Source organism: Sphingobium sp. CR2-8, from assembly GCF_035818615.1.
Lineage (GTDB): Bacteria > Pseudomonadota > Alphaproteobacteria > Sphingomonadales > Sphingomonadaceae > Sphingobium.
Genome location: NZ_JAYKZY010000002.1, coordinates 2,447,093 through 2,676,321, shown reverse-complemented (window position 1 = coordinate 2,676,321; position 229,229 = coordinate 2,447,093). Strand labels below are relative to the sequence as shown.

Annotated in this window: 207 protein-coding genes, 1 other RNA gene and 10 pseudogenes (1 of these 218 cut by a window edge); 110 read left to right on the top strand and 108 right to left on the bottom strand. The window is 63.8% G+C overall.

Features of this window, described 5'->3' with window-relative positions:
* Positions 1-253: 253 nt before the first annotated feature.
* The 3 genes from U5A82_RS16915 to U5A82_RS16905 all read right to left on the bottom strand — a co-directional run bounded on the left by U5A82_RS16915 (position 254) and on the right by U5A82_RS16905 (position 4,113).
* Positions 254-1,027, bottom strand: a complete 774-nt coding sequence (locus U5A82_RS16915; RefSeq protein WP_326292005.1) for a methyltransferase domain-containing protein — start codon at positions 1,025-1,027, stop codon at positions 254-256.
* 318 nt (positions 1,028-1,345) lie between these two features.
* Positions 1,346-2,716, bottom strand: coding sequence for a class II 3-deoxy-7-phosphoheptulonate synthase (locus tag U5A82_RS16910; protein ID WP_326292004.1), 1,371 nt, complete (start codon positions 2,714-2,716; stop codon positions 1,346-1,348).
* Between the two features lie 158 nt (positions 2,717-2,874).
* Positions 2,875-4,113 carry a YceI family protein gene (locus tag U5A82_RS16905; protein WP_326292003.1) on the bottom strand — a complete coding sequence of 413 codons (1,239 nt, stop codon included), beginning with the start codon at positions 4,111-4,113 and terminating at the stop codon, positions 2,875-2,877.
* A 202-nt stretch (positions 4,114-4,315) separates the two neighbouring features.
* Here U5A82_RS16905 and U5A82_RS16900 point away from each other — a divergent pair, with 202 nt between their 5' ends.
* Entirely contained in the window at positions 4,316-4,753 is a 438-nt protein-coding gene (locus U5A82_RS16900; protein WP_326292001.1) for an acyl-CoA thioesterase, read from the top strand.
* 23 nt (positions 4,754-4,776) lie between these two features.
* Here U5A82_RS16900 and U5A82_RS16895 read toward each other — a convergent pair whose 3' ends face one another.
* The gene (locus U5A82_RS16895; protein ID WP_326292000.1) at positions 4,777-5,154 is read right to left on the bottom strand and encodes a DUF983 domain-containing protein; all 378 of its coding nucleotides are present in this window, start codon (positions 5,152-5,154) and stop codon (positions 4,777-4,779) included.
* A 92-nt stretch (positions 5,155-5,246) separates the two neighbouring features.
* Between U5A82_RS16895 and pabB the strand changes: the two genes are divergently transcribed.
* The 6 genes from pabB (at position 5,247) to U5A82_RS16865 (ending at position 10,908) form a co-directional block, all read left to right on the top strand.
* On the top strand, positions 5,247-6,413 hold the full coding sequence (pabB, locus tag U5A82_RS16890) for an aminodeoxychorismate synthase component I (RefSeq protein WP_326291998.1): 1,167 nt from the start codon (positions 5,247-5,249) through the stop codon (positions 6,411-6,413).
* 72 nt (positions 6,414-6,485) lie between these two features.
* Positions 6,486-7,109: an aminotransferase class IV gene (locus U5A82_RS16885; RefSeq protein ID WP_326291996.1), complete on the top strand. Its 624-nt coding sequence runs from the start codon at positions 6,486-6,488 to the stop codon at positions 7,107-7,109.
* 247 nt (positions 7,110-7,356) lie between these two features.
* On the top strand, positions 7,357-8,559 hold the full coding sequence (locus U5A82_RS16880; protein ID WP_326291994.1) for a pyridoxal phosphate-dependent aminotransferase: 1,203 nt from the start codon (positions 7,357-7,359) through the stop codon (positions 8,557-8,559).
* Between the two features lie 345 nt (positions 8,560-8,904).
* Positions 8,905-9,057, top strand: a complete 153-nt coding sequence (locus tag U5A82_RS16875; RefSeq protein WP_326291993.1) for a hypothetical protein — start codon at positions 8,905-8,907, stop codon at positions 9,055-9,057.
* On the top strand, positions 9,044-9,715 hold the full coding sequence (gene msrA, locus U5A82_RS16870) for a peptide-methionine (S)-S-oxide reductase MsrA (RefSeq protein WP_326291990.1): 672 nt from the start codon (positions 9,044-9,046) through the stop codon (positions 9,713-9,715). The genes U5A82_RS16875 and msrA overlap by 14 nt, the downstream gene beginning before the upstream one ends.
* 77 nt (positions 9,716-9,792) lie before the next feature.
* Positions 9,793-10,908 carry a zinc-binding dehydrogenase gene (locus tag U5A82_RS16865; RefSeq protein WP_326291988.1) on the top strand — a complete coding sequence of 372 codons (1,116 nt, stop codon included), beginning with the start codon at positions 9,793-9,795 and terminating at the stop codon, positions 10,906-10,908.
* Positions 10,909-11,147: 239 nt separating this feature from the next.
* Here U5A82_RS16865 and infC read toward each other — a convergent pair whose 3' ends face one another.
* From infC to U5A82_RS16825, 8 genes and pseudogenes are all read right to left on the bottom strand, one after another.
* Complete coding sequence (infC, locus tag U5A82_RS16860; protein WP_066600201.1) at positions 11,148-11,681, bottom strand: translation initiation factor IF-3; 534 nt, start codon at positions 11,679-11,681, stop codon at positions 11,148-11,150.
* Positions 11,682-11,811: 130 nt separating this feature from the next.
* Positions 11,812-13,791, bottom strand: coding sequence for a threonine--tRNA ligase (gene thrS / locus U5A82_RS16855; RefSeq protein WP_326292974.1), 1,980 nt, complete (start codon positions 13,789-13,791; stop codon positions 11,812-11,814).
* Between the two features lie 186 nt (positions 13,792-13,977).
* A complete protein-coding gene (locus tag U5A82_RS16850) occupies positions 13,978-14,343 on the bottom strand; it encodes a DsrE family protein (RefSeq protein WP_326291987.1) in 366 nt (121 codons plus the stop codon).
* Positions 14,331-15,098, bottom strand: coding sequence for a HesA/MoeB/ThiF family protein (locus U5A82_RS16845; RefSeq protein ID WP_326291986.1), 768 nt, complete (start codon positions 15,096-15,098; stop codon positions 14,331-14,333). The genes U5A82_RS16850 and U5A82_RS16845 overlap by 13 nt, the downstream gene beginning before the upstream one ends.
* A complete protein-coding gene (gene dut / locus U5A82_RS16840) occupies positions 15,095-15,556 on the bottom strand; it encodes a dUTP diphosphatase (RefSeq protein WP_326291985.1) in 462 nt (153 codons plus the stop codon). The genes U5A82_RS16845 and dut overlap by 4 nt, the downstream gene beginning before the upstream one ends.
* Positions 15,531-16,817 (bottom strand): bifunctional phosphopantothenoylcysteine decarboxylase/phosphopantothenate synthase, encoded by a 1,287-nt coding sequence (locus U5A82_RS16835; protein ID WP_326291982.1) that lies wholly within the window; start codon positions 16,815-16,817, stop codon positions 15,531-15,533. Before U5A82_RS16835 ends, dut begins: the two co-directional genes overlap by 26 nt.
* Positions 16,814-18,354, bottom strand: a pseudogene (gene ubiB / locus U5A82_RS16830) (2-polyprenylphenol 6-hydroxylase). The gene U5A82_RS16835 and the pseudogene ubiB overlap by 4 nt, the downstream one beginning before the upstream one ends.
* A 7-nt stretch (positions 18,355-18,361) precedes the next feature.
* Positions 18,362-19,092, bottom strand: a pseudogene (locus tag U5A82_RS16825) (class I SAM-dependent methyltransferase).
* A 198-nt stretch (positions 19,093-19,290) separates the two neighbouring features.
* Between U5A82_RS16825 and mutM the strand changes: the two are divergent.
* The 4 genes from mutM to U5A82_RS16805 all read left to right on the top strand — a co-directional run bounded on the left by mutM (position 19,291) and on the right by U5A82_RS16805 (position 22,969).
* Complete coding sequence (gene mutM, locus U5A82_RS16820) at positions 19,291-20,103, top strand: bifunctional DNA-formamidopyrimidine glycosylase/DNA-(apurinic or apyrimidinic site) lyase (RefSeq protein WP_326291981.1); 813 nt, start codon at positions 19,291-19,293, stop codon at positions 20,101-20,103.
* Positions 20,104-20,221: 118 nt separating this feature from the next.
* Entirely contained in the window at positions 20,222-20,485 is a 264-nt protein-coding gene (gene rpsT / locus U5A82_RS16815) for a 30S ribosomal protein S20 (protein ID WP_261936288.1), read from the top strand.
* Between the two features lie 423 nt (positions 20,486-20,908).
* On the top strand, positions 20,909-22,321 hold the full coding sequence (gene dnaA / locus U5A82_RS16810) for a chromosomal replication initiator protein DnaA (RefSeq protein ID WP_326291978.1): 1,413 nt from the start codon (positions 20,909-20,911) through the stop codon (positions 22,319-22,321).
* A gap of 45 nt (positions 22,322-22,366) precedes the next feature.
* Positions 22,367-22,969 (top strand): peptidylprolyl isomerase, encoded by a 603-nt coding sequence (locus U5A82_RS16805; protein WP_326291977.1) that lies wholly within the window; start codon positions 22,367-22,369, stop codon positions 22,967-22,969.
* A 26-nt stretch (positions 22,970-22,995) separates the two neighbouring features.
* Here U5A82_RS16805 and U5A82_RS16800 read toward each other — a convergent pair whose 3' ends face one another.
* The 5 genes from U5A82_RS16800 to secB form a co-directional block, all read right to left on the bottom strand.
* Positions 22,996-24,228 carry a dicarboxylate/amino acid:cation symporter gene (locus U5A82_RS16800; protein ID WP_326291976.1) on the bottom strand — a complete coding sequence of 411 codons (1,233 nt, stop codon included), beginning with the start codon at positions 24,226-24,228 and terminating at the stop codon, positions 22,996-22,998.
* Between the two features lie 270 nt (positions 24,229-24,498).
* On the bottom strand, positions 24,499-25,170 hold the full coding sequence (locus U5A82_RS16795; protein WP_326291975.1) for a DUF4136 domain-containing protein: 672 nt from the start codon (positions 25,168-25,170) through the stop codon (positions 24,499-24,501).
* A 220-nt stretch (positions 25,171-25,390) separates the two neighbouring features.
* Positions 25,391-26,395 carry a tryptophan--tRNA ligase gene (trpS, locus tag U5A82_RS16790; protein WP_326291974.1) on the bottom strand — a complete coding sequence of 335 codons (1,005 nt, stop codon included), beginning with the start codon at positions 26,393-26,395 and terminating at the stop codon, positions 25,391-25,393.
* Between the two features lie 15 nt (positions 26,396-26,410).
* The gene (gene murJ / locus U5A82_RS16785; RefSeq protein ID WP_326291972.1) at positions 26,411-27,988 is read right to left on the bottom strand and encodes a murein biosynthesis integral membrane protein MurJ; all 1,578 of its coding nucleotides are present in this window, start codon (positions 27,986-27,988) and stop codon (positions 26,411-26,413) included.
* A gap of 118 nt (positions 27,989-28,106) precedes the next feature.
* On the bottom strand, positions 28,107-28,607 hold the full coding sequence (gene secB, locus U5A82_RS16780; protein ID WP_326291971.1) for a protein-export chaperone SecB: 501 nt from the start codon (positions 28,605-28,607) through the stop codon (positions 28,107-28,109).
* A 184-nt stretch (positions 28,608-28,791) separates the two neighbouring features.
* Between secB and U5A82_RS16775 the strand changes: the two genes are divergently transcribed.
* The 5 genes and pseudogenes from U5A82_RS16775 to U5A82_RS16755 all read left to right on the top strand — a co-directional run bounded on the left by U5A82_RS16775 (position 28,792) and on the right by U5A82_RS16755 (position 33,445).
* Complete coding sequence (locus U5A82_RS16775; protein WP_326291970.1) at positions 28,792-29,448, top strand: Tim44/TimA family putative adaptor protein; 657 nt, start codon at positions 28,792-28,794, stop codon at positions 29,446-29,448.
* A complete protein-coding gene (mltA, locus tag U5A82_RS16770; RefSeq protein WP_326291969.1) occupies positions 29,445-30,704 on the top strand; it encodes a murein transglycosylase A in 1,260 nt (419 codons plus the stop codon). The genes U5A82_RS16775 and mltA overlap by 4 nt, the downstream gene beginning before the upstream one ends.
* Before the next feature lie 8 nt (positions 30,705-30,712).
* Positions 30,713-31,246 carry a Smr/MutS family protein gene (locus tag U5A82_RS16765; RefSeq protein WP_326291968.1) on the top strand — a complete coding sequence of 178 codons (534 nt, stop codon included), beginning with the start codon at positions 30,713-30,715 and terminating at the stop codon, positions 31,244-31,246.
* A gap of 100 nt (positions 31,247-31,346) precedes the next feature.
* Positions 31,347-33,031: pseudogene (locus tag U5A82_RS16760) on the top strand (putative bifunctional diguanylate cyclase/phosphodiesterase).
* 60 nt (positions 33,032-33,091) lie between these two features.
* Positions 33,092-33,445 (top strand): GIY-YIG nuclease family protein, encoded by a 354-nt coding sequence (locus tag U5A82_RS16755; protein WP_326291967.1) that lies wholly within the window; start codon positions 33,092-33,094, stop codon positions 33,443-33,445.
* A gap of 405 nt (positions 33,446-33,850) precedes the next feature.
* On the opposite strand, the gene dapE is transcribed toward U5A82_RS16755, so the two are convergent.
* Complete coding sequence (dapE, locus tag U5A82_RS16750; protein WP_326291966.1) at positions 33,851-34,987, bottom strand: succinyl-diaminopimelate desuccinylase; 1,137 nt, start codon at positions 34,985-34,987, stop codon at positions 33,851-33,853.
* Between the two features lie 55 nt (positions 34,988-35,042).
* On the opposite strand from dapE, the gene U5A82_RS16745 reads away from it, so the two are divergent.
* On the top strand, positions 35,043-35,486 hold the full coding sequence (locus U5A82_RS16745; RefSeq protein ID WP_326291965.1) for a cupin domain-containing protein: 444 nt from the start codon (positions 35,043-35,045) through the stop codon (positions 35,484-35,486).
* A gap of 2 nt (positions 35,487-35,488) precedes the next feature.
* Complete coding sequence (locus U5A82_RS16740; RefSeq protein WP_326292973.1) at positions 35,489-36,538, top strand: S66 peptidase family protein; 1,050 nt, start codon at positions 35,489-35,491, stop codon at positions 36,536-36,538.
* Positions 36,539-36,664: 126 nt separating this feature from the next.
* Here the strand turns inward: U5A82_RS16740 and U5A82_RS16735 are convergent, their stop codons facing one another.
* Entirely contained in the window at positions 36,665-37,933 is a 1,269-nt protein-coding gene (locus U5A82_RS16735) for a dipeptidase (protein WP_326291963.1), read from the bottom strand.
* 102 nt (positions 37,934-38,035) lie between these two features.
* Here U5A82_RS16735 and aat point away from each other — a divergent pair, with 102 nt between their 5' ends.
* Positions 38,036-38,788 carry a leucyl/phenylalanyl-tRNA--protein transferase gene (aat, locus tag U5A82_RS16730; RefSeq protein WP_326291962.1) on the top strand — a complete coding sequence of 251 codons (753 nt, stop codon included), beginning with the start codon at positions 38,036-38,038 and terminating at the stop codon, positions 38,786-38,788.
* A 35-nt stretch (positions 38,789-38,823) separates the two neighbouring features.
* Here aat and U5A82_RS16725 read toward each other — a convergent pair.
* From U5A82_RS16725 to U5A82_RS16710, 4 genes and pseudogenes are all read right to left on the bottom strand, one after another.
* Positions 38,824-38,994 (bottom strand): annotated as a pseudogene (locus U5A82_RS16725) (DUF2155 domain-containing protein); the annotation flags it as partial.
* Positions 38,995-39,239: 245 nt separating this feature from the next.
* Entirely contained in the window at positions 39,240-39,638 is a 399-nt protein-coding gene (locus U5A82_RS16720) for an NADH:ubiquinone oxidoreductase subunit NDUFA12 (protein WP_326291961.1), read from the bottom strand.
* A 50-nt stretch (positions 39,639-39,688) separates the two neighbouring features.
* Positions 39,689-40,216, bottom strand: a complete 528-nt coding sequence (locus U5A82_RS16715) for a DUF192 domain-containing protein (RefSeq protein WP_326291960.1) — start codon at positions 40,214-40,216, stop codon at positions 39,689-39,691.
* 186 nt (positions 40,217-40,402) lie between these two features.
* A complete protein-coding gene (locus tag U5A82_RS16710; protein WP_326291959.1) occupies positions 40,403-40,693 on the bottom strand; it encodes a GIY-YIG nuclease family protein in 291 nt (96 codons plus the stop codon).
* 159 nt (positions 40,694-40,852) lie between these two features.
* Here U5A82_RS16710 and U5A82_RS16705 point away from each other — a divergent pair, with 159 nt between their 5' ends.
* Positions 40,853-41,155, top strand: coding sequence for a terminase small subunit (locus U5A82_RS16705; protein WP_326291958.1), 303 nt, complete (start codon positions 40,853-40,855; stop codon positions 41,153-41,155).
* A 171-nt stretch (positions 41,156-41,326) separates the two neighbouring features.
* Here the strand turns inward: U5A82_RS16705 and U5A82_RS16700 are convergent, their stop codons facing one another.
* Positions 41,327-41,851, bottom strand: coding sequence for a regulatory protein RecX (locus U5A82_RS16700; protein WP_326291956.1), 525 nt, complete (start codon positions 41,849-41,851; stop codon positions 41,327-41,329).
* A 199-nt stretch (positions 41,852-42,050) separates the two neighbouring features.
* Between U5A82_RS16700 and U5A82_RS16695 the strand changes: the two genes are divergently transcribed.
* A complete protein-coding gene (locus U5A82_RS16695) occupies positions 42,051-43,772 on the top strand; it encodes a fatty acyl-AMP ligase (protein ID WP_326292972.1) in 1,722 nt (573 codons plus the stop codon).
* 7 nt (positions 43,773-43,779) lie between these two features.
* Here U5A82_RS16695 and U5A82_RS16690 read toward each other — a convergent pair whose 3' ends face one another.
* From U5A82_RS16690 to aroQ, 5 genes and pseudogenes are all read right to left on the bottom strand, one after another.
* Positions 43,780-44,529 carry a ParA family protein gene (locus U5A82_RS16690; protein ID WP_326291954.1) on the bottom strand — a complete coding sequence of 250 codons (750 nt, stop codon included), beginning with the start codon at positions 44,527-44,529 and terminating at the stop codon, positions 43,780-43,782.
* A 161-nt stretch (positions 44,530-44,690) separates the two neighbouring features.
* On the bottom strand, positions 44,691-45,035 hold the full coding sequence (locus tag U5A82_RS16685) for an arsenate reductase family protein (protein WP_326291953.1): 345 nt from the start codon (positions 45,033-45,035) through the stop codon (positions 44,691-44,693).
* Positions 45,032-46,383, bottom strand: a pseudogene (accC, locus tag U5A82_RS16680) (acetyl-CoA carboxylase biotin carboxylase subunit). The gene U5A82_RS16685 and the pseudogene accC overlap by 4 nt, the downstream one beginning before the upstream one ends.
* A 14-nt stretch (positions 46,384-46,397) precedes the next feature.
* The gene (accB, locus tag U5A82_RS16675) at positions 46,398-46,883 is read right to left on the bottom strand and encodes an acetyl-CoA carboxylase biotin carboxyl carrier protein (RefSeq protein ID WP_326291952.1); all 486 of its coding nucleotides are present in this window, start codon (positions 46,881-46,883) and stop codon (positions 46,398-46,400) included.
* Between the two features lie 93 nt (positions 46,884-46,976).
* On the bottom strand, positions 46,977-47,417 hold the full coding sequence (aroQ, locus tag U5A82_RS16670; protein ID WP_326291951.1) for a type II 3-dehydroquinate dehydratase: 441 nt from the start codon (positions 47,415-47,417) through the stop codon (positions 46,977-46,979).
* A gap of 115 nt (positions 47,418-47,532) precedes the next feature.
* On the opposite strand from aroQ, the gene thiS reads away from it, so the two are divergent.
* The 8 genes and pseudogenes from thiS to U5A82_RS16630 all read left to right on the top strand — a co-directional run bounded on the left by thiS (position 47,533) and on the right by U5A82_RS16630 (position 55,663).
* The gene (gene thiS, locus U5A82_RS16665) at positions 47,533-48,534 is read left to right on the top strand and encodes a sulfur carrier protein ThiS (protein ID WP_326291950.1); all 1,002 of its coding nucleotides are present in this window, start codon (positions 47,533-47,535) and stop codon (positions 48,532-48,534) included.
* A gap of 87 nt (positions 48,535-48,621) precedes the next feature.
* Positions 48,622-49,331: pseudogene (locus U5A82_RS16660) on the top strand (CoA transferase subunit A).
* Between the two features lie 38 nt (positions 49,332-49,369).
* Complete coding sequence (locus U5A82_RS16655; RefSeq protein ID WP_326291949.1) at positions 49,370-50,203, top strand: HAD family acid phosphatase; 834 nt, start codon at positions 49,370-49,372, stop codon at positions 50,201-50,203.
* Between the two features lie 2 nt (positions 50,204-50,205).
* Positions 50,206-50,841 carry a CoA transferase subunit B gene (locus tag U5A82_RS16650; protein WP_326291948.1) on the top strand — a complete coding sequence of 212 codons (636 nt, stop codon included), beginning with the start codon at positions 50,206-50,208 and terminating at the stop codon, positions 50,839-50,841.
* Positions 50,842-50,852: 11 nt separating this feature from the next.
* Positions 50,853-51,293, top strand: a complete 441-nt coding sequence (locus U5A82_RS16645; protein WP_326291947.1) for an HIT family protein — start codon at positions 50,853-50,855, stop codon at positions 51,291-51,293.
* Between the two features lie 49 nt (positions 51,294-51,342).
* Positions 51,343-52,638: a glycosyltransferase family 4 protein gene (locus U5A82_RS16640; protein WP_326291946.1), complete on the top strand. Its 1,296-nt coding sequence runs from the start codon at positions 51,343-51,345 to the stop codon at positions 52,636-52,638.
* A gap of 129 nt (positions 52,639-52,767) precedes the next feature.
* Complete coding sequence (locus tag U5A82_RS16635; protein WP_326291945.1) at positions 52,768-54,408, top strand: capsular polysaccharide export protein, LipB/KpsS family; 1,641 nt, start codon at positions 52,768-52,770, stop codon at positions 54,406-54,408.
* The gene (locus tag U5A82_RS16630) at positions 54,401-55,663 is read left to right on the top strand and encodes a capsule biosynthesis protein (RefSeq protein WP_326291943.1); all 1,263 of its coding nucleotides are present in this window, start codon (positions 54,401-54,403) and stop codon (positions 55,661-55,663) included. Before U5A82_RS16635 ends, U5A82_RS16630 begins: the two co-directional genes overlap by 8 nt.
* A gap of 9 nt (positions 55,664-55,672) precedes the next feature.
* Here U5A82_RS16630 and U5A82_RS16625 read toward each other — a convergent pair whose 3' ends face one another.
* The 3 genes from U5A82_RS16625 to modA form a co-directional block, all read right to left on the bottom strand.
* Positions 55,673-56,302, bottom strand: coding sequence for an ATP-binding cassette domain-containing protein (locus tag U5A82_RS16625; RefSeq protein ID WP_326291942.1), 630 nt, complete (start codon positions 56,300-56,302; stop codon positions 55,673-55,675).
* Positions 56,292-56,999 carry a molybdate ABC transporter permease subunit gene (gene modB, locus U5A82_RS16620; RefSeq protein WP_442802183.1) on the bottom strand — a complete coding sequence of 236 codons (708 nt, stop codon included), beginning with the start codon at positions 56,997-56,999 and terminating at the stop codon, positions 56,292-56,294. Before modB ends, U5A82_RS16625 begins: the two co-directional genes overlap by 11 nt.
* 81 nt (positions 57,000-57,080) lie before the next feature.
* Positions 57,081-57,848, bottom strand: coding sequence for a molybdate ABC transporter substrate-binding protein (gene modA / locus U5A82_RS16615; protein WP_442802218.1), 768 nt, complete (start codon positions 57,846-57,848; stop codon positions 57,081-57,083).
* 117 nt (positions 57,849-57,965) lie between these two features.
* Here modA and U5A82_RS16610 point away from each other — a divergent pair, with 117 nt between their 5' ends.
* A complete protein-coding gene (locus tag U5A82_RS16610; RefSeq protein ID WP_326291940.1) occupies positions 57,966-59,618 on the top strand; it encodes a molybdopterin oxidoreductase family protein in 1,653 nt (550 codons plus the stop codon).
* On the opposite strand, the gene U5A82_RS16605 is transcribed toward U5A82_RS16610, so the two are convergent.
* Positions 59,594-60,766: a glycosyltransferase gene (locus U5A82_RS16605; protein WP_326291939.1), complete on the bottom strand. Its 1,173-nt coding sequence runs from the start codon at positions 60,764-60,766 to the stop codon at positions 59,594-59,596. The two genes, U5A82_RS16610 and U5A82_RS16605, sit on opposite strands and share 25 nt — an antisense overlap.
* Positions 60,767-60,825: 59 nt before the next feature.
* Positions 60,826-61,389 (bottom strand): helix-turn-helix domain-containing protein, encoded by a 564-nt coding sequence (locus U5A82_RS16600; RefSeq protein WP_326291938.1) that lies wholly within the window; start codon positions 61,387-61,389, stop codon positions 60,826-60,828.
* Positions 61,390-61,485: 96 nt separating this feature from the next.
* On the opposite strand from U5A82_RS16600, the gene U5A82_RS16595 reads away from it, so the two are divergent.
* Entirely contained in the window at positions 61,486-61,938 is a 453-nt protein-coding gene (locus U5A82_RS16595; protein WP_326291937.1) for a DUF6456 domain-containing protein, read from the top strand.
* On the opposite strand, the gene U5A82_RS16590 is transcribed toward U5A82_RS16595, so the two are convergent.
* From U5A82_RS16590 to U5A82_RS16575, 4 genes are read right to left on the bottom strand one after another with little or no spacing between them, the layout of a single operon-like run.
* On the bottom strand, positions 61,939-62,481 hold the full coding sequence (locus U5A82_RS16590; RefSeq protein ID WP_326291936.1) for an NUDIX hydrolase: 543 nt from the start codon (positions 62,479-62,481) through the stop codon (positions 61,939-61,941). It abuts the gene before it with no gap.
* Positions 62,478-63,155 carry a TPM domain-containing protein gene (locus U5A82_RS16585; protein ID WP_326291935.1) on the bottom strand — a complete coding sequence of 226 codons (678 nt, stop codon included), beginning with the start codon at positions 63,153-63,155 and terminating at the stop codon, positions 62,478-62,480. The genes U5A82_RS16590 and U5A82_RS16585 overlap by 4 nt, the downstream gene beginning before the upstream one ends.
* Positions 63,155-63,958, bottom strand: a complete 804-nt coding sequence (locus U5A82_RS16580) for a TPM domain-containing protein (protein ID WP_326291934.1) — start codon at positions 63,956-63,958, stop codon at positions 63,155-63,157. The genes U5A82_RS16585 and U5A82_RS16580 overlap by 1 nt, the downstream gene beginning before the upstream one ends.
* 4 nt (positions 63,959-63,962) lie before the next feature.
* Complete coding sequence (locus U5A82_RS16575) at positions 63,963-64,565, bottom strand: LemA family protein (protein ID WP_326291933.1); 603 nt, start codon at positions 64,563-64,565, stop codon at positions 63,963-63,965.
* A 102-nt stretch (positions 64,566-64,667) separates the two neighbouring features.
* Here U5A82_RS16575 and mscL point away from each other — a divergent pair, with 102 nt between their 5' ends.
* The 13 genes and pseudogenes from mscL to U5A82_RS16510 all read left to right on the top strand — a co-directional run bounded on the left by mscL (position 64,668) and on the right by U5A82_RS16510 (position 75,050).
* A complete protein-coding gene (mscL, locus tag U5A82_RS16570; RefSeq protein WP_326291932.1) occupies positions 64,668-65,105 on the top strand; it encodes a large conductance mechanosensitive channel protein MscL in 438 nt (145 codons plus the stop codon).
* Between the two features lie 146 nt (positions 65,106-65,251).
* A complete protein-coding gene (locus tag U5A82_RS16565) occupies positions 65,252-65,527 on the top strand; it encodes a hypothetical protein (RefSeq protein WP_326291931.1) in 276 nt (91 codons plus the stop codon).
* A gap of 157 nt (positions 65,528-65,684) precedes the next feature.
* Positions 65,685-68,050 (top strand): annotated as a pseudogene (locus U5A82_RS16560) (chemotaxis protein CheA).
* A gap of 9 nt (positions 68,051-68,059) precedes the next feature.
* The gene (locus tag U5A82_RS16555; protein ID WP_326291930.1) at positions 68,060-68,497 is read left to right on the top strand and encodes a chemotaxis protein CheW; all 438 of its coding nucleotides are present in this window, start codon (positions 68,060-68,062) and stop codon (positions 68,495-68,497) included.
* 82 nt (positions 68,498-68,579) lie between these two features.
* A complete protein-coding gene (locus U5A82_RS16550) occupies positions 68,580-68,945 on the top strand; it encodes a response regulator (protein ID WP_326291929.1) in 366 nt (121 codons plus the stop codon).
* Positions 68,946-69,015: 70 nt separating this feature from the next.
* Positions 69,016-70,098, top strand: a complete 1,083-nt coding sequence (locus U5A82_RS16545) for a chemotaxis protein CheB (RefSeq protein ID WP_326291928.1) — start codon at positions 69,016-69,018, stop codon at positions 70,096-70,098.
* A complete protein-coding gene (locus U5A82_RS16540; protein ID WP_326292970.1) occupies positions 70,098-70,976 on the top strand; it encodes a CheR family methyltransferase in 879 nt (292 codons plus the stop codon). The genes U5A82_RS16545 and U5A82_RS16540 overlap by 1 nt, the downstream gene beginning before the upstream one ends.
* 129 nt (positions 70,977-71,105) lie before the next feature.
* Positions 71,106-71,804, top strand: coding sequence for an N-acetylmuramoyl-L-alanine amidase (locus U5A82_RS16535; RefSeq protein WP_326291927.1), 699 nt, complete (start codon positions 71,106-71,108; stop codon positions 71,802-71,804).
* 41 nt (positions 71,805-71,845) lie between these two features.
* Positions 71,846-72,252: RNase P RNA component class A (gene rnpB / locus U5A82_RS16530), an RNA gene on the top strand.
* A gap of 60 nt (positions 72,253-72,312) precedes the next feature.
* Entirely contained in the window at positions 72,313-72,861 is a 549-nt protein-coding gene (locus tag U5A82_RS16525) for a J domain-containing protein (RefSeq protein WP_326291926.1), read from the top strand.
* The gene (locus U5A82_RS16520) at positions 72,858-73,172 is read left to right on the top strand and encodes a (2Fe-2S) ferredoxin domain-containing protein (RefSeq protein WP_442802182.1); all 315 of its coding nucleotides are present in this window, start codon (positions 72,858-72,860) and stop codon (positions 73,170-73,172) included. Before U5A82_RS16525 ends, U5A82_RS16520 begins: the two co-directional genes overlap by 4 nt.
* An 88-nt stretch (positions 73,173-73,260) precedes the next feature.
* The gene (locus U5A82_RS16515; protein ID WP_326292969.1) at positions 73,261-73,518 is read left to right on the top strand and encodes a hypothetical protein; all 258 of its coding nucleotides are present in this window, start codon (positions 73,261-73,263) and stop codon (positions 73,516-73,518) included.
* Positions 73,518-75,050 carry a methyl-accepting chemotaxis protein gene (locus U5A82_RS16510; RefSeq protein WP_326291924.1) on the top strand — a complete coding sequence of 511 codons (1,533 nt, stop codon included), beginning with the start codon at positions 73,518-73,520 and terminating at the stop codon, positions 75,048-75,050. The genes U5A82_RS16515 and U5A82_RS16510 overlap by 1 nt, the downstream gene beginning before the upstream one ends.
* A 71-nt stretch (positions 75,051-75,121) precedes the next feature.
* On the opposite strand, the gene U5A82_RS16505 is transcribed toward U5A82_RS16510, so the two are convergent.
* The 7 genes from U5A82_RS16505 to U5A82_RS16475 all read right to left on the bottom strand — a co-directional run bounded on the left by U5A82_RS16505 (position 75,122) and on the right by U5A82_RS16475 (position 81,643).
* Positions 75,122-75,736 (bottom strand): superoxide dismutase, encoded by a 615-nt coding sequence (locus U5A82_RS16505; protein WP_326291923.1) that lies wholly within the window; start codon positions 75,734-75,736, stop codon positions 75,122-75,124.
* 205 nt (positions 75,737-75,941) lie between these two features.
* Complete coding sequence (gene ispZ, locus U5A82_RS16500) at positions 75,942-76,592, bottom strand: septation protein IspZ (protein ID WP_326291922.1); 651 nt, start codon at positions 76,590-76,592, stop codon at positions 75,942-75,944.
* Positions 76,582-77,520 carry a signal recognition particle-docking protein FtsY gene (gene ftsY / locus U5A82_RS16495; RefSeq protein ID WP_326291921.1) on the bottom strand — a complete coding sequence of 313 codons (939 nt, stop codon included), beginning with the start codon at positions 77,518-77,520 and terminating at the stop codon, positions 76,582-76,584. Before ftsY ends, ispZ begins: the two co-directional genes overlap by 11 nt.
* Entirely contained in the window at positions 77,520-78,761 is a 1,242-nt protein-coding gene (mtaB, locus tag U5A82_RS16490; protein ID WP_326291920.1) for a tRNA (N(6)-L-threonylcarbamoyladenosine(37)-C(2))-methylthiotransferase MtaB, read from the bottom strand. Before mtaB ends, ftsY begins: the two co-directional genes overlap by 1 nt.
* Positions 78,761-79,561 (bottom strand): diaminopimelate epimerase, encoded by an 801-nt coding sequence (gene dapF / locus U5A82_RS16485; RefSeq protein WP_326291919.1) that lies wholly within the window; start codon positions 79,559-79,561, stop codon positions 78,761-78,763. Before dapF ends, mtaB begins: the two co-directional genes overlap by 1 nt.
* Positions 79,562-79,634: 73 nt before the next feature.
* The gene (locus U5A82_RS16480; protein WP_326291918.1) at positions 79,635-80,075 is read right to left on the bottom strand and encodes a hypothetical protein; all 441 of its coding nucleotides are present in this window, start codon (positions 80,073-80,075) and stop codon (positions 79,635-79,637) included.
* A gap of 173 nt (positions 80,076-80,248) precedes the next feature.
* Complete coding sequence (locus U5A82_RS16475; protein ID WP_326291917.1) at positions 80,249-81,643, bottom strand: amino acid permease; 1,395 nt, start codon at positions 81,641-81,643, stop codon at positions 80,249-80,251.
* Between the two features lie 522 nt (positions 81,644-82,165).
* Between U5A82_RS16475 and ffh the strand changes: the two genes are divergently transcribed.
* The 7 genes from ffh to rplS all read left to right on the top strand — a co-directional run bounded on the left by ffh (position 82,166) and on the right by rplS (position 87,631).
* Entirely contained in the window at positions 82,166-83,620 is a 1,455-nt protein-coding gene (gene ffh / locus U5A82_RS16470; protein ID WP_326291916.1) for a signal recognition particle protein, read from the top strand.
* A gap of 42 nt (positions 83,621-83,662) precedes the next feature.
* On the top strand, positions 83,663-84,127 hold the full coding sequence (gene rpsP, locus U5A82_RS16465; RefSeq protein WP_326291915.1) for a 30S ribosomal protein S16: 465 nt from the start codon (positions 83,663-83,665) through the stop codon (positions 84,125-84,127).
* Positions 84,128-84,132: 5 nt separating this feature from the next.
* A complete protein-coding gene (rimM, locus tag U5A82_RS16460; RefSeq protein WP_326291914.1) occupies positions 84,133-84,627 on the top strand; it encodes a ribosome maturation factor RimM in 495 nt (164 codons plus the stop codon).
* A gap of 67 nt (positions 84,628-84,694) precedes the next feature.
* Positions 84,695-86,191: a serine hydrolase domain-containing protein gene (locus tag U5A82_RS16455; RefSeq protein WP_326291913.1), complete on the top strand. Its 1,497-nt coding sequence runs from the start codon at positions 84,695-84,697 to the stop codon at positions 86,189-86,191.
* A gap of 61 nt (positions 86,192-86,252) precedes the next feature.
* A complete protein-coding gene (locus U5A82_RS16450) occupies positions 86,253-86,525 on the top strand; it encodes a hypothetical protein (protein ID WP_326291912.1) in 273 nt (90 codons plus the stop codon).
* A complete protein-coding gene (gene trmD, locus U5A82_RS16445; RefSeq protein WP_326291911.1) occupies positions 86,522-87,259 on the top strand; it encodes a tRNA (guanosine(37)-N1)-methyltransferase TrmD in 738 nt (245 codons plus the stop codon). Before U5A82_RS16450 ends, trmD begins: the two co-directional genes overlap by 4 nt.
* 6 nt (positions 87,260-87,265) lie before the next feature.
* Entirely contained in the window at positions 87,266-87,631 is a 366-nt protein-coding gene (gene rplS, locus U5A82_RS16440; protein WP_326291910.1) for a 50S ribosomal protein L19, read from the top strand.
* Positions 87,632-87,723: 92 nt separating this feature from the next.
* On the opposite strand, the gene U5A82_RS16435 is transcribed toward rplS, so the two are convergent.
* Entirely contained in the window at positions 87,724-87,864 is a 141-nt protein-coding gene (locus U5A82_RS16435) for a hypothetical protein (protein ID WP_326291909.1), read from the bottom strand.
* A gap of 123 nt (positions 87,865-87,987) precedes the next feature.
* Between U5A82_RS16435 and U5A82_RS16430 the strand changes: the two genes are divergently transcribed.
* Both U5A82_RS16430 and U5A82_RS16425 read left to right on the top strand, forming a co-directional pair.
* On the top strand, positions 87,988-90,687 hold the full coding sequence (locus tag U5A82_RS16430; RefSeq protein ID WP_326291908.1) for a TonB-dependent receptor plug domain-containing protein: 2,700 nt from the start codon (positions 87,988-87,990) through the stop codon (positions 90,685-90,687).
* 72 nt (positions 90,688-90,759) lie between these two features.
* A complete protein-coding gene (locus tag U5A82_RS16425; RefSeq protein ID WP_326291906.1) occupies positions 90,760-91,275 on the top strand; it encodes a GNAT family N-acetyltransferase in 516 nt (171 codons plus the stop codon).
* Here the strand turns inward: U5A82_RS16425 and U5A82_RS16420 are convergent.
* Together U5A82_RS16420 and U5A82_RS16415 are read right to left on the bottom strand one after the other, a co-directional pair.
* Positions 91,268-92,551, bottom strand: a complete 1,284-nt coding sequence (locus tag U5A82_RS16420; protein WP_326291905.1) for an MFS transporter — start codon at positions 92,549-92,551, stop codon at positions 91,268-91,270. The two genes, U5A82_RS16425 and U5A82_RS16420, sit on opposite strands and share 8 nt — an antisense overlap.
* Positions 92,552-92,665: 114 nt before the next feature.
* Complete coding sequence (locus U5A82_RS16415; RefSeq protein WP_326291904.1) at positions 92,666-93,463, bottom strand: TrmH family RNA methyltransferase; 798 nt, start codon at positions 93,461-93,463, stop codon at positions 92,666-92,668.
* 167 nt (positions 93,464-93,630) lie between these two features.
* On the opposite strand from U5A82_RS16415, the gene U5A82_RS16410 reads away from it, so the two are divergent.
* Positions 93,631-94,710, top strand: a complete 1,080-nt coding sequence (locus tag U5A82_RS16410; RefSeq protein WP_326291903.1) for an AI-2E family transporter — start codon at positions 93,631-93,633, stop codon at positions 94,708-94,710.
* A gap of 198 nt (positions 94,711-94,908) precedes the next feature.
* Here the strand turns inward: U5A82_RS16410 and U5A82_RS16405 are convergent, their stop codons facing one another.
* From U5A82_RS16405 to U5A82_RS16380, 6 genes are all read right to left on the bottom strand, one after another.
* On the bottom strand, positions 94,909-95,181 hold the full coding sequence (locus U5A82_RS16405; RefSeq protein WP_326291901.1) for an HPr family phosphocarrier protein: 273 nt from the start codon (positions 95,179-95,181) through the stop codon (positions 94,909-94,911).
* The gene (locus U5A82_RS16400) at positions 95,178-95,582 is read right to left on the bottom strand and encodes a PTS sugar transporter subunit IIA (RefSeq protein ID WP_037477253.1); all 405 of its coding nucleotides are present in this window, start codon (positions 95,580-95,582) and stop codon (positions 95,178-95,180) included. The genes U5A82_RS16405 and U5A82_RS16400 overlap by 4 nt, the downstream gene beginning before the upstream one ends.
* A 22-nt stretch (positions 95,583-95,604) precedes the next feature.
* A complete protein-coding gene (gene rapZ, locus U5A82_RS16395; RefSeq protein WP_326291900.1) occupies positions 95,605-96,540 on the bottom strand; it encodes an RNase adapter RapZ in 936 nt (311 codons plus the stop codon).
* Positions 96,537-96,986: an HPr kinase/phosphorylase gene (locus U5A82_RS16390; protein ID WP_326291899.1), complete on the bottom strand. Its 450-nt coding sequence runs from the start codon at positions 96,984-96,986 to the stop codon at positions 96,537-96,539. Before U5A82_RS16390 ends, rapZ begins: the two co-directional genes overlap by 4 nt.
* Positions 96,987-97,050: 64 nt before the next feature.
* Entirely contained in the window at positions 97,051-98,649 is a 1,599-nt protein-coding gene (locus U5A82_RS16385) for a sensor histidine kinase (protein WP_326291898.1), read from the bottom strand.
* A complete protein-coding gene (locus U5A82_RS16380) occupies positions 98,618-99,322 on the bottom strand; it encodes a response regulator transcription factor (RefSeq protein ID WP_326291897.1) in 705 nt (234 codons plus the stop codon). Before U5A82_RS16380 ends, U5A82_RS16385 begins: the two co-directional genes overlap by 32 nt.
* Positions 99,323-99,609: 287 nt before the next feature.
* Between U5A82_RS16380 and U5A82_RS16375 the strand changes: the two genes are divergently transcribed.
* The 3 genes from U5A82_RS16375 to U5A82_RS16365 all read left to right on the top strand — a co-directional run bounded on the left by U5A82_RS16375 (position 99,610) and on the right by U5A82_RS16365 (position 102,623).
* Complete coding sequence (locus U5A82_RS16375; protein WP_326291896.1) at positions 99,610-101,211, top strand: phosphoenolpyruvate carboxykinase; 1,602 nt, start codon at positions 99,610-99,612, stop codon at positions 101,209-101,211.
* Between the two features lie 108 nt (positions 101,212-101,319).
* A complete protein-coding gene (locus tag U5A82_RS16370; protein WP_326291895.1) occupies positions 101,320-101,637 on the top strand; it encodes a hypothetical protein in 318 nt (105 codons plus the stop codon).
* Positions 101,638-101,804: 167 nt separating this feature from the next.
* A complete protein-coding gene (locus U5A82_RS16365) occupies positions 101,805-102,623 on the top strand; it encodes a ferredoxin--NADP reductase (RefSeq protein ID WP_326291894.1) in 819 nt (272 codons plus the stop codon).
* Between the two features lie 320 nt (positions 102,624-102,943).
* Here U5A82_RS16365 and U5A82_RS16360 read toward each other — a convergent pair whose 3' ends face one another.
* Entirely contained in the window at positions 102,944-104,770 is a 1,827-nt protein-coding gene (locus U5A82_RS16360) for a DUF885 domain-containing protein (protein WP_326291893.1), read from the bottom strand.
* 84 nt (positions 104,771-104,854) lie between these two features.
* Complete coding sequence (locus U5A82_RS16355; protein WP_326291892.1) at positions 104,855-105,403, bottom strand: hypothetical protein; 549 nt, start codon at positions 105,401-105,403, stop codon at positions 104,855-104,857.
* A gap of 327 nt (positions 105,404-105,730) precedes the next feature.
* Between U5A82_RS16355 and U5A82_RS16350 the strand changes: the two genes are divergently transcribed.
* Positions 105,731-107,797 (top strand): TonB-dependent receptor domain-containing protein, encoded by a 2,067-nt coding sequence (locus U5A82_RS16350; RefSeq protein WP_442802217.1) that lies wholly within the window; start codon positions 105,731-105,733, stop codon positions 107,795-107,797.
* A gap of 44 nt (positions 107,798-107,841) precedes the next feature.
* Here U5A82_RS16350 and U5A82_RS16345 read toward each other — a convergent pair whose 3' ends face one another.
* The 3 genes from U5A82_RS16345 to U5A82_RS16335 all read right to left on the bottom strand — a co-directional run bounded on the left by U5A82_RS16345 (position 107,842) and on the right by U5A82_RS16335 (position 110,762).
* On the bottom strand, positions 107,842-108,930 hold the full coding sequence (locus tag U5A82_RS16345) for a hypothetical protein (protein WP_326291891.1): 1,089 nt from the start codon (positions 108,928-108,930) through the stop codon (positions 107,842-107,844).
* A gap of 196 nt (positions 108,931-109,126) precedes the next feature.
* On the bottom strand, positions 109,127-109,573 hold the full coding sequence (locus U5A82_RS16340) for an NfeD family protein (RefSeq protein WP_326291890.1): 447 nt from the start codon (positions 109,571-109,573) through the stop codon (positions 109,127-109,129).
* Positions 109,574-109,781: 208 nt separating this feature from the next.
* Complete coding sequence (locus U5A82_RS16335) at positions 109,782-110,762, bottom strand: SPFH domain-containing protein (protein ID WP_326291889.1); 981 nt, start codon at positions 110,760-110,762, stop codon at positions 109,782-109,784.
* Positions 110,763-110,859: 97 nt separating this feature from the next.
* Between U5A82_RS16335 and U5A82_RS16330 the strand changes: the two genes are divergently transcribed.
* The gene (locus U5A82_RS16330) at positions 110,860-111,675 is read left to right on the top strand and encodes an HpcH/HpaI aldolase/citrate lyase family protein (protein ID WP_326291888.1); all 816 of its coding nucleotides are present in this window, start codon (positions 110,860-110,862) and stop codon (positions 111,673-111,675) included.
* Between the two features lie 210 nt (positions 111,676-111,885).
* A complete protein-coding gene (locus U5A82_RS16325; RefSeq protein WP_326291887.1) occupies positions 111,886-114,816 on the top strand; it encodes a TonB-dependent receptor domain-containing protein in 2,931 nt (976 codons plus the stop codon).
* A 78-nt stretch (positions 114,817-114,894) separates the two neighbouring features.
* On the opposite strand, the gene ubiG is transcribed toward U5A82_RS16325, so the two are convergent.
* Positions 114,895-115,626 carry a bifunctional 2-polyprenyl-6-hydroxyphenol methylase/3-demethylubiquinol 3-O-methyltransferase UbiG gene (gene ubiG, locus U5A82_RS16320; RefSeq protein WP_326291886.1) on the bottom strand — a complete coding sequence of 244 codons (732 nt, stop codon included), beginning with the start codon at positions 115,624-115,626 and terminating at the stop codon, positions 114,895-114,897.
* A 324-nt stretch (positions 115,627-115,950) separates the two neighbouring features.
* On the opposite strand from ubiG, the gene U5A82_RS16315 reads away from it, so the two are divergent.
* The 3 genes from U5A82_RS16315 (at position 115,951) to U5A82_RS16305 (ending at position 119,395) form a co-directional block, all read left to right on the top strand.
* The gene (locus tag U5A82_RS16315; RefSeq protein WP_326291885.1) at positions 115,951-117,216 is read left to right on the top strand and encodes an aspartate kinase; all 1,266 of its coding nucleotides are present in this window, start codon (positions 115,951-115,953) and stop codon (positions 117,214-117,216) included.
* A 158-nt stretch (positions 117,217-117,374) separates the two neighbouring features.
* Complete coding sequence (locus U5A82_RS16310; RefSeq protein WP_326291884.1) at positions 117,375-118,388, top strand: NAD(P)H-dependent flavin oxidoreductase; 1,014 nt, start codon at positions 117,375-117,377, stop codon at positions 118,386-118,388.
* Between the two features lie 86 nt (positions 118,389-118,474).
* Complete coding sequence (locus tag U5A82_RS16305; protein WP_326291883.1) at positions 118,475-119,395, top strand: hypothetical protein; 921 nt, start codon at positions 118,475-118,477, stop codon at positions 119,393-119,395.
* Positions 119,396-119,512: 117 nt separating this feature from the next.
* On the opposite strand, the gene U5A82_RS16300 is transcribed toward U5A82_RS16305, so the two are convergent.
* Positions 119,513-119,947 (bottom strand): winged helix-turn-helix transcriptional regulator, encoded by a 435-nt coding sequence (locus U5A82_RS16300; protein WP_326291882.1) that lies wholly within the window; start codon positions 119,945-119,947, stop codon positions 119,513-119,515.
* Between the two features lie 99 nt (positions 119,948-120,046).
* Between U5A82_RS16300 and U5A82_RS16295 the strand changes: the two genes are divergently transcribed.
* On the top strand, positions 120,047-120,787 hold the full coding sequence (locus tag U5A82_RS16295) for an SDR family oxidoreductase (protein WP_326291881.1): 741 nt from the start codon (positions 120,047-120,049) through the stop codon (positions 120,785-120,787).
* Between the two features lie 188 nt (positions 120,788-120,975).
* Entirely contained in the window at positions 120,976-121,296 is a 321-nt protein-coding gene (gene sugE, locus U5A82_RS16290) for a quaternary ammonium compound efflux SMR transporter SugE (protein ID WP_326292967.1), read from the top strand.
* Here sugE and U5A82_RS16285 read toward each other — a convergent pair.
* Complete coding sequence (locus U5A82_RS16285) at positions 121,271-121,678, bottom strand: SCP2 sterol-binding domain-containing protein (protein WP_326291880.1); 408 nt, start codon at positions 121,676-121,678, stop codon at positions 121,271-121,273. The two genes, sugE and U5A82_RS16285, sit on opposite strands and share 26 nt — an antisense overlap.
* Before the next feature lie 26 nt (positions 121,679-121,704).
* Complete coding sequence (locus tag U5A82_RS16280; protein ID WP_326291879.1) at positions 121,705-121,953, bottom strand: winged helix-turn-helix transcriptional regulator; 249 nt, start codon at positions 121,951-121,953, stop codon at positions 121,705-121,707.
* Between the two features lie 130 nt (positions 121,954-122,083).
* Between U5A82_RS16280 and U5A82_RS16275 the strand changes: the two genes are divergently transcribed.
* Genes U5A82_RS16275 through U5A82_RS16260 form a run of 4 tightly spaced genes read left to right on the top strand, consistent with a single transcriptional unit; the run spans position 122,084 to position 124,239 of the window.
* Complete coding sequence (locus U5A82_RS16275) at positions 122,084-122,446, top strand: DUF1428 domain-containing protein (RefSeq protein ID WP_326291878.1); 363 nt, start codon at positions 122,084-122,086, stop codon at positions 122,444-122,446.
* A gap of 25 nt (positions 122,447-122,471) precedes the next feature.
* Positions 122,472-123,272: a VOC family protein gene (locus U5A82_RS16270; protein ID WP_326291877.1), complete on the top strand. Its 801-nt coding sequence runs from the start codon at positions 122,472-122,474 to the stop codon at positions 123,270-123,272.
* Complete coding sequence (locus U5A82_RS16265; protein WP_326291876.1) at positions 123,272-123,763, top strand: VOC family protein; 492 nt, start codon at positions 123,272-123,274, stop codon at positions 123,761-123,763. Before U5A82_RS16270 ends, U5A82_RS16265 begins: the two co-directional genes overlap by 1 nt.
* Positions 123,760-124,239: an SRPBCC domain-containing protein gene (locus U5A82_RS16260; protein WP_326291874.1), complete on the top strand. Its 480-nt coding sequence runs from the start codon at positions 123,760-123,762 to the stop codon at positions 124,237-124,239. The genes U5A82_RS16265 and U5A82_RS16260 overlap by 4 nt, the downstream gene beginning before the upstream one ends.
* 213 nt (positions 124,240-124,452) lie before the next feature.
* Here the strand turns inward: U5A82_RS16260 and U5A82_RS16255 are convergent, their stop codons facing one another.
* From U5A82_RS16255 to U5A82_RS16245, 3 genes are all read right to left on the bottom strand, one after another.
* Positions 124,453-125,901 (bottom strand): amidohydrolase family protein, encoded by a 1,449-nt coding sequence (locus U5A82_RS16255; RefSeq protein WP_326291873.1) that lies wholly within the window; start codon positions 125,899-125,901, stop codon positions 124,453-124,455.
* A 136-nt stretch (positions 125,902-126,037) separates the two neighbouring features.
* Positions 126,038-127,204 (bottom strand): pyridoxal phosphate-dependent aminotransferase, encoded by a 1,167-nt coding sequence (locus U5A82_RS16250; RefSeq protein WP_326291872.1) that lies wholly within the window; start codon positions 127,202-127,204, stop codon positions 126,038-126,040.
* A 209-nt stretch (positions 127,205-127,413) separates the two neighbouring features.
* A complete protein-coding gene (locus tag U5A82_RS16245; RefSeq protein ID WP_326291871.1) occupies positions 127,414-128,574 on the bottom strand; it encodes a pyridoxal phosphate-dependent aminotransferase in 1,161 nt (386 codons plus the stop codon).
* A 161-nt stretch (positions 128,575-128,735) separates the two neighbouring features.
* Between U5A82_RS16245 and ptsP the strand changes: the two genes are divergently transcribed.
* From ptsP to U5A82_RS16190, 11 genes and pseudogenes are all read left to right on the top strand, one after another.
* Positions 128,736-131,009, top strand: coding sequence for a phosphoenolpyruvate--protein phosphotransferase (ptsP, locus tag U5A82_RS16240; RefSeq protein WP_326291870.1), 2,274 nt, complete (start codon positions 128,736-128,738; stop codon positions 131,007-131,009).
* 74 nt (positions 131,010-131,083) lie between these two features.
* Positions 131,084-132,028 (top strand): helix-turn-helix domain-containing protein, encoded by a 945-nt coding sequence (locus U5A82_RS16235; RefSeq protein ID WP_326291869.1) that lies wholly within the window; start codon positions 131,084-131,086, stop codon positions 132,026-132,028.
* 90 nt (positions 132,029-132,118) lie between these two features.
* Positions 132,119-133,093 carry a hypothetical protein gene (locus tag U5A82_RS16230; RefSeq protein ID WP_326291868.1) on the top strand — a complete coding sequence of 325 codons (975 nt, stop codon included), beginning with the start codon at positions 132,119-132,121 and terminating at the stop codon, positions 133,091-133,093.
* Positions 133,084-134,038 (top strand): annotated as a pseudogene (tilS, locus tag U5A82_RS16225) (tRNA lysidine(34) synthetase TilS). The gene U5A82_RS16230 and the pseudogene tilS overlap by 10 nt, the downstream one beginning before the upstream one ends.
* A gap of 134 nt (positions 134,039-134,172) precedes the next feature.
* Positions 134,173-134,364, top strand: a complete 192-nt coding sequence (locus tag U5A82_RS16220) for a hypothetical protein (RefSeq protein ID WP_326291867.1) — start codon at positions 134,173-134,175, stop codon at positions 134,362-134,364.
* Between the two features lie 99 nt (positions 134,365-134,463).
* A complete protein-coding gene (gene ftsH, locus U5A82_RS16215) occupies positions 134,464-136,413 on the top strand; it encodes an ATP-dependent zinc metalloprotease FtsH (protein WP_326291866.1) in 1,950 nt (649 codons plus the stop codon).
* A gap of 286 nt (positions 136,414-136,699) precedes the next feature.
* Entirely contained in the window at positions 136,700-137,587 is an 888-nt protein-coding gene (locus U5A82_RS16210) for an FkbM family methyltransferase (RefSeq protein WP_326291865.1), read from the top strand.
* Between the two features lie 296 nt (positions 137,588-137,883).
* A complete protein-coding gene (gene guaB, locus U5A82_RS16205; protein ID WP_326291864.1) occupies positions 137,884-139,341 on the top strand; it encodes an IMP dehydrogenase in 1,458 nt (485 codons plus the stop codon).
* 153 nt (positions 139,342-139,494) lie between these two features.
* Positions 139,495-140,670 carry an RsmB/NOP family class I SAM-dependent RNA methyltransferase gene (locus U5A82_RS16200; protein ID WP_326291863.1) on the top strand — a complete coding sequence of 392 codons (1,176 nt, stop codon included), beginning with the start codon at positions 139,495-139,497 and terminating at the stop codon, positions 140,668-140,670.
* Positions 140,671-140,747: 77 nt separating this feature from the next.
* The gene (locus U5A82_RS16195) at positions 140,748-141,266 is read left to right on the top strand and encodes a tetratricopeptide repeat protein (RefSeq protein WP_326291862.1); all 519 of its coding nucleotides are present in this window, start codon (positions 140,748-140,750) and stop codon (positions 141,264-141,266) included.
* An 88-nt stretch (positions 141,267-141,354) separates the two neighbouring features.
* A complete protein-coding gene (locus U5A82_RS16190) occupies positions 141,355-142,506 on the top strand; it encodes a ribosomal protein uL16 3-hydroxylase (RefSeq protein ID WP_326291861.1) in 1,152 nt (383 codons plus the stop codon).
* Between the two features lie 213 nt (positions 142,507-142,719).
* Here the strand turns inward: U5A82_RS16190 and U5A82_RS16185 are convergent, their stop codons facing one another.
* From U5A82_RS16185 to U5A82_RS16165, 5 genes are all read right to left on the bottom strand, one after another.
* A complete protein-coding gene (locus tag U5A82_RS16185) occupies positions 142,720-143,271 on the bottom strand; it encodes a pseudouridine synthase (RefSeq protein ID WP_326291860.1) in 552 nt (183 codons plus the stop codon).
* A 47-nt stretch (positions 143,272-143,318) separates the two neighbouring features.
* A complete protein-coding gene (gene rsmA, locus U5A82_RS16180) occupies positions 143,319-144,155 on the bottom strand; it encodes a 16S rRNA (adenine(1518)-N(6)/adenine(1519)-N(6))-dimethyltransferase RsmA (protein ID WP_326291859.1) in 837 nt (278 codons plus the stop codon).
* On the bottom strand, positions 144,148-145,170 hold the full coding sequence (gene pdxA, locus U5A82_RS16175; protein ID WP_326292966.1) for a 4-hydroxythreonine-4-phosphate dehydrogenase PdxA: 1,023 nt from the start codon (positions 145,168-145,170) through the stop codon (positions 144,148-144,150). Before pdxA ends, rsmA begins: the two co-directional genes overlap by 8 nt.
* Positions 145,148-146,533 carry a peptidylprolyl isomerase gene (locus U5A82_RS16170; protein WP_326291858.1) on the bottom strand — a complete coding sequence of 462 codons (1,386 nt, stop codon included), beginning with the start codon at positions 146,531-146,533 and terminating at the stop codon, positions 145,148-145,150. The genes pdxA and U5A82_RS16170 overlap by 23 nt, the downstream gene beginning before the upstream one ends.
* 86 nt (positions 146,534-146,619) lie before the next feature.
* Positions 146,620-148,905, bottom strand: coding sequence for an LPS-assembly protein LptD (locus U5A82_RS16165; protein ID WP_442802181.1), 2,286 nt, complete (start codon positions 148,903-148,905; stop codon positions 146,620-146,622).
* A gap of 176 nt (positions 148,906-149,081) precedes the next feature.
* Here U5A82_RS16165 and U5A82_RS16160 point away from each other — a divergent pair, with 176 nt between their 5' ends.
* The 3 genes from U5A82_RS16160 (at position 149,082) to ndk (ending at position 151,512) form a co-directional block, all read left to right on the top strand.
* Complete coding sequence (locus tag U5A82_RS16160; protein ID WP_326291856.1) at positions 149,082-150,527, top strand: leucyl aminopeptidase; 1,446 nt, start codon at positions 149,082-149,084, stop codon at positions 150,525-150,527.
* Between the two features lie 41 nt (positions 150,528-150,568).
* Positions 150,569-151,006, top strand: coding sequence for a DNA polymerase III subunit chi (locus tag U5A82_RS16155; RefSeq protein WP_326291855.1), 438 nt, complete (start codon positions 150,569-150,571; stop codon positions 151,004-151,006).
* An 83-nt stretch (positions 151,007-151,089) separates the two neighbouring features.
* On the top strand, positions 151,090-151,512 hold the full coding sequence (gene ndk / locus U5A82_RS16150; RefSeq protein WP_326291854.1) for a nucleoside-diphosphate kinase: 423 nt from the start codon (positions 151,090-151,092) through the stop codon (positions 151,510-151,512).
* A 155-nt stretch (positions 151,513-151,667) separates the two neighbouring features.
* Here ndk and U5A82_RS16145 read toward each other — a convergent pair whose 3' ends face one another.
* From U5A82_RS16145 to U5A82_RS16135, 3 genes and pseudogenes are all read right to left on the bottom strand, one after another.
* Positions 151,668-152,534, bottom strand: a complete 867-nt coding sequence (locus U5A82_RS16145) for a sulfite exporter TauE/SafE family protein (RefSeq protein WP_326291853.1) — start codon at positions 152,532-152,534, stop codon at positions 151,668-151,670.
* Positions 152,535-152,625: 91 nt separating this feature from the next.
* Positions 152,626-153,278: pseudogene (locus U5A82_RS16140) on the bottom strand (hypothetical protein).
* A 4-nt stretch (positions 153,279-153,282) separates the two neighbouring features.
* The gene (locus U5A82_RS16135; RefSeq protein WP_326291852.1) at positions 153,283-153,972 is read right to left on the bottom strand and encodes a glutathione S-transferase family protein; all 690 of its coding nucleotides are present in this window, start codon (positions 153,970-153,972) and stop codon (positions 153,283-153,285) included.
* 610 nt (positions 153,973-154,582) lie between these two features.
* On the opposite strand from U5A82_RS16135, the gene U5A82_RS16130 reads away from it, so the two are divergent.
* Positions 154,583-155,842, top strand: coding sequence for a GGDEF domain-containing protein (locus U5A82_RS16130; protein ID WP_326291851.1), 1,260 nt, complete (start codon positions 154,583-154,585; stop codon positions 155,840-155,842).
* Positions 155,843-156,238: 396 nt separating this feature from the next.
* On the opposite strand, the gene U5A82_RS16125 is transcribed toward U5A82_RS16130, so the two are convergent.
* Positions 156,239-157,156 carry an MBL fold metallo-hydrolase gene (locus tag U5A82_RS16125; protein ID WP_326291850.1) on the bottom strand — a complete coding sequence of 306 codons (918 nt, stop codon included), beginning with the start codon at positions 157,154-157,156 and terminating at the stop codon, positions 156,239-156,241.
* 406 nt (positions 157,157-157,562) lie between these two features.
* Here U5A82_RS16125 and U5A82_RS16120 point away from each other — a divergent pair, with 406 nt between their 5' ends.
* Positions 157,563-160,475, top strand: coding sequence for a TonB-dependent receptor domain-containing protein (locus U5A82_RS16120; RefSeq protein WP_326291849.1), 2,913 nt, complete (start codon positions 157,563-157,565; stop codon positions 160,473-160,475).
* 155 nt (positions 160,476-160,630) lie between these two features.
* Here U5A82_RS16120 and U5A82_RS16115 read toward each other — a convergent pair whose 3' ends face one another.
* From U5A82_RS16115 to U5A82_RS16100, 4 genes are read right to left on the bottom strand one after another with little or no spacing between them, the layout of a single operon-like run.
* Complete coding sequence (locus U5A82_RS16115; protein ID WP_326291848.1) at positions 160,631-163,741, bottom strand: glycoside hydrolase family 2 TIM barrel-domain containing protein; 3,111 nt, start codon at positions 163,739-163,741, stop codon at positions 160,631-160,633.
* A 19-nt stretch (positions 163,742-163,760) separates the two neighbouring features.
* A complete protein-coding gene (locus tag U5A82_RS16110) occupies positions 163,761-165,269 on the bottom strand; it encodes a glycoside hydrolase family 27 protein (RefSeq protein ID WP_326291847.1) in 1,509 nt (502 codons plus the stop codon).
* A gap of 51 nt (positions 165,270-165,320) precedes the next feature.
* The gene (locus U5A82_RS16105; RefSeq protein WP_326291846.1) at positions 165,321-166,736 is read right to left on the bottom strand and encodes an amino acid permease; all 1,416 of its coding nucleotides are present in this window, start codon (positions 166,734-166,736) and stop codon (positions 165,321-165,323) included.
* A gap of 19 nt (positions 166,737-166,755) precedes the next feature.
* Complete coding sequence (locus U5A82_RS16100) at positions 166,756-167,412, bottom strand: GntR family transcriptional regulator (RefSeq protein ID WP_326291845.1); 657 nt, start codon at positions 167,410-167,412, stop codon at positions 166,756-166,758.
* A gap of 267 nt (positions 167,413-167,679) precedes the next feature.
* On the opposite strand from U5A82_RS16100, the gene U5A82_RS16095 reads away from it, so the two are divergent.
* Together U5A82_RS16095 and U5A82_RS16090 are read left to right on the top strand one after the other, a co-directional pair.
* On the top strand, positions 167,680-168,900 hold the full coding sequence (locus tag U5A82_RS16095; protein WP_326291844.1) for an NAD(P)/FAD-dependent oxidoreductase: 1,221 nt from the start codon (positions 167,680-167,682) through the stop codon (positions 168,898-168,900).
* A gap of 9 nt (positions 168,901-168,909) precedes the next feature.
* Complete coding sequence (locus U5A82_RS16090; protein WP_326291843.1) at positions 168,910-170,100, top strand: Xaa-Pro peptidase family protein; 1,191 nt, start codon at positions 168,910-168,912, stop codon at positions 170,098-170,100.
* Here U5A82_RS16090 and U5A82_RS16085 read toward each other — a convergent pair whose 3' ends face one another.
* The 4 genes from U5A82_RS16085 to U5A82_RS16070 form a co-directional block, all read right to left on the bottom strand.
* Entirely contained in the window at positions 170,101-171,600 is a 1,500-nt protein-coding gene (locus U5A82_RS16085) for a peptide MFS transporter (RefSeq protein ID WP_326291841.1), read from the bottom strand.
* The gene (locus U5A82_RS16080) at positions 171,600-173,414 is read right to left on the bottom strand and encodes an Svx/AvrXca family virulence/avirulence protein (protein WP_326291840.1); all 1,815 of its coding nucleotides are present in this window, start codon (positions 173,412-173,414) and stop codon (positions 171,600-171,602) included. The genes U5A82_RS16085 and U5A82_RS16080 overlap by 1 nt, the downstream gene beginning before the upstream one ends.
* A 137-nt stretch (positions 173,415-173,551) precedes the next feature.
* Positions 173,552-176,293, bottom strand: a complete 2,742-nt coding sequence (locus tag U5A82_RS16075) for a DUF5695 domain-containing protein (RefSeq protein WP_326291839.1) — start codon at positions 176,291-176,293, stop codon at positions 173,552-173,554.
* 11 nt (positions 176,294-176,304) lie between these two features.
* Positions 176,305-178,668 (bottom strand): S9 family peptidase, encoded by a 2,364-nt coding sequence (locus U5A82_RS16070; RefSeq protein ID WP_326291838.1) that lies wholly within the window; start codon positions 178,666-178,668, stop codon positions 176,305-176,307.
* 158 nt (positions 178,669-178,826) lie between these two features.
* Here U5A82_RS16070 and U5A82_RS16065 point away from each other — a divergent pair, with 158 nt between their 5' ends.
* The 9 genes from U5A82_RS16065 to U5A82_RS16025 all read left to right on the top strand — a co-directional run bounded on the left by U5A82_RS16065 (position 178,827) and on the right by U5A82_RS16025 (position 191,837).
* On the top strand, positions 178,827-179,567 hold the full coding sequence (locus U5A82_RS16065; protein ID WP_326291837.1) for a FadR/GntR family transcriptional regulator: 741 nt from the start codon (positions 178,827-178,829) through the stop codon (positions 179,565-179,567).
* A gap of 99 nt (positions 179,568-179,666) precedes the next feature.
* Positions 179,667-182,036, top strand: coding sequence for a glycoside hydrolase family 127 protein (locus tag U5A82_RS16060; protein ID WP_326291836.1), 2,370 nt, complete (start codon positions 179,667-179,669; stop codon positions 182,034-182,036).
* The gene (locus tag U5A82_RS16055; RefSeq protein ID WP_326291835.1) at positions 182,033-183,058 is read left to right on the top strand and encodes an Ldh family oxidoreductase; all 1,026 of its coding nucleotides are present in this window, start codon (positions 182,033-182,035) and stop codon (positions 183,056-183,058) included. The genes U5A82_RS16060 and U5A82_RS16055 overlap by 4 nt, the downstream gene beginning before the upstream one ends.
* Positions 183,055-184,827: a DUF885 domain-containing protein gene (locus U5A82_RS16050; protein ID WP_326291834.1), complete on the top strand. Its 1,773-nt coding sequence runs from the start codon at positions 183,055-183,057 to the stop codon at positions 184,825-184,827. The genes U5A82_RS16055 and U5A82_RS16050 overlap by 4 nt, the downstream gene beginning before the upstream one ends.
* Positions 184,817-186,373 (top strand): family 43 glycosylhydrolase, encoded by a 1,557-nt coding sequence (locus U5A82_RS16045; protein ID WP_326291833.1) that lies wholly within the window; start codon positions 184,817-184,819, stop codon positions 186,371-186,373. Before U5A82_RS16050 ends, U5A82_RS16045 begins: the two co-directional genes overlap by 11 nt.
* Before the next feature lie 206 nt (positions 186,374-186,579).
* The gene (locus tag U5A82_RS16040; RefSeq protein WP_326291831.1) at positions 186,580-189,309 is read left to right on the top strand and encodes a TonB-dependent receptor; all 2,730 of its coding nucleotides are present in this window, start codon (positions 186,580-186,582) and stop codon (positions 189,307-189,309) included.
* A gap of 129 nt (positions 189,310-189,438) precedes the next feature.
* Positions 189,439-189,825, top strand: coding sequence for a hypothetical protein (locus U5A82_RS16035; RefSeq protein ID WP_326291830.1), 387 nt, complete (start codon positions 189,439-189,441; stop codon positions 189,823-189,825).
* Positions 189,826-189,911: 86 nt separating this feature from the next.
* Positions 189,912-190,826 (top strand): dihydrodipicolinate synthase family protein, encoded by a 915-nt coding sequence (locus tag U5A82_RS16030; RefSeq protein ID WP_326291829.1) that lies wholly within the window; start codon positions 189,912-189,914, stop codon positions 190,824-190,826.
* Between the two features lie 12 nt (positions 190,827-190,838).
* Positions 190,839-191,837, top strand: coding sequence for a 4-hydroxyproline epimerase (locus U5A82_RS16025; protein WP_326291828.1), 999 nt, complete (start codon positions 190,839-190,841; stop codon positions 191,835-191,837).
* A 295-nt stretch (positions 191,838-192,132) separates the two neighbouring features.
* Here the strand turns inward: U5A82_RS16025 and U5A82_RS16020 are convergent, their stop codons facing one another.
* The 19 genes from U5A82_RS16020 to istA form a co-directional block, all read right to left on the bottom strand.
* Positions 192,133-192,516, bottom strand: a complete 384-nt coding sequence (locus U5A82_RS16020; protein ID WP_326291826.1) for a tyrosine-type recombinase/integrase — start codon at positions 192,514-192,516, stop codon at positions 192,133-192,135.
* Positions 192,517-193,426: 910 nt separating this feature from the next.
* Positions 193,427-195,253, bottom strand: coding sequence for a putative bifunctional diguanylate cyclase/phosphodiesterase (locus U5A82_RS16015; RefSeq protein WP_326291825.1), 1,827 nt, complete (start codon positions 195,251-195,253; stop codon positions 193,427-193,429).
* An 18-nt stretch (positions 195,254-195,271) separates the two neighbouring features.
* Positions 195,272-196,270 (bottom strand): GlxA family transcriptional regulator, encoded by a 999-nt coding sequence (locus tag U5A82_RS16010; protein WP_326291824.1) that lies wholly within the window; start codon positions 196,268-196,270, stop codon positions 195,272-195,274.
* A 36-nt stretch (positions 196,271-196,306) separates the two neighbouring features.
* Complete coding sequence (locus U5A82_RS16005) at positions 196,307-196,867, bottom strand: DsbA family protein (RefSeq protein ID WP_326291823.1); 561 nt, start codon at positions 196,865-196,867, stop codon at positions 196,307-196,309.
* Positions 196,860-197,345 (bottom strand): redoxin domain-containing protein, encoded by a 486-nt coding sequence (locus U5A82_RS16000; RefSeq protein ID WP_326291822.1) that lies wholly within the window; start codon positions 197,343-197,345, stop codon positions 196,860-196,862. Before U5A82_RS16000 ends, U5A82_RS16005 begins: the two co-directional genes overlap by 8 nt.
* Before the next feature lie 56 nt (positions 197,346-197,401).
* The gene (locus U5A82_RS15995; RefSeq protein WP_326291821.1) at positions 197,402-198,043 is read right to left on the bottom strand and encodes a YfdX family protein; all 642 of its coding nucleotides are present in this window, start codon (positions 198,041-198,043) and stop codon (positions 197,402-197,404) included.
* Positions 198,044-198,695: 652 nt separating this feature from the next.
* On the bottom strand, positions 198,696-199,451 hold the full coding sequence (locus U5A82_RS15990) for an alpha/beta hydrolase family protein (RefSeq protein WP_326291820.1): 756 nt from the start codon (positions 199,449-199,451) through the stop codon (positions 198,696-198,698).
* A complete protein-coding gene (locus U5A82_RS15985) occupies positions 199,448-200,605 on the bottom strand; it encodes a DUF3182 family protein (protein WP_326291819.1) in 1,158 nt (385 codons plus the stop codon). The genes U5A82_RS15990 and U5A82_RS15985 overlap by 4 nt, the downstream gene beginning before the upstream one ends.
* Before the next feature lie 190 nt (positions 200,606-200,795).
* Positions 200,796-201,407 carry a UPF0149 family protein gene (locus tag U5A82_RS15980; protein WP_326291818.1) on the bottom strand — a complete coding sequence of 204 codons (612 nt, stop codon included), beginning with the start codon at positions 201,405-201,407 and terminating at the stop codon, positions 200,796-200,798.
* Positions 201,404-202,912: an IS66 family transposase gene (gene tnpC, locus U5A82_RS15975; RefSeq protein ID WP_326291817.1), complete on the bottom strand. Its 1,509-nt coding sequence runs from the start codon at positions 202,910-202,912 to the stop codon at positions 201,404-201,406. The genes U5A82_RS15980 and tnpC (U5A82_RS15975) overlap by 4 nt, the downstream gene beginning before the upstream one ends.
* Before the next feature lie 92 nt (positions 202,913-203,004).
* On the bottom strand, positions 203,005-203,358 hold the full coding sequence (gene tnpB / locus U5A82_RS15970; protein ID WP_150443153.1) for an IS66 family insertion sequence element accessory protein TnpB: 354 nt from the start codon (positions 203,356-203,358) through the stop codon (positions 203,005-203,007).
* A complete protein-coding gene (locus U5A82_RS15965) occupies positions 203,355-203,666 on the bottom strand; it encodes a transposase (protein WP_326292965.1) in 312 nt (103 codons plus the stop codon). Before U5A82_RS15965 ends, tnpB (U5A82_RS15970) begins: the two co-directional genes overlap by 4 nt.
* Positions 203,663-204,067, bottom strand: coding sequence for a tyrosine-type recombinase/integrase (locus tag U5A82_RS15960; RefSeq protein ID WP_326291816.1), 405 nt, complete (start codon positions 204,065-204,067; stop codon positions 203,663-203,665). Before U5A82_RS15960 ends, U5A82_RS15965 begins: the two co-directional genes overlap by 4 nt.
* A 96-nt stretch (positions 204,068-204,163) precedes the next feature.
* Positions 204,164-204,409: a hypothetical protein gene (locus tag U5A82_RS15955; protein WP_326291815.1), complete on the bottom strand. Its 246-nt coding sequence runs from the start codon at positions 204,407-204,409 to the stop codon at positions 204,164-204,166.
* Between the two features lie 17 nt (positions 204,410-204,426).
* Positions 204,427-206,091: an IS66 family transposase gene (tnpC, locus tag U5A82_RS15950; protein ID WP_093020948.1), complete on the bottom strand. Its 1,665-nt coding sequence runs from the start codon at positions 206,089-206,091 to the stop codon at positions 204,427-204,429.
* 71 nt (positions 206,092-206,162) lie between these two features.
* Positions 206,163-206,504, bottom strand: coding sequence for an IS66 family insertion sequence element accessory protein TnpB (gene tnpB / locus U5A82_RS15945; RefSeq protein WP_019052498.1), 342 nt, complete (start codon positions 206,502-206,504; stop codon positions 206,163-206,165).
* The gene (tnpA, locus tag U5A82_RS15940; protein WP_062788688.1) at positions 206,501-206,848 is read right to left on the bottom strand and encodes an IS66-like element accessory protein TnpA; all 348 of its coding nucleotides are present in this window, start codon (positions 206,846-206,848) and stop codon (positions 206,501-206,503) included. The genes tnpB (U5A82_RS15945) and tnpA overlap by 4 nt, the downstream gene beginning before the upstream one ends.
* Before the next feature lie 394 nt (positions 206,849-207,242).
* Complete coding sequence (gene istB, locus U5A82_RS15935; RefSeq protein ID WP_442802142.1) at positions 207,243-207,992, bottom strand: IS21-like element helper ATPase IstB; 750 nt, start codon at positions 207,990-207,992, stop codon at positions 207,243-207,245.
* A 42-nt stretch (positions 207,993-208,034) separates the two neighbouring features.
* Positions 208,035-209,588: an IS21 family transposase gene (gene istA, locus U5A82_RS15930; RefSeq protein ID WP_326287824.1), complete on the bottom strand. Its 1,554-nt coding sequence runs from the start codon at positions 209,586-209,588 to the stop codon at positions 208,035-208,037.
* Between the two features lie 405 nt (positions 209,589-209,993).
* On the opposite strand from istA, the pseudogene U5A82_RS15925 reads away from it, so the two are divergent.
* A pseudogene (locus U5A82_RS15925) lies at positions 209,994-210,641 on the top strand (integrase core domain-containing protein); the annotation flags it as partial.
* Between the two features lie 61 nt (positions 210,642-210,702).
* On the opposite strand, the gene U5A82_RS15920 reads toward U5A82_RS15925, so the two are convergent.
* From U5A82_RS15920 to U5A82_RS15905, 4 genes are all read right to left on the bottom strand, one after another.
* Positions 210,703-211,464 carry an SDR family NAD(P)-dependent oxidoreductase gene (locus U5A82_RS15920; RefSeq protein ID WP_326291814.1) on the bottom strand — a complete coding sequence of 254 codons (762 nt, stop codon included), beginning with the start codon at positions 211,462-211,464 and terminating at the stop codon, positions 210,703-210,705.
* A gap of 775 nt (positions 211,465-212,239) precedes the next feature.
* Positions 212,240-213,088: a helix-turn-helix transcriptional regulator gene (locus U5A82_RS15915; protein WP_326291813.1), complete on the bottom strand. Its 849-nt coding sequence runs from the start codon at positions 213,086-213,088 to the stop codon at positions 212,240-212,242.
* 124 nt (positions 213,089-213,212) lie between these two features.
* Positions 213,213-213,602, bottom strand: coding sequence for an acyl-CoA thioesterase domain-containing protein (locus U5A82_RS15910; RefSeq protein ID WP_326291811.1), 390 nt, complete (start codon positions 213,600-213,602; stop codon positions 213,213-213,215).
* The gene (locus tag U5A82_RS15905) at positions 213,599-214,066 is read right to left on the bottom strand and encodes a PaaI family thioesterase (RefSeq protein WP_326291810.1); all 468 of its coding nucleotides are present in this window, start codon (positions 214,064-214,066) and stop codon (positions 213,599-213,601) included. Before U5A82_RS15905 ends, U5A82_RS15910 begins: the two co-directional genes overlap by 4 nt.
* Before the next feature lie 176 nt (positions 214,067-214,242).
* Here U5A82_RS15905 and U5A82_RS15900 point away from each other — a divergent pair, with 176 nt between their 5' ends.
* The 10 genes from U5A82_RS15900 to U5A82_RS15855 all read left to right on the top strand — a co-directional run bounded on the left by U5A82_RS15900 (position 214,243) and on the right by U5A82_RS15855 (position 224,239).
* On the top strand, positions 214,243-215,469 hold the full coding sequence (locus U5A82_RS15900; RefSeq protein WP_326291809.1) for a CaiB/BaiF CoA transferase family protein: 1,227 nt from the start codon (positions 214,243-214,245) through the stop codon (positions 215,467-215,469).
* Positions 215,466-216,386: a hydroxymethylglutaryl-CoA lyase gene (locus U5A82_RS15895; protein WP_326291808.1), complete on the top strand. Its 921-nt coding sequence runs from the start codon at positions 215,466-215,468 to the stop codon at positions 216,384-216,386. The genes U5A82_RS15900 and U5A82_RS15895 overlap by 4 nt, the downstream gene beginning before the upstream one ends.
* A 1-nt stretch (position 216,387) precedes the next feature.
* Positions 216,388-217,800, top strand: a complete 1,413-nt coding sequence (leuC, locus tag U5A82_RS15890) for a 3-isopropylmalate dehydratase large subunit (RefSeq protein WP_326291806.1) — start codon at positions 216,388-216,390, stop codon at positions 217,798-217,800.
* Positions 217,793-218,422, top strand: a complete 630-nt coding sequence (leuD, locus tag U5A82_RS15885; protein WP_326291805.1) for a 3-isopropylmalate dehydratase small subunit — start codon at positions 217,793-217,795, stop codon at positions 218,420-218,422. Before leuC ends, leuD begins: the two co-directional genes overlap by 8 nt.
* Before the next feature lie 579 nt (positions 218,423-219,001).
* A complete protein-coding gene (locus U5A82_RS15880) occupies positions 219,002-220,606 on the top strand; it encodes a TonB-dependent receptor (RefSeq protein WP_326291803.1) in 1,605 nt (534 codons plus the stop codon).
* A complete protein-coding gene (locus U5A82_RS15875) occupies positions 220,558-221,472 on the top strand; it encodes a TonB-dependent receptor domain-containing protein (protein ID WP_326291802.1) in 915 nt (304 codons plus the stop codon). The genes U5A82_RS15880 and U5A82_RS15875 overlap by 49 nt, the downstream gene beginning before the upstream one ends.
* Positions 221,473-221,509: 37 nt before the next feature.
* Positions 221,510-221,893, top strand: a complete 384-nt coding sequence (locus U5A82_RS15870) for a nuclear transport factor 2 family protein (RefSeq protein ID WP_326291801.1) — start codon at positions 221,510-221,512, stop codon at positions 221,891-221,893.
* Positions 221,890-223,146 (top strand): aromatic ring-hydroxylating oxygenase subunit alpha, encoded by a 1,257-nt coding sequence (locus tag U5A82_RS15865; RefSeq protein WP_326291800.1) that lies wholly within the window; start codon positions 221,890-221,892, stop codon positions 223,144-223,146. Before U5A82_RS15870 ends, U5A82_RS15865 begins: the two co-directional genes overlap by 4 nt.
* The gene (locus tag U5A82_RS15860) at positions 223,143-223,481 is read left to right on the top strand and encodes a hypothetical protein (RefSeq protein ID WP_326291798.1); all 339 of its coding nucleotides are present in this window, start codon (positions 223,143-223,145) and stop codon (positions 223,479-223,481) included. Before U5A82_RS15865 ends, U5A82_RS15860 begins: the two co-directional genes overlap by 4 nt.
* Positions 223,478-224,239, top strand: a complete 762-nt coding sequence (locus U5A82_RS15855) for an SDR family NAD(P)-dependent oxidoreductase (RefSeq protein WP_326291797.1) — start codon at positions 223,478-223,480, stop codon at positions 224,237-224,239. The genes U5A82_RS15860 and U5A82_RS15855 overlap by 4 nt, the downstream gene beginning before the upstream one ends.
* 186 nt (positions 224,240-224,425) lie before the next feature.
* On the opposite strand, the gene U5A82_RS15850 is transcribed toward U5A82_RS15855, so the two are convergent.
* Complete coding sequence (locus tag U5A82_RS15850) at positions 224,426-226,105, bottom strand: FAD-dependent oxidoreductase (protein WP_326291795.1); 1,680 nt, start codon at positions 226,103-226,105, stop codon at positions 224,426-224,428.
* 171 nt (positions 226,106-226,276) lie between these two features.
* Between U5A82_RS15850 and U5A82_RS15845 the strand changes: the two genes are divergently transcribed.
* The 3 genes from U5A82_RS15845 to U5A82_RS21745 are packed head-to-tail and all read left to right on the top strand — an operon-like array spanning position 226,277 to position 228,893.
* A complete protein-coding gene (locus U5A82_RS15845) occupies positions 226,277-227,107 on the top strand; it encodes an SDR family NAD(P)-dependent oxidoreductase (protein ID WP_326291794.1) in 831 nt (276 codons plus the stop codon).
* A 53-nt stretch (positions 227,108-227,160) separates the two neighbouring features.
* Positions 227,161-228,474: an MFS transporter gene (locus U5A82_RS15840; RefSeq protein ID WP_326291793.1), complete on the top strand. Its 1,314-nt coding sequence runs from the start codon at positions 227,161-227,163 to the stop codon at positions 228,472-228,474.
* Positions 228,475-228,509: 35 nt separating this feature from the next.
* A complete protein-coding gene (locus U5A82_RS21745; protein WP_442802180.1) occupies positions 228,510-228,893 on the top strand; it encodes an EthD domain-containing protein in 384 nt (127 codons plus the stop codon).
* Positions 228,894-228,984: 91 nt separating this feature from the next.
* On the opposite strand, the gene U5A82_RS15830 is transcribed toward U5A82_RS21745, so the two are convergent.
* Positions 228,985-229,229, bottom strand: partial view of an enoyl-CoA hydratase-related protein gene (locus tag U5A82_RS15830; RefSeq protein WP_326291791.1) — the 3' end only. 490 nt of this gene lie beyond the right edge of the window; 245 of the gene's 735 nt are visible here — the last part of the coding sequence; its start codon lies off the right edge, out of view — the gene reads right to left on this strand; its stop codon occupies positions 228,985-228,987.

Genomic DNA, 229,229 nt, shown 5'->3' with positions numbered 1-229,229 from the left:
TTCGCGCGGCAGATAAGGGCAGGCATGGTGATCCATCGATCAGGATAGATCAGATAAAATCCTACATTGGAAGGCTGTTGGATAAGCTTGCGGAACGGGGCGCCCAAGGCAGCGGCTGGGTTGGAGGCCGTTCAGCTAATCCGGCGGCTGTCGACTACATCCAGCCGATCCAAGCGGGCCGATGGACGTCCATTGCTGAGCGAAAAGGCCAATCCTGTATCGAAGGCGTAGGTCGGTTCCCACTATCACGCCATCAGGCGCTGCCCGCGACGAAGACGGCAAGGTCCCAGACGATCAAACCTCCGGCGGCTCGCTGCTCATCCTCAATCCGCTGAGGCAGGGTGGCCATATCGACCTGTTCGGCTGTCGCGACGCCGCGCTCCACCATCCGGGGGAGCATCGCCTGCGTCAGAGTGGGCAGGAACGACGGCTGTTCCGGGTCCAGCAGGATCGCCTCGGCTCGGGTCTCCTTCACCGAGAGGCCGACCCGCCGCATCATGTCGGCAAGGCCCAGTGCCAAAGCAACGTCGCCACCCTCCGCCGCGACCGTGCTCCAGTTCCAATCATAGAGTTGGCGGTGAAGCACGAGATCGCCATTCCCCGCCGGAAGGCCAGCGCGTCCATGTTCTTGAAAGGCGACGATCGCACCCGGCTTGGCCAGCCTTACCAACCGCGCAAGGGTCTTTGCGGCATCAGGAAGATACATCAGCACCCGCCGACCGACGATCGCATCGAACAAGCCCAGTTCGGGTAGGTCGCCCGAGAGGTCGACCGCATGATAGTGGATGGGGGCGGCGCCCGGTAACGCTTCCATTGCTCGCGCCGCCGCCAACGCCTGTTCGCTGCGGTCAATCGCGACCACTTCGCCGCCAGCCCCGGCGATGCCCGCCATGAGGCGACTGAGGTCGCCATTGCCGCAACCAACATCGAGTATGTGGGCGCCGGGAGCGATGCCAATGCCGCCGAAAAACCGAGTGCTAGGAGCATTGGCCGGATTGAGTGGGGGAGCCGAAGGTGAATGAGACATTGTCACATGATACAGATGGCCAGGCGAATGCCAAGCAGTTCAGGGCAATAAAATCCCGTGCTTAAAACCGAAAGGAGGATCGTTGACGAAACCAGCATGGAGGTATGACCCAACTGGATAATGCCATGCCTCGCTTGGCGCGTCACCGCCCGAGACCTCAGCCTTCGCTGGGGTGACGGCGAATTTCATGTCTTCTCTACGGTGCTTGCACCCGTAAACCCGCTACCCACCCCAATCCGTCATCGACGTATTGGCTGGTCCGATAAAGAAACGGGGCCGGATCTTACGATCCGGCCCCGACCTGTTTTCCTTAGAACATCACGCCGCGGCGCGGCGTTCCTTCAGTTCTTCGTTGAGCATTTCGGCCAGCAGGAAGGCCAGCTCCAGGCTCTGCGCCGCATTGAGGCGCGGGTCGCAATGGGTGTGGTAGCGGTCAGCGAGGCCTTCGTCGGTGATGGCGATGGCGCCGCCGGTGCATTCCGTCACATTCTGGCCGGTCATTTCGGCATGGATGCCGCCGCCGAAGCTGCCCTCGGCGCGGTGGACGGCGAAGAAGCCGCGCACTTCGGCGAGGATACGCTCGAACGGGCGCGTCTTGTAGCCGTTCGCCGCCTTGATGACGTTGCCGTGCATCGGGTCGCAGGACCAGATGACCGGATGGCCTTCACGCAACACCGCGCGCACCAGCTTGGGCAGGCCCGCCTCGATCTTGTCATGGCCATAGCGGGTGATGAGCGTGATGCGCCCGGCTTCGCGCGCGGGGTTGAGCGTGTCGAGCAGGCGCAGCAGCGCGTCCGGCTCCAGCGACGGGCCGCATTTGAGGCCGATCGGGTTGCCGATGCCGCGCAGATATTCGACATGGGACGACCCTTCGAAGCGGGTGCGGTCGCCGATCCACAGCATGTGTGCGGACGTGTCGTACCAGTCGCCGGTCAGGCTGTCCTGCCGCGTCAGCGCCTGTTCGAATGGCAGCAGCAGCGCTTCATGGCTGGTGTAGAAGCTGGTTCCGCCCAGTTGCGGCACGGTTTCCGCCGACAGGCCGCAGGCGCGCATGAAGTCGAGCGCCTGGCCGATCTGGTCGGCCATCTGTTCGAACTTCGCCGCCCACGGACTGCGCCCCATGAAATCGAGCATCCAGCCGTGGACGCGATCCAGGCTGGCATAGCCGCCGGTCGAGAAGGCGCGCAGCAGGTTGAGCGTCGCGGCCGACTGATTATAGGCCTGCACCATGCGCTGCGGGTCCGGCTCGCGCCCTTGTGCGGTGAAGGCGATGTCGTTGACATTGTCTCCGCGATAGCTGGGCAGCTCGACGCCATCGATGACTTCGGTATCGGCCGAACGCGGCTTGGCGAACTGGCCCGCCATGCGGCCGACCTTCACCACCGGCAGCTTCGACGCGAAGGTCAGCACGACCGCCATCTGGAGCAGCACGCGGAAGGTGTCGCGGATGTTGTTCGGATGGAACTCCGCGAAACTTTCGGCGCAATCGCCGCCCTGCAACAGGAAGGCGTCGCCGGTCACGACCTTGGCCAGGTCGGCCTTCAGATTGCGTGCCTCGCCCGCGAAGACGAGGGGCGGAAACTGGCCAAGCTGGGCCTCTACCGACGCCAAGGCGCCCGCATCCCGATAAAAGGGCATCTGAATGCCCTTTTGGCTCCGCCAGCTTTCCGGCGTCCACTTCGCCGCCACGTCGAGTCTCCTTCGCATCTGATAAAATAGGGGGCGCACCTACGCTTGTCCGGGCGTCAAGGCAAGATTCTATTAGTCGGGCCATGAACGCGCGCAATGATTTGTCCGATCACACTGATCGGAGACGCGGTTTCAGCCCAGTGGTGGCGCGGCGTGCCTTATGGTTTCCGCTTTGCCGTGAAGTCGAACGTCAGCGCGACCTGCGGACCCAGGCCGCCGCTGCTGTCGCCATTGCCCACGCCGAAGGGCGCACGGGCGATGGTGGCGCTGCCGCTGACCTTTCTGACGGCGTCCTTGCCCGACAGGGTGAAGCGGATCGTCTGCGGCTTCGATACGCCTTTCAGCGTCAGCGTGCCGCTGGCGCGGTAGCGGCCGGGGCCGGTTGATTCCGCCCCTTTCGCGACGAAGGTCGCGGTCGGATGCGCCGCCACGCCGAAAAACTCTTCGCCCGGCAGCATGCCGTCCTTATAGGCGTCCCCCACGCTGGCCGAGGCCATGTCGATCGTCACGTTGATATCGGCGCTGTCGGGATGGTCGGGGTCCATCACGATCCGCGCGGTCCATTTGGCGAAGCGGCCGCTGATCGTCTCGCCATCATTGCCGACCGAAAAGCCGATACGGCCACCCGGTTGCACGGTCCAGGCGGGCGGCGGGCCGACGGGTTCCTCGACGGCCGACTGCGCGGCATTGGCGGCGGCGTTGTCGGCGGGAAGGCTGGCGTTGGCCGCTTCGGCGATGGTGGCGGGTTGCGCGTCCTCCTCTGGTTGTTGGGCAACCGGTTGAGCGGCGGCGGGCGCAGCCTGTGGCGCGGGCAGGATCGCGCGGCCGACGCCGAAGCCGACCAGGATCAGCGCGGGCAGGGCGATCAGCAGCGCGGTCGAGCGCCCCGGCACCATGCGCCAGATGAGGCCATCGCGCATCAGCAGATGGTGGCGTAGCGCGCCCGCGACATGGAGGGCGACCAGCGCGATGCCGATCCAGGCGAGCAGGCCATGGCCATTTTCCGCGATGCCATGCGCGCTGGCGGGCAGCGGCAAGTGGGGCAGGGGCAGGACGCCGAAGATCAAGGTGGGCACCTTGACCTTCGCGGTCGATACCAGCGCCCAGCCGGTGAGCGGCGCGCCCAACATGAAGGCGTAGAGGCCGACATGCACGGCCGACGCGAGTGCGCCCTGCCATCCGCCCTCCAGCTTTGCCGGGCGCGGTTTCCAATAGCGTATGGCGATCCGCGCCAGCGTCAGCGCCAGCACGGTGATGCCCACCGACTTGTGCAGCTGATACAGCGCAAAGCCGCGTGCGCCCAGCCCCTCGAGCGCCCAGCCGACGCTGATCTGGAAGGCGAGCAGGGCGGCGATCGCCCAGTGCAGGAAGATGGCGGCCCGGCTATAGCGTTGCATGATGAGTCCTGTCGGTCGTGGCGGAAGCGAAACTATGTCGCCAGCCGCGCCAAGTCCACCGCTTCGCGCGAAACGCTTCGTTGCTGCTTGCTACGCTCTGTGTCCAAAAGGCCGCAGTTGCGTCATATTTGCGGCAGTGATTGCATCACCCGCCATCCGGGTTAAGAGGTCAGGACGTTCATAATCAGGGAAATAGCAGGACATGGCCAAACCCGAATCCTGGCGTCTGAACGCAGAGGCCTATCGCTTCGTGACCAGCATCGACACGCGGTTCCAGGATCTCGACACCATGGGCCACATCAACAATGTGGCGATTTCCGGCATATTCGAAACGGCGCGCATCCGGTTTCACCACCATATGGGCCGCCATCCGCAGGAACAGGGCGTGCGCTGGCTGGTCGCCAACGTGAACCTGAACTTCGTGGAGGAATCGCATTTCCCCTATCCGTTCGAGGTGCATTGCGCGATCGGCCATATCGGCCGCACCAGTTGGACGATCAGTTCGGCGGGATTCCAGAAGGGCGTGTGTGTCGCGACCTGCGACACCACCGTCGTCACCCATGGCGCCGAGGGACGCCGCGCGATCGACGAGACGCTGCGTGAGGCGATGGAACTGAACTTCCTGCGCCAGCCCGACTGAACTGCAACCCGACTGAAAGACGATCAGGTGAAGCCGGCCATGCGTCGGCTCCATTGCACGGCGATCACGGCGCCCTTGACCGGCTGGATCATCGCCACCGCCAGCGCGATCGCCAGGCCGGGCCAGATCAGCGCCTGCCAGCCCAGCGGGATGGCCAAGGCGCTGTTCACTTCGATCATAAGCGGCACCAGGATATGGCCCAGGAGCAGTATGACGATATAGGCGGGAAAGTCGTCCGCCTGATGCACGTCGAGCGACAAGCCGCAATGCGGGCAGGTCGGCGCGGGTTTCAGGAAGCGGGCGAACATCCGCCCTTCGCCGCAGGCCGGGCATCGACCGCGCAGCCCATGGGCGATGGCGGCGCCGACCGGACGGTCGGATGGGGGCGCGGGATCGGTCATGCTCTGGGCGCTAGGGACTTTGATGCCTTCGCGCAACATGAGCGGCGATTCTTACCGCCTTTCCCCCATCGTAAAGCCTGTTAAGAAGCGCCATGCGTCTGCCCGGTCCCGATGAAGCCTTTTGCCTGTTCGACGATGCGCGCGCCCGCGCCGCGCCTGCGCGGCTCTACCGCGATCCGGTCGATTTCATCGTCGCCCATGATATGGCCGATGTGCAGCCTGCGCTCGATCGCCTGGCCGAGGCGCAGGACAGGGGCCTGCATGCCGCAGGCTATATGGCCTATGCCGCTGGCCTGGCGCTGGAGGATCGGCTGGCCCCCGTCGCCCGGGCGCAGGAGAGCGGCGGCGCGCCGCTGCTGTGGTTCGGCCTGTTCGAAGGGGTGCGGCTGATCCCGTCCGACAGCCTGCCTGCGCTGCTGCCCGATCCGGCGGATGCCACCGTCGGCCCGCTGCGCCCCTTGATCGACGAAACCGCCTATGCCGCGGCCTTCACCCGCGTACAGGACTATATCCGGGCGGGCGACATCTATCAGGTCAACCTGACCTTTCCCTGCGACGTCGCCTTGTCGGGCGATCCCCTCGCGCTCTATGCCGCGATCCGGCCGCGCGCGGCGGCGGGCTATGGTGGGGTGATCCGCACCGGCGACCGGTCCATCCTGTCTTTTTCGCCCGAACTGTTCTTCACCCAGGTGCGCGGGCAGCTGACCGCCCGGCCGATGAAGGGCACCGCGACCCGCGCCGCCGACCCGGCCGAAGATGCTGAACAGGCCCGTTGGCTGGAAAGCGACGCCAAGCAGCGCGCCGAAAATCTGATGATCGTCGACCTGTTGCGCAACGACCTGTCGCGCGTGTCGCGCGCGGGCAGCGTGACGGTGCCCGACCTGTTCAAGGTCGAAAGCTTTCCGACCGTGCATCAGCTGGTATCGACCGTGCGCGCGCGCGTTCTGCCCGGCCTGTCGCCCGTCGACGTGCTGCGCGTGCTGTTCCCCTGCGGCTCCATCACCGGCGCGCCCAAGGTGCGGGCGATGGAGATCATCGACATGGTCGAACCCCATGCGCGGGGCGTCTATACCGGCACGATGGGCTGGATCGATCCGGAAGGGGACGCCGCCTTCAATGTTGCCATCCGCACCATTTGCGTCGAAGAAGGCAGAGGGATCGGTCGGCTGGGTCTGGGGTCGGGCATCGTCGCGGATTCGGATTGCGCGTCCGAATGGGCGGAATGTCTGGCGAAGGGGCGCTTCCTTTCGACCCGATGACGTGAGCGGTGAATTTGGGGCATGACTTTGGGGGCGCTGGATTTTCGGCGCTTAGGGACTTGAAGAGTTTCAATGGCATTGGCTGACGGACGGTTCGACCTCATCGAAACCATGGCTTTCGACCCGCTCGAAGGCATCAGGTTGCTGGACCTGCATCTGGAACGGATCAAGGCGAGCGCCATCGCGCTGGGATTTCAGTTCGATCGCCATGAGGTGCGCAACGAATTGCAGGCCGCGACCTTCCGCCTGCGCCAGCGCAGTCGTGTGCGGCTGATGGTGTCGCGGCGCGGATCGATGGCGATCGAGGTGCGCGATCATCGCAGCTGGCCCGACCCGATCATGAAGGTCGCCGCCGTGCCACGCCATGCACCCGCCGACGACCAGCGGCTGCTGCACAAGACCAGCGACCGCAGCCTGTATCGCGACGCGCTCAAACGCGGGGGCACCTATGAAGTGCTGCTGATCGATGCGCAGGGCTATCTGACCGAAGGCTGTTTTTCCTCCCTGTTCGTGGAGCGCGGCGACAAGCTGGTGACGCCGCCTTTGTCGCGCGGCATACTGCCCGGTATCTTGCGCCGGAGCCTGATCGACATGGGCGAAGCGGTGGAAGGCGACCTGCGCCCCTATGATCTGGAGGGCGGCTTCTTCATCGGCAACGCGTCGCGCGGCATGGTCGCTGCGACATGGGCGCGCTGAACGGGGGCACGCTGAACGGTGGCACGCTGAACCGGCCGTGCTGATCTGGGCGCGATAGCCAGTCTATCCTACCGTAAAGCCATTAAGCGCCATCTGGCCGGTTGCCCCTGCGTCCGTTGCGCACTAAGGGACGCCGCGTCCGCTTTTGTTGCGGGCCTTGGGGATTCTATATTTTTTTGGTGCGCGATTGCCGAGCCAGCGGGCGATGCCGACCGCTTCGAAATCGCTCTGGAGAGAGTTTATTACCATGAGCCAGACTTCCGCCGCCTTGGGTCGCATCCAGCCGTCCGCCACGCTCGCCATGAGCGCGCGCGTGAATGCGCTCAAGGCCGAAGGCGTGGACGTGATTGGTCTGTCGGCCGGGGAGCCGGACTTCGACACGCCCGATTTCGTCAAGGAAGCCGGCATCGCCGCGATCCGCAACAACCAGACCCGCTACACCGACGTGGACGGCACGGCGGAGGTCAAGGATGCAGTCGCCTTCAAGTTCAAGCGCGACAATGGCCTGACCTACAAGCGCAGCCAGATCAGCGTCAATTCGGGCGGCAAGCACACGCTTTTCAACGCGCTGATCGCGACGGTCGACGTGGGTGACGAAGTCATCATCCCGGCACCTTACTGGGTCAGCTATCCCGACATCGTGAACTTTGCGGGCGGCACCCCCGTCTTCGTCGAAGGGCCTGCAAGCCAGGGTTACAAGATCACCGCCGCCCAGCTGGACGCCGCGATCACGCCGCGCACCAAATGGGTGATGCTCAACTCGCCGTCCAACCCCAGCGGCGCGGCCTATTCCGCCGATGAGCTGAAGGCGCTGGCCGAGGTGCTGCTGCGCCATCCCCATGTGCTGGTGATGACCGACGATATGTATGAGCATGTCTGGTACGCATCGACCCCTTTCGCCACCATCGCGCAGGTGTGTCCGGACCTCTATGAGCGGACTTTGACGGTCAACGGCTGTTCCAAGGCCTTCTCTATGACCGGCTGGCGCATCGGTTTCGCCGGTGGTCCCGAATGGATCATCAAGGCGATGGGCAAGCTGCAATCGCAGTCGACCAGCAATCCGTCCTCGATCAGCCAGGCCGCCGCCGTCGCGGCGCTGACCGGGCCGCAGGATTTCCTGGAAGAACGTAACGGCGTGTTCCGCAAGCGTCGCGACATGGTCGTCGCCATGCTGAACGATGCGCCGGGCCTGGATTGCCCGACGCCCGAAGGTGCTTTCTACGTCTATCCTGATGCGAGCGGCGTGATCGGCAAGACCACACCCAAGGGCAAGCGGATCGACAGCGACGAAGCGCTGATCGGCTATTTCCTCGACGAAGCGAAGGTCGCCGCCGTGCATGGCGCTGCCTTCGGTCTCTCGCCGGCCTTCCGCATCAGCTATGCGACGTCGGACGAGGTGTTGAAGAAGGCCTGCACGCGGATTCAGGAAGCCTGTGCGGCGCTAAAATAAACGCTGGTCGCGGACGAAGGCGGGTCCGCGCGCGGGTAACTTGCCTCGTCATCGCTGGAGTGGTCGGAGGGTGGCTGAACGCCAGCCGCCTCTGGCGCTTGCATCGGCATGTCACAAAATGGAAACGGTCCTTTTCATGTCGCGCCGTCTTGCGATTGGCGCGGCATGGCTTATATGCCCGTTGCATAGAGAAACTGATTTAACGGCTTGAGCCATTCGTCGTTCTCACCCTGGCATTGGTCGAAACCCGCTCCGGCGCGGCCGACCGTTCAGACAGGGGCAAGGCGCGCGGTGATAGTCGACAGGTCAAGACGGCCTGAAAGACAATATAGAAAGGCTTTGGCCATGGTTACGTTTCTGAAGTCCGACCTGTTCCTGCGCTTTTTGGGCGGTTTCGCCGTTGGCGTTGTGGGTATGGTCATGCTCCAGCCCAAGGACGCGCCCGTCCTGTCTTCGCCCGCGATCGCGGCGACGTCTACCAGCAGTGCGACGCTCTGACCGCCTCGTCCTGATCTGTCTGGCGGCGCTTGCCGTCGCCACCCCCGTGCGCGCCGAGCGCACCGTCCAGGCCCCCGTTCCGACCATCGACGCCGCGCCCACGCGCAAGCTGGAAACCGCCGTCTTTGCCGGCGGCTGCTATTGGGGTGTCGACGGCGTCTTCTCGCACGTCAAAGGTGTCCATCTTGTTGTCTCGGGCTTTGCCGGAGGGCCGCGCGACCGACGCGTCGATTATGCGGCGGTCAGTGGCGGCGACACCGGCTATGCCGAGGCGGTGCGTGTCACCTACGACCCGGCGCAGGTTAGTTATGGCACGTTGCTGCGCATCTTCTTCTCCGTGATCACTGATCCTACCACGCTGAATGCGCAGGGGCCGGACCAAGGCACGCAATATCGCAGTGCACTGTTTCCGCTGAATCCGGAGCAGGCGAAGGCGGCCAGCGCCTATCTGGCGCAGATCGGCAAGGCGGGCCTGTGGCGCGACCCGATCGTGACCCGGGTGGAGCGCTTTACCGGCTTTCAGGACGCCGACAGCGATCATCAGGATTTCATGCGGAAATATCCAACTCATCCCTATATCCGCCGCTGGGACGCGCCGAAGCTGGCCGCGTTCAAGGCGATGTTCCCCACGCTCTATCGTCAGACGCCGTCAGCCTGAAGCATCGGCCCGGGGCGACGGCTTGTCATCGCGTCGCCGTGTCCTACCTGTGAAGCCATCATTGCAGGAGCATCAGCATGGGCGATATTCACGGCCTCAAGATCCTTTCCACCCTGAGCGAGGACGGTCGCCTGACCGTCGAACTGGCCGACGAATCGCTCCCGCCGCCGCAGGGGCATGACATCATCGTCCAGGTGGAGGCGGCGCCGATCAATCCGTCGGACCTGGGCCTGCTGTTCGGTCCGGCCGATGTCGAACAGGCCGAATATGGCGACGGGCGCATCGTCGCGCAGATGCCCGAGGCCGCTGTTCGCGCGAGGGCGGCGCGGCTGGGGCAGGCCATGCCGGTCGGCAACGAAGGGGCAGGGACCGTCGTCGCGGCGGGTGAGGCTGCCGAGGCGCAGGCCCTGCTGGGCAAGCGCGTCGCGGGCGTGCCCGGTGGCATGTTCGCCCAATATCGCACGATCGACGCCCGGTCCGTCATTGCCCTGCCGGAGGGCGCGACCGCGGAACAGGGCGCGTCCGCCTTCGTCAATCCGCTGACCGCGCTGGGCTTTGTCGAAACGATGCGGCGTGACGGGCACAAGGCGATCGTCCACACCGCCGCCGCCTCCAATCTGGGGCAGATGCTGGTGCGCATCACGCAGGCGGATGGCATCCCCCTCGTCAACATCGTGCGCAGCCCCGCGCAGGTCGCGGTCCTCAAGGAGATCGGGGCCGAGCATGTGGTGGACAGCAGCAGCCCGGCTTTCGCCGACGATCTGCACGCCGCGTTGCAGGCGACGGGGGCGACGCTGGCCTTCGACGCGATCGGCGGCGGCACGCTTGTGGGGCAGATATTGAGCGCGATGGAGCAGGTCGCGTCGCAGGGGCAGGAATATAGCCGCTATGGCTCCAACAGCGCCAAGGGTGCCTATATCTACGGCGCGCTCGACACCGGGCCGACGATCCTCAATCGCAATTTCGGGTTCAGTTGGCAGGTCGGCGGCTGGCTGCTCTTTCCGTTCCTGCAAAGCGCGGGCGCGGAGACGGTGGACCGGATGCGCCAGCGGGTGCGCGACAACCTCACCACCACCTTCGCGAGCAGCTACAAGGCGCGCATATCGCTGAAGGACGCGCTGACGCGCGACGCCGTGCTGACCTATAATGCGCGGCGCACGGGCGAGAAATATCTGCTGGTGCCCAATGGGTAGGAGCTGACAGAAAAGCCCCTCCCTTCCAAGGGAGGGGTTGGGGTGGGTAGCGAGCGCAGCGAGCCCTTCGCTATCGATAGACGGCGCAGCGCCGCTATCGCGGCGCACCCACCCCCGGCCCCTCCCTTTGAAGGGAGGGGGAAGGTTAGGAACAGCCGACTTCCGATGTCGGCCAAACCAAAAGGGGCGGGGTCTGCATCCAGACCCCGCCCCTTTGCGGTTCGTAAACGGCGTGTCGCTTATTTCGGCGACAGCACCATCAGCATCTGGCGGCCTTCCATGCGCGGATAGGCTTCGACCTTCGCCACTTCCTGCACATTTTCCGCCACGCGCTGCAACAGCGCCATGCCGAGCTGCTGGTGGCTGAGTTCGCGGCCGCGGAAGCGCAGGGTGATCTTCACCTTGTCGCCGTCGCCGATGAAATCATGGACCTTCTTCATCTTCGTATCATAGTCATGATCGTCGATGTTCGGACGCATCTTGATCTCTTTGAGTTCCTGCGTCTTCTGGGTCTTGCGGGCGATATTCGCCTTTTTCTGGGCTTCGTACTTGAACTTGCCGATGTCCAGAAACTTGCAGACCGGCGGGTCGGCATTCGGGGACACTTCGACCAGGTCCAGGCCCACATCGGCGGCCTGTTCGATCGCTTCCTGCGTAAACATCACGCCCAGATTTTCGCCTTCGTCGTCGATCACGCGCACCTTGGGTACGGTAATGAACTCGTTATACCGGGGGCCGGACTTCGGCGGCGGCGCCAGCGGGCGGCGCATCATTGGGGGACGTATAGCAGTATCTCCTATGGTCGTTTCAAAAACGAATGGCTCTTAGCGGCTTTTGGACAAAGCCGAAAGGGGTCCGTGGTTTCGCCTGGACGAAATCACGGACCCTTGTGGCATTGCTGCCTCACCGCATATCGGGTGCGCGGCTCTCATTTGCAAGACGCGAAATGACATCGTCAAGCGACAGCAGGCTTTGCCCCTCCTTGCCCAGTTCGCGCAGCGCCACGGTGCCTTCCTCCGCCTCGCGGCGGCCGACGACCAGCAGATTGGGGACTTTGGCCAGGCTATGCTCGCGCACCTTATAATTGATCTTCTCGTTGCGCACGTCGAGTTCGGCGCGGATTCCCGCCGCCCGCAGCTTCTCCACCGTCGCCCTGGCATAGTCGTCCGCGTCGGACACGATGGTCGCGACGACCGCCTGCACCGGGGCGAGCCAGAGCGGGAATCGGCCGGCATAATGTTCGATCAATATGCCGATGAAGCGTTCGTAGCTGCCGAAGATCGCGCGATGGAGCATCACCGGGCGATGCCGTTCGCCATCTTCGGCCACGTACGACGCGTCGAGTCGTTCGGGTAGAACGCGGTCTGACTGGATCGTTCCGACCTGCCAGGTGCGGCCGATCGCATCGGTCAGATGCCATTCCAGCTTGGGCGCGTAGAAGGCGCCTTCGCCCGGCAGTTCTTCCCAGCCATATTCGGGCGTGTTGAGACCTGCGGCCGCCACGGCGTTGCGCAGTTCCTCCTCCGCCTTGTCCCACATCTCTTCGCTGCCGAACCGCTTTTCGGGGCGCAGCGCCAGCTTGATCGAGTAGGTGAAGCCGAAATCCTTGTAGATGCGGTCGGCCAGCGCACAGAAGGCGCGGACTTCCTCCACGATCTGGTCTTCGCGGCAGAAGATATGCGCGTCGTCCTGCGTGAACTGGCGCACGCGCATCAGGCCATGCAGCGCGCCATGCGGCTCGTTGCGGTGGCAGCAGCCATTTTCGTAAAAACGCAGGGGCAGGTCGCGATAGCTTTTGATGCCCTGGCGAAAGACCATGACATGCGCCGGGCAGTTCATGGGCTTGAGCGCCATCCACTCGGCTTCGTCCGACACCAGCGGGCCTTCGTCCGCGACGTTGGGCACTTCGTCGGGAATGACGAACATATTTTCGCGATATTTGCCCCAATGGCCCGACTGCTCCCATTGGCGCGCATCCATCACCTGCGGGGTCTTGATCTCCCGATAGCCCGTTTCGTCGATGGCGCGACGCATATAGGCTTCCAGCTGACGCCAGATCAGATAGCCCTTGGGATGCCAGAAGACGCTGCCATGGGCTTCCTGTTGCAGATGGAACAGGTCCATCTCCGCGCCCAGCTTGCGGTGGTCGCGCTTGTTGGCTTCCTCCAGCCGCGTCAGATGCTCGGCGAGTTGCTTCTTGTTGAGCCAGCCGGTGCCGTAGATGCGGGAGAGCATCGCGTTCTTCTGGTCGCCGCGCCAATAAGCGCCCGACACCCGCGTCAGTTTGAACGCGGCGGGGTCGACCTTGCCCGTCGATGCCAGATGCGGGCCACGGCACATGTCGTACCAGTCGCCCGAGCGATAGACGGTCAGTTCCTCGCCCTCGGGCAGTTCGGCGGCCCACTCAGCCTTGAAGCTTTCGCCCGCCGCGCGCCAGGCGGCGATCAGCGCGTCGCGGTCCATCACTTCGCGCACCAGCGGCTTGTTGGCGGCGATGATCTTGCGCATTTCCGCCTCGATCGCGGGCAGGTCTTCCTCGGTGAAAGGACGATCCTTGGGCGCGAAGTCATAATAGAAGCCATCGTCGGTCGACGGGCCGAAGGTGATCTGCGTGCCCGGAAACAGCGCCTGCACCGCTTCGGCCAGGATATGGGCGAAGTCGTGACGCGCCAGTTCCAGCGCGTCCGCCTCATCCTTCGCCGTCACCAGCGCCAGTTGCGAATCCTGCTCCAGCGGGCGGCCGATGTCGCGCAGTTCACCATCGACGCGCGCGGCGATCGCCGCCTTGGCCAGGCCCGGCCCGATCGCCGCTGCAATATCCGCCGGGGTAGTGCCGGGCGCGACGTCACGCACGGAACCATCGGGCAGCGTAATCTTGAGCATGGCGGACACGGGGCACGTCTTTCTGAAAGGAAGGGTATATGGGCGGCGTCGAAATACCGCGCCTTCCCCTTAAATAGGCGGTCCGGCCTGTCAATAGAAGTCGGCGGGCAGGCAGGGCGCATGGAACGCGGCAATGGGTGGCTTTTGGTAAAGGCCGTGGCGCGGTCCGGCAGCCTTGCCTGCGTGTCAGGCGAAGAGCAGGCGGTCTGCATCCGTCAGCGACGTGAGCAGGCCAATGGGTCCGTCCGCCACGATGCCCTTTGGCAGCATGTCCAAGGTCAGGTCCCATAGCGCAAGGCCGCTCTGACATGCGACGAGCGTGACGCCCAGCGCCTGCGCCTCTGCCAGCAAGGCGGCCAGATCGGGCAGGCCCGCGTCCTGATGCGCGGCGTCGCGCGGCGCGGCGATCGGCGGGCGCAGCAGCGCCACCGCGTCGAGTTGCAGGAAGAGGGTGGCTGTTCCCCCCAATGCCGCCTGCGCCGCCGCCAGCATCAATGCGGCGCGCAACCGCTCCGCATCCGCCGTCGCGACGATGATGGTCAGGGCGCGCATGTTTCCACCGCGCAACCCGGGCAGGCGGGATCCTTGGGCACGTCCAATGTGCGAAAGCGCATGGACAGCAGGTCGGCGATCAGCAGCCGTCCGGCCATGTCGCTGCCGAAGGGGACCAGAGCGCGGATCACCTCCAGCGCAGCCAGGCTGCCCATCGCACCGGTCAGCGCACCGATCACGCCGGTTTCCGCGCAATTGCGTTCCGGCGCATCCAGCGGCGCGCCCACCAGGCAGCGATAGCAGGGCTTGTCCGCTTCCCAGCCGCGATAGGTGGCGATCTGCCCCTCGAACGGCCCGACCGCCGCCGACACCAGCGGAATGCGCAGGCGCTGCGCCGTGTCCGCCCCCGCGAGGCGGGTGTCGAAATTGTCGCACCCGTCCAGGATCACATCGGCGTCGCGCAGCATGATCGCGGCATTGTCCGCATCGATCCGCGCGTTGATCGGGATCAGCTTCACGTCGGGATTGATCCGCGCAACCGCCGCCATCGCCGCTTCCGCCTTGGGCGCGCCGACATCCGCCGTGCCGAACAGGATCTGCCGCTGGAGATTGGACAGCGCCACCGCGTCATCGTCGATCACGCGGATAGTGCCGACCCCGGCGGCCGCCAGATAGAGGATCGCCGGACTGCCGATGCCGCCCGCGCCGATCACCGCCACGTCCGCCGACAGCAGCCGGGCCTGTCCCGCGCCGCCCAGTTCCTTCAGGACGATATGCCGGGCGTAGCGCTCCAGTTGATCGTCGGTGAGCGTCATGAGGCGATGCCGGTCGATCCGAATCCGCCTTCGCCCCGGACCGTTGCGTCCAGGTCCGCCACTTCGGTGAAGCGGGCTATCTGCACCGGCGCGGCCACCATCTGCGCGATGCGGTCGCCCCGTGCGATCGGGAAGGGGGCGTCGCCCAGGTTGATGAGGATGATCTTCAATTCGCCGCGATAGTCCGCGTCGATCGTGCCGGGCGTGTTGGGCAGGCTGATACCATGTTTCAGCGCCAGGCCGGACCGGGGCCGCACCTGCACCTCATAGCCTTCGGGTATCGCCATCGCGAAACCTGTCGCCACGGCATGGCGACCACCCGGTTGCAGCACCAGTTCTTCCGCCGATACGACATCCATGCCCGCCGCATGGGCGGTGGCATAGGCGGGAACGGGCAGGCCCGCGCCATGGGGCAGGCGCTTGAGCTTTATGTCAATCGGGGACAGCGGAGAGGGCATGGGCAACCTTTGCGATGAGTTTGTCGGCGACGTCGCCCTTGGGCATGACGGGCCAGGATTCGATGCCGGCGGCGGTCACGATCTGGACGGCGTTGGCGTCGCCGCCCATGACGCTATGTCCGGGTGGGCCCGAGACGTCATTGGCGACGATCCAGTCCGCGCCCTTCTTCGCCAGCTTGGCCTGGGCATGGTCCGCGATCTTCTGCGTCTCGGCGGCAAAGCCGATCAGCAGCCTGGGGCGGCGGGGGTGGCGGCCAAGGGTTGCGAGAATGTCGGGATTTTCGACCAGGGTGAGCGGGGCGGGCTGGCCCGATCCATCCTTTTTGATCTTCTGGTCGGCAGCGTCCGCCGTGCGCCAGTCGGCGACGGCGGCCACCATGATCGCCACGTCGGCGGGCAGGGCGGATTCGACCGCGGCCAGCATCTGCCGCGCTGTCTCGACATCGATCCGCTCGACGCCTGTTGGCGTCGGCAGATGCACCGGGCCTGCCACCAGCGTCACGCGCGCACCCACTTTGGCGGCGGCGGCGGCGATGGCGAAGCCCTGCTTGCCCGACGACCGGTTGGCGATGTAGCGCACGGGATCGATCGGCTCATGCGTCGGCCCTGCGGTGATGAGGATGTGGCGGCCTTTAAGGGCGCCGTTCGGTTCGAGCCTGTCGGGGACCGGACTTGCATCATGCGCGAAATCGGGCTGGTCGGCCAGAGGATCGGCGCGCGGGGGCAGCGCGATAAGCCGCGCGATCTCCGCAGCGATGTGCTCCGGTTCCGGCAGGCGTCCCCTGCCATATTCGCCGCAGGCCATTTCGCCTGCTTCAGGTTCCATGATGTGGATGCCGTCGGCGCGCAGTTGCCGCAGGTTCCGCTGCGTCGCCTTGTGATGCCACATGCGCACGTTCATCGCGGGGACCGCCAGCACCGGCTTGTCGGTGGCGAGCAGCAGCGTGGTGGCCAGGTCGTCGGCGATGCCGTTCGCCATCTTGGCTAATATGTTGGCGGTCGCGGGCGCGACCACCACCAGATCGGCCTGGCGCGACAGCTGGATATGGCCGATTTCCTGCTCGTCCTTCAGGTCGAACAGGTCGGTGAAGACATGGTCCTCGGTCAGCACCCCCAGCGACAGCGGCGTGACGAACTGCTGCGCCGCCTGCGTCAACACCGCCCGCACCGCGATCCCCCGCTTGCGCAAGGCGCGGACCAGTCCCAGCGCCTTATAGGCCGCGATGCCGCCGGAGACGATGAGGAGGACGCGTTGGGTCATAGATTTAGATGTAAGAGCGCCGAACCGACTATGCCAGCCGCCGCTGCGACCACCGCCACCAGGGCATAGCGCCATCCGCCGCCCACGCGGATCAGCTTGACCTCGCTCAACGGCGGCGGGGGCGGTGCGCCGCCCTTTTCGGGGAAGGCGTCCTCGATCCGCCGGACCAGGCCGGGCAGCCGCTGGAGCGTGCGCCAGTTTTCGATCAGCGTGTCGGCGGCCTTCGCCTCCGGTCCCAGTTCGTCGCGCAGCCAGGACTTCACATAGGGGCCGCTGGTTTCCCACATGTTGATGTCGGGGTCGAGGCTGTGAGCCACGCCTTCCACCATCACCATCGTCTTTTGCAGCAGCAGCAGGTGCGGCTGGGTCTGCATGTCGAAATCGCGGGTGATGGCGAACAGGCCGTCCAGCATGCCGCCCACCGACAACTGGCTGGCGGGCTTGCCGCGCATGGGTTCGCCCACGGCGCGCAGCGCGGTCGCGAATTCGGCGACATTGTGATGGCCCGGCACATATTGCGCCTCGAAATGGATTTCGGCGACGCGTTTGTAATTGCCGGTGATCAGGCCGTAGAGAATTTCCGCCAGCCACATGCGCGCGCGCCGGTCGATCCGGCCCATGATGCCGAAATCGATCGCCACGATATCGCCGTCCGGCCGCACGAACAAATTGCCCTGATGCATGTCAGCGTGGAAAAAGCCTTCCGCGATGGCCTGCCGCAGGAAGGTGTTGACCAGGCGGGCGGCCAGATCCTTCACATCATGACCCGCCGCGATCAGCGCGGCGCGGTCGGAAATCTTGATCCCGTCGATCCACTCCATCGTCATGACCTTGCCGGTCGTGCGATCCCAGTCGATGTCCGGGATGCTGTATCCCGGCATCGCCTCCATCGCCTCGGCCAGTTCGGACGCGGACGCCGCTTCGCGCCGCAGGTCCAGTTCGCGCGCGGTCCAGCGCTTCAGGTTGGCGATGACCAGGCGCGGGCGCAGCCGGGCGATCTCGCCACCCAGCTGCTCGACATGGGCGGCGGCCCATTCATAGGTCTGGATGTCGCGGTTGAACTGGTCGATCACGCCCGGCCGGATCACCTTGACCGCGACATCGCGCCCGTCGCTGGTCAGCGCCCGGTGCACCTGCGCGATCGAGGCTGCGCCGACCGGCACTTCATCGAACCGCGCATAGACCTGTTCCAGTGGACGGCCGAAACTTTGTTCGATCTGCGCGCGGATCGTGTCGAACGGGACGGGGGCAGGGCGTCCTGCAAGCGCAGCAGGTCGTTGGCGGCATGATCGCCGACCAGGTCGGGCCGGGTCGCGAGCGTCTGGCCCAGCTTGATCGCGGCCGGGCCGATCGCCTGGAACGCATCGGCATAGCGCGGCTGTTTGGGCACGCGCGCGCCCAGCCGCGCGATGCGGACCAGCCGTCGAACAGGCGCGGGTGTCAGCGGGTCGCGCTCGATCCCGGTCAGCGCGCCGTGCCGCGCCAGCGTGCGGCCCCATTTTACGAGGCGCCACAGATGCGTGATGTGGGATGTCATAGGGGCGTCAAATCTTCCAGCCCGAATGAATAGCGACCAGCCCGCCCAATATCGGTTCGACCTTCGTGTTCGCAAAGCCTGCCTCGCGGATCATGCTTTCGAATTTGGGCATGGGCGGGAAGCGGCGGATCGATTCGATCAGGTAGCGATAGCTGTCGGCATCATTGGCGAACAGCTTGCCCAGATGCGGCACCAGCTTGTGCGAATAGACGTCATAGACGTCCGAAAAGCCCGGCCAGGTGGTGGTCGAAAATTCCAGGCAGAAGAAGCGCCCGCCATATTTCAGCACACGGTTCGCTTCACGCAGCGCCTTGTCGATATGGGTGACGTTGCGGATGCCGAAGGCGATCGTATAGGCGTCGAACGCCCGGTCGCCGAAGGTCAGCTCTTCGGCATTCTGTTCCGACCAGATGAGGCCTTCATACCCTTTTTCTGCGCCCGCTCGACACCGACGGCCAGCATTTCGGGGTTGATGTCGGACACTGTGACCTGCGCGCCATGTTTGTGCATGCGGAACGCGATGTCGCCGGTGCCGCCCGCCATGTCGAGTATCTTTTCGCCTGGCCGGGGCTTTACCCGGCGCACGAACTGATCCTTCCACAGGCGATGCGCGCCACCGGACATGGCGTCGTTCATCAGATCATATTTGGCCGCCACGTTGGAGAAGACGTCGCGGACCATGCCCTGCTTGTCGGCGGCATCGACGTCGCGATAGCCGAAGGATGCTGTGTCGTTCATGGGCTTCGCTCTAGAGCATCGCGCGCAAAAGTGGGAACCGGTTTTGCGCAAAAGCGGTGCGAAAAGGAAAAAATCGGCGCTAGAGGCGATGCTGCGAGCCGCATGGCAGGGGCATAGGCTGTTCCGGCGCCTTGCAGAAGCGAAGGTTGGGCGCTTATCCCCTGTTGTCGCAGCATCCCAGCGCCTACATGGGTGGCCATGCCTGAACTTCCCGAAGTCGAAACCACCGTCGCGGGCCTGCGCGCCGTCCTGCAGGACAGCGTGCTGACCCGTGTCGAACCGCGTCGCGCGGACCTGCGCTTTCCCATTCCGGTCGACCTGCGCCAGCGTTTGACGGGCGCCACCGTCACTGGCCTGTCGCGCCGCGCCAAATATGGCCTCATCGAAACCGATCGCGGCGACATGATGATATTCCACCTCGGCATGTCGGGCCGCTGGCGAATCGATCCGACGGAGATCGGCACGCACGATCATCTGTTGTTGGAAACAGGTGGAGGCCATGTGCTGGCGCTCAACGATCCGCGCCGCTTCGGGTCGCTCGACCTCGTCCGGTCGGACGCCTGGGCGACCTATGCGCCCTTTACCCGCATGGGGCCGGAACCGCTGGGGCCGGATTTCGACGCTGCCCGCCTGGCCGCCGTGCTCAAGGGGAAAGCCACGTCGATCAAGGCGGCGCTGCTGGACCAGCGCGTCGTGGCGGGCCTGGGCAATATCTATGTGTGCGAAGCGCTCAACATGGCGGGCATCGACCCGACTCGGGCGGCGGGCAAGATCAGCCGACCGCGACTCGGGCTGCTGGTGGAGGCGATTCGCGACGTGCTGTCCGCCGCCATCGTGGCGGGCGGATCGACCCTGCGCGACTATGCCCGGCCCGATGGCGAGCTGGGCTATTTTTCCAAACAATGGCGCGTCTATGGGCGAGAGGGGCAGGCTTGCCTGTGCGGCGGCACGGTACAACGCCGAGTCGACGGTGGTCGATCGACCTTCTTTTGCCCGAAATGCCAGAAATAGCGCGGGTTCGACCGGTTGACGCATGCCGCTATCCCCTGTAAGGGGCGCTCCTTCACGAGGTGGGTCGGACCGTTCCGGCAGGCCTCTTCCCGAGATTGACGAGAACTGAGGACTGTAAATGGCCAATACGCCGCAAGCCAAGAAGCGCATCCGCCGCAACGAACGTCGCGCCGCCATCAATGGCGCCCGCATCAGCCGGATTCGTACCCTGGTGAAGAAGGTGGAAGCCGCTCTCGCCGCTGGTGACAAGGACGTCGCTGCGACGGCGCTTCAGGCCGTTCAGCCCGAACTGGCCCGTGGCGTCGCCCGTGGCGTGCTGCACAAGAACACCGCCGCGCGCAAGTTCGGCCGCCTGACCAAGGCTGTCAGCGCGCTCGCCTAAAACCCTTTCGGGTTTCGACAGATCACAAGGCCCGCCCCAGCGATGGGGCGGGCCTTTCGTCGTGTCTTCTCCAATCCGTCATATTTCATGATCGACCGATTTCCCGCGATTCGACGCACTGCGGCATAAAATGCAGATAATAAATCATTGAAATCACGCAATAAATTGATTGTCGGCCGTTTTCCGCGGCTTTGCTGAGTCAACGGCTTTATTTCACTTTTTTGAACCAAGCTGCCCTTGATCCGGCGCTCCCCCACCGTCTAGTTTTGAAATCCGGCCGCCGTCGAATCACCTTTCAGGCGGCCGTCATGTGAGATTGATTGTCGTGAAGGAACCGGAAGCGGGGGCGTTTCCGGACGAAGACCTTTGCGTCGTATTCCTGCCCGATCACGGGGGGCACAGTTGGTAGGATCGTCTAAGTCTATGAAGGATGTTGTGCGCGTGGTTGGCTGGCAGGACGGAGATGTGGGTCAGGCGGACGCCGGCCTGGAATCCGCCTGGACCGGCATTCGCGCCGGCCTGCGCCGCGATGTCGGCGCACGGATGTTCGACCAGTGGCTCAAGCCCGTGCGCCTGGGCGACTATTGCCCCGATTCGCAGACGCTCGACCTGCTGGTCTCTAGCGATTTCAGCGCGAACTTCGTGTCCGGCCAGTTCGGCGACCGCCTGCGCATGGCGTGGCGCAGCGCCGGGGTCGGCGTGCGTGAGGTGCGTCTGCGCCGCGCCCCCGACGCGACCGGGCCGCGCCTGCTGGAAGTCACGCCGGTCGAAACGCCGGTTGCGCCTGCGAACGACGCGCCGACCGTCGCCATCGCCTCCAATTTCCTGCCGCGCCATGGCTTTGCCGATTTCATCATCGGCGAAACCAACCGGCTGGCCTGTTCCGCCGCGCAGGCAATGGCAGGCGAAGCCACGCCACGTTTCAGCCCGCTCTTCATTCATGGCGGCACCGGGCAGGGCAAGACGCACCTGCTCCATGCCATCGCGCGCGCCTTTTCGGCCCATTCGCCTTCGCACGCGGTCCTCTACATGTCGGCCGAACGCTTCATGATGGAATTTGTGAATGCGATGCGGGCCAATGAAACGATGGCGTTCAAGGGGCGCCTGCGCGCCGCCCGCCTGCTGCTGATCGACGATATCCAGTTCATCGCGGGCAAGGGATCGACGCAGGAGGAGTTCCTCCACACGATCAACGACCTGATCGACAGCGGTGCGCGCATCGTCGTGACCGCCGATCGCGCGCCCCAGATGCTCGAATCGATCGATCCGCGCATCCTCTCGCGCCTGGCCGGTGGTCTGGTCGCCGACATCCAGCCCGCAGGGCTCGACCTGCGCCTCGCCATCCTCGAATCGAAGCGGGCGGTGGCGGGTGATCCGCCGGTGCCCGACGCCGTCATCGACTTCCTCGCCCGATCGATCCGATCCAATGTGCGCGAACTGGAAGGGGCGTTCAACAAGCTGGTCGCCTATGGGCAGCTGACCGGCCGCTCGATCGACCTCGATTTCGCGCAGAGCATGCTGGCCGACGCGGTGCGCGCCAATGCCCGCCGCATTACGGTCGATGAAATCCAGAAGGCCTGCGCCGCCCATTTCAAGATCGATCCGTCCGAAATGCGCTCCAAGCGCCGCGCCCGCGCGGTCGCCCGCCCGCGTCAGGTGGCGATGTATCTGGCCAAGAAGATGACGCCGCGCTCGCTGCCGGAGATCGGTCGCATCTTCGGCGGTCGCGATCACAGCACGGTGATCCACGCCGTCCGCACGATCGAACAGTTGCGCGAAAGCAATCCCGACATGGATGCCGACGTCCGCGCGCTCCAGCGCCTGCTGGAGGGGTAAAGGCGCCCTCTGGCGTCTGGCGCTGGAGCGGTTAGGCTGGGGCGCATGATTCGCGCCCTTGCCCTGCTGTTCGCCGCTCTCGTCGGCCTGTCCCCCGTGGCGGCCCAGACGCCGCTCCCGTCCACCGATGTGCGCGTTGCGTTGGACACCGACGCCGGCCGGATCGTCGTGGCGGTCCATCCTGACAAGGCGCCGGTCACTGCCGCCAATTTCCTGAAATATGTCGACCAGAAACGGTTTGACGGCACGGCCTTCTATCGCGGGGTCGGCGCACCCGACTATGGCTTCGTTCAGGGCGGCGCGCAAAATGATCCCAAGCGCATCCTGCCGCCGATCAAACATGAACCCACGACCCAGACGGGTCTCACCCATGATGACGGCGCGCTGTCGATGGCGCGCTATGCGCCGGGCAGCGCGACCGGTGACTTCTTCATCGTGCTGGGCAAAATGCCGGGCATGGACGCCCAGCCCCAGCAGACGAGCGGCGACAATCAGGGCTTCGCCGTCTTCGCCCATGTGGTGGAGGGGATGGACGTGGTGAAAGCCATACTGATCGCGCCCAAATCGCCGACGGCGGGGGAGGGCGTGATGAAGGGGCAGATGCTCGCCGCGCCGGTGAAGATCCTGACCGCGCGGCGGGTGCCCTAAGACTACCTCCAACCTGTTTGCGGTATTTAATCCTTGCCTGATTCTCGCTGATCCACGATTCGCGCTGCCGCCATGTCCGCGGTGACGTTGCCCACGGTGCGGAAGATGTCGGGCACCGTCTCCACTGCCAGGAGCAGCGGCAAGGCTTCCACCGGCACGCCCATCGCCAGGCATATGGGACCGGTGGTGGTGAAGAAGGTGATCTGGCTGGGCAGGCCCACCGCCGCCAGGCTGACGATCGCGGCCACCAGCACCCCCATGACAAGCTGCCCCGGCCCCAACGCCACGCCGTTCATCGCCGCCACATAGAGGGCGACGCCCAGATTGGCGGGCGGGCTTGTGACGCGAAACAGCGATATGGCGAGCGGCAGCACGATGCTGCGTGTCGTTTCGCGCACCGCCAGCGGCCCGTCGCTCGCCTGGATCATCGCGGGCAGCGATGCGATCGAACTTTGCGTGGAAAAGGCGATGGCCTGGGCAGGGACGGCCGCGCGCACGAAGCGACCCAGCCCGATCCGCCCGGCGATCACCGCCAGCGGATAGACCAGCAGCGTCACCGCCACGCAGATCAGCACGATGAAGCCGATATAGTGGAGCAGTGCCCCCGCCGTCGCCAGGCCCGATCGCGCGCCTGCGACCAGCGCCAGCGCGAACACGCCGATCGGGGCCAGCCACAAGACCCAGCCGACCACGACCAACAGCGCGTCGGCCAGCGCCTGGAAGAAACCGGTCAGCAGGGCGCGCCGCTCCGCCGCGATGCGCGTAACCGCAAAGCCGAACACCAGTGCGAACAGCACCACCGCGACGACCTGCCCCTCACTCGCCGCCTTGAGCGGATTGACCGGGATGAAGCCCAGCAGCCACTCTGCCGAGGGACGCACATCGGGGACGTCCGCCACGGCCTCCGCCCCCGCCAGCGCGCCGACCGCGCCGGGCGGGACCGGCCACAGATGCAGCATCAGCGGCCCGATCAGCGCGGCGACGGCGGCGGATGCGACCAGCATCACCGCGAACAGGGCGATGGCGCGTCCGGCCATGCCATCGGTCCGCGCGCTGGTCGCGGCCTGAGTGATGCCCGTCACCAGCAGCGCGAAGATGAGCGGGATCAACGGCATCTGCAATCCGCCCAGCCACGCCTTGCCGATCGGCTGCGCCACCGCGACGATCTCCGCGTCCCATCCGCCGCCCCATTCGGCCAGCGCGATGCCGCTCGCCAGCCCCAGGACGAGCGCGATCAGGATACGGACGGTCAAGGACATGGACGCTCTTCCCCGGGTCAGGCTGCCTTGGTGGCAACGGGCCGGGGCACGCTATCCGCTATTGTAGGGCAGGGAACAGTGGAAAATCGCATCGTGCGAGAAGGGGGGCGGGCGGTTCCAGCACAAGGCCCGATCCCTTCGCTTTGAGGGGATATGCAAAGCTGTTCCCCGACCTTCGTCGGGGAATAATGGATCGACGCAGAAACGAATCAAAAAAGGCCCGGCGTCTCGTGCGAAACGCCGGGCCTTTCAAATCTCGCTAGGCTGATCCTAGCCCTTTTTCTCGGGCGGCAGGGTGACCTTCACGCTTTCCCCATTCTGGCCAGGGAAGTTGGTGAACATCACGTCGATCAGGTTCGGCACCAGATAGGTCAGCTTGTTCGACAGCGACTGGGCGCTCGCCTTCCCTTCGAACAGGCGGCGATTGTCGGCTGCCCGGTCAATCTTCATGCTGAGGTCGCTGGTATAGACGGTATAGCTGCTCACATCGTTGAAGCCGCCACCGCCGAACAGCCAGGGATCATAGAAGCCGTAGCCCCATGGACGACCCCAGCGACCGCCGAAGCCGCCGCCCCAGGGACCGCCCCAACCGCCACCCCAGCCGCCGCCATAGGGGCCGCCGAAGCCGGTCGAGCGAACCTTTTCGCGGCCATTGTCGACATCATAGGCGACGCGCACGATCAGGTCGGCGCGCGCCGGGTCGCTGGCCGCGACATAGCCGGTCTGGGCCAGGCGCTGCCCAACCAGATCGGCATAATGGGAAAACTCCAGTCCACCGGCGAGCCGTGGATCGTCGGCGACGACATAATAGCTCTGCCCGGCGGGCGCGGGCAGCTGCTGGAAACGGGCGACATCGGCCTTGAAGCCGGTGGTGCAGCCCGACAGCGCCACCAGCGCCAAAGCGGGTGCCGCGATCATCCCGAACTTGTTGAAATAAGCCATGTTCTTACGTCCTAAACCAGGCGAAGCCGCCTGCGACCATCTTAGCGCCCTGCCTTAGCAAAACGCAACTGAACATCGTTTGAACGCACGAACCCGTCGAACGGACGCAAAACCATGTTCCAATTCTATGACGATGCGGACATGGTGATGCCGTCCCCCAAAGAAAAGGGGCTGCCCTTTCGGACAGCCCCCGTAACCGTAAAGCGACCAGGCCCAGCGCTCAGCGCATCAACCCCATCGCGTCATAGGCCGCGCGTAGCGTGGGTTCGGCCGCCGCCGCCGCCTTGGCCGCGCCCTTGTTCAGGATCGCGTCGAGCGCCGCGTCGTCGGTACGCAACGCCAGGAAGCGCTCGCGGATCGGGCGCAACGTCTCGACCAGCACCTCGCCCAGTGCGGGCTTGAACGCGCCGAACCCCTTGCCCGCGAAATCTGCACACACCGCATCGGGTGTCCGGCCGGTCAGCGTCGCGAAGATGCCGACCAGATTGCCGGCTTCGGGACGGCCCGCCAGCCCTCCCGCCGACTCCGGCAGCGGCTCCGGATCGGTCTTGGCCTTGCGTATCTTCGCCATGATCGCGTCGTCATCGTCGGTCAGGTTGATGCGGCTCATGTCCGACGGGTCGGACTTGGACATTTTCGCCGTGCCGTCGCGCAGGGACATGATCCGCGCCAATTCCTTGGGAATGATCGGATCGGGCAGGGTGAACAGGTCGACGCCGAAATCGCTGTTGAACTTGGCGGCGATGTCGCGGCAGAGTTCCAGATGCTGTTTCTGGTCTTCGCCCACCGGCACATGGGTGGCGTTATAGGCCAGGATGTCGGCCGCTTGCAGCACCGGATAGACGAACAGGCCCACCGATGCGCCTTCGCGATCCTTGCCCGCCTTGTCCTTGAACTGGGTCATGCGGTTGAGCCAGCCGATCCGCGCGGTGCCGTTCAGCAACCAGGCGAGCTCCGCATGGGCGGGCACGCGCGCCTGGTTGAACAGGACGCTGCGGTCCGGATCGATCCCGGCGGCGACCAGCGCGGCGGCCATGTCGCGCACGTTGCGGATGCGCTGTTCGCGCGCCTCATGCACGGTGATCGAATGCATGTCCGCCAGGAAGAAGAAGCACTGCGACGTTGCGTCCATCTCGTCCTGCATCCGCACCCAGTTGCGGATCGCGCCGAGGTAGTTGCCCAGGTGCAGATTGCCGGTCGGCTGGATGCCGGAAAGGACGCGCATGTGACTGATCCGTTCTTATGAAGTTGCACTTTTGCGGCGCATCAGCGCCTTGATGTCGGAGAGCCGATAGGCGCCCGTGACGAAGGAGGCCAGCCCGTACAGCGCCACGCCCGCGCCGACAAGCACGGCCAGCGCGACATAGCGCTGCACCATCGCGCCGATCAGCCAGGGGTCGAGCCAATCCTCGCCCGCCCACAGCGCGACGCCCATGATAAGTGCGGCGAGCGCGAGGCGAGGCAGGCGGCGGCGCAACCCCGCGTCGGCGGCGAAATGCCCGCGCTTCACCAGCGTCCTGTAGAGCATCGCGACATTGACGGTGGAGGACAGCGCGGTGGCGAGCGGCGGGCCGATATGGCCCAGCGTCGGGATCATCGCCAGATTGCCGACGATGTTGATGACGATCGACAGCATGGCGTAGCGCACCGGCGTCTTCGTATCACCGCGCGCATAATAGCCGGGCGTCAAAACCTTCACCAGCACATAGCTGGGCAGGCCGATCGAGAAAGCCGACAGCGCCCAGCCGCACCGCATCGCGTCGTCAGGCGTGAAGCGGCCATATTGGAACAGCCCGCGCACGATCGGTTCGGCGACCACCAGGAAGGCGACCGTCGCGGGCAGGGTCAGGAAGAGCGCCAGTTCGATGCCCCTGTTCTGCGTCTCCATCGCCTCGGCCTCCTGCCCCTTGGACAGCATGCGCGAAATGGTGGGGAGGAGGATGGTGCCAAGGCCGATGCCGATCAGGCCCAGCGGCAACTGGTTCAGCCGGTCGGCATAATAGATATAGGTGATCGAGCCGGACGCCAGCAGCCAGCCGGACAGGGCGGTCGAAATCAGCAGGTTGATCTGCGACGCGCCGGCTCCTGCGGCCGCCGGAACGATCAGCCGCAGCAGTTCGCGCACGTCCTTGTCCAGGCGCGGCCGCTTGATTTTCATCGACACGCCCGCGCGCTTGCAGGCCAGGATCAGCCAGAGCAGTTGCAGCGCGCCGCCGATCGTCACCGACATCGCCTGCACCCGCGCGGTTTCATATTCGTCCGCGCCATGGAAGAACCACAGGCCCGCGATCATCGCGAGGTTCAGCAATATGGGCGCGGCGGCATTGACCCAGAATTTGTCGAGCGAATTGAGGATGCCACCCAGCAAGGAGGCGAGGCTGATCAGCGCCAGATAGGGAAGGGTGATGCGCGACAGGGTGACGGCGAAGGCAAACTGCTCCGGCGTCGGATTCTGCCGTGCAAAGCCGCCCGACAGCGCCCAGGTGATCGGCCAGGCGGCCGCGATCAGGATGGCGGTGAAGAGGATCAGGACCGGCAGAAGCACCGCCAGCGCGCGCTCGGCGAAATCATAACCGGCCGGTAATCCGCCCTCGCCCGCCGCTTTCTTATTGAACAGCGGGATGAAGGCCGCGGAAAAGGCCCCCTCGGCAAAGAGCGCGCGGAACATGTTGGGCAGGCGGAAGGCGACGCCATTGAACGCGTCCGAAGCAAACCCGGCCCCAACATAGCGCGCCGCCAGCGAATCGCGCACCAGCGCCAGCACCCGGCTGGCAAGCGTCAGCCCGCCGACCGAACCAAGGGCGCGCACCAGTTTCATGCGCCTGACCCCTGATCCGTTCGCCCTGAGCTTGTCGAAGGGCTTCCTTTTCTTTCGAACAGCAGGAAGAGGCTTCGACAGGCTCAGCCCGAACGGCGTTGGGGGTCATGGCAAGTTATCAGGCGTGACCGGCCGGTTCGCCCGACGTCACTTCCATCTGCTGCGCCTGCTGCAAATACAGCGCGCCGAAATCGATCGGGTCGAGCAGCAGCGGCGGAAAACCGCCGTCGCGGATCGCGTCGGCCAGCACGCGACGGGCGAAGGGGAAGATCAGGCGCGGCGCTTCGGCCAGCATGAAGGGCTGTATCTGGTCTTCGGGCACGTTGCGCATGCCGAAAATCGCGGCGTAGAGCAGTTCGACGGCAAAGGCGGTGCCCTGCGGCGCGACGGCCTTCACTTCGATCTTCAGCGCGATTTCCAGAACGTCGTCCGCGACGCGCTCGGCGCCGATGTTGAACTGCACGTCGATCTGCGGCTGGTCCTGCCACTGATAGACCGCCGGTGCGTTCGGGTTTTCAAACGAGAGATCCTTCACATACTGGCTGATGAGTGCGATCTGCGGCGCGGTGTCGGCGCCGTTGCCGATATTGGTGGTGATGTGATCGGTTTCGTCGGCCATGCTCTGTTCCTGGACTTTCCCTATTGGCGGCGGCCCCAGGCCCCCGGATATTGATGACCCGCGCGCTTAGCAGGGGCGTGGGGGCAGGGCAATGCCACGGCCGAACAAGCGCGTATTTGAAGTTGGATGCAAACATGCCTATGTTGGTTGGAACATTGTCCCGCGTAAAAGGGTATAGCCTTCCGTGTATGTGATCGTCATCCTCGCCATGATCGCCGGTTTTCTGGCGCTGCGGCTCTATTCCGTGCTCGGCAAGCGTACGGGCCATGAGCAGGAGCCTGCGCTGCGTCCGACCGACGAACGCGCCAAGGTGACGGTGCTGCAACCCGGCCCCGTCGCGCATAATGGCGGCGACAGCGTTCGTCTCGCCGAAGGGCTGATCAGCCCCGGCGCGGAAAATGGCGTTCGGGCGCTGATCGCGACCGACCGGAATTTCGACGTCCCGCAATTCGTGGATGGCGCCAAGAGTGCTTACAAGATGGTGCTGGAAGCCTTCTGGCGGGGCGACCGCGACCAACTGGCGTGGTTGTGCGACGACGATGTCCGCGCCTCGTTCGAGGAAGCGATCGCCGCGCGCGAGGCGGAAGGGCAAGTGCTCGACAACCGTCTGGTCCGTATCGAAAAGGCGCAGATCGTCGAAGCATCGGTCAACGGCCGCGTCGCCGAGGTGGCGTTGCAGTTCGAAGCTGACATCGCCGCCATTACCCGTGACAGGGACGGCAACGTCGTCGCCGGATCGATGACCGACGCGGTCGGCACGAAGGATATCTGGACCTTCACCCGCGACATCCGCAGCGCGGACCCCAACTGGAAGCTTAGCGAAACCGACGAAGTCGCATGATCGCGCGCCAGTCGGGGGCGGCGCTGCTTGCAGCGCTGATGCTGTCTGCCTGCGCGGGCGGGATGATCCCGCCTTCGGCCGGTGGTCCCGCGCCCACTGCGAGCAATCCTCGCCCGTCCGGTGACAGTGCGACCCGTCCCGTTCCCGCCACGCCGCGCCCGACGCTGCCCGTGGAAATGCCGCTTGATCCGGCGTTGGACAAAAGCAATGCCGCTGCCCTGGGCGTCGCGCGTGGACCCGACATCGCCAGCCTGATCCCCTCGGGCGAACGCTCCCGCCTGGCGCTGCAGGCGTTCCGCATCTCCTGCCCGACGCTGATGCGCCGCACCGACAGCAGCGGCCTGACACGCGGGTCCGACTGGAACAACGCCTGCGCTGCGGCGTCCAGCTGGCCCGAGGCATCAGCGAGCGAATTTTTTTCGCGCTATTTCGAAGCGGTGCAGGTGGGGGACGGCAGCGCCTTCGTCACCGGCTATTATGAACCGGAAATCGCGGGATCGCGTACCCGGCAGCCGGGGTATGACGTACCGATCTACCGCCGCCCGACTGACCTGATCGACGTCGATCTCGGCCAGTTCAGCGACAGCCTGAAAGGCCGCACGATCCGGGGGAAGGTGCAGGGCACGAAATTCATTCCCTTCGACGACCGCAGCCAGATCATATCAGGGTCGCTCGCCGGGCGTGGTCTGGAACTGGCCTATGCCGCCGACCCGGTCGAGTTCTTCTTCCTTCAGGTGCAGGGCAGCGGGCGGCTGAACCTGCCGGACGGCGGTGTCATGCGCATCGGCTATGATGGGCAGAATGGGCGCGACTATACTGGCATCGGCAAGCTGATGAAGGATCGCGGCCTGATCCAGGCCGGGTCGATGCAGGACATCATGCAATATCTGCGCGCCCATCCCGTCGAAGGCGCGGCCATCATGAACGAGAATAAGAGCTTCGTCTTCTTCCGCGAACTGACCGGGGCCGGACCGCTTGGTGCGCTGGGCGTGCCGGTGACGCCCGAAGCGACCGTTGCCGCCGACCCGAAATTCATCCCTCTGGGCGCGCCGGTGCTGCTCTCGCTCGACCGCGCCGAACCCGCCGGTGTGTGGATCGCGCAGGATACTGGCGGCGCGATCAAGGGCGCCAATCGCTTCGACAGTTTCTGGGGCGCGGGCGCGCGGGCGCGGGGCATTGCCGGTGGCATGTCCGCGCGGGGCAGCGCGCTGGTGCTGCTGCCGATCGGTTCGGCGGCGCGCCTCGCCCGACCCTGATCCGCGCCATGGTCCGGCGTCGGCTGACCCAGGATGAAGAGGCGCTCTGGTTGGCGCTTGCCCGCACGGTGCGCCCGATCCGGCCCGGCGTCCGGCGTGTCGCGCCCGAGCCAGCCGCCGTCCCGCTACCGCCGCAAAAAGGGTTAACGCCCGCGCCTGCGCCACCCGTTGCTGCGCCCCCGCCGCGCAAGCCCACCGCCATGCTCGACACCGGATGGGAAAAGCGGATTCGCGGGGGCACCATCATGCCCGATATGAGCATCGATCTGCACGGCCACAGCCTGGCCGCGGCGCATGGTCAGCTCAACCAGGCGATCGCCGCCGCCCTGGCGCGCGACGTGCGCGTCATGCTGGTCGTGACCGGAAAACCCCCGAAAACGAAGGATGTGACGGATGCATCGCGACGGGGCGCGATTCGGGGCGAGATCGGCCATTGGCTCGAAACCAGCCCCTATGCCGATCGCATCGCCAGCGTCCGCATCGCCCATCCGCGCCATGGCGGCGATGGCGCGCTGTATCTGATATTGCGGCGCAAAAAATGAGGGCGTTTTCGCAAGCCCCGCTGATATTTTCTTAACCACTGTCCTTCATATCCGACGGTTTGAAGGTTCCGACATGGAATCATGGTCGGCTGGGAGGCACATGCAGGGCGTGACGTTGAAAAGCCGCGCCGCTGCCTTTGCCTGTGCCGCAGGGGCGCTGGTGTTCATCCTGTCGCTCGTCCTGGGCTATATGCCGGTCCAGGAAGACGAACTGGTGCAGATTGGCCGATCGCTCATCATCGCCATCTTGTGCGGCACGATGAGCTGGGCGTCGGCCCGCGGAGCATAGCCACCACCGCCATAGCGATCGATGCCGCCACGGAGCGCCTGCTGTCCGCCGCGCATGGCGACCTGCAATCGCGCGTGCCCGCCAATATCGGCCAGGAACTGCCCGACCTGGGCGTCGCGATGGAAAGCCTGTTCAGCCAGGTGCGCACCAACCTGGACCATGTCCAGACGCTCGCCCTGTTCGACCAGATCACCGGCCTTGCCAACCGCACCAGCTTCTGCCGTCAGGTCGAACGGCTGCTGGCCGATCGGGATGATGACGGCATCGCGACGCTATTCTTCATCGATCTCGACGGGTTCAAGGCGGTCAACGACACGCTGGGCCATGCGGCGGGCGACCAGTTGCTGGCGCGGGTCGCGGGGCGCCTGCGCGAAGTGGTGATGGCGCAGGTCAGCGCGGGCGGTGGCGACGCCGTCATCGGGCGCTTGGCCGGGGACGAATTTACGATGTTCTTCCCCCGTCTGGCCGGTACGGCGGCAGCGCAGCGGATCGCCCGCGCCATCCAGTTCGCGCTGGGCGAACGGTTCGACCTCGGGAGTCAGCATGTCGATCTGGGCGCGTCGATCGGCATCGCCTGCTATCCCGATCATGGTGCGACCCTGGCCGACCTTCTGCGCGCCGCCGACATCGCCATGTATCATGCCAAGCATCAGGGGCGCGGCCGCGCAGAAATCTACACCGCGACGCTGGCGCTGGAGGCGGAGGACCGCGCCGAACTGGAGCGCGACCTGCTGCGCGGGCTGGAGCGGGAGGAGTTTCTGCTCGAATTTCAGCCGCAGATCGACGTCGCCAGCGGCCGCGCCATCACGGCCGAAGCCCTGGTGCGCTGGGCGCATCCGGAGCGCGCGCTGATCCTGCCGGGCGCCTTCGTGCCAGTGGCGGAGGAAAGCGGGGCGATCGTCGCGCTGGGCGACTGGGTGATGAGCCGAGTGTGCCAGACCGCCGCACGCTGGGCGCAGGCGGGCGTGGAACAGCGTATCGCCGTCAACATCTCCACCCGCGAACTGGCGCAGGCCGACTTCTTCCTGCGCCTGCGGCACGCCATGTCGGTGCATGCGACGCCGCCGTCCATGCTGGAACTGGAAATCACCGAATTGCTCGCGATGGACATCGACCCGCGCGTGCTGGAACAATTGCGCGCCTTACGCCGCGACGGCGTATGCATCGCCATCGACGATTTCGGCACCGGCTATTCCAATCTGTCGCGGCTGAAGGAACTGCCCGTCGACCGGGTCAAGATCGACCGCAGCCTGGTACGCGACATCGCCACCTCCGCCGAAGCCCGCACCATCTGCTCCGCCGTGGTCGGCCTGATCCAGGGGCTGGGCATGGAAGTGGTGGTGGAAGGCGTCGAAAGCGAAGCGCAGATGGACGTGTTGCGCATCATCGGCTGCCGCCTGTTCCAGGGCTATCACCTCGCCCGCCCGACGGGCGAGCAGGCCTATCTCGAACGGTTCGCCACACAGATGGAAGAACAGGCCCGCGACGCGGGGTAGGTCGGGTTTGGGTGGCTAGTGGCTGGGCGGGTTTACGGGTGCAATTCCCGCATAGCTGACATGAAATTCACCGTCACCCCAGCGAAGGCTGGGGTCTCAGGCGGCGGTGCGATACGGTGGGATATGACGCGAGGCGGCTACACCTACATCATGACCAACAGGCCGAGGGGCACGCTTTATATCGGCGTCACCACTAATATCGTTGCGCGCGCCGAACAACATCGAAACGGCACTGGCTCCGGCTTTTGCAAGAAGTACGGGCTAACTCGCCTTGTCCTGGTCGAGCCACATGATGACATCAGGCTCGCCATCGCCCGCGAGAAGGCACTCAAAGCCTGGAAACGCGAATGGAAAATCCGGCTGGTGGAAGAAGGCAATCCAGATTGGCGCGATATGTCAGATGTTATCTTCTGACGCCTGAGACCCCAGCCTTCGCTGGGGTGACGATAAGAGGGAACAGCCGCTTCCAAGTCATGGCACAGCATATTCTAAAGGCCACTTCTGGTCGATTTTGCTCAGTCCGCCTTTGGCGAAAGCCTCATCACCAGCACGTCGCCCGGCAAGGGTGGTTTGCGAAAGGCCTGCTTTCAACGCTCGACTAACATCGGCGTTAATATGTCCGTCATGCCAGCGAAGGCTGGCATCTTAGGCGGAGGCACGCAATGCTTGGTCGCGGCGCTTGTTCAAGTCGATACCACCATCGCCTGAGACCCCAGCCTACGCTGGGGTGACGTAGTAAATTTGCCTGCTCTAAGCAATGCTGCGCCACGACCGACCGATGAAAAATGGCCGGTAACTGACCCTTACCCGCTCGCTACTTCACACCAGCGCCCGCTCCACCACCAACGCGTAGATCTTCGTCAAATCCCGCAAATCTGCGACCGCCACCGCCTCGTCGAGCTTGTGCATCGTCGCGTTGTTCAGGCCGAACTCCACCACCGGGCATAGGCGCGACAGGAACCGCGCGTCGGACGTGCCGCCGGTGGTCGAGAGCTCCGTCTCCACGCCGGTCACGTCGCGGATCGCGCCGCTCACCAGGTCGCTGAACGCGCCCGGCTGGGTCAGGAAGGATTCGCCACTGATCTTGGCGTCCACCGTGCCGCCTTCGGTTGCCGCTATCGCTTTGATCCGCTCGATCAGAGACGCGCCTGAATGCTGGTCGTTGAAACGGATCGATATCCGCGCGGTCGCAGCGCCAGGGATGACGTTATGCGCGACATTGCCGACTTCCAGATCGGTAATCTCGATATTGCTGGGCTGGAACCAGTCGGTCCCTTCGTCCAGCACGTCCGCCTCGATCAGCGTCAGGATGCGAACCAGCTTCGGGATCGGATTGTCGGCCAGATGGGGGTAGGCGACATGGCCCTGCGATCCGGCCACGCGAATCCACATATTCACCGATCCGCGCCGACCGATCTTCACCACGTCGCCCAGCCGCGCCGACGATGTCGGTTCCCCCACCAGGCACAGGTCCGGGCGCAGGTCGCGCGCCTTCATCCGGTCCATCAGCGCCAGCGTGCCGTAAACCGCCGGACCTTCCTCATCGCCCGTGATGATCAGGCTGATCGTGCCGGATATATCATCGGGCAGCGCGTCCAGCGCCGCGACGAAGGCGGCGATCGAACCCTTCATATCCACCGCGCCCCGCCCATAAAGCAGGTCGCCGCGAATCTCCGGCACGAAAGGATCGCTGGTCCAGCCCGCGCCCGGCGGCACGACGTCCAGATGCCCGGCAAAGGCGAAATGCGGTCCAGCCCCGGTGGTGCGCCAGGCGAGCAGATTTTCCACCGGCCCGTCGGGCGCTTCGCCCACCACGAACCGGTCGACGGTAAAACCGCGCGGGACCAGCATCTCTTCCAGAACGGCGAACACCTCGCCGGTCGCGGGGGTTACGGACGGGCAGGCCAGCAGGCGCTGGGCCAGGGCCACGACATCATTGGTGCTGGTCATGCTCATGCCATCGCGTTAGCGAAAGCCATGTCTGTTGACCAGTGACAGGAGGAGGACGACCATGCCCCGGATCGACCTGAAAACCATCGCGCAGAGTAACAGCACCGGCTATCCCGGTGACCATGCGGCCATCGTCGCAGGACGTTGGGTGCGCCGACTCGGTCTCGTTCATGGCCTCAGCGATTTCGGCGTCAGCCATGTCGTGCTGAAACCCGGCGCGGCGTCCTCCCACCGCCACTGGCATGAGGATGAGGACGAATTTCTGGTCATGCTGGCGGGGCAGGCGGTCCTGGTCGAGGAAGGCGCTCGTACGCCGATGGGGCCGGGCGACATGGCGGCTTTTCCGAAAGGGGAGCCGAACGGCCATCATCTGGTCAATGACGGTACGGACGATTGCGTCTTCGTCGCCTTCGGACGGCCGCCGACCGGGGATTGCCATTATGCCGATATCAACCTTCTCTGGTCGGGCGGCGCATATCGCCACAAGGATGGGAGCAGCTATTGACGATGCGGATGGATCGGCGCGGCATGATGACCGGCGCGATGCTCGGCATGGGGGCGGGGATGGGCGGATGGCTGACGACGACGCCTGCCGCCGCCGCTGCGCCGCTGGTCAAGCCGCCCCGGTTGCGCGCGGGTGATACGGTCGGGCTGATCGAACCGGCGGGTTTCACCGACGATGCGTTCGACCTGGACCTGGTCAAGGACACGATCGTCGCCATGGGATTGAAGCCCAAGGCCGCGCCGCATCTGGCCGGGCGCTATGGCTATCTGGCCGGGACCGACGCGGACCGGGCGGCCGACGTCAACGCCATGTTCGCCGACCCGGATGTCCGCGCGGTCTTCGCGGTGCGCGGCGGCTGGGGCTGCGCGCGCATCCTGCCCCGGCTGGACTTCGCCGCCATCCGCCGCAATCCCAAGCTGCTGGTCGGCTTTTCGGACATCACCGCGCTGCACCTGGCCTTTGCGGCGAAGGCGGGCTTCACCACCATCCATGGCCCCAATGCGGCGAGCAGCTGGGGCGCCTATAGCTGGGACGCCTTCCGCGCTGTCGCCTTCGACGCGGCCACGCCGACCTTTTCCAATCCGCAAGGGCATGAGGATCGCCTGGCGCAACGGGCCGGGCGCATCCGCACCTTCCGCCCCGGCGTAGCGCGGGGCAGGCTGCTCGGCGGCAACCTCACCGTGCTGGCGGCGCTGATGGGCACGGCCTATCTGCCCGACTTCACCGGCGCGATTCTCTTTATCGAGGATATCAGCGAAGCGCCCTACCGGATCGACCGCATGCTCACGCAGCTGACCCTGGGCGGGGTGCTGGGCAAGCTGGCGGGGGTCGTCTTCGGCCAATGCACCGACTGCGGTCCCGGCGGCCCGAGCTATGGCGGCTTCACCCTGTCGGAAGTGCTGCAACAGCATCTCGAACCGCTCGGCATCCCCGCCTTCCAGGGCGGCCAGTTCGGCCATGTCGCCAACCAATATAGCCTGCCGCTGGGCGTGCAGGCGGAAATGGACGCAAGCGCCGGGACGATTCGATTGCTGGAGGCGGCGGTGGCGTAGGACTGAGGCGCAGGATATCGGACTCCGTCAGCTAGGGCTCGACCCGGGATCTCGCTTTCTCTCAAACACGAAAAAGAAGCATCCCCCAGATCGGGCCCGGGGTGACGATCTTTACGCTATCCTCGCCTATCTTTTCCCATCCAGCCCAACCACGGTCCCGCTCCCGGCTGGCTCGCCTGCCATCCCCGCCGCCACCTTCTCCGCCGTCGCCATCACCCGCAGCACATTCTCGCCGACCAGCTTCGCGATATCCTTGTCGCTCCAGCCCCGCCGCATCAGTTCGCTCAGCAGCGCCGGGTATGTCTGCACGCCGCCCAGCCCCTGTGGCAGCGACCCGACGCCATCGAAATCGCTGCCGATCCCGACATGATCGACCCCAGCGACTTTGGCGATATGGTCGATATGGTCCGCCACCTGGGCCAGCGTGACCACCGGTTCGGGATTGGCCTTTTCCCAATCCGCCAGCGCCTTCTTCGCACCTTCCGGATCGCCGATATAGAGGCCACCGAAGGGCGGCGCATTATAGCGCGCGATTTCGCCGCTGCGGGCCGCACCCCAGATGCGGCGCGCCTCCGACACATATTGCGGGGCATAGTTCACCATCACCACGCCGCCATTGGCCGCCACCTGTTTCAGCACCGCGTCCGACACGTTGCGCGGCGTGTTGCAGATCGCCCGCGCGTTGGAGTGGGAAAAAATCCCCGGCGCCTTGGTCACGCGCAGCGCGTCCAGCATCGTCGCCTCGCTCACATGGCTCAGGTCCACCAGCATCCCCAGCCGGTTCAGCTCGTGCACCACCGCCTCGCCGAACGGGGTCAGCCCGTCATGCTGCGGATTGTCGGTCGCGCTGTCCGCCCAGGCGGTGGTGCGGGCGTGAGTCAGTGTCAGATAGGATGCGCCCAAGGCGCGAAAGCTGCGCAGCACGGCCAGGCTGCCGTCGATCTGGCCGCCCCCTTCGACGCCCAGCAAGGACGCGACCCGTCCGCTCTTGTGCGCGGCGCGCAGCTGCGCTGCCGTCGTCACGAAGGCGAAATCCTTGGGGTAGCGCCGCGCGAAACTATGGGCCAGGTCGATCTGGTCCAGCGTGTCCTTCGCCTGCTGCAATTCGGGCAGGTCCGCCGACACCCAGACCGACCAGAATTGCCCGCCCACGCCCCCGGCGCGCAGCCGTTCGATGTCGGTATGGAAGGTCGCCGGGTCCAGCCGTTCCAGCGGCATCGTCCAGCGCGCATCCTTCGCCTTCTCTGCGAGTGCCTCGGGCCAGTCGTTATGCCCGTCGATCAACGGCGTCGCCTTGAGTATCCTAGCGACCCGTGCGGCATAGGGATCGGTGGCGGCCTGGGCGGTGGCCACAGACAGGATCAACGGCAGCAAGGCCAAGGACAGGCGTTTCATCGGGCCGCAGGCTAAGGCCGCACCGATCCAAGTCAATCGCACGCCCACAAGAAGAGGGCAGGATAGGGCTTCCCCCCTGCGCCCGGCCTGCCTATCCTGCCCGTGATGATTGATCCGCTCGTCCTGCTACAGGCCTATTCCATCGGCGTTTTCCCCATGGCCGACGATCGCGACGCGCAGGATGTCTATTGGGTGGAGCCGAAACGCCGCGCGATCCTGCCGCTCGAGGGCTTCCACCTGTCGCATTCGCTGTCCAGGACGATCCGCCGCGACCGGTTCCGCGTCACCGCCAACCGCGCCTTCCCGCAGATATTGGCGCTCTGCGCGCAGGCCGCGCCGGATCGCCCGTCGACCTGGATCAACCACCAGATCGAAGCTGCCTATCGCCACCTGCACGAAGCCGGTTTCGCCCATTCGATCGAGGTATGGGCGGGGGAGGAACTGGTCGGCGGCCTCTATGGCGTGGCGATCGGCCGCGCCTTCTTCGGCAAATCGATGGTATCGCGCCGCACCGACGCGTCGAAGGTCGCGCTCGCCTGGCTGGTGGCGCGGCTGCGGTTCGGCGGCTTCACCCTGCTCGACTGCCAGTTCATGACCGACCATCTGCGCATGATGGGCGCAGTCGAAATCAGCCAGCGCGACTATCTTCAGTTGCTGGGCGCGGCGACCGGGGGCGTGGCGCTGGGGGCAGGGGCGGGCGCGCTGGCCGCCGGGTCTGGCGCGGCCGCCGCGCTGGCGTTCGCGCCGCTGGCGGGCGCGGACGCCGCGATCGGCTCGCCCTTGCCGCCCAGCTTGACCGTGTCCGGACCTGCCTGCGGCCATTCCATCGTACAGCTTCTGACCCACACGTCGTAGACCGGGTGCTGTACGACATTGCGGTCGGGCCGTTCGCGGAACAGCCAGCCGGAAAAATTGCGCCGCCACTTCCCGTCCGCGCTGCTGCGCACGTCCAGTTGCACGAACGCCCCGGTTTCCTGCACATTTTCCCATGGCGCACTGGTTTCGCACGCCTGCAACCGCACGATCGCATCGCCCACGCGCAGCGCTTCGCCCGGCTTCATCGTTAAGTCGCGGGTCAGCCCGTTGCGCTTGTTGAGCAGGCCGATGACGGCGGTGCGTTCCGCCATGGGGGTGCCGGGCAGCACGTCGCCGCCGCCTGCGCGGATCGGCGATCCCTCGACCTTGACCGGGCCGCTCTGGTTCGCCGTCGGCACGTCGTTCTTGCCGCACGCGGACAGCGCCAGCGCACAGGATAGAAGGGGAAGGCCGTGCAGGATCGGCGGGACGATTCCCGCCGGACGCCGGGTCATGCCGCGTCGGGGCTCCACGCCTCGTAATCGCCGGTCGCCTTCTGGCGCTGGCCGCCCTTTTCGAGCGCGCCGGACGGGCGATAGGCCTGGGTGGTGCCGGTGGCGTTGGGGGTCGATTCCTTTTCCCAGATGCGCGGCGGCGGCAGGAAGCTTTCGGGCGCACCTTCGATCGAATGGTGCAGCCAGCCATGCCATTCGGCGGGCACGCGGCTGGCGTCGTTCACGCCATTATAGATCACCCAGCGGCGCGTCAGGCCATTGGGGTCGACGCCGCCCTGATAATAGATATTGCCCTGATGGTCCTCGCCGACCTTGCTGCCCTTGCGGGAGGTGAAGAGCGAAGTGCCGATGGTCGCACCATCCCACCAGGTGAAGATCTTGCCGAGGATACCCATGGGTCCAGCGCTTAGCGGCTGCGGGCGGGCTGGGCAAGGAGGATGTGGCGCTATCGGGGTGCAGCCGGACAGAAATTCAGATCGGTCGTGATCCTTTCCTTCGGCACGGCGCAACCGCCCCATCCGACCCGGTCCCCCTCCGCTATCCCCAGTTCCGCCGCCCGTCCGCCACGCAGTTCCAGCACCGCCGCTACCGGCACCCCCGCCGATATCGGCACGCGCGAATAGGGCTGCGCCTGCGCCTGCAGGAAAGCGATCGTGCCGTCGGTATGGATGAAGACCATGTCGAGCGGGATCAGCGTATCCTTCATCCAGAAACTCGCCGTGCGCGGTGGGTCCATCGGAAACAACATGCCCCCATCCGCGCTCAGGGTCTTGCGGAACATCAACCCCTTTTCCTGTTCCTGCGGCGTGGCGGCAACCTCGACATCGAAACGATGCGCAGCTTTGGCGGTGCGGATGACGACCGGCAGCGTGGTGGCGACCGCCTGCGGCTGCGCGCTGTTGTCGGACGTTGGCTGCGGGTCGGAGCAGGCGGTCAGCAGGCCGAGGGCGACTAGGGCGGAGAGGCGGATCATGCACCCTGCCTAATGCGATTCGCTGGGCAAGGGGAGGGCGTTAACCTTATCGTGGTGGAGAATGGGATGGCTGCAAGCATGGATTTCAGGTTGCGAGCATTTCTGGTCTCCACAATAGCGGGTAGCATTACTTGGAAGTGGCTTTTCCCTTTATCGTCACCCCAGCGAAGGCTGGGATCTCAGGCGTCAGAAGATAACGTCTAACATATCGCGCCAATTTGGATTGCCTTCTTCCACAAGCCGGCTTTTCCATTCGCGTTTCCAGGCTTTGAGCGCTTTCTCGCGGTCGATGGCGAGCCTGATGTCATCATGTAGCTCGACCAGAACAAGGCGGGTTAGCCCGTATTTCTTGCAAAAGGCGGAGTCGGCGCCGTTTCGATGGTGTTCGGCGCGCGCAGCGATGTCGGCTGTGACACCGATATAGAGGACGCCTCTTGGCTTGTTGGTCATGATGTAGGTGTAGCCGCCTCGCGTCATATCTCACCGTAGCGCACTGCCGCCTGCGACCCCAGCCTTCGCTGGGGTGACGGTGAATTTATGTCAGCTATGCGGGAATTGCACCCGCAAACCCGCCTACCCACTAGCCACCCAAAATCCCCCTTCCAAAATAGGATTTCATCTGTTCTATCCTTGTCGATGGAACCGCACCCGCACCCCAATCCGTCCGCGCCCGGCGCGAACCTCGCCATGGACCGCGCTCGCTGGACGCCGGACAAGCAGCGCCTCTTCCTCGCCAGCCTGCTTTCGACCGGCAACGTCACACAGGCGGCGCGCATCGTCAGCATGTCGCCCGCCAGCGCGCATCGGCTGCGCCGTCGCCTTGCGGGCACGCCGTTCGACCGCAGTTGGGCCAATGCGCTGGCGCTTCATGCGCAAAGCCTGGCCGATCCCTTCGCCGGCCATCCCGCCCGACCCGTGACCCGGCAGGCGCGTGGCTGATGCGTGGGCGGCGCGTGACGGTGACCCAGATGGCGCGTCATCCTGACGCAAGCGACGCGTGGCTGTCGCTTCGCGAGTGCGTTCCGGGCGCATTGCCTTGTTATTCGCGCGTACGATCCCATCAACGACGGTGTGAACTTCGCCGTCATGACCCGGTCGTGACCCTGGCTGTCACTCTTCCTCGGTCATCGCCTCACCCGGCGGCGCATCCACCCAGCGCCGGGCGACCGCATAATCATGGCCCGCGCGCAGGAAGGCGGCGATCGCCTTCTCCCGCTGCTTGGGGTCGAGCGGCGCGGTGGCATAGGGGCCGACCCTCTTGCGCCGGGCGAAGCGGTCCGCCGCGCTCCATGCGTCCTTGCGCGTCTGCGCGTCGGCCTGGCCCCGGTCTTCCTCCGCAATGCCCGCCGCGCGCAAAGCCTCGTCCACCCGCCGCGCGCCATAGCCGCGCCGGGCCAGCGCGCCGCTCTTCATCACGGCAAAGCCCGCATCGTCGACATAGCCCAATGCGACGAAGCGATCCGCCAGCGCATCGGGATCGGCAGGCTGTTCACCGCCCCAGCCGCGCTCCTTAATCTTGCGTTTCAGATAGGCGAGCAGCTTGCCCCGGCTGGTCGCGAAGCGCGCGACGTGCCGCAGCGCCATGTCGCGCAGCGCGCTGTCGTCCAGCGGTGGGGGGAGGCGTTTGCCGGTCATGCCGTACCTCCATGATACAGTTTGAGTGGGGAACGCCATCTTTATGCCACAGTCGGGCCGGAATTTCACCGTGCCTTGTGGGCTATGAGTGCAGGCTGGAATGGAATAGGCGGTGCATGTAGCGGCCAAAGCTGCTAGCGGCCCCGCTTTCACACCTTTTAAGACATTGGGTGAAACCAATATGACGGGTTCGCAAGAGATGATGGCACCGACGCCGACCACTGATGATCTGCCGCGCCGCTTCTCGGATTTCGAGACGCTGGGCGAGGCGCTGGACTATGCGGCGCAGGGTAAGCGCGGCCTCAATTTCCATGATCCCCGTGGCAATCTGGCGCGGCCCTATCCGTTCAGCGAACTGCGCGACGACGCCGTCGCCTGCGCCCACCGCCTGATCGCCCATGGCGTGAAGCCTGCCGATCGCGTCGCTCTGGTCGCTGAAACCGGCGCGGATTTCGCCATGCTCTTCTTCGGCATCGTCTATGCCGGTGCCTGGCCGGTGCCGCTGCCGCTGCCGACCAGCTTCGGCGGCAAGGAAAGCTATATCGACCAGCTGAACGTCCAGCTCTCCAGCTGTGACCCGATGCTCTTCCTTTTCCCCAAGGAACTGGAAGAGATGGCGGGCGAATCCGGTCGGCAGAAGGCTGTCGAAAGCATCGCGTTCGAAGATTTCATCGCCCGCGAAGCGCCCGCCGTCGCGCTGCCGCAGGCCAAGGGCGAAGAAATCGCCTATCTGCAATATAGCAGCGGCTCGACCCGCTTTCCCCATGGCGTCGCCGTCACCCACCATGCGCTGCTCAGCAACCTGTCGGCGCACAGCCACGGCATGCAGGTGCAGGACAGCGATCGCTGCATCAGCTGGCTGCCCTGGTATCACGACATGGGTCTGGTCGGCTGCTTCCTGTCGGTCGTCGCCAACCAGGTGTCGACCGACTATATGAAGACGGAGGATTTCGCCCGCCGTCCGCTGGCCTGGCTCGACCTCATCAGCCGCAATGAAGGCACCTCGATCAGCTATTCGCCGACCTTCGGCTACGATATCTGCGCGCGCCGCATGTCCAGCCAGACCAAGGCGCAGGACCGTTTCGACCTGTCGCGTTGGCGGCTGGCGGGCAATGGCGCGGACATGATCCGCCCCGACGTGATGCAGAGCTTCGTGGACGCCTTTGCCGACGCGGGTTTCAGCCCCAAGGCGTTCCTGCCCAGCTATGGTCTGGCCGAAGCGACGCTGGCCGTCACCATCATGCCGCCGGGCGAAGGGATCATCGTCGAACTGGTCGAGGAAACCGACCTGTCGGGCGGCGATGCGATGGAGGGCCGACCGCAGCGCTTCCGATCGATCGTCAATTGCGGCAAGCCCGCCAAGGACATGGTCGTGGAAATCCGCGACGAGGATGGCGGCCTGATGAACGAGCGTCAGATCGGCAAGGTGTGGACCACCGGGCCTTCACTGATGGTCGGCTATTTCCGTGACGAAGCCGCGACGAAGGCCTGTATGGCGGATGGTTGGCTGGATACCGGCGACATGGGCTATCTGTCCGATGGCTATCTCTACATCGTGGGCCGCGCCAAGGACATGATCATCATCAACGGCAAGAATCACTGGCCGCAGGATATCGAATGGGCGGTGGAGCAGCTCCCCGGCTTCAAGCAGGGCGACATCGCCGCCTTCGCCATCACCACGCCGGGTGGCGAGGAAGCGCCTGCCGTGCTCGTCCATTGCCGCACGTCCGACAATGAGGAGCGTTCGCGCCTGCGCGACCAGATCCGTGAGCGGGTCCGCGCCATCACCGGCATGAACTGCGTCGTGGAACTGGTGCCGCCGCGCACCCTGCCGCGCACCTCTTCGGGCAAGTTGAGCCGGTCGAAGGCGCGCAACCTTTATCTGACCGGCGAAATCCGCCCCTACGACATCGCCGCCTGACGCCCGTTTATTGCGCCTGAAGCTGCCGCTCGACCTGGGTCCACAGCGCGGCAAAGGCCTGGGCCGACGGAGAGGCGGGGGCGAAGGCGCCCAGCGGCTTGCGGCGCACGGTCATCTGCTCGATCGTGCTGGCCATCGGGATGGCGTTCCAGTCCGGCTGGCTGTCCAGCGCCGCCCGGTGCAGGCTGCGGCGGCGGTCGACCATCGAATAGACCGGCAGGATCGGCGCATGATTGCCGCCCCGCTGGACCAGATAGCGGGCCACTTCCCCCATGGCGCGTTGCGACAGGGGGGACGGGATGACCGGAATGACGATCAGGTCCGCGGCGCGCAGCACCTGCTCGCTGGTTTCCGTGAGGCCCGGTGGGCAGTCGAGGATGATGCGGTCATAGTCGCGCCCCAGGCTCTCGATCAGCTTGGCCAGCCGCTTCTTCTTGTCCATCTCACGGAACAGATGGTCCAGGCTGCGCAGCGACGTATCGGCCGCGATCAGGTCCAGGCCCGGCACGGTCGACGGCTGGATCAGCTTGCGGACGTCGACATCCTTGCTGAAGATCGCCTGCGCCGCATCGCGACTTTCGGTGTCGGTGGACAGCAACCAGCTCGACGCCGCCTGCGGGTCCAGATCCCACAGCAGCGTCCGCCGCTTGGAGATGCAGGCCGACGCCCAGGCCAGGTTGATCGCGAAAGTGGTCTTACCCACGCCGCCCTTGAGACTATAGACGGCGATGGTCGCCAATGTCGGTTCCTTTGCCATGGAACGAGAAGCTACGGCTTCCCGCCATCAAAGCAAGCGCTCAGATCATGGCTTTGTTACGCAGGTGTGACGGACGGCACATGCGACAGCGAAATGGACAGTTGTGACGCTTTTTCCGGCAGAATATCATTTCGTATGTGAAATGATATTCTGCCGGATTTCTATAGTATTTCCAAGACCTTGTCCTGCGGGCGGCAGAAGCGGACGCCCTTATCCGTTTCCACGAACGGACGGTTCACATAGGCAGGGTTAGCGGCCATTTCGTCCAGGATCGCGTCGGCATCCATGTCCGGCAAGCCGCGCTCTTCTGCATCGGTGCCCATCTTGCGGATCGCCTCGGCCGGGGTCAGTCCGGCGTCAGCGATCAACTGCGCAATCTTGGCCCGCGTGTAGGGTGTCTTCAGATAGTCGATCACCTCGACCTCGACACCGGGCGTGTCTTCCAGGATCGCCAGCGTCTTGCGCGACGTGCCGCATTTGGTGTTGTGCCAGATGGTCGCCTTCACGCGTCACCCTCGCGAGCTAGCCATTCTTCGAGCCACTTGATCGTGTAGTTGCCGTCGAGGAAATCGGGATCACGCAGCAGCGCCTGATGCAGCGGGATAGTGGTCTTCATCCCCTCGATCACATATTCCTCCAGCGCGCGCTTCAAGCGCATGATAGCGCCTTCGCGGGTGCGGCCATAGACGATCAGCTTGCCGATCATGGAATCATAATAAGGCGGCACCTTATAGCCCTGATACAGGCCGCTATCGACGCGGACGTGCATGCCGCCCGGCACATGATAGCTGGTGACGGTGCCCGGCGACGGCGCGAAGGTCTTGGGATCTTCGGCGTTGATGCGGCATTCGATCGCATGGCCGGTGAAGCGCAGCTCGTCCTGCGTCACCGAGAGCGGCTTGCCTTCGGCGATACGGATCTGTTCGCGCACCAGATCGACGCCGGTGATCATCTCCGTCACCGGATGTTCCACCTGAAGCCGGGTGTTCATCTCGATGAAGTAGAATTCGCCGTCTTCCCACAGAAATTCGATCGTTCCCGCACCGCGATAGCCCATGTCGGCCATCGCTTTGGCGCACACGCCGCCGATACGCTCACGGTCGGCCTGGCTGAGGATCGGGAGGGGGCTTCTTCCAGCACCTTCTGGTGACGCCGCTGGAGCGAACAGTCGCGCTCGCCCAGATGGATGGCGTTGCCATTGCCGTCACCGAACACCTGGATTTCGATATGGCGCGGGTTGCCGAGATATTTTTCGAGATAGACGGTCGCGTCGCCGAACGCGGCCTTTGCTTCCGACCCGGCCTGCTGCATCAGCGTTTCCAGATCGTCGGGCGAGGTGCAGACCTTCATGCCGCGACCGCCGCCGCCCGACGCCGCCTTGATGATGACCGGATAACCGGCCTTCTCCGCGATCGCCTTGGCCTCTTCCAGGTCGCTGATCGCGCCGTCGGAGCCGGGGACGAGCGGCAGGCCGAGCGCGCCAGCGGTGCGCTTGGCCTCGATCTTGTCGCCCATCGTGCGGATATGTTCGGGCTTTGGCCCCACGAACGCGATGCCATGGGCTTCGACGATTTCGGCGAACTTGGCGTTTTCCGACAGGAAGCCATAGCCCGGATGGATCGCGTCTGCGCCCGAGATTTCGGCGGCGGAGATGATTGCCGCGACGTTGAGATAGCTGTCCTTCGCCGCAGGCGGCCCGATGCAGATCGCCTCGTCCGCCAGCCGCACATGCATGGCGTCGGCGTCGGCGGTCGAATGGACCGCCACGGTCTTGATGCCCATTTCGTGGCAAGCGCGGTGGATGCGAAGCGCGATCTCGCCGCGATTGGCGATCAGCAGTTTCTCGATGGCCATAAGCGTCGCGGGCCTTATTCGATGACGATCAGCGGCTGGTCATATTCGACCGGCTGGCCATTATCGACCAGCACCGCCTTGACCGTGCCGGAGGTTGGGGCGGCGATGGCGTTCATCACCTTCATGGCCTCCACGATCAGGATGGTTTCGCCAGCGGCGATTTGCGCGCCCACGCGGGCGAATGGCGCAGACCCCGGTTCGGCCGACAGATAGGCGGTGCCCACGATCGGCGATTTCACCACGGTGCCGGCCGGCAGAACCGTGTCGGGCGCAGCGGTGGCGGCGGCCGGTGCCGACGGCGCGGCGGCAACCGGTGCGGCGGCAGGCGCCGGAGCATAGACGGGTGCTGCGCTGGCGGCAGCCTTGCGCGCGACGCGGATCTTGCGGTCGCCATCCTCGACTTCGATTTCAGTCAGGTTGGTGTCGTCCAGCAGCGCTGCGAGATCGCGCACCAGTTGCACGTCGACTTGCATTGCGCCCTTTTCTTGTTTGTCGGTCATGTGAAGTCCCTGGCCGGTGAATATCGTTTCTGGTGCCCGCGCCTATGCGCATTTACGGCAAAGCGCAACTTTCGTGCGCCCAAATGCAAAGCGCTACAGTTCCAGTGCGGCTTCCAGCGCCAGCATGTAGGACATGGGGCCAAAGCCCGCGATCGTCCCCTTCGCCGCCATGCCGACATAGCTTTTATGGCGGAAAGCTTCGCGCGCATGCGGGTTGGACAGATGGATTTCGATCACCGGCACGGTCACGGACTTGATGGCGTCGTGCAGCGCGATCGATGTGTGGGTATAGGCGCCGGGGTTGATGATGATCGCGTGCGCCCCCTCCGCATGGGCCTCCTGAATCCAGTCGACCAGATAGCCTTCATGGTTGGATTGCCGAAAGACGATGTCCACATGGGCCCGGCCCGCGACATCCTCCATCCGCTCGGCAATGTCGTCCAGCGTGTCATAGCCGTAGATTTCCGGCTCGCGCGTGCCCAGCATGTTGAGGTTGGGACCATTGAGGACATAGATTTTGCGCGTATCGGCCAAGGCGATCCCCTTCTACTGTTGCGACCGGGGCGGGGCCGCCCCTATATGCGCCACGATCCTTAGCCCTTCCCGTCTCGCCTAGTCGAGACATCTTCTTCTTGTTTGGGACAGCGCAGTGAGCACAGACGGCACCATCTCCATCCACATCAATGGCGAGCATCGCCGCATCCGCGACGGGCTGACCCTGGCGGACCTGGCGAGCGAACTGGGCTTCGTGCCCGAAAAAGTGGCGGTGGAGCGGAATCTGGCGGTCGTGCCCCGATCCACTTTGGCGCAGGTGAAAGTCGAGGATGGCGACGAACTGGAGATCGTCCATTTTGTCGGCGGTGGCGACGTGTCGGCTGTGAATGACGACAGCTGGACCGTGGCGGGCAAGACGTTCCGGTCGCGCCTGATCGTAGGGACGGGCAAATATAAGAGTTTCGAGCAGAATGCGGCGGCGGTGGCCGCGTCTGGCGCGGAGATCGTCACGGTGGCGGTGCGTCGCGTCAATGTGAGCGATCCAAAAGCGCCGATGCTGACAGACTATATCGACCCGAAGGTCATCACTTATCTACCCAACACGGCGGGCTGCTTCACCGGCGAGGACGCGATCCGTACGTTGCGTCTGGCGCGCGAGGCGGGCGGTTGGGACCTGGTGAAGCTGGAAGTGCTGGGTGAGGCGCGCACCCTCTATCCCGACATGGTCGAGACTCTTCGCGCCACGGAAGTCCTCGCCAAGGAAGGCTTCAAGCCGATGGTCTATTGCGTCGACGATCCGATCGCCGCCAAGCGGCTGGAGGATGCAGGCGCGGTGGCGATCATGCCGCTGGGCGCGCCGATCGGGTCGGGCCTTGGCATCCAGAACCGGGTGACGATCCGCCTGATCGTGGAAGGGACGACGCTGCCCGTTCTGGTCGATGCGGGGGTCGGCACCGCGTCGGAAGCGACGGTGGCGATGGAACTGGGCTGCACCGGCGTGTTGATGAACACCGCGATCGCCGAAGCGAAAGACCCGGTGCTGATGGCCGCCGCGATGAAGGCGGGCGTGGAAGCGGGGCGCATGGCCTATCGTGCCGGACGCATGGGCAAGCGCCTCTATGCCGACCCGTCCAGCCCGTTGGCCGGATTGATCTGACAATCCTGCCTTTTCGCCGCCGCAGCAAATTGACCGGCCTCTTTCCTGTGCCTATGGCGGGACCAAAGTCGGAAGAGGAGACAGGCGATGGTGAACAAGCTCTACCCGGATGCTGCGAGCGCGCTCGACGGCCTTCTCTTCGACGGTATGCATCTCTGCGCGGGCGGTTTTGGCCTGTGCGGCATCCCGGAACGGTTGATCGACGCGATCCGCGATTCGGGGGTCAAGGATCTGACCATCGCTTCCAACAATGCCGGTATCGACGGCGAGGGACTGGGGAAGTTGCTGCGCACGCGGCAGGTCAAGAAGATGATCTCTTCCTATGTCGGCGAGAATAAGGAGTTCGAGCGGCAATATCTGGCCGGCGAACTGGAGGTGGAATTCTGCCCCAGGGAACGCTGGCCGAGCGTTGCCGCGCGGGCGGCGCGGGCATCCCCGGCTTCTACACCAAGACCGGCGTCGGCACGCAGGTGGCCGAGGGCAAGGAAGTGAAGAATTTCGACGGGCAGGATTATATCCTGGAGCGCGGCATCTTCGCCGACGTCGCCATCATCAAGGGCTGGAAGGCCGACGAAAGCGGCAATTTGATCTTCCGCAAGACCGCGCGCAACTTCAACGCACCCATGGCGACCGCCGCGAAGATATGCATCGCGGAGGTCGAGGAAGTCGTGCCAACCGGCAGCCTGGACCCTGATGCGATTCACCTGCCCGGCATTTATGTGAAGCGGATGATCGTGGGTGCGCCCTATGACAAGAAGATCGAGTTTCGGACGGTAAGGCAGCGAGAAGCGGCGTGACCTCGCTCATGCCGCGCTTGGGGTCGGCGCTTGTTTTCATGCCACTCGCTGCCTGTGCGACCTTGCCGCCTGCGACCGTTTCCGCGCCTTCCGCCGACCCGCCTGCCGGGATGCAATATCTCTACGGGTCGGGCGAGGCGGCGGCTTTGTCGGTCCAGGCATGGCATGCGCTGGTCGACCATGTATCGGCCAGGGTGAAGGCGCGCCCGGCCGATAGCGTGGTGCTGGCGGAAGGCACGAGCCTGACCGCACCGAGGTTCCTGCCTTGTGGCGACAAGCCGTTGGCGGCCGTGTTCGATGTCGACGAGACGGTGATGCTCAACACCGGCTATGAATATCATGGCGCGAAGATCGGTAAGGGGTTCGACGCGGCAAGCTGGGACGCGTGGGAAAAGACGGGCGAGGACGCGGTCGGCCCGGTGCCCGGCGCGGACGTGGCGCTACGCGATCTGCGTGCGCTGGGCGTGACGGTGATTTTCAACACCAACCGGTCGGCCGCCAATGCCGATGCGACCGCGCGCGCCATCAAGGCGGCGGGCTTGGGCGAGGCGGTGCATGGGCAGACGCTATATCTGAGCGGCGACGACGCGATGGGATCGCGCAAGGATGGCCGCCGCTGGACGATCTCGGCCAAATATTGCGTTATCGCGCTGGGCGGCGATCAGCTTGGTGACTTTTCCGACCTGTTCAATGCAGGCCAGTCCGTGCCCGCGCGCCGCGCCGCGACCCTGCAACCGTCGATCGCGGCGCTGTGGGGCAATGGCTGGTTCGTGATGCCCAACCCTGTCTATGGCAGCGGCCTCAAGGGCGGATATGACGATGTGTTTCCGATGGACAAGAGGTGGGCGCCGCCCATCCAAGGGGAGAAATAACAATGCCCTGGACTCGTGACGAGATGGCCGCGCGGGCGGCGAAGGAATTGCAGGACGGCTTCTACGTCAATCTGGGCATCGGCATCCCGACGCTGGTGGCGAACCATATTCCCGCTGGCGTCGAAGTGACGCTCCAGTCGGAAAACGGGATGCTGGGCATCGGCCCGTTCCCTTTGGAAGGTGAGGAAGACGCCGACCTGATCAACGCAGGCAAGCAGACCATCAGCGAGCTGCCGCAGACCGCCTATTTCTCAAGCGCCGACAGCTTCGCCATGATCCGCGGCGGGCATATCGACCTTACCGTGCTGGGCGCGATGGAGGTGGCGGAAAATGGCGACATCGCCAACTGGATGATCCCGGGCAAGATGATCAAGGGCATGGGCGGCGCGATGGATCTGGTCGCGGGCGTCAAGAAGATCATTGTGGTGATGGAGCATACGTCCAAGAATGGCGATCCCAAGTTCATTCCGGCCTGCACCTTGCCGCTGACCGGCAAGGATGTGGTCGACATGATCGTCACCGACCTGTGCGTGTTCCAGCGGCCCGACCATGACAGCCCGTTCAAGCTGGTGGAACTGGCGCCGGGCGTGACGGCGGACGAGATCGCGGCTAAGACCACCGCGCATTATGTGAGCTGAGGACGGCCAGGATGAGCCTTGACGGCGTCTATGACGACAACAATCCCTTTGCCCTGATCCTTCAGGGCAAGATACCGTCGACCAAGCTGTATGAAGATGCGCATACGCTGGCCTTCCTCGACATCCAGCCGCAGGCGAAGGGGCACAGCCTGGTCATTTCCAAATGGTCCAAGGCGCGCAACATCCTGGAGATCGAGGATGAGGCGCTGGCGCAGGTGATGGCGACGGTGAAGAAGGTCGCGAACGCAACGCGCAAGGCGCTCGCGCCCGATGGCATCCATGTCGCCCAGTTCAACGGTGCACCTGCGGGGCAGACGGTGTTTCACCTGCATGTCCATGTCGTGCCGCGCTGGGATGGCGGGCCACAGGGCTTTGCCGCTCACGCACAGGGGTCATTCGCCGATGCGGACGCACTGGCCGCGCTAGCCGACGATATTCGCGCGCAATTCTGATGATGTTTGTCTTTAATGGTCTGCCGGTGCCTGCACGGGAGGCGCGCTGATGGGCCTGCGCCCCTTCAACGCGCCGGGTGCGCGCCTGGCCTTGCGGTCGAAGCGCGCCAGCACCCTGCTGTCGGGAACGGGCGGCGACAGCGAGGTGATACTCGATATTTCGCGGCTGCTGTCCCGGTCCTTCCACCCCGCGCCCACGGGTATCGACCGGGTCGAATATGTCTATGCCCGCGAATTGCTGGCGCGGATGCCCGAACGCCTCGTCTTTTCCGCCGTGCATCCCGCGGGCGGCTATTATGGGCGGCTGGACAATTCCGCGGTGCGCCAGTTTCTGGCCTTCACCGCCGCCAAGTGGCGCAATGCGCGATCGGCGGACACCAAGGAGAGCAGGGCGGCGGTCGTCCGCCACCTGTTCGCCACGCGGCCCAGGCCCGTACCGCGCGCCACAGCGCCCCGCGTCTATCTGCAAGTGTCACCCCATCATCTGGACGACCATGAGAAGGTCCGTGCGATCCTGCGGGCCGAAGGCGCGAAGTTCATCACCCTGGTGCATGACGTCATCCCGCTCAGCCACCCGGAATATGCCCGCCCGCAGGGTGCGGACGAACATCGCCGTCGCGTGCGGACGATCGACAGTTTCGCGGCGGGCATCATCGGCAACAGCCAGGCGACCATCGACGCGCTGGAGCCGCATATGGCCCATGGCCTGGATGGACGCGCCGTCCGCGTCGCGCATTTCGGCGCGGATGCGCCTGACATTTTTGGCAGCACGCCGCAGCCAGTGCCGGACCGGCCCTATTTCGTCTATATTTCCACCATAGAGCCGCGGAAAAACCATCTTCTGTTGCTCAATATCTGGCGTCGCCTGGTCGAACGCTGGGGTGAAGCGGCCCCGATACTGGTGTTGATCGGCAAGCGGGGATGGGAAAATGAAAATGTCATCGACATATTGGAACGTGGGGAAACGCTGCGCGATCATGTGATCGAAGCGGGTGAGGTGTCGGACAATCGGATGCATGCGTTAGTGGCGGGGGCGCGCGCCATGTTGATGCCGTCCTTTGCCGAGGGGTTCGGCATGCCGGTGGTGGAAGCGCTGGCCGCCGGCGTCCCGGTCATTTGCAGCGACATCGTCGCGCATCGCGAAGTGGGCGGGGAAGCGCCGGACTATCTCGATCCGCTCGATGGCCTGGGGTGGATGCAGGCGATAGAGGCATATAGCCAGCCCGATGCACCGGCGCGTGCGGCGCAGATCGCCCGCCTGTCGACCTGGCGCGCGCCGACCTGGAGCGACTATTTTGATATCGTGACAGATATCATCGAAGAGGTGACAGTTTCTGTTTCTTGACCTTCCGGCCTGGCCGTCACATGGTCGGCCACGGAACAGGGGCTTGGCCCATATGAGGGCGGCATTGGGCATCATCATATTGGCACGTCTTTGCGCGGGATATGCCGTGCAGGCATCGAACCACCGCTCATGACAGCCATGCCCTTCCTGCGATCGCCGCCATTCCCCGGCATTGCGGCTGCGACGGCCGCCGTCAGCATCAGCCAGAGCAATGACGCACGGCATGAGTCGGTATCCGACGCCGTGCTCGACATGATCGCCCAGGCGCGGATTGGCGGCGATTTCTGGGGAGAGCGGCCGGAGGGCCTCCAGGTCCTTGTGCAGGATGCTATCGGCGCGGTCGACCTGACGTCAGGCGACGTGATGCCGGAGCAGATCGGCATTTTGCGCGCGACCGATGGTGGAGGCAGGTCGAACATGATCGGGCGTCGTCTCCCGACATGCTGCGACCCCTGGGCGCTGGTCGAACAGGTGCGCGCCGTGTACGCCGCGCCGGACGATGACATTGCGTTGGTCGCAGGATTATCGAACGTGCCCGTATTCGATCGCGACGGCCGCCCGATCGCCCCGGCCACACTCCGTGTCGCGGCAAAATCGCGCATCGCCCAAGCGTCCTATCGCGACTGCTTCACCGGCGAACCGACAGACGTCGCGCAGGCGATCGGGCAACTGGCCGATTGGCGGCGTCATATCGATGGCAATCGCGGCATCGCGGCGGCCAGCGGCATGGCGTTCTGGAAGCAAGACGTCATGCGCCATTTCCTTTGGGACGGGCTGGGTACGCCGCCTTTCCTGTCCGCCAAGCGCGGTTTGCACAGGGCGCAGCAGACAGGCGGCGCACTGGCCATATGGCCTTCGCGCGTTCCGCCCTCCACATCGCAGGAGGCAGACTCTCAGGGCGTCGCCGTCGCGCGGGTGGAGGACGGGTTTCTTCGGTCGCGAGGATTGGGGGCGGCCCTGCATCCGCCCGGGTCGGTGGTTGTGGACCGGACCGGCATCTATTATGATGCCCGCCAGGCCAATGATCTGGAAAATCTGCTGGCGACGCATGATTTTTCGGCGACGCTCGTTGAACGCGCGCGCCTGCTGCGCCTGAGCATCTGCGGATCGGGCGTCACCAAATATGGGCCGGGGGCGGGGCGCATGATCGGCCTGCCGGAGGGGCGTCGCACGGTTCTGGCGGTCGGCCAGGTCGAAGACGATCTGTCGGTGCAACTGGGCGGGGCCGGGGTCGACGGGAATCTCGATTTTCTGGCGCGGGTGCGGTCAGCCGAGCCGGACGCCTGGATCGTGTATCGCCCGCATCCCGACGTGCAGGCCGGACACCGGAAGGGACATCTGGCCGACGCGACGGTGCTGGCGCATGCCGATATGATCGACACCGGCGCTCCGCTTATGGAATTGGTGCAGGCGGTGGACGAAGTGCATGTTCTGTCGTCACTCACCGGCTTCGAAGCGTTGATGCGTGATCGGCCCGTCACGGTCCATGGCATGCCCTTCTATGCCGGATGGGGATTGACGCGGGATCTGGCTCAGGCGACCGGTCGACGGGGGCGCAGGCTCGACGTGGATCAACTTGTCGCGGCGACACTCATTCTCTATCCCCGATATATTGACCCGGTCACACAATTACCTTGTGGTCCGGAAGTCATGGTGGATCGTTTAGCGAACGGATTGACGCCGCCGGTGACGTCGCTCATTCGACTGCGGATGCTACAAGGGAAGTTGCGCCGATTTATGACTGTGTCTGCCGAGTTCTTCCGTGGTTGAGGGCGCCGCGAAGACATTTCTGTTCCTGCAAGGACCACATGGCCCCTATTTCGCCATGCTTGCAGACGCGCTGCGCGACCGGGGCCATCGGGCGCTGCGGATCAACATCAATGGCGGCGACAAGGTCGACTGGCCGGGTGATGCGACGGACTATCGCGGCACCTTCCGCAACTGGCCGCTCTTCTTCGATGATTTCATCGTGGACCATGGTGTCACCGACCTAATTCTTTACGGCGATTGCCGCCCCTATCATGCGTCCGCCCATGGCATGGCCCGGCTGCGCAACTTGCGCGTTCATGTGGTGGAAGAAGGCTATATCCGGCCCGATTTCCTGACCTTTCAGGATGATGGGGTGAACGGCAATTCCACCCTGCCGCTGGACCCGCAATGGTATCTGGACCAGGCGCAGAACCTGCCGCCCACGCCCGAGGACTTGCCACAGGTTCCGTCGAAGTTTCGCACCCGCGCGCGCAACACCATGCGCAACGGGTTGTCCGCCGCGATCATGCGGCCCTATTTTCCATTCTACCGGACGCACAGGCCACACAGCTTCCTGATCGAATCCCTGTCCTGGTGCCGCAAGCTCATCATGCGGCGGAAGGACGCCCGCGCCTCTGCGGATGAATGGTCACATGTCCAGGGCAAGCGGTACTTCACCCTCCCGCTGCAACTCAATTCCGACTATCAAATCCGCATTCATTCGCCGTTCGGCAATATGCGGGCGGCGCTTCGCTTCGTGATCAAGAGCTTTGCCCGCCATGCGCCGCAGGACGTTCTGCTGGTCGTTAAACGGCATCCGCTGGATTCCGGGCTGGTCGGATGGGACAAGCTGACGCGACGTCTGGCCAGGCAATATGGCGTGTCAGAGAGGGTCGTCTATCTCGCCGACTGGGATATCGACCAGGTCGTGCAGCGCAGCATCGGGGTGGTTACCGTCAACAGCACGGTGGGAACATTGGCGCTGAACGCCGGAAAACCGGTGCTGGTTCTGGGGCATGCCGTGTATAAGGTTCCTGGCGTGGTCTATAGTGCCGGGCTGGACCATTTCTGGTCTGACCCGCAGAAGCCCGACATGGCGCTATATTCGGCATTCCGCCGCGTCTTGATCGATCGCTGCCTGATCCGGGGCGGGCTTCTCAGCGACACCGGCCTCGATATGCTGGTACGTCATGCCGTCGAGAGGCTGGAACGGCACAAGGGTGCAGCGCCATCTCCCGCGTCGCTGGGCGATCATATCCACTATGCGGTGCATTGACGGCGATCGTCATGCTGACAGGCCGTCCGGGGGCAGGGATATGATCGTGTCGGCCAACTGGGCGATGTCGGCCTGATCGTGGCTGACCAATAGGATTGGAATCCGCAATTCCTGCTTGATGCGGTCGATGATGGCCCTGATCTGTACCCGTCGCGGCTCGTCCAGCGACGCCAGCGGTTCATCCAGCAACAGGAAGCGCGGCCCGGATAACAGGGCGCGGCCGATCGCGACGCGCTGCGCCTCGCCACCGGACAGGGTCGAGGGCCAACGATCGAGCAGGGCGGCAATGCCGAGCGCCTCCACGATCCAGTCGAAATCGAGGGGCTGCGGCGTTCTTCTGGCATAGCGTAGATTGCCCAGCACGCGCATGTGAGGGAATAGCCGCCGGTCCTGGAAGACATAGCCCGCTTGTCGTGCGGCAACAGGCAGGGCAATGCCCGACCGGCTGTCGAACAGGGTTTCGCCGCCGATGACGACATGGCCTTTGTCCGGTTTGACGATGCCCGCGACCATGTTGAGCACCGTGCTCTTGCCGATACCCGATGGCCCCACCACAGCGACGAGGCCGTCGCTGGTGCGGCATTGGAAGCGGATGTCGGTTTCGCCGACTTTGCGCGCAAGATCGATGTCAAAGGACATGTGTATTCCGCGACTTGCCGGCGCGCCGGACGAGAAGGCCGGAGATCAGGAGCGCCGCCATGGACAGCAAGATAGACACCACTGCGAAGCCGGCGGCGATCGTCTCTCCGCCCGGCACCTGGAGTGCGGAGTAGATGGCGATCGGCAGCGTGCGGGTTTCGCCCGGTATATCGGATACGAAGGTGATGGTCGCCCCGAACTCCCCCAGCGATCGCGCAAAACCGAGCACGATCGCCACCAGCACGCCGGGTGCAGTCAGCGGCAGAGAGATGGTCAGGAAAATCCGGATGCGCGTCGCACCCAGCGTTTCGGCGGCCTCTTCCAGCTTGCGATCCACCGCTTCGATCGAAAGCCGGATGGCGCGCACCATCAAGGGCAACGCCATGATCGCCGCGGCAAGCGCGGCGCCTGTCCAGCGGAACAAGAGTGTGATCCCGAACTGGTCCTGGAGCCAATGTCCTATGGGCCCGTTGGCGCCGAACAAGATGAGCAGCAGCCACCCGGTGACCACGGGCGGAACGACCAGCGGAAGATGGATCAGGGCGTCGAGCAACAGCTTGAACGGGACGTTCCACCGTTCCAGCATCCATGCCAGAAAAAATGCCAATGGCAGCATGGACGCCACGGCGACGATGCTGACCTTCAGGGAAAGCGCGATGACGACCCAGCTTTCGTCCGGGAAGGTGAACATCGTCATGTCACGATATCGCCAGAAACAGGGAAGCCATGGGAGGCATCGTCATTCGACTATCGCCGGAACAATTTGCATGGCCGCCGATCATGAGGCAGGCGTGAAGCCGTAGCGCGCCAGGATCGCCTTGCCCGAGGCTGATAGCAGGAACCGGCGAAAGGGTTCCGCGTCGGGATGGCGGCTGGTGCGCAGTCTCGCCAGTGGATAGCGGATCGGCGTATGGCTGTTCGACGGAAATGTACCGACCACCGCTACGCCGCGTGTTGCACGGGCGTCCGTCGCATAGACGATGCCGAGCGGCGCTTCGCCACGCTGGACGAGGGCCAGCGCGGCGCGGACATTATCGGCCCGGGCGACGCGGTTGGCGACCTGGGGCCAGACGCCCAGCGCGGTGAGCGCCGCCTTGCCATATTTTCCCGCTGGCACGGCGTCGGGATTGGCCATGGCGAGGCGTCCCCCGCCTAACGCCCGCGCGATCGGCATGCCGCGCGCGATACGTAGCCGGACCGGCTTGGCCGCTGGGCTGACCAGCACCAGGCTGTTGCCCGCCAGATCGACACGGGTGCCCCGTGCAAGGAATCCGCCATGTTCGACGTCGGTCATCCATTCCTCGTCGGCGGACAGGAAAAGATCGGCGGGTGCCCCGGCCCTGATCTGCCGCGCCAGGGCGGAGGAGCCGGCAAAGGAAATGATCGGGCGTGGATGGCCCTTGGCCGCCCATGAATCGGCGGCCGCGCTCATGGCTTCCTGCATGCTGGCTGCGGCCAGGAGGATGGGGCCTTTGTCATTGGGGGCCGCCTGAGCCGCCGCGCAGAAGAGCAGCGGCAGCAGGGTGAGGAAACGCAACAGGATCATCATGGCTTTTGTGTGCCGGGCCTGACGGCATCGCGCAAGGCCATGACGCTTTTGCCGCGCGCGGCGATAGGATAGGGACCAGCGCCATGACCGATCGGAATCAAATCCCGCGCTGATATGGCTATCGTGCGAAGCCAGTGCGGCCAATGCGGCGTGGGGTGTGGGGTGCGCGCCTTTGTGGAGTCGGACCGTCGGCTCCAGATCGAGGGCGACCGGCTGCATCCTGCCAATGGCGGGCGGCTATGTTCGAGGGCCGATGCGCTAAAGTCTATGGCGTCGATCGATCGGCGATTGCTGCAACCCTGGGTCGATGGGCGGCAGCAAGGCTGGGACAAGGCCATTGGTCAGATTGCCAAGCGGCTCTCGACTTTGATAGCGCGCCACGGTCCGGGCAGCGTTGCGATGCATGTCGGCGGCGGTTTGCTGACCGAGGATTATTATGTCGCCAACAAGCTGATGAAGGGTTTTTTCGGCTCCGCGCATATCCATGCGCCCTGGCGGGGCGCGACCGATGCGATGCAAAAGGCGGCGTTCGGTCAAGACGTCATGCCGGGCACCTTTGAGGATATCGATCATGCCGATCTGATCCTCATCGCAGGCGCCGATATCGCCCAGGCGCATCCGGTGCTGCTGGAGAGAATAGAGGCGGCGCGGGAAGAGCATGGCGCGACGCTCGTTCGAATCGCCGATATCGGCACGTTGGACGATGTCGAGGTTGATATGCGGCTGGACGTCATGCCGGGCAGCACGGCGCAATTGCTCGCCGGGCTTTTGCTTCATGCCCATGATAGCGGCGCGCTCGATCCGGACGATCTGGCAAGACGCGTGACCGCACCGGCGGACTTTTGGGACAGGCTGCGGTCCGGCCGGGATATATGGTCGCTCGCGAAGCTTTGCCGCCTTGCGCCTGCGCAGATACGGGCCTTCTACGAACTGGTGTCGGCGCATGACAGGGTTGTCACGCTGATCGACGCCGATGCCGACCTGTTGGCGGCTGCGCACAATTATCATCTGGCGACCGGCAGGATCGGGCGTTTGGGCGCGACGCCCTTTGCATTGACGGCGCAATCCAACGGCATGGGCGCGCGCGAGGTTGGCTGTATGCCAAGCGCTTTGGCCGCCCATCGCGATTTCACGCCGGACGCGCTGGCGCAAGTCGGCCGCTTCTGGGGCGCGCGTCATCTGGCGCAGGCGCCCGGCCTGGAGGACGACGCGCTGCTGGAAGCCATATATGATGGGCGGGTCAAAGCGCTGTGGAGTATCGGCGCGGATGAAGCGGCTGCGCCGTGGCTGGATAGGGCGCGAAAGGCGGTCCCGTTGTCGATCCGATCGACGGACGCTGCTTCAGAGACACAGGAAGGCTGGACCATCGTCCTGCCGTCACCCGCCTGGATTGAGAAGGACGGCACATTGACGGGCATGGATCGCCTGATCAGTCGCCAGCGGCGTCTTTTCGATCTGCCCGGTGACGTCAAGCCGGACTGGTGGGCGCTGACGAAGGTTGCCCAGGCGATGGGTTGGGGGGACGCCTTCCACTATGAACGCTCTGCCGACATCTATCGCGAGCATGTGCGTCTGACGGCTTATGGCAATGACGGCTCCCGCCTGCTGAACCTCAAGCGCCATGCGCCCATATCCAACCCGGCCTATGACGAACTTACGCCGTGGCGCTGGGGTGAGGTGCCGTTCGACGAAGGGCGCTTCCCGACGCCGGACGGGAAGCCGCGATTGTTACCCATCGGGCGTCAACCCGACGCGGCGACATCGTGAAGATGGGTGAGCAACGTGTCGCCATTGGCCGTCCAGGTGAACCGTAAAGCTGCCGCGCGGACATCCGATTTGGCGGGCGGCGCGTCCAACAGGGCGCTGACGGCCTGTGCGATGGCTTCGGGATCGCGCGCGACGATCCGGCCCGCGCCGGGCTGATCGAGAAGTTCGCGCGCGCCACCGACATCGGTGATGACGATGGGCGTGCCGCAGGCCAGCGATTCGACCCAGGCATTGGCCAGTCCTTCCGATTCGGACGGCAGCGCCATGACGTCGGCGGCGGTATAAATTCGTGGTAGTTTATGATGGGGCACGGAGCCGAGGAAACCCACGCGCCGTTCCACGCCCAATTCCTGCGCCAGATTTTCCAGCGTCCGCCGGAAAGCGCCCTGGCCCGCCAGCAGCAGTGTGACGTCGGGCAGCAGGGGCAGCGCGCGGACCAGCAGATCCTGGCCCTTGCGCGGGATGAGTGCGCCTACGCACAGGAGAACGGGACCACTGAAATCCAGCGCCGCCTTGGCCGCATCGCGATCGCCTGTCTCGAACGTGTCGAGATCCACGCCGGTATAATGGACCCGGATCTTGTCGGCATCGATTCCCATCCGGGCCATCGACCGCCGCATGGCTTCCGACACGGCAAGGAGGCCGCCCGCGCCATGCGCCGCGTTCAGCACCATCTTGCGGGTGCTGCGTTGCGTACCCCAATAGTGGATGTCGGCGCCGCGCGCCTTGACCGAATAGGGAATGCCGAGCGCCTTCGACAGCCGTTGCGCGACCGGGCCATCGGGAAAAAAGAAACTGGCGTCGATGACGTCGAACGGCTTTTCTGCATGGAGTCTTCGGACCAGCGGCAGGATCGCGCGGGTCATCGCGCCGACATTGGTCCGGCCACCGAATTTGGGGATGATCCGGAAGGTGGGGCGATAGACGGTCAGTTCGCGCCATCGTTCCTTGCGCGGCAAGGCACGCAACGGCGCGTAACGCGCTGCCAGCGACAAAGGCCATGGCGGAAGGCCGACCGGCGCGACGACGGTGACGTCGGCTTCGGGGCGGCTCGCCAGTTCGCGCGCTTGCCGTTCCACGAACACGCCGAAATTGGGTCGGCTGATGTCGGGAAAGAGGGTCGATAGCGTGAGGACGTTGAGCGCCATGGCCTCTCTTTCGCAGAATAATGTTTAGCGGACGGTTAAGCAGTCCCGTGCCGCCTTGGCTAGAGCCGTCGGACGAGTTGCACCGCCACAGCGGCCCATGGCGGATCGGTCAGCACCAATTGCCGCCCGCCCGATCCCAAAGGCAGCAGTTGCAAGCGGTCGCCTTCACGGCCGATCAGCCGGCCGAACAGAAAACGGCCGGCCGGGCGGGGGCATAGTATGTCGCGGTTGAGCGCGGCGGAAAATTCGTCCGGCGCGATTCGCCGACACCAGATGGCGTCGCCGCTGCGATAGTCGCCGATACTGGCGTTGACATGCACGCCGACCATGCCGTCCGATGCGACCGGGGGAGGGAAGGATAGTGGTCGGGTGGGCGCCCGCGCACCATCCGGACCCAGCAGGGCCGCCACCGGTACGGCCGCCTGTCCCGGCAGCGCGACCAGTTCGGACGTGGTGACGTCCAGCGCCATCGCGATGCGATTAAGCCATTTGACCGACACGGTACGCGTGCCGGTTTCCAATCGCCCGATCGTCTGGGCCGTGGTGGGCGGATCGCATAGCGTCCCGACCTGTTCCAGCGTCAGCCCCTTCGCCTTGCGAACTTCCCGAATGCGCGTGATCATTATGTGTTCCGAATTAGAACCTATTTGGTTTTCTCTTTCCTACAAATTATCCCGCATGGCAAGGCCCTGCGCATATTCGTTAGCGAGGAGATGCCCATGGCTGCCACCCATGTCGAACAATGGATCGAAGATCCGGACGGCATTGCGCAATCCATACTGGTGAATATCGGCGAATCGCCCATTGCCTGGTTGCACGCGCGGGGGCACCTGAGTGAGCGGCACTATCGGGCTGGAGACTTACTGCGACAGGATTGGGAGAAGGCCGGCCTCGGTGCGCGCGTCACCATGCGGTGGGATGCAGCCCCGCGCAGCGGCGGCATGCCGGGGCAGCCGGGTGATCCGACGCTGGCGCAATTGTCGGCGCGGGATCGTTTCGACGGAGCGATTCGCGCAGCCGGGCCGGGGCTGGCGGACATATTGTGGCGGGTAGCCTGCGCCGGGGAAGGGCTTGTCGCGGCGGAGAAAGCGTTGGGCTGGCCCAGCCGGGCTGGCAAGCTGGTGCTGACCCTGGCGCTGGAACGGGTGGCCGCCTGGTATCGGGTGGCGTGATTACACCACCATGGCGGCGCCCAGCAACAGGAGCAGCTTGACGTCCATCGCATAGCCCTGCGCGCGCCAGGCGGCGATCTGATCGCCGAGCGTGGCGAGCGGTACGCGGTGGACGTGAATATCCTCATCCTCCACGCCGCCGCCATGGCCGGTCTGCATCAGTCCATGGGCGCGAAACAGAGTGAAGCTTTCCGACACCATGCCCGGCGAACTGTAGAATTCACCGAGATTTTCCAGCCGGTCGGGCCGGAAGCCGGTTTCCTCTTCCAATTCGCGCGCGGCGGCGAGGCTGGGGTCTTCCCCTTCTTCCTGATCGCCGACCAGACCGGCAGGCAATTCGATGCATCGGCGGCCCAGCGGCACGCGATATTGATCGACCAGCAGGATGTGGCGGCCATCCGGCGCGTCGTCGATCGCAAGGATGACGGCAGCATGGATGCCCCGCGCACGACCGACATATTCCCATTTGCCCCGTTTCTTGGCCGTGATGAAGCGGCCCGCCCACATCACCTCTTCGGGGGCAGTGCGGTCCGGGTCGGTCATAATTCGATCAGCCTGTCGGGGAGTTCGTTGATGTCGTCGTCGGCGCGCGGAAAATGCGCGGCCAGCACTGCGCCCACCTGCCGCACGGCGGCAGCCAGCCCTTCGCCCGCCCGACCGGCGCGGATGGCGTCGATCAGGGTCGCCATCGCCTCGCCCCAGGCTTCGGGTGCGACTTTGTCGTTGATCGCGCGGTCGGCCACGATTTCGGCGCGATGCTCGTCGAGCGAGAGATAGAGGAGGACACCGGTACGCCCACGCGTGCGCGCTTCGGCGGCCGTGCGAAACAGCAGGATCGCGCGCCTGCGCACCCGCCGCGCCTTGGTCGCGCGGGGGGTCATCAGCATGCGCAGCGGCATGATCGCCAGCAGATAGCGCACAAGCAGAAATTTGAGGATGAGCAGGCCGAGCAAGCCCATCAACAATTTCCAGTCCGCCAGTTCATGCTCCCAATCGAGCAGGAACATGGACAGGAACGCGCGCAGATGCGCTGGGAAGGCCGCCATCAAGGCCAAAGCTATGAACACCGCGGCGGCGGCCCAGCTTAAGCCCACGTCATGATAGCTGTCGGATCGCCGACTGACGATGGTGACGATCTCGCCCGACGTATGCGCTTCGGCCTCCGCCACGGCGGCCGATACGAGGTCATGGTCGGCCTGCGACAGATGAAGCTGCATCACCAATCTCCCGAGGCGCCGCCGCCGCCGAAGCTGCCGCCACCCGAAAAGCCACCACCGCTGTCGCCGCCGCCCCAGCCTGAACCGCCCCAACTGGACCCGCCCGATCCCCAGCCAGAACCGCCGGTTCCCGGCCCCCACAGTATGATCGGCGCGCTGCCGCCGCCCCGCCCATAGCGCTTGCCCCCGCGCGCGCGCGATAGCAGCGGCAGGGCGACGAAGAAGACGATGAACAGGATGAGCCAGAAACCGATCATCGCGCCGCCGCCGTCATTCTGCTTGCGCTGCGCCGCCTCCGCCGCTGCGGCGCGTGCCTTGGCCTGATCGGGTGGGAGGGCGAGCAAACCGGTGATCTGGTCGACCCCGGCGTCTATCCCGCCTGCGATGTCGCCCGCCTTGAAGCGCGGGGCGATGCTGTTGCGGATGATCTGTGCGGACAGGGCGTCGGTCAACACGCCCTCCAGCCCATAGCCGACCTCGATCCGGATCTTGCGTTCCGCAGGCGCGACGATCAGCACCGCGCCGTTGCTGTCCTTGTCGCCAATGCCCCAGGCTCTGCCGAGCCGGTAGCCGAAGTCGGAGATGTCATAGCCCTGAAGATCGGGGATGGTCGCCACCACCACGGAGCGCCCGCTCGCCTTTTTCTGCGCGATCAGTTTCTGGCTGAGCGCCTGTTCCTGCGCGGGGTCGAGCAGGTTCGCCGCATCGACCACACCCTTGTCATCGAACTTGGGAAAGTTTTGCGCCCACGCTGACGGTGTCCAGACCAGCAGCGCGATAATCAGAAACAGGCGGGCAAGCACCGGATCAGTTGCCGAAGTCGACCTTCGGCGCCTCCTCCGCGCCCGGCGTGGTCGCCTGGAACGGGGTCATGGGCTTGGCGCCATGGATGATCTTTGCGCCGATCGCGTCGGGGAAGGTGCGGATGCGCGTGTTATACGCCTGGACCGCGCCATTATAGTCGCGAATGGCGACGGCGATGCGGTTTTCCGTGCCTTCCAGCTGCGATTGCAAGTTCAGATAGTTCTGGTTGGTCTTGAGATCAGGATAGGCCTCCACCGACGCGAGCAGACGACCAAGGCCCTGGCTCAATTGCGCCTGCGCCGCCTGGAACTGGGCAACCTTGGCAGGGTCGGAGAGATCCTCCGCATTCACCTGCACCGATGTCGCCTTCGCACGGGCTTCGGTCACGCCGACCAGCGTAGCCTGCTCCTGCTTGCCCGCTGCCTTGACGGTGGCGACGAGATTGCCCACCAGATTGGAGCGGCGCTGATATTGCGCCTGGACATCCGCCCATTTGGCCTTCGCCTCTTCCTCCGCAGCGGGCACGCTGTTGATGCCGCAAGCGGAGAGGGCAAGCGCGCCGAAGACCGGCAGCAGGAGAGTGGATAGGCGGCGCAGGCGCGTCATGGAACATCCTCGGCTTTTGTTTCGCCTGTGGAAATAGGGCGTTGTCCTGGGCGGCGCAACGGGCCATCCTGATATTATCGCAGACAGGCAGGGAGTTCCCCGATGGGACTGATTTCCGAATTCAAGACATTCATCAACCGCGGCAATGTGATGGACCTGGCCGTCGGCGTTATCATCGGCGGCGCTTTTGCGACCATTACCAAATCGCTGACCGACGATCTGATCATGCCCGTCGTAGGCTTCCTCTTCGGTGGTGCGGATTTTTCGGGCTATTTCCTGCGGCTGGGCGAACTGCCCGCCGGGTTCAAGGGCAATCCGGAAAGCTATGCCGATCTGAAGGCGGCGGGGGTCGCCATGTTCGGCTGGGGCCAGTTCCTGACCGTGCTGGTCAATTTCATCATCCTGGCCTTCATCATTTTCCTTCTGGTCAAGGTCATGAACAAATTGACCGTCAAGCCCGAACCTGCCCCTGCTTCTCCAGCGCCCACACCCGAGGACATCATGCTGCTGCGCGAAATTCGCGATTCGCTCAAAAAATAATCGTTTTTGCGACGAAACGAGTGTGCGACGGGAACCATCATGGGCGCGACCGGTTGATCGGCGTCAGGGTTCCAGATGGCAGATCGCCACGAGGAACCCTCGCCGTATGACGTCAGCCCCCGAGGGCCCAAACAGGAGAAAACGCCGTGAAAACTTTCGTCACAGTCCTTGGTCTTGCCAGCCTTGTCGCGCTCGCCGCCTGCGATTCCGCCAAGGAAAACAAGGTCGAGAACGCATACGAGAACCAGGCGGACGCCCTCGACAACCAGGCCGACAATATGGAAGCCATGGCTGATAATCTGAGTGGCAATGCTGAAAACGCGGCTGAAAATGCTGCCGACGTTCTGGAAAACAAGGCCGCCGCCACGCGCGAAGCAGGCGAAAAGGCTGCCGACGCCGTCGAGAAGACCGAAAAGAAGTAATAGAGCCTAGCTCTGCCGCTTCAGGCCTTAAGGGGCGTCGCGTTTGTTCGCGGCGCCCTTTTTCACGTTTCGTGCCGTCCTTTATTTTTGCCTTTAACGCCCCTTTAACCACGCCCCATCATGGTGCCGTGGCGCGCAGCGTTGGGGCCTTGAGGCGATGGACGAACTATTACAGGAATTCATATCCGAGACCCAGGAGACGCTGGAGGCTCTGGCCGGCGAAGTCGTCGCCTGGGAAGCCGACCCGTCGGATAGCCATCGGCTGGACGCCATATTCCGTTTCTTCCACACGGTGAAGGGCAGCTGCGGTTTCCTGAACCTGCCGCGGTTCGAGCGGTTGAGCCATGCGGCGGAGGATGTGCTGTCCGAAATTCGTGCGGGCAACCGCAGCGCCGACCCGGCGACGGTTAGTGCGGTGCTGGGCATCATGGACCGTATCGGGGAACTGACCGAAGCCGTCGCGATCGGCGCTGCGCTGCCCAACGAGAATGACGATTTCCTGATCGCCGCGCTGAGCGCTGCTCCGCCTGGGACGGAACAGGTCGTGGTCGACGCCGGATCGGTGGCGGTCGCTCGCCCCAGCGGCGCGCAATCCGGTCCGCGAACTATCCGTTTGCCGCTCAGCCTGATCGACCAGTTGATGAACGGCGTGTCGGACATGGTTCTGGCGCGCAACGAATTGTCCCGCAAGCTGCGCGAGCGATCCGCCGACCCCGAGCTGGACAATGTCTTCGAACGGTTGTCGACCTGCGTCGCCGACATGCGCGACGTGATATCCAAGACACGGATGCAGCGAGTGGATCGACTGTTTGCCGCTATCCCGCGCATGGTGCGTGACCTGGGGCGGGAACTGGGCAAGCGTATCGACTTGACGCTGGAGGGCGGCGATGTCGAAATGGACCGCGAAATGGTGGAGATGGTCGTCGATCCGCTCACCCATATCGTCCGTAACAGCATCGACCATGGCATAGAGACGCCCGAAATCCGGCGTGCGGCCGGTAAGCCGGAGGCAGGCAAGCTCCGTCTGGAGGCGCGCCAGTCAGGTAACCAGATCGTCATCGCGATATCGGACGACGGGGCGGGCATCGATACGGCCCGGTTGGTGGACAAGGCGATCGCGAACGGGCGATTGACCGCTCATGCGGCTGCGCGGATGTCCGAAGCGGAGAAGCTGGACCTTATTTTCCAGGCGGGCCTGACGACGGCGAACCGGGTGACCGCCATCTCCGGCCGGGGCGTGGGCATGGACGTGGTGCGCGCCAATGTGGAGCGGATCGGTGGCGTCATCGCGCTCGAAAATCAGCTGGGCCAAGGCCTTTGTATCACGCTGCGCGTCCCGCTCACCCTCACCATCATTCCGGGCCTTATCGTGCGCGCAGGGGGCAGCATTTCGCCATTCCGCGCGCGGCAGTGGTCGAAATCCTGCACGACACCAACGATACCTTGCAGATCAGCGAAGTCGGCGGGGCCAAGATCGCGACGATTCGGACGATCCGTCATTCCATGGTCGATCTGGAAGATGTCCTTGGCATGGTCAAACCGGCGCAATCGGGGCCGCGTGCCATCATGGTGGTGCGATCGGCGACGGGGGTGCCGTTCGCCATGGGTGTTTCGGCGGTCGACAATCATGAGGAGCTGGTCATTCGTCCCGCTTCGCCGCTGGTGATGGCGACCGGTGTCTATGCCGGCATGACTCTGCCGGACAATGGCAAGCCCATGCTGTTGCTGGATGCCGCAGGCCTGGCGAATGCCGCGCGCCTGCCTAATATCATCGACGATCGGGCGGCGCAGCAACAGGAAGATCAGAGTAATGCGCAGGCGGGCGTGGAGATGGTCGCGGCGCTGCGTTTCGAAGAATTGACCGGCGAACGCCGCCTGCTGAAACTGTCCCTGATCGAACGGGTGGAGGATATCGACACAGGTTTGTTCGGCCGGTCCGGCGGCAGGGCGTTCGTGCGGCTTGACGATCGGCTGGTGCCCGTCGCCAATGGCCTGTCCCAATTTGATCGGGACAAGGTGTCGGCGCTCCGTCTGCGCGACGATCGGCGGGAGGCCTGCTATCCGGTCGCGGCGGTGCTGGATATCGTCCAGATGCCCGCCGTTCCCGACATGGTGGCCATGCATGGCATGTTGAGCGGTGTTGCGGTGGTCGATGGCGAACATCTGGAGGTGATCAATCCCTTCGCGCTCTTTGCGGCTTTGCCCGAAGATGGGGTGGTCGAGAGGGTGCGGGGCCGTTGCCTGCTGGCCGACAGCGGCGACGGTTGGACGCGCGAAATATTGGCGCCGCTCCTGCGGCAAGCGGGACATGACGTGCTGCTGGGGTTGCCCGACGATTGCACGGTCGACCCCGAAGACGTGGTCCTGTGCACGGAGGCGGATGCGGCGCAGGCGGCGGAGATCATGGGGTGCCGGGTGGTCCATCTGCGCGCGTCGCCGCGCCCGACGGGACCGCAGGATGGCAGCATCTATCGCTACGATCAGGATGCGTTGATGGCTGCGATCGCCGGTCGGCAGGCATAGGAAGAAGTCATGGATAAGCTCTATCTTCTCGCGACCCTGGCGGACTCGCGCATCGCGGTGGAAACCGAAGAGGTCGAAGCGGTGGTGCGTCTGGCCGACATATCGCCGGTGCCCGGCATGGGCGCGCATATCGCCGGTCTGTCCGCACTGCGCAGCCGTGTGCTCACGATCATCGACGTCGCCGCTCTGATTTGCGGTCACGCGACCCCGGTGGAGCGGCGCAAGCTGGCCATTATCGCGAACATCAGCGGCCATAGCTATGGCCTGATGGTGGACAGCGTGTCGGACATATGCCGCGTACCGGAAGGCGAACTGCCATTGCGAGGCCAGTTGGAAGCCGCCTGGGCGCCCTATGCCCGCGCGTTGGTGGAGCATGAGGGGCAACCCTGGCTTCTGGTATCGCTCGCAGCCTTTATTGAGGGCGGGGCGCTCGCCCAGGCTGCTTAAAGAACAGCGCGTCGTTTACCAAATCCTCGGGTTTTCCGATTAAGTCCGCTTCAACAAAACGCAAAAAACCAAGGGACGCTTCATGAAAAACTGTCTGGTCGTTGACGATTCAAAGGTGATCCGCAAGGTAGCCCGCCATATATTGGAATCGCTGGACCTGACGGTCAGCGAGGCGGTCGATGGGCAGGACGCGCTGACCCAGTGCGAAGCGTTTCCGCCGGACGTCGTTCTGCTCGACTGGAACATGCCGGTCATGAGCGGGATGGAGTTTCTTCAGGCACTGCCCAGCGCGAAGATCGGCGCGCGGCCCAAGATCATTTTCTGCACCACCGAAAATGGCATCAGTCACATCAAGGCCGCAGTCGAAGCGGGCGCCGACGAATATGTCATGAAGCCCTTCGATCGCGAGACGCTGGAGAGCAAATTGGCGATCGTCGGGGTGATCTAGCAGTCAGCCTGTCCGCCAAGCGGGAGAAGCCTTGATTTTCGTTTGATCCTTACGCGCAGAAAGCCCCGTGATGACCGCGATTGTGCCGATGATGACCAACCACAGCGACGGAGGGCGAGTCATTCGTACGCTGGTCGTCGATGATTCGGTGGTCGTGCGGACGGTGATCGAACGCATCCTTAATGCCGATCCCGCCTATAATGTCATCCATAAGACCAGCAGCGCGGAACATGCGCTAAGCTATCTGGCCGACAATGTGGTGGATCTGATCCTGCTCGATATCGAACTGCCGGGACAGAGCGGTTTGGCGGCTCTACCGCAAATCCTGCGCGCCAATCCCGCCGTCAAGGTCGCTATCCTGTCCGGCAAGTGCGAGGAAGGCAGCTCGGCGGCGGTGGAAGCGCTGGCCCTGGGCGCCAGCGATATCGTGTCCAAGCCGGGCAGCGGGAGCTTCGGCGAACAATTTCCGCAGGCTTTGATCGATCGACTGAACCGGCTGTTCTTCGATCAGCCTTCGGCGTCACCTCCGTCGCACCTGGCGTCTGCGGCAACGCCCCATTTGGCGGACTCTCCCCTTGCCTGCATCGGCATCGGTGCGTCGACCGGCGGCATCCACGCACTGGGCCAGTTGTTCGAGGGCCTGGCCGCGCCTTTGGGCGTGCCGGTGCTGCTGACCCAGCATCTACCCGCGAGCTTCACCGTCTATTTCGCGCAGCAATTGTCGCGCATGACCAGTTTGCGCGTGAAGGTTGCGGAGACCGGTGACACGCTCGTCGCAGACACCGTCTATGTCGCGCCCGGCGACGCCAATATCCAATTGCGTCGCGGCTTGCACGGCCGGGTCATGATCCTGCTCAATCCCGAACGCACGCCTGCCGGCAACCTGCCGGGGGTCGATCCTATGTTCGCCAGCATGGCGGATGTGTACGGCCCTGGCGCTGCGGGCATCGTCCTGACCGGCATGGGGCGCGACGGCACGATCGGCGCGCGTGACATCGTGGCGGCGGGCGGATGGGTGGTCGCGCAGGATGAAGCAAGCAGCGTCGTTTGGGGGATGCCGGGATCGGTGGTCGGGGCTGGACTGACCTGCGCCGTCATGGAACCGCTCGCGATCATGAATTTCGTTGCGCGCCGTGGCAAGGTCGCCGCTTGATGTCGCTTCACGCCGCCGGAACGAACAATTTCGAAGGGGCTGCTCGCGTTCTGGCAGGGCTTTTGGAAGCACGGACGGGGCAGGTTCTGTCGGAAGCGCGCGCCTGGCGGATGGAAACCGCGCTGCGCCCTATTCTTCGCGCGCATGGCCTGCGAGACATGGATGAACTGGCCGCCCGTCTGCTGCGCAAGCGCGACCCGCGACTGGATGAGGAGGTCGTCAACGCGCTGCTCAACAATGAAAGCAGTTTTTTCCGCGATCTTCAGATTTTCGACCTGATCCATCGCCAGATATTGCCGCGGATCCAGGAAGATCGGCAGGATCGCATACTGCGCATATGGAGTGCGGGCTGTTCGACGGGGCAGGAAGCCTATTCGATCGCCATCCGCCTGCGGAACGACGCGGCCCGGTGGCAGGGCTGGCGCATCGAAATAGTGGCCACGGACATTTCTACATCGGCGATCGAGCAGGCGCGCGCCGGCATCTTTTCCCAGATGGACGTGCAGCGCGGTTTGCCGGTGGGCGATCTCATCAAATGGTTCGAACCCCATGGCGAGGATTGGCGCGCCAGCCCCGACCTGCGCCGGATGATCGATTTTCGTCGCGACAACCTGTTCGAGTCACGCGCGCCGTCGGGCGCCTATGATCTGCTGCTGTGCCGCAACGTCCTGCTCTATTTCACGCCCGAACGACGCAAGGATGTGCTTGGCCTGTTGGCCCGCCATAGTCATGCGAACTCGGTCCTTCTATTGGGTGCAGGGGAAACGGTGATCGGGCAGGGCGACGCCTTCGTCCCGCATGCCGATTTTCGCGGCGGCTATGCGCCCAAGGCTGTCTTGCCCGATCGCGCGGGGCAGCCGATGCGTCGCGCGGGGTGAAGCGGCTTCATGCGCATTAACCCTGCTTGATTGCTGCGCCCGTCTCGGCCATTGTCATCTCCAGGTCGCCAGAGGGGCGATCCGGAAGGGTGCGATGATCGAGCCGCTGCAAGTGACTGGCCTTTCCCGATGACAGACATGCCGATGATCGACACGCCGTCGCCCAATTTCGACGACCGCAGCCTGCCCATCACGATGCTGGTGCTGCATTATACCGGCATGCCCGACGCGGCGAGCGCCATCAACTGGCTCGCCAATCCGGAATCGAAAGTGTCCGCCCATTATGTCGTCACGGAAGACGGGCAGGTCATCCGCATGGTCGATGAAGCCAATCGCGCCTGGCATGCCGGGCGATCGCACTGGCGCGGCGTCGATGACATCAATTCCGCCAGCATCGGCATAGAGATCGTCAACCCCGGCCATGAATGGGGTTATCGGCCTTTCCCCGAAACGCAGATGGGATCGCTGATCCCACTCGTCCATGCCATCGTCCAGCGGCACAGGATCACGCGCGGCAACATCGTCGGCCACAGCGACATCGCGCCTGCGCGCAAGCAGGATCCGGGCGAGCTTTTCCCCTGGGGCCAGTTGGCGCGCCTGCGCCTGGCGCTGCCACGGCCGACGAAGAATCTGATGGACCCGCATTGGACGGACAGCGGTTTCATGCTGGCGTTGGAACGGTTCGGCTACGACATCGCCGAACCGCAACCTGCGGTGGTTGCGTTCCAGCGCCGCTTTCGGCCGGAGCGGATCGATGGCGTGATCGATGGCGAATGTCGCGCCATCCTGCTCGCTCTGCTGCTGCCCAAGCCCAGGGGCGATGAATAAGCGGGATGACGGGGCGGCAAAACCCGTCTAAGGCCGCCATGCCAGAGGGCCGGGCGGCCGCGGCGTGGCGGGTAACTTCCACGGCGAGGAAAGTCCGGGCTCCACGAAATGACGGTGCCGGTTAACGACCGGCTGGAGTGATCCAAGGGACAGTGCAACAGAAAGCAGGTCGCGAAGGTTTCGACCCCGCGAAATTGAAAGGGTGCGGTAAGAGCGCACCGCGTCTGCGGCAACGCAAGGCGGCACGGTAAACCCCACCGGGAGCAAGACCGAATAGGGGCGGCGCGCAGGCGGTTCGAAAGAATTGGGCTGCTAGGTCTGTTTCGACCGAGATCGCCCGGGTTGGTTGCTTGAGGAACGGAGCAATCCGTTCCCTAGAGGAATGGTCGCCTATCCCCCGGCGCAGGCCGGAGGTGGACAGAACCCGGCTTACAGGCCCTCTGGCATTTTCCTTCTAAAATCGGGGGCTGGGGTGGCTTTCCGCCCGCACCTTCCCTAATTCGGGGGAATGGCACGCAACAGCCGATCCAATGACTGGGGTTTTCCCCGATGGCGCGCCTATGGCGCGGCGCGGGAGGCGCAGCGCGTGCGTATGTGCGACCGTTTCGGCTGCGACCAGCCCGGGGATTGCCCGGCGCCGAAATCGCCCAACAGCCCCGAGCGCTGGTATTTCTGCCCCGAGCATGCCGGTGAATATAACCGAAACTGGGACTATTTTCAGGGTCTGGACGATGAAGAGCGCGCGGCGCGGGAAAAAGCGGAACGCCGCGACGCAGGCGGCTATCAGTCCAGCGCCTATCATGGATGGGGCGGGCCGGGCGACGGCAGCCGATCGCGTGACGAATTGCATGCATTAAAGGCGCTGGAACTGGAAGACGATGCCGGGTTCGACGCGGTCAAGAAAAGCTGGCGTCGGCTCGCCAAGGAATATCATCCCGATGTCAAACCCGGCGACAGTGAGGCCGCCGTCCGCTTCCAGGCGATTCAGGCCGCTTATGAAGTGTTGCGCGCGGCGGAAGAGCGGCGGACGTGGAAACCGCGGGGAGCGACGGATTGAAAGATCATGTCCGATCCAACTGGGCCAATGTGGTGCTGGTGTGCCGCAAATGCTCCAAGAAACTGGATGGCGGTTTCGGTCCGGACGGCGGCGACCGTCTTGCCAAGGCGTTGCGAAAGCATCTGTCGTTGAAAAAAGGGCGCAAAGGCGCGGCGGGCATCATGGAAGTGAGCTGTCTGGGCATCTGTCCCAAGGGCGCGGTGACGGTGGTCGATGGCGCTGCCAGTCGTGATTGGCTGCTCGTCCGGCCGGGCGCGGACCTGGACGAACTGACCCAGGCGTTGGGCCTGAACGCTTCTCCGCATCCTTAACATTATACTTACCAATCCATCCTAATCGGATGGGATGAAATGTATCGCGTCCTTTCGGCAGGGCTTGTCCCTCGCTCTCCAATGCGTCGTGGTCTTGGGTGGCCTGACTGGCCTCTATGCCTTTCCGCCAGCGCAGGGGCGGATGCTGTTGATTCCGTTGACACATGACGCGAAGCGCGTGCTGGCGCCGGTCGCCATCTCGCATGGCGCGCGTCTCGTCGCACAGGGGCCATGGTCAGGCTCTCTTCTTGTCGAAGGACGACGGAGCCAGTTGGCATCTGCTCTGCTCCGCCAGGGCGTAATCACCCTATCGGCGCAAATCGGCGGTTGCGGGGAGGTCGCCTGATGAGCGCGATGACGAGCCTGGATCGCTTGCGGTTGCAGGGACTGCGGATCTTGCTGTTCGCCAATTGGCTGTGGACGATAGCGATCGGCTTGTTCGGCCTGTTGCTGGGCATAGAGCATAGCGGCCGGGCGCTTATATTCTCCGCACTGTGCAACGCGCTGCCCACGATACGGATCATGCGCCAGCGCGAGGATATCGAGGCGCGCATGGCCATGGGCATCCTGGCCGCCGTGCAGCCGGCCGTCGGCCTTTATCTGTTGTCCGGTCATGGCTGGCAAATGGACGGCCATATGTTCTTCTTCGTGGCGCTGGCGGGTCTGACGCTGCTCTATGACTGGCGGCCGATCGTGCTGGCGGCCACGCTCACCGCCGCCCATCATCTGATCCTCAGCTTCGTCCTGCCGACCTGGGTTTTTCCGGATCAGGCTAATATTGGGCGCGTGGCGATTCACGGCATCGCGGTCCTGCTTCAGGCAGCGGTCCTGTGCTATCTGACGGTTCGGCTGCGCGTGATGTTGCAGGCGCTCGATGTCCACGTACGGCAATCCGGCGATCTGGCGCATCAGGCAGAACAAGGACGCGACGCGGCGGAAGCCGCGATGCGGGCCAGCCGCGACATGGACGAGCGCGCGGCGCAGTTGCGCGCGCAGCAGGAGGTCGAAAAGGCGCGCATGGCGGCGGACCGCCGTGCAAGCACATTGGCGCTGGTACGGGATTTTCGTCATTCGGTTTCGGAAATCGTCGGCGCGGTGGGCGCGGCGGCGCAGGAACTGGATGATTCCGCGCGGCAACTCAATCAGCTGGCGCAGCGCGCGAGCGCAGGGACGGGCGAAACCGTCGCGATCGCGGAGCAATCCTCCGCCAATGCCGCCATGCTGGCCCGGCGTATCGATCGTCTGTTGGAATCCATCGCGGCGATCGCATCGGCTTCGCACCAGCAAGCCGTACTCGGCGGCGAAGCGCAGCGGGTATCGACGACGGGGCATCAAGCGGTCCATGATCTGGAAGGGCGTACCACCTCGATCACCAGCTTTGCCGACTCCATCACGGATATTGCCGCGAAGACCAATCTGCTGGCGCTCAATGCGACGATCGAGGCGGCGCGGGCCGGGGAAGTCGGCCGTGGCTTTGCGGTGGTGGCTGGGGAGGTCAAGCAGTTGGCGAGCCAGGCCGCCAACGCGACCGGTGAAATTCATGCGCTGGCCTGGTCTGCGCGTCAGGGCGCGGGCATCGCGCGGGAGGCCTTGTCGGAGGTGGCGGGTACGGTCGAGCAACTGGCCGCCGCAGCGGATGCGATCCAGCGCGCGGTTGCCGATCAGCGGGACGCGACCAGCGCGATCGGCGAATCGGCGCGCGACACCGCGCAGGACGCCGCCAGCATGACCCGACAGATGGAAGATGTGGCCGATGCCGCGCGCGATACCGAAAGCCTGTCGGGGCGGGTGTCCAGCGCTGCGTCCAGCCTGTCGCAGACGGCGCAGGCGTTGCAGCGGGCGGCCGATCAGTTCGTCACGCAACTGGAAGCGGCCTGATCGAAGATTTTGCCTGTCGCAGGACAGGAAGAAAAGGGGACCGGCCAATGCGGGCCGGTCCCCTTTTTGCATCAGGCCGGCTGGTCGGCGCGGCTGGCGCCTTCGCCGTCCAGGTTCAGGGCGGCGAAGTCCCAGTTGATCGCTTCCTTGAGGATGCGGTCGGCATAGCTGGGGCGTAGGTTGCGATAGTCGATATAATAGGCATGTTCCCACACATCGACGATCAGCAGCGGCGCATGGCCTTCATGCGCGACGGGGGTGTCGGCGTCATGATAGCTGGTCACTTCCAGCTTGCCGTCCTTCAGGACCAGCGCGGCCCAGCCACTGGCGAAGTGGCCGACGGCCTCCGCCTTGAGCTTTTCGATCAGCGCATCGACCGATCCAAAGGCTTCGGTGATCTTGGCGAGCAATTCGCCGGTCGGTTCGGTCTTTGTGGGCGACAGCGACTGCCAGTAGAATGTGTGGTTCCAGATCTGGCCGACCTGGTTGAACAGGCCGCCCTTGGCCGACTTGATCAGTTCGACCAGCGACTTGCCCTGGAGCGAGGCGTCGGCAGCGACCAGTTCATTGGCTTTGACGACATAGGCGTTGTGATGCTTGCCATGATGGAAGTCGAAGGTTTCGACCGACAGGATATCGCCGAAGGCGTCCTTGGCGTAGGGAAGATCGGGCAGAACAAAGGCCATGGCGGAACTCCTCGGGTTCGTTATGGGACGGCCGCACGAGAATGGGGTGAAGCCGGTTTATCATATGGTCCAGGCGGGGCGTGGACGCCTCCGCCGCTTCCCATATGCGCACCCAACGCCCAAGAAAACAGATATGTGCCTATTGCGAAACGATCGCACAAATCGGACGAAATCAGTATGATTTAAGCCGTCCGTTGCGAGGCGGTTACCCCTGCGGCGGGGTCGTTTCACCGACCTCTTCGCCGTCCAGTCCATCGTTCAGGTTCAACCCGTGGCGCATCAGCATCGGGATGTTGGCGGCGGCAAAAAGAACCGACACGATCGTCACGCCCCATACCTTGACCGCCAGCCAAGTGTCGAAGCTCATGGACCGGCGCATCGCTTCGTTGGCGACAGCCATGGCGACGAAGAACAACGCCCAGTTGCGTGACAGCTTGAGCCAGCCTTCATGCGTCAGGCCATCATAGGCGGCCTGCAACAGATATTTGAGCAGCGGCTTACCCCGCAGCAGCCCGGCAAACAGCATCAGCGCGAAAAAGGCGTAGATGATGGTCGGCTTGATCTGGATGAAGCTTTGATCGTGAAAATAGATGGTGAGGCCGCCGAAGAAGAGGATCAGCAGCGCCGATAGCCACAGCATCGGCGACACGCGACCCAGCTTCACCTTCGAGATGATGACGGCGATCACGATCGACACCATGAAGGCGGCCGTGCTGAACGTCATGGCGGTGATCGGATTGCCCGCGCCCCAGATCCAGCCCGCGCCCTTATAGGTCAGGAAGAAGACGAGGAGCGGTCCGAAATCCAGCGCGAGGCTGAGCGTGCCATTATGGGCGGGTTTGGCGTTAGCGGGCATAAGCCGTCCCGGCGATCGCACGCGCCATGTCGCCCGGATCGAACGGGCGCAGATCCTCGATCTTTTCGCCCACGCCGATGGCGTGGATGGGCAGGCGGTACTTTTCCGCTGCCGCGACCAGCACGCCGCCGCGCGCCGTGCCGTCCAGCTTGGTCATGACGAGACCTGTCACCTGCGCCGTTTCCTTGAAGACTTCGATCTGGTTCAACGCATTCTGTCCCGTGGTGGCATCCAGAACCAGCACAACGTCGTGCGGGGCGGCCGGGTTCAATCGGCCCAGCACGCGGCGCACCTTTGCCAGCTCGTCCATCAGTTCGGTCTTGTTCTGAAGACGCCCGGCGGTGTCCACGATCAGCACGTCGATGCCGGTCGCGGTCGCCTGCTTGACCGCGTCGAACACGATGCCCGCCGCATCGGCGCCTTCCTTGCCCGCGACGATCGGGATGCCCAGACGATCGGCCCAGACCCTGAGCTGGCCGATAGCGGCCGCACGGAACGTGTCGCCCGCCGCCAGCATCACGCCATAATCCTGCTCCAGGAAATTATGGGCGAGCTTGGCGATGGTGGTGGTCTTGCCCGATCCGTTGACGCCGATCACCAGGATCACCTGCGGGCGCGGGAAGGCTTCTATCTCCAGCGGGCGGGCAACCGGGGCGAGGCTCTTCTCGATCTCCTCCGCGATGATCTCGCGCAGATATTCCTCGGTCAGTTCCTTGTTGAAGCGCCCTTCGGCCAGCCGATCGCGCACCCGCGCGGCCATGGCCGGGCCAAGATCGGAGACGATCAGCGCCTCCTCGATCTCGTCCAACGTCTGGTCGTCTAGCGCGGCCTTGGAGAAAAGGCCGGTGAGATTGTCGCCGAGCTTGTCGGACGTGCGCTTCAGCCCGCCGAAAAGGCGGTCGCGCCAGCTGGTGCCGGTATCTGTCATTATTGCGCCTCTTGCGCGATCAGCGCGCCATTCTCAAGCGCGGTGATGATGGCGGGGACGATGGAGGAGGGGGCTTGCGCTTGTGCGAAGCGCACCGGCGCGAAATTTTCGGCATGGCCGCTCAACCCGCTGCGTTCGACCAGCACCGACTGGGTGGTGCCGATCAGGCTGCGCAGCCAGGCGTCGCGACGTGTGGCGCAGGCGTCGCGCAGGCGGGCGGCGCGGGCCTTGATCGTTGCGCGCTCGACCTGCGGCATGCGGGCGGCGGGGGTGCCGGTGCGGGGCGAGTAGGGGAAGATATGGCCGTGGACGATGTCGCAATCGTCTACCAACGCCAGACTGTTGGCGAACATGGCGTCATCCTCCGTCGGGAAACCGGCGATGATGTCCGCGCCGATGCTGATGCCGGGGCGGGCGGCCTTGAGGCGTTCCACGATGCGGACGGCGTCGGCCCGGCTGTGGCGGCGCTTCATCCGCTTGAGGATCATGTCGTCACCTACCTGGAGCGAGAGATGAAGGTGCGGCATCATGCGCGGTTCGTGGGCGACGAGATCGAACAGGCGGTCGTCTATTTCTACGCTGTCGATCGAGGAGAGGCGCAGGCGGGGTAAGTCGGGCACGCCTTTCAATATGCGTTCGATCAGCAGGCCGAGCGACGGATTGCCGGGGAGGTCGGGACCGTAGCTGGTGACGTCCACGCCGGTCAGCACGATTTCCCGATAGCCTGCATCGACCAGTTGCTTCGCCTTTTCCACCACTGCGCCAGCGGGGACCGAGCGGCTGTTGCCGCGGCCATAGGGGATGATGCAGAAGGTGCAGCGATGGTCGCAACCATTCTGCACCTCCAGGAAGGCGCGAGCGTGATCGGCGAAGGCGGATGCCATATGCGGCGCGGTGTCGCGCACGGCCATGATGTCGGAGACGCGGACTTTCTCTGCCACGGGCGCGAAGGAGGCCGCCTCCATCTTCTCCCGATTGCCGATCACGGCATCGACTTCGGCCATCTTCGCGAAGGTTTCAGGTTCGGTCTGCGCGGCGCAGCCGGTGACGAGGATGCGGGCGTCGGGGCGGTCGCGGCGCACGCGGCGGATGGCCTGGCGGGTCTGGCGGACGGCTTCGGCCGTCACCGCGCAGCTGTTGACGACGATCAGATCGTCCTGCCCCGCCGCCATGTCGCGAATCGCTTCGCTCTCCGCGATGTTGAGGCGGCAGCCCATGGTGATGATGTCGGGACCGCCCATCAGAAGCGCGACCAGTCAGCCTCGCCGTCGAAGACATGGGTGGCGGGGCCGGTCATGCGGATCGTGCCGCCCGGCGTCCAGTCGATCATGAGATCGCCGCCGGGCAGGCTGACCGTCACCGGCCCCACCATCAGCTTGCGGCGGATGGCGGCGACGGCGGTCGCGCAGGCGCCAGTGCCGCAGGCGCGGGTGAGGCCTGCGCCGCGTTCCCATACGACCAGGCGAATATGATGGTTGCCCACGACCTGCGCGAAATTGACGTTCACGCGGGCGGGGAAGAGCGGATCATGTTCGATCAGCGGGCCGAGGCGGTCGAAGTTCACACCGTCCAGATCGTCCACGAAGAAGATGACATGCGGGTTGCCGACATTGACGGCGGCGGGCGCGGGCAGGTCTTCCCAACTGGCACCCATGGTCAGCGTGTCCATGGGGTAGGCGAGCGGAATCGCGTCCCAGTCGAAGCGGGGCGCGCCCATGTCGACGCTGGCGCCGCCGTCCACACTCTTGGCGTCGAGCAGCCCCGCCTTGGTGCGGATCAGCACGTCGCGGCCGACGAACAGGGGGACGCAGCGGGTGGCGTTGCCGCAGGCTTCCACTTCGCTGCCGTCGGCGTTGAAGATCTGCATCGACACGTCGGCATCGGGGGCATTGCCGATCAGGATCAACTGGTCGCAGCCGATTCCGGCATGACGGTCGGCAATGGCGCGGGCGCGCGCTTGCGTCATGTCGATCGCTTGCGCGCGCGCGTCGATCACGACGAAGTCGTTGCCCAGCCCATGCATTTTGGAGAAGCGTCCCATGGGCGTGCATCTAGTGCGCACGCATGGGAAAAGCCAGTGGCTGACGAAGGCGACTTCGTCAGCCACGGCGACCTTATTTCAGCAGAACGTCCTGAAACAGCATGGACCCCATCACGACGCGATATTTGCCGCGATCGCCATTTTCCTGGTCCAGGGTCTGAAGCGATTTGGCTTGCCACTGCATATAGGCGGCGCGCTGTTGCAATGCCTCTTTTGCATTGGGGAAGTCGGCATAGGTGACCATCAGGTACAGGTCCGGCTCGCCAGCGCGCGGATACAGATTCGCCATGACCTTGTAGGACTTGATCCAGCCCTTCGATTTGGCGAATTCCTGCTGCTTCTTCCAGGAGGAAGCGAGAAACTGGGTATAGGCAAGGTCGCCGCCAGGTAGCACGTCGATCATGGAAATGTCGGTGAAGTCGCCCGGATCGGCAGGATAATCCTGCGCCGTTGCAGAGGTGGAAAAGGCCATGGCGGCAGCGATCAGGCCGCAGGATAGTGTCATCTTCATCATAGATCCCCTTTTTCCGCCGAGGCGGATACTCAAAGCCACATAGCCGCGATGCAGCTATGATCCTTCGATCGGCGACCCTTTGCTGCCGATGTTATCCCGGCAGTCGATGAAAGGACGCGGTACAGCTACGCCATTGCGGTCGAAAATATAGGATAATAGCGACAATTGCATGGTCATGCGGCGGTCGCGCGCTTCTGCCCGTAGAGGAAATAGACCAGCAACCCGATCGCGTTCCAGATCAGGCAGGCGAAGATCGTCTTCATCGGCAGGCTGACGAACAGATAGGCGCATCCGGCGATCGCGCCTGTCCCCACGAACCAGGCGGCAGGCGTGCGGAAGGGACGCCGGATGTCGGGCGCGCGCTTGCGCAGGACGAGGAGGCACAGGCCAACGGCGGTGAAGGCGATCAGCGTGCCGGCATTGGCGAGCGCGGCGATTTCATCGATCGGCAAGAGGCCCGCGATGATCGCGACCAACAGGGCCGTCACGATCGTGATGCGCGCCGGGGTGCCGCGTTTCGAAATCTTTGCCAGGCTCTGCGGCAGGAAGCCGTCGCGGGCCATCACCAGGAAGATGCGGCTCTGGCCGTAGAGGAAGCCGAGCAGCACGGTGGGCAGCGCGATGACGGCGGCGATGGCGACGATGCGGGCGATGCTGCCCTGGCCCATTTCGCGCAGGATCAGCGCCAGCGGCTCGGGACTGTCGGCGAAGCGGGTGAAGGGCAGCGCGCCGATCGCGGCGGCGGCGACGAGGACATAGATGATCGTGCAGGCGACAAGCGAGCCGACGATGCCGATGGCGAGGTCGCGATCGGGATTCTTGGCCTCTTCGGCCGCCGTCGAAATGGCGTCGAAGCCGTAGAAGGCAAAGAAGATGATGGCGGCGGCCGCCATGACGCCGCGCTCCACGCCATCCGGACCCATATGTTTGGCGAAGCCGAAGGGCATGAAGGGGTGCAGATTCTGCGCGTCGAAAGCGGGCAGGGCATAGGCGACGAACAGGCTGAGCGTCACGATCTTGATGAGGACGAGGATAGTGTTGAGGCGCGCGCTTTCCCGCGTGCCGAACATCAGCAGGCCCGCGACCACCGCGATGATGAAGATGGCGGGCAGGTTGATGAGGCCGCCCAGTTCCGGCCCCTTCGTCAGGGCGTCGGGGAAGCCCAATGGCGTCAGCAGCGGCCCGGCATAGCCCGACCAGCCGACCGCCACGGTCGACACGACGAGGCTATATTCCAGGATCAGGCTCCACCCCACGATCCAGGCGATGCCTTCGCCCAGCACCACATAGCTATAGCTGTAGGCGCTGCCCGCCGCGGGCATCATGGTCGACAGTTCGGCATAGGCGAGGGCCGCGCAGGCGCAGATTGCGCCCGCAATGGCGAAGGAGAGCAGGACGGCGGGACCGGCGCGATCCGCGCCGACGCCGATGAGGGTCAGGATGCCGGTGCCCACGATCGCACCAACGCCCAGCGCCAGCAGGTGGGGCCAGGACAGGGTGCGCGCCATCTGATGGCCTGCATCCCTGGGCGTCATCGCCTCCATCGGCTTGCGGCGTGTCCAGCTCATGTCTCTTTGGCTCCCCTTCATTATTCCCTTAACTTCGCACATTTCCCGCAGAAAGCGACATAAAGTTACACTGCGTTGATCCTATCGGAAAGTGTGGGGCGGCGTTCGGCGCCCGTCTCGTCGGAGTTTAGCAGAGAGGGGCGGTGTAGGAGAGGGGGCTGTTAACGGGCGACTACAGATATAGATCTAACGTCACCCCGGGCTTGACCCGGGGTCCAGCTTTCCCGTCGTTACCAAGGTTTCAGAAGGCAGCGGGACCCCGGCTCAAGGCCGGGGCGACGACTATCTGATATGACAGCCATCCACCCATTGTCGCCACCATTAGCCCCCGCTTGCACTTATTGCCGCTTTCGCCTAAAGGCCCCTCTGCAATCGGGCGGCTTGCCGTTCGATCCCTGACAAATCCAGGACGCCCAAGAGGGGCATCGGATGGACGCTGGTTGGCGAGGTTTCGCCCACCGGCGATTTTGTCGTTTGGCAGGGAAGCAGGATTTTCCGGGCCTTTGTGGCTCAAATGAGGTGATGATGTTCAATTCGCTAAGCGATCGTCTCGGTGGGGTATTCGACAAACTGCGTGGGCGCGGCGCGCTTACGGAGGACGATGTCCGCGCCGCGATGCGCGAGGTGCGAATCGCGCTGCTGGAAGCCGACGTCGCGCTGCCGGTCGTGCGCCAGTTCGTGGATCAGGCGACGGAACGGGCCGTGGGCAGCGATGTGCTGCGGTCGGTCACGCCCGGCCAGATGGTCGTCAAGATCGTTTCGGACACGCTGACCGAGACGCTGGGGTCCGACACCGCCGACCTGATGATCGACGTGTCGCCGCCCGCCGTCATCATGATGGTCGGTTTGCAGGGGTCGGGCAAGACGACCTCCACCGCCAAGATCGCCAAGCGCCTGAAGGAAAAAGAGCGCAAGAAGGTGCTGATGGCGTCGCTCGACGTCCAGCGCCCGGCCGCGCAGGAGCAGTTGGCGGTGCTGGGGACGCAGACCGATGTCGCGACCCTGCCGATCGTGCCGGGGCAGCAGCCGGTGGAGATCGCGCGGCGCGCTTTGCAGGCGGCGAAGCTCCAGGGCTTCGACGTGGTCATGCTCGACACGGCCGGTCGCCTGCACGTCGACCAGGCGCTGATGGACGAGATGAAGGCGGTGGCCGACGTCGCCAACCCCGCCGAAATCCTGCTGGTCGTCGATTCGCTGACCGGCCAGGACGCGGTCAATGTGGCGACCAACTTCTCCGCGCAGGTGCCGCTGACCGGCGTGGTGCTGACCCGCATGGACGGCGATGCGCGCGGTGGCGCGGCGCTGTCGATGCGCGCCGTCACCGGCCGTCCGATCAAGTTCGCGGGCACGGGCGAAAAGCTCGACGCGCTCGAACCCTTCCATCCGCAGCGTGTCGCGCAGCGCATCCTGGGCATGGGCGACGTCGTCAGCCTGGTCGAGCGCGCGGCCGAGACGATCGACGCGGACGAAGCCGACAAGCTTGCCAAGAAAATGGCGAAGGGTCAGTTCGACATGAACGACCTGCGCAGCCAGCTCAACCAGATGCGCCGCATGGGCGGGCTGGGCGCGCTGGCGGGCATGCTGCCGGGCCTGAAAAAGGCACAGGCGGCGATGGCGAACAGCGGCGCGAACGACAAGACGCTGATCCATCTGGACGCGATGATCGGCTCCATGACGCCCAAGGAGCGGGAGAAGCCCGCGCTGATCAACGCCAAGCGCAAGATTCGCATCGCCAAGGGCGCGGGGCGCACGGTGCAGGACGTCAATCGCCTCCTGAAAATGCATCAGGAGATGGAAGGCGCGATGAAGAAGATCCGCAAGATGGGCGGCCTGAAAGGGCTGGCCAAGATGTTCGGCTCCGGCGGCCTGGACGGCATGCTGGGCGGGGGCGGCGCGCCGCCGCAGGGCATGCCGGGGCTGGGAGGCAACATGCCCAACATGCCGCCCGGATTTCAGAATTTCCTGAAAAAGAAATAAGCAATTTCAACACATCTGGTTTGAGTAGAAAGGTCTAGTTCCATGGCAACCTCCATTCGTCTGTCGCGCGGCGGCTCCAAGAAGCGCCCCTATTATCGTATCGTCGTGGCCGACAGCCGCGCGCCGCGTGATGGCAAGTTCATCGAGCGTATCGGCAGCTACAACCCCGTCCTGCCCAAGGGCGACGAAAAGCGCGTCGTCCTGGACGTCGAGCGCGCGAAGCATTGGGTTGCCGCTGGCGCCCAGGCGACCGACCGCGTCGCCCGCTTCCTGGACGCCGCCGGCGTGAAGGAGCGCGTCGCGCGCAACAACCCGAACAAGGCGGAGCCGGGCCAGAAGGCCAAGGATCGCGCCGAAGACCGTGCCGCCAAGGCCGCCGAAGCGGCTGAAGCGGCCGAAGCCGCGAAGGCTGCCGCCGCCGAGGCCGCTGCTGCGCCTGCCGTCGAAGAGGCGCCTGCCGAAGAAGCACCGGCTGAAGAAGCCGCTGCCGAACAGGCCGAGGGCTGAGCCTCTTGACCGACAAGCCCGTCACCCTGGCCGCGATCATCGGTGCGCATGGCGTGACGGGCGATGTCCGTCTCAAGCTCTTTGGCGAAGGGGCCGAAAACCTCAAAAGCTACAAGAGCTTCGATGCGGCGGGGCGCACACTGACGTTGACGTCGGTGCGCCCCGGCCCCAATGGCGCGGTCGCGCGATTTGCCGAGATCGGCGATCGGGGTGCGGCCGAAGCCCTGCGCGGCACGGCCTTGACCGTGCCCCGTTCGTCCCTGCCGCCGCTGGCGGAGGGCGAATATTATCATGCCGACCTGATCGGCCTGACCTGCATTTCCACGAACGGCGAAGCGCTGGGCACGATCGTCGCGGTCGAGAATTTCGGCGCGGGCGACATTATCGAGGTCGAGCGGCCTGCCGAAGAGGGCAAGAAGCCCAAGCGCTTCATGGCGCCGATGCATGCCGTCACCGTGGGGGATGACAGCGCCGTGATCGAGGCGGCCTTTACCGAATAATCCCGCCGTCGCCCTTGCGGTGACGATGTAAGTGGGCATGGTGGCCCCTTCAATCGGGGGATCGTTCATGCGCCTTGCCGCCTGCCTGTTGCTGCTCATGATGGCCGTGCGTCCGGCACAGGCGGCCGACGCCGCCAGGATCGCGCAGGCGATCCCGGCGATCGACCGGCTGTTCGCGGATTTCCAGGTTGATAGCCATGCGCCGGGGCTGGTCTATGGCATCGTGGCGGACGGGCGGCTGGTCCATGTGAAGGGGCTGGGCGTGCAGGATCTGCTCCAGCAGCGGCCGGTGACGCCCGACAGCCTGTTCCGCATCGCGTCGATGACGAAGGCCTTTACCGCCCTGTCGATCCTGCGATTGCGGGACGAGGGCAAGCTGTCGCTGGACGATCTGGCGGAAACCCATGTGCCGGAGATGCGCGGCTGGACCTATCCGACGAAGGATAGCCCGCACATCCGTATCCGCGACCTTCTGACCCATAGTGCGGGCTTTGTGGACGATAATCCCTGGGGCGATCGACAGACGCCGCTGCCCGAGGCGGATTTCACCCGGATGCTGCAACAGGGCGTGCCGTTCAGCAGCGCGCCGGGCAGTCATTATGAATATAGCAATTTCGGCTTTGCGCTGCTGGGCCGGATCGTCGCCAATGTGTCCGGACAGCCCTATCGCCGCTTTGTCGAGCAGCGGCTGCTGACCCCGCTCGGCATGATGTCGAGCGGCTATGAGGTGAGTGAATGGCCCATCGAGCGCCGGGCGATCGGCTATCGCTGGGAAGAGGGGCGCTGGAAGGTCGAGCCGACGATGCGCGACGGCGCGTTCGGGGCGATGGGCGGATTGCAGACGAGCGCCAACGACTATGCGCGCTGGGTCGCCTTCCTGCTGTCCGCCTGGCCCGCGCGCGACGATCCCGATGGCGGTCCGGTATCGCGTGCGTCGGTGCGGATGCTGGCGCAGGGCAGCAATTTCGTCACCGTCGCGCAGCGCAATGGCGCGAGCAGTCCGTCCGCCTGTCGCCAGGCGGTCGCCTATGGCTTTGGCATGCGCGTGGCGCAGGATTGCGATCTGGGGCTGACGCTGGCCCATGGCGGCGGCTATCCCGGCTATGGCAGCCATGTGCTGCTGATGCCCGATCATGGTGTGGGCATCTTCGTCTTCACCAACCGGACCTATAATGGCGGGGCGGGGCCGGTCTGGGACGCGGCTATGGCATTGCAGAAGGTGGGCGCACTGATGGAACGGACACTGGCGGTGTCGCCGCTGCTGGCGGAGGGCTATGGCGCGGCGGGGCGCATCTATGCTGCGGGGGATGTCGGGGTGGCGCGGGATCGGCTGGCCATGAACATGCTGATGGACAACGACTTGGACAGTTGGCGGCGGAAACTGGCGGCGCTGAAAAGCGAAGTCGGGGCCTGCCGTACCGATGCGCCGATCAAGGCGAGCGGCGGCCTGTCCGGCAGTTTCACCTGGATTTGCGACAGGGGGCGGGTGGCCGGATCGATCCTGCTGGCGCCGACCCCCGACGCCCGGATTCAGGAACTCAAGCTGGCGGTCAAGACGCCATAAGGCGTCCTTCATCGCCGGCAGCCAACTGGACGAGGCGGCACGCTTGGCCTAAGCGCGGGCCATGGCGCAGATACTTACCGCTCTCTATCTTTTCGCGATGCTGGCTGCGGGCTGGCGGCTGTTTGCCGTCGATTGGACGCGCGGCATGAAGGCGGCGGCGGCGGTCGCGCTGGTCTGCCCGGTGCCGCTGCTGTTGCTGATGTCCGGGTTGCTTCATCCCGACCGCGCCCTTGCCGACCTGATGCGCGCCAGCGGGCTGGTGCTGCTGCTGTGTGGGACCCTCAGCATGGGTGGCGGCCTGTCGGCGGCCTGGTTGCGGGCGCGCCGGGCATGAGCTTTGCCGCGCAGATCTTGACGCTCTATCCGGAGATGTTTCCCGGGCCGTTGGGCGTGTCGCTGGCCGGACGGGCGCTCAGCGAGGGCAAATGGGCCTGCGACCCCATCCATATCCGCGATTTCGCGGCCGACCGGCATCGCACCGTGGACGACACGCCAGCGGGCGGTGGCGCGGGCATGGTGTTGCGCGCCGACATATTGGCCAAAGCGGTCGACCATGCGCTGGACAGGCGGCCCGACCTGCCGGTGCTGGCGATGACGCCCAGGGGGCAGCCGATCACGCAGGCGCGGATACGCAGCCTGGCCGACGGCCCCGGCGTGACGATCCTGTGCGGCCGATTCGAGGGGTTTGACGAGCGGATTTTCGATGCGCGCCCGATCGAGCAGGTCAGCATGGGCGACATCATATTGTCGGGCGGGGAAATGGCGGCTTTGCTGCTGCTCGATGCTTGTGTTCGGCTGCTTCCCGGTGTAATGGGCGCGGCTTCCAGCGGAGTCGAGGAGTCCTTCGAAACGGGGCTGCTCGAATATCCGCACTATACCCGCCCGGTGGAATGGGAGGGGCGCACGATCCCGCAAGTGTTGCGATCGGGGGATCATGCGAAGATCGCCGCCTGGCGGAAACACCAGGCGGAGACAGATACACGGCTAAGGCGGCCGGATCTTTGGGACCGTCACATCGACGGTCGGGTCCAGTCGCCCTCTGGTGCGCAGCAAAAGACCAAGGACTGACGTTACATGAACATCATCCAGCAGATCGAGGCGGAAAGCATTGCCGCTCTCGGCAAGGATATCCCCGAATTCCGCCCCGGCGACACCCTGCGCGTCGGCGTGAAGGTGATCGAAGGCGAACGCAGCCGCGTTCAGAACTATGAAGGCGTGTGCATCGCCCGGTCGAACAAGGGCATGGGTTCCAACTTCACCGTGCGCAAGATTTCGTTCGGCGAAGGCGTGGAGCGTGTGTTCCCGCTCTATTCGCCCAACCTCGATTCGATCACCGTCGTCCGTCGTGGCGTCGTGCGTCGCGCGAAGCTCTACTATCTGCGCGGCCGCACCGGCAAGCGCGCCCGTATTGCCGAGCGTCGCGATACCCGCGAAGGGTAATGGCTGTAGGGCTGAGCGTTTAAAAACGCTTCTTGACAGTGATATAAAAGAAACAGGCGGCGACCCGGGGGGCGTCGCCTGTTTCTTTATGTTCATTTGTATTTCAAAGGCTTGGCGATGTCGGACGATGGTCCGACTTTGGCGGTCGCAGATAATTTTGCAGCGCAGCACAGCGCCTCCATTTCGCTGTCCATGCAAATATGCAAGCCTCTTGTTTCCTGATGTTGCTGCATGAAATGATCCAAGACTTTACGGTTCTGGAAACGGAATCCCGTGCCTTCATGAAGCATGTCGGGACAAGAAAAGCGGAAGGATGATGGAAGGCCTGCTAAAAAATAGAAATTGGGGGCTTTCGGATGAAGTATCAGGGTTTGATTTCGCGTGGCGCGATTGCCGTAGCGTTATTCTATACATTGCCTGTTCTTGCGCAGGATGCGGCACCGCAAGTGGCTAGCGAAACGCCGGGCCAGACCATCATCGTCACCGGTACGCGCCGCACCGATCGCACGGTCGCGGAATCTCCCACGCCCATCGACGTCTATTCCGGCGAAGAACTGCAAAAGCAGGGCACGGCCGACATGAACCAGGTCATCCAGAATCTGGTCCCGTCCTTCTCGGTCGCGCGCTACGCCATCGGCGACGGTTCCTCCTTCGTGCGGCCGCCCAACCTGCGCGGCCTGGCGCCCGACCAGACGCTGGTGCTGGTGAACGGCAAGCGCATGCACCGTTCCGCGCTGGTGCAGATCGGCGCCAATGCGCAATCCGCCGGCGCCCATTCCGCCGACCTTGCCCAGATCCCCGCCATCGCCATCCGCAGCGTCGAAGTGCTGCGCGACGGGGCGTCCGCCCAATATGGGTCCGACGCGATCGCGGGCGTCATCAACATGGGTCTGCGCGAAGATACGGACGGCCTGTCCGGTTATGCGCGCTACGGCCAATATTATCGCGGCGACGGCGAGGATTATCAGGTCGCGCTGAATGGCGGCTTCAAGCTGGGCGACAGCGGCTTCATCAATATCAGCGGCGAATATGTGAATGCAGGCAAGACCAGCCGCGGGGTCACCCGACCCGGCGCGCTGGAATTGTCGCAGGAACAGCCCAATATCGGCGTGCCCGAACTGGCACAGCGTTACGGCAATCCCAAGATGGAATCCTACCGCTTCTTCGTGAATGGCGGATTCGATCTGGGCGACGATAGCAGCATCTATTTCTTCGGCAATTATGGCCACAGCTTCCAGGAGGAAAGCTTCAACTACCGCCAATCCGTCAATTCCGCCAATTTCGGCCGGAACGGCATCTTCAACGACTATTTCACCGATTTCGACAATACACGGCCGGGCATCCAGACCGGATCGGCGGGCGGGAACGTCTATGCCCCCAATGGCTACAACCCAGCGACGCGCAATTACACGCGGGTGGCGACCTGTTCGGACCCGTTGGTGCAGAATTGGAGCTGCGTCTATCCCGGCGGTTTCACGCCGATCTTCTTCGGCAAGATCGACGATATTTCGGGCACGGCCGGGTATAAGGGGACGCTGGGCTTTGGCCTGAACTACGATATTTCGGGCAGTTACGGGCAGTCGACGCTGAAATATACGATGAACGGCACGATGAACCCTTCGCTGGGCGTCACGTCGCCGACCGAATTCTACCTGGGCAAGCTGGAACAGCGCGAAACCCTGTTCAACGCCGACTTCAGCTATCCATGGGAGGTGGGGTTGGCCAGCCCGATCACGATCGCGTTCGGCGGGCAATATTTCCGCGAATCCTATGAACTGGGTCTGGGCGACGCGGCGTCCTATGCGATCGGGCCTTATACCGGCAATCTGGTCTTCCATCAGGATGGCACGCCGGTGCGCAACGCGGACGGTTCGCAACTGTCGGTCGCCCTGCCGGTCGGCGCGAACGGCTTCCCTGGCTATGGCCCCGCGATCGCGGGCGAAAGCGGCCGCAACAGCAAGGGCGTCTATATCGACATCGAAGGCGACATTACCGAGCAATTCTCGCTGGGCGTCGCGGGGCGCTACGAGCATCTGTCCGACTTCGGCAATTCGACCACCGGCAAGGTGTCGGCCCGCTATGCGATCGTGCCGGATATCTTTGCGGTGCGCGGCACCGTGGCGACGGGCTTCCGCGCGCCGACGCCCGGCCAGACCAACACCAGCAGCATCGCGACCACCTTCAACCCCGGCAATCCCAATGCGATCGAGTTCATGACGCTGCCGGTCGCCAGCCCGGTCGCGCGGTTCCTGGGCGCGGTTCCGCTGACGCCCGAGGAGTCGGTCAGCTTCTCTGTCGGCACGGTGTTCACCCCCGCGCCGGGCGCTTCGCTGACGATCGACTATTACAACATCAAGGTGAAGGACCGCATCGGCACCACGGGGTCGCGGGTGATCACCAACGCGCAGCGGCCGCAATTGCAGGCGCTGGGCCTGGCCAACTATGCCACCGTCAACGAAGTGCAGTTCCTGACCAACGCGTTCGATACCCGGACGCAGGGTATCGACGTCGTCGGCAGCTATCGCTTCTCAACGGACAGCATGGGTACGTTCAACACCACGCTGGCCTTCAACTATAACAAGACAAAGGTCATTCGTGTAGGTTTGGACCCGGCAACCAATCCGCCCAGTCCTATCATCAGCGATACGCGTATCCAGCAGTTGGAAGGCACGCTGCCCAAGACCCGCGTGATCTTGACCGAAAACTGGAACAGCGGGGCGTTTTCGTTGCTGGCGCGCATGAACTGGTATGGCAAATACACGGTCTATGACGACGGCGCGGGGCTGAATGGCGCCAGCTTCGTCCAGCAGAGCTTCGGCAGCGAATTCGTATTCGATTTCGAGGCCAGCTATCAGCTCAACGACAATTTCACGTTGAGCGCGGGCGTGCAGAATCTGTTCAGCAACTATCCCGACAAATATGACAATCGCGCAGGCGGCCTTGGTCCTGTCTATGCATCGACCGGTGGGCGCTTCACCGGCGACATTTATCCCGACGTGTCGCCCTTCGGCTTCAACGGAGGATTCTGGTACGGGAAGGTCGGATTCAAATTCTGATCGACCCTTGATGATGTCACGAAGGCGACCGGTCCCTTGCGGGATCGGTCGTTTTCGTTGCAGGACGATGGCATGACATTGACACACCGCCTGGCTGTAGCGGCCGACGAACCGGCGCTGTCCGCGTTGATGACGGAGGCGATCGAGCGGCTTCAGGCCGGGTTTATCGATCCGGCGCAGATCGCGGCCAGCCATGCTTTCATGGGCCTGGACAGACGGTTGATCGCCGATGGCACCTATTTCGTGATCGAGGACGCAGGCGCGATCGCGGGGTGCGGTGGGTGGAGCCGACGGGCGACCGCCTATGGCGGCGATCATAGCGCTGGGCGCGACGACCGGCTGCTCGATCCGGCCACGGAAGCGGCGAAGGTGCGGGCGATGTATACGCATCCCGACCATGTCCGCAAAGGCGTGGGGACGCTGATCCTGTCGCTCTGCCAAGCCGCCGCGAAGGTGGAGGGGTTCGGCGCGCTCGAACTGTCCGGCACCATGGCGGGGGTGCCGCTCTATCGCAGCTTCGGCTTCGAAGGCGTGCGCGCTTTCGAGGATAGCGGCGTGCCGATGCTGTTGATGCGCAAGCCTATCTGATGGCGGGTGTGCGGCTGGTGAACCAGAGGCCGACGAGGCTGATGAGCGCCGCCGCCGACATATAGAGGCCAACCAGGCCCACGCCCTGCGCGCCGATCAGCCAGGTCGCGACGATGGGCGCGAGTGCGCCGCCGACGATGCCGCCCAGATTGAAGGCGAAGGATGCGCCGGTGTAACGCAGCTGGATCGGGAAGAGGGCGGGGAGGTAAGCGCCCAGCGGGCCGTAGATGAAGCCCATGACGAATAGCGCGAGGCTGAGCGCGATGAAGATCGGGAGCAGCGCGCCGGTGCCGATCAGCGGGCCGAAGACGAGGCCCATCGCGACGGTGCCGACGCAGCCCCAAGCGAGAGCGGTGGTGGGGCTGGTGCGGTCCGACCACCAGCCGGCGAGGATGATGCTCACCGCCATGAACAGGATCGCGCCCAGCTGGATCGACAGGAAGCTGCTGCGGCCGATGCCGAGCGTGGTGGTGCCGTAGCCGAGCGCGAAGGCGGTGGCGATATAATAGACCGCGAAGCAGGCGGCGCAGGCGAAGGTGCCCGCGATCGCCGCGCCCAGATGGGAGGAGAGCAGGGTGGCGAGCGGCACGGCGGGCGGCGGCGTGTCCTTCTGCGCGGCGGCGAACTCGGGCGTTTCGGTGAGTTTCAGGCGAACCCAGAGTCCGAGGATCACCAGCACGGCGCTGCCCAAGAAGGGCAGGCGCCAGCCCCATGCGAAGAAGTCCGCGTCCGTCAGGAAGGCGCCCAGTATCAGGAACAGGCCGTTGGCGGCGATGAAGCCGACCGGCGCGCCCAGTTGCGGGAACATGCCGAAGCGGGCGCGCCAGCCGGGCGGAGCATTCTCCACCGCCAGCAAAGCCGCGCCGCCCCATTCGCCGCCGAGGCCAAAGCCCTGTCCGAAGCGCAGCAGACACAGGATCAGCGGCGCCCAATAGCCGATCATCTGATAGGTGGGCAGGAAGCCGATCAACAGCGTGCAGCCGCCCATCAGCATCAGCGAGGCGACCAGCGTCGCCTTGCGTCCGATGCGATCACCATAATGACCGAACACCGCCGCGCCCACCGGTCGGGCGAAGAAGGCGAGGGCGAGGCTGCCATAGGAGGCCATCAGCTGCGCGGTGGGCGAGGAGGAGGGGAAGAACAGCGAGGGGAAGATCAGGCTGGCGGCGGTGGCGTAGATGTAGAAGTCGTAAAATTCGACCGCCGTGCCGATCAGGCTGGCGGATAGCACGCGCTTGTGCCGCCACATTTCGCCGATGCCGTTCGTTTGCGTCATGTCTTTTCGCCCCGTTCCCACCTTAACCGTTTTGCCCGACGCGTTCCCCGGCGAAGGCCGGGGTCCAGTTCCGACGGCAGGACTGGACCCCGGCCTTCGCCGGGGAACAGGCTATTATCCTCGTCGCTTCTGGTTGAGCAATTCATAGGCCATGACCGCCGTCGCCACTGCGGCGTTCAGGCTGTCGGCCTTGCCCAGCATCGGCATTTTCACCAGTTGGTCGCATTCGGCTTCGTAGCTTTCCGGCAGGCCCTGCGCTTCGTTGCCGACCAGCAGGAAGCTGGGGCTGGCATAGCGGGGTTCCTGATAATCCTGCGTGGCTTTGAGGCTGGTGCCGATCAGTTCGCCCGGTCCCTGGCGCAGCCAGTGCATGAACTCGCCCCAGCGTGCCTGGGTGATCGACTGGGTGAAGAGTGCGCCCATGGAGGCGCGGACCGATTCGACCGAGAAGGGATCGACGCAATCGTCGATGAGGATGAGACCGCCCGCCCCGACCGCGTCGCCGGTGCGCAATATGGTGCCGAGGTTGCCCGGATCGCGCAGCGATTGCGCGACGATCCAGATGTCCGCTTTGGTGCGGTCGAGTTTGTCGAGCGGGGTCAGCCGGTCGCGATAGACGCCGACCACCGCCTGCGCGTTATCCTTGCCGCTGATCTTGGACAGGATGTCGGGCGTGGTTTCGATGACGTCGCCATCGACCGCCTCCATCGCCGCGATCAGGTCCAGCGCCAGTGGGTGTGTCGATCCGGCGTGGAACAGCAATTCGGGCAGAACGCCCTCCTCGCGCGCTTCGGTGAGGATGCGCAGCCCTTCGGCCAGAAACAGTCCTTCGGCCTTGCGATGCTTCTTTTCGCGCAGGGATCGGACGCGCTTCACCAGCGGGTTGGAAAATCCGGTGATCTCGCGTGCCACGGTCGTTGCTGGTCCCTTGCTGATGTCGACGCTGCTCTAGCGGCGGGTGGCGGAAAAAGACAGCGGGCTTTGTGCGGCCAGTCCGCCATGGCCGTTATTGCCGTGTCCATAATGGAACCGCAACGATCGCCATGGATTTCGCTCCCGTTATTGCATAGGGGGGAATCATGACCATAGCACCGTCCCGTAGTTACAAGTTGGAGGACGGTTTCTTCCTCAGCCTCGTCATCCTGGTGTCCATCGCCTTTGCCGCGGTGCTGGAGCCGTTTTTCGCGGCGGTGTTGTGGGGCATTATCGTCGCCGTGCTGTTTTGGCCGATCCAGCAGCGCATTGCCGCCCGGATGCCGGGACGGCGCAACAGCGCGGCGCTCATCACGCTGCTGCTGATCATCGCCATCGTCATCATTCCCGCGATCCTGCTGTCCTTCGCGTTAATTCAGGAAGCCGCGCATATCTACGCGCAGATCCAGTCGGGCCAGATCGATTTCGCGCGCATGTTCGCGCAGATGCAGGCGGCGTTGCCCGACTGGGCGCATGGCCTGCTGCGCCGGTTCGGCCTCAATAATTTCGATGCGGCGCGCATCACCGTGACGCGGGGGCTGACCAGCAGTTTCCGCACCTGGGCGGGGCAGGCGCTGCTGATCGGCCAGAGCGCCTTCAGCTTCGTCATCGCGCTGGGCGTGATGCTGTATCTGTCCTTCTTCCTGCTGCGCGACGGCGAGAAACTGTCGCAGCGTTTCGCCGAAGCCGCGCCCTTGCGGCCGCATCAGCGCGAGGCTTTGCTGACCCGCTTCGTCGTGGTCATCCGCGCGACGGTGAAGGGCAGCCTGGTCGTCGCCATCGTACAGGGCGTGCTGGGCGGCATCATCTTCTGGGCCGTGGGCATTCAGGGCGCGCTGCTGTGGGGCGTACTGATGGGTGCTTTCTCACTGTTGCCCGCGATCGGCGCGGCGATCGTGTGGGGGCCGGTGGCGCTCTATCTGTTCGCGACCGGCGAGATCTGGCAGGCGATCGTCGTCGTGGCGAGCGGGGCGCTGATCATCGGGTCGGTCGACAATGTGCTACGCCCGATATTGGTGGGGCGCGACACGCGCATCCCCGATTATGTCGTGCTGATTTCGACGCTGGGCGGGATCGAGCTGTTCGGCTTCAACGGGATCGTCATCGGGCCGGTCATCGCCGCGCTGTTCATCGCGACCTGGAACATCTTTACCAAGATGCGGCGCGAGGGCGAGATCGTGGAGTGAGGGCGTGGTTAGCCGGGACCAGACCTCTTAAGTTCGAAACATGATGTTCCCCGGCGTAGGCCGGGGTCCAGAAGGAGCGGGCGTTGCGTCCAGGAGCCCTGGGCCCCGGCCTTCAGCCGAAGTTTATCCTGAGCGCCTGCCTTCGCAGGCAGTCGAAGGGCAGGGGAACTGTCCAGGCAGTGCCGATACTATCTTTCGTTATTCCTCGCCGAACTTGTCTTCGACCAGGCCGACCAGCTGGCCCAGGGATTCGGCGGCTTCCGGGCCGGTCGCCTTGATGGTGATGCTGTCGCCCATCGCCGCGCCCAGCATCATCAGGCCCATGATCGACGTGCCGGTGACATGGTTGCCGTCCTTGCTGACCAGGATATCGGCGGGCAGGCCGCTCGCCAGTGTCACGAATTTGGCGCTGGCGCGGGCGTGGAGGCCGCGCTTGTTGCTGATACGGACTTCCCGGCTGATTTCGTTCATGTGGTGCTGCCCAACAGTTCCGACGCTACGCTGATATATTTCTGCCCGGCTTCGCGCGCGGCGGCAACCGCGGCGCGCACGTCCATGACCTTGCGCGCGCTTTCCAGGCGGATGAGCATGGGCAGGTTGATGCCCGCGATCACTTCGATCTCGCCTGCTTTCAGCAGCGAGATGGCAAGGTTGGAAGGCGTGCCGCCGAACAGGTCGGTCAGCAGGATCACGCCCGATCCGTCATTGACGCGCGCGACTGCCGTCGCGATGTCCGCGCGGCGCAATTCCATGTCGTCTTCCGGCCCGATGCAGATCGTTTCGATCTGCTGCTGCGGGCCGACCACATGTTCCATGGCTACGACAAATTCGGTCGCCAGCGACCCATGGGTGACGAGTACGAGTCCGATCATGTTTTTTTGCGGCCCACCTGCTTCATGATAATGCTTTCGGGCCTCCCGGACGGCGCTTCTCCAGACTATCCTGGGGCGTCGATTCAATATTGCGGTGCAAGACCGTGGGCGAAAAGCCCGCATCTTGCAAGTAGTTCGCGACACGTTGCGCGACATGGACGGAGCGATGCTTGCCGCCCGTGCAGCCGAACGCGACGGTGATATAGGCCTTCCCGCCTTCCGAATAGCGCGGCAGCAGGGTGGCGAGCAAATCCTCGATCTTGCCGATCGCGTCCTCATAGGCGGGATCTTCGCGGATATAGGCGGCGACGTCCGGGTCCAGACCGGTTTTAGGGCGCAGGTCCGCGTCCCAGTGCGGGTTGCGCAGAAAGCGGACGTCGAACATCAGGTCGGCGTTGCGCGGCACCCCGCGCGAGAAGCCGAAGGACAGGATCGTGAGCACCGGCTCCGATAGCTTTTCGCGCGAGAAGCGGTTGCGGATTTCCTGCTGGAGCGCGTTGCTGGTGAAGCTGGTGGTGTCGATGACCTGGCTCGCCCAGCGGCGCAGCGGTTCGGTCAGTTCGCGTTCGCGCGCGATGCCGTCGGCGGCCGGGCGGTCGAGCGCGAGCGGGTGGCGGCGACGCGTTTCGGCGAAGCGTCGCTCCAGCTCGGTGCCCGAACAGTCGAGGAAGAGGGTTTCGATATCATGGCCGTGGCGATCGCGCAGCGCCTTGATCCGCTGCACGATGGCGTTCGCGTCGAAGCCACGGGTGCGCGCGTCGATGCCCAGCGCCAGCGGACGGTCGCCATCATCGTCGTGGCCCGCGGGCAGGGGGGTGTCGAGCAGGCGATCGAGCAGGACCAGCGGCAGATTGTCCACCACTTCCCAGCCCATATCCTCCAGCGTCTTGAGCGCGGTCGTCTTGCCCGCGCCCGACAGGCCGGACAGCAGCAATATGGTCTTGGGCGGGGTCGTCATGCGGCGTCCGTCCCTTTCAGGCCCAGCGTCCTGATCGCCAGTTCAACCTTGATCGGGGCGGAGGCCTCGAACGGGGCGATCTTGACCACCGGCACGTCCATGCCCGCGACCGCGCGGTGGAAGGGCGTGAGCGGCATGCGGTCGACCTTGTCGAACAGGTCGGCGAGCAGGGCGACGGGCGCATCGTCCACCGACGGCGTGGGAAGGATGCCCAGCCCGCGCACCTCCATCTTGCCCCGGATCGTGTCGGGGGCGGTGGCGACCAGCCGACCGTCGATGCGCTTGACCAGCGTATAATCATCGCTGACGAGAATGGCGCCCCGGTCGATCAGGCGCAGCGCCAGGTCGGACTTGCCCGCGCCGCTTGGCCCGCACAGCAGCACGACGCGGCCGTCGATGGCCACGCTCGTCGCATGCAGCGTTTCGGATGAAAGTGCCCTTGCCATACCCCGCGCCCCTTCTAACCTGTGTTGGCGCGGATGGGAATGCCGTTGGCGATCAGCGCCTGTCCTATTCGGACACGATGCCGGGATCGCGCTCCACCGCCATGGGCAGGCGCAGGATGAAACGGGCGCCGCTCAATGCATCTTCGCGGTCGCCGATGCCGATCTTGCCCTGATGCCCTTCGATGATCGAGCGGGCGATGGCGAGGCCGAGGCCCGAATGCTTGCCGAACGCTTCGCCTTCCGGACGGACGCTGTGGAAGCGGCGGAAGATATGTTCGCGTTCGGATTCGGGGACGCCGGGGCCTTCATCCTCGACGCTGACCAGCACTTCGCTGTCGGCGACGGTGGCGATGATCTGGACCAGGCCGCCTTCGGGCGAGAAGGACACGGCATTGTCGATCAGATTGTCGAGGACGCGGATCAGGCGGCCTTCCTCCCCCAGCACCACCGCGACATCCTTGCGCGGGCGGGCGAAGGCGAGGCGGACGCCATGGGGCACGCCGCGCGCTTCGCGGGCGATGACCATGCGTTCGATCAGCAGGCCAAGGTCGATCGGTTCGAACCGGGTGCGGGACAGTTCGGCGTCGACGCGCGAGGCTTCGGCAATGTCGGTGACGAGCCGGTCGAGGCGGCGCACATCGTCCTGTGCGATGGCCATCAGTTGGTCTCGCAGGTCGGGCCGGTCCACGCGTTCCAGCGAATCGAGTGCGGAGCGCAGCGAGGCGATGGGGTTTTTGAGTTCATGGCTGACGTCGGCGGCGAAGGCGTCGGTCGCGTCGATCCGCTGGCGCAGCGCGTGGCTCATGTCGGACAAGGCGCGGGCGAGCATGCCGATCTCGTCGCGCCGTTCAGGCAGGCGCGGCACCGTGACTTCGCGCGCGCGGCCCAGGCGAACGCGCACGGCGGCGCGCGCGAGGCGCTGGAGCGGCTGGACGATGGTGCGCGCCAGGAACAGCGAGAGCAGCACCGACGCCAGCACCGCGACCGCCAGCACCATGCCGAGACGCAGCCGTTCGGCGCGGACGATGCGGGTGATGTCGCGGGCGTTTTCGGTCGCTAGCAAAGCGGTGCCATCGCGCACGCCGGTCGCGGCGGAGATCATGAAGGTGCGGTCGGGCGCGTAGCGATTCAACGCCTGGGGCTGGCCGGTCTTGCGCGTCATCAGCAGTTCGGGCCAGGCGTCGGCGCGGTCGATCGCCGGTTCCACGAAATCGGGCGGGCGATCGGCCGACACGATCCGGTCCACCACCTTGTCGAGGAAGCGGGCGACATGGCGCTGCCATTCTTCTTCCGATGGTGATCGCAGGCGGTAGCGGGGCGCGTCCATCGTGAAGCTGTCGGCGATCAGCCTGCCGTCGGGCGCAAAGCGGCGGACGCGGTCGCCGGTCTGGCGCGAATAGGCCGCGATCAGGGCGTCGTGCCGGTCGGCAGGCGCATTTTCCAGGCCGATGGCGAGCAGTTTGAGTTCGCGCGCGGACTGTTCCAGACGTGCGTCGATGATCCGGGTGCGATAGCTGTCGAGATAGAAGAAGCCGCCCGCGAGCAAAGCCAGCGCGAAGACATTGACCGCCAGAATGCGCGGCGTGAGGCTGAGCCGCCCCGACCAGCGCACCGCCAGCGGCACGCAGTCTTCACTCTTCGGAGAAGCGGTAGCCGGCGCCATAGAGGGTGTCGATCGCATTGAAGTCGGAATCCACCTCGCGGAATTTGCGCCGCAGCCGCTTGATATGGCTGTCGATCGTGCGGTCGTCGACATAGACGTCGTCCTGATAGGCGGCGTCCATCAACTGGTTGCGGTTCTTCACCACGCCGGGCCGCTGCGCAAGGGTTTCCAGGATCAGAAATTCGGTGACGGTCAAGGTAACGTCCTGCCCGTTCCATTTCACCCGATGGCGCGCCGGGTCCATTTCCAGCCGTCCGCGCAGGATCGGGTCGGCCACCGGCTGGTCGGGCGCTTCGGGCGTCTTGCTGACTTCGGCGCGGCGCAGGATGGCGCGGATGCGGGCGAGCAGCAGGCGCTGGGAAAAGGGTTTGGCGATATAGTCGTCCGCGCCCATGGCCAGGCCCAGCGCCTCGTCCAGCTCATCCGCCTTGGACGTCAGGAAGATGACCGGCATCTGGCTCTTTTCGCGCAGCCGCCGCAGCAGTTCGATGCCGTCCATGCGTGGCATCTTGATATCGAAGACGGCGAGGTCGGCGGGGTTTTCCAGCAGCGCCTTCAGCGCGCTTTCCGGATCGGAATAGATGCGCGTCAGAAAGCCTTCGGCCTGAAGCGTGATCGACACCGATGTCAGGATATTCTTGTCGTCATCCACCAGGGCGATGGTTGCGGTCATGCGGTATCCCAGATGATCGTGAAGAAAGATGGTTGGCCAGCGTTAGACGAAGGCGTCGTCCGCCGCAAGGAAGGGGGAAGGCGGGATGCACGGCCGATCGTGCGGCCGGGGCGTCGAAATTCGGGACATGTGGGGCATTTCGGGGATTTGACGCTGTCCCCGCAAAGCCCTATGCCTTCGATCGTCAGCAGCAAGGGACGCCGTGCCAAACAAGCGGCGCCCGAGGGGCGGAACGATCGCGGACATAGATCATGACGCGATACGAACATCATATCAGGAGCAAAGGCGTGCAGGCCAAATCCTCAATCACCCTGGCAGACCAGGGCATAAAGACCGATGCCACCCAGTTCTGGAATCTCGGCACGGCGCCGCTGGTCGAAGCCGCGGTGCGCAATGGCGAAGGCATATTGTCCAAGGACGGCCCGCTGGTCGTCAAGACCGGCAAGCATACCGGCCGCAGCGCCAAGGACAAGTTCATCGTCCGCGACGCCGAGACCGAGAACAGCGTCTGGTGGGGTTCCACCAACGTCGCGATGACGCCCGCACATTTCGCGGCGCTGAAGGAAGATTTTTTCAAGGCGCTGGGTGACAAGAGCACCCTCTATGTCGCGGACCTGTTCGGCGGATCGCAGCCCGAACACCGCGTGAAGGTGCGCGTCATCAACGAGCGGGCCTGGCACAATCTGTTCATCCGTACCCTGCTGGTGCGCCCGAGCGCCGATGAGCTGGCGGACTTCGCGCCCGAATATACGATCATCGACCTGCCGACCTTCAAGGCCGATCCGGCGCGCCATGGTTGCCGCAGCGAAACCGTGGTCGCGGTCAACTTCACCGAGAAGCTGATCCTGATCGGCGGCACCGCCTATGCCGGCGAGATGAAGAAGTCGGTGTTCGGCATCCTCAATTACCTGCTGCCGGTGAAGGGCGTGATGCCGATGCATTGTTCCGCCAATATCGGCGCAAATGGCGACACGGCGGTCTTCTTCGGCCTGTCGGGCACGGGCAAGACGACGCTATCGGCGGACGCCAGCCGCACGCTGATCGGCGACGACGAGCATGGCTGGTCGGACACGGCCGTCTTCAATTTCGAGGGCGGCTGCTACGCCAAGATGATCAACCTGTCGGCCGAGGCCGAACCGGAGATTTTCGCCACCACCAAGCGGTTCGGCACGGTGCTGGAAAATGTCGTGATCGACGAGGAGACGCGCGAAATCGACCTGGACGACAATAGCCTGGCTGAGAATAGCCGCGGTTCCTACCCGATCGATTTCATCCCCAACACGTCGGAGAAGAATCTGGGACCGGTGCCCAAGAACATCATCTTCCTGACAGCCGATGCCTATGGCGTGTTGCCGCCGATCGCGCGGCTGACCCCGGAACAGGCGATGTATCATTTCCTGTCGGGCTATACCGCGCGGGTGGCGGGGACGGAGATCGGCGTGACCGAGCCGACCGCGACCTTCTCCACCTGCTTCGGTGCGCCGTTCATGCCGCGCCATCCGTCGGTCTATGGCAATCTGCTGAAAGAGCGGATCAACAAGGGCGGCGTGACCTGCTGGCTGGTGAATACCGGCTGGGCGGGCGGCAAGGCGACGATGCCGGGCATCAAGCGCATGCCGATCAAGGTCACGCGCGCGCTGCTGAACGCGGCGCTGGACGGTAGCCTGAACGAGGCGGAGTTCCGCACCGATCCCAATTTCGGGTTCGACGTACCGGTCGCGGTCAACGGAGTGGAGCCGACCATCCTCGATCCGCGCGCCATGTGGGCGGACAAGACCGCCTATGACGCGACCGCCGCGACGCTGGTCAAGGCGTTCGTGGATAATTTTGCGCAGTTCGTGGACCATGTGGACGAGGGCGTGCGCGGCGCGGCGCTGGTCGCCGCCTGATACAAAGCTAGAAGGTACAGAAAGAGCCGGAGGGGCGATCCTCCGGCTCTTTTGCTTTTGGGCGCGTGGCGGCGGTGCTATGCTGGCGGCCAACCTGTTGCAGGAGTTATGAGCATGTTCGACAATCTGATCGGTAAATTCGGCGGGCTGGAAGCGATTGCGGCGCAGATCGGCGTCAGCCCCGAACAGATGCAGGGATTGCTGAGCGAAATCAGCGCCAAGATCGGATCGGGTGAAACCAGCGTGGCGGCCCTGGCCGAAACGGCGGCGGAACATGGCGTGTCGGCGGACAAGTTGCAGGCACTGCTGGGCACGTTCGGCGGGCCGGAAGCGATATTGGGTCAGCTGGGCGGCTTTTTCGACAAGGATGGGGACGGCAATCCGCTGAATGAACTGAGCGGGATCGCCAAAGGCCTTTTCGGCTAGGCGATCGGGGCGGGGCGTCCGGGCAAAGGGCGCCCTATCGGGACCACAAGTTTTTTTGGCCTTGCCTTCGCGGTGCGGACGGGCCATTCGCGGAATTCGACTTTATTGCGAACGATCCGCAAAAAGCATCGCCATCAGGCGACGCAGAGCATTGCAAGGATAGACTGTTGACCGACGTGACGACCGAAAAGCCGGTATTGGAACCCACCGGCGCGCTTTCCGTGGAAACCGTGCTGTCGGTGAAGCACTGGAACGAGCATCTGTTCAGCTTCCGCATCACGCGGCCTGCCAGCTTCCGCTTCCGGTCGGGCGAGTTCATCATGATTGGCCTTAAGGGCGATAACGGCAAGCCGCTGCTGCGCGCCTATTCGATCGCCAGCCCCGCCTGGGACGAGGAAATCGAGTTCCTGTCGATCAAGGTGCAGGACGGTCCGCTGACGAGCAAGCTCCAGAAGATCGAGCCGGGCGACCAGATCTACCTCGGCCGCAAGCCAACCGGCACGCTCGTCACCGACGCGCTGTTGCCGGGCAAACGGCTGTTCATGCTGTCGACCGGCACGGGCCTCGCGCCCTTCCTCAGCCTGCCGCGCGATCCGGACGTCTATGAATTTTACGAGCAGGTCGTCGTGGTCCATTCGGTGCGCCGGGTGAGCGACCTGGCCTTCCGCGATGAGATGGAAGGCAAGTGGGCCGAAGATCCGCTGGTGTCGGAGCAGGCCGCGACCCAGTTCCATTATGTACCGACCGTGACGCGCGAGCCGTTCGAGGGCAATACGGCGCGCATCGACACGCTGGTCGAGAGCGGCGCGCTGTTCGAGGGGGTGCCGGGTGCGGCGCAATTCGATCCCGAGACCGACCGGATCATGATGTGTGGCAGCATGGAGATGATCAAGCAGTTCGGGGCTTATTTCGAGGGGCAGGGGTTCACCGAAGGGTCGAACGCCGCGCCGGGGCAGTTCGTGATCGAGCGGGCGTTCGTCGGGTAAGCGCAGATCATGATGCGATAGGAAAGGCCGGGGGTGATCCTCCGGCCTTTTTCTTTCCTGTTCCCCGGCGCAGGCTGGGGTCCAGTTGCGGGCGTCGATTTGGACCCCGGCCTGCGCCGGGGAACGGGAAGTGTTACGTCACCTTGCGCTCAGCCTTTTCAGCGTCATCCCAGCGAAGGCTGGGATCTCGCGCCTCTTGGTTGTGCCGTAGCGCCTGAGACCCCAGCTTTCGCTGGGGTGACGTGATGAGGAAAGGGTAGAGGGCTTGCTTCGCTCGCTACCCACCCCCGGCCCCTCCCTAGAAGGGAGGGGGAAGAAGGCTACACTCCCTTACGTGCCGCCACCCAGGCGTCGATGCTTTTGCCCAGCACGGTCATGGGCACGCCGCCGCCCTTGACCACGGCGTCGTTGAACAGGCGGAAGTCGAACCGGTCGCCCAGCGCCTTTTGCGCTTGTGCCCGCAGGCGGACGATTTCGCCATGGCCGACCTTGTAGCCGCAGGCCTGGCCCGGCCAGGCGCAGTAGCGGTCGACTTCGCCCTGCACATCCTCGACCGTGGAGCCGTTGGTGGTGGCGAACCAGTGGATCGCCTTGTCGCGGGTCCAGCGCTTGGCGTGGAGGCCGGTGTCGACCACCAGGCGGCAGCAGCGATAGGCGATGGATTGCAGATAGCCGAGCCGCCCGGCGATGTCGCCATCATAGGCGCCCAGTTCGTCGCCCAACTGTTCGGCATAGAGCGCCCAGCCCTCGCTATAGGCATTGAAGGCGAGCAGCGAGCGGATCAGCGGCAGCTTGTAGGTATATTCGCCCTGCCAGATATGGCCGGGGATGCCTTCATGATAGCAGAGCGTCGGCAGGCTGTAGCGGGGCCAGATGCCAGTGTCGCGCAGGTTGATATAATAGTTGCCGGGGACCGATCCGTCGATCGAGCCTGCACCCGCATAGGCGCCGGGCGCGCCCGCCTCGATCTCCACCGGCACGCGTTTCACGATCAGCTTGGCGGGGACGAGGGTGGCGAAGGCACGCGGCAGGCGGGTGCGGATGTCGGCGAGGCGGCCGTCGATGAAACTGAGGATCTGCTGGCGGCCGCTGTCGTCATTGGGGAAGAGATATTGGGGGTCCTTGCCCATGGCGGTCATGCGTTCGCCGACCGTGCCCTTTGTCATGCCCAGTTGTTTGAGCAGGCCGTCCATCTGCGATTGCAAGGCGGCGAGTTGGGCGAGGCCGAGTGTGTGGACCTCCTGCGGCGTCATGGTGGTCGTGGTCCCGGCGGACAGCGCCCAGGCATAATAGGCGTCGCCCTGCGGCAGTTTCCACACGCCCGCGTCCATGGTGGCGGTGGCGCGTTGGCGCGTGAGTTCGGCGGCCTGCGCGGCGAGGGCGGGGGCGACCTGATCGCGGACGATGCGGGCGGCCTTGGCGGCATAATCGCCGGGCATGTCCTTCGTGCGGCGGGCGAGCGAGGCGACCGGCACCTGGGCGTCGATCGGTTGGGCCTGGACCGCCTTCATCTGCCCCAGCGTCTTGTCGAGCAGGAAGGCGGGGGCGGTGACGCCGATCGCGGCGTCATGTTTCAGGCGCTCCGTCTCACCCGCCAGATTGGCGGCATAGGCGCTAAGACGGGCGAGATAGGCGTCGGCGTCGGCCGCATCCTTGATGACATGGTTGCTGTCAAGGAAATCGGGGGTCTCCACGAAGCTGCCGGTGTTCTGCGCGACCGCATAGGGGCTGTTGCGATAGGACCAGTTGCTGTTCATGATCGCCATGTCGCCGAAGGGGAAGGCGAAGCCCCGGTCGGCGGTTTCATGCGCGGTCAGCGCCACTTCCACATCGATGCGGGTCGCGGGCGACAGGGGTTTGAGGTCGAGGCCACGCAGGCGGGCGAGACGGTCCTTCACATGGGCGGCGATCTGCGCCTGCCCGGCGGGGGTCTTGTTGCCGAGGCGGCTTTTGAGGGCCGAGCGCGCGCCGGTGTCGATGCCCAGGCCCGACGCGGTTTCGGGCGCGTCGGCCAGCATCGCTTCGGCCATGTCAGCGAGCAGCGCCTGCGCGGCGGCGTCTGGCGTAGCGGCGGCGCGCGCGGGCAGGGCCGCGAGACTGACGGTGGCGGCGCCGGCAGCGAGCAGATCGCGGCGGGAGGTCAACATGAGTGGGGTCTCCGATGGGAATGTCCCGCTTAACTTCGCATATTTCCCGCTGATTTCGACATGTTATTTCCTACCGGCGACAGATTATGACAAGGGCGCGGGCGGTGCGCCGCCCCCTCCGCCACTGCCTAGCGCCGCCAGCGCGGGGCGCAGCGCGGCCCATTCGTCCGGGCTGTAGGGCCCCATGCGGGCGATCTGGTCGAATAGCTGGCGAGTGGCGATCCGTTCGCGGTGGGGCATCGCCGCGCGCGCGCCGCTGCGTTCCGCGCCCAATGCGCGCAGGGCGGCAAAGAGCAGGCGGTGGTTGGTTGCTATGCATGTGCCCACGACCCTGCCGCGGCGGACGATCGGCCGCTCCTCCTGCCCTCTGGCGAGCGCGACGGCGCGGGCGCGACTATCGTCCAGCCCCATTTCCAGCGCCCAGTCCCAGGCGGCGGCAAAACTTTCCGCGCCGACACGTGCACGCAGATAATAGGCCGAGCGGGGCGTGCAGCCGACGCTGCGTGCCGCCTGCGCCACGACGCCGCAGCGGGACAGGGCGGCGATGAAGGCCATCTGGGCGTCCGGCGTCCAGCCGCGCGCGCGACGGACATGGGGGACGGGGGTGAAGCGGAGGAGGTCTGGCTTTGTCATGCCGGGGAGGGTGGCATGGGTTGGGGGGTGTAGGACAGGGTGGGGCGTGGCGTTCATCATGGTCGGGGCCTGAATCTCGGCGCTCCATAAGGCTATTATCGTACAACATGTCTCACGCATGGACCGGACGCCTGCGCCATGTCTTCATTGTAAGGAATGATTGCCGCCAAGCGTGACCGCTTGCCGCACAATTGACAATCGATCGCAACAAGCGCTTTGCCCTCACATTATTGATAAGCATTTGCATTATCCGTGGGGGAATTTATGATATCTTTGCGTTCGCGCGCCACGCTGCGTGCCGGGGCTGGTCTGGTTGCTTTGGCGACGATGAGCCATAGCGCGATGGCGGCCGATGCCGCCGACGCCGCGCCGGTGGAGGGCGATGCGTCTTCCGCGATCGTCGTGACCGCAGCGGGCTATGAGCAGAATATCGTGGAAGCGCCTGCCAGCATCACAGTGCTGGGCCGGGAGGAATTGCAGGAGAAGCGGTTCGGGAGTCTGGCGGAAGCCTTGCAGGACGTGCAGGGCGTGGATGTGGGCGGTGAAGCGGGCAAGACCGGTGGCCTCAACATCTCCATCCGCGGCATGCCCAGCGACTATACGCTGGTGCTGATCGACGGGCGGCGGCAGAATGCGCCGGGCGGGGTGACGCCCAACGGGTTCGGCGAGACCTCCACCAGCTTCCTGCCGCCCTTTTCCGCCATCGACCGGATCGAGGTGGTGCGCGGGCCGATGTCCACGCTCTACGGGTCGGACGCGATGGGCGGCGTCGTCAACATCATCACGCGCAAGGTCGGCAACCGCTGGGTCGGTACCGCGAGCGCCGAAAGCACGATCCAGGGCGACGACCGCTTCGGCAATATCCGGTCGATCAACGGCTTCGCGCAGGGACCGGTCGTCAAGGATCTGGTCGGGCTGACGCTGCGCGGGAGCGTGTTCCATCGCGAGGGGTCGGATATCGAGATCCCCGGCGATCCGGCGCTGACGCTGGGGCGCAACCCGGTGCGGTCGGACATTTATAGCTATGGCGGGCGGCTGAGCTTCACGCCCCATGCCGATCATGACCTGTGGCTGGAATATGATCGCAACGAGCAGGCATATGACAATAGCGAGGGGCAACTGGGCACGCTGGGGTCGGGTGGCTATGCGCCCGAGCAGCGGTTCAACCGGTCCAACTATGTGCTGGCGCATAGCTGGCGCATGGGCTTTGGCCAGCTCGACACGACATTGACGCGCAACGAGACGGAGACGATCGGGCGGTTGATCCCCAATGGCACGCCGGGGGCCACGCCGGGTGCGCCGCGCACGCTGGAGGCGCGCAACGACATCGTGGATTCGCGTTTCGCGGGCAAGGTCGGGCCGGTCGCCTTCACCGTGGGCGGGCAATATTGGAAGGCGCGGATGGTCGAGGGCGTGGCGCCCGAGCCGTTCAAATTCACCCAGTGGGCGGGCTTTGCCGAAGCGACGCTGACCGTCGCCGACGGGTTCAACATCACCGGCGGCGCGCGCTATGACGATCATTCGACCTTCGGCAACAAATGGTCGCCGCGCGCCTATGCGGTGTGGAACATCGATGATGTCTTGACGCTCAAGGGCGGGGTGAGCCGGGGCTTCAAGACGCCGCGGGTCGAACAGATCGCCGAGGGGATCATCGGCTTCGGCAGCCAGGGACGCGTGCCGCTACTGGGGTCGCCGGGGCTGACGCCGGAAACCAGCACCAGCTATGAAGCGGGCCTCTATTATGACGGGCAGGGCTTCTTCAGCGGCAATGTGACGCTGTTCAACAATGATTTCAACGACAAGATCGCGAGCGGGCCGGGCATTCCCAACTGCCGGTTCAGCGCGGCGCCGGGTCGGCCGGGCTGTATCGACGTCGGCAATTTCCCCGCCGTCGATCTGTTCAGCCAGTCGATCAATATCGACAAGGCGCGGACGCGCGGCGTGGAAGTGGCAACGCGCTTCGCCTTTACCCCTACATTGTCGCTGAGCGCCAACTATACCTATACCGAAACCGAGCAGCTCAGCGGTTCGGAAGAGGGGCTGCCGCTGATCGGCATGCCCAAACATATGCTGAACGGCAATCTGCGCTGGAAGCTGGGCGACAAGGCGAGCCTGTGGGCGCGGGCGGAAATCCGGTCGAGCCGCTATCGCGGGGCCAATGTGCAGCAGAGCGCAGTGGGTGATTTCCGCAGCTACGAGGTGTTCCATCTGGGCGGATCATATCAGGTCGCCCCGGCGTTCCGCCTGGCCGCAACGGTGTATAACGTGCTGGATACCGATTATGCGTTGTACGTGCCGTATCAGACCAGCCCGACGGTGACGGCCTTTACGCCTGCTTATTCGATCAACCAGGAAGGGCGGCGGTTGTGGCTGTCGGCTACGGTGGATTTTTGAGCGGATAGGGTCAAGCGCGGCGACGGGACATCTGATCGGCAGGGTTATGACGGGTTTTCGTCAGTCAATGCTGGCATGTCCTGTTGCGTGCGTTCGCGATTGGCGACCGTCATCGCATCCGTCTCCGTCAAATCGATGATATGTACGGAATAATTGCCGGCACGCCGCCGGATGAAGCTACCTACAGGTTTGCCTATCGCTTGCCTGACCGTAAAACGGTCGATCCGATACATGCCGGGCCAGTCGGGCTGCGCGTCGAGCGGCGCATATCGACGCCCGCTGACCTGCCGAAGAATGGCGGGTCCCCATTGCCCAAGGCCGGACGTTCGCAAGACTTCCACGCCTCTGGTCCGCCCGTCCGGCCGTATCCAATAGCCGACGTCAGCGAAACGAACGCCGCCTTGATTGCGGGGATCAAGACTGACCAATTTTGAGTTGAGGTCATCGACCGGACGCGCATAGAGCAGCTTGGGTGCCTTGGTCGGCGATTGCCGGATCCGGTCGGCGAGTGCGTCCACCGCGCCGTCGTCGCCGCGACGTATCGCGACGCGGGCGCGTAAAATGTCGCGCAGTTCCAGCATGATCGTGTTGCTGCCCCCGGCCAATGCGACGGCCTCGCCCGCGATGCGTTCGGCCTCACCATCCCGCTCCAGAAGCGAGGCCAGCCATGCCCTGCGAAATGCGGCCCCGGCCGCCAGGTCGGTCTGGCCGTCGGCGGCTGCCTTGCGCTGAACCCTGTGGTAGATATCGGCGGCGGCATCCGATTTTCCAAGGCCGACCATATTGTCGGCAAAGGCCAGTTCCTGCACCAGCGTCGCCTTATGCGTTTCACCCAGATGCCGTTGCAGCACCAGCATATTGTTGCGCGCCGACGAAAGCCACAGATCCCTGTCGCCCTGATGCTCCGCGACGGTCGCCAATGTCGCATAGAGGCTCGACACCGGACCGGGCATCTGGGCTGCCTTGTCGCGGTTGCGCCGGATCGCCTTTTGCAGGGTGCGTTGGGCGTCGGTGTAGCGGCCGTCGGCAAACAGCTCGACCGACGCCTGAAGCGACGCTTCGACCTCCTGCGCGGGCGGGCAGTTGCGGGCCAGGCAATCCGCCAGTGCCTTTTCGGCGCGGTGGCCTACCACGATGATATCATTCGGCGATGCCGGAAGCGGACCATCGGCTAACGTCGTGAGAAGCAGAAGAGGATAGAGCATGATTGAACGTCCTCTGCGCGTCGATCCCTGTCAATTATCGGGATGTTTCTGAAGTCGAATATTTTGTTTCTATTGCATCAGCTGTTCTGGAGAAATGAGGCGCGTAGCGGTGGTGTCGACGACCTTACGGGCCCTCCACCCGCAAGATCGTGCCGTCTACCGCGATCACGCGCATGCGGGCGCCGGTGGGGGCGTCGGGGCCGGTGGCGCTCCAGACGCTGTCGCCGACCTTGACCCGGCCTTCGCCGCCGACGATCGGCTCCACCACCGTGACGCTCTGGCCGATCAGCCGGGCGCTGCGGTCGTTGAGCATCGGGTCGGACGAGGCGACGGGATTGTCCGCATACCAGCGGCGTCCGGCATAGACCGCCGCGATGCTCAGGCCTGCGAACAGCAGGAACTGGAAGGGCAGCGCGATCGGCAGGGCGAGCGCGACCAGGCCGGTGATGGCGGCGGCGATCGCGATCCAGATGAGGAAGACGCCGGGCATCAGGACTTCGGCGATGCCCAGGAGCGCGGCGAAGACCAGCCAGCCCCAATGATCCTGGAGAAGGGCGAGGGGGGCGGTCATGGGCGGGGTGTCCGTGGGATGGCTTGGCGCGGGAGGAAGTGTGCCGTTCCCTGGCGGAGGCCGGGGGCCAGTTGTGAGGGCTGAACTGGACCCCGGCCTTCGCCGGGGAACGGTGTGGTGACGATAGGTTCAACGTCTATCGGAAGGGCCTTCGATAGGCTCAGGGCGAACGGATTAGGGGGCTGATATGACGCTACGCGCATCCCCATCATCCCTGGCTCTGGCCGAAGGGGCTGGGGCGGGTGCGCGGCGCGGGGGGTGGGGTCGGGGTCGGCATGCCGTCGCTGCCCAGCGCGTCCTTGGCCAGTTGGCCGATGCCGCCCAGCGTGCCGATCAACTGCGTCGCCTCGACCGGGAAGAGGATCGTCTTGGCATTGGGGCTGGTGGCGAAGGCGCTGACGGCCTCCACATATTTCTGGGCGATGAAATAGTTGAGCGCCTGCGGATTGCCCGCCGATATCGCGTCGGACACCATCTGGGTCGCTTTCGCTTCGGCCTCCGCCTCGCGCTCGCGGGCTTCGGCGTCGCGGAAGGCGGCTTCGCGGCGGCCTTCGGCTTGCAGGATCTGGCCGGCCTTTTCGCCCTCTGCCCGCAGGATTTCGGCGGCGCGCGCGCCTTCGGCGTCGAGGATGTTGGCGCGCTTCTCACGCTCCGCCTTCATCTGGCGGCCCATGGCGTTGACGATGTCGGCGGGCGGGCGGATGTCCTTTAATTCCACGCGGGTGATCTTGATGCCCCAGGCATTGGTGGCGTGATCGACCACGGAGAGGAGGCGGGCGTTGATCTCGTCGCGCTTGGACAGGGTTTCGTCCAGGTCCAGCGACCCCATGACCGTGCGCAGGTTGGTGGTGGCGAGCTGCATGATCGCGACGTAAAGTTCGCTCACTTCATAGGCGGCCTTGGCCGGGTCGAGCACCTGAAAGAAGACCACGCCGTCGACCGACACCATGGCGTTGTCCTTGGTGATGATTTCCTGCCCCGGAATATCGACCACCTGCTCCATCATGTTGATCTTGCGACCGACCGAGTAAAAGAAGGCGGGGTAGAAATTGAGGCCGGGCTTGGCGACTTCGGTGAAACGACCGAAGCGTTCGATCGTATATTGATAACCTTGCCGCACGACCTTCACACTGACGGCGAGGTAGAACAGCACGAGGCCCGTGAGCGTGAGCGCGAATGTGGTCAGCATGGTCGGTCCTCCCCGAAATAGGGTTTGGACTATGGCCTGTATTCGTTAACGGGGGAAGTCATACCGCCGGAAGATCGAAATTCGAGGAGAGCCGCCGATGTTGTTGCGCCACGCCCGTTCACTGTTGTTCTTGCCCGCGTCCAATGCGCGCGCCATCGCCAAGGCGCGCACCCTGCCGTGCGACATGGTGATATTGGACCTGGAAGATGCCGTGCCCGACGACGCCAAGGACATAGCGCGCGACGGCGCGATCGCGGCGCTGGCGGAGGGCTTTGGCGGGCGGATCGCGGGGGTGCGGATCAATGTCGCCGGTACGCCCTGGCATGGGGTGGAGATGATCGCGCTCAAGGGCACGACGGCCGACTATGTCGTGCTGCCCAAGGTGGAACATCCCAAGCAGGTGCGCGACGTCTATAGCGTGTCGCAAAAGCCGGTGATCGCGATGATCGAAAGCGCGCATGGTGTGCTGGTGGCGGCGGAGATCGCGCGGGCGGAAGGATGTGCGGGCCTGTTCATAGGGCTGAACGACCTGCGCAAGAATCTGGGCATCCCGCCGTCGGCCGGGCGGGGCGGGTTGTCTTATGCGATGCAGGCGGTGGTGCTGGCGGCGCGGGCGGCGGGTATCGCGGTGTTCGACGGCGTGTTCAACCGGCTGGAGGACGAGACGGGGCTGGAGATCGAATGCGCGGAAGGTTATGCGTTGGGCTTCGACGGCAAGACGCTGATCCACCCGTCGCAGGTGCCCGTGGCGAACCAGATTTTCGGACCGGACGCGCAGGCGCTGGCCGACGCGCGCCGCCTGATCGAGGCGGCGACCGGCGGGGCGGAACGGTTCGAGGGGCGCATGATCGAAACGATGCATGTCGAGGAAGCACGGGCATTGGTGGCGCGGGCGGAGGCGGTGGGGGAATAAGCGTTACGTCATCGGAATCGACGGCGAATGGGGCGATGATGTGGTTCATGAACCGCGTCTGTCGCTATGTTGCAATAACGCTACACATCGCGGCAAAATCGCCAAATAATCTTCCGTTCGTCGCACTGCCGTTGACCCAGAACGGCGGGTAGGGCGTTTTTTGGCGATCGAGTTCCTGCCCCGAGCTCTAAAATACAAAGGGAAATCATCATGCATCGCACCGCTGTTGCGGCGCGCAGGCTGCTTGCGGCCAGCGCGCTTTCGAGCCTGTTCTTCTTTCCTGCCGTCGCGCAGGACGCTGCTGCGTCTGGCGAAGCCGATACGATCGTCGTGACCGGCAGCCGCATCCAGCGCAATGACTATAATATCGCCAATCCACTGGTGACGGTGACGGCCGAGACGCTGGAACAATCGGGCAACGTGCAGATCGTCGATACGCTGGCGCAGAACCCGGCGCTGATCAACTCGCTGGGTGGCGCGCGGACATCGGGGTCCAACAGCGATTTCGGCGCGGTGGGCGTGGCGTTGCTCGACCTGCGCGGGCTGGGCGAGAACCGCACGCTGGTGTTGGTCAACGGTCGCCGCCACGTGGCGAGCCTGTCGGGATCGGCCGCGGTCGATATCAACACTATTCCCAACGACCTGATCGAAGGCGTGGACGTGCTGACGGGCGGTGCATCGGCCATCTACGGCGCGGATGGCGTGTCGGGGGTGGTCAATTTCCGCCTGAAGCGCGATTTCGAGGGCTTCAAGGCAAGCGGCCAGGTGGGCATTTCCAGCCGGGGCGATGCGGGGCAGCGCTATGGGTCGTTGACCTATGGCCGGAATTTCGGTGGCGGGCGCGGCAACATCGCGCTGTCCTATGAATTCCGCGAACAGGATCGGCTGAGCAGCTTCGATCGCAGGCGTTTCGGCAATCCGCTGGACACCTATGGCATCGTGCGTGATCCGGCCGATATTCCTGATAATCCCAACGTGCCCGACCGTCGGCCGTTCAACAATCTGCGCTATGCCGACAGCTCGCTGGGCGGCGCGGTCGACGTCGATCTCGACACGATTCCTGACTTCACCGGTGAGGGCAAGGTCTATGATCGTGGCCTGTTGCTGCCGTCGTCGGGCGGTCTGACGCAGGGTGGCGACAGCACGCCGTTGGCCGGCTATCAGGGCGACCTTCAGGCCTATAATCGGGTCCATAATGTCAACCTGCTGTCGCATTATGATTTCAGCGACGCGGCGAAATTCTTCTTCGAAGCCAAATATGTGAAGAACAAGACGCGCACGGTGTCGCAGCCGTCGTTCGATTTCTACACGTATCTGTCGCCCGACAACGCTTATTTGCAGAACCAGTTCGGGGCGCTCGCGCCCGATGGCGCCCTGATATCGCGCGACAATTTCGACATGGGTGTGCGTGGCGAGCGCAACGAGCGCGAGACAATGCGCTTCGTGGGCGGTTTCGAGGGCCAGATTTCCGATCATGCCCGCTACGAATTGTCCTACACCTTCGGCCAGACCAAGTCGAAGGTGCTGCTGACCGACTATCGCATCGGCGACCGTTACTGGGCGGCGATCGATGCGGTGCGCGATCCGGCGACCGGCCAGATCGTCTGCAGATCGAACCTGAACCCCGCCGGCAACATCAATCCCGATAATTATGATGCGCCAGCCAGCACATTCACCCCGGGCGCGGGCAGTGGCTGCCGTCCGCTCAACCTGCTGGGCAATGGTGCGCCCAGCCAGGCGGCGCTCGATTGGATCAACGCGGACATTCTGAACCGCGCCAGGCTTCAGCAGCATGTCGTGTCGGGGTCTATCTCCGGCGATTTCGGGCAGTTCTTCGAATTGCCGGGCGGCCCGATCGGCTTTGCGGTCGGCGCCGAATATCGCAAGGAAAAGAGCCGCTTCGTTACCGACGATCTGTTGCAGCAGGGCGCGTTGGCGGACTTTTCGGTGCAGTTGCCCGAGCAGGGCAGCTTCGACGTGAAGGAAATTTTCGGCGAAGTGTCGGTGCCGGTGCTCAAGGACATGCCTTTTGCCCATACGCTGTCGTTCGGCGCGGCTGTGCGTCTGTCGGATTATTCGACCGTCGGCAAGACCACGACCTGGAAGGTGGACGGCACCTATGCGCCGATCCCCGACATCACGTTCCGCGGCACATTGTCCGAAGCGGTGCGTGCGCCCAACATCACCGAATTGTTCGCGCCGCGTAACGGCGGCTTCTCTTTCATCAGCGATCCGTGCGATCCGGTCTTTATCGGCGAAGGCACGCAGTTCCGCGTCGCCAATTGCCGGGCGACCCTGACCGCCGCCGGTCTGACCCCGGCGCAGATTGCGGGCTTCAACCCCGAGAACGATCCCACGGCGACGGTCAGCCTGCCGGGAAATTCGGGCGGCAACCGCGACCTGCAGGAAGAAACGGCCCGGACCTGGACGGCCGGCACCGTCCTTCGCCCGCGCTTCATTCCGGGCCTGATCGCGTCGTTCGACTGGTACGACATCAAGATTAAGAATGCGATCAATACGCCGACGGCGGAAGAATTGGCGGGCCTGTGCGTCGACCAGCCGACGCTGGACAATGTCTATTGCCAGAATATCAGCCGCGCCAGCGGCACTGGATATATTAACGGCTATTTCGTCCGGCCGCAGAATGTCGCCAATTTCCGTACCGCTGGTGCCGACATGAAGCTGAATTACAGCTTCAATACCGCCAAGGCGGGGGCGTTCAGCATCTCACTGGTCGGTGGCTATCTCGACAAGTTGCAGTTCATCGCGACGCCGGGCGCGGAGGTCAATATCAATCGCGAGGAACCCTATTTCCCCAAATGGAACGCGACCGGCGACATCACCTGGAAGATGGACAAGCTGACCGTCAATTATGGCGTCAGCTGGTTCAGCAAGACGCGCCGCTATACGATCGAGCAGACGGATGCCAACCCCGACATCGCGGCGTCGGAATATCTGCAATATAAGGAAAAGTGGCAGCACGACCTGTACGTCGCCTATGACGTGGACGAACGGTTCCGCTTCTATGTTGGCGCGAACAACCTGTTCGACCAGCAGCCTTCGATCGCTGCGGTCAATAGTAGTTATCCGATCAGCTATGTCGGCCGCTACATGTATGCGGGCGCGAAGATCACGATGTAAGGCCGGAGCCTTTCGTTATGCAGGAAAGGGGCGGACTTTCCGCCCCTTTTTTGTGTTCGCCGTCGCGTTTTTGCGGGATTACCGGGCGCGGTGTCGCGCCGTCAGCAGATAGTTGATCGCGTCATTCTTCGACAAGGTGAAGCCGCGGGCGGGGGCGAAGGCGAGGCCGCTGCTGTCGGTGACTTGCAGGCCCGCCTGGTCGAGGAGGGCGGCGAGTTCTTCGGGGCGGAGGAATTTGTCCCAGTCGTGCGTACCCTTCGGGATGCCGCCCACGCTTTCGCCGATGGTGATCATGGCGAGGCGGGAGAGGGGGGTGCGGTTGGGGGTGGAGAGGATCATGACGCCGTCGGGCGCAAGCTTGGCGGCCAGCGCACGGACGAAGGCGGCAGGATCGGCGACATGTTCGATCACCTCCATCGAGGTGACGAGATCGAAGCCGCAATCCTCCAGCGCCTCCACCGGGGTGGCGCGATAGTCGATGGTCAGGTGCTGGCTGGCGGCATGCGCCTGGGCAGCGGCGATATTTTCCGGCGCGGCGTCGAGGCCGGTGACGGTCGCGCCCAGCCGGGCGAGCGGTTCGGTGAGCAGGCCCGCGCCGCAGCCGACGTCCAGTGCGCGCTTGCCGCTCAAGGGACGGAAGCTTGGCGCGTCGCCCGGCCAGCGCTGGTCGATCGCGGCGCGGATGTAGCGCAGGCGTACCGGGTTCAGCTTGTGCAGCATCGCGCTGGAGCCGTTGGGGTTCCACCAGTCGGCGGCCATTTCGCCGAAATGGGCAGCTTCTTTAGGGTCGATGGTGGCGGTTTGGGTCATGATGCGCCTTGGTCTGCGATGCCCGCCTCTGACCCCAGGAAAGCGCGGCCCCCTTCGACTGTCTGCTTGCAGCAGTCGCTCAGGACAGGCTTCGACAGGCTCAGGGCGAACGGAGGAGGGGTGTCGATTATGCTGATGCCGCTTTAGCAGGCGATGGGCGGGAGGCAAATGGGCCTGTGCCGCCGCACCAAAAAGCGTTGGCCTTCCTATGGCCTGGCGTGCGGCAGGATTGCTTGCCATCTGCGCGGCGGCTGCTAATAGGAGCGCCGTTTGGCCCTTTTGGGACATTTTCTTTCATAATAGCGGATAAGGCTCGACACACACATGGCGCGCATCGTGATGAAATTCGGCGGCACCTCCATGGCGGGGATGGAGCGAATTCGCAACGTGGCCGCGCGCGTCAAACATGTCGTCGCCCAAGGCCATGAAGTCGCCGTCGTCGTGTCCGCCATGGCGGGCGAGACGGACCGGCTGGTGGGGTTCTGCAAGGAAGCGTCCGCGCTCTACGATCCGGCCGAATATGATGTCGTGGTCGCGGCGGGCGAGCAGATCACCAGCGGCTTGCTGGCGATGACGCTCAAAGCCATGGACGTGGATGCGCGCAGCTGGCTGGGCTGGCAATTGCCGATCCGCACGATCGAGGCCCATGCCAAGGCGCGGGTGAGCGATATCGACACGCTGGACCTGCTGGCGTCGATGCGGTCGGGCACGGTTGCGGTGATCCCCGGTTTCCAGGGCATGATGGCCGACGGCCGGGTGTCGACGCTGGGCCGGGGCGGGTCGGACACGTCGGCGGTCGCCGTGGCGGCCGCGATCAAGGCCGATCGCTGCGACATCTATACCGACGTCGACGGCGTCTATACGACGGACCCGCGGATCGTGGCGCGCGCGCGCAAGCTGGACCTCGTCACCTATGAGGAAATGCTGGAACTCGCCTCGGTCGGGGCCAAGGTGTTGCAGACGCGATCGGTCGGCCTTGCCATGAAGGAGGGCGTGGTGGTGCAGGTGCTGTCGTCCTTCGACGATCCCACGCAGGATGACCTGCCCGGCACGCTGATCGTCAGCGACGTGGAACTGGAAGCCAAGCTCAAGGAAGACAAGATGGAACGTCAGCTCATCACCGGCATCGCCCATGACAAGAATGAGGCGAAGATCATCGTGACGCGGGTGCCGGACAAGCCGGGCGCGGTCGCCAACATCTTCGTGCCGCTGGCCGATGCGGCGATCAACGTCGACATGATTATCCAGAATGACAGCAAGGATACGGAGGAGACCGACGTCACCTTCACCGTCCCGCGCGCCGACCTGGCCCGCAGCGTCGACATATTGGAAGCCAACAAGGATGCGATCGGTTTCCGCCGCATCATCACGGATACCGAAGTCGCCAAGATCAGCGTCGTGGGTGTGGGCATGCGCAGCCATGCCGGGGTTGCGGCGACCATGTTCAAGACGCTGGCCGATCGCGGCATCAACATCGAGGCGATCTCCACCAGCGAGATCAAGGTTTCGGTGCTGATCGACGAGGATGAGACGGAACTGGCGGTGCGGGTTCTCCATACCGCTTACGGTCTGGACGCGCCTGTCGCGTAAATTTCTATTCCCCTCCCTTCCGGGGAGGGGCTAGGGGTGGGTGCGAGCGAAGCGAGCCTGCCTTCCGGGCGATAGCTTGGAGCGCCGCTGCGCGGCGCACCCACCCCCAACCCCTCCCTTGAAAGGGAGGGGCTTTTTTGGTTTTGAACGGAATAGATATGACCCACGCAAAGCTCACTTCCCTGATGGCGCGGGGCGCGGAATTTTTCGGGTGCGAGAGCGCGATCCTGTGCGGGGCGATGAGCTGGGTCAGCGAACGGCATCTGGTGGCGGCGATATCCAACGCCGGAGGTTTCGGCGTGATCGCATGCGGGGCGATGACGCCCGCGCTGCTGGACGCGGAGATTGAAGCGACGAAGGCGCTGACGACCAAGCCGTTCGGCGTGAACCTGATTACCATGCATCCGCAGCTGTTCGAGCTGATCGACGTGTGCGCGAAGCATGATGTCACCCATGTCGTGCTGGCGGGCGGGCTGCCGCCCAAGGGCAGCATCGAGGCGATCAAGCAGAAGGGCGCCAAGCTGATCTGCTTCGCGCCGGCGCTGAGCCTGGCGAAGAAGCTGGTGCGGTCGGGCGTCGACGCGCTGGTGGTCGAAGGCATGGAGGCGGGCGGCCATATCGGTCCGGTGGCGACCAGCGTGTTGGCGCAGGAAATATTGCCGGAGATGGCGAGCCAAGTGCCTGTCTTCGTGGCAGGCGGGATCGGGCGGGGCGAGGCGATCGCCGCCTATCTGGAAATGGGCGCGGCGGGCGTGCAGCTGGGCACGCGCTTTGCCTGTGCGAGCGAGAGCATTGCGCATCCCAATTTCAAGAAGGCGTTCTTCCGCGCGTCGGCGCGCGATGCGATCGCCAGCGTGCAGATCGATCCGCGCCTGCCGGTGATCCCGGTGCGCGCGCTCAAGAATGTCGGGACCGAAGCCTTCACCGCCAAGCAGCGCGAAGTCGCCAACCTGCTGGACAGCGGCGCGGTCGACATGATGGAAGCGCAGTTGCAGATCGAACATTATTGGGCGGGCGCGCTGCGCAAGGCGGTGATCGATGGCGATGTCGAGGGCGGGTCGCTGATGGCGGGCCAGTCGGTCGGCATGGTGACGAAGGAAGAGCCGGTCGCCGACATCATCGCACAGCTGATGGAACAGGCCGCGACGGCGCTGGAGCGGCGAGCCGCCTAAAGGCTTGCGGCGAACCGAAGCTTAGGCATATTTCCTCCCAAGCCAATGCCCGGCATGACCGTGCGCACAGTCCACCGGAGAATTTGATGTTGTCATCGCGCCATATCGGCCGCCTCTCGCTCGTATCGCTGGCCGTGCTGGCGGCCTGTTCGACCCCGCCGCCACCGCCACCGCCCGCGCCGCCCCCGGCCGTGGTGCCGACCATCAAGCCGATGCCGCCGTCGAATGCGGCCCAGGGCATGAGCATTCCGGAAAAGGATGCGGACGGCAAATATCTGACCGCCAATCGCGGCGTCACGTCCAATACCGCGCTGTGGCATATCCGCATGGCGCTGAACGTCGCGGCGCTCAATTGCGACAAATATGGATCGACCGCGCGCACCCAGTATAACCAGATATTGGCGGTGCATAAGGTGATGCTGAATAGCGCCAACGCGGCGGTCGATCGCAACTACAGCGTCGCCTATGGCAGTTCGGGCATGGCGTCGCGCGAGCGGTTGAACACGGTCGTCTATAATTTCTTCGCGCTGCCGCCGGTGATCAAGAATTTCTGCCCGGTCGCGGTGACGGTCGGGGCGAAGATATTGGCGATGCCGTCGAGCCAGTTGCTGGAGACCGCGCCCGCCTTGCTGGCCGAGCTGGAAAAGCCGTTCCAGGAATTTTACGCCGCCTATGCCGATTATCTGCGGCGGCTGGCGGAATGGCAGTCGCGCTTTGGGGCGACGGTGACGGTCGTCGTGTCGCCCACGCCGCTGCCGCCGCCGCCGGTGCCGCCGGGCGAAGCGCCGCCCAAGGGCTGGACGCCGAGCTACAAGAACACACTGGACGCGGCGGGTGCACCGCCTTCGCCATCGGTCATGTCGCCGTCTTCGGGGATGAATGGGCCGTCGTCCACGCCTGCCCCATCGGCGGTGACGCCGTCGGGGCCGCCTGCGCCCGTGCGGACGTTGCCGGACAATAGCGCGCCCAAGCTGGTGGTGCAGCCGTTGCCGACGACGCAGGATTAGTGGGGCAGGACTAGCGGGGCAGAAATAGTCGGGGGCTGGCCCGGCGCAGGCCGGGTCCAGTTCCACGCTCCGGACTGGACCCCGGCCTGCACCGGGGAACGATTGTGTTTTAGAGGCTCAGTCGCGGGCGTCGAAGGCGGCGCGGGCGGCTTCGACCGTGTCGAGATGACGTCCGGCCCAGACCCATACACCACAAAAGGCGGCGCTGAGGCTGTTGCCGAGCGGGGTCAGCGCATAGTCGACGCGGGGCGGCACGACGGGATGGACGGTGCGGGTGAGCAGGCCGTCGCGTTCCATCTGGCGCAGGGTCTGGGTCAGCATCTTCTGGCTGATGCCGTCGACCGCGCGGCCGATTTCGGTGAAGCGCAGCGTGCCCTTTTCCTCCAGCTCCTCCAGCACCAGCAACGTCCATTTGTCGGCGATGCGGCCGATGAGGTCATTGACGAGTCGTTCGACGCGGGGGTCGATGGCGGCGGGGGAATGGGCGTCGGGAGAGTGTTCGGCAGCGGCGATGGCATCGGCGTCGAAGCGGGTTTTGCGCGGATTGTCCATTTCTAACCTTTTCGTGCGTACCATACTTTGCGGTGCCTACTTTCCAAAAGAGAGCGTAGGCCTAGATTGTCCGGGAAGCCAATCGAAAGGAACCCACCCATGCAACCCACAGGCAACACGATCCTCATCACCGGCGGCGGGTCGGGCATCGGCGCGGCGCTGGCGCATGAATTCCATGCCGTCGGCAATCAGGTGATCATCGCCGGGCGGCGGCAGGCGGCGCTGGACGCGGTCGTGGCGGCGCATCCGGGCATGGCCGCGCGCACGCTCGACATGGCGGACGCGGCGGCGATCGCGGCCTTTGCGGACAGTCTGGTCGCCGACTTCCCGACGCTCAATGCCGTGCTGCTGAATGCGGGGATCATGGTGGCGGAGGAGAAGATCGACCTGCCCACCGCCGAAGCGACGGTCGCGACCAACCTGCTCGGCCCGATCCGGCTGGCCCATGCGCTGCTGCCGCATCTGGAGGCGCAGGCGGCGGCCACGATCCTGACCGTGTCGTCGGGCCTGGCCTTCGTGCCGCTGGCCGCGACGCCGACCTATAGCGCGACCAAGGCGGCGATCCATGGCTGGTCGGTGGCGATGCGCGAACAGTTGAAGGCGACCGGCGTCGAACTGATCGAGATCGTGCCGCCCGGCGTGCAGACCGACCTGATGCCCGGCCATGCGGAGAATGACCAGATGATGCCGCTGGCGGACTTCATCGCCGAGACGATGGCGCTGTTGCGGCAGCAGCCGACACCGGCGGAGATTCATGTCGAGCGCGTGAAATTCCTGAGCGAGGCGACCAGGCGCGGGGAGTTTGACCAAGTGTTCGGGATGTTGAACGGGGGGCATTGATCGGCGGGCCTGCGCCTCATGCCCGGTTGCCCTGCGCTTGTCGGAGGACCATTTTTTTCTTACATGAGCAAGGGGCTTAGACAAGCTCAGCCCGAACGGGTTTTTCGATCATAAGCGAGGCCACGTCCTCCACCCCTGCGGTCTTCAAGTCCGGGACGGCCCGGCTCTCTTATCGAAGGAGAGCCATGATGGCGTGGATCTATCTTTTCATCGCGGGACTGCTGGAAATCGTCTGGGCCTTTGCGATGAAACAGTCGCATGGGTTCAGTCGGCTGGTTCCCAGCCTCATCACCCTGAGCGCGATGGTCGCCAGTTTCGGGCTGTTGTCGCTGGCGATGCGCAGCCTGCCGCTGGGGACGGCCTATATGATCTGGACCGGGATCGGCGCGCTGGGGGCGTTTGCGGTCGGTGTCGCCTTTCTGGGCGAGGCGATCAGCCCGGCGCGGCTGGCGGCGGCGGGGCTGATCCTGACCGGGCTGGTCGTCATGAAGCTGTCGGCGCAGGCATGACCGTCGATGGCGCCTTGGGCGGCAGGGGGAAGAGGCCGGCGAAGCGGTCGGCCAGCGCCGCGTCCCCTTCGACGGTGAGCGCGTCGCCCATGTCCGCATAGGACGCGCCGCCATAGAGGACCGCGATCAGCGCATTCTGGTCGCCGGTGATGATCGTGTCCGCGCCCGCCGCCGTGCCGCGATCGATCAGGCAATCGCCGTCCTTGAGCGTCGCGCGAAATTCCTGCTCGCCGAAGCGGAAACCGAGCGTGGCGTCGAGGTCGCCGAGGCGGCTGCGGTCGATCATGGTGCGCATCGACAGGATCACCGACACCTGGCTCATCGGCTTGCCCGGCTCCATCGTGGGTGAGCGGCTGGCCCAGCGGCCCAGCACCTGAAACACGATCTCCGACTCGCGGCCCCAGTCTGTCAGCGCATAAATCTGGCTGGCGGCGGGCGGGGGAGGCGACGGCGGACGAGGATGCTGGCGGCTTCCAGTTCCTCCAGTCGTTGCGTCAGCACATTGGCGCTGATTCCGGGCAGCCCGGCGCGCAGGTCGGTGAAGCGCTTTGGCCCCAGCACCAATTCGCGCATAATCGGCAGCGCCCAGCGATCGCCGACGATGTCAAGCGCATGGGCGACGGCGCATCCGTCCTGATAGGCGCGTTTCTGGCTCAATGGTTATCTTTTCTAACTTATTTGTTGCAATAGATAATTACGAGGCGCACAAAGTGCAAGTGGCGAGTCGCCTTCGACAGAGACAGGCCGCTACGACGGCTGCGTGATCGACACGGAGAGGAGAGAGACGATGGCCTATATGGACGGTTTCGTGATCCCGGTGCCCAAGGGCAACAAGGAACGCTACAGGGAGGTCGCGGCCTATGTCGCGCCGATCTTCATCGAGCATGGCGCGACCCGCGTGGTGGAATGTTGGGGCAGCGACATCAAGCCGGGCAAGGCCAACGATTTTCGCACTGCCGTGATCGCGGAAGAGGAGGAAGAGGTCGTCTTTTCCTGGATCGAATGGCCCGACAAGGCGACCCGCGATGCGGGCGCGGAGAAGGTGATGAAGGACGAGCGGATGCAGCCCAAGGAGAGCGAGCCGATGCCCTTTTCCGGCGCGCGGCTGATCTATGGCGGGTTCGAGGTGCTGTTGGACGAGCGCGCATAGGCTGCATGAGCGCAGGAGACGGACGATGACCGATCTGACCGGCAAATTCTTCTGGTATGAGTTGATGACCAGCGACCCGCAGGCGGCGCTGGCTTTCTATGGCGACGTTGTGGGATGGGCATCGCAGCCTTTTGGCGGTGAGCGGACTGACGATCCCTATCATGTCGTGTCGGGCAGCGCGGGCGCGCTGGGCGGGGTCATGGCGATCCCGGCCGAGGCCAAGGAGTGCGGCATGACCCCCTGGTGGGGCGGCTATATCGGGTCGGCCGATGTCGATGCGGACGCCGCGCGGCTGGGCGCGGCAGGGGGCAAGGTGATGCGCGCGCCGGAGGATATTCCGGGCGTCGGGCGCTTTGCGGTGATGGGCGATCCGGGCGGGGCGATCTTCATGCTGCTCAAAGGCTCCAGTCCCGAGGGGATGGATGCGGCCCCGCCGATGGCGCCGGGGCATGTCGGCTGGCAGGAACTGTATGCGGGCGACTTCGACCGGGATCTGGCCTTCTACACCGGCCAGTTCGGTTGGACCAAGGGTGACGCCATGGATATGGGCGACATGGGCAGCTACCAGCTCGTGTCGCAGGATGGCGGGCGCGATTTCCAGAGCATGACGGGCGGGATCATGCCTGTCCCCACGGGCATGCCGCGCCCGGCCTGGCTGTTCTATTTCGCCGTGGCGGATATCGACGCGGCGGTGGAAAAGGTGACGGCGGGCGGGGGCAAGGTGCTGAACGGGCCGATGGAGGTACCCGGCGGCGCGTGGATCATCCAGGCGACCGATCCGCAGGGCGCGATGTTCGCGCTGGTCGGCATGAAGGGGGCGGCGTGATGAGCAGGATTTCCCCCTGCCTCTGGTTCGACGGGCAGGCGGAGGAGGCGGCGCGCTATTATGCGGCGGTCTTTGACGGGTCGGTCGATCATATAAGCTATTATCCGCAAGAGAATCTCTCGCCCTCGCCGATGCCGGGCGGCAGCGTGCTCCTGGTCGAGTTCACCCTGTTCGGGCAAAGCTATCAGGCGCTGAACGGTGGTCCGCAATTCACCTTTGACGAGGCGATATCGCTGTCGGTCGCGTGCGCTGACCAGGCGGAACTGGATCGCTATTATGACGCGCTGACCGGCGATGGCGGCAAGCCGGGGCCGTGCGGCTGGGTGACGGACAAATATGGCCTGTCCTGGCAACTGGTGACGCAGGGGATCATGGCCAATTATCATAGCGATGACAAAGCGGCGATCGCCCGCATGATGGCCGCGATGATGACGATGCAGAAGCTGGACACCGCCGCGATGCAGGCGGCCTTTGACGGAGAGACAGGATGAGTGACGAGCGCCATGACCTGTCCGTCACCTGCCATATCGCCGCGCCGCGTGCGATCTGCTGGAAGGTGTGGACCGACCTGAAGGACGAATGGTTCTGCCCCAAGCCCTGGCGTGCCGAGGTGATCGAGGAGGATCTGCGCCCCGGCGGGCGCAGCGCGGTGCAGATGTTCGGCCCCGATGGCGAGGAGACGGGGCCGATGGAGGGCGTGTTCCTGGAGGTGGTGCCGGGCGAGCGGGTGGTGACGACCGACGCCTATGCGGCGGGCTGGGTGCCGCAGACGCCGTTCATGACGGCCGTATGGAGCTTTGCCGACGAGGATGTGAACGGCGATGGCGGCACGCGCTTCACCGCGACGGCGCATCATTGGGATGCCGAAGCGAAGGCGCGGCATGAGGCGATGGGGTTCCATCCCGGTTGGGACATGATGATGGAACAGTTTAAGGCGCTGAGCGAGACGTCGACGGCGAGCGCCTAAAAGGCAATGAGGCGGTTCCCCGGCGACGGCCGGGGTCCAGTTTGGAACGCAGGACTGGACCCCGGCCTGCGCCGGGGAACGTTTACATCGACACCTATTACTGTCGCATCGTCACGGCGCCTTCGCCACTTCCACCGCGTAGATGGCGGGCTTGCCTTCCATTTTCGCGCGATAGACCAGCCATTTGCGCGCATGGCGGGAGTGTGGATAATATCAGGGGGCCTTGTTCCAGTCCGTGACCTTGGCCTTTACACCAGCCAGCATCGCGTCCAGCGCCGCGCGATCATAGGTTTTGCCGCGCATCACGACCAGATGGATGGCGCGCGTGGCGGCGATATCCCGGAGCGGATTGCGGTCGAGCAGGACGAGGTCGGCGGCTTTGCCGGGATCGACGCTGCCATAGCGGGCGAGCTGGCCGAACCAGGCGGGGCCTGCGCGCGTGGCGGCGGACAGGGCCTGGGCGGGGGTGAGGCCTTGCTTCACGAACAGCGACAGTTCGTCGTGCAGGCCGATGCCGGGATAGTTGAAGCTGTTGAGGAAGCCCGCGTCGGTCCCGGCGATCAGGGTGACGCCTGCCTTTTGCAGCAGGGGCGGGATCGCGGCCATGCGGGTGAAATGATCGTGGCGCGCGGCGATGGCGGCGGCATCGGCCCCCGCCGCGCGCTGGACGCGCCAGTCATAGGTCTTGCGCAGCTTCGGACCGATATAGGCGAGATAGGGATCGGCGGCGTGATCGTCCCGGTCGAGATAGGCGAGGATGCCGCTGCCGTTGAGGGTCGGGGTGACGAACACGCCCTTGCGCGCGAAATCGCGATAGGCGGCCATGGCGGTCGCGGTGTCGAACCCGGCGTCGATGCGGGCGTTGGCCGTCGCCCGGTCGATGCGCCCGGCGGCGAAATCGGCGGCGATGGCGGCTTCATCCTTCACGCCTGCCTTATAGGCATAGTCGAGATGCTCGATGGAGCTGATGCCCGCGTCCACCGCCTGTCTCACGGTCAGCGCCATGGGGATATGGCCGGAGGTGCGCAGGCCGCGCGCGTTGGCCTGCGAGACGGCATAGAGGAACAGGTCGGGCTTGAGCGTGCTGTCGGTGATCTTGACGAAATCGACATGGTCGCGCTGTTGCAGGCGGGTGAGGGCGGCGTCGACATCAGCCTTGCTGCCGACCTCTATCGTGCCTTTCCAGACCGGGGCGATCCCCTCGATCTTTGCGCCGGAGGTGAGGAGGCGGGGACCGAACAGCGTGCCGTTGGCGATCTCCCCGCGCCAGGCGAGGACGTCGTCGGGCAGATCGCCCGAACAGTCGCGCACCGTCGTGATGCCATGGGCGACATAGAGGGGGAGGAGGGCCTTGTTCTCCTCTATGAGAGCGGGGCCGCCGCCGAAATGGACGTGCATGTCCCACAGCGCGGGGATGAGGAAGCGGCCCTTGCCCTCTATCGTGCCGGATGTGCGCCAGGCCCTGGCGATGGCCTTGTCCGGGCCGACGGCGACGATATCCGCGCCGCGCCAGACGACCGCCTGATCAGGTTTGGTCCGGCCCTGTTCGACGTCGATGATCGACACATGGCGGATCATCTGGTCGCCCTGTTGCGGCGCGGCGCGCGCGGGGGCCGCGATCAGTGCCAGGAGGGGCAGGGTGGTGGCCAGCAGGGTCTTCATCGCTCGTCGGCGCTCCGGAAGGTGGGGCGGCGGTATCTAGAGGATCGTGGCGCGGGTGAAAAGCGGCCGCATGCGCCACAGGAAAAGGGCGCCCGGTTACCCGGACGCCCCTGCCTTCGTGACCTGGTGGAAATGCTTACGCCTTGTAGACCTTGTCCACGGCGGCGCGGAACTTGGCCATGTCGTCGGCGGACCCGACGGTCACGCGCGAGACGGTGGGCCAGATCGGCCAGTTGCGGCCGATCTGCACCTTTTCCGGCGACGCCAGAAGGGCGGCCTGCATCTCCTTGGCCGGCTTCTTCCAGTCGACCATGAACATGTTCGCCTGGCTGCCGGGATGGACTTCCAGGCCCTTCTTGGTCAGCCATGCGATGGTTTCTTCGCGATTGCCGATCATTTCGGCGCGACGCGCCTTGATGAGGGCGGCTTCCTTGTAGACCGCATTGCCGCAATGCATGGCGGTGATGGCGAGGCCACCGGCCGAGGGGCCGAAGAGCGAGATGCGCTTCTGCACTTCGGGGTCGGCGAAGGTGAGGCCGAGGCGGACGCCCGCCATGCCGAACAGCTTCGAGAAGGTCCGCATGACGATGATGTCCTTGCGGGTGCCGATGAGCGTCGCGGCGCTGGGGGCTTCGGAGAAGTGGATATAGGCTTCGTCCACCAGCAGCATGGAGTCGGCAGGCTTGTTGTCCAGCAGCCACTTGATGTCGGCCAGCGGGGTGATGGTGCCGGTCGGGTTGTTGGGCGTGCAGATATAATAGAGGCCGGCGTTCGGATTGGCGGCCAGCATGGCCTTCACGTCATGGCCCTTGCCGATCGCCTGAGGCGCCTTGGCAATGGGGGCCTTCATATAGTCGGCGGTGCGCCAGGCGGATTCAAAGGTCGGATCGGCGGTCACCAGACCCTTGGTCGGCGAGCAATAGGCCGCCACGATGCTGACCAGCGGACCGCCCGAGCCGGGCCAAGGCATGACCTGCGCTTCGGGGATGCCCTCGACCGAAGCGACGGTCTTGATGAGGTCGCCCTTGTAGTTGTCGGGGTCGTACCAGTTGCCGAACGAGGCGGCTTCGGCGGCGGCCTGCACGCCCGAGGGGAAGGGGCCGGTCCAGCATTCGTTGGAACCGATGCGCACCGCGCCCTTGACGCCGCGCGCGGCCTGCTGCTGCGCCATCGCGCTGCCGCCCAGCAGCGAGCTGGCGGCGACGCCCGCGCCCAGGAGCGCGGTGATTTCACCCAGTTGGCGGCGCGAATAGCCGCGCTCGATCATGTCTTCCTTGGCGTCCTTGGTCAGCATCATGGTCATGTCGTCCGTCCCCTGTCTGCGATGGCATCAGTCACAGGAGAGAAACGAAGAGGCGGCGCATTTCCACAATGCGCCGCCTGAGATTTTATGGAATTTCTTTTATGGCTGTGGAGCAGCTTTGCTTGGGCGTTCCCCGGCGCAGGCCGGGGTCCAGTTCCACGGTCGAATCTGGGCCCCGGCCTGCGCCGGGGAACAGTTTGAGTGGACGGTCAGGCCTTCCACACCTTGTCGATGGCCGCGTTGAAGGCTTCCATCTCGCTCATCGAACCGACCGACACGCGCGAGACGGTCGGCCAGATCGGCCAGTTGCGGCCGATCTGCACATTGGCGGCGAGCAGGGCGGCCTGCATCTCCTTGGCGGACTTGGTGCCCCAGTCGACCATGAACATGTTCGCGTGGCTGCCGGGGATGACCTTGATCCCCTTGGCCTTGAGGTGGCTGACCGACTTTTCGCGGGCGGCGTTCATTTCGGCGCGGCGCGCCTTGATGAGGTCGGCCTGCGCGACGGAGACGGTGCCGCACGCGACGGCGGCCATCGGCAGCATCCAGGTGACCTGCATGCCGTCATAGCGCATCATCTTTTCCATGAGCTTGGGCGACGCGAAGGTGAGACCCAGGCGCATGCCCGCCATGCCGAACAATTTGGAGAAAGTGCGCAGGATGAGCACATCGTCGCGGGTTGCGGCCAGCTTGGCGGCGTTGGGGCCGTCGACCCAGTGGATATAGGCTTCGTCGACGACCAGGATCGCGTCCTTGGGCTTGTTGTTGGCCAGCCATTCGATGTCGGCGACAGGCGTCACGGTGCCGGTCGGATTGTTGGGCGAACAGATATAGTAGACGCCCGCATTCGGATCGGCCGCGAGCATCGCTTTCACATCGTGGGCGTAATCCTTCGTCAGCGGCACTTTCTTGAGCGGGGCGCCCAGCCAGTCGGCGGTGCGCCAGAGGGCTTCGTAGGTCGGATCGGCGGTCACGATGCCGCGCGTGGGCGAGGCATAGGCGATTGCGACACGGCTCAGCGGATCGGACGATCCGGGCCAGGCGACGATGCGATCGACCGGCATGCCTTCGACGGCCGAAACGGCTTCGAACAGTTTTTGATGTTCATTGTCCGGTTCGTAGCGATTGCCTTCCCGCACCAGCTTGAACGCGGCCTCCGCCGCGATGGGGAAGGGGCCGGTCCAGCATTCGTTGGCGCCGATCTGCACCGCGCCTGCCTTCGCCTTCGCCGCTTGCTGTGCGCCCGCGCCGCCGACATGCAGGGCCGCGGCGCCCGCGCCCAGCAGAGCCGCAACCTTTGCCAGCTGGCGGCGCGAATAGCCGCGATCGATCAGGTCCTGTTCCATATTCGGGTCGAGTTGCGGTGCCATGCTATCTATTCCTCCCTGCGTGCCCGTGGGCGGGCATTCAGACTGCTTGACGAATTTATAGAATGTTTCCCCCATGCAAATAAGCTCTGCTCGATAATAATGCTGGGCCGGTCATAGGAAACGCCTTGGAAAGCCGGGGCGCAATCTGATAGCCCGTTCCCATGCCCAGCACACCCGCCGCCGCCGCCCGCCAGATCCTGATCCGCCTGCAGGAGGTCATGGCCGCGCGCAACAGCGCACAGGCCAAGCTGAACAAGGTGGTGGAGATCATCGGCGAATCGCTGTCGAGCGAGGTCTGCTCCATCTATCTGGTGCGCGAGGGCGTGCTGGAATTGTTCGCGACGCGCGGGCTGAAGCAGGAGGCGGTGCATGTCACCCGCATGGCGAAGGGCGAGGGGCTGGTCGGCCTGATCGCCACCAATGTGGAGACGCTGAACCTGGACGAGGCGGCGTCGCATCCCGATTTTTCCTATCGGCCCGAAACCGGCGAGGAATTGTTCCACAGTTTCGCGGGCGTGCCGATCGTGCGGCGCGAGCGGGCGATCGGTGTCCTGTGCGTGCAGCATGCCGATCCGCGCAAATATGAAGAGGTGGAGATCGAGGCGCTCCAGACCGTCGCCATGGTGATGTCGGAGCTGATCGCGAACGCCGAACTGGCCGATGACGGGCCGACCGACATGCGCGTGACGGACACGGGCACCACCATGCTGACCGGGTTGCAGCTGGTCATGGGCATGGCGCGGGGCCATGTCGTGTTCCACCAGCCGCGCGTTCATGTCGAACATACGGTGGCGGAGGATACGGAAGCCGAACGGCAGCGCGTCATTTCCGCCTTCGCCAAGATGCGCGAGCAGATCGACCGGATGACCGGCGCGGCCGAGTTCGGCATGGAGGGCGAGCATCAGGAGGTGCTCGAAACCTACAAGATGTTCGCCTATGACGAGGGCTGGACGCGGCGCATCAACGAGGCGATCGACAGCGGCCTGACGGCGGAAGCGGCGATCGAGCGGGTGCAGCAGCGCACGCGGATGCGGATGCGGCAGATCGACGATCCGCTGCTGTCCGACCGGATGCACGACCTGGAGGATCTGGCGAACCGGCTGTTGCGCATCGTGTCGGGGCAGTTGGGCACCGCGGCGCAGATGGGGTTGCGGCAGGACGCGATACTGATCGCGCGCAACCTGGGCCCGGCGGAACTGCTGGAATATGACCGGCGCCGGTTGAAGGGCGTGATCCTGGAGGAAGGGTCGCTGACCGCCCATGTCACCATCGTCGCGCGCGCCATGGGCGTGCCGGTGCTGGGCCGGGTGCGCGATATCCGCCATCTGGTGAACGAAGGCGACCTGGTGCTGATGGATGTGGGCGCCAATTCTGTGCTGATTCGCCCGACCGCCGACATGGAAGAGGCGTTCGAGACGAAGCTGCACGTGACGCAGAAGCGCCGCGCGGAGTTCGTCGCGATGCGCGACCTGCCGTCGGTCACGGCGGACGGGCAGCGGGTGGAGCTGATGGTGAACGCCGGGCTGCGCGAGGATGCGCAGGCGCTGGACCTGGTCGGCGCGGACGGCATCGGGCTGTTCCGCACCGAATTCCAGTTCCTGGTGTCGGCGACGCTGCCGCAGCGCGAGAAGCAGCAGCGGCTTTACAAGGATGTGCTGGATGCGGCGGGGGACCGCCCCGTCATCTTCCGCACGGTCGACATCGGTGGGGACAAGGCGTTGCCCTATATGCAGCGCGACGATGACGAGCATGAGGATAATCCGGCGATGGGCTGGCGCGCGCTGCGGCTGGCGCTGGATCGCGACGCGCTGATGAAGGCGCAGGCGCGCGCGCTGCTGGAGGCGGCGGCGGGCAAGATGCTCTATGTGATGTTCCCGATGGTGTCGGAACCGTGGGAATATGAACAGGCGCGCGCGCTGGTCGAGCATCAGCGCGAATGGCTGGTGTCGCAGAAGAAGAAGCTGCCGATCGCGGTCAAATATGGCGCGATGCTGGAAGTGCCCGCGCTGGCCGAGGTGCTGGACCTGTTGCTGCCCAAGCTCGATTTCCTGTCGATCGGCACCAACGACCTGACCCAATTCCTGTTCGCCGCCGATCGCGCCCATCCCAAGTTGGCCGAGCGCTACGACTGGCTGAGCATCGCCATATTGCGCTTCCTGGATCGGGTGGTGCGGACCTGCCACGACTATCACGTGCCGGTCGGCGTGTGCGGCGAAATGGGTGGGCGCACGCTGGAGGCGATGGCGCTCATCGGCCTGGGCGTCCGGCGATTGTCGATCACACCGGCGTCGGTCGGCCCGGTCAAGGCGATGATCCGCGCGATCGATGCGGAGGAATTGCGGGCGGTGATGCGCGAGATGCTGGATGGCGGAATGATCGACATTCGCTCGCGCTTGACCGCATGGGCGGTGGAACGGAATATCGAACTGGGTTGAAACGGGCGGACGCGGCGTTGACAACGCACGTCCCGCAATGAGACAAGGCCGACCCATAAAGGTCGCGGAGCAGCATGGCAGACGAAGCAGAAACCCCAGCCGACGCCATCGAAGCGTCGGAAGCGCAGCCTTCAACCCCCGGTGCGAAGTTGCGCGCCGCGCGGGAGGCGCAGGGCCTTTCAATTCAGGATGTGGCGACGCGCACGCGCATCGCCGTGCGTCAGTTGGATGCGGTGGAGCGGGACGATTATGCCGCGCTGCCCGGCATTCCCTATGCGGTGGGCTTTGCGCGCGCCTATGCCCGCGCGGTCGACCTGGACGAGGTGGAGATCGCCGCGCAGGTCCGCCATGGCGTGCATAATAGCGACATGGGCGCGCGCTACGAAGCGTTCGAGCCGGTCGATCCGGCGCGTGTGCCTTCACGCGCGCTGGCCTGGACCGCCGCGCTGATCGTCGTGGTGCTGATCGCGGGCTTCACGATCTGGCGCACGCAGTTGCTGACGCCGCCGACGGCCGAGCAGATCGCGCAGGATCAGGCGCAGGGCAAGGCAGGCGGCGACGCCGCGCGCCCCGCCGGTACGCCCGCGCCCGTTGCGCCCGCCGCGCAGCCGGTGGTGTTCACCGCCGTCGACGATGTGTGGCTGCGCATCTATGACGAGGCGGGCGAGCGGTTGAAGGACGGCTTGATGAAGAAGGGCGAGAGCTTCACCCTGCCTACCACTGCCAAGGGACCGATGATCCTGACCGGTCGCCCCCAGGCGCTGAGCGTCACCGTGGGCGGCAAGGCGGTCGCGCCGCTGGGATCGCCCGACCGCACGATCGCCGACGTGCCGGTCAGCGCCGCCGCGCTGCTGGCGCGCGATGTCGCCGCGCCTGCGGCTGGCGCGCGCCCTGCCGCTGCGCCCGCGCGGCCCGATGCGGGCCAGGCCACAGCGATCGGTGGCGCCGCTGGTGGCATGGCGCCCCGCGCGGCGCCCGCGCCTGCGCCGGGCAGCGACGCCACCGGCACGCAGCCCTGAACGGGGGCGGCGGCCGGTCGCCAACGCCGCGCTTTACGGCGCGAAATAACGCCTTATGGTTAAGGCCAGAAATTCTAGTCGGGGATCATCATGCGTAACGCCCTCTTTGCGACATCGGCCGTCCTGATGGCGATCGCCGCGCCCGTCATGGCTGTCCCGGCGGCTGCGCAAAGCGCGCCGGTCGAGGTGCGGGTGGACCGGCTGGAAAAGGAAATGCGCGCGGTGCAGCGCAAGGTGTTTCCGGCAGGCACCCCGATCGAGGCGGAGATCAAGCGCCCCAACACGCCGACGGTCGCACCGGGATCGCCCGCATCCACCCCGATCGCCGACCTGACATCGCGCGTCGGCGCGCTGGAATCGCAGCTGGCGTCGATCACCGGCCAGGTCGAGGAAAACAATTACAAGCTGCGCCAGCTGGAAGAAGCGTTCAACAAATATAAGGCGGAGAATGACGCGCGGATGGCCGCGCCTGCGCCCGCCGCCGCGCCCACGCCGCGCCCGGCCGGGCCGGGGGTAGGGACGGGGTCGTTCGAGCCTGCGCCGGTCGGTGGTCAGGCCCAGCCGTCATCCCCGACCAAGCCTGCCGCGACCACCGGCGCCAAGCCCGCGCCCGCGCCGGTCGCCAGCGAGGCGCGCAAGACCGCCGTCGCGGCGATCGAGCGGCCCGATACCGGCGATGCGGCGGACGACGCCTATAGTTATGGCTTCCGGCTGTGGGACGCGAAATTCTATCCCGAAGCGCAGGGGCAGTTGAAGGCGACGGTCGACAAATATGGCACCAGCCCGATCGCCAGCAAGGCGCAGAATCTGCTGGGCCGGGCCTATCTGGACGATGGCAAGCCCGCGCTGGCCTCGGTCGCCTTCTATGAAAATTACCAGAAGCGCCCGCGCGGCGATCGGGCGGCGGATAGCCTGGCCTATCTGGGCGAGGCGTTGATTCAGCTCAAGAAGCCGGCCGACGCCTGCAAGGTCTATCAGGAACTGGAACAGGTCTATGGCGAGAGCCTGTCGAACAGTCTGCGCGGGCTGATGACGGCGGGCCGCGCGAAGGCGAAGTGCAGCTGACCAGCGACGGCGCGACGCTCGGCGCGCAGCTGATCGCGGCGACGCGGGCGCTGATCGGCGACGCGCCCGCCGCGCGTTTCGGCGTGGCGGTGTCGGGCGGGCCGGACAGCATGGCGCTGCTTTTTCTGGCGGCGCAGGCTTTTCCCGGGCGGGTGGCGGCGGTGACGGTGGATCACCAGTTGCGCGTTGCGTCGGCGGACGAGGCGGCGATGGTCGCGCGCTGGTGCGCTGCGCAGGATATTCCGCACGCAATCATGACGCCCGATGCACCGGTCGCGGGCAATGTGCAGGCCTGGGCGCGGGCGATGCGCTACCGCGTGATCGAGGCGTGGCGCGCGAGTCAAAGTCAGGGCGGGGGCATCGACTGGATCATGACGGCTCATCATGCCGACGACCAGCTGGAAACGCTATTGATGCGGCTCAATCGCGGGTCGGGCGTCGCTGGGCTGGCGGGGGTGCGGGTGCGGTCCGGCCGGGTCATCCGGCCGCTATTGGGCGTGCGCAAGGCGGCGTTGCAGGCGCTGGTCGATGCGGAAGCGCTGCCGCATGTCCATGATCCGTCCAATGCCGATCCGCGGTTCGACCGGGCGGCGTTGCGGGTCGCCTTGGCGGACGCATCGTGGCTGGACCCGGAGGCGGCGGCGCGCAGCGCGGCAGCATTGGCGGAGGCCGAGGCGGCGATCGGCTGGAGCGTGGATGCGCTGGCGGCGGCGCATGTGCGGGCGGACGATGCGGGATGGCGGCTGGAGCGGACCGACCTGCCGAGGGAATATCTGCGGCGGCTGGTGCTGCATATGCTGACCCAGGCGGGGGGTGCGCCGCCGCGCGGCGATGGGCTGGACCGGGCGATCGCGGCGGCGATGGCGGGGGAAGGCGAGTTTGGGGGACTGGCTGCTGCAGGGCGGCGCGCATTGGACGCTTCGACGCGCACCGCCGCGCCGGTAGAAAAGGTCGTTACGGAAAGGTTCCACGGGTTGCCGCGCGTGATGAACGGCTCGCCGATTTGTTGCATTGCAATGGGCGGCTTTTAAAGATCGTCCGGGCTATCCTGTGGACTTTCTAGCGGGGAATCCAAGACGATGGTGGAGTTTGCGGCACTAACCTATGGTCTGTTGGCCAGCGTGATCCTTTCGGCGGCGCAGCGTAACCGGAAGCTGGCCCGGCCGCATCCACCTGTCCTCCTCTATATCGGCTATCTGTTGTGCGGTCTGTCGGGCGGTTTGGCGCTGGCATTGGCCTATGTCGCGATGACGTTGCTCACCGGCCGCTGATCGTCGGGAAGAGGGCGCGAAATTGCGGGCGGCGCATATGCGCGGTCCGCTTGCGCTTTTGCGGGCGCGCCCTATCTTGTCCGGTGAAAGTGAGTGATGATGAACGACGAAAAAGACCCGCAGGGCAACCCCTGGATCAAGAGCGCGATGATTTGGGCGGGCGTGATCGTCGCCCTGCTGCTGTTCGTGTCGATGTTCGACAGCCGGTCCGCGTCCAGCGCCGGGTCGGGCATCGCCTATTCGGAATTCCGGTCCAAGGTGCAGGAAGGCCAGGTCAAGGACGTCGCGATCGCGCCGGACAAGATCAGCGGCACCTTGTCGAGCGGGCAGAAGTTCACCACCATTCCGGTCAGCGATCCGGGCCTTACCGGCTTGCTGGACGACTATAATGTCAAATATTCGGGTCAGGCGCAGGACCAGCCGAGCTTCTGGCAGATATTGATCTACCAGTCGCTGCCGTTCCTGCTGATCCTGGGCATCGCCTTCTTCGTGCTGCGCCAGATGCAAAAGGGCGGCGGCGCGGGCGGCGCGATGGGTTTCGGCAAGTCCAAGGCCAAGCTGCTCACCGAAAAACATGGCAAGGTGACGTTTGATGACGTTGCGGGCATCGATGAAGCGCGCGAGGAATTGCAGGAAATCGTCGAGTTCCTGAAAGACCCGACCAAGTTCGCGCGTCTGGGCGGCAAGATCCCCAAGGGTGCGCTGCTGGTCGGCAGCCCCGGCACCGGCAAGACGCTGCTGGCCCGCGCGATCGCGGGGGAGGCGGGTGTGCCGTTCTTCACCATTTCGGGTTCGGACTTCGTCGAAATGTTCGTGGGCGTGGGCGCGAGCCGCGTGCGCGACATGTTTGAGCAGGCGAAGAAGAATGCGCCGTGCATCGTGTTCATCGACGAAATCGACGCGGTCGGTCGCCATCGTGGTGCGGGCCTGGGCAATGGCAATGACGAGCGCGAGCAGACGCTGAACCAGCTGTTGGTCGAGATGGACGGCTTCGAGGCGAATGAGGGCATCATCATCGTCGCGGCGACCAACCGTCCCGACGTGCTGGACCCCGCGCTGCTGCGTCCGGGCCGTTTCGACCGTCAGGTTGTGGTGCCCCGTCCCGATATCGAGGGGCGCGAGAAAATCCTGGCCGTGCATATGAAGAAGGTGCCGCTGGCGCCCGACGTCAATCCGCGTACCATCGCGCGCGGCACGCCCGGCTTTTCCGGCGCGGACCTTGCTAACCTCGTCAACGAAGCTGCTTTGACGGCGGCGCGGCGCGGCAAGCGGCTGGTGGCGATGGACGAGTTCGAATTGGCCAAGGACAAGGTGATGATGGGCGCGGAACGCCGCTCCATGGTCATGACCGACGATGAGAAGAAGATGACCGCCTATCATGAGGCGGGCCATGCGATCGTGTCGGTCCACGAACCCGCGTCCGACCCGATCCACAAGGCGACGATCATCCCGCGCGGTCGCGCGCTGGGCATGGTGATGCGCCTGCCGGAACGCGACAGCTACAGCTATCATCGCGACAAGATGCACGCGAACATGGCGGTCGCCATGGGCGGGCGCGTGGCCGAGGAGATCATCTTCGGCTACGATAAGGTGTCGAGCGGCGCGTCGGGCGACATTCAATACGCCACCAAGCTGGCGCGCGACATGGTCACCCAATGGGGCATGTCGGACAAGCTGGGGCCGCTGCAATATGAAGAGCAGCAGGGCGAGACGTTCCTGGGCTATTCGCAGAGCCAGCGCGTCCATATGTCCGACGAGACGGCCAAGCTGATCGACGCGGAAATCCGCGGGCTGGTGGAGCAGGGCTATGCCCGCGCGCAGGAACTTCTCAAGGGTCACGAGGACCAACTCCATCTGCTCGCCAACGCGATGCTGGAATATGAGACGCTGAGTGGCGACGAGATCAAGGCGCTGCTGGAAAAGGGCGAGATCACCCGCGACGACGGGACGACGATCAAGCCATCGGTGATCCCGGCGGCAGGCTCCTCCATCCCGCGCACCCGCAAGCGCAAGGGACCGTTCGGCGAGGCATCGCCTGCCGGGGCTTGAAGGTTGCGACAAGGCTAGAGAGAAGGGGCGTGGCCGATGGCTGCGCCCCTTTTCATATGCTGTTCTGGAGCAATAGGCTGGCTGTTCACATCGGCTTTGTGTCGCTGTGCTCGTAATGACGCGGCATATCAGCATAAAGTCTTCGGCTTCCCACGATGTTGCTATGGCGCCGGGCCGGTCGGGTTAGCATTATTTTCATCTGGCCGGGCTAAAGCCACGGCAAGCGCCACCTCTTTTTTGCGGCATGACCGCGCAGAGAAACCGCCATGGCCTTCGGAGTTCCTGCATGTCCTTGTCCTACCGCCTGAAGTCCCTGCGCGAAATGACGGGGCACCCGCTTAATCAGGGGAAGCCATGGCAGACGGTGGCGCGCTACCTGAAATGGAATATCGGGCGGCGGCTGATCGACGTCGACTATGTGATGCCCATGGCCGAGGGGACGGAGATCATCCTGTCCAACGCCGAAAATTATGCGACCCTCTCCTACACCGGGCAGATGTGGGATTTTCCCGAAATGATGTTCCTGGTCCATTTCCTGCGGGCCGACGACCTTTTCGTCGACATCGGCGCGAATGTGGGCGCCTATTCGGTGCTGGCGGGTGCCGTAGGGGGTGCACGGGTGATCGCGGTCGAACCGGTGCCCCAGACCTATGCCAAGCTGCAACGGAACCTGCGGCTGAACGGGATCGGCGCACAAGCGGAACTGCTCAATATCGGCTTGGCGGACAAGGCGGGCACGCTGCATTTCACCGCCGATCGCGGCGGCCTGAACCATGTGGTCGACAGCGGTGGCATCGCGGTTCCGGTGCGGACGCTGGACGACATATTGGCGGGCCGGAGCGCGAGCATGATAAAGCTGGATGTCGAGGGTTTCGAAGTCGAGGTGCTGCGGGGCGGAAGCACATGCCTGGCGACGCCGGACCTGCGGGCGATCGTAGTGGAACTGAACGGATCGGGCGAACGCTATGGCCATCCGGATGCCGAGGTGGACGCGATATTGGTCGAGGCTGGTTTCGCCCCGCACCATTATGATGCGGTGACGCGTCGACTGACGCGCGCCAAGGGTTTCAATACCGAGGGACTGAACACCCTCTATTGCCGACCGGACGACCAAGTCGTCGCCAGGCGGGTGGCCGAAGCCGCCAAGGTGCGCGTACGCGATCGGGCGTTCTGATTGGTGGGGGGGCTGCGTCTGACCGCAAGGACGCTGGTTTGAAGCGCAGACGTAGACAGCGGGTTTTGGATAGCTTCCAGGTGGATGCGCGTCACTCCGATGGCTACCGGCCCGGCATGTGTTGCCGTGCCATCGTCGGCTTTGGTCATCGGGGCGACCCGGTCCGCGCCTCTTCCACCGCGCCGCAATAAAATCCCCCAAGGGGTCTGGTCGTCCGCGACCGAAGTGGTTACATGGGCCGCCACAAATCCCCCGGAGCCGGACCACGGTTCCGCAGCAGAAAGTGGCATTTTTCCATGGATATCCGCCTCGGTCTCACCTTTGACGACGTGCTGTTGCAGCCCGGCGAATCCGATGTGCTGCCCAGCCAGGCGGACACGTCGACCCATGTCACGCGCGAGATCAAGCTGAACATCCCGATCCTGTCCTCGGCGATGGACACGGTGACGGAGGCCGACATGGCGATCGTCATGGCGCAGCTGGGCGGCATCGGTGTGCTGCACCGGAACATGACCGTCGAGGAACAGGTCGATGCGGTGCGCGCGGTCAAGCGGTTCGAGAGCGGCATGGTGGTCAACCCGATCACCATCCTGCCCACCGCGACGCTGGCCGACGCGCAGATGCTGATGCAGCGGCACAGGATCAGCGGCATTCCGGTCGTGGAATCGAGCGGCAAGCTGGTCGGCATATTGACGCATCGCGACACGCGCTTTGCGGAAAATCCCAAGCAGCCGGTCAGCGAGTTGATGACCAAGGATAACCTGGCGACCGTCAAGGTTGGCGTCGGTCAGGAAGAGGCGCAGCGCCTGCTGCACCAGCGCCGGATCGAAAAGCTGCTGGTGGTGGACGAGGGCTATCATTGCGTGGGCCTGATCACCGTCAAGGATATCGAGAAGGCGGTCACCTATCCGCAGGCGACCAAGGACGGCACCGGCCGCCTGCGCGTCGCGGCGGCCACCACGGTGGGCGAAACGGGGCTGGAGCGTAGCCGCGCGCTGATCGACGCGGAATGCGACCTGATCGTCATCGACACGGCGCATGGGCATAGCAGGCAGGTGTCGGCGGCCGTCGAGGCTGTGAAGAAGCTGTCCAACCATGTGCAGGTCGTCGCGGGCAATGTCGCGACCGCCGAAGCCACCAAGGCGCTTATCGGCGCAGGCGCGGATTGCGTGAAGGTGGGGATCGGGCCGGGATCGATCTGCACCACGCGCGTCGTCGCGGGTGTGGGCGTGCCGCAGCTGACCGCGGTCATGGATTCGGCCGAGGAAGCCGCCAAGCAGGGCGTACCGGTCATCGCCGATGGCGGGTTGCGGACATCGGGCGACCTGGCCAAGGCGCTGGCGGCGGGCGCGGGGTGCGTCATGGTGGGATCGCTGCTGGCGGGCACGGCCGAAGCGCCGGGCGAGACGTTCCTCTATCAGGGCCGCGCCTATAAGAGCTATCGCGGTATGGGCAGCGTCGGCGCGATGGCGCGCGGGTCCGCCGATCGCTATTTCCAGGCGGACATCAAAGACCAGATGAAGCTGGTGCCCGAAGGGATCGAGGGCCAGGTGCCCTTCAAGGGCCCGGCCAAGGATGTGATCCACCAGCTGGTCGGCGGCGTGAAGGCGGCGATGGGCTATACCGGCAGCCGCACGATCACGGATTTGCAGGAACGCGCGCGCTTCGTGCAGATCACCAATGCGGGCCTGTCCGAAAGCCATGTCCATGACGTGACGATCACGCGGGAAGCGCCCAATTATCCGACGCGGTAAATCCTCCCCGGTACGGGGAGGGGGACCGCTGGCGAAGCCAGTGGTGGAGGGGGTTCGCCACGGGACGCTGCCTCTTGCAGGCTTGTGCTCGCTGCCCGCCCCCTCCACCATGCCGCTTCGCGTCATGGTCCCCCTCCCCCTGCGGGGGAGGATATGACCCCATCCGCCAGAATCCAGGCTGCGATCGATCTGCTGGACGCCATCATCGCGTCGGCGCGCGATGGCGGGCCGGCGGCCGATACGCTGATCGCGCGCTATTTCAAGGAGCGGCGCTATGCCGGGTCGCGGGACAGGCGGGCGGTGCGCGACCATGTCTATGACGCGATCCGCCGGGCGGGCGAGCGGCCGGAGACGGGACGTGCGGCGATGATCGGCGTGGCGCTGGAGCGGCCCCAGGTTGCCGCGCTGTTCGACGGATCGACCCATGCGCCGCTGCCGATCGAACCGGGCGAGACGGGCACGGCGGCTGGCGCTGTGCCCGGCTGGCTGCAACCGTTGCTGGCTGCGCCGGTGGAGCAGGACGTGCTGCTGGGCCGCGCGCCAGTGGATGTGCGCGTCAACCGATTGAAGGCGACGATGGCCGATGTCGCGCCTTCGCTGCCCGATGCCGTGCCGATCGCGGGCCTGCCCGACGGCCTGCGCCTGCCCGAAGGTTTCCCGGTCGAGCAGCAGGCGGCGTGGAAGGACGGGCTGATCGAGGTGCAGGACGCGGGCAGCCAGTGGATTGCGGCGGCCTGCGGCGCAGCAACGGGCATGACGGTGGTCGACCTGTGCGCAGGCGCGGGGGGCAAGACCCTGGCGCTGGCGGCGGCGATGGGTGGGCAGGGCACGCTGGTTGCGGCCGACACGATCCGGTCGCGGCTGGCGCGGCTGGAACCGCGCGCGGCGCGGGCGGGCGCGACCTTCATCGAGACGCTGTTGCTGGACCAGAGCCATGAGGCGCGCGGGCTGGAGAGCCTGACGGGAAAAGTGGACGTCGTGCTGGTCGATGCGCCCTGTTCGGGGACGGGTACATGGCGGCGCAATCCGGAGGCGCGCTGGCGGCTGACGCAGGCGCGGCTCGACCGGCTGGTCGCGGAGCAGGCGCGCATATTGGATTTCGCCGCGCCGCTGCTGGCGCCGGGCGGGGCGCTGGTCTATGCTACTTGCGCGCTGACCGAACGGGAAGGGCGGGGGCAGGTGGAGGCGTTTTTGGCGCGGCATGGCGGTTGGAATGTGGAGCCGATCGACCTGTCTGTGGGCCGCGCGCATGGGCCGGGCCTGTTGCTGACGCCGGGTCATGATGGCAGCGACGGTTTCTTCTTTGCGCGGCTGCGCCGGGGGACGTGAAACAGACCATGGACAAGCGCTGGGAAAATCGCGACACTTGTTCGGAATCAGCGCCTGAAACATGGCTGGAGATAGTTATGCGTTTTACCCCCGCCTCGATCGCGCTTGCGCTTGTCCTGACCACCGTGTCGAGCATGGGACTGAGCCAGAAGCCAGATAGCCAGATCAACCCGCAGTCGATGGAATGGCAGAAGGCGGGTGAAGCGGCGCGCAAGGCCGGGAACCTGAGCGGCGCGAACGATGCGTTGGAAAGCGCGCTGGCTATCGATCCGCGCAACCGCGCGGCATTCATCGAACTGGCCGAAGTCGCGCGGGCGCAGGGCCTGCAGGGCAAGGCGATCCGCCTGTATAAGGAAGCGCTGCTGCTGGACCCGACCGATGTCGTCGCCTTGGCGGGACAGGGCGAGGCGATGGTCGAAAAGGGCGCGGTGGCGCGCGCGAAAGAGGTGCTGGCGCAGGCGCAGGCGCTCTGCAAGGGCGATTGCGCCCCGGTGGGCAAGCTGTCCGCCGCTATCCAGAAAGGGCCGCCTGCGGTTGCCATGACGGACAAGGCCGCCGTGCCCGCGCCCAAGGAAGGCAAGACGCAGACGCCCTGATGGGCGCGCATCCTTTGACTTCACGGGCAGCGCGCGGCAAGGCCGGTCGGGCGGGCGCATGAGGCGCGCCCGCTAATATGGGCATCGCATGCATTTCACCCATTTCGACATCGACCTGTTCCTGCGCGACTATTGGCAGAAGAAGCCGCTGCTGATCCGCAATCCGTGGAGCGCGTGGATCAATCCGGTCGAGCCGGACGAACTGGCGGGTCTGGCCTGCGAGGAGGGCGTCGAATTGCGACTGATCCGGCGCCCCGATATGAGCTGGACGGTGGAGCATGGTCCGCTGCCAGAAGAACGTTTCAGCCGGATGGACGGCAATCCCTGGACCCTGTTGGTGCAGGCGGTGGACACCCATGTGCCCGATGTCGCAGCGCTGATCGCGCCGTTTCGCTTCATTCCCAATTGGCGGATCGACGATGTGATGGTCAGCTACGCCACCGATGGCGGCGGCGTTGGGGCGCATTACGACCAATATGACGTGTTCCTGATCCAGGGGCTGGGCCGTCGCCGCTGGCAGGTGGGCGGGCGGTGCGACGCGGATACGCCCCTGTTGCTGCACGATGACCTGCGCCTGCTGGCGGCGTTTGTGCCGGAGGAAGAATGGGTGCTGGAGCCGGGCGACATACTCTATGTGCCGCCGGGATTTGCGCATGATGGCATGGCGCTGGGCGACGATTGCATGACCTATTCGGTCGGCTTTCGCGCGCCGTCGCGCAGCGAACTGGTCGAGCAATTTTGCGCGCATGTCGTTGCAGGCATGGAGGATGACGACCGCTATGCCGATCCCGATCTGACCACGCAGGATAATCCCGGTGAAATCGGCGCGGCGGCCTTGGCGCGATTGCAGGCGATGGTGGCGCAGGCGCTGGACGACCGGGCGGCCTTCGCGCACTGGTTCGGCGAACATAGCAGCGAGCGCAAATATCCCGAGCTGGATTTCCGCCCGGACGAGCCAATCGTCGCCGACCATGTACGGGAATTGGTGGAAGAGGGTGTCGCGCTGTGCCGCAACCCGGCGAGCCGCTTCGCCTTCGTGCGGCAGGGGGAGGGCGCGCTCACGCTGTTCGTGGATGGGCAGGCGCATGCGTGCGATGGGGACGTCGCGGCGCTCGCTGAGCAGATATGCGCGGTGGACGAGATACTGGTCGATCCTGCGCTGACCGCGTCGGACGCGGCGATGGCGCTGGTCGTGATGCTCTATAATGAGGGCAGCGTCAGTTTCCTACCGGAGGATTGAGCGATCCGCACGCGGCTCAGCATATGCGCGCGGAAGACGCGGTTCGGGTCGTTGGATGCTGCGCTGGTGGTCGCGTTGCGCGCCGACGTGCCGCTGCGCCCCTATCGTTGTGATCGGTGTCGGCAGTTTCACCTGACCAGCCGGACCAAGGGGAAGCGGGTGCCAAGAAGGGAAGCCCTTCGACAAGCTCAGGGCGAACGGAAATGAATATTCCTAGCCGACCTCGACCTCGCGCCACTGGCCCGGTTGCAGGCCTTCGAGGGTCCAGTCGCCGATTCGCCAGCGGACCAGCCGCAATGTGGGGTGGCCGACGGCGGCGGTCATGCGGCGGACCTGGCGGTTGCGGCCTTCGCGGATGGTCAGGCTGATCCAGCTGTCGGGGATGGACTTGCGGACGCGGATCGGGGGATTGCGCGGCCACAGGTCGGGGTCTTCGATCCGTTCGACGTCGGCGGGGCGGGTGAGGCCATCTTTCAGGTCCACGCCCCGGCGGAGCGTCGCCAGCGCTTCGTCGGTGACGTCGCCTTCCACCTGCGCCAGATAGGTTTTGGCGGTCTTATATTTGGGATCGGCGATGCGCGACTGGAGCCGTCCGTCGTCGGTCAGCAGCAGCAGCCCTTCGCTATCGCGATCGAGCCGCCCGGCGGGATAGACGCCGGGCACCGCGATACAGTCCGACAAGGTCGCGCGCGCGGTGTCGGTGCCGCGATCGGTGAATTGCGACAGCATGTCATAGGGTTTGTTGAACAGGATCAGGCGGGACATGGGGTTTCCAGACGGATAGGTTTAGACAACGCGGCCCGGAGCGGTCTTTAACGGCTCAATATCCGGGCGACGTCGACAAATTCCTCCACGCTGACGGTTTCGGCGCGGCGTTGCGGGTCGATGCCGAGGCTTTCCAGCGCTTCCAGCGCGCCGGGCAGCCCCTTGAGGCTCTGGCGCAGCATCTTGCGGCGCTGGCCGAAGGCGGCGGCGGTGAGGCGTTCGAGATATTTGAGCTGCACGCCATCGGGCGCGGGCTTGGGTGTGATGTGGACGACGGCCGACATCACCTTGGGCGGCGGGGTGAAGGCGCTGCGGTGGACCTTCATCGCGATCTTCGCATCGCTGCGCCATTGGGACAGGATGGCGAGGCGGCCATAATGATCCGACCCGACCTTGGCCACGATACGTTCGGCGACTTCCATCTGGAACATCAGTGTCAGGCTGGACCACCAGGGGAGCGGCTCCCAGGATGCCGACAGCCAGCCGACGAGCAGGGGCGTGCCGACATTATAGGGGAGGTTGGCGATGATATGCGTGGCGTCGCCCGATTCCACGCGGGCGTCGACCGCCATCGCGTCGCCGGAAATGACGCGGAGCTGGCCGGGGAAGGCTTCCTCCAGTTCGGCCAGCGCGGGCAGGCAGCGGCGGTCGCGTTCGACCGCGACCAGCTTCGCCCCAGCGCGCAGGATTGCGCGCGTGAGGCCGCCGGGACCGGGGCCGACCTCGAACGCGGGGGCGTCGGCGAGCGGGCCGGGAATGGCGGCGATCCGGTCGAGCAACTGCTCGTCGAGCAGGAAATTCTGGCCCAGCGCCTTGCTCGCAGCCAGGCCGTGGCGCGCGATCACGTCCCTGAGCGGCGGCAATGACGGACGCATGTCAGCCATGGGCGAGGCGGGCGCGGGCGGCTTCGGCCGCCATTTTGAGCGCGGCCATCATCGCGCCGGGATTGGCGCTGTCGGTGCCCGCGATGCCGAAGGCGGTGCCATGATCGGGCGAGGTGCGCACGATCGGCAGGCCGAGCGTGATGTTGACGCCTTCGTCGAAGGACAGCGTCTTGATCGGGATCAGCGCCTGGTCGTGATACATGCACAGCGCGACGTCATAGGTTTCGCGCGCGCGGGTGTGGAACATGCCGTCGGCGGCGAGCGGGCCGACGATGTCCAGCCCCTCCGCCCGCAATGCCTCTATCGCCGGGCGGATGACGTCGATCTCTTCGCGGCCCAGCGCGCCATTTTCGCCGGCATGGGGGTTGAGGCCCGCCACCGCGATGCGCGGGCGAGCGATGCCGAAATTGCGTTGCAGCCCCTTGGCCGTGGTCAGGGCGCGGGCGCGGATCAGGTCGATCGTCAACGCCGACGGCACGTCCGCCAGCGGGATGTGTATGGTGATCGGCACGACCTTGAGCGATGGCCCGGCGAGCATCATGACGGCGTTGTGCGGCGATACGCCGCAGCGTTCCGCGACGAACTCGGTCTGGCCGGGATGGGTGAAGCCAACGCCGTAGAGCTGTTCCTTGCCCACCGGCGCGGTCACGATGCCTGCCGCCGATCCTTGGCGTGCCAGGCCGACCGAGACTTCGAGCGCCTGGAAGGCGGTGCGTGCGCCATCGATGCTGGGGCTGCCGGGCACGATCTCCCCCGCCTGCGCGACCTGGAGACAAGGGAGCGCCTTGCCAAAGGCGGCCGCAGCTTCCTCCGGCGCGCCGATCATGGCGATCGGCCCCAGCCACACCGCGCGCAGCGACGCGGCGTCGCCGACCGCGAAGAAGGGCGGCAGGCCGCGCGCTTCGCGCATCACCCAGCTTTTCGCGACGATCTCCGGCCCGATCCCGGCGGGATCGCCGAGTGACACCGCGAAGGGCGCAAGAGGCGCGGCGTCAGTTATATTCGATGACCGCATCACGACGAAGATCGCGCAGATAGATGCGCGCGCGCTTGTTGACCCGTTCCTCTTCCAGCTGCGCCATGATCTGTTCGGCATTGGGCGCGTTCGCCGAGGCCGGATCGTCACGACCGCAGACCACCAGGACGCGGACGCCATCGTTGATCGAGCCGAAGGGTGGCGTGGCTTCGCCGACCTGGAGGTTCATCAGAATCTCCTGCAACTGCGGCGGCAGGTCGCGCACCTTGACATTGTCGTTGTCGACCACGTCCGCGCCGATCTTGCTGCCGACCTCATTGGCCTGGCCGCAGCCCTTGATCTCCTTGATCGCGGCGGCGAAGCTGGCGGCCTTGGCGCTGGCCTGTTCCTTCGTCGTGCCCTTGGGGAACAGGACGGACAGCTGTTTCAGGCTGAGCAGCGAATTGCGCGGATCGGCGGTCAGCACCTTGCGCTTGTCCATGACGTAGACGAGCGACAGGCCGCCTGCGACGTCGATCGGGCCGGCGATCTGGCCTACCTGCATTTCGGTCGCGGCCTGGGCCAGTTCGGGCGGCAGCTGCGCCGGGCGCACCCAGCCCAGGTCGCCGCCGACTGCGGCGGTGGACGCTTCGGAAAACTGCCGGGCATAGGCCTGGAAGCTGCCGCCCTGCTGGATCTGCTGGATGATGTTGCGGGCGTTGGCGACAATCTGGTCGTGATTTTCCGGGGTCGCCGACAGATAGATTTCGCCGATCCGATATTCTTCGCTGCCCTTGGCCGCGTTCAGGCGATCGACCACCGATTTCACTTCGTCTTCGGATACGTTGACGAAAGGCTGGATGTTGCGGCGTTGCAGGCGGCTCCAGGCCAGTTCGCCCTCGATCTGGCGCTTGATGCTGGCGGCCGAGCTGCCCTTTTCGCGCAGATAGGCGTCGAACTGGGCGGGCGACTGGCGGAAATTGGCGGCGACGCGCTCATAGCTTTGCTGGATTTCGGCCGGATCGACCTTGATGTCGTTGGCGGCGGCTTCCTGAATCTGGAGCGTTTCGTCGATCAGGTTGCGCAATACCTGCACGCGCAACCGTTCCTTTTCCGCTTCCTCCACCTTGCCGCCATTGGCGGTGATGATGAGGGCCAGGCGCTGGTCGATGTCGGTGCCGGTGATGATCCGGTTGTTGACGATCGCCGTCGCCTTGCGGACATTGGGGTCGCTCTTGCCGAAGACGGTGACGTCCTTGGGCAGGTTCAACTGCTGGCTGGATACACCGGCGTCATCGTCGACCGTCTGGGCGACGACCGGCTGAACAGCCGCGCCGATCAGCACGGATGAGAGAAGCAGGGTGCGAAGGCCCGAGCGGACGCCATGGAACAGGCTGTTGGGCGAGGAAACGACAGGCAGCATCGTCGGCAATAATCTCCAATACGGACCCACGCGATATGCACTGGTCCGCCTTAACCGGTCCTGACGGGGATGCGGGAGCCTGTTCCTTATATGCCAATATTGCGGAAAGCTAGCCGAAGCTGGAAGCCATTGCCCTTTCGCGCGTCGCCATTGGTCTGATAGGTGCGCACCCAGGTGACGCCGAGCGTCAGGCAATCATCGTCATAAGCGAAGCCCAGACGGTGGCGGACAGGCTCGAACCCGTCGGCGTCGCTGCCCGGATCTTCCTTCGCGTCGGTCAGATCGATGACGGTCGATCCGAACACGGACCAGAAACGTGCGAACTGGGCGCGGGCGCCCAGGCGGATTTCTTCCCGGTCCTGCAAATCCTCCAGCCCCGAACTGGCGTTGCGGTTGAGCCGCAAATAGCCCGCCATGACATAGGTTTTCTTGCTGCCGATGGTCGCGTCCATCTCGTTCCGGCGGACGGACAGATTATCCTTGTCCAGCCGGAAGCGGTGAGTGAGCGCCACGAAACCCTTGTAGCGGACCGTCGTGCGCCCGACGACGTCGGACGTCCGGTCGGACAGGCCGGTGCCATCGGGCAGGATGCTTTCGCGGCTGTCCAGGCGATAGCTCTGGCCCACGATGCTCTGGAGCGAGAAGTCGGGCAGATCCAGGCCATATTCGATGCCATAGGTGATGCGCGAGCTGTCCTCGAACCGGTCATAGCCCGCAAAGCGGTTGAGCGCGAAGAGGTTGCTGTCTTCGAGATCGACGGCGCGGGCGTCTTCATTGGGCAGCGACAGGTTGGCGATCTTGGGCGACGCGACGATCTGCACGCGGGGCGCGATGCGCTGGACCCCGCCAAAGGCTTCGCCCACGAACGGCCAGCGCATGTCGATGGCGGCGGCGGCGATGCCGCGCGTCTTCCAGCCCGGATCGCCCGCATAGCTGACCACGGAGGTCAGGCCGTTGTCGCTGCTATGGTAGACGTCGCCGCGCAGATAGCCGGTGAAGGTCACTTCCTGGCCAAGGCCGGTCAGCTTGCGCAGATTCCATTCGGCCCCGGCAAAGGCGCGCTGGGTGTCCTGTCCATGGGTGCGCGTGATGGCGAGCGTATTGGCCTGCAACTGGAGCACGCCACCCAGCAGCGGGTCTTTCAGCCGCAACCGATAATCGAGGACGGGCAGCGCGATCGGGGTCTGCCCCTGCGAATCGCCCTGGCGCAGGGTCTGGACCGCCCAGCCGCGAATCGAGAAATAGCTGTTCTCCCCGATCCGCTGCGCGCCGAGCGTGGAGCGCAGCCGATCTTCGCGGCTGATGTCGTAGCGGCGCAGGAAGGTGCGGTCGGTGGTGGCCCGGATCGACCCGTCCAGGCTCCACTCGGGCGACAGCTGCATCTTGCCGCTGGCGTCGATATAGCCGCGAATATCCTTTTCGGCGTCGGGTATGGCCGCATCGCTGCCGATGCCGACACGACGGCCATAGGTGGCGAAGCCGGTGATCTGATAGGCGCCCCGGTCGTACAGATGGCGGTAATTGGCCTCCAGCATCGGCAGGACGCCGGTGTAGATGTGCGGCGTGATCGTGACGTCGCGATTGGGCGCAAGCTTGAAATAATAGGGCAGCGCCGCTTCGAACCCGTTGTTGCGGTCGTAGCGCAGGTTGGGCACCAGCAGGCCGCTGCTGCCGCCGTCGCCCACCGGATGGGACAGGCCGGGCAGGGGAATGAGCGGCAGGCCGAACAGTTCGATATTGGCGTTGGTGTAGGTGACGCGCTGGCGGGTCGGATCGTAGATCACCTTGACCGCATTGATCCGCCACGTCGGTTCCTTGGGGCAGCCATCGCTGTCTTCCACCGAACAGCCGGTATAGGTGGCGCGGTTGAGCGTGTAGATGCCATTGACCCGCGTGCCCTTTACCGAGGCGAGGCGGCCGCCCGACTGGAGCACCAGCAGGATATTGTCGACCGCCCCGTCCTTCAACGTGTCGGTGACGTCGAACCGGTCGCCATAGGCGATGTTGCCATCGGGATCGACGATGGAGACATTGCCCTGCGCCTCCACCTTCCCGCTGTTGCGGTCCCACACGACCTTGTCGGCGCGCAGCCGGTTGCCGTCACGCAACAGCTGGACATTGCCGTTGGCGGTGACGGTTTCGCTGTTGCTGTCATATTCCAGCGCGTCGGCGGCGAACCCGATCTGGTCGTCATTGGCGGGTGTCGGGGTGTCGGGCGCGCTGATAGGCGTGGCCGGTTCGTTGAGCTGCTGCGCCAGCGCGGCAGGCGACAGCGTCAGCCCGCATAGCAGGCCGGGCAGTGTTGCCCCGGCCAGCAATGCGGTACGAAGGGAAAAGGGGAACAGGGCAGTGTGCAAGCGATGGTGCCTCATCAACGGGCGCGTCTTGCCGTCCCGCCTATCGCACTGATTGCCCCTCCGCAATCGCCCGTCGCGCATCTTTGACCGGAAATCGGTCGAACGGCTTTGCCAGACGGGAAAAGCCGCACTATCTGGCACACAAGAGCGCGGCAGGCCCGCCCGTCGAGACAAGAGGATCAAGCACCCCCATGGATATCCAGTTCAGCCCGACCCGCCCCGATGCCGACACGCTGGTCCTTGTCGTGCCCAAGGGCGCGATCGACACGCTTCCCCTGTCGTCCGGCGCGACCTTGGTGGCGGGCGCGGCGGCTTCGCGCTTTACCGGGGAAACGGGCGCGGCTTTCGAAAGCTTCGTGGACGAAGGCGGCAAGACGTTGCGCGTGCTGCTGCTGGGCGTGGGCGCGGGGGTGGAACTGGATTATGAAAAGGCAGGGGCTGCGCTGACCGCCAAGCTCAGCACCAGCGGCGCGAGCCATGCGGCGGTCGAGTTCGTCGGCGATGTCAGCGGCGAGCAGGCAGCGCAGTTCGCCTTCGGCGTGCATCTGCGCGGCTGGCGGATCGACACCTATCGCACGCGCCAGTCCGAAAAGGCGAAGCCCACGCTCAAGACCGTCACGCTGGTCGCGACCGGTGCGGAGGCGGCGTGGGCGCGGCAGGCCGCCGTTGCGGAAGGCGTCGCCTTCACCCGCGAACTGGTGTCGGAACCGGCGAACATCCTCTATCCCGAAAGCTTCGTGGAGCGCTGCCAGCATCTTAGCGACCTCGGCATCAAGATCACCGTGCTTGACAAGGCGGCGATGGAAGCGCTGGGCATGGGATCGCTGCTGGGCGTGGCGCAGGGTTCGGTGCGCGAAGCGCGGCTGCTGGCGATGGAGTGGGACGGCACGGGAGGCACTGCTGAAAAGCCGGTCGTGTTCGTGGGCAAGGGCGTGACGTTCGACACCGGCGGCATCTCCATCAAGCCGGCCGCCGGCATGGAGGACATGAAGTGGGACATGGGCGGCGCGGGCGCGGTCGCGGGCGCGATGAAGGCGCTGGCCGGACGCAAGGCGAAGGCGCATGTCGTCGGCATCTGCGGCCTGGTCGAGAATATGCCCGACGGCAATGCGCAGCGCCCCGGCGACATCGTGACGTCCATGTCGGGTCAGACGATCGAGGTGCTGAACACCGACGCGGAAGGGCGGCTGGTGCTGTGCGACGCGCTGACCTGGGCGCAGCGCACCTACAAGCCCGAAGTGGTTATCGACTTGGCCACCCTGACCGGCGCGATCATCGTGTCGCTGGGCGATCAATATGCAGGTATCTTCGCCAATGACGATGGTCTGGCCGACGATCTGATCGCGGCGGGCAAGGCGAGCGGCGATCCGCTGTGGCGCTTCCCGCTGTCCACCGCCTACGACAAGCTGATCGACAGCCCGATCGCGGACATGAAGAATATCGGCGGGCGCTTTGCCGGGTCGATCACCGCCGCGCAGTTCATCAAGCGCTTCGTCGAGGATGGCGTGAAGTGGGCGCATCTCGACATTGCGGGGATGGTCTGGGCGGACAAGCCCGGCGGCACATGGGACAAGGGCGCGACCGGTTATGGCGTGCGCCTGATCGACCGGCTGGTCGCGGACAAGTTCGAGCAGTAACATCGCGTTTCCGTTCGCCCGAACGGGTGTGAAAGAGGATCATGCAGGTCGATTTCTACCAGCTCAGCCGCGATCCCGTGGACCAGGTGCTGCCCGCGATCGCGGCCCGCATATTGGGGATGGGCGCGCGGCTGCTGGTGGTCGCGACGGAGCCTGACCGGCTGGAGCGGATTTCGGCAGGCCTGTGGGCCGGACCGCCCGAAAGCTTCCTGGCGCATGGGCGGGCGGGCGAAGGGGGAGAGGCGGTGCAGCCGATCCTGCTGAGCGACACGTGCGAGGCCGTGAACGGCGCGCGCCACATCGCGCTGGCGGACGGCGTCTGGCGCGACGCGGCGCTGGAATTCGAGCGGGTTTTCCACTTTTTCGACGATGACACGATCGAGGCGGCGCGGGGGAGTTGGCGGACATTGGCCAAGCAGGACGGCATAGCGGCCCGTTACTTCCGGCAGGACGGGCGCAAATGGGTGCAGATGGCCTAAGTCCTTAAGCCCCTTGCGGCCTGGCGCGGCCGCGTCTAAAGGCCGCGCAACTTTATTCCCAACAATCTGGAGTACCGAGGGCCATGGCCGTCACGCGCACCTTTTCGATCATCAAGCCCGACGCGACCCGTCGCAACCTGACCGGTGCGGTCGCCAAGATGCTGGAGGAAGCAGGGCTGCGCATCGTCGCGTCCAAGCGCATCCGCATGAGCCGCGAGCAGGCCGAAGGCTTTTATGGCGTCCACAAGGATCGTCCCTTCTTCGCCGACCTCGTCGCCTTCATGATTTCCGGCCCGGTCGTCGTCCAGGTCCTGGAAGGCGAAAACGCCGTGCAGCGTAACCGCGACATCATGGGCGCCACCAACCCCGCCAATGCCGACGCCGGCACGATCCGCAAGGAACTGGCCGAATCGATCGAAGCCAATTCGGTCCATGGTTCGGACAGCGAGGAAAATGCCGCGATCGAGATCGCCTATTTCTTCAAGCCGGAAGAAATCGTCGGCTAAAGCCTGCGATCCGATCCGATAGAAATGGCCCGGCGCTCCGATGGAGTGGCCGGGCTTTTTCTTTGGTCCGGCCTTCTGGTCCGGCTGGGGTCTTTGGAGGTCTGGCGCGTCATTGCCTGAGATCCCAGCCTTCGCCGGGATGACGGGGTTGGGCTTTAGTGCGGCTGGACCAGAGCGGGGGCTGCGACATGCGTCGGCTCGGGCGCGCGTGCCTTGACGAACAGCTGCCAGGCGGACAGCGCCAGCACGGCGGCGAGAAGCGGTTGCAAGATCCTGTCGGGGGCATGGGACGAAAGGTAGCTGCCCAGGACCACGCCTGGGATGGAGCCGATGAGGAGATTGGTGAGCAGCACGCCGTTGACGTCGCCCATCAGCCAATGGCCCGTCCCCGCGATCAGCGCCAGCGGTACCGCATGGGCGATGTCGGACCCGACGATGCGCGCCATTTGCAGCCGGGGGTAGAGGATCAACAACACGGTGACGCCGATCGCGCCCGCGCCCACCGATGACAGCGACACCGCGCCACCGATCAGCGCGCCGAGAATTGTCGTGGCAGCAAAGGTGATGCCGGCGGGGCGCTGTGTGGTGAGGTCGCCGCGGTGGCGGAACAGCCATTTGCGGCAAAGGATCGCGACCGATGTGAGCGCCAGCAGAGCGGCCAGCGCCGTCAGGATGATCTTTTCGCTCGATTGGCCGACGCTGCCGACCTGACGCAGAAGGATGAGGGTGAGGATGGCGGCAGGCACGCTGCCCAGCGCCATGCGGCGCACGATCGGCCATTCGATCGTCTCGCGCTTGCCATGGACCGCGGACCCGGCGATCTTGGTAATCGCGGCGAACAGCAGATCGGTGCCCACCGCCGTCTTGGCGCTAACGCCGAAGAAGAGCACCAGCAGCGGCGTCATCAACGATCCGCCGCCCACGCCGGTCAGCCCGACGAGGACGCCGACCAGCAGCCCGGCCGTCGCATGGAAAAGGTCGATCGATCCCGTCACGGCTGTTCTGTTCCCCCGGGCGGCCATTGCGCGCTTGCTCTTCCAGACGGTTGCGACCGACAAGACAAGGTGCTTTGCGCTTTCAGGCGACGAAGATGGGCTTGGGGCAGACGTGCGGCTATTTCTGGCTCAGTCGCGCCCAGCGGGCGTCGATGCCGGCCTGCGCGCCATCGGCCTTGAGCGTTGCGACCCGCGAGAGGCCCCGCAGCGCCACGCTATGCCCCGCGATCCAGCCGCCTTTGACGCCATAGCCGATGTCGTAGAGCGCGACATTTTCATGCGCATCGCCACCGACGACGAAGCGGGTGGTGATGGCGACCGGCAAGCGCTCGTCGCCGACGCTGTCATCAGGCAGTTTCGCCTTGGCGCGCGCCTTTTTGAGCGCGCTTTCGAACCAGTCCGCCTCGATCCGGGGATCGCCCGTCGTCTCCACCGGCGCGATGCCGAGCGCGCGGGGAAGAGGATGGTCTGGCTCTGCACGACTTGGTCCGGATCGGTGGGCTTCAAGGCGATCCGGTCGTCCTTCACGCTATCCGCGTTCAGCACCAATATCGCAGCGCGGCTGGACGCCTTGCGGCTTTGCGCCGCCTTGTCGGCGCGTTCGTCCTGCTTGTCCGCCCAGTTGAGATAGAGGGTGAGGGCGGAAATGCCGACCGCCAGCACCGCGAGCATTTCCCCCAGCGTGATCCAGCGGCGACGGATCGCCGCGGCTTCGGCGGCGCGCGCTTCCTTGGGCGTTTCGGCTTGCGGCGTTTCGGGCGTATCGCTCATGGCGTTACGCCGTCTGCGGAGGGATTTCGAACCGGTCGATGACCCAGTCCTCTGCCTGCGCGCCGCCGATCCATTCCTGCATCCAGGGATGGGCGATGATCGCGCGCATATAGGCTTCGGCGAAACGGGCGACCGGCAGCTGGTAGGTGATGAGGCGGGTGACGACGGGCGCGAACATCACGTCTGCGGCGCCGAAGGTCCCGAACAGGAAATCGCCATCGCCACCGTGGCGGGCGCGGGCCTGCGCCCAAAGCTGCATGATGCGCGCGATATCCTGTGCCACCGCGTCGGACGGCGGCACGGCGGGATAGATTTGCCGGATGTTCATGCTGTGCTCGCGGCGGAGCGCAGCGAAGCTGCTGTGCATTTCGGCGGCCATGGACCGGGCCATCGCGCGCGCGGCGGGATCGGTCGGCCAGAACAGGTCGTCCCCAACTCCTTCCGCGCGGCTTTTCTCGTTGAGATATTCGACGATGGCGAGGCTGTCCCACACGACGACATCGTCGCCGTCCCACAGGATCGGCACCTTGCCGGACGACGGCGCGAACTCGTCGCCCTCGCGCCGCTTCTCCCACGCTTCGTCATAGAGGGGCACGACCACTTCCTCGAACGGAAGGGTGGACAATTTGCACGCCAGCCACCCGCGCAGCGACCAGCTCGAATAGGCTTTGTTGCCAATGAACAGCTTCATCATGCCGTTCTCTTAGACGGGCGACATGCGGCAAGTCGAGAAGGAAGGTTTATCAGCCGGAATATATGGCCGAGCCGGAATCCAACTCACAATAGTTCTGTTTTGGTTTTCAGATATGTAATGGAAATGAGATGAGCGATAAGGCTTCCAGAAAGGCGCCGGTTCGTTCTTGCTGAAATCAGGAATCTCGCTGCTTTCTCAATTGCCTATATCACAAGGGCAGGCGCGAGGGAACGGACCATGAATGGAGCTGGGTAGGCGGATAGCCTCCGTTCGCGGTGCGTCGCTTCCGGTAGCAGTCGACCAGTTCATGCCATTCCGTCCCCAACGCGTGAACGACCGATTGCGTCAGCTCCCGACATAGCGGCTATCATATGGCAGGCGGCGGCTTTCGCCCGATTGTTGCCGCCTGCCGCCGCTGTTCCGATTTGGATGCTTTTTTTTATACCGTTAGGCGATCCGCGCGGACAAACTCCGGCGTCTCTGAATAAACATCCTAGATCGTACGGTAAATGGCTTTGATGACGGGAAGAGGGGAGTCCAAAGATCGCGCCGATGCGCTTACTTTCCGAGAAGGTAAGGGTTTCTAAGTATTTACTGATAAGATGCAGCCATGCGGGAATTCGGTAGTCAAATTGACCTGACGACGATGCTGTTCGTCAACGCGTTCACGTCACTCGTTTCGGCGTGTCTGTTCCTGGGCTTTTGGCGAGCTACAGATTATGTGAAGCGACCGGCCAGTCTTTTGCTCTGGAGTTTGGCCAACATACTGATGACGAGTGGCTTCGTTGCACTCATGCTGAGCGCGTTCAACATCATGGTGCCGCGGATTCAGTTGATCGCCAATCTCACGATCGACGTTGGCATGGCGGTCGCGTTGGTTGCAACCAACTTGTTCCTCAACCGTCCGAGTAGGGACAACTGGCCGATTGGGTTCGCCGTGCTACTGGCGCTGGTGGAGGTTGCTTACGCACTGTCGCTGCCGAAACCCGACTTCGGCGTGATGTTGCTGTTCGGCTGCGCTCTTCGAGGCTTGCTGACTATCGCCACCGGTGTGGCGCTCTGGCGCCATGCTGACCTGCCACATCGTCCGCCAGCTAGGTTGGCGGCCGTCCTTCATTTCGCCTGGGCAGGCATTATGGGGCTGCGCAGTTTGGCAGTATTGGCGGGTGCTGAAAGCACATTGGCATTCGAAATCAGCACAGTCGTGGGACTGGTGGCACGGCTGCTTTTGACATGGATGATCGCCGTCTGCCTCCTGTGGATGATCGCGCGGCAGTTGGACGAGCGACTGGTCTGGCAGGCGACACGCGATGCGCTTACTGGCTTGTCCAATCGTCGCGTTATGTGGGAGGCCGGTGCAAAGCGGATCGAATCCCTGGCACAAGAGAGCGCTGATCTGGCACTCATCCTGCTCGACATCGACAATTTCAAGCGATTGAACGATCGGTGGGGACATCTCGCAGGCGATGCGGTGCTTGTCGCGGTGGCAACCCGGATCGCCGAAACGGTGCGTTCGACCGACCTCGTCGCCCGGGTGGGCGGTGAGGAGTTCATGATCTTGCTGGCGCCCGGCCCCGAAGCCATCGAGGCGGAGATCGCAGAACGAATCCGAGTTTCGATCGAGACCATGTCTGTATTCCTGAGCGATGGTACAGAGCTCCGCTGCACAGCCAGTCTGGGGCATAGTCGGGCTGCACGGCAAGGCGCGACTTGGGAGGCGCTGATCACCCAAGCCGATATGGCGCTTTATGCCGCTAAACATGGCGGTCGCAATCGTGTCGTTGATCATACACTGCTTGTTGGGCGCTCGCATGACGGTGGTATCGCCGCCAACGTGGCTTGCACCGGCATGCTTTATCCCGCGGGCTGAGGGACATTCGCTCTTTCGGGACGTAATGGGGAAATCGGTCCCGCAATTCGGCGGAACGCGAGCAGTGAACGTCCTATTCCCGAAGCTGTTCTTGATTGAGTTTCGGACCCCCGACCTCATGGGGAAATGGGCAAGTTTCGGGTGTCGGCAATCACATGAATCTCAGGCAGTCGCAGCGCAATTCCGCCGAAAATCCGGCGTGCACGGAATTGCGCGCCCCTGTGATCCCTTGGCATGTCCAAAAATCACTGTCGGATCGAGGAAGTGTCCGACAATGCCAGTCGAGGGGTTTTCCGTCATGGCTCTCGGCAGGAGTGAACGGCCAGTCGGCCATCGGCCAAGGATCCTCGCAAATTCAACGTGGTTTCTGGCTGCCTTGGACCCTCCAATGGCAAATCAGTTGGCAGGGTCTTCCGTCGGCCATTTCATCTCGCCCTTGATCACCTTGGCGCTGGTCGTCAGGGAATCCTCGCCGGCGAGGCCGGGATAGCGCCGCTTCATCGCAGCGATCAGTGCGCCTGAATCGGTCGCTTTGGCAGCCTCCACCTCGAAGGCGTCGAGATAGTCCCGGGTGAATTTCACCGCCGCCAGCGTGAAGGGCTGGCTGCCATCGCGATTGACCGAATAATGGCCTGGAACCACCATCAGGGGCTTGAGCGCGGTGATCGCGTCGAGCGTCTTTTTCCAGTCCGCACGGGATTGCGACGTTTGGGTATCCGCGATCCAGACATGCTCGTTGGCGACAACGGGAATGCCGCCGATCACCGCTCTGTTCGACGGCACCCAAAGAAATGTGCGGTCTGGGGTCGGGCCGTCGAGCCCGACGATATTCAGCGCCTTGCCGTCTACGGTCAGCATATTCCCCGTGAGAGGCTCCGGGACGATGACGGATGTGGGCGCATTGTCCTTGAGGATCGGTCCCCAAAAGGCAAGCTTGCCATCCTTGCTTGCCCGTATTGCGGCCACCGTTTGCGGCGTGGCGACAATCTTCGCGTCGGGGAAGGCGGCGTGGATCGTCTCGAGCCCGAAATAATAGTCGGGATCGCTGTGGCTGATATAGACCGTCTTCAAGGTCTTGCCGGTCGCCTTGATCTGCGCGACCAGCGCCCTGGCGTCCGTAGCGGAGAACTGGGCGTCGACCAGCATCACCTCATGCGGGCCGGAGACGATCTCCGAGGAAACGGCGAAGACGCCTTTCTCTCCCGGATTATAAACGGAAATGGCGAGGGCGTCCTTGCTCTTGGCAAATGCCGGGGCCGCGCCTGCGATCATGGCAGCAAGCGCCATGCCGGCAACAAGCGATTTGGATGTCATGCGTATCTCCTGTTGGAACGACACATGTCTGCTGTGCGCGCGCCTGGCAACCCGGTGTGCCGCCAAATAGGTTTCAGGTCGCGGCCGGAAGGATCGCCCACGCGCTTTTGCCAGCCCAGAGTCACAGTGTTCTTGTCCCTTCTCGCCGAGCTTATGCCTCAGGGTCCGCAACCGAACGGCTCGTGCGCGAGCAGAAGGCGTTCTTGCCTTTACAGTGATCTTCTGTCGAAGCGTAACAGATGGAACGACGAGGCCGCCTCCGACAACTGCCGTTTCGCGCAGGTGGCGTAGCGCCGTATATCTATCGCAATGGTCGTCTTGCATAATATATTTCGTATACCATATTTGACTTTCCGGCGAATTTGCCGCAGCGTCTTTCCTGCAAAAAACGCCAGGGAGACAATCAATGCGGAATTACCGTGTAAGACTATGTTGTGCTGCGGCGGCGACCGCCGTTCTGCCTGGGATTGCCCTGGCGCAGATCGCGCAGGAACCCGCAGCGTCCGGTGCATCGGACATCGTCGTGACCGGTACGCGCATCAAGCGCCCCGATCTGCAGAGCAACAGTCCTCAGACCGTCGTGGGCGCGGAAGAATTTCGCTACCAGGGGGCAACCACGGTGGAAGGCGTATTGAACCGCCTGCCGCAATTCACCGCCGATGCGAACGAGAATGTCTCGAATGGTTCGGACGGTACCTCCAAGGTCAATCTACGCAATCTGGGGGACAACCGCGTGCTTGTGCTGGTCAATGGCCAGCGCATGCTGCCCCAGCAGGCGATCAACCTCAATTTCGTGCCCAGCAGCCTGGTCGAGCGTGTCGATGTGCTGACTGGCGGCGCGTCGGCGGTCTACGGTTCGGACGCGCTGTCGGGCGTCGTCAATTTCGTGCTGAAGGATGATCTGGACGGCATCCGGATCGACGCCCAGACCGGCTTCTATCAGCATGACAACAACAATGGCGCGGTACGCAGCCTGCTCGACGACAAGGGCTATCGCAAGGCCAACGGTTCGGTCATGGACGGCGGCAAGCAGGACATCACCGTGTCTGCGGGCAAGAATTTCGCCGATGGTCGCGGCAACATCACCGCTTATGCCGGCTATCGCCATCATGATCCGGTGCGTCAGTCGAACCGCGACGTATCTTCCTGCGCGCTGCAACAGGCTGACGATGCCGGCACAGCCCTGTTCTGCGGCGGGTCGAGCAATACGCCCTTTGGCACATTCGTCCCGCTGGAGGGCGCTGCGCAGGGCCAGACGCTAACCAACAACAAGGATGGCAGCCAGACCTTCGTACCCTACGACAACAGCTATGCCTATAATTACGCGCCGGACAATTATTTCCAGCGGTCGGACGAACGCATCACCGCAGGCGCTTTCGCCAAGTTCGAACTGAGCAAGGCGGCCGAAGTCTATGGCAGTTTTATGTTCATGCGTGATCATACCTTCTCGCAGGTCGCGCCCTCGGCGATCTTCCTGGGCTCGCCCTTCGCTATTTCGTGCAACAATCCGCTGGCCAGCGCCAGCCAGCTCAACACCCTGTGCGGGGCCAAGGCGGGCACCAGCCAGACCGCCGATGCGCTGGTCGGCTACCGCATGACCCTCGCCCCACGCCGTGATGACCTTAGATATAACGACTATCGCTATACCGCCGGCGTGCGCGGCGATCTGGGCAGTGGCTTTAGCTATGATGTGAACTATCTCTATTCGCTGGTTCGCTTCAAGGAACGCTATCTCAACAATGTCGATGCGGTAAAGGCGCAACGCGCGCTCGACGTCGTGCCCGTCAACGGCGTTCCCACCTGTCGTTCGGTCATCGACGGCACCGACCCCAATTGTATCCCGGTCAATGTCTTCGCGGCTGGCGGCGTCACCGCAGAACAGGGCAACTATCTCTTCACCCCCAGCAACACCTCGTCCCGCAATTCGCAGCGGGTCTTTTCCGGCACGCTGAGCGGCGATCTGGGCCAGATGGGCATCACCAGTCCCTGGGCCAGCCGGGGCGTGGGCATTGCGCTGGGTGCGGAACATCGCCGCGAGACGCTGAACTATTTCGCCGACGAGATCGCGCAGCAGGGCGGCGCCACCAATGCGGATGGCGTCATCAGCGTGACCGAAGGCTATGGCGAAATCGAAATTCCGCTGATTTCGGACATGCCCTTCGTCCGGTCGCTGACAATCAATGGTGGTTTGCGTTATTCGTCATACAAGAATCAGCAGAAGTCGACCGGTTTCAAGTCCAATTTCAATGTCTGGACATACAAGGGCGAACTTAGCTGGCAACCGGTCGACGACCTTCGCCTGCGTGCCAGCTACAACCATGCAATCCGTGCGCCCAATATCGGTGAACTCTTCGCGTCGCAGTCGGTCGGCAATGTCGCCGGGCAAGACCCTTGTTCCGGTCCGGACCCTGTCGCGTCCGAAGCGACCTGCGCGCTCACCGGCGTTACCGCCGCGCAATATGGCAATATCGTGGAATGCCCGGCGGACACCTGTTCTGCACTGGGCGGCGGCAATCGTGGACTGAAGCCGGAAACGGCCGATACGATCACCGCGGGTTTCGTGCTGACGCCGCGCTCGCTGCGCAACTTCTCGCTGTCTGTCGATTATTACAAGATCAAGGTGCAGGACTATATCGGTGCGCTCGACGCCTCGTTGATCATCAGCCAGTGCGCCCAGACCGGCGATCCCTATTATTGCGGCCTGTTCAATCGTGATCCACGGTCGGGCGCTATCTTCGGTCAGAACGGCTATATCGTATCGACGACGCTCAACACCGGATATCTCAAGACGTCCGGCATCGACGTGACCGCCGACTATACGTTCGGCATCGGCAAGCTGGGCCAATTCAACATCAATGCAGTCGGCACCTGGCTGGCCAAGCAGGTATCGCAACCGTTGCCGGGCCAGGGAAGCTATGACTGCAAGGGCCTGTTCGGCTATACCTGTGGTCAACCATCACCCGAATGGCGCCATGTGGCCCGTTTCACCTGGATGGCGCCCAGCGATACCGTCCTCTCGCTGTCCTGGCGTCACATCGGCGGCACGACATTGTCCAGCCTGTCGGACAATGCCGCGCTCAACGGTACGCCCAGCGTCATCAACCGCAAGATCAACGACTATAATTATTTCGACCTGTCGCTCACCCAGTCGATCGGCAAGCAGCTGACGTTGCGCGCTGGCATGAACAATATGTTCGACAAGGATCCGCCAGCGATCGCGGCCGGCATCCTGTCGTCCTTCGGCAACGGCAACACCTATCCAGGCGTCTATGACGCGCTGGGTCGCAACATCTTCATCGGCGCGACGGTGAATTTCTAAAGCGATTTCTCATCAGATGGAATCATCTGATGACTTGGAAATCGGGTAAAACCAATACAGGCTGGCCGGGGGTAAAACCCGGCCACTTTAGACGCAAAAAGACCCGCCTGCATGACTGCGCAGGCGGGTCTTTCCGTGCGCGTCACCGTTGATCGTCAGTGGGGCGCGTCGATCGTGAAGCTGTAGGTCAGTGACTTGAGCGGAATGCGGAACGGCATGTGCGCCCGCCCGTCGAGATTCCATCCGGTGTCGCCGCCCACGCCCGCCTGCGCCGCGTCGATCAGCAGCGTGCCGTGATCATGCGGGCGGATGTCCGAACTATGCGCCCGTCCCGGCGGCTGCATCGCCAGATCGGCATAGGGAAAGGCCAGCGCGTTGACCGACAGCGGCTGCGCGCCGGTGATGCGCAGGCCCGTGCCGCCCCCGGTCAGCGCGATCCAGCGCACGTCGCTCTTGTTCCCGGATTCCTGCGGCCGGGCATAGTCGTGATATTGCTCCGCAACGGTGCCGCTCCATCGGGCGACCAACCCGCTGGTCTTGCGATCCGCGTAGCTTTCGTGCGGACCACGACCATACCAGTCGACCCTGTTCAATGTCGACGGCGTGTCGAAGGCGAGGCCCACCCGCAATGGATCGGGTAGCGTATCGCGGATCGGATCGAAGCGCATCGTCACGCCGACCCGGCCGTCGGCGGCCATGGTCCAGCGGGTTTCGGTCTTGACCGATCCGACACCCATATCATGCCGCACGACGATCGCATTGCCCATTTGCGCGACCGATTCCACACGGCGATGCGCGGAAAAATATTGCCACATGGCGTGGCTCTTGGGAACTCCCGCGCCGATGTCGTTATCGGTCGGTGCGCGCCAGAAATGGGGGGCGCCGCCGCTCAGCAACAGTGTCCCGCCGCGCGCATAGCGCCGCACGAGTCCCGTTGCGCGGTCGATTTCCAGCATCGCGTTCCCGGCCGACAGGCGCAGCGTATCGGCATCCTCGACCGGCGCGACATTGCCGGTGGGCGGCGCGGGCAGGGCGGGGGCGTTCAACGCGAACTGCTCCCAGCCCACGACATGGCCGACCGGCAGCATCGGCACGGCGCCTGCTTTCGTCCGGGCGCGCAGCACCAATATCCGCTCTGCGGTCGCATTCTTCGGCGCGGGCAGGGTCAGGGGCAGCGGCGCACTGAAGCCCGCCGCGACCGCCGGCATGGGCAGGCCGCCGCGCGCGATCGTTACGCCATCTTCCAGCACCGTCCAGTCCAGCGTGAAGCGTGACAGGTCGATATGGTCGTGGCGATTGACGATGCGATAACCGCTGCCATCCACCAGGAAAGCGATCGGCGCCTGCACCTTAGCCAGTTCGAAATATTCGGGGTCGGGCGTCCGGTCGGACTGGATCACGCCATCGCCGACCGGGCTGTCGTCGCCATGCACGCCGGGCGCTTCGGGATCGGGATCATAATCCAGCCCCTGCCCCCAAAAGGGCCGTCCCTCCTTGTCCTTCAGCAACATCGTCTGGTCGACCCAGTCCCACACGAAGCCGCCCTGCAACTTGGGATGCGCGCGCATCGCCTGCCAGTATCCCTCCAGATCGCCCAGGCTGTTGCCCATCGCATGGGCATATTCGCACAGGATCAACGGCTGTTTGAAGGCCGGATCGCGCGCATAATCGATCATCTTGGGCACATCGTCATACATGGGCGCGAAGATGTCGACATAGGGGTTCACCGGATGCCGCCAGTTGCTCATGCTCCAGCCCAGGAAGCTGACCAGCCTGGTCGGATCGTTGGCCTTCACCCATTTGGCCGCCGCCTCGAAACTCGTGCCGATCCCCGTCTCGTTGCCCAGCGACCAGAAGATGATAGACGGATGGTTGCGATCCCGCTGCACCATGCGCTGCACCCGGTCCAGATGCGCGGCCCGCCATGTGGGGTCGTTGCCCAGCAGCATCGACGGATCGTCGTCATGCTGCTGCGACAGGCCCAGATAGCCGTGGCTTTCGATATTGGCTTCATCCATGATGTAGAGGCCATATTCGTCGGCCAGGTCATACCAGCGCGGATCGTTGGGATAATGGGACGTGCGCACCGCGTTGACGTTCGCGGCCTTCATCAACTCGATATCCCTGCGCATCGTCGCTTCGGACAGGATGCGGAACGTCTTGGGATCATGTTCGTGCCGGTTGACGCCGCGGATCGTGATCCGTCGGCCATTCACCCGCACCTCGCCGTTGGCAATCTCAACCGTGCGGAACCCGATGCGCCGACTTGTCGCCTCGACCAGTCGACCTTTCTGGTCCAGCAGTTCGACAAGCAGCGTGTAGAGGTTGGGCGTTTCCGCGGTCCAGGCCTTCACGCCGGGCAGGCCGACGTCCAGTTTTATAGAACCGCTGCCGGCTGCCTCGCGCACCAGCAGGCTTCGTCCGCCATCCAGCAGCGTGGCGCGCACGCGCATCTCGGCGGGTGCGTCGCCGATCGCGACCGTTAGCCCCAGCCGCCCGTCACGATAGTCATGCTCCAGCCCCGCATCGACGGTCAGGTCGGTGATATGGGTGTGCGGCGCGGCATAGAGGCTGATGCTCCGCTCGATACCGTTGACCCGCCAGAAGTCCTGATCCTCCAGATAGCTGCCGTCCGCGAAGCGATAGAGTTCGATCGCCACGATATTGCGACCGGGCTTCGCATGACGGCTGATGTCGAACTCGGTCGGCAGTTTGCTGTCCTCGGAATAGCCGACCCGCTCGCCATTGACCCACAGATAATAGGCCGCCCCAGCCGCCCCCACCGTGAGGAGCAGGCGTCGTCCGGCAAAATGCGCCGGGATCGTCAACTCGCGTCGGTAGGAACCGACTTCGTTGAGGCTATGCTCGATCTTCGGCTGGTTGCGCGGAAAGGGATAGCCGCTGCCGACGAAGACCGGCCGGCCATGCCCTTCCGCCTGCCATATCCCCGGCACCTTGATCGTACCCCATTCGCCGGCGTCGAAACCGGGGCGGTAAAAATCGACAGGTCGGCTCTCTGGATTGGGCGAGAGGTGGAACTGCCAGTCCCCGTCGAGTGAGAGATGATAGCGCGACCGCGCCACATCGCGTGAAAGGGCGCCCGCACGCGTCTCGAACCCGTCGAACGTCGTATGCATCGGCTCGGCGCCCTGCCGGATAACGTCCGGCTGCTCCCATTCGGGCGGGCTGGTCTGGGACGCGGCGGGGGAGAGAAGAAGGCCGGCGATCAGCGCGCCGGTCGCGCTGGAGTGCATCCAAATGCGCATGATACTCCCCCTTTGCCTGTTACCGGCCCTTCACCACGACCATCACCGCGCCGTGCGCCGACACATCATAGCTGCCGGGCAGAGCCGCCGCCGTAGCGCCCGACCATTGATCCTCGACCTGCGCGATCGCGGAAAGCCCGGCATCTGCTGCCGTCAGCGCCATCGTGGCGCCTTCCGTACCGCGGTTGAACAGGGCCAGCGCGACCCGTCCGTCGGCCAGCGGCTTGGCCCAGATTTCCAGAGCGCCCTGCTTACGCACGGCCTTGCCCTGTACGCCGCGCGCATCCTGGTCGATCGCGATGATGCGGCGGTTGGTCAGCATCGCCAGCGTCGCCGCATCCGTCTCACGCAGGTCATGCCCCATCATCAGCGGCGCGGCGGACATGGCCCACAGCGTCATATGGGTGCGATATGCGTCGGCGCTCATCCCGCCATTGCCGATTTCCAGCATGTCAGGGTCGTTCCAGCCATGCGGACCGGCATGGGCCGCGTTGCCATTTTTGTCGAAGCCGATCTTGGCCATCGTCTCATGATCGTCGGTGATGTCGCCGGTCGTGCGCCACAATTGCCCGCCCACGTCCCGGCCCCAGCTGCCGACATCGAACCGGCCATATTCGCACAGCGAAAAGATCATCTCCCGCCCGGTCGCCTGCAAGGCCGCGCCCATTTCATGGTAACTGCGCTCGACCGTATCGGCATCGGCATAGAACCATTCGCCCGAACAGAGGTCATATTTCAGATAGTCGAAGCCCCAGTCGGCGAAGCGCTTCGCATCCTGCGCGACATGGCCATAGCTGCCCTCATAACCCGCGCAGGTGCGCGGCCCCTGAGAGCTATAGATGCCGATCTTCAGTCCCTTGGCATGAACGTAATCGGTCAGCGCCTTCATGTCGGGAAACTTCGCATTGGGTTGCAGCACGCCTGTCGCGTCGCGTGTCCCCTGCCAGCCATCGTCGATGTTGATATAGGTGTAGCCCGCGTCACGCAGGCCGGTCGATACCATGGCATCGGCCATGGCGCGCACGGTCTTGTCGTCGATATGCTCGGCGAACTTGTTCCAGCTGCTCCAGCCCATCGGCGGCGTCGCGGCCAGTTTGCTGGGGATGGGCTGGCCCAACGGCGGCAAGGCGGCGAAGCGGAAAGCGCGGACCTTGGCGTCCTTGGCTGTGCCGCGATAGCCGTCGATCGCGATCTTGCTCTCCCAGATCTGGCCTTCCAGATGCGGCTGCCCATCCTTCAGGACGACGCTCCAGTTGCGGGTCGGATGATCGCGATCGTTGATGTTGCGCGCCTCGAACAGCAGCTTGCCGTCCTCGATGCGCGGGTTGAGCATCTCGACCGGGCCATACCATAGCGTGGTGACGCGCCCTTCGATCTTCGCGCCCTTGCTCTTGACCTCCATCATGGTGACGCCCGGCGTGGGCGGCGTCTTGTCGAACAGCCAGACGCCGTCGAAAGCCGTCCTGGCGGCGGCAGGCATAGTCAGGCTGGCGGTGGCAAGAAGGGCGGCAAAAAGGGCGCGTGTCATCGCGATCTCCTTGGGATCAAGTTGAAACGAAGAGGGAAGGCTGCGCCGCCGTCAGGCGTCGGCAGCCTCTTGCCGGGCGGTGCTGCGGCTGCGGCTGTAGAATATGTAGAACAGCAGTCCGATCACATTCCACGCGCCAAAGCGGATCAGCGTGGATTCCGGCAGGCTGAACAGCAGATAGGCGCAGCCCAGGATCGTCAGCGTGCCCACTATATAGGGTTGCGGACAGCGGAACAGGCGCGGCAGTTCCGGTGAGCGACGGCGCAGGATCATCAGGCAGGCGCCCACCGCCATGAAGGCGATCAGCGTCCCAGCATTGGCCAACTCGGCAATCTCGTCCAGGCGGAATATGCCCGCGACCAGCGCGATCGACACGCCGGTGATCAGCGTGATGCGGGTCGGTGCGCCGGTACGCGGGCTGACCTTGGCCAGACTGCGCGGCAGCAGGCCGTCGCGCGCCATGACGAAGAAGACGCGGCTCTGGCCATACATCATCACCAATATGACGGAGGGCAATGCGATGACGGCGGCCAGCGCGATCAGATGTGCGGCGACCGGCTGGCCCAGCTGGCGCAGCACCAGCGCCAGCGGTTCGGGTGAATTGGCGAGTTGTTGAAAGGGCACTGCACCGATAGCGGCAATGGCTACGCCCATATAGATGACAGTGCAGACGAGCATCGACCCGATGATGCCGATGGTCAGGTCACGGCCCGGGTTCTTCGCTTCTTCCGCCGATGTGGCGACCGCGTCGAAGCCGTAAAAGGCGAAGAAGACGATCGCCGCCGCCGCCATCACGCCGCGCTTCTCGCCGCCGATTTCGGTGCTGGTAAAGCCATAGGGCATGAACGGATCAAGGTTGGTCGACTGAAAGGCGGGCATCGCGATCGCTACGAAGATAGACAGCGCAACCAGCTTGATGATGACCAGGATGATGTTGAGCGTCGCGCTTTCGCGTGTACCCGCGATCAGCATCCCCATCACGGCCAGCGCCACCATCACGGCGGGCAGGTTGATGAGGCCGCCGCCATGCGGCCCGACCAGCAGCATCGCGGGCAGATGGATGCCCGCCGATGTCAGCCAGCCGACCAGATAACCCGACCAGCCGACCGCGACGGTCGAGCAGGCGAGCGAATATTCCAGAATCAGGCTCCATCCCACGACCCAAGCGACGGTTTCGCCCATGGCGGCATAGCTGAATGTGTAGGCGCTGCCCGCCGCCGGGATCAGGGTCGCCATTTCGGCATAGGCCAGTGCCGCGCAGGCGCAGACCGCGCCGGCAATGGCGAAGGCCAGGATGACGGCGGGACCGGCGCGCTCGGCACCCACGCCGGTCAGCGTATAGATGCCAGTGCCCACGATCGCGCCTACGCCCAGTGCAATGAGGTGCGGCCAGCTTAACGTCTTGGCCAGACTATGCCCGGACTCGCGCCTTGCGAGTGACTCGATGGATTTGCGTGGTCCGAGCATGAAGTCCCCTTTTATACGATCATTGCGTGTGACTGGCGGCGAGTTGCGCGCGCAGGTCGTCCAGTGTGCTGGAAATATGGCTGGTCAGCAGCGCCTGCACTTCGTCGGCATTGCCGGCGAGCCAGGCGTCGAGCAGCGCCTGATGCTCCAGATGGGCGCGGTCGCCACGGCCGGCCGGCGCCAGATGCGCCAGCACATAACGTTCCGCCAGAACCTCGAGCCTTTCGACGAGTTGCGTCGTCAACAGTCGCCCGCCCGGACGCACCAGCGCAACATGGAATTCCCGATTGCGCACGGCGACGGCGTTCAGATCGTCATTAGCGGCCGCATCGAGCAACTTGAAGGCGTCGAGCGCGGCCTGCCGGTCGGCCTCGTTGGTGCGAGTGCAGGAAAAAGCGGCGGCGACCGGCTCGGTCGCCAGGCGCAGCAGGTAGATTTCCTCGGCTTGGTCGGCCGACATCGGTCGGACGAACCAGCCGCGATTGGCCTGGCTGGTGAGCAGCCCCTCATGCTCCAGCCGCGCCAGCGCCTCGCGCAGGGGGATTTTGCTGACCCCCAGTTCGGCCGCCAGCGCATCCTGCCGGACCGGTTCGCGGTCGGGCAGCTTTCCCTCCACGATTCGCTCGCGGATAACTTCGAAAATACGTTCGGAAAGAGTGCGGACGACGATGGTCACCTGTCAGTCTCCATATAAGGCGCTGCGACGCGGGATGGAGGCGTCACGATTGAACCGTATATGGTAGATAATGGCCTATTGCACTGCAAAAGCGTTTTTGTTGTAGGCTCGTCCAACATTGCTGTCATGCCCGCGCGCGGCGGCGGTGGGACCGCTGACTGGCGATGGAAATGACGAAATCATACATTGTCGGACAGGCCCTTATACGCTATCTGCTCAGGTGATATACCGTATACGATATTAACGAGGCGATGCAATGGGGTTTTTGTGGGGCGCATAGCGATCATCGGCGGCGGCGTGGTGGGCCTTTCTACCGGCATTGCTCTGCTGGATGCAGGGCAGGCCGTGATACTGGTCGATGACGATGCCGCCGGGCAGGCCGCTTCCTGGGGCAATGCCGGTCATATCGCGGTCGAGCAGGTCGAACCGCTGGCGTCGCTGGCGCAATTGCGCAGTGTGCCGCGTCGGCTGTTCCAACGGGGCGGCGCGCTCGACTGTCCGCCGTCAGCGATCGGAGCCTGGCTTCCCTTCGGCCTGCGGCTGATGGCGGCGGCGCGTCCCGCGCGGTTCCACGCGGGGCGTGAGGCGCTGCGCGGACTGCTGGCACAGGCCATGCCGACCTGGGAAGCGCTGGTCGATCGGATCGGTGAACCGACGCTTTTGCAACAAGACGGACATTATCTTGTGTGGCAGGGTGCGCAGGCCGCCGAAACAGGCCGCGCTGCCTGGACGGCGGCCGATACCGGCACTGCCCATGTTCATGACGCATACGAAACGGAAATCACGATCCTGTCGGCGCTGACCACGCAACCCCTGACGGGCGCCATCCGATTTACCGGTAGCGGGCAGATCGCCGATCTCGCCGCCCTGCGCCAAGCCCTGCGCGCCGCCTTCGTTACTGCGGGCGGCGAAATCGTCGGACGCAGCGCCACCCTGTGCCGCACCGGCCATGGGGTCGAGGTGACCGGCGTAGAGGCCGACCGCGTCATCCTCTGTGCGGGTGTCCGCTCGCGCGCGCTGATGGAGGGGCTGGGCTACAAGGTGCCCATGATCGCGGAACGCGGCTATCATATCCGCGCCGATGCCGCCGACTGGCCCGCCGATCTGCCGCCGATCGTGTTCGAGGAACGGTCGATGATCGTCACCCGCTATCGGGACTGCGTGCAGGCAGCCAGTTTCGTGGAACTGGGGCGGATCGACGCCCCGGCCGACCCGCGAAAATGGGAACGGCTGGAACGGCATGTCGCCGAACTGGGCTTGCCGATCCGTGCCCCCTTCACCCGCTGGATGGGCTGCCGCCCGACCTTGCCCGACTATCTTCCCGCCATCGGCCGCGCGGACAAGGCGGACAATCTTTTTTACGCTTTTGGGCACCAGCATCTGGGGCTTACACTCGCACCCATTACGGCGCGGCTGGTGACGGACATGGTAACGGAAAGGGCTCCACAACCGTCCAATTCGTTGTTCGACATCGCGCGTTTTGCATAAGGACGGATCATGATTGGTGGATCGACCGCAGCGATCGAACTGGACCGGCTGCACCCCTGGACCGATGTCGCGGCCCCCATCGCGGCGACCGAACGACTGGCCCGTATCGCCAATGCGCAGGCGTTGACCGACGGCCTGGGCGCGCAGGCGCTGCTTGTGAATGCCGGTGCCTCGCTGCGCTATTTCTCCGCTGTGCCGTGGGGGCAGACCGAACGGCTGGTGGCGATGCTGCTGGTGCCCGGTCGCACGCCGATCGTCATCTGCCCGCATTTCGAGATCGGCACGCTGGAGGCCGACCTGGCCATCGCCGCCGATATCCGGTCGTGGCAGGAGGATGAAGACCCGGTCGCGCTGGTGGCCGATGCCTTGGCGGAAGCGGGCGTTCGGACCATGGCAGTCGACCCCGAACTGCCCTTCCATTTCGCCGAGCGGCTGCGCGCCGCGACATCGGCGCTTCTGGTTGACGCCACGCCGGTCATCAGCGGCTGCCGCATGGTCAAGTCCGCTGCCGAACTGGCGCTGATGCAACAGGCCAAGTCGATGACGCTGAGCGTCCATGCCGCCGCCGCCCGCATCCTGCATCCCGGCATCCGCGCCAGCGAAGTGACGCGCTTCATCGACGAGGCGCATCGTCGGCTGGGTGCCAGCGGCTCCAGCTTTTGCATCGTCCAGTTCGGGGAAGCGACCGCCTACCCCCATGGGCTGCCCGGCGACCGCGCGCTGGTGGAGGGCCAATTGGTGCTGATCGACACGGGCTGCACGATCCAGGGCTATCATTCCGACATCACCCGCACCTATGCCTTCGGGCCGGTGGATGCCCATGCGCGCGACATATGGGCGATCGAGAAGGAAGCGCAGCAGGCCGCCTTCGACGCGGTCGTCCCCGGCGCGCCGTGCGAGAGCGTGGATGCGGCGGCGCGGGCGGTGTTGGAGAAGGCGGGGCTTGGTCCCGACTATCGGCTGCCCGGCCTGCCGCACCGCACCGGCCATGGCATTGGCCTGTCGATCCACGAACCCGCCTATCTGGTGCGCGGCGACAAGACCCCGCTAGCGCCAGGCATGTGCTTTTCCAACGAACCCATGATCGTCGTGCCCCAGCGTTTCGGCATAAGGCTGGAGGATCATTTCTACGTCACCGAAACCGGTGCGCAATGGTTCACCCAGCCGCAGATCGCGATCGATCGGCCTTTCGCCGCCTGATTACCGGGTTGCGGGGCGCAGTATCCGCTGCGCCCCGATATTCACCACCAGCACGAGCGCGCCAATCGCGGCGGCGACCAGGCCGATGCGCAGATAGGCGTCCAGGATGATCGTCCGGTCGCCGCCGGTCGCGCCGCCACCACCCATCGCCCCGATCACCGATGCGATCACGCCCGCACTGAAATTGCCCGCTGCCGTCGCCAGGAACCAGGTGCCCATCAGGAAACTCGTCATATGGCGCGGGGCAAGGCGCGACATGGCGGACAGGCCAACGGGGGACAGGCACATTTCGCCGATCGCATGGCAAAGGAAGAGCAGGGCGATGAAGGCCAGCGGCACCTTCTGGTCCGGCGGCACCAACTGCGCCGCTGCCATCAGCACGAAGCCGCCACCGACCATGATGATGCCAAAGCCAAAGCTGCTGAGCGGCGTCGGCATCCGGTCCGCCTTGGCCAGGCGCAGCCAGAGCGCGGCGAAGGGCAGGGCGATCAGGCAGACGAAAAAGGGTGGGAGCGCCTGAAAGACGGAGGCCGGGACTGCAAAGCCTAGGATCATGCGGTTCACATGATTGTCGATGAACAGGTTCAGCGACGATCCGCTCTGTTCGTAGAGGCCCCAGAAAACCGGCTGCACCACGATCAGTGCCAGCGCATACAGCAACTTGCGGCGTTCCTCCCCTGCCAGCCGCGCCAGCGCGATCCAGACCAGCAGCAGCCCGATCAGCAATCCGCCCACCGCCAGCAGCGTGCCGGTCAGCCGGGGCGATACCAGCAATACCCAACTGAGCAGGGTCAGCGGCAAAGTGAGGCCATAGATCAGCCATTCGCGCTTCACGCCGAACACCCGCCGCGCCAGTGCCGTCGGATCGGGGGCTTCGCCGCCGCCCAGCAGGTGGCGCTTGCCGCGTGCGAAGACGATGACGCCCGCGATCATGCCGACCGCCGCCGCGCCAAAGCCATAGCCCCAGCCCAGCCTTTCGCCCAGCAGGCCGCAAATGACCGGGCCGATTGCGCCGCCCAGATTGATGCCCATGTAGAAGAGCGTGTAAGCGCTATCCCGGCGCGGATCATGGGCGGTGTAGAGCTTGCCCACCAGCGCCGAAATATTGGCCTTGAGAAAACCGGTGCCCACGACGATCAGCGACAGGCCGATCCAGAAGGTCGATTGCGCCGCAGCGCCCAGCGCGTCCTCCAGGCCAAGGGTGATATGGCCGCTGGCGATGACCAGTCCGCCGAACAGCACCGCCTTGCGCTGGCCCAGCCAGCGGTCGGCCAGATAGCCGCCGATCATCGGCGAGAGGAAGACCAGCGCCAGATAGGAGCCGTAGAGCAGGCCGGATTGCTCGCCCGAATAGAGGAAATGGCGCGTCAGGTAAAAGATCAGCAGCGCGCGCATCCCGTAGAATGAAAAACGCTCCCACAATTCCGTGAAGAAGAGGACATAAAGACCCTTGGGATGGCCCCAGAGCATTTCGGCTTCCGGCACGCTGGTCGTGGTCATCAGGGTATCCATCGATAGTCGGGCTTGGCGGTGACTTCGGGGACGGGCGCGGTCAGGTCCGCGCCGCGTTTGGGGTCTTTGGCCGCGTCCTGATCCACGAAGCCGTAGGAGACGCCCTTGTCGAACTGACCGCCGCGATGTTCGACGTCGCCGATCGTCTGGGCCGTGCCCGACAGAATGATCCCTTTCTCATATTCGCCGATGCCCAGCATGGACGTCGCCGCGCGGGCATGGCCGCGCAGGATCGTGTCGCCACGCAATAGGGTGAGGCCTGCGATGACGGCATCGTCCTGTAGCTGTGCCCGGTCTGTAACGACGGCATGATCCTCTACCCGTGCCCGGTCGGAGACGGTGCCGGAAAGAACGCGGGCATAGGGCCCGACCCAGGCGGTGGACGCGACCTTCGCGTCCGGACCGACCCAGCCGCCGCCATTGGGGTGGCGATGGCCGCCGGGGATGGGGGCGGGGGCGTCGGGCCGGGCGCCGTCCAGTTCGACCATCCAGGGATAGCGGTAGATGGAATAATAGGGCTGGTCCCAGCGGATTGTCTGCATCTGGGACGGGGTTGCCATGACGACGAGGTAGAGGCCCCTGTCATCAGGGCGGATGGCGATGCCCGTCTGAGCGCGCGCGCCGCGTTGGAGCGGGCTGTAACGGCTCTTGCCGTCTGTGCCGACCGCGACCACGCCCCAGCGCCAATCGGAGGCGGGCGGCGGGATGGTATCGGGTTCGTCGGCGAGGCCGGGCAGTTTCGCGGTGGCCGATGCCTGCTGCACGATGCCGCGAAAGGTAACGCTGACGCGGCTTTGCCCGGCGTCGGGGTTCAGTTTGACGATATTATAGCCCCAGCGTTGGGGCGCCCACATCTCCGGCACCGCGTAGCGGCGCTTTTCGGCATCGACCGGGTCCAGCACCGTCGCGGCCAATATGTCGGGTCCGCTACTCTGGCCGTAGCCGCCATAGCTGCGGCGATACGCATCGCCATTGGCATAGTCCCAGTTGGCGTTGTGCAGCGCCCAGTCGCCGAACACATCATTGAGTTGATCCTGCGTCCAGCCCATGTTGCTTTTCAGCACGGTGAAGGGATCGGCGGTCAGGCGCGCGGGATCGTCCTTGCCCGGCGCGGTGCGCCAAAGGGCGTTGACGGCGTCATAGCCGTGCCGGTCCTTCAGATACTCGAACCATTGCCAGTTGCAGTAGCGCGAGCGGGTCGAGCCATAATAGAGGTGCGGATATTGTTTGAGCAGCACCGAACAATGGGTGTTGGCACGAAACTCGGGCAACTGGGTCGTCATCCAGTTGGCATGGCTTTCGAACATCCAGCCGGTGTAAGGCGAGTCCATCAGCCGACCGGTCGCGGCCTGCAAGGCGTGGGTCAGTTCATGGGCGAGGCCGAACCGATCCTTGAGCGCGCCCGGTCCGATCCACATGCCCATATGGCCGAGCGAATCCGTGCCGCCGGTCAGGCCATAATCGACGCCGATATAGGCGTTGACCTTCAGCTTGGCAGCGTCACCGCAATGGGGCTGGGGGAAGCCCAACATATCGATGAAATAGGACCAGACATATTCCAGATGCGCAGCCGCCGCCTTGGCATCGGCGGTATCGACCGTGCCGGGCTTCCAGTGGAAGGCGATATGGGCGCTTTCCATCTGGAGCGGCAGGGCGCCGTTGATAGCATCGCCCGGATCGGTCGCGGCGACTGTCCAATTGCCGACGGCGCAAATAGGAGTGCCTGCGCTTAACTTCGCATATTTCCCGCTAATCTTGGCATTTTGTTGCGCCGGGCTGATCCTATCGGAAAGTGCCGCCAAGCAACCTATGTGCGTGGATGTACCAGTCTTGCCGGCAATAGGACAGCGATCCACAGCCGACCGGGGCATGGCAGTCAGCGCCGCGCTCCCCATCGTCAGACCTAGGGCCGAAGCGAGGAGGGCGCGGCGCAGCATCATCAGCGCGGCGTCAGCGTAACGCGGGTAGCGCTGCTGGCGAGCGGGATGACATAGCCGCCCCGGTCCGCCGTTGCGCCGCCCAGCGCATAGGGCTTGCCGTCCTTGGTCGTGGTTTCGAACAGCAGCCGCGCCTTGGCCGTCGCGGCGTCGGCGGGGTCGAGCGTCAGCACGACCTGACCCGATGCGCCGTCATAATCGGCGCTGGCGATGCGGCCTGCCTCCAGCGTGATCCACAGGCCCGCAGGCGCTATGAACAGGCGGCGGCGCGCGCCATCCTGCGGCACGATATGGATGGCCGCACCGCTGTTCGTGACCTTGCCGCCAAAGCCCAGCCAGCCCAGATCCTTGTCCTTCACCGCATAGGTCGCGGACGCGATCGCATGGCCGTAAAAGCCCATGCCATAGTCGCCACTGATGGCGTCCCACTTCATCATGTCGGGCCAGCTATGGAAGGCGGCAGACCCGAAGCCCTGCTGGTCGATATTGGTGATGCCGCCCATCATGCCGCCATAGGCGACGCGCAACAGGTGCAGGTCGTCCGGGTTCTGGCGATAGGCGTCGAACAAGGGCACGGCGTTCAGCGCCGATCCATAATGATGAATCTGCCGCTCGATCCGCGACACCTTACCGCCATAAAGGAAATCCCAATAGCGGCGGGCATTGCCATTATAGCCCCAGCTTGGGATGGTCGGATCATAGCCAAGGATCACCTCCTTGGTTACATCGGCCTGCGGTTGATAGCCGAAATAGCGCATCCAGGCATAGACTTCGGGCTGCCCCGTCGAATCCCACGCCATTTCGCTGCCGAAGGGATATTTGAGCGTGCGCCAGTGATCGGCGCGGCCCTTCATCAGCTTTTCCATTTCGGTGGCCTGCGCGGTCAGGCCTTCGCGCTTCAGATCTTTCAATATGTCCAGGAAGACGTCGCCTTCCATCTGGCCGAACTGGGCATAATAGGGCGCGTCGCGCATCATCGCGACCGAGGTGCGATAGGCCCAGTCGAGATAGAAGCGCCAGTCATGCTGCTTCACCAGGCCCTGACTGTCGCGCGCGAGGCGATAGAGCACCCAATGACCGATCGCGACATGGGGATAATTGTAAGAACGGCCGAGATCGTCCGAATCCTTCTTCGACCAGGCGGTCCAGCTCTTCCAATTGATCGCGGGGTCGTAATAGTCCGGAAACTCTTTCGGATCGTAATAGAAGAGGCTCTTCTTGACCGCGCCGGCCTGCGCGCCTTCCGCGACCTGGAGATGGCCGATCACCGTTTCGTTGACCAACCGCTCCAGCTTGGCGACTTCTTGCCCATCGGGATTGTCGAGCTGCTTGATCGCGGCGGCGACCCAGCTGCCCGCGCCGCCCTCGTCGCTCATCCCCGACACCCAGACGCGGCCGTCCTGCGTCAGAATCTTATTCTCTTCCCGGTCATAGGAGAGGATGGCGGGCGATCGGTGGAAGGGGTCGTCCTTGCCCTCGAACCATTGGTTCGTCGTAGTGAAATGGCCGATATCGGCCATCACCTGCTCCAGCGGCTTGGTGATATAATAGCTGACGGTCTGGGCCTGCCCGTCGGCATAGGTGACGGTCAGGCGCGCCTGACCCCAGCCCGACGCCTTCACATCATAGCGTGCCGAGCCGCCGCTGCTTTCGACCGGCGTGGCGGTGAGGGCGCCGACGGGAAAGCTTTCGATCTTCGCGACGGGGCTTGGGGATTTGAGGAACAGGCTGGCCGACTGGTCGGTGGGAACGACATAGCCGGGGATGCCGACCGCGACGGGGCGTTTGTTGGCGACCAGCGTGTCCTCGATCGCGCGGATGCTGGGTGACGTGACGAAGCGCAGGCCGATGGTGCGGCTCTGGCCCGGCGCCAGGGTGATGCTGGTGGCCTCATTCCATTGCGGCCCAGCCTTGGCCCATTCCTTTTCGACGAAGCCCTTGCTGGCGACGGTCCAGTCGTAAAAGCCTTCGGACACCTGCGTGCGCGGGCTGCGGTCGGTGAAGATATCGTCCTTGGGTGCGGCGCGGGCTTCGAGGACCGGACGATAGGCTTCCAGCGGCGTGTTCCTCTCGGGCAGGACCAGCAGCGCCGGACCCTGACCGTTGAGGCGCGTCACCTGAAGATAGCCGGCGTCGCGACCGATATAGGGATCGACGAAGCTGGCCTGCGCATGCGCCTGATCCAGATCGCGGTCTAGGATGATATTGTCGAACACCATCGGCATGCCGAGCGCGCCGATCTCGACCGGGGCGTTGCTGCTGTTTATCAGGGTGAAGCGCAGGGCGAGGACGCCATTGTCATTGACCCATTGGCGTTCGACACGCAGCGGGATGCCCGCGCCCATCGATGCGGTGATGTCGGCGGCGGCCAGTATATCGCCGCGCGCGACCAGCTTCACGATCGGTTTGCGGACATGGGCGGAGGAAAAGTCCTGCCATGCGCCATCGCCGCTCTTCAGGCGGATGTGGATGTCGCCGATATGGACATAGCCGTCGGCTGCGCGTTCCGCTTCACGGCTCGCCGGGACGAAATCGAACGTGGCGTCGCCGGTGGGCGACAGGTGCGCCAGCGTCTGCGTATCGGTGCGCAGCGCCAAGTCGAAGGTCGTTGTTTTGAACGCCGTCTTAGAGATCGGCGGAAACACCTTCTTGGCGGGCGGTGCCTCGGCGAAGGCGGCCTGAGCCGGGATCATCGCGGGCACCGACGCCAACAGCAGGGCGATCAGGGGAAGCTTCTGGGTCATAGTCATCCTCGTCATTGCGCGGCGGCGGTGCGGGCGGCTTGCTGAGCCGCGAGGGCAGGCGGTGTTTCGCCCAGCAGGTTGAGCGTGAAATAGTCGCGCAGCTTCTTCCAGAAGAAGGGCTGGTAAACCCGGTGCGTAGTGTTGGGCAGGATAACCAGATCGACGTCGCGCCCGGCATCCATCAACGCCTTGGCGAGCCGGAAGCTTTCCGTCACCGGCACATTGTCGTCTATATCGCCATGGATCAGCAGCAACTTGCCCATCAGATTGCCCGCGACCGACATGTTGCTGTTGCGCTCCCATGTGGCTTCGTCGGGATTGCCCATCGACACTTCGGGCCACCATGTCTTGTCGAGCCGCAGGTCGTGATTGCCGGACGAGGCGACGCCGACCGTGAAGAAATTCGGGCGACGCAGCACAAAGCGCGCTGTGTCATAACCGCCGGCCGATCCACCGAACACGCCGACCCGGGTGGCGTCCATATAGGGATATTTGGCGGCCATCTGCCGGATGAGCGCGATATGATCGTCCAGGCCGACCTCGCCCAGATTCTGATAAGCGGGCAGGCGGAAGGCTTGTCCCCGGCGGGATGTGCCGGTGCCGTCGATCATCACCACGATCGCGCCGATCTGCGCCACGGCATTGCCAGACACGCGATGCGCGTCGTTCCAGGTGGCGGGCACGTCGGTCGTGGTCGGGCCGGTATAGACATTGTCGATGATGGGGTAGCGGCGCTTCGCATCGAAATTGGCCGGGCGGAAGATCATGCCATAGATGGGGGTATGGCCGTCCGCCGCGATGCCCTGAAAGGGTTCGGGCGCGGTGTAGCCGACCGCGCGCAGGCGGCTGTCGTCGGCGGTGGCGAGGTCGAGGACGATCTTGCCGGTCTGCCCGTCGCGCAGCACGGCGCGGGTGGGGCTGGTCGGGCTGGACATCTGATCGACGATCCATTTGCCATCGTCGGACAGGGTCGCGTCATGATCGAGCGGTTCGGGGGTCAGTTCGGTCGGATCGCCGCCGGCTGTCGACACGCGATAGAGCGCGCGCCAATAGGGATTGCGCGCCTTTTCGCGGCCCACGCCGGTAACGATCAGCGATGCCTTGTCCCCAGCGACATGGTCGACCGACAGGACTTCCCATTCGCCCCGAGTGAGCGGTTTCCCGCCATCGGGCGCATCGGGGGTGACGAGATAGAGCTGCGCCCAGCCGGATCGTTCGGAAATGGAGAGTTCTCCGCCCAGATCCGGCGCGGGCATGATCATGCTGGAAGTGACGGTGACGAGCGGTTTGACCGCCTCATGCGCGACGATATGCGCGGCGCCGGTGTCGGGATCGGCCTGATAGACGGCCTGCTGCTTGTAGCCCCGTTCGGTCCACAGGATGCGCGGCTTGCCGTTCACCCAGCCCATGTCGGGCGGCGAGGGGTAGAGGATGGATTCCGAGGGAATCGCGAGCGGCACGATCTTCGCCTTGCCCGCCTTCATCGCCTGTTCGATGTCGATGACGAAGCGGGTCGCCTGCGGCAGCTTTTCCGCGCCGGCGAGCGGATAGACATAGGAGAAGCTGCGCGGATAGAATTCGCCCGGCGGGTTTTGCTGGGTGATGGACAGCTTCTTCACGTCGCGCGTGTCGAGCCGCCAGCTCAGCAGATAGCGGCCGTCGGGCGACCATGCGCCGGACACGGGCATGTCCGGCTCTTCGGTGCCGGCGCGCAGGATGTCGGCCAGTTGCGGGATGGAGCGGCCATAGGGTTGCTCGCGTGTGCCGTCGGTGGTCAGCGCGACTTCCTTGCCGTTCTTAGCGTCAACCGCGATCAGATTGAAATTGCGCGCCACGATGCGAAAACGGCCGTCGGGCGAGGGGAGGGAGAGATCGTTCTTTTTCTCTTCGGCGACGCGCTCCGCCTTGCCGTTTGCGGCGAGAGTCCAGCGACCGTCGAGCGCGGCGAAACGCAGGGCCTTGGTCGCGGGATCATAATCGACATCGGCGATCTTGGCCGCGTCGACATCGACCGGCTTGCCCGTGGCGGCGCTCAACGCAGCGAGAAGTTGCCCGGTCGTCGCCACCTGCGCCTTCGCCAGCGTGGCAAGGTCGATATAGGCATAGCTTTGGTTCAGCCGGTTGCCGGTGCGATAGAGCAGGCCCTTGCCTTCACCCACAAAGCGTGGCGCCACGTCGGCATTGTCGATGAGGTCGGTGAGATTCTGGCCGTTAAACTTGTCCGACAGGGCGTAGCGTGCGCCAATATCCGGCAGGGCGGCGGCAATATTGGTCGAGCGCGCCAGCGCGGTTGTCGGCATGCCGGTGGCGCAGGCCCCGATGGTGCAGGCCAATGCCAGCAGACTGATGCTTTTCGATATGGGGAAACGGACCATGTGCACGGCTGCGCGCTGCCTATCATTCCAGGAGAGAGGCCGCCGTCATGACCGTAACGGAGCCCATCGTCAATAAGATTATACGATATAAGATCGGTCTTTTCCTTGCCCATTTATGCGTGTAGCGTTGGTGCATAGTGACGGGATTGGATGCAGGCATGGACGACCGGCGAAATGTTCAGGACGGCGCGATCGGTGCGCCGCTCATCACCGGCCGGCTGCATCATATGGTGGCGCATCGGCTGGCGACGCATATCATCGGTGGTGCGCTGCCCGTCGGCCATGTCTTTGCAGCGGAGGTCGAACATGCCGAGACATTGGGCGTATCGCGATCCGTCCTGCGCGAAGCCTTTCGCATATTGACCGCCAAGGGGCTGGTCAGCAGCCGCCCCAAGGCCGGCACGAAAGTCAATGAGCGGCGCCAGTGGAGCATGCTCGATCCCGATGTGCTCGCATGGCAGATCCAGTCGGAGCCGAGCGAACAATTTCTACGCGACCTCTTCGAACTACGCATGATGGTGGAGCCGCAGGCGGCGGAGATGGCCGCGACCCGGCGCAGCGATGGCCAACTGATCGACATGGCCAATGCGCTGGACGCGATGGAGCGCTACACGCTGGCGACGGAGAAGGGGCGGGCGGCTGACCAGCGCTTCCATGGCCTGCTGATGGAGGCCGCGCAGAACGAACTGCTCTTCTCCCTGTCCAGTTCGATCATGTCGGCCATCGCCTGGACGACGGCGGCCAAGCAGCGGGTGCAGGACGCGCCGCGTGATCCCATGCCGGAACATCGCGCCCTGTATCGCGAAATCGCCGCACAAAATCCGCGCCAGGCGCAAAAGGCGATGCGCATTCTGATCGAACTCGCGCTGGCCGACATGCATGTGGCCCTGCGCCGATAAGGAGCGGTCATCGGCATCCCATGGTTGGACAATAGGGATTGACAGCACCACCCCGCGCTCTATCATATAGTATACGATATTCGGTAGGAGTGTTTTGCTATGAGAGCCAATCGTCGCGAGTGGCTGGCGGGGGTTGCTGCCCTTGCCGTCTGCGCCGTCCCGTTCAAGGGACTGGCCGCGATCGCGCCCCGTATTCCGTTGCGGGCCAAGCCGCTGCCGCTGACCGATGTGCGCCTGCTGCCGTCCGATTATGCGACGGCGGTTGAGGTCAATATCGCCTATCTCCTGTCGCTCAGTCCCGACCGTTTCCTGCATAATTTCCGCAAATATGCGGGGCTGGAGCCTAAAGCGCCGATTTACGGCGGCTGGGAATCCGACACGATCGCCGGTCATACGCTCGGCCACTATATCACCGCGCTGGTGCTGGGCTGGCAGCAGACGGGCAATGCGGAATGCCGCCGCCGGGCCGATTATATCGTCGACGAACTGGCGCTGTGCCAGGCGCAGCGCAAGGATGGTTATATCGGCGCGCTGGGCCGCAAGACCAAGGACGGCCAGATCGTCGATGGCGAACAGATTTTCCCCGAAGTGATGAAGGGTCAGATCAAGTCGGGCGGTTTCGATCTCAATGGCAGCTGGTCGCCGCTCTACACCGTCCACAAATATTTCGCTGGTCTGCTCGACGTCCATGGCGCCTGGGGCAATGCGAAGGCGTTGACGGTCGTGATTGGCCTGGCTGGCTATTTCGAAACCGTGTTCGCCGCGCTGAACGACGCGCAGATGCAGGAATTGCTGGGCTGCGAATATGGTGGTCTGAACGACAGCTATGCCGAACTCTACGCCCGAACGGGCGACGCGCGCTGGCTGGCGGTGGCGGAGCGCATCTATGACCGCAAGGTCCTCGATCCGCTGGTGGCTGGCGAAGACAAGCTCGCCAATTTCCACGCCAATACGCAGGTACCCAAGCTGATCGGCCTGGCGCGCATCCATGAACTGACCGGCAAAGACGATCCGGGCCGCGCCGCGCGCTTCTTTTTCGACCGGGTGACGCAACATCATAGCTATGTCATCGGCGGCAATGCAGATCGCGAATATTTCTTCGAACCCGATACGGTCGCGCTCCACCTGACCGAGTCCACCTGCGAACATTGCAACAGCTATAATATGCTGAAGCTTACGCGGCATCTGTATGGCTGGCAGCCCGACGGCGCCTTGTTCGATTATTATGAGCGCGCGCACCTCAACCATGTCATGTCGGCGCAAAATCCCGCCAATGCGGGCTTCACCTATATGACGCCGATGATGAGTGGCGCGCCGCGCGGCTATTCGCAGCCGGACGAGGACGCCTTCTGGTGCTGCGTCGGTTCCGGCATGGAAAGCCATGCCAAACATGGGGATTCCATCTATTGGGAGGGTGACGACATGTTGTTCGTCAATCTCTACATTCCCTCGCAAGCTCAGTGGAAGGCGAAGGGCGTCGGCCTGACGCTCGACACCGAATATCCCTTCAAGCCCGACATCAAGCTGACCATCGATGCCGTGAAGCAGGGCCAGTTCGCTCTCGCCCTGCGTATTCCGGGCTGGACGAATGGTCGCTTTGGCCTCAGCGTCAACGGCGCGCCGGTGTCGGTGCAGCCCGCCAATGGCTATGCGGTCGTCACGCGCCGATGGAAGAAGGGCGATGTGGTATCGCTTTCGCTGCCGCTCGACCTGCGCCTCGAATCCGCGCCCGGTGCGCCGGACGTCGTGGCGGTCGTGCGCGGGCCGATGGTGATGGCGGCTGACCTTGGCCCGTCCGAAATGGACTGGACCGGGGTCGAGCCGGCCATGGTGGGGGAAAACCCGCTTACCGCTTTTGCGCCGATCATATCGGAACGTCCGCGTTACCGGACGCAGAACATCATCCGTCCGGCCAACCTTTCCTTCGTGCCGTTCTACAGCCAATATGATCGGCGCAGCGCGGTCTATTTCAAGCGTTTTTCCGAAGGTGCGTGGAAGACCGAGGAAGCCGCCTTCCTCGCCGAACAGGCGCGGCAGAAGGATCTGGCTGCCCGGTCGATCGACATCATGCATCTGGGCGAGATGCAGCCAGAGCGAGATCATGCGCTGACGTCGGAACTCAGCTATCCCGCTTCCTATCGCGGGCGCAACGGCCGGGATGCACGGTCGGGCGGCTATTTCGAATTCGCCATGAAGGTGAAGCCAGGCCCGTTGCTGTTGCAGGCGACTTATTGGGGCGGAGAGCGCAAGCGCAGTTTCGACATCATGATCGATAATGTGAAGCTGGCCACGCAGAGTTTGGACAATGACAAGCCGGGCAAGTTCATGGACGTCGATTATCCGATCCCCGAAGCGCTGACCAAGGGCAAGTCCAGCGTCAAGGTTCGCTTCGTGCCGCATGACCGCAGTTCGGCCGGCCCGGTGTTCGGCGTGCGGCTGTTCACGGCCAAGCCGGCGACGACTGCATGAGCGATAGCGTTGCGTTGAGCCTTGCGGAAGCCGATGCGCTGGCCCGCCAGGTGCTGAAGAGCCGCGGTCTGGCGACCGATCACGCCGCCGCCGTCGCCCGCACGATGGTGGCAGGCGAGCGCGATGGCTGCGCTTCGCACGGACTCTATCGCCTGCTGGTGGCCGTCAATTCGATCGCGCGGGGCGTGGTCGTGCCGGACGCCGTGCCGGTGGTGAGCGAACCCGCTGCGGCGCTGGTCCGGGTTGATGGCAAGGGCGGTTTCGCGCAACTGCCGTTCGAGCGCGGCCTGCCGCTGCTGATCGAGAAGGCGCGCGCCTATGGCATTGCCGCCTTGGCGCTCAACAATGTGGTGCATTTCGCTGCGCTCTGGCCGGAGGTCGAGGCGCTGACCGATGCGGGGCTGGTGGGGCTGGCGTTCACTCCCAGCCATGCCTGGGTCGCGCCGGAGGGTGGGACGAAGCCCGTGTTTGGCACCAACCCCATCGCCTTCGGCTGGCCGCGTCCGGGCGGGCATCCCTTCATATTCGACTTTGCCACCAGCGCCGTCGCGCGCGGTGAGATCGAACTGCACCGCCGCGCGGGCAAGACCATCCCGCCCGAATGGGGCTATGATGCCGAGGGACATCCCTCGATCGATCCCAAGGCGGTGCTGGACGGCGCGATGCGGACATTTGGCGGGCATAAGGGATCGGCGCTGGCCGCGATGGTCGAACTGATCGCCGGGCCGCTGATCGGCGACATGACCAGCGCGGAATTGATGGCGGCCGATGAAGGACGCATGGGATCGCCGATCGGCGGCGAATTGGTGATCGCGGTCGATCCCGCCGGTTTCCTGGGCGCCAGTGTCGAGGATCATCTGCGCCGGGCCGAAGCGATGTTCGATACGATCACGGGGCAGGGCGCACGACTGCCCGGCGCGCGACGCTATATCGCGCGGGCGCAATCTGACGCGGACGGCGTGCGCATCCCGGCGCAACTCCACCGGGATATTTTGGCATTATTGGAAGGGGACATGGCGTGACCATCTTTGGCGGCCGGAACTGGCTGCTCGCCGGGGCGGCCTTCATCACCCTGACTGCGGCGTCCAGCGGTGCGCAACCTGTGGCCCAAACCGCCGATCAGGCGTTCGAGGCGATCTCCACCTCCGAATATGGCTGGCGGCAGAAGCAATTCGGTCCCAGCGAGGATGGTCCCAAGGATCAGGCGCTGATGCTGCCCGATGTTGGTCCCAAGGCGCAGGCCGCCCGGCTGGCGCGCTGGGAACAGGTGGACAAGCAACTGGCCGCGATCAGGGTCGATCAACTGTCGTCCGCGCAGCAGGTGAACTTCGCCGTCTACAAGGGGCAGATCGACGCGCTGCTCGCCGAACAGCGCTATCGCGAGTTTGAGAAGCCGCTGAACGCCGACACCAGCTTCTGGGGCGATCTGGCCGGGTGGGCGCGCGATCCGCTGCGCGATGAGGCGGCCGCGCGGCGCTATATCGCGATGCTGCGCGACATTCCGCGCTATTATGACCAGCAGATCGCGAACATGCGCGCTGGCTTGAAGCGTGGCTTCACTCCGTCGCAGATCACGCTGCAGGGCCGCGACATCGGCGTCGAGCAGGTGGCCAAGGCGAAGAGGGTGGAGGACAACCCCTTCTACGCGCCGTTCAAGACACTGCCCCCGACCATCCCCGTCGACGTGCAGGCGCAGCTTCGCACCGAGGCGCAGGCCGCCATTACGCAGGCCGTCATTCCTGGTCATCAGACGTTGCTGACCTTCCTGCGGCAGGAGTATATTCCCGGTGCGCGCAAGGATCTGGCCGCCTACAAGCTGCCCGACGGCAAGGCCTATTATCAGTCCAAGATCCGCGAGTTCGTGACGCTCGACAAGAGTCCGGACGAGATCCACAAGATCGGCCTAAGCGAAATGGCGCGTATCCGCAGCCAGATGGGCGAAGTCATGAAGCAGGTCGATTTCAAGGGCGACCTGCCCGCCTTCCTCACCTTCCTGCGCACCGACCCGCGTTTCTATCCCAAGACGCCCCAGGAATTGCTCAACCGCGCCGCATGGATCGCCAAGACGTTCGATGGCAAGGCATCGCAATATTTCGGGCGGATGCCGCGGATGCGCTTCGCGATCAAGCCGGTGCCGGACGATATCGCGCCCTTCTATACCGGTGGGCGCGGCGGGCCGGGCATCTATCTGGTCAATACTTATGACCTCCCCTCGCGCCCATTTTATTCGCAGGTCGCGCTGACCCTGCACGAAAGCGCGCCGGGCCATGCGATGCAGATGCCGCTGGCGGCAGAGAACAAGGCGCTACCGGCCTATCGCCGCGACACCTATCTGTCCGCCTATGGCGAGGGTTGGGCGCTCTATTGCGAGGCGCTGGGCGAGGATATGGGCATGTATGAAACGCCCTATGATCGCTTCGGCATGCTGAGTTATCAGGCATGGCGCGCGTCGCGGCTGGTGGTGGACACCGGCATCCATGCGATGAGCTGGACCCGCAAGCAGGCGCAGGATTATCTGCATGACAACACCGCTCTGTCCGATCATGAGATCGAGACGGAGGTGGATCGGTACATCGCCTGGCCGGGGCAGGCTCTATCCTACTATATGGGTGAGTTGGCCTTCGTTGATGCGCGCAAGAAGGCCGAGAAGGCCCTGGGGCCGAAGTTCAACATCCGCGCCTTCCACGATGCGGTGCTGGAAATCGGCGCAGTGCCGTTGCCGGTGATCGACCAGCGCGTCGACCAGTTGATCGCGGACGGCGGCAAGGGGCCATATCCCGATGAGGAATAGGCTGCTCGCGAGCCTCGCGCTGGTCGCCTTGGTCGCGCCCGCCGCTGCGGAGGAGCCGCGCGCGATTAGCGTGCCGGGCAATCCGATCCTGGCCGATGGCGACTATTACTCGACCGATCCAGCGCCCTTTGTCGCGGACGGGGCGCTATGGATATTGGCGGGCCGCGACCAGGCGCCGCCCGACGTCAATGATTTCATCATGGGCGAATGGCAGTTGCTGCGGACCGACGATCCCAAGTCGGGCCAATGGACCCATTATCCCAACATGGCGCGGCCGGAAAATATCTTCGCCTGGGCAGAAGAGGCGCGCGCCTATGCCGGGCAGATCGTGCAGGGACCGGACAAGCGTTACTATTTCTACGCGCCGGTGCTGGAGAAGGACAGCGACGCCAAGGATCGCTTCGCCATCGGCGTGGCGGTGGCGGACCGCCCGACCGGGCCATGGCGCGACGCCCATCCGGCAGGGCCGATCATCTCGCAACGGGTGCCGGTGAAGAACGACATCCAGAATATCGACCCCACCATCCTGATTGACAATGATGGGCGGGTCTATCTCTATTGGGGCACGTTCGGGCAATTGCGCGGCATGGAGCTGGAACGCGACATGGTGACGCCCAAGTCGGGCGAGCATCCCATCGAAGGACTGACCGGCTTCTTCGAGGCGCCCTGGATCATGAAGCGCAGGGGCGTCTATTATATGCTCTATGCGGGGAACAAGGCGGGGCCGACCTCGGACTGCACGCAGGCGGTCTATCATGCCTGCATCGCCTATGGCACGGCATCCTCGCCGATGGGACCATGGACCTATCGCGGGGTCGCGCTGAAGCCCGTATCCTCGACCACATCCCATGCGGGCGCGGTCGAGTATAAGGGGCAATGGTATCTGGCCTATCATACCGCCGATGCGAAAGGGGGCGGGCATTTCCGCCGCAGCGTCGCGATCGACCGACTGGAATGGGACGACAGCGTGACGCCGGCGCGTATCAGAACGGTGGTGCCGACCCTGCGTCCGCAACCGCCTTTGGCGCCCACCCGCAATATCGCGCGGGCGGCGTCGGCAACGGCGTCCAACGATCCGGTGCCGGTGCAATATTGGATCAAGGCGCTGAATGACGGCATCACCAAGGCCGCGCCGCTGCCACCGGACATGTGGGGCAGCTGGTCGCCGAACAATCCTGCGACCCAGTGGATCGAATATCGCTGGGACACGGATGTGACGATCGACGGATCTCGCCTGTGGTTCTGGAACGACCAGCCAGCCGGATCGGGCGTCGGCGTCGCGCCGCCGGCGGCGTGGCACCTGGAATATTGGCATCAGGGATGGAAGCCGGTGCCCGGTGTCGGCACCTATGGCACGCAGCCGGGCGGGTTTCAGACCGTCCGCTTTCCGCCTGTTCGCACCCGTTGCCTGCGCGCGGTGCTGAATGCCTCGGGCGACGACAAGGGCCATGCGGCCCTCGCCGTGCAGGAATGGGAGGTTCTGGCACCTAAGGCCGCGCGGCCGACCGTGCGCCATCGAACGGAACCGGCGCCAAGTTGCGGCTGACGCGACAGCGAGTTGGACAGTTCCACAGGATGAAGGGGCGCGGGATATCCGTGTCCCTTTTCTTTTATTTCAATGACTTGATTGGCCTCATTGCCGCCATTGCAGCTTTGTTGCCGAAAAGTTGCAATGCGCTTGACTCCGACAAAATAATGTAGTTGGTATACGATATAAAGTCAGGCAATCCGCCGGGAAAAAGGGGAAAGTGGATGAAGTCGCGTACGGTTCTCAACATGTCGGCGGCCTTGTCCGCGCTGACTTTCGCGTCGCTTTCGGTCGCGGCCATGGCGCAGGACGCGCAGCAATCCCCGGACGAAGCGGCTGCCGCCAAATCGGACATCATCGTCACCGGCGTACGCGGCAGTGTCGCGGCCGCATCGACCAAAAAGAAGAATAGCAAACAGATCGTGGACTCGGTCGTGGCGGAAGATGCGGGTAAATTGCCGGACAATAACGTGCCCGAGGCACTGGCACGCGTCACCGGCGTGCAGATCGACCGCGCGCGTGGTCAGGGGCAGGAAGTAACGATCCGTGGTCTGTCCGGCGTGCAGACCACGGTCAACGGCAACAACACCAATCTGGGCGAGGAACGTTCGCTCAATCTGGCTGATATTCCTGCCGAACTGCTCAAATCCGTCGATGTCTACAAGACACGTTCGGCCGATCAGGTCGAAGGCAGCATCGCGGGCACGGTCAATGTCGAACTGCGTCGGCCGTTCGACCTGAAGAAAGGCTGGACCATCGCGGGCAGCGTTCGCGGTTCCTACGACGATATTTCCGAAAAGGTCAGCCCCTATGGCAGCTTGCTGGTCGCGAACCGTTTCGAAACCGGCATCGGCGAAATAGGCTTTCTGGTGAATGCGTCGCTGACCAAGACCAATTATCGCGAAAATTTTATCGATAGCGAATTGCCCTTCACCACGGCGGTCGGCAATGCCAACATCGTCATCCCCTATCGCGCGCAATATGGCATTGAACAGGGCAGCGTGAAGCGCCCGTCGATCAATGCGGTGTTGCAGTGGAAGGCCAGCGATAATCTCGATTTCGTGCTGGAAGGCGGCTATCTGGGATCGCGCGAGAAGCGCTCTGTCGAGCGCCTCTATGCACAGGATTTGCCCTTCGCGACCAACTACAGTGATGTCGTGCTGATGCCGGACGGCAAAACCGTAAAGTCTCTGACCATCACCAACCCCAACGGCATCCCGGCAGGCATCGATACCCAGTATAACAATATCCGTTCCAACCTCTATACCAGCAATCTGGAGGCGCATTGGCATAATGATCGCGCCCAGTTGAACGTCAGTGCGCAATATAACTGGTCGAACGAAGGCAATTATTTCGTCGAAACCATCTTGCGCCCGAACAACCTGAATTCCGCGACGGTCGATTTCGCATCGAACCTGTATAGCAAGGGCGTGCCATCGATCACGTTCAACGGCGTCGACCTCAACAATCTGTCGAGCTATGGCGTCGATCGTTTTCAGGACAACCAGGGCGGATCGAAGAACAAGGAATTTGCCGCCCAGGCCGATCTGACGCTGAAGCTGAGCGAAGAGTCTTTCCTGCGCAGCCTGCAAGTCGGTGGCCGGTATAACCAGCGCAAGACCAGCCGCTATTATGGCTATCGTGACGGTTTCCCGCGCCTGAATGGCGCGCGGGCGCCGCTTAGCCTGTTTCCCGGTTTTGGTGACGCTTCGCTGATCGGCCCCGACATTGGCGGCTCCACCATGCAATGGTATCGTATTCCCGGCGCGACGCTGCTGGCGAATATCGACGACATTCGCGGCTTCATCCAGCAGTATGACCCCGGCAACGCTACGACCTTTTCCACTGTCTATCCGAACAGCGATCGCGGCCAGACCTTCAGTTCCAACGAAAAGAATTTCGCCGCTTATGCCCAGCTCAACTGGGCCTTCAAGCTGGGGAACATCCCGGTCGATGGTGTGGCCGGTGTGCGCTACACCAATACCTGGGGCAACTCGGTCAGTTTCAATTACCGTCCGGGCGACGTGACAAACGATTTCCAGGACATCGTCCAGGAGTCGCCGGGCAGGGGCAATTATTATGATGTGCTGCCCAGCGCGACGGCGATCATCCACTTCACGCCAAAGATGCAATTGCGGCTGGCCTATAGCACCAATGTCCAGCGCCCCAGCTTCTTCGAGTCACGGCCCTTCTACTTTGCCGAGACGCGCGCCACTCCGCCGATCATCTTTGCCGGCAACCCTGATCTGAAAGCGCAGCGCGACCAGGCATTCGACATCAGCGCCGAATATTATTTCGGGCGTGGCGGGCAGATTTCGATCGCTGGCTATCACAAGAAAACAACTGGCTCGCTCTTCGCCAGCCGGGAGCCAGCGACTGCCGCCCAACTGGCGCTTTATGGCGTCACCAATGCGTCATCCGGTTTTATCGAACAGTTGCGCAATGTGGGCGACGGCACCTTCACCGGGATCGAAGGCACATTCCAGACCTTCTTCGACTTCCTGCCGGGCGCATTGCGCAATTTCGGCGTGAAGGTGAATGGATCGCACATATTCAAGGCGCGCGTTGAATATGATGATCAGGAGGATTTCCCCGGCGAGTTCGATTCACTGAACACGTCGAAATGGACCGCCAACATGGAGCTGTTCTACGACACGCCCAAGTTCAGCGCCCGTGTCGCCTATAATTACCGTTCCTCCTATCGCCTGAACGTGTGGCTCGATCCTAACAGCGGCCTTGACCATGATGCGACCTATTCGCCCTACAACGCCGCGACGGAACGGCTGGATGCGGCCGTCAACTTTACCCCGGTCAAGTTCATGACTCTGTCGCTGGAGGCGACCAACCTGCTGGGCAGCGACGTGTTCCGCTATCATGGCAACCAGAATCTGCTGCCGTTGGGTGTCCGCACGCTGGCGCGGACGGCGCAGGCCAGCATCCGCTTCCGCTTCTGACCAATGCGGAACCAGATGACGCAATGAACAAAGAGGCCGCGGCACAGGATGCCGCGGCCTCTTTTCTTGGCACATGAAAGAGGCTGTGGTGTCTATCAGTGCGGCTACTCCAGGCAAGGGAGAGAAAAGATGATGGTTCGATCGGCGATGATTGCCGTCATGTTTACGATGGCGGCGGCGGCGCCTGTTCAGGCCAAGCCGACGGAAAAGCATTGCGTCCTGCAAAGCCGGGTTGCAGCGCCAGTGGTGCGCGAGGACGGCCGGCTCTATTTCCGGGGGCAGCCCGATCGCCGCCAATCCTATATCGCTATATTCAAGGGCGGTCATTGTCCCGGCCTCAATGCCTTCGCCACCGCGATCGTGGAAACGACCGGTGCAGGCTATTGCGAGGGGGACAAGGTGCGGGCGATGGCCACGCCGAGCCAGATACCCGGTCCACATTGCGTGATCGACCATCTCCGGCCCTTCGGCGGCGACGTCGATGATCCGATCCCGGATGATGCGCAGCATAAATGATTGCCGCAGTGCAAAAAGTCCGTTGCACGGGCTAACGTAATATCGTATACGATATTTATACCAGCAAAAAGGCAGGAAGAACGAATATGGCAATTGGTTGGAAAGGCGTGTTTCCGGCGGTCACCACGCAACTGCGTGAAGATCTGTCGATCGACCTCGCCGACACGCAGCGCGTGGTCGACGATCTGGTCAAGGACGGCGTCACCGGCGTGATTGCGCTGGGTACGGTGGGCGAAAACAACTCGCTGGACTATGACGAGAAGGTCAGCGTTCTTTCCGCGATCGTCGAAGTCGTAGACGGCCGCGTGCCGGTTATCACCGGCGTGTCGGAATATGATACGCGCCGCGCCGTCCGCTACGCGCAGGCCGCCGAAAAGGCCGGCGCCGATGGCCTGATGCTGCTGCCGCCGATGGTCTATGTTCCCAAGGCGCATGAACTGGTTGCCCATTTCAAGGGCGTCGCCGATCAGACTGGCCTGCCGATCATGCTCTATAACAACCCGCCGGCCTATCGCACCGTGATCGACCTTGAAGTGTTGACGGCGCTGGTCGATGTGAAGAATATCGTCGCGGTCAAGGAATTGGCGCCCGATACCCGCCGCTTCACCGATTTCCGCAATGCTTTCGGCGATCGCTACACGCTGTTCGCCGGTCTGGACGACGTCGCGCTGGAGGGCCTGTATCTGGGCGCGCAGGGCTGGGTGTCAGGCCTGACCAACGCCTTCCCCAAGGAATCGGTGGAACTGGTCCGCGCCTTCGAACGGGGCGATCATGCCAAGGCGATGGAAATTTATCGCTGGTTCATGCCGCTGCTGCACCTGGATGCCGAACATGACCTGGTCCAGTCGATCAAGCTGGCCGAAGAAGTGATGGGTCGGGGTTCCGAGCGCGTGCTGCCGCCGCGCTATGTGTTGCAGGGCGAACGCCGCGCCGAAGTGATCGCGATGGTCGAAAAGGCCGCCGCGACCCGTCCGGACCTGTCGGTCGCCGCTGCGGCCTGATAGGAAGCGGGGATGCGTCACACTTTCTTCTGCATCGACGGCCACACGGCCGGAAACCCCGTCCGCCTCGTCGCGGGCGGGGCGCCGCTGCTGCGGGGCGCATCCATGTCGGAACGGCGGCAGGATTTCCTGAACCGATTCGACTGGATCCGCACCGGTTTGTGTTTCGAGCCGCGCGGCCATGATATGATGTCGGGCGGCTTCCTCTATCCGCCGACCCTGGCTGATGCCGACATCGGTATCCTCTTCATCGAAACCAGCGGTTGCCTGCCCATGTGTGGCCATGGGACCATCGGCATCATCACCTTCGGCCTGGAACATGGGCTGATCCAGCCGACCACGCCGGGCAGGCTGAAGGTCGAAGTGCCCGCTGGCGTGATCGACATCGCCTATGAGACGGAGGGGCAGAAGGTGACGGCGGTGCGCATCACTAACGTCCCCGCCTATGTCGCGGCGAGGGGGATCGAAGTCCATGTGGACGGCATCGGCCCACTGAGCGTCGACGTCGCCTATGGCGGTAACTATTATGCGATCATCGAACCGCAGGGTGCTTATACCGGCCTGGACGATATGGGTGCGGCGCGCCTCATCGATCTGAGCGATCATATCCGTGCGGCCATCCGCGAGAAATATGAGCCGGTCCATCCGCTCGACCCCACCATTCGTGGGGTCAGTCATATATTATGGGCCGACAAGCCGCGCGGGGACGGCGCGGATGGTCGCAACGCCGTCTTCTACGGCGACAAGGCGATCGATCGCAGCCCCTGCGGTACCGGCACGTCGGCGCGGCTGGCGCATCTGGCGGCATCAGGACGGTTGCGCGTTGGCGATCGGTTCATCCATGAAAGCTATATCGGCAGCCGCTTCATCGGTCGGATCGAGCAGGCGGTGCAACTGGGTGGCGAGGCGGCGATCATTCCCTCGATCGAGGGATCTGCCATCGCCACCGGATTCAATACGATCTGGATTGATAAGGCGGACTCATTCTGGTCGGGCTTTCAGGTCAAATGATCGTGAAAACCTGTCCGCCTTGTAGCTAATCTCGTCAATCCTGCTCAGCAGTGGCGCTGCGTCGTTGATGCGCGAAGATAGCCGACACCCGCAAAAACCTTGGACCTTGCACCAACCTCTTATGATGCTGACTGTTGAAGGCGGACGCGCCTGCAGCGCGCAGGCCGCAGCCCATCGTCGTGTTGCCGGTGTTGAATGGGGGTAGGATAGAAAACAAGATCCGCCTTTATCTGGTCGATCGCATCTTCGATGTCGCTGAACTTCGTCTCGGCAAAGCACCAGCAGATTTTCTGCATCAGCCAATGGCGGAAGGCCAACCCAAGCGCAGGGGATCATGACCGTCAAGGCGGCGCCATACCGCCACCATCTGTGCCAGTGCGCGCTCGATGGCGTCCGGATTCCATTTGCCGGATTCGTTCGACAGCGATGATGCGGACGTGCGGAAGCCGTGGGTCGTCATTTGCACTTTGGAATAGCCCATGCGCCGCAATGCCGCGGCGATGGTGTTTTCGCTGATCGGCCTTGCTCGGGTGCGGATCGAAGGGACCGCATAGCGTCCGGAGCCGGATAAAAATCGCATGGCTTGCAGTATCGCGAGAGCCTGCCGAGGCAGAGGCACCGAATGAGGCTGGCGCATTTTCATCTTTGTTACCGGGATCGTCCAGTCAGCTTTGTCCACTGACAATCAGAGAATGCCCATAAACAACCGGAGTCAGGATTTTTTCAACTGTCGGCAGACGTCGCCAGACAGGATTTTGGAGCCGAGCCGGAATCCAATCCACAATAACTCTGTCTTAATTTTCAAACATGTAATGAAAATGAAATGAGCGATAAGGCCCCCAGAAAGGCCCCAGTTCGTTCTTGCTGGAATCGGGAATCTCATTGGTTTCCCAATTACTTATATCACAAGGGCAGGGACAAAGAAACGGACCATGAATGTAGCTGGGTAGACGGATCAAACAGGGCAGCTGCCATGTATCGATGGCGGGCTTGCTCACCGGCTGACGATCCCACTCTGTCTTTTCGTCGGTTTTACTAATGGCCGATAAACGAACGTCGCTTTGGAGCGGGGTCGGCGGATAGCTGCCGTTCTCGTTGCTTCGCTTCCGGTAGCAGTCGACCAACCCAGGTCGTTCCTGTCGCACGGGCGAGCGGCGGCATTTCCTAATACCAGCCGTTCACCGCCTTACAGCGATGATCCCGCACCGAATACGTCACGTCGCCTATGCACGCCAGTTGCCGTCATTCCTGAGACGCTGCTACGGCACGGAAGACCCTCATGGACTAACGTCAATCAGCGCCACACGCTCATCATCGCGGCAGATTCCTAACATTCATCTGCCTGACCGACGGTGTGCGCGCGCTCATAGGCGGTGAGAACGGACTCGCGATACAACCGACGGTCGATCGCCCCGGTTCGGCGCGGCTTCACGAGCTGCCAAAACGTCCACTGCGCACGATTCCAAATGCTATGCAGCGTTCAGCTTCGGTGTTGCTGCAACGCATATCACGCTGTCAATCCACCTCTCTTCTCTCGCACGTGGCCGCCGCTATCGATCAAAAGGCTATGCTAATCCCATTCCGGCCGATCAGAGTACGTCGCCGTCCAGCATCGTCAGCAGCCGTCGAGCATCCCATGGTTCGCGCAGCAACAGACCATGATCGAGCAGCCTGCGAAATTGCGTATCTTCGAGCGGTGCGGCGAATAGATAGCCCTGACCGACCGAGCAGCCCAATGCCCGCATGATCGCGCGTTCCGCTTCTGTTTCGATTCCTTCGGCCACGACACGAATATCGAGCGCGGCACCCAGCTTGACGACGCTTTCCACGATCACGCGCTTGGTGACGCTATGGGTCACGTCGTGCACGAAGCTGCGATCGACCTTGATCTCGCTGAGCGGAAAGCGCTCCAGATACCGGAGGTTGGAATATCCGGTGCCGAAATCGTCGATCGATATGCCGACTCCCAAGTGCCGAAGATCTTCGAAGGCACGCCGGATGGTATCTGGCTCCGGAATCATCAGATCTTCGGTAAGCTCCAGCATTAGCCACTCCGGACGACAGCTGGCCTCGTCGAGCGCGCGACGAACGAAGCCGACCATGTCGTGCCGCATGAATTCCTGTGCCGAAACATTGAGCGAGAAGCGGAGTGGCGTGCGGCGGTCGCGGTTGATTTCGGCGGCGTATGCGGTGATCGTTTTCAGCCCCCACGCGCCGATCTTCAGCAGTGCGCCGGTTTCCTCCGCGACGCGGAGGAAACGCTGGGGCGGCTGCAGGCCGAACGCACCGTGGTTCCACCGCACCAGGGCTTCGGCACCGACCAGATCGCCGGTCTCGAGATCGACTTGCGGCTGGTAATGAAACACCATCTCGTCGTTTGCGAGCGCGGTCTGCAATTCAGTGGCGAGACGGATGCGATTGCGGGCGTCGCGCTCGTCCGAGGCAGCATAGGCGTGCGGCGCATGTGCGGGCTTTGCTTTCGATTGCTGCAGCGCCGCGCCCGCCTGTCGTACGAGGTGGAGCGCGGCGCCGTTGGGTAGCCCCAGCGCAAAACCCGCCGCTAACTGAACCGACAGGTCAGCGCCGGGCAGCACGAAACGCGGCCTGAGCAGCGCGAGGATATCATCGACCATATCGGCTGCGCGGTCGGCATCGTCGATCTCGAACGCCAGCGCGAAGCTGTTCGTGCCGACGCGCGCGACGGCGATCGAGGGCGTCGTCGCCAGCCGCGAAGCCGCCGCCCTTAGCAACGCGTCGCCCACCTCATAGCCGAAGCCGTTGTTGACATCGTGAAAGCGCACAATGTCGAGCTTGACCATCAGCAGCAGTGCGTCAGGGGACACGCCAGCCACGTCCAACCGGTCGAGCAGGCCGTAGCGATCGAGCAGCCCGGTCAGGCGATCGACACCCGCCGCCTCGGTCACGTCGCGGATCAGGCCGACGAAATGCGTGACCTCTCCACTTTCATCACGGAGCGGCAGCAGGCGTAGCGCGTTGCGGAACATCGTGCCGTCGCGCCGATAGTTGCGCAGCGTCACGGAGCAGGTGCGGCGCTCCGCCAGCGCGGCGCGGATTTCGTCGATCTCGGGCTGGAGCCGATCGCTGCCTTGCAGATATCGGCAATTCTTACCCAGCGCTTCGGCGGCCGAATAGCCCGTTATCGCCTCGAACGCTGGATTGACGCTGACGATCGGATGACCGCGGGCCCGCAGATCGCCGATGATGACGCCTTCGTTGCTCTCGGCCAGCACCAGTTCCGCAACGGTGAGCGGCGGTGGCGCGATTTCGTCCGGCAGCACCCTTGATGGCGCCGCGCGCCTGACATCCCAGAACTTCATGATCGCCCTCGCGCACCGCGGTGTTGTGTGGTCGCGTGCTCTGTCCGCGACGATGGGCCGGCGGCTATGGTGCTGCAACGGGAGAGGGGCGGCGTTTCAGGACATAATGGAGGCGTTTCCGGCGTCTGCCGTCGTGCTCGATCCCGTCGTCTGAAAGCGAAGCCGATATTCAAGCGGTGTGACATGGATTCGACGCAGGAAGGCGCGCCGCATTGTCGTGATCGAACCAAAGCCTGCGGCGTGCGCGACCGCCTTGATCGGGGCACTGCTGTCTTCCAGCAGACGGCGCGCGATATCGATCCGGACCAGTTCGACATAGGTAGCGGGGGTCATGCCAAGTTCGGTGCGGAATAGTCGCCCGAGATGGCGCGGACTCAGCCTAGCGACGTCGGCCAGCGCGTCGATACCGAGCTGATTCTGCGGATGCTCGAGGATGTAAAGTCGCAGCCGATCGATCGGCCCGGTCGCGGCGGTTTGCGCCGTCAATGCCGCGCTGAATTGGGACTGGCCGCCCGGCCGCTTCAGGAAGACGACAAGCCGTCGCGCAACCGATAGGGCGAGTGCGCGCCCGTGGTCCTCCTCGATCAGGGAAAAGGCGAGGTCGATCGCCGCGGCCACGCCGGCGGAGCTGAACACAGGACCGTCGCGCACGAAGACGCGGTCCGGTTCAACCATAACGTCTGGATAGGCGGCGGCGAGGTGCCCGGCATATTGCCAGTGGGTAGTGACGGTGCGACCCGCCAGCAATCCGGCATGCGCCAGCATGAAGGCGCCGGTACAGGTCGAGCCGTAGCGTTGCGCCTGCGCCGACTGATCGCGCAGCCAGTGCACGACCCGATCACTGGGCGGCTCTGGTTCGCCATAGGGGCCGACCACGATCAACGTGTGGGAGGGATCCGTCGCCTGCTCGATGCCGGCATCGGGAACGAACGTGACGCCGGACGCGCTGGTCATCGGCACACCCTGTTCGGTGACTAGCCTGGTCCGATAGAGCGGGCCCGTGCGCGCCTTGCAGTTCGCCTCGAACAGCGCGTCTTTGATGCCCGCCACTTCGAGCAGATGGACATTGCCCGGCACGAAAATGGTGATCAGCATGCCGGTCCGTCCCGTTGACAAAGGGATGGCTGGCCATCACGCGACCGGCATCCTGATGAGATGGGCCGCTTTACCACTTCCCGCCCGCTCGATCGCGATCGAAAGCGACGTTGCATCGTAGGTCCCGTTGTGCCGCACGCCGTTGATAAAGAAGCAGGGCGTGCCGTTCACGCCGCTGTGAACCCCGCTCTGAAAATCAGCGTCCACCTTTGCCGCGTAATCATGCAGATCCAGCGCCGCCGCTAGTTCGTTCGGATCCAATCCTTCCCGTGCGGCCAAGGTAAGGAGCACGGCGCGAGAGAGCCGATGCGCGTTGGCGAAGAGTGCGGAATGCATCTCCCAGAACAGCTGGCGGGCACCGGCGAACTCTGCGGCTTCCGCAGCGGGTTTGGCCAGCGGGTGCGCCGTCCAGATCGGGAAATGCCGATACGCATAGCGCAGATTGCGCCCGAAATGTCGCAGCACCTGCTCGACCTGCGGCCAAGCGGCCTGGCAATGCGGGCATTGGTAGTCGCCATATTCGACGAGCGTTACCGGCGCATTCGATGGCCCGATGGAATGATCCTGGTCGCTGACCGGGAACCGCAGTTCAGACATTGGTCGTCTCCTTCTTTGGCATCCGTTCCAGTGCGTCGAGGATCCCGTCGGCCCCGGGGTTGACCGCGATCGGCGAGCGATAGCTCCAGACGATGCGACCGGCCTCGTCGATCACGAACAGCGCTCGTTCCGCTACGCCGTCGCTGTCCCGATAGGCGCCGAACGCGCTGGCGATCGCGCCCTTGGGGTGGAAATCGGCGATTAGCGGAAAGTGCAGCTGGTTCGCCTTGGCATAGGCTTGGTGACACCACACACCATCGACCGAAATACCGAGCAGCTCCGCACCGTGTTTACGGAACTCCGGTAGCACCACATTATATAAGCTCATCTGATCGCCGCACACCGGGCTCCAGTCGGCGGGATAGAAGGCGAGGATGACGCGCCGGCCAACGAAGTCGCTGAGCGAAAGCTTTTGGTCCGGTGTGACGAAGCCACTGAAGTCGGGGGCCGATGCGCCGGGCTGCAGAATGTCACCCATGCCGCACCGCGCGCGAAAAAGACGCCGAACTGGGCGTGACGTATATCGCGTTCAATTCACAGCCGTCTGTATCGAACATGCTCGTCATGTCGTGTCAGCGCGGCGGCCTGCTTGATTGCGGCCGGATAGCTTGCGAGCGGGATGTTGACGGTGCTGATCACATGCTCGCTCGCCATACCGGCGATCAGATGCCGCGCATCCTGGAGCCGCCGGTCGTCCAGTGCCGTCTCGGCAAGGTCGCGCAATTTCTTCACGTCGGCCGGCGTAGCGATGACGTCATGCGTCGTGACGCGGACATCGACCGGCGCGAGCGTAAGTCCGGGATCTGCAGCGAGCACGATATCGAGCTTTCCGGTCGCGCGCGCGAGGGCCGCGAGGGCCGCGCGGGTGTCGCCGGCCGTCAGCAGATCAAGAGCGGTATAGCTTTCCTGGAGCGCGGACACGGCTTCGGCGATCAGCCTGCGCCGCTTGTCGGCGATCTGGCCGCTGACATGATTGTCGAGCGTCGTCACGCCAAGCGTCGCGTCGGCACTATTGGCGGCGGGCGCCGCGCCGTTCTGCGCGTTATCGACCGGGTCACCCTGTGGTGAGCAGCCCGGCGCTGTCAGGCTCAGGCCCATCAGCGCGATGCCGATATTGAGGCGGAGTGATCGAGGCTGAACGAAGCGCGGCGCGGCGGGCTGTTGAATGGCTGGCATGTGACAATCTCCTTGAGCCGTGAGGCGGCGCGGGACGTGCAAAACCCTAGGAGGATGCTCGCGCGTCGGCGTTGACAGCCGTCAATGCGCCGCGAGCCACTTTGCCCGAACTTGCTTCCCGGACTTCGAACAACACGAGGAGGCGAACATGGCAGCTATAGGACCGGCAGCCGTTTTACATGCGCAGGACCGGTTCCGGCTTGAGCCGACATCCCAGCGCCCGCACCGGAATGGCTTGAGTTGGTCGGCAGCCGACGCCGTGTGAGCGTCAGCTATCCTCACAACCCGGCTCCGAACCGGACATTCGCCTATCGGCCAGACTTGGGCATCCAGAACGGGAAAGCGGACGGGCCGCACCTAGGGATCGAAAAATCGAGGCTGAAGGTCTGATTTGGATCGACAGCGGAGATGGCAACTGCGCTCCAGTCCAAGCCGTTCGACGGCGATTTTGCTGCGTCCGAAAGCATAAAACATTTAGATCAGCGATAAACGCGGACGATCAGCTGGTGGCCGCCCGAACACTACAGCTACATGGCAACAATGGGTCGACATTTCTAAGGTAGCGGATGGGAGGTGCGCTCTAAAACGATGACTTGGCCACTTTCTGGCTTGCTTTTCTGACACAGAAGGAAGCAAAGATGGTCGACTATCATTAGATCGTCAGTCGAACAGCCCGAACCATTTCCTCAATCCAGCCGGTCAAAAGGGTCGCGTAGGCCCGCTGATGGTTCGCATCGCGCATGGCGTGGGTAGCGCCGTGGATGATGCGATGGCTAAGTGAGTTTGCCTGGCGGAAAGCCCCCTGCATCGAGATGATAGCCTCACGTGGAATTCGCTCGTCTTTCTCGGACTCAACGATCAGCACGTCACCGAAGAAATTAGCGCAGGCCGACAGGGCGCGGTCCGCACCAGCCTCGTGTGGCTGTTCACGATAGGCTCGCACGACGTCCTTATTAAGCTTTGACTTGGGGGTGTCCCAATCAGCGTCCGGATAAAGCGCAGGCACCCTCATGGCCAGCCATCGCACCGGGCGATGTGCAGTAAGCAACATAGCCAAATAGGCGCCGTAACTTGTCCCTATGACGCCGATAGCGTTCGTATCGACAAGTGGGTTTGCTGTGAGGTAGTCATAGGCGGCGAGCACATCATCAAGTCCGTCCTGTCGTGTCACCCATTCTTTATCTGCGTCGCTATCGGCATGTCCGCGAAGATCGAAAGTGAAACATACGCATCCGAGCCGTGCAAGCGCCTCGGCATGTCCCAGATCCTCGGCCTGGTCGCCACCCCAGCCATGAATGAATAGAAAGCCGGGGACAGGCACTTCAGGTTGCAGCAGAGTGCCGACGACCTTCTGTTCGTCAACCCTGAGGGCTACCCCATCTTCGTCAATCTTGCTTGGGTCGCTCATGCGTACCGCAGTGCGTATTTGGTCATTGCACCGACCACCGGGTCGACGCCCTGAAAGTAGAGCGTCGCACCAGCAGGCAGCGTTACGATATCATAGACCTCAACCGTAGAGCACCGGACATGCGTCGTATCAGGTTCTGCGCGGAAGGCTTCGAACGCCGCAATCTCAGCACCGCTCGCGCCACCCACCCGCCAGGATTGCTCAAGCACGCCGATGCGCCGATGACCGTGTATATCAGTGCCTTCAATTACATCGTAATTCCGCCGGGTCAGGATGATATCGGGATAGGCGGCATGCGCGGCCTTATCGAATATGGCTGCGCAGCGCACAGCTTGGGTAATGTGCTCAGGCAGGTCTAACTTCCCCAAAGCGGCAAGGCCTCCTCGCACGACGAACAGATCGGAACCGCCATATACCTCACGACCCTGATGATCGGTGGTCAGGTTCTGACTTCCCCAGTAGCTGATGGTTTCACCACCAAGTTCGACCACACCGACGCTGTAGGTCATCACGTCGGCAAGGTTTTCCTCTAGCACAATGCCGTAGCAGGCGAGATCCTCGGCATCTTCAAGGGCAAGGGCTGCATCGAGCTCAGCCTCGTTGTGTATCACGGCTTGGCCGAGGCCAGCTTTACCGCATACGTCTTTGATCCGCACAGGCCCCTTGGCAAGAAGGAGGCGGCCGGCTTTGGCCGCATCTGCATGGCTAAAAGCAGTATAGCCTGGCAGCGCCGCATCGCCCAGGAGCCTGGCCATTTCAAATGACCACTCTTGGGGGCGCTGAGCATTGTCATCGACAAGACCATGCGCAATGCCCTTCGTGCCGATAAAGAATGCCGGCACGACCCCTCCTAGAATGTCACTACGGTCGAAGATGCCAGCCTCGGTAGCCGCATCTTCCTCGAGCGCGTCGCCGGGCACTAGCAAAGCATTCGTCTTTGCCGCCTCATCAGCGCCCATGGCAGCGAGCAAGGGTAGCTCCAGCAACGACGCGATGCGGTCAAGCAGCACCGCGCGAGATGCCTGGTCATGAACATTTCCTTCTAACGCGGTGTGGTTGACCAGCGCGGCAACCCCGCTTGGTTGCCATGGGAGGATGCGGGTCGCGAAGGAAGCAGATGTTGCCAGCGGGCGAGCATTGAAAGCATTCAGCATGCCGTTCATCCTGATAAGAGGAGCTACGACAACGAACCGTCGCGACGCCGGTTCAAAATATGTTTTTATCCCTGTATGACCGCCACCGGATCAGAGAGCCATCCAGAATGGACCATCCTGTCACCATCGAAATATCGCTATCAGGCACAGGAGCGTTAGCGGTGCGAGAGCCCCACGTTGACGCTGCTGATTATCGGATTTCGACGTTTCGAGCGCCGCCGATGCTGACGTGAAGCATCTCGACCAGCTCTGGAACGACCTTCCAGGACTGAGCCAAGATTTCGCCGGCCTGGCCGCGTAGTGCGTTCTGGCGTTGATCCTCAGGCATCATGGTCGTGCAATGGCCGAGGATGGCGGTCAGTGGGTGGCCGATTTCCGGATTGGATATGTGCGGCTTCCAGTCGTCAATGCTAAGCCGCATGCCAAGGTAGAAGCCGTTGGCGAAGTCCTCCAGGAGAACTTCGCCGTCGTCCGTGCGCATGTAGATGGGAGCATAGCGCTTCGGGCCACCGGACAGGGTCGCGCTAATCTGGCTATACCGCTGGAAGATCGTGTTGCGGACAGCCTCCTCGATACTCCCATCCGGCGCCCAGGCGATGCCGTCTCCGACGATGGGGCGCAGCCAGTCTTCGGGAGGAATGAACTGGGGCGATACGACGAGTGCGGCGAGGTAGCCGTCGATCATCGATACCCCCGGCATCGAATGTTCGCGAGTAGCCAGCCATTCCTCAAGCTTTTCATGCGTGAGGATGCGCGCTCTTCTGGGCTTCTTTGGGCGCTTGAAGCGACTGGTGCTGCTCATGCGGCCAGTCGCATAGCGGTCGGTTCAGCGGCGCGCCAGTTCCATGCCAGGAGCTGGTCGAGATCGTTGTTGAGCACTTCGCCCGAGACCATCCGGGCCAGCACATCATTCAGCCAGGTGAAGGGATCGAGCCCGTTCAGTTTTGCTGTCTGGAGCAGGGAAGCGAGCACCGCCCACGTATCGGCCCCACCTTCATTGCCGGCGAACAGACTATTGCGGCGTCCGATTCCAATCGGGCGCATTTGCCTCTCGATCATGTTGTTATCGACCTCGACGCGGCCGTCATCGAGGAACAGGTTGAGGCCGCGCCAGTGGCCCTGAGCATACCGGATATGTCCCGCCAGCTCTGAAGTCCTTGAGACCCGCAGCAAGGTATCGTCGAGCAGCGCCTTGAGCTCTTCCATGACGGGCTTGGATCTCTCCTGACGCGTGAGCAGTCGGTGCTCGGCACTGGTGCCACGGATTTCCGCCTCGATCCGATAGATGCGGCCCAGTAGGGCTATGATCTGGGCGGTAATCGGCGACCGGGTGCTTTTATGCAGGTCCACGAAGCGCCGACGCAAGTGAGCAAGACAGAACGCGAGCCGGATCGCTCCGGACGACCGGTTCGGTTCTTCAAAACCCTTGTAAGCTGTATAGCCATCGACCTGGAGCACGCCCTGATAGCGACCAAGCTGCTCGGATATCGTGCGATGGCTTCGGGACCGGGCATGGACGTAGCACACCGCCGGCGGTGCCGGGCCATTCCAGGGGCGATCATCGGTTCCATGAGCCCAGAACTGGTCGATGCGGACTTTGCCGTTGCCACCTCCAATCACGGGCATCCGGGTTTCGTCCACATGGATGCGCGGGTGACTATGGATTGCCCGCAATTGCAGGTCATAGAGCCCTTCGAGCCACCAGGCCGCGCACTTCAACCACCGCGTCAGCGTCGATCGGTCAATCTGGAGGCCATGCCCTGCCAGCATCTGGGCCTGACGATAAACCGGAAGGTACCAGGCGAAGCGCTGTGTCACGATCCAGGCGATCAGCGAGGTTGTCGCCATTCCGCCTTCGATCATCCTGCGCGGCGCAGGCGCCTGGACGATGCCGCCTTCGCAGGCCCGGCAGGCATACTTGGGACGGACGGTCGCAATCACACGCAGGATGGCCGGCACGATGTCGAGCGCCTCGCTCACGTCCTCGCCGATCTTGTGCATGCCGCCCTGGCAGCAGGCACATTGCGTGCTGTCAGGTTCGATGACGTGAACGAGGCGAGGCAGATGTTTGGGCAGAGCACCGATGTTGCGTCTGGCACGAGGCTTTGCCGCCCTGGGCATCGGATCGTCGTTGCCCGGCGGCGCCGCACGAACGGCGCTCAGGTCACCCAGGTCGAGGCTGCCTTGCCCGTCCAGAACGATGCGCGCTTTTTCGCAAGCCGAGCCGAACAACATGGCCTTGTAGGTCTTCAACAGCCTGGAGGCCGCCTCGAGTTCGGCCTCTAGTTCTGCCACCCGGCGGGTCATCGCATCCAGTGCGTCAGCCTGATCTTCCGGGGGTCGGGTCACCCGATTTTGTTAGCACACAATCGCGCTAAAACCGAGCAAAACCGGCGCTTTTACCCCGCCATCTCGGGCTTTTTTATAGGGTTTTGCTCGAGCCGGCGCCAGTCCATTCCCCCCAGCAGCAGCGTCATCTGCGCTGAGGTCAGCTTGATCACTCCGCCTGTCACGGGCGGCCAGAAGAACTTTCCAGCCTCAAGCCACTTCGTCACCATGACGGTCCCGGAGCCGTCAAAATGCAGGAGCTTCAAACGGTCCATCCGCTTCGACCGGAACACGAAGACATCATGGGAATAGGGATCGCGGCCCAACTCGTTGGCCACCAGCGAGGCGAGTTTGTTGATACCTGCCCTAAAGTCGATCGGTCCCGCCACCAGCACGACCTTCAGATCGCTGTGCCCGCCGATCATCGCTGACGCAGCGCCTCGCATACAACCCTCAGGACGCCCGCGTCGACCGCGCCGCGCACCACGACATGGGCGCATTCGAACTTAATCTCGAGGCTTCCTTCTGGAGCCTGCCCGCCGTCATCGACTTCCAGCGGCACAAAAGAGATCGGCTCCATCGCTGCCCGGTCGCGCACCGTTCGCCGCCAATAATGGAGCAGTCCAGGGCTCACACCATGGTGCCGCGCCACCGCGCTGATGTTGGCGCCCGGCTCAAAGCTCTCTGCCGTGATCCGCGCCTTGACCTGTCTAAGGAGTCGTCGTGGCGTCAGTGAAGGTGGCTGACGACCTCCGAGACGCGCAGGCCCGCGCCATAGGCAACGCTGAGGGCTGCTTTGTATTTGATGCCTGGCGCAGGTTCGAGCAGCCGCGCTGTCTCCTCGACGCTCAAAAATACCCGCAACTTGGGCGCGTAATGCATGACGACAAGCCCCAGCGCCATCTCCGGTCGCTTGAGAGTTATACTGAAGAGGAAACGCAGTGCAGACACGGCCCCATTGATGGTTGCAGGACCAACAGCGCGCTCATGCTGATCGATCTGAAAACGCCGGAGGTCTTCGATCGTGGCCGTATCGGGAGGCCGGCGGAGAAATGCGGCAAATGATCGGACGTGCCGGATATAGTCCTTCTGCGTGCGCTCTCCAAAGCCACGCATAGTCATATCCTGCAACATCTGCTCGCGCAGAGAATTGCTCGGGGTCGGGGACGTGATAGGTACGCATCCGGTGAGGACCGCGGCTACTGACGGTTTGCTGGGGGTTTTGGCATCTTACTTGCCGAGGAAGGCCTCGACGCCTTCTTGAGCGAGCACATCGCGGAATACAGCATCGGCATCGCGGTCGGTGGGGAATAGATTGTCCCAGACGGTCGAGGTGCCGTGCTCGTTGACGACCTCGAGGGACCAACCACGTTCGGTGGCGAGCCGCACGATGTTGGTGGTCAGCCGTACGCCCGCCTGTTCGATGGACCGGCAGAGAGAGGATTTAATCAGTTCGGGTTGCGGGTCAAATTCCATGCCGTGATGCTATGAGATCACGGCTCCAGCTTCAACGCTGTTGGTTTCCAATTCCATGGGAGCAGATCGCCAAGCCGATTAGCCGGATGACCGGCGATGCGGGCAAGGACGTCGGCGAGCCAAGCCTGGGGATCGAGGTCGTTGAGGCGACAGCTTTGAATGAGTGAAAACATGATGGCGGCGCGCTGACCGCCGCGATCGGAGCCGCAAAATAGCCATGCTTTCCGCCCGAGTGGCACACAGCGTAGCGCCCGTTCCGCTGCGTTGTTCGTGAGGCATACCCTGCCATCGACGAGGAAGCGGGTGAAGGAGTCCCAGCGCCGGAGCATATAGTTGATAGCCTTGGCGAGATCATGGTTACGCGACAGCTTGGCGAGTTGGGCGTTCAACCAGTCGTGCAGTTCGGCGATCAGTGGCGCGCTCAACTCCTGACGGGCGGCAAGCCGCTCCGCTGGTGTCTTGCCATTGATACCGCGCTCAACGTCGAATAGGGCGTCCAGCTTCTGCACCGCCTCCAGCGCAATCGGATAGATCGGGCCAGTCCGCTCGCCGCGGCTCTTCTTGCGCGCAGCGCCCTCGACGTCAGCAAGTTCGAAGAACTTCCTGCGCGCGTGAGCAAAGCATCCTGCCTCCAGGATGAGACCAGGCTGGCGGTTGGGAGCGTACAGCTCGAAATAGCCCGCATAGGCATCAGCCTGCAGAATCCCGGACCAGGACGCGAGGTGCGCCTGGGGATGTTCCCCGCGCCGGTCGCGCGAATAATAGAAAACCACCGCCGGCGGATCGGCGCCGCCGAACGGGCGGTCATCCCGGACATAATCCCATAATCTACCGGTATCGGTCTTGCCCTTGGCCATGACCGGCACGGTGGTATCGTCGCCATGCACGCGCTCGGCGGCAAAGACATGGGCCTCGATCAGCCGAAAGATGGGCATCAAGGCGAAGGACGCCGCACCAACCTGATCGGCAAGCGTGGAGACGCTCAGCGGCACGCCTTCGCGAGCGAAGCGCTCCGCCTGGCGGTTGAGCGGCTGGTGCTGCCCATACTTCTCGAACAGCAGCATGGCGAGGAAGCTTGGCCCTGCCCAGCCACGCGGCACGACATGGAATGGCGCGGGCGGCTGCGTGATCTTCTCGCAGTCACGGCAGGAGAACTTCTCGCGTACGGTCTGGATGACCTTCCAGGCACGCGGGATTACCTCCAGCGTCTCAGTTACATCCTCGCCCAGCTTCGACAGGCGCATGCCGCCGCAGGCCGGACAGGAACAGGGCGCCGGAACGACGACGCGGTCGCGGGGCAAATGGTCGGGGAACGGTTTTTTAACTGGCCTCTTGCGCTCAAAGGCGGTGACGTTCGTCGCCTTTGTCGCGGCGGTCTCGGCGGCCAGATCATCTTCGGCGGCGTCGGCCTCCAAATCTTCGAGCTCAAACTCCATCTGCGCAAGAAGCCGGCGGGTGCGTTCGGCGCTGGGGCCGTACTGCTCGCGCCTGAGTTTGGCGATCTGCAACTTGTAGTGTGAGATCAACGCCTCGGTGGCGCTCTCCCGGGCACGGGCATTGGCCAGTTCGGCTTCAGCGCTCGTGGCCCGCTGTTCGGCTTCATCGGCGCGCTGCGCACTGAGCCGTACCAACGCCTTGAGCGCTTCGATATCGTCAGGCAGGGGCGAAACGGCGGCGTCCACAACTTGGATGGAATCATAGAAAACCTCCCGGATGAAGCGGAAAATGCAGCCTCCGCCGAGAAAATCTGCGCCTATCCTGCGCTCTGTGGGCGCCAGCTATACTGCGGGTTCCGCCAGTCCACTCCGTCGAGCAGACAGGCCAGCTGTGAGCTCGTCAGCGACACCACGCCGTCCTTCGCGGCGGGCCAAATGAACTTCCCTCGTTCCAATCGCTTCGAATATAACGACATCCCGAGGCCGTCGTGCCAGATTATCTTCACAAGCGCCCCGCTGCGCCCGCGAAAGACCCAAAGATCGCCGGCAAATGGGTCTCGCGAGAAGCTCTGCTGCACCATTGCTGCCAAGCTCTGCATGCCGCGCCGCATATCTGTGTGGCCCATCGCAATCCACACCCGCGCGCCAGCTGGGATCATCGCAGGGCCTTGAGCGCTGCCGACACCAAGGCAGCTGGTGCCGACGCAGATATGCTCACGCGCCCTTTGCCACCCAGATCCACGATGATCACCGGCATTGCGGCCTGGTGCGCATTCTGCTGTTCGCCATCGTCAACCACCGCCTCGGCGAACTCCGTCAGGGCGGGCGGCTGCCGCAGCTTGTTGCGCCACGTGTAAATGCGCGCCGTGGAAATATCGTGCCGCCGCGCCACAGCCAAAACGCTGGCCCCAGGCGCAAAGGCTTCTGCCAAAATCTGGAGCCGTTCCTCGTCGCTCCAGCGCCGCCGCCGTTCCGGCCCGGTCATCACCGTGATCTGCCGCATCCACTGCTCCTAAGCGTGCTCTCGAGAGCGTTCTTAAGAGCAGGCCCCTACCTCAAGACAAGGCGCGTCTCGCCGGATGCATACCGTGATAGCATCCATGGTGAGTTCCTTTCCGTTGAAGGAACTCCACGGTCGCAGGGCGACATCGCCGCTCGCAAAGCCTGAACAATACTACGCTACGTCACCCCAAGCGACCCTCCCGCGGAGTGGGTTCGTGCTCTGGTTGCGACCTGCCGGTTAGCGGACAGACCGCATCTTGGGACGCGAAATTGGCGCCTCAGCGTCTCATAAGGTGCGTATTTCGCAAAAGCCGGACAGCTGCTTCGTTAAATCCCGGACAAGCGCTTCAGTAAATCCGGGACAGCTGGTGTAGGCAGTGGATGCCTGGTTGCTGTCATGGTTGAGTGATTTCGATATTTGCGTCCTGGGTCAAGCCATGCGGAGCTTTTTGTCGCCGCATGCTGTCACCTTTTAGCGTGATGCGATGGGCATTGTGGACGATGCGGTCGAGGATAGCATCGGCGATCGTGGGCTCGCCGATCATTTCGTGCCAGGCCGCCACCGGGAGCTGGGCGGTGATGAGTGTGGATCTACGGCGATACCGTTCCTCGAAGATTTCGAGTAGATCAAGGCGTTGCTGATCGTTGAGGCTATGGGTACCCCAGTCGTCCAGAATGAGCAGCTGAACGCGGGCAAGCTTGTCAACGACGCGTGGGAAGCGACCGTCGAGGCGCGCAAGAGCAAGATCCTCGAAGAGTCGCGGCATGCGCAGATATAAGACGGAGTGATCCTGGCGCGCTGCCTGTCGCCCGACCGCACATCCCAGCCACGTTTTTCCCGTGCCGGTTTGGCCGGTGATAATGAGATTCTCATTTGCCTTGAGCCAGGCGCCCTGTGCGAGAGAGAGGATATTGCGGCGATCCAGTCCGCGGTGCGCCCCGAAGTCGATATTTTCGACACAGGCGTCGACAAAGCGCAGTTTCGCGCTGGCAAGACGATTGGTCAGCCGTCGATCGGCGCGAGTGGCGATCTCGCGGTCAAGCATGAGCCCGAGCCATTCGTCTCGGGTCAGATCGCCAGCGGTGTCCTGCTCGGCAATGTCGCGCCATGCGGCCGCCATGCCTGCTAGCCCCAGGCTATGCATTTGATCAAGGGTAGGATGCGTCAGCACAAGATCGTCCTTTCTTCATTGATAATAGGACCCACCACGGATGTTGCCGTGCGCCGGTGTCGGTTTGAGTGGCCCCGTTGCCGGCTGGATCTTGTCGAGCCCGGCCTTGAGGATGGCGTTGACGGATGAGTAGGTGACAGCGCCGATCACCAGCGCCCGATCGCAGGCGGCTTCAAGCCGATTGCGTTCGTAGCGCCGGGCCAACGAGAGGATGCCCATGGCGGAGCGATAGCCCTGCTCGGGATGCGGCTTGTCGACCATCAGCCTTTCCACGAACGTCGCTGTGTTAGGACCCGTTTTCCTGGCGCGCTCGATCAGGCTCGCTGGCGATATATTCGCGTAGCGCTGATGCGCTTTGGGCATGTGCTCATTCACGGTAACGTGCCCACGGCGCTGCGATGTCCGCATATGGCTGGCGACCCGCGCATGATCGTAGAAGATCTCGACTACTCGATGCGTCAGGCGGATATCGACCTGCCGACCGATCAGTCCGTGCGGCACGGAGTAAAAGGTCTTGTCGACCTCGACATGATAATCAGGATGGACCTTGGCGCGTTTCCACTCGGCATATTCGAACACCGACGTAGGTAACGCTGCCAATGCCGTCCGTTCGATCTCGTCAAAGATTGCGCGACGGGATTTGCCGACATGGCGCATGGGCCGATCATTGAGATCAACCAGCAAGTCTGCGATCGCGGCATTGAGATCCGCCAGACTGAAGAAGCGCCGATTGCGCAGCCGCGCCAGGATCCAGCGCTCCACGATCAACACTGCGCCCTCGACCTTTCCTTTGTCGCGCGGCCGCCGGCTCCGGGTAGGCAGGATCGTCGTATCGTAATGCTCGGCCATCGCCGCAAAGGTCGCGCTGAGCGTGGGCTCGAACCATAGCGCTTTGGCAACGCCCGCTTTCAGATTGTCGCACACGATCGCGCGCGGAACGCCGCCAACAAAGGCCAATGCCCGGCACTGCGCGTCGATCCAGTCCGGCAACTGCTGGCTCAAGCTAGCCATTGCGAAGGTGAAGGATGAAGCACCCAGCACCGCTACGAAGATCTGTGCCTGGGTGATGACGCCGGTCACAGGATCGATCAGCGGCACAGTCTGCCCAGCATAATCGGTTTGCAGGACAGCTCCAGCCTCATGCCGATTGCGAAAGCTGACATGGGTCCGCCGCTGGAAGGACAGGAACCGATCGCAAAACCAAGTATAGCCATAGCCGTTGGGATGGGCAGCCCGATATTCCTGCCACAGCAAAACCAGCGTCACGCCCTTGCGCTTGATCTCCCGCGCAACCACTGGCCAGTCCGGCTCGCCCAGATCCTGAGGAGGGCGGCCGACACGGCGGAACACCAACCGTTCGATCGCTGTGTCATCGTCGTAGCCGGCCGGCAACGGCCAGCCTGTCAGCCCAGCCTCGCGCGCCCGCAGTAAATAGGTCGACACCGTCGTCTTGCTAAGCTTCAGCCGCTCTGACACGGCCCGTACCGACAAACCCTGATCGTAGGTCAGCCGGAGGATCGATCGCATGTCCTTCACGTCGGTTCGTCTCGTCTGCTTCCGCCTTGGCATCACCCCTCCCATCGCAACGATGAGGAGCAACAATGCCAGAGCGGCGCATCACAAAACCTAACCTTGATCCTGTCCCAAACCCTGTCCGGGATTTAGCGGAATCACTGTCCCGTATTTACCGAAATGCCTGTCCGCGATTTAGTGAAATAACTGTCCGGGATTTTCCGAAACACGCATCATAAGGGTCGGCAGCACCTTTGCGCAGCCCCGTTGTTTAGCGCCAGGTATACCGACAGCTGACGCGACACGGTCGACGAATATGAAGCGGGCCTGATTGTGGACGATAGCAACAGCGCGTAATTCTGTGCCGTTCGCCACCTGAGCGTGATCTGCCCCCGCTGAGTGGTCCAGAGACTATGATAGTCTGGACCATGAAAGGGACATTGAATGCCGAGCAAGAAGCACAAGTCGGAAGAGATCATCGGCAAGCGTGAAGGACTGAAAGTCCCGCAGCGCCAGCCAAAGCGCGGGCGTCTATGGCTCAATGACGGATCGTGCATCCGGCTGCGGCCCGAGTATCCGGGGCACGTGTGGGCCTACGACTTCGTCGAGGGGCGCACGCATGACGGCCGCAAGTTCCGCATCCTGACGATCATCGACGATGCCAGCAGGGAATGTCTGGCGCTCATCGTCGCACGGCAGCTCAAACACGAGGATGTTCTGGCGGCCCTGGCCGACCTATTCATCTCGCGTGGGCCGCCGGCGCATATACGACCCGATAATGGTAGCGAGTTTATCGCGACCGCCGTCCAGAAGTGGTTGGGACAGGTCGGCGTGAAGACCCTCCACATCGCGCCGGGATCACCGTGGGAAAATGGCTATAACGAAAGCTTCAACGGGTCGCTTCGCGACGAACTGCTCAATGGCGAGATATCTTCTACAGCCTCGCCGAGACGAGGGTGCTTTATCAAGGCATTATAACACCGTCCGGCCCCATAGCAGCCTGGGCTACCGGCCGCCGGCACCGGAAACCGCGACACCGCCATATCCGGCCTCCGGTTCCGCTTCGCTCCACCTCCGTCGGATATGGCGGCGATGAGCTTAATGCACTAACAAACCAATCGGTCCACTCGGTGAGGGCAGATCAATAATGCTCGTGGTCGTATTAAATGCTTTATAGTATAAGGCCGCCGTCTACGCTAAGCACCGCGCCGGTGACATAGCGGGCGGCATCGCTGAGCAGCCAATGCACCGCCTCCGCTACTTCATCGGCCTCGCCAATACGGCCGAGTGGTAGGGTCCTCTTCTCAAAGATGTTGCGCTCGCCGCTGGCTTTGCCCTGCTGGACGACCCGGCGATATGCCGGAGTGTCCGTTAACCCAGGGGCTACCGCGTTGACCCGGATCCCCGCAGGGCCCAAATCAGCCGCCGCATTTTTCATCAACCCAATCAGCGCGAACTTCGATACGCTGTAAACGCCGAGTTGTGGCGATGCACGCAGCCCCGCGGCCGATGCCGTGAACACGATCGAGCCCCGACCCTGCGCCAGCATAGTGGGTAGCACCGCCTGCATCGTGATCATCGCACCGCGGACATTCACCCCCATCACAAGATCAAAATCCCCTGGATCGGCGAAGCGTGTAGGGCCCCCGGCACCGTTGATGGCGGCGTTTGCATGAAGCGCATCGATCGCACCAAAGCGGTCTATTGTCTCGTCGGCCATTCTTTGCATATCTGCTGCGCTGGAAACGTCGGCTACGATGGTGTGTACGAGATCCTGCGGCAAATCGCGTGCTGCTTGTTGGAGCGCCTCGGGATTGCGATCGACCAGGCTAACGTAATAGCCGTGCGTAACCAACTGACGAACAGTCGCTGCGCCAATTCCTTGTGCGGCGCCGGTGACAATCGCGACAAATCTGGGGCTTTTACTCGGCATTTCTTAATCCACCTCCCCGTTTTATCTATAACCGCCTTGCTGCGCGCAGTGTTCTTATTCGATCCCACATGTTCGTTCTTGCCACTGACGAGCAGCCACGAGAACCTAGTCTAGCAGAGGCATTCAACCGGCGAGTCAGCGCAGACGCATGTATGCGCATTAGCACTAGTCCCAACCGCGCAGGGCACCTCCTTTGGTCGGACCCATGAACCCAAATGCTTGCCAAGCGCAGTCCCTTGTGACTGGGACTAAGTCTCTCTCCCGACATGCCGTGCGCTCACCGGTGTGCGCGATGGAAATACCCAGCCGCCGTTGCAAACCGGTTGCTCCGGCCACTCGCGCGGCCACGTGACCAAGTTGAGCCTGCGCGCCAGCCGGATGGGGAAAAGCAAGCCTGCCGGCCGAAGGTCGGTATGGTAGCTATCAGGGGCACGTGGCTTAGCAATCGGGTTGAAACGCCTGATCTCGGGATCATGGCGACCAGTAATATGGTCGAAGAAACGTTCCGCCCTAGTCATGGGGGCGAGTGGTGACTGATCCAAGCAAAGATGACAATATTCGATCGCGAGCACCCGACGGACCTCGCGCGAATTCGAATATCAATGAAGTAAATCAGGTCATAAATGAGACGATGGCACGATCCGATAGGCCCAAAAGAGATTGGTACGCATGGCCCTGTTCCGCCGTTTCTGCATATCAGACCGACGTGTCAGAACAACCATGCACCTTCTTTTTGGTTGCATGGACGTCTTACCCATTTTCGAAACTGAACGCTTCAGCCGCGTAATTTGGCTTGCATAGCGAATGGTAAGTCGCGCGGCATCGATTCCGCTTCGCTCCATAGCCCGACATACCACATGAGCAGCTCCCGCTGGGTTGCGATGCCGAGTCGATGATAGACGCGTTTGCGATACGTCATGACTGTTTCTTCGCCGACTCCGAGCTCGAGCGCGATTCCGATGGTCGAAACCCCAAGGAGGATACGGGAGCATACCTGGGCTTCGCGGCGGGGCAGGGCCTCTGGCGCGAGAGCGATGCACTGTTCGATTTCCTGTAGCGAGCTAAGAGCATGGACAAGGCGTTGCCGCTGCCATGTGGCGCTGACATGCTTTCCGACGATCGAGAGAAGCGGAGACGCAAGAGCCTCCAGGTGCGAAATATCCTCCTCTCCAAAACTATCACCGCCCGCCTTCCGCAAGATGCTGAGCGCGATATGCCCGATGGTCGATCGGCCGCAGACCAGCACTCGATGACCGACATGGGGGTAGATGAAGTTGCGAAGCTCCTGATTTTCCAGTGCCTGAACATCAAGGCTGATGAGCGAAGGATGGACATGATTATAAGTGAAGCGCGCGGCGGTCATCGACGGATCCGAGCGCCAGAGCTCTGATTCGATATAGCTGTTCGCGAACTGACGAGCGGTATCACTGCCATCGAGGCTGGCTGCCGCAAGTCCGACGGGCTCGGTGCCTTCGAGCCGGAATATGGCGCAATATTCCGCGCCGCAAATTTCATTCAGAAAAAGCAATAGTTGCGATGCGAAGCAATCGTCACCAATAGAGTCGATCAGCGAATGGAGGCTCAGCTGCCCGGTTGAAAGGGGAAGGTCTTGCTCGACGGGCATGTGTCGCTCTCCATGGATGAGTCAGGCGGCTTCTAATGGCCGATCCGGGTCCATGGTATCTCAGTGTCGACATAGACACAATCTCTCTACGGACCACGTCGTCGCTCTTACCCGCTTTCGTTGCTTAGCCTCTCGCACGCAGGGAGAAAACCAAGCGCGCGACCGCTATGGGGCGCTGCGGGTCATCCTGCCAGGCAGTGGCCTCGACATGCACGATATGGGCGCCCCGCCGCACTATCTCGGCATTCGCTTGCGTTTTGACCAGACGTCCCTTGCGCATGTAATCGACGTTGATAGACACCGGCTGCACCTCAAGTTGCGTAGTACCAAGCGATTGTTCCACAGCGGTGCCAGCTGCTGCCTCGAGCAACCCGGCCAGCGCGCCGCCGTGCAACATATCCGAGTCTCCAGCAACCCGCGGACCGGGTGGCATGGTGCAGAGCGGAAGTCCGCTCATGGCGTCTTGTTCAACGCGCACGCCCAGAGAGTTGGCGTAAGGGCGGACGATCATCATGCTTCAACCACGCGGAAGAAGCTTGCGTTGACATTGGCGACAGGGTCATTTTCGTCGCCATCGTGCGCAATACCTCGTGCAAACGCAATTCGCGAGGTTATCCGTACGCATTCCGCTTTACCCACGAGGCGATGCCCCGGACGCGCGGGGCGCAGATGATCGACCCTGAGGCTAAGTATCACACTCGGCTCCGAATTGCTGAGTGCTGACGACACGGCACGGCTGCAGGCGCCTTCCATCAAGCTAAGAATTGGCGCCGACGCAGGAACCTGGGAGAATTGCTGAGCCATCAGGTCATCGCGCCAGTCGAGGCCAAACTCGGCTACACCGGTCTCTTCCGATAGCAGGACTATGCCGAGAAAGCGGTCATGGCCGGTGTTCGTTTGGGGAAATTCCTCTACCATATCTTCGCCTAAATCTTGAAACGTCTCATCACGTTCATCGAACCGGATGTCCGACAACATGCTGGTAGCCGACCTTCGTTGAAACGGCCAACGGACGTCATGCCGTAATCCGAACGCCTCAGCAAACTCGTATGCCAACGTTGCACGCATCCCGGTTGTAACCGGTGATGGGGACCACGCGCAGCAAGGTTCCGTCGTAAGGCAACTCCGGCACAAGTCAAAATGACGGGACGAAGATGGCGGATACGAAATTGCCCGGAGCGACCCTGCACGGACTGCGAGTTCTTGAAATCGGGCATTTCGTTGCGGCGCCTTTCTGCACCAGATTGTTAGGCGACCTTGGCGCGGATATCATCAAGGTAGAGCCGCTGGCTGGCGATCCTGTCCGTCAGTGGGGCGAGCAGATCGACGGTCATTCATTATGGTGGTCTGTACACGGTCGAAATAAGCGTAGTATCGCGGTCAACCTGAAGGCGCCCGAAGCGCGCGAGATCATCCTGAAGATCGTCGCCGACTGCGACGTGCTCGTGGAGAATTTTCGTCCCGGGCAACTGGATCGAATGGGGCTCGACGCCAAATGTTTGAAATCAGCCCGGCCCGGCCTGATCATTGCCCGGATTTCAGGATATGGCCAATCCGGCCCATATAAAGACCGAGCTGCCTTTGGCGTGATCGGGGAGGCAATCGGGGGGCTGCGGTATTTGACGAACCACCCGCCAGGCACCTTCGGCCTGCCGCCTGTGCGGGTCGGAATTAGCATCGGCGATTCTATCGCCGGCCTGTACGCAGCATTCGGCATTATGAGCGCACTTTGGCAACGTGATCGCAGCGGGGGCGATGGCGAATCCCGTATCCTCGACGTCGCCTTGACCGAAAGCGTCTTCAGCATGATGGAGGCGATGCTTCCAGAATATGGCCGGCTGGGGAAGATCAAGGAGCCGACCGGAGGAGGTATCGCGACCGCCGCTCCAAGCAATGCCTATCCGGCACAGGACGGCGGTTTTGTTCTGATCGCAGCCAATTCCGAACCGCTGTTCGCGCGGCTGATGGAGTTGATCGGACGTCCAGAGCTGGTCAGTGATGCGCGATTCGTCGGTAATCTTGCGCGCGTGGCACACGCCGTGGAGTTGGATGCGCTGATCTCTGATTGGACCCGCAATTATACTGCGGAAGCTCTGGAAGGGCTCCTGACAGCATCCGATATTCCAAATTCCCGCGCCTATACCGCCGCGGACGCCGCCAATGACGTCCAATATCTGGCGCGGGGCATGGTGCGTGAAATCGACGATCCATTGCTCGGCCCGGTCTTGCACAGCGGCATCGTGCCGCATGTGGAGGAAAGCCCGGGCGAGGTCCGCTGGGCGGGACCAGCAGTCGGACAGCACACCGAACTGGTGCTGCGCGAGGCAGGCTATGAGGCTGCCGATATTTCCGAATTCAAACGTAAGGGTGTCGTCATATGACAGGCGTGAAGGCAGTGACGATCGTCGACGTCGGGCCACGTGATGGCTTTCAACCGATCGGGCCGTTCATTCCGACCGATCAGAAGCTGACGACCATTCGGCAGCTCCACGCGGCCGGACTGCGGCGGATCGAAGCTACCGCCTTCGTCAGCGATGTCGCTGTCCCGCAACTCGCGGACGCGGCGACCATAGTCCAGGCCACCCAGGATCTCGACGGGCTGGAGGTGCAGGTACTCGTCCCAAATTTGCGTCACACGGAACGGGCCCTGGCGGCCGGCGCGACCAGGCTGGCATTCGTGCTCTCCGTTTCGGAGAAGCACAATATGAACAACGTTCGCCGTACGCCGCTGGACTCGGTCGCGGAATATGCGCGGATTTGCGCCATGTTGCCAGAGGGCGTGGCAATGCGGATCAATCTGGCGACGGCGTTCGACTGCCCGTTCGATGGGCCTGTCGATCCAGCGGAAGCGCTGGACATCATCGCGCGCGTGGCGGCGATAAAGCCGGACGCGGAGCTCTGCCTATGTGACACAACCGGGCGCGTCACGCCGGACCGGGTCGCCGCGTTGTTGGGAACGGCGCGAAGCCGGCACCCCGAAGTCGCGCAATGGGCGTTTCACGGGCATGACACCTATGGTCTTGGCGTCGCAAACGTCATTGCGGCCACCACCGCCGGCTTGACCGTCATTGACGCCTCCGTCGCTGGCCTTGGCGGCTGCCCGTTTGCCCCCGGAGCGACCGGCAACGTTGCCACCGAAGACGTGGTGTGGACTCTCGAACGGATGGGCATTTCAACGGGGATCGACCTGATGGCCCTGATCGCCGTGGCTGGAGAGGCCGCAAAACTTCCCGGAGCAACCGCTGGCGGGCGCGTGCGCGATGCCCTGGTTGCCACATTATGTCGGCAGGAGGCTTAAGGTGACAGCCGTGCCCCGCACCATTTTTCAGAAGATTTGGGACGCCCATGTCGTAGCACCGGCGGATGGCGGCAATGTCATTCTTTATATCGATCGTCACCTCGTCAATGAGGTAACAAGTCCCCAGGCGTTCGAGGGGCTGCGCCTCGCTGGGCGCACCGTCCGGCGCTCACAGGCGACGATCGCGGTGGCCGATCACAATGTCCCGACGTCAGAGCGGGACCAGCCGATTGCCGATGAGGGTAGCCGCATCCAGGTAGCGACGCTCGAACGCAACGTCGCCGATTTTGGTGTTCCTTATGTGCCGCTCTTGAGTCGCGGTCAGGGTATCGTCCACGTCATCGGCCCGGAATTGGGCCTGACTTTGCCAGGCCTGACGATCGTATGCGGCGACAGCCACACGTCGACCCACGGGGCTTTCGGCGCCCTCGCATTCGGCATCGGAACATCCGAAGTAGAGCATGTCCTTGCCACCCAGACGCTTCTGCAGGCGCCGGCGAAAAACATGCTGGTCAATGTGGAAGGCACGCTATCGCCCGGCGTTACGGCGAAGGATCTCATCCTGGCCATCATCGGCCGGATCGGGACGGCGGGAGCAACGGGGCACGTAATAGAATATGCGGGACCGGCGATCAGCGGACTGGACATGGCGGGCCGCATGACGGTCTGCAACATGTCCATCGAGGCGGGCGCACGCGCCGGTCTGATTGCCCCCGACGAGACGACCTTCGCCTATCTCGAGGGCCTGCCCTACGTCCCCAGAGGTGACGCATTCACACGGGCCAAAGCACAATGGCGAGCGTTGCGCAGTGATCCCGGTGCAGATTACGACAGCGTCATAACGATCGATGCGTCCGCCGTAGCGCCGATGGTAACGTGGGGCACAAGCCCAGAAGCGGTCTGCACGATCGACGATGTCGTGCCTAGCCTGGATGGTCTTCGGGATGAGGAAGTCGCCCAGAGGCGCCAGATGCTGGACTATATGGGTTTGGTCGCGGGGACGCCTGTCGCTGACATTCCGATCGATGTCGTGTTTATCGGCAGTTGTACGAATAGCCGTATCGAGGATTTGCGAGCCGCTGCAAAAATTGCCGAAGGGCGAAAGGTCGCAGAAGGCGTTCGCGCGCTGGTCGTCCCCGGATCCGGGCGCATCCGGGCCCAGGCTGAGCGGGAAGGGTTGGACCAGATCTTCGTCTCTGCCGGTTTTGAATGGCGCGAGGCGGGCTGTTCCATGTGTCTCGGCATGAATCCCGACCGGCTTCGACCGGGCGAGCGTTGCGCCTCGACGTCCAACAGGAATTTCGAGGGGCGCCAGGGGCCCGGCGGGCGCACCCACCTGATGTCCCCGGCCATGGCCGCGGCTGCGGCCGTCTGCGGCAAGATCACGGATGTCCGGAGGCTCGCCGATGCGTAAGTTCACCACTCTTCGGGGTATAGCTGCCGCCCTGCCGCTGGCGAATGTCGACACCGACAAAATCCTTCCAGGCAGCTTTCTCAAGACCATCAGCCGCGAGGGCTTGGGACGCCACCTCTTCCACGCCATGCGCTTCGACGTCGATGGCGCAGAGCGGCCCGACTTCGTACTCAATGGATCGCCATGGCGGAACGCCAGCCTTCTGATCACGCTGGACAATTTCGGCTGCGGATCCAGCCGTGAACATGCGCCATGGGCGCTGGCGGATTTTGGGATCCGCTGCATCATCGCCCCAAGCTTCGCGGACATTTTTTACAATAATTGTTTCAAGAACGGTATTTTGCCGATCATTCTGGATAGAACGCAGGTGGATATGCTCCTTGCGCTAGCGAGCGACCCCAGGACGGCCACGATGAGCGTGGACTTGCCTGCGCAGCAATTGCTTCCTGAGAATAGTGCGCCGATCGAATTTGCCATCAGCCCCGGGCGCAAGGAAACACTCCTGCTAGGTCTGGACGAGATCGGCGCTACCCTGGCACTTGCTGACCAAATCGATCGCTGGGAGACGGGAATGGCGATCATTTCGCCGCCCATTGCTGCGGACGCACGCCTGATCGACTGATACGCGGCAAGACAGGGTTGCCTGGCGGCGGCGCGCCCTGTCGCTGCCACGCAACCGTTCCTAAGGTTATCCAGACAGAGGCGAGTTCGCGTCCTCCCTGTCTCGCTGACTTCGGTTGGTGAGTTATCTGCCCTGCGTTTGCGATCCCTGGTTCCAGGGGACCGGCAGTGCTCGACGCCCCGGCGTGGCTGGCAGCTTTTGGGCGCGTAAGCACTGGCGTCAGGATCGAGTGCAATTGCGGAATTGGAAAACTTAAGATCGCCGTAGGCTGACATTCGCGTTCAGTCCCCCGGAAATCCGGCTTGCCCGCAGAGTGCCAGCCTCTGACGTGCGACGATCCGGTTCCAGCCCTTCAAAAAGGCTGCCACAAGACGCGGGTTGATGCGGGCAAGCGCGCCAAGTTGATATGCGCATTTTTCCAACCCTACCATATTCGGGTCCGTGGCCGGGTTCGCCCGGTCACCTGTCCCGACGCAAGGGGACTGCCCCGCATACCATAATCTGAGATTGTGCCCGCAAGATCAGTCCGGATCGCCGGATGAATCACGGAGGGGAATAGTTATGCGAAAGATGTCGAGCTTGAAAGCACTCCTAGCAACTGGTGCGTCGATCATGTCTTTGGGCATGAGCGCGGCCTATGCTCAGACAGATGCCGTGCCGGTCGCGACAGCTGGCAGTTCTCCCCAGCCGACTGCTGAAGTGTCCTCGACCGAAGACATTGTCGTGACGGCGCGAGCCCGTGGTGAAACCCTGGTGCGCGTACCCGTTGCGGTCTCTTCGCTCTCGCCGGCCGCATTGGAGCGCGGCGTGGCTACCGATCTTACAAAGGTCGCCGAACTCACGCCTTCGGTCATCATTTCGTCGACGCGGCAGACCGGCGGTGGGACGATCGGCATCCGGGGGATCAGTTCGCCCGCAAATGTCGCCGGCTTTGAACAGGCGGTGTCGGTAGCACTTGACGGCGTCCAGACAAGCAACGGCCGAATTGCCGGGATCGGCTTTTTTGATATCGGACAGGTGGACGTATTGCGTGGCCCGCAGGCGCTGTTCTTTGGCAAGAACAGCCCAGCTGGCGTCATATCGTTGACAAGCAACGGCCCCACCAAGGACTTCGAGGTTTCACTGGGAACCGGCTATGAATTTGTCGGCAACGAGGTGTATCTGGATGGGACCGTATCCGGCCCGATAAGCGACACGCTGGGCTTCAGGGTCGCAGTTCGATATCGCGATCTGGACGGCTGGATGCATAACGATGCCCAGCCGATCGCCAACCCTTTCTATAATCCTGCAACCGGTGCTCCTGTAGGTGCCGCCTCATTGCCAGGCGCAAGGCATGATCGCTATGGCAACAACGAACTGCTCGGACGCGTCACTCTTGAATATAAGCCCACCGATACACTCACCGCGACCCTCAAGGTGTTCCATTCGCGCTATCGCGATCAGGGGCCGGGGACGGCATCGCAGAACATTGGGCCGTGCGTTGGCGATAAACCCCGAATGTATGGTGTCGTGGACCCATATGGCGAATGCAAAGCCGACAATCACACGAGCAATGGCGACGTCTCCCCGACGGTAGGCGCTGGAGTGCCCCTTACGGATGGTACCGGGCGGTCGTTTGGCAAGCTCGATTTCACGTCCGTATCGGGGCGTATCGTCGCAGATCTGGACAAGGTTACAATCACGTCGCAGACCGGATATAATTATGCGAAAGTCGCCTCACAGTACGGACTTGACCATACAGTCTACTCTCAACTTTATTCGGGTGAAACCGACTCCATCAAGGAGTTCAGCCAGGAAATTCGCTTCACCACCGATCTAGACGGCGCACTTAACCTTGCCGGCGGCGTCTATTATCAGAAGACGGATCGCGATTATCACGCCGACGTGAAGTTGAACGACGCCAACTATAATCCGATCGCCAAACGGTTCGATTCTGCCGATATACTGACGCAGCAGGAAGGGCGCACCCTCTCAGGCTTTGGTCAGGTCTTGTGGGAGGTCATGCCGGAGGTCGAGTTTGCGGCAGGCGTAAGATATACGAACGAACGCAAGCTCGACACGACCACCAGCCTCTACGGGTTTGGAGCGTTCAACGTTGCCAACATCATCTTTCCCGGGAAACGGTGCCCGGCCGCTTGTCTGGCCGGATCACCGAGAATAACTGGTCGCCCGAAGCAACGCTGACCTGGCACCCATCCCCTGACCAGACCGTGTACCTGGCCTATAAGACCGGGTTCAAATCGGGCGGCTATCAGGCGGCGCTCGTCAATACAGGTACCCGGATTTCAGACCTCGACTTCAACTCGGAACGCGTCAAGGGCTTCGAACTGGGTGCCAAGGGCCAGTTCCTTGACCGTCGTCTACGCCTGTCCCTGACTGGCTTCGCTTTCAACTTCAGCGATCTCCAAGTCAATGCTTTCGATCCGCAGCGGGTGACGTTCGTGGTCGGCAACGCCGGTGGCTTGCGTCAGCGTGGTGTTGAGCTTGATGGAAACTATCGGGCAAGCGACAGCCTGACGTTGCGCGGCGCGGTCACCTATGTTCGTAACCGATTCCACGACTATGTGGGGCAATGCTATTCATATGCCTTCCCGGCAGGTTCTGTTCGTGCAACAGCCGTGCCGCCCCCGGGCTGCTCTTTCGCAACCACGACTTCGCTGGCGCTGCAACAGGACAACGAAGGCAAGGCGCCGGCGCGGTCACCCGACTGGAGCGGAAATGCCGGGTTCGATTATAATGTGCCGGTGGACAATATGACATTCACGATCTCCGGCGACGCTGCCTACAGCGGAAGTTACAACGCATCCGACACATTCAGTCCGGCAGCGGTGCAGAATTCGTTTTGGCGCTTCAACGCCAGCCTCGCCGTTGCGACCGACGACGATCATTGGCGGTTGGCGCTGATTGGCCGTAACCTGACAAACAAATATTACCTGACCTATGCCTCCGACCGGACTGGTGGCGCCAGCGTCCCCGGCAATTTGGGCGAGCAACGCGGTGTCGTGGCACGCGGGCGGGAAATATTGCTTCAGTTGGGCTACAAATTTTGACAGCCGCGTCGCGCGGCTGGAATGGAGGAGATGTTTAGTGACGGACCCGCTCGCAATTGCAGAGGCACTGAGCGCAGCTATCACATCTTGCGATGTCGCAGCCGTTGAACGGCTCTACACCGACGACACGGTTGTCTGGCATAGCTATGACCGCGTCGAACAGGGCAGGGTGGAGACGCTAGCGTTCTTGTCGGCCTTTTTCGAGAAGGCCGCCGAGGTCCGTTACACTGACGTGCGCCGCGTGCGAACCGAAGACGGCTATGTGCAGCAACACGTTATTCACACGACGCTTAAAACAGGGGAGGCTTTCGAGCCGCGACCCGTTTGCATCGTGGCCAGACTGCGTGATGACAAGATCGTCCGTATCGACGAATATCTTGAAGCGCGTCGCCCGGCGGCCGTTCAGGAGGGAACGCGATGACGGTGTATTCGCAAGTTCTGCAAGGCGCCGCGCTCGACGCGCTCTACACCGGCCAAGTTCCACTCGCGCCCTATCGCTCTGCCGAATTCTATGATGCGGAGCGTACCAATCTATTTGGCCGCGCCTGGCTTCTGATGGGGCGGGTGGAAGAGATCGCGAAATCGGGCGACTTCGTCGTGAAACCCGTCGACATCCTGTCGGCCTCGGTGCTGATCGTTCGGGGCAAGGACGATGTAATACGGGCTTTCCACAACGTCTGCCCGCATCGCGCCAATCAGGTGGTATGGGAGGACAAGGGCAATCAGCCGGCGTTCGTGTGTCGCTACCACAACTGGACGTTCGCAACGGACGGTGCGCTACGCGGTGTGCCTGACCAGGCGAACTTTCAGAACCTCGACAAGTCCAGCTGCCATCTCCGGGCTATCAACCTCCAAATATGGGAGGGATGGATATTCCTGAACTTCAGCGACAAGCCCGACATCACGCTCGAGGAGTTTCTTGGCGATATGGCAGCGCATCTGAGCGGGATCGACTATATCCACGCCGCCGATCCTGTCGTTATTCAGACCACGCTCAAATGTAACTGGAAGGTCGTTGGCGACGCCTTTGCTGAGGCGTATCATATCCCGGCAATTCACGATGTCAGCCTGAAGCCTCGTTTCGCGGACAATGGCAATCCGTTCGGTCGCCCTCTGATGGTCCAGACTTTCGGGCCGCATGGCGTGAACTCGATGTATGGAAAGCCTGATTATGCGCCCAAGGCTCATCAGGCGATCGAGGCGCTGGCGTTCGATCCGCGGCATCGCTCGTCCGACAAGTCGGAGGCGATCGCACGCTTTGTCAGTCATCCGGCAATCAATCCGACCAAGAGCGCGAGCTGGTCGATGGACGTCAATTATATCTTCCCGAACACGCATATCGACACCAATGCCCTTGGCATCCTGACACATCAGTTCTGGCCCATCAGTCAGAACGAGACGCGACACGAGGCGCGCTTTTACACTGGCAGGCCGCTTGGAATTCGCGAGCGTTTTGCGATGGAGCATCGCATCGCGCATGCGCTCGACATCATCCTGGAAGATCTTAGCAATGTCGAACGGACCCAGAAGGGGATCAATTCCGGGGCGACCGACGTCATGCAGCTCTCGCAAAGCGAAGTGGTGATCCAGCATTCCGTCGCCCACATTATGCGCTGGGTTGAGGCGTCGTCGGCGCGGGATGCGCTGGGACTGTCTGGTGGCGCGAGCCTATGAGCGACGTGCTGCCCCCTGGCTTTGAGGATCTCGCGCCTTTTCTAGGCTACTGGAACCAGCCCGACTGCCAAGCGCGCTTCGTCGCACGGTTTGAGAGCGACATGGACGGTATCCGATCCTTCTACGATGCAATCACTCCCCGCGCCGATGCCGCGTTGGCTGAGCTGGAACGGTTTGAGATCACGGCCCTGCCGCCCGCGCATCAAAACCTGTACGGCTTGCTCATGTCTCTCGCCCATGTCGCGGTTGCGGTTGAACGCTATGGCCAACCGCGACCCAAAAGCGTGACATGGCCGACAACCCTGACAGTAACTCAAGGAATTCATCCCGCATGACTGGAGGCAATTTCAGCGACAAGGTTGCGATCGTAACCGGCGCTGGGCGTGGCATGGGCGAAGCGGTCGTGCGGCGGCTCGTCGCCGAGGGCGCGCGCGTGTGCCTGGCGGACATTGACGAGGCAGCTTTGCTCAATGTCGTGGCCGACCTGCCCGCGGATCGAGTGATGCCGCTGCAGGTCGATGTTGCGGACGTCGTGGCCGTCACGTCTATGGTGGAGGCTGCCGCCGCCCGGTGGGGCCGGCTAGACATGCTGCACAACAATGCAGGGATCACCGGATTGTCGGGCCCCGCGCTGCAATCGAGCCTGGCTGATCTGGAGCAGGTGTTCGCGGTCAATTTTCGTGCAACATTCGTGGCGATCAAAGCGGCAGTCCCGCATATGCAGCTACAGGGAGGATCCATCGTCAATATGTCGTCCCTTTTCGGTATCCGAGCGGCGCCGGGCATGGGTCTGTACGGCGCTTCCAAGGCAGCAGTCATTGGCCTCACAAAGACACTTTCGGTAGAACTTGCTCCCCGCATTCGGGTCAACTCGGTGGCGCCCGGTGCGATCGACACCGAGCTCCTGCGCTCGAGCAACAAGGCGCTGCACGTCCCGGGCGGACCAAGCTATGCTGACAAGCTCAAGACAATGCCGATGCAGCGCGCCGGAACACCGGAAGAAGCAGCAAACCTCATCACCTGGCTCCTCGGGGACGAGGCGAGTTTTGTGAGCGGTGCTGTCTACCAGATCGATGGCGCTCGAGGCGCGTGACATCCCTCGCCGGTTGACGTGAATGGCGGACCCGCGGGGAGCGTTCTTGCCGACAGCTTGAACGATCCATCGCTCAAGCATCCGCTTAGCCCCGCAGATTGTTCAACCGTGAAGACTCGTCGGGTATTGCAGATACGATCTCTCTATCGCCGGGGCGCTGCGTTGCTCGTGGCGCCCTGATCGACCCTATTCGTCTGCCAGCGACTTGCCGCTTGCATAACCCATCGCCATCGCCTGTCCGATCTGGGTGCCAGCGCCCGGATAAAAGCCTCGCAGAGCGGCGTTTGCGTCAAGACCGGCGGCAAACAACCCAGGGATTGTGGTGCCATCAGCGGCAAGGACTGCGCCGTCGCCCCGGACGGCCAGCCCCAAGCTGGTGCCCACATCGGTTGGATAAAGGGCGACCGCATAGAATGGTCCGACATCGACCGCCCCCAAAGACGAATTAGGACCGTGAGCGGGATCGCCAAGGTTGCGGGTATAGATGTCCCCACCTCTTCCGAAATCGGGGTCATTCCCCGCCTGCGCATAACGCGTCATTCGTTCGGCACTTTCTCTCAGGCCAGCTGGATCTACCCCGATTTTAGTTGCGAGCTCGTGTAGGCTACGGCCGCGGATGAGATAGCCCTCACGGATAAGATGGCGATAGGGATTTGGTGCCGGTCGAGCCAATCCCATGCCGTAGCGGCGTAGAAATACGTGACCGGCGATCAGCCAGGCCGGACTGATCTTAAGTGCGTGCATCCGCTGGACCAATGTATGATAGCTCTCCGCTTCGTTCACGAAGCGCTGTCCATCCGGCCCAACGATCATCGATCCCGGCTTGCACCGATCGAACATGAAATGAGGATAGACGCTTTCCGAACCGTCAGACAGGTGCCGACGAGAAGCAGGCGCATAAATCGCTGGAGCGGCCGCTCCGGCACCCATGACCGCGCCAGCTGCAAGCGCAAGACTAATACCATCGCCGCCATTGGCGCTCGGCAATAGCGTCAGGTGGTTTGCGGGATCGGGCAGGTAGCGCTGCCGGAGCATCTTGTTAGCCGAGAAGCCGCCCGTCGCGAGGACAACGCCGCAGCGGGCAACGATCTCACCATCTTCGCCGGGCCTTGCCAGCATCCTTATGCCTGTGACACGGCCAGTCTCGTCCTGCAGCAAACGACTTACCTGCGTGCCGTGCATGATCGTAACGCGCAGGTCTAGGGCCGTCCTCAAAAGCGCCGCAGCCAGCGCCGTGCCGCGTATCAGGCGGACACTGCGGCCATGCCGGATGAGGTCGAGGCCATATTGCGCAAGCCGGCGCACAACATGCGCAAATGCCGAGGGTGAGCGGAAGACATCCTGGAACAGCGGGATCTCGGCAGCCTCGATCTGGAGTCCTCCAAAGATCGTCATCTCCCGTTTTGGCCTACGCAATTTTGCCAGCCATGCACCGAGCACGCGTCCGTCGAATGGCACGGGCAACATGGAGCGAGCCATTTCCGCCGCTCCGGGAAGGAGGGGATGATAATCCGATCCGGGATAGCTTTTGAAGCGAATCCACTTCCCGACACCCTCGAGGAAATGGAAAGCTTCGGCGGCGTTGCTCAAAAATGCGTCGACTGCCTCCTCATCGTAATAATTTCCGAGGTGCCCTCTGAGGTAAAGGCGCGCCTTTTCCGGGCTGTCGCTTTCGCCCACATCGGCCATGTGATGGTTGCCAGGTACCCACACGCCCCCGCCGGACCAGGCCAGCGTGCCGCCGATCACGTCGGCCTTTTCGACCAGCAGAACCGACCGCCCGTGGGCAGAGGCGGTAATCGCAGCTGTAAGTCCCCCGGCGCCCGAACCCAGGACGATCACATCGTAATGTGCGCCGTTCTCCATAAATTTTTCTCCTCGCTGCCGATCTGCACCGTTCGCAACGCCTCGTCTGTCCCGGAGGAGGGGACAGCGTCGGCTGCCAACAAGGCGTAACCACTGCTAGGAGCATTGCGACGTGCCCGAGTGCGCCGCCGGAAAGGCGCGCGGCGAAGCAGAAGTAAGAGAGGACGTTGGATGAGTATACGCGATCTCGACGGGAAAGCCGTCGTCGTTACGGGAGGCGCATCTGGAATCGGCAAGGCCACAGTTTTGGGTCTTGCACGCCGGGGGGCCAGGATAGCGATGATCGATCTGCGCGACGAGGATATCGCGCTTTGCGTCGACGAGGTGGGAGCACTCGGAGCAAATATTTTCGGATTGGCGGCCAATGTCGCCGACGAAAAGGCAATGACTGATGCCGCGGCGCGCATTATCGACCATCTCGGCGAGGTACATGGCCTAGTCACCTGCGCGGGAACCTCGGCAAGCGGTCGGGCGGAAGATCATTCCCTAACCGACTGGCACCGCGTCATGGACGTCAACGTGCTGGGTACGTTCATTGCCTGCCAGCAGTTCGGGCGAGGCATGATCGCTGCGGGACGGGGGAGCATCGTTTGTATTGGGTCGCTTGACGGGATCGGTGCCCACGCCGGGCGCATTGCCTACTCCGTCTCGAAATTCGCCGTTCATGGCCTGGTGAAGAACCTGGCGCTGGAATGGGCGCGGCATGGGTTGCGGGTCAACTGCATCGCACCGACGATCGTCGATACTCCCCTCGTCCGCCGGGGGCTGCCTGACTACTTCCTCGATGTCGTCGTGGATCGCACACCGGCCGCACGGATCGGGCAGGCCGACGATATCGCGAATGTCGTCCTTATGCTGCTCGACGACGACGCATCTTACGTCAACGGCGCGGTCATCCCCGTCGATGGCGGGATTTCGGTGGGGTTCTTCAATCGATTGAGCGGCGCCGATCTGCAATCAAATCAACTGCTGAATGCCGGCATTTACGATCCGCAACAATGACACCGCCCAGAGCAGGAGACGATAGCGCAATGCTCCCTCGACACGACGCGTCAATGGTCGGTGGCGATCTGGATGATCGCGTTGAACAAAGGTCAGGGCGGCAGGGTTGGTATATCGTCATCCTCCTGACAATCCTCTATGCACTCTCCTTCACGGATCGGCTTTTGCTGGCCTTGATGGCGCAACCGGTGGCGAGCGCGCTCTCGCTCAGCGACGGGCAACTGGCTCTTCTTCTCGGCGCCGGCTTCGCCGTAGTTTACGCGCTCAGCGGCATTCCAATCGCCGACCGTATCGACCGGGGCGATCGCATCGTCGTCGTGGCGGCTGGGGTCGCCTTGTGGAGCGCTATGACAATCGCGTCTGCTTTCGCCACAAGCTTCTGGATGTTGCTCATCCTTCGCGCCGGCGTTGCGCTGGGGGAGGCTGTCCTGACGCCTGCGGCAGTGTCGCTGATCGGCGACCTCTTTCCTCGTGAACGATGCGCCCTACCCACTGCGGTTTACGGCTCGATGGGCAGCATCATGAGCACAGGAGCCTTTGTGCTCGGGGGTGCGGTGCTCGGCTTCTCGGGATCGCTGGAGGCACCAACCGGCCTTGCCGCCTGGCAGTTGACGTTCATCCTGCTGGGGATGCCGGGGCTGATTCTTGCAGCTGTGATCCTGCTGACTACTCGCGATCCTCGCCGCGGCCGCGCGGCGGAAAGCCGCAGTGATGCCGTCAGCTTCGCACAAATGCTGCGGTACATTGGCGATAACGCCAGATTTTATGTCCCATTCTATTTGGGTCTGGCGCTGATTACGATGGTGTCGATGGGCACCATCAGCTGGATGCCGACCATGATCTACCGAACGTTCGGCGGAACGGTCGCCGCTGCCGGCTACAGATTGGGGACGGTGGGATTGCTTGCCGGCGTCGTCTCGACGGTTTTCTGGCCTTGGCTCGCCCAGCACTTGGCGCGGCGGGGGCGTACCGACGGTACGTTGATCGAACTCATTGCCAGTGGAACGCTCGCCGCGCTTGTTTTGCCGATCGGACTAGGCCAGCAGAGTCTGGTTCTCGTGATTGCGACTTTCTTCGTTGCGATGATCGGGCTTGCATCGGTCGCCATTCTTGCGCCGCTGGCGTTACAATTTTTCGGACCTCGCGCGATCCGCGGCCGGCTGACATCCATCTATATTCTTGCAACTGCCTTGCTAGGCTACGCGGTCGGACCACTGACAGTGGTGGCCCTTTCCAGCCTGTGGAGTGGCCCGCAGGCATTGACCTTCGGCCTGTCACTCAATGCCGCCATCGCGGGATTGTTGTCGACAATATCGTTTTTTGCTTGCCTGCGCGCCAGCAAGTCGATGGCACTGCAACATGATTGAAGGCCCAGCGCGATAGACGCATCGGGAGAGAAGTGATGTTCAAAATGTCATTGGCAGTCGTCCGGCATCCCGATCTCACACACGAGCAGTTCCTGAGCTACTGGATAGGTCAGCATGCGCCGCTCGTACGACGCCTGGCGCAGGACCTGAGAATTCGTCGTTATGTCCAGCTCCATGGGGAGGCGGGTGAAGTAGCGAGCCTGTTTGCCCGTTCCCGCGGTCTCGACCAACTGACTGACGGCGTTGCCGAATTGTGGTGGGACAGCGAGCGGGATCGTCTGGAGGTGGCGCACAGTGAGGCTGGCATTTACGCCTCTGCGCAGTTGCGCGAAGACGAAGCGCAATTCTGCGATCTCGCCCGGTGCACGGCAAGCTTCGGACAGGAGCATGTGATCATCGGTGACGTGCAAGGGTGGTAGGCGATGGCAGACGCAGATGGCTTTTTTGGGCGCGGAAATTGCCGGGAACGACAAATAAATCGACACCGTCGATCCGGGAGCAGGCTGAGCCTTAGCGGCCCAGGAAGCGCGGCGCGCGCTTTTCGCGGAAAGCCCTGTTGCCTTCCTGACAATCCGCTGTCGCGGGGATCTTGCGTTGCATGTCTCGCTCGAGGTCAAGTTCAGCGGCAAGCGATTGCTCGGCGGCGTGCCAGCATAGGGCCCGAATGCCGGCCAGCGCGACGGTGGGGCCTTTTGCCAATGTGGTCGCCAGCGCCCGTGCCTCGTCCAATAAGGTATCGTCCGCCATCACGCGCG

Bases quoted from the DNA above. Each gene is read 5' to 3' on its own strand.
- U5A82_RS16640 (WP_326291946.1), top strand. From the start codon at position 51,343: ATGGGCCTGCGCCCCTTCAACGCGCCGGGTGCGCGCCTGGCCTTGCGG.
- U5A82_RS16075 (WP_326291839.1), bottom strand. From the start codon at position 176,293: ATGACCCAGAAGCTTCCCCTGATCGCCCTGCTGTTGGCGTCGGTGCCC.
- U5A82_RS16700 (WP_326291956.1), bottom strand. From the start codon at position 41,851: ATGACCGGCAAACGCCTCCCCCCACCGCTGGACGACAGCGCGCTGCGC.
- U5A82_RS16435 (WP_326291909.1), bottom strand. From the start codon at position 87,864: ATGCAGCAACATCAGGAAACAAGAGGCTTGCATATTTGCATGGACAGC.
- rplS (WP_326291910.1), top strand. From the start codon at position 87,266: ATGAACATCATCCAGCAGATCGAGGCGGAAAGCATTGCCGCTCTCGGC.
- U5A82_RS16610 (WP_326291940.1), top strand. From the start codon at position 57,966: ATGGCTATCGTGCGAAGCCAGTGCGGCCAATGCGGCGTGGGGTGTGGG.
- U5A82_RS16475 (WP_326291917.1), bottom strand. From the start codon at position 81,643: ATGAGCTGGACACGCCGCAAGCCGATGGAGGCGATGACGCCCAGGGAT.
- U5A82_RS16295 (WP_326291881.1), top strand. From the start codon at position 120,047: ATGCAACCCACAGGCAACACGATCCTCATCACCGGCGGCGGGTCGGGC.
- infC (WP_066600201.1), bottom strand. From the start codon at position 11,681: ATGATGCGCCGCCCGCTGGCGCCGCCGCCGAAGTCCGGCCCCCGGTAT.
- U5A82_RS16210 (WP_326291865.1), top strand. From the start codon at position 136,700: ATGTCCTTGTCCTACCGCCTGAAGTCCCTGCGCGAAATGACGGGGCAC.
- U5A82_RS16185 (WP_326291860.1), bottom strand. From the start codon at position 143,271: ATGTCCCGCCTGATCCTGTTCAACAAACCCTATGACATGCTGTCGCAA.
- U5A82_RS16745 (WP_326291965.1), top strand. From the start codon at position 35,043: ATGCCCCGGATCGACCTGAAAACCATCGCGCAGAGTAACAGCACCGGC.
- U5A82_RS16255 (WP_326291873.1), bottom strand. From the start codon at position 125,901: ATGAAGACCCTGCTGGCCACCACCCTGCCCCTCCTGGCACTGATCGCG.
- U5A82_RS16895 (WP_326292000.1), bottom strand. From the start codon at position 5,154: ATGACCGATCCCGCGCCCCCATCCGACCGTCCGGTCGGCGCCGCCATC.
- U5A82_RS16245 (WP_326291871.1), bottom strand. From the start codon at position 128,574: ATGGCACCGCAACTCGACCCGAATATGGAACAGGACCTGATCGATCGC.
- modB (WP_442802183.1), bottom strand. From the start codon at position 56,999: ATGACGATGTTCACCTTCCCGGACGAAAGCTGGGTCGTCATCGCGCTT.
- U5A82_RS16695 (WP_326292972.1), top strand. From the start codon at position 42,051: ATGATGGCACCGACGCCGACCACTGATGATCTGCCGCGCCGCTTCTCG.
- dnaA (WP_326291978.1), top strand. From the start codon at position 20,909: ATGAAGGATGTTGTGCGCGTGGTTGGCTGGCAGGACGGAGATGTGGGT.
- U5A82_RS16905 (WP_326292003.1), bottom strand. From the start codon at position 4,113: ATGCAACGCTATAGCCGGGCCGCCATCTTCCTGCACTGGGCGATCGCC.
- U5A82_RS16605 (WP_326291939.1), bottom strand. From the start codon at position 60,766: ATGGCGCTCAACGTCCTCACGCTATCGACCCTCTTTCCCGACATCAGC.
- U5A82_RS16600 (WP_326291938.1), bottom strand. From the start codon at position 61,389: ATGATCACGCGCATTCGGGAAGTTCGCAAGGCGAAGGGGCTGACGCTG.
- modA (WP_442802218.1), bottom strand. From the start codon at position 57,848: ATGATCCTGTTGCGTTTCCTCACCCTGCTGCCGCTGCTCTTCTGCGCG.
- U5A82_RS16155 (WP_326291855.1), top strand. From the start codon at position 150,569: ATGCAGGTCGATTTCTACCAGCTCAGCCGCGATCCCGTGGACCAGGTG.
- tnpA (WP_062788688.1), bottom strand. From the start codon at position 206,848: ATGCGGCAGATCACGGTGATGACCGGGCCGGAACGGCGGCGGCGCTGG.
- U5A82_RS16525 (WP_326291926.1), top strand. From the start codon at position 72,313: ATGGCACGCAACAGCCGATCCAATGACTGGGGTTTTCCCCGATGGCGC.
- U5A82_RS16900 (WP_326292001.1), top strand. From the start codon at position 4,316: ATGGCCAAACCCGAATCCTGGCGTCTGAACGCAGAGGCCTATCGCTTC.
- U5A82_RS15910 (WP_326291811.1), bottom strand. From the start codon at position 213,602: ATGATGATCGTCCGCCCTTACGCCAACTCTCTGGGCGTGCGCGTTGAA.
- ndk (WP_326291854.1), top strand. From the start codon at position 151,090: ATGGCCGTCACGCGCACCTTTTCGATCATCAAGCCCGACGCGACCCGT.
- U5A82_RS16315 (WP_326291885.1), top strand. From the start codon at position 115,951: ATGGCGCGCATCGTGATGAAATTCGGCGGCACCTCCATGGCGGGGATG.
- U5A82_RS16845 (WP_326291986.1), bottom strand. From the start codon at position 15,098: ATGACGCTCACCGACGATCAACTGGAGCGCTACGCCCGGCATATCGTC.
- U5A82_RS16275 (WP_326291878.1), top strand. From the start codon at position 122,084: ATGGCCTATATGGACGGTTTCGTGATCCCGGTGCCCAAGGGCAACAAG.
- mltA (WP_326291969.1), top strand. From the start codon at position 29,445: ATGATCGCGCGCCAGTCGGGGGCGGCGCTGCTTGCAGCGCTGATGCTG.
- U5A82_RS15995 (WP_326291821.1), bottom strand. From the start codon at position 198,043: ATGCCAGCCATTCAACAGCCCGCCGCGCCGCGCTTCGTTCAGCCTCGA.
- U5A82_RS16595 (WP_326291937.1), top strand. From the start codon at position 61,486: ATGGCTGCCACCCATGTCGAACAATGGATCGAAGATCCGGACGGCATT.
- U5A82_RS21745 (WP_442802180.1), top strand. From the start codon at position 228,510: ATGTTCAAAATGTCATTGGCAGTCGTCCGGCATCCCGATCTCACACAC.
- U5A82_RS16360 (WP_326291893.1), bottom strand. From the start codon at position 104,770: ATGTTGACCTCCCGCCGCGATCTGCTCGCTGCCGGCGCCGCCACCGTC.
- U5A82_RS16875 (WP_326291993.1), top strand. From the start codon at position 8,905: ATGGTTACGTTTCTGAAGTCCGACCTGTTCCTGCGCTTTTTGGGCGGT.
- U5A82_RS16550 (WP_326291929.1), top strand. From the start codon at position 68,580: ATGAAAAACTGTCTGGTCGTTGACGATTCAAAGGTGATCCGCAAGGTA.
- U5A82_RS16555 (WP_326291930.1), top strand. From the start codon at position 68,060: ATGGATAAGCTCTATCTTCTCGCGACCCTGGCGGACTCGCGCATCGCG.
- U5A82_RS16110 (WP_326291847.1), bottom strand. From the start codon at position 165,269: ATGACACGCGCCCTTTTTGCCGCCCTTCTTGCCACCGCCAGCCTGACT.
- tnpB (WP_019052498.1), bottom strand. From the start codon at position 206,504: ATGATCCCAGCTGGCGCGCGGGTGTGGATTGCGATGGGCCACACAGAT.
- U5A82_RS16480 (WP_326291918.1), bottom strand. From the start codon at position 80,075: ATGATGAAGATGACACTATCCTGCGGCCTGATCGCTGCCGCCATGGCC.
- U5A82_RS15905 (WP_326291810.1), bottom strand. From the start codon at position 214,066: ATGTTGTCGGACATCCGGTTCGATGAACGTGATGAGACGTTTCAAGAT.
- ispZ (WP_326291922.1), bottom strand. From the start codon at position 76,592: ATGCCCGCTAACGCCAAACCCGCCCATAATGGCACGCTCAGCCTCGCG.
- U5A82_RS15960 (WP_326291816.1), bottom strand. From the start codon at position 204,067: ATGTTGCAGGATATGACTATGCGTGGCTTTGGAGAGCGCACGCAGAAG.
- U5A82_RS16455 (WP_326291913.1), top strand. From the start codon at position 84,695: ATGCGCCTTGCCGCCTGCCTGTTGCTGCTCATGATGGCCGTGCGTCCG.
- pabB (WP_326291998.1), top strand. From the start codon at position 5,247: ATGCGTCTGCCCGGTCCCGATGAAGCCTTTTGCCTGTTCGACGATGCG.
- U5A82_RS16650 (WP_326291948.1), top strand. From the start codon at position 50,206: ATGCCCTGGACTCGTGACGAGATGGCCGCGCGGGCGGCGAAGGAATTG.
- U5A82_RS15980 (WP_326291818.1), bottom strand. From the start codon at position 201,407: ATGAGCAGCACCAGTCGCTTCAAGCGCCCAAAGAAGCCCAGAAGAGCG.
- U5A82_RS16850 (WP_326291987.1), bottom strand. From the start codon at position 14,343: ATGCGCGCCCTGACCATCATCGTCGCGACGGCGGATGCGGAGCGGTTG.
- sugE (WP_326292967.1), top strand. From the start codon at position 120,976: ATGGCGTGGATCTATCTTTTCATCGCGGGACTGCTGGAAATCGTCTGG.
- U5A82_RS16305 (WP_326291883.1), top strand. From the start codon at position 118,475: ATGTTGTCATCGCGCCATATCGGCCGCCTCTCGCTCGTATCGCTGGCC.
- U5A82_RS16635 (WP_326291945.1), top strand. From the start codon at position 52,768: ATGACAGCCATGCCCTTCCTGCGATCGCCGCCATTCCCCGGCATTGCG.
- ftsH (WP_326291866.1), top strand. From the start codon at position 134,464: ATGAACGACGAAAAAGACCCGCAGGGCAACCCCTGGATCAAGAGCGCG.
- U5A82_RS16405 (WP_326291901.1), bottom strand. From the start codon at position 95,181: ATGAACGAAATCAGCCGGGAAGTCCGTATCAGCAACAAGCGCGGCCTC.
- U5A82_RS16235 (WP_326291869.1), top strand. From the start codon at position 131,084: ATGGCAGACGAAGCAGAAACCCCAGCCGACGCCATCGAAGCGTCGGAA.
- thrS (WP_326292974.1), bottom strand. From the start codon at position 13,791: ATGCTCAAGATTACGCTGCCCGATGGTTCCGTGCGTGACGTCGCGCCC.
- U5A82_RS16165 (WP_442802181.1), bottom strand. From the start codon at position 148,905: ATGAGGCACCATCGCTTGCACACTGCCCTGTTCCCCTTTTCCCTTCGT.
- ftsY (WP_326291921.1), bottom strand. From the start codon at position 77,520: ATGACAGATACCGGCACCAGCTGGCGCGACCGCCTTTTCGGCGGGCTG.
- U5A82_RS16060 (WP_326291836.1), top strand. From the start codon at position 179,667: ATGAGAGCCAATCGTCGCGAGTGGCTGGCGGGGGTTGCTGCCCTTGCC.
- guaB (WP_326291864.1), top strand. From the start codon at position 137,884: ATGGATATCCGCCTCGGTCTCACCTTTGACGACGTGCTGTTGCAGCCC.
- ffh (WP_326291916.1), top strand. From the start codon at position 82,166: ATGATGTTCAATTCGCTAAGCGATCGTCTCGGTGGGGTATTCGACAAA.
- U5A82_RS16410 (WP_326291903.1), top strand. From the start codon at position 93,631: ATGACCATAGCACCGTCCCGTAGTTACAAGTTGGAGGACGGTTTCTTC.
- leuD (WP_326291805.1), top strand. From the start codon at position 217,793: ATGCGTAAGTTCACCACTCTTCGGGGTATAGCTGCCGCCCTGCCGCTG.
- U5A82_RS16590 (WP_326291936.1), bottom strand. From the start codon at position 62,481: ATGACCGACCCGGACCGCACTGCCCCCGAAGAGGTGATGTGGGCGGGC.
- U5A82_RS15990 (WP_326291820.1), bottom strand. From the start codon at position 199,451: ATGAGCGACCCAAGCAAGATTGACGAAGATGGGGTAGCCCTCAGGGTT.
- tnpB (WP_150443153.1), bottom strand. From the start codon at position 203,358: ATGATCGGCGGGCACAGCGATCTGAAGGTCGTGCTGGTGGCGGGACCG.
- U5A82_RS16720 (WP_326291961.1), bottom strand. From the start codon at position 39,638: ATGGGTATCCTCGGCAAGATCTTCACCTGGTGGGATGGTGCGACCATC.
- U5A82_RS15955 (WP_326291815.1), bottom strand. From the start codon at position 204,409: ATGGAATTTGACCCGCAACCCGAACTGATTAAATCCTCTCTCTGCCGG.
- U5A82_RS16120 (WP_326291849.1), top strand. From the start codon at position 157,563: ATGCGGAATTACCGTGTAAGACTATGTTGTGCTGCGGCGGCGACCGCC.
- U5A82_RS16270 (WP_326291877.1), top strand. From the start codon at position 122,472: ATGACCGATCTGACCGGCAAATTCTTCTGGTATGAGTTGATGACCAGC.
- U5A82_RS16310 (WP_326291884.1), top strand. From the start codon at position 117,375: ATGACCCACGCAAAGCTCACTTCCCTGATGGCGCGGGGCGCGGAATTT.
- istB (WP_442802142.1), bottom strand. From the start codon at position 207,992: ATGCATAGCCTGGGGCTAGCAGGCATGGCGGCCGCATGGCGCGACATT.
- U5A82_RS16355 (WP_326291892.1), bottom strand. From the start codon at position 105,403: ATGACAAAGCCAGACCTCCTCCGCTTCACCCCCGTCCCCCATGTCCGT.
- rpsP (WP_326291915.1), top strand. From the start codon at position 83,663: ATGGCAACCTCCATTCGTCTGTCGCGCGGCGGCTCCAAGAAGCGCCCC.
- U5A82_RS16510 (WP_326291924.1), top strand. From the start codon at position 73,518: ATGAGCGCGATGACGAGCCTGGATCGCTTGCGGTTGCAGGGACTGCGG.
- accB (WP_326291952.1), bottom strand. From the start codon at position 46,883: ATGACCGACAAACAAGAAAAGGGCGCAATGCAAGTCGACGTGCAACTG.
- U5A82_RS16030 (WP_326291829.1), top strand. From the start codon at position 189,912: ATGGCAATTGGTTGGAAAGGCGTGTTTCCGGCGGTCACCACGCAACTG.
- U5A82_RS16260 (WP_326291874.1), top strand. From the start codon at position 123,760: ATGAGTGACGAGCGCCATGACCTGTCCGTCACCTGCCATATCGCCGCG.
- U5A82_RS16545 (WP_326291928.1), top strand. From the start codon at position 69,016: ATGACCGCGATTGTGCCGATGATGACCAACCACAGCGACGGAGGGCGA.
- U5A82_RS16325 (WP_326291887.1), top strand. From the start codon at position 111,886: ATGCATCGCACCGCTGTTGCGGCGCGCAGGCTGCTTGCGGCCAGCGCG.
- pdxA (WP_326292966.1), bottom strand. From the start codon at position 145,170: ATGCGGTCATCGAATATAACTGACGCCGCGCCTCTTGCGCCCTTCGCG.
- U5A82_RS16145 (WP_326291853.1), bottom strand. From the start codon at position 152,534: ATGGCCGCCCGGGGGAACAGAACAGCCGTGACGGGATCGATCGACCTT.
- U5A82_RS16585 (WP_326291935.1), bottom strand. From the start codon at position 63,155: ATGCAGCTTCATCTGTCGCAGGCCGACCATGACCTCGTATCGGCCGCC.
- rapZ (WP_326291900.1), bottom strand. From the start codon at position 96,540: ATGACGACCCCGCCCAAGACCATATTGCTGCTGTCCGGCCTGTCGGGC.
- U5A82_RS16065 (WP_326291837.1), top strand. From the start codon at position 178,827: ATGGACGACCGGCGAAATGTTCAGGACGGCGCGATCGGTGCGCCGCTC.
- U5A82_RS15845 (WP_326291794.1), top strand. From the start codon at position 226,277: ATGAGTATACGCGATCTCGACGGGAAAGCCGTCGTCGTTACGGGAGGC.
- U5A82_RS16125 (WP_326291850.1), bottom strand. From the start codon at position 157,156: ATGACATCCAAATCGCTTGTTGCCGGCATGGCGCTTGCTGCCATGATC.
- U5A82_RS15840 (WP_326291793.1), top strand. From the start codon at position 227,161: ATGGTCGGTGGCGATCTGGATGATCGCGTTGAACAAAGGTCAGGGCGG.
- U5A82_RS15985 (WP_326291819.1), bottom strand. From the start codon at position 200,605: ATGCTGAATGCTTTCAATGCTCGCCCGCTGGCAACATCTGCTTCCTTC.
- U5A82_RS16800 (WP_326291976.1), bottom strand. From the start codon at position 24,228: ATGTCCTTGACCGTCCGTATCCTGATCGCGCTCGTCCTGGGGCTGGCG.
- U5A82_RS16190 (WP_326291861.1), top strand. From the start codon at position 141,355: ATGCATTTCACCCATTTCGACATCGACCTGTTCCTGCGCGACTATTGG.
- U5A82_RS16220 (WP_326291867.1), top strand. From the start codon at position 134,173: ATGGTGGAGTTTGCGGCACTAACCTATGGTCTGTTGGCCAGCGTGATC.
- U5A82_RS16765 (WP_326291968.1), top strand. From the start codon at position 30,713: ATGGTCCGGCGTCGGCTGACCCAGGATGAAGAGGCGCTCTGGTTGGCG.
- U5A82_RS16805 (WP_326291977.1), top strand. From the start codon at position 22,367: ATGATTCGCGCCCTTGCCCTGCTGTTCGCCGCTCTCGTCGGCCTGTCC.
- U5A82_RS16010 (WP_326291824.1), bottom strand. From the start codon at position 196,270: ATGCTGATCACCATTTTCGTGCCGGGCAATGTCCATCTGCTCGAAGTG.
- U5A82_RS16715 (WP_326291960.1), bottom strand. From the start codon at position 40,216: ATGATCCGCCTCTCCGCCCTAGTCGCCCTCGGCCTGCTGACCGCCTGC.
- U5A82_RS15855 (WP_326291797.1), top strand. From the start codon at position 223,478: ATGACTGGAGGCAATTTCAGCGACAAGGTTGCGATCGTAACCGGCGCT.
- rpsT (WP_261936288.1), top strand. From the start codon at position 20,222: ATGGCCAATACGCCGCAAGCCAAGAAGCGCATCCGCCGCAACGAACGT.
- U5A82_RS16385 (WP_326291898.1), bottom strand. From the start codon at position 98,649: ATGGCGCCGGCTACCGCTTCTCCGAAGAGTGAAGACTGCGTGCCGCTG.
- U5A82_RS15920 (WP_326291814.1), bottom strand. From the start codon at position 211,464: ATGCCGAGTAAAAGCCCCAGATTTGTCGCGATTGTCACCGGCGCCGCA.
- dapF (WP_326291919.1), bottom strand. From the start codon at position 79,561: ATGGGACGCTTCTCCAAAATGCATGGGCTGGGCAACGACTTCGTCGTG.
- U5A82_RS16430 (WP_326291908.1), top strand. From the start codon at position 87,988: ATGAAGTATCAGGGTTTGATTTCGCGTGGCGCGATTGCCGTAGCGTTA.
- U5A82_RS16690 (WP_326291954.1), bottom strand. From the start codon at position 44,529: ATGGCAAAGGAACCGACATTGGCGACCATCGCCGTCTATAGTCTCAAG.
- U5A82_RS16710 (WP_326291959.1), bottom strand. From the start codon at position 40,693: ATGACGCGAGGCGGCTACACCTACATCATGACCAACAAGCCAAGAGGC.
- rsmA (WP_326291859.1), bottom strand. From the start codon at position 144,155: ATGGCTGACATGCGTCCGTCATTGCCGCCGCTCAGGGACGTGATCGCG.
- mutM (WP_326291981.1), top strand. From the start codon at position 19,291: ATGCCTGAACTTCCCGAAGTCGAAACCACCGTCGCGGGCCTGCGCGCC.
- U5A82_RS16045 (WP_326291833.1), top strand. From the start codon at position 184,817: ATGAGGAATAGGCTGCTCGCGAGCCTCGCGCTGGTCGCCTTGGTCGCG.
- U5A82_RS16735 (WP_326291963.1), bottom strand. From the start codon at position 37,933: ATGAAACGCCTGTCCTTGGCCTTGCTGCCGTTGATCCTGTCTGTGGCC.
- U5A82_RS16000 (WP_326291822.1), bottom strand. From the start codon at position 197,345: ATGGGTGACATTCTGCAGCCCGGCGCATCGGCCCCCGACTTCAGTGGC.
- U5A82_RS15915 (WP_326291813.1), bottom strand. From the start codon at position 213,088: ATGCCCGTCGAGCAAGACCTTCCCCTTTCAACCGGGCAGCTGAGCCTC.
- U5A82_RS16865 (WP_326291988.1), top strand. From the start codon at position 9,793: ATGGGCGATATTCACGGCCTCAAGATCCTTTCCACCCTGAGCGAGGAC.
- U5A82_RS16400 (WP_037477253.1), bottom strand. From the start codon at position 95,582: ATGATCGGACTCGTACTCGTCACCCATGGGTCGCTGGCGACCGAATTT.
- U5A82_RS15865 (WP_326291800.1), top strand. From the start codon at position 221,890: ATGACGGTGTATTCGCAAGTTCTGCAAGGCGCCGCGCTCGACGCGCTC.
- U5A82_RS16705 (WP_326291958.1), top strand. From the start codon at position 40,853: ATGGAACCGCACCCGCACCCCAATCCGTCCGCGCCCGGCGCGAACCTC.
- U5A82_RS16380 (WP_326291897.1), bottom strand. From the start codon at position 99,322: ATGACCGCAACCATCGCCCTGGTGGATGACGACAAGAATATCCTGACA.
- dut (WP_326291985.1), bottom strand. From the start codon at position 15,556: ATGCCCTCTCCGCTGTCCCCGATTGACATAAAGCTCAAGCGCCTGCCC.
- U5A82_RS16130 (WP_326291851.1), top strand. From the start codon at position 154,583: ATGCGGGAATTCGGTAGTCAAATTGACCTGACGACGATGCTGTTCGTC.
- U5A82_RS16090 (WP_326291843.1), top strand. From the start codon at position 168,910: ATGATTGGTGGATCGACCGCAGCGATCGAACTGGACCGGCTGCACCCC.
- U5A82_RS16795 (WP_326291975.1), bottom strand. From the start codon at position 25,170: ATGGCTTATTTCAACAAGTTCGGGATGATCGCGGCACCCGCTTTGGCG.
- U5A82_RS16160 (WP_326291856.1), top strand. From the start codon at position 149,082: ATGGATATCCAGTTCAGCCCGACCCGCCCCGATGCCGACACGCTGGTC.
- U5A82_RS16450 (WP_326291912.1), top strand. From the start codon at position 86,253: ATGGCGCAGATACTTACCGCTCTCTATCTTTTCGCGATGCTGGCTGCG.
- U5A82_RS16330 (WP_326291888.1), top strand. From the start codon at position 110,860: ATGTTGTTGCGCCACGCCCGTTCACTGTTGTTCTTGCCCGCGTCCAAT.
- U5A82_RS16625 (WP_326291942.1), bottom strand. From the start codon at position 56,302: ATGTCCTTTGACATCGATCTTGCGCGCAAAGTCGGCGAAACCGACATC.
- U5A82_RS16835 (WP_326291982.1), bottom strand. From the start codon at position 16,817: ATGACCCAACGCGTCCTCCTCATCGTCTCCGGCGGCATCGCGGCCTAT.
- U5A82_RS16070 (WP_326291838.1), bottom strand. From the start codon at position 178,668: ATGGTCCGTTTCCCCATATCGAAAAGCATCAGTCTGCTGGCATTGGCC.
- U5A82_RS16025 (WP_326291828.1), top strand. From the start codon at position 190,839: ATGCGTCACACTTTCTTCTGCATCGACGGCCACACGGCCGGAAACCCC.
- U5A82_RS16105 (WP_326291846.1), bottom strand. From the start codon at position 166,736: ATGCTCGGACCACGCAAATCCATCGAGTCACTCGCAAGGCGCGAGTCC.
- U5A82_RS15900 (WP_326291809.1), top strand. From the start codon at position 214,243: ATGGCGGATACGAAATTGCCCGGAGCGACCCTGCACGGACTGCGAGTT.
- U5A82_RS16005 (WP_326291823.1), bottom strand. From the start codon at position 196,867: ATGTCTGAACTGCGGTTCCCGGTCAGCGACCAGGATCATTCCATCGGG.
- trpS (WP_326291974.1), bottom strand. From the start codon at position 26,395: ATGCGCGTCCTTTCCGGCATCCAGCCGACCGGCAATCTGCACCTGGGC.
- U5A82_RS16300 (WP_326291882.1), bottom strand. From the start codon at position 119,947: ATGGACAATCCGCGCAAAACCCGCTTCGACGCCGATGCCATCGCCGCT.
- secB (WP_326291971.1), bottom strand. From the start codon at position 28,607: ATGGCCGACGAAACCGATCACATCACCACCAATATCGGCAACGGCGCC.
- U5A82_RS16535 (WP_326291927.1), top strand. From the start codon at position 71,106: ATGACAGACATGCCGATGATCGACACGCCGTCGCCCAATTTCGACGAC.
- tnpC (WP_326291817.1), bottom strand. From the start codon at position 202,912: ATGACCCGCCGGGTGGCAGAACTAGAGGCCGAACTCGAGGCGGCCTCC.
- mscL (WP_326291932.1), top strand. From the start codon at position 64,668: ATGGGACTGATTTCCGAATTCAAGACATTCATCAACCGCGGCAATGTG.
- ptsP (WP_326291870.1), top strand. From the start codon at position 128,736: ATGCCCAGCACACCCGCCGCCGCCGCCCGCCAGATCCTGATCCGCCTG.
- istA (WP_326287824.1), bottom strand. From the start codon at position 209,588: ATGCCAAGGCGGAAGCAGACGAGACGAACCGACGTGAAGGACATGCGA.
- U5A82_RS15860 (WP_326291798.1), top strand. From the start codon at position 223,143: ATGAGCGACGTGCTGCCCCCTGGCTTTGAGGATCTCGCGCCTTTTCTA.
- U5A82_RS16170 (WP_326291858.1), bottom strand. From the start codon at position 146,533: ATGCTGCCTGTCGTTTCCTCGCCCAACAGCCTGTTCCATGGCGTCCGC.
- U5A82_RS16340 (WP_326291890.1), bottom strand. From the start codon at position 109,573: ATGACCGCCCCCCTCGCCCTTCTCCAGGATCATTGGGGCTGGCTGGTC.
- U5A82_RS16880 (WP_326291994.1), top strand. From the start codon at position 7,357: ATGAGCCAGACTTCCGCCGCCTTGGGTCGCATCCAGCCGTCCGCCACG.
- murJ (WP_326291972.1), bottom strand. From the start codon at position 27,988: ATGAAACTGGTGCGCGCCCTTGGTTCGGTCGGCGGGCTGACGCTTGCC.
- U5A82_RS16740 (WP_326292973.1), top strand. From the start codon at position 35,489: ATGCGGATGGATCGGCGCGGCATGATGACCGGCGCGATGCTCGGCATG.
- U5A82_RS16915 (WP_326292005.1), bottom strand. From the start codon at position 1,027: ATGTCTCATTCACCTTCGGCTCCCCCACTCAATCCGGCCAATGCTCCT.
- U5A82_RS16575 (WP_326291933.1), bottom strand. From the start codon at position 64,565: ATGACGCGCCTGCGCCGCCTATCCACTCTCCTGCTGCCGGTCTTCGGC.
- U5A82_RS16350 (WP_442802217.1), top strand. From the start codon at position 105,731: ATGAGCCATAGCGCGATGGCGGCCGATGCCGCCGACGCCGCGCCGGTG.
- U5A82_RS16055 (WP_326291835.1), top strand. From the start codon at position 182,033: ATGAGCGATAGCGTTGCGTTGAGCCTTGCGGAAGCCGATGCGCTGGCC.
- U5A82_RS16885 (WP_326291996.1), top strand. From the start codon at position 6,486: ATGGCATTGGCTGACGGACGGTTCGACCTCATCGAAACCATGGCTTTC.
- U5A82_RS15850 (WP_326291795.1), bottom strand. From the start codon at position 226,105: ATGGAGAACGGCGCACATTACGATGTGATCGTCCTGGGTTCGGGCGCC.
- U5A82_RS16265 (WP_326291876.1), top strand. From the start codon at position 123,272: ATGAGCAGGATTTCCCCCTGCCTCTGGTTCGACGGGCAGGCGGAGGAG.
- dapE (WP_326291966.1), bottom strand. From the start codon at position 34,987: ATGAGCATGACCAGCACCAATGATGTCGTGGCCCTGGCCCAGCGCCTG.
- U5A82_RS16540 (WP_326292970.1), top strand. From the start codon at position 70,098: ATGTCGCTTCACGCCGCCGGAACGAACAATTTCGAAGGGGCTGCTCGC.
- U5A82_RS16230 (WP_326291868.1), top strand. From the start codon at position 132,119: ATGCGTAACGCCCTCTTTGCGACATCGGCCGTCCTGATGGCGATCGCC.
- U5A82_RS16040 (WP_326291831.1), top strand. From the start codon at position 186,580: ATGAAGTCGCGTACGGTTCTCAACATGTCGGCGGCCTTGTCCGCGCTG.
- U5A82_RS16755 (WP_326291967.1), top strand. From the start codon at position 33,092: ATGAAATTCACCGTCACCCCAGCGAAGGCTGGGGTCTCAGGCGGCGGT.
- U5A82_RS16335 (WP_326291889.1), bottom strand. From the start codon at position 110,762: ATGCTGACCACATTCGCGCTCACGCTCACGGGCCTCGTGCTGTTCTAC.
- ubiG (WP_326291886.1), bottom strand. From the start codon at position 115,626: ATGACCCAAACCGCCACCATCGACCCTAAAGAAGCTGCCCATTTCGGC.
- U5A82_RS16655 (WP_326291949.1), top strand. From the start codon at position 49,370: ATGCCACTCGCTGCCTGTGCGACCTTGCCGCCTGCGACCGTTTCCGCG.
- U5A82_RS16645 (WP_326291947.1), top strand. From the start codon at position 50,853: ATGAGCCTTGACGGCGTCTATGACGACAACAATCCCTTTGCCCTGATC.
- U5A82_RS16420 (WP_326291905.1), bottom strand. From the start codon at position 92,551: ATGACGCAAACGAACGGCATCGGCGAAATGTGGCGGCACAAGCGCGTG.
- U5A82_RS16115 (WP_326291848.1), bottom strand. From the start codon at position 163,741: ATGCGCATTTGGATGCACTCCAGCGCGACCGGCGCGCTGATCGCCGGC.
- U5A82_RS16390 (WP_326291899.1), bottom strand. From the start codon at position 96,986: ATGGCAAGGGCACTTTCATCCGAAACGCTGCATGCGACGAGCGTGGCC.
- mtaB (WP_326291920.1), bottom strand. From the start codon at position 78,761: ATGGGCGGTCCCGACATCATCACCATGGGCTGCCGCCTCAACATCGCG.
- U5A82_RS15895 (WP_326291808.1), top strand. From the start codon at position 215,466: ATGACAGGCGTGAAGGCAGTGACGATCGTCGACGTCGGGCCACGTGAT.
- U5A82_RS16200 (WP_326291863.1), top strand. From the start codon at position 139,495: ATGACCCCATCCGCCAGAATCCAGGCTGCGATCGATCTGCTGGACGCC.
- U5A82_RS16035 (WP_326291830.1), top strand. From the start codon at position 189,439: ATGATGGTTCGATCGGCGATGATTGCCGTCATGTTTACGATGGCGGCG.
- U5A82_RS16250 (WP_326291872.1), bottom strand. From the start codon at position 127,204: ATGACCATGATGCTGACCAAGGACGCCAAGGAAGACATGATCGAGCGC.
- U5A82_RS16425 (WP_326291906.1), top strand. From the start codon at position 90,760: ATGACATTGACACACCGCCTGGCTGTAGCGGCCGACGAACCGGCGCTG.
- U5A82_RS16135 (WP_326291852.1), bottom strand. From the start codon at position 153,972: ATGATGAAGCTGTTCATTGGCAACAAAGCCTATTCGAGCTGGTCGCTG.
- U5A82_RS16370 (WP_326291895.1), top strand. From the start codon at position 101,320: ATGAGCATGTTCGACAATCTGATCGGTAAATTCGGCGGGCTGGAAGCG.
- U5A82_RS16505 (WP_326291923.1), bottom strand. From the start codon at position 75,736: ATGGCCTTTGTTCTGCCCGATCTTCCCTACGCCAAGGACGCCTTCGGC.
- trmD (WP_326291911.1), top strand. From the start codon at position 86,522: ATGAGCTTTGCCGCGCAGATCTTGACGCTCTATCCGGAGATGTTTCCC.
- U5A82_RS16085 (WP_326291841.1), bottom strand. From the start codon at position 171,600: ATGACCACGACCAGCGTGCCGGAAGCCGAAATGCTCTGGGGCCATCCC.
- U5A82_RS16195 (WP_326291862.1), top strand. From the start codon at position 140,748: ATGCGTTTTACCCCCGCCTCGATCGCGCTTGCGCTTGTCCTGACCACC.